We start from the raw sequence: 216,238 nt of genomic DNA, 5'->3' as shown, positions 1-216,238 counted from the left end.
GGACCGCCGGTGGACCGGCCCTGTCCGGCGCGCCGATCCGGCCGCCGGCTCGGCGTGAGCCACGCCCACCGGAAACCTCGTGCGGCTCAGTCCGGGGGTTGTGGCGCGCTGACCGTCTGCGCCGAGGTGCGCCGCTCCAGGAACGAGCCCGGCGCGGCGTTCGGGTCGGCGGTGCGCCGGTCCGACTCGTCGAGGATGGCCGCCGCCTGCTCCCGGCGGTCGTCGCTGCCGGCCGCCTCCTCCTCCGGGAGCAGGTGCTCGGCCCTCCGGCGTACCCGATCCTGTTCGTCGTGTGATCCGCTCATACCGGGCCCGTACCCGCCCGGGCCGTCGGCGACACCCGCTGGCGACATCCGCCTGAGGCCCCCGACGCCGTCGCGGGCGGTTCAGGGGGCGAGTTGCGGCCGCACGGCGTGCGGGTGCTCGGGCTGGAGAGGGAGGCGGTGCCGGCCGCGTACGTGCGCGCGCTCGGCCTGCACGTGCGCGGCATCGCCTCGGTGGTTCGGCGGCGCCGCCGTCACGTCACCGTCGACAGCAGCATGATGAACCCGAAACCGACCAGCGACACCGCGGTCTCCATCACCGACCAGGACGCGAAGGTCTGGCCGACGGTCAGCCCGAACGACTCCTTCACGAGCCAGAAGCCGGCGTCGTTGACGTGCGAGAGGAACAGCGATCCGGTCCCGATGGCGAGCGCCAGCAGGGCGGCGTGGGTGGGGCTCAGGGAGGTCGCCAGCGGCCCGACGATGCCGGCGGCGGTGATGGTGGCGACGGTCGCGGATCCGGTCGCCAACCGCAGCGCCACCGCGATGAGATAGCCCAGCACGAGCACGGACAGGTGCGCGCTGTTGGCGAACTTGGCCACCGTGTCGCCGACCCCGGCGCCGATGAGGGTCTGCTTGAAGCCCCCGCCGGCGCCGACGATGAGGATGACCGCCGCGACCGGCGCGACGCTGGCGCCGATCCGCGACGCGACCGCCGACCCGGTGAACCCGACCGCGTACCCGAAGGTCACCATCGCGAGGAGCACGGCGAGGGTCAGCGCGACCAGCGGTTCACCGATGAAGTCCAGCACGGTCCGGGCCATGGGCGCGTGCTTCGCGTCCGGCCACACGATGTCCGCCAGCGCCTTGAGCAGCATGAGGATGACGGGGAACAGGATGGTGAACAGGGTGGCCCCGAACGACGGGGGCCGGGTGACCTCATCGCCGCGCGTGCCTCCCGCCGTCGTGTCGACGCCGCCGGCCCGCTCCGGGGCACCGACCGGTACCCGCCGGGCGATCACGACCGACAGCAGCGGGCCGCAGACCACGACGGTCGGGAGCGCGACCAGCAGGCCGAGCGCCAGCGTGGTACCGAGCTGCGCGTGTACGGCGCTGATCGCGAGCAGCGGGCCGGGATGCGGCGGAATCAACCCGTGCAGCACGGACAGGCCGGCGAGCGCCGGGATCGCGACCCTCATCAGGCGCAGGCCGGAGCGTTGGGCGACCAGCACGATGACGGGCAGCAGCAGCACCAGGCCGATCTCGAAGAACATCGGTATGCCGACGATGATGGCGACCAGGGCGGTAGCCCACGGTACCGCCGCGGGCGGTGCCTTCGACAGCAGCGTGTCGATGACCCGGTCGGCGCCGCCGGAATCGGCCAGCAGCTTGCCGAGCATCGCGCCGAGGGCGATGAGCAGGCCGACCTCCTGCAGGGTGCTGCCGACCCCAGACTCGAAGTTGGTGACGATTTTTCCCAGCGGGACGCCGGAGGCCACGCCCACGAACGCCGAACCCACCAGCAGGGACAGGAACGGGTGCGTCTTCGCCAGGACGATGAGCGCGACGACGATGGCGATGCCGAGGACGGTGACCGCGATCAGCCGGGTGTCGTGCGTTCCCCAAGGCTGGGCGGCGGCCTCGATGTGCAGCGTGTACACGGCGATTTTCCCCTCCGATCCATCGAAGTTGACCGAAGTTGATCACGCACACATCTTAGGTCGGGATCGATGGTTCGGCGCGGCACACGAGCACCCAGGCGGGTACGCGCGGGGCCACCCGGCGGCGAACCGGGCGTGACGCCGCTCACAGAGTCGCACCGGCCCGAGGACGCCGCCCCGGTGGTGGTGGTCACCGAGACACAGCACCGCCGGTGCGGCGAGCGGGAGCAGCGATTACCGTGGCCGTAGGTCCCGCCCACGAAACACCGCACGGAGAACGATGAGCACGCTTTCCCTCGCCGTCGACCGGCTCCTGACGCTCGGTACCACCGGCCACCACCCGGCCAGCGCCATAGCCGGCGTGCGCACCGATTCCGGCACCGAGGTCGAGGCCGGCGGCTGGGCGAAGCTGCCGGTGGGCGACGCCCCGGGCGTCCCGATGGCGCGGGAAACCCTGCTGGACCTGGCCTCGGTCACCAAGGTCGCGTCAACCACCACCCTGGCCATGCGGTTGGTGGCCGCCGGCCAGTTGAGCCTGGAGGCGCCCGCGCGGCGGTACCTCCCGGACTTCGACGGCGAGGGGAAGGACGGCGTCACGGTCGAGCAGCTGCTCACCCACACCGCTGGCCTGCCGCCCTGGTGGCCGCTGTACTGCGAGACGCGGGACCGCGACACCGCGCTGGAGCGCGCGCAGGCGCTGCCGTTGGCGGCGAAGCCGGGCACCGAGTGGCGGTACTCCGACCTCGGGCTCATTCTGGCCGGTCACATCGTCGAGCGAATCACCACGCTCAACCTCGCCGACGCCTTCCGCCGCCTGGTCGCCGAGCCGCTCGGCCTCACCGCGGTCTACGGCCCCGTGCCCGCCGAGCGGGCCGCGGCCGGCGGGGACAGCGACGCGTACGAGTTCGGCATGATCGCCACCGGCGAGCCGCACCCCGTCCCCTTCACCACCGACAGCTTCACCGGCTGGCGACGGGGGGAGCTGCGCGGCGTGGCCAACGACGGCAACGCCGCACACGCACTCGGTGGCGTCGCGGGCCACGCCGGGCTCTTCGCCACCGTCGACGACCTGCTCACCCTCGGTGCCGCGGTGCGCGGCGGCGACCTCGTGCCCCACGCCGTCCTCGCGCGGTTCGCCACGCCCAACGCCGTCCACCCGGAGCAGGCGGTCGGCTTCCGCTGCCGGCGGCTGGAGGTCGGCGGGCAGGCGCTCACCGTCCTGCACCACGGCGGATTCACCGGGACCTTCCTCGCCCTGGCGATCGAGCGCGAGTTGGTGGTCGCCGGGGGCGCGATGCGCCTGTACGGCACCCTCGGGCCGATCCCCGCGTCCCTCACCGGTCCCACCGGCGGCACCGCACCCGACGTGACCGGTCTGGTCCCGGGCACGGACATCCAGGGCGTCCTGCTCGACGCGGCGCGCGAGGCGCTGGCGGACTGACCCGGGCACGCTGGCGCGGGCTCAGCGACCCGCGTCGGCGATCAGGTCGGTGGAGACCCGCCAGAGCCGGGCGGCGGCCTCGGGATCGAGCGCGTAGCCGGCCACCCCGCGCCGTACCCCGGGCTGGTGCGGGCCGGCCTCCTGGCAGTCCTCGAAGTAGCGTCCGGTCACGCCGTTGACCAGTGGGGAGCCGGCGAGCAGGACCGACGTCGCGGCTCCCTGCTCGACGTTCTTCCACGACACGTCGGCGCTGTTCGGGTCGAACGAGGCCGGTGCGCTGCCCACGGTGCCGCCGTACCGGGTCAGGTTGGTACCCAGGATCCGGCCCGGGTTCAGGGCGTTGACGGCGATGCCGTCGCCTTCCCAGCGCTTGGCCGCCTCGACCGCGAACAGGATGTTCGCCGTCTTCGACTGCCCGTACGCCTGCCACTTGTCGTATTCGCGGCGCCGGAAGTGCAGGTCGTCGAAGTCGAGGTTCGCGTTGACGTGACCGACCGAGCTGACGACGACGACACGGGCGTCGCCGGCCGCGGCCAGCCAGGGGTGCAGCCCCACCGCGAGGGCGAAGTGGCCGAGGTGGTTGGTGGCGAACTGCAGCTCCCAGCCCCGCGGCGTACGCAGTTCGGGGGTGGCCATGATCCCGGCGTTGTTGACGAGGATGTGCAGCGGCTCGGACCAGGCCGACCCGAACGCCGCCACCGACCGCTGGTCGGCCAGGTCCAGCGGGGCGACCAGGATCTGGGCGTTGCCGGTCGTCGCGATCAGGTCCTCGGCGACCCGTTGGCCCGCGGCGACATCGCGCACCGCGAGGGTGATCCGCGCACCGGCGGCGGCGAGTGCCCGCGCGGTCTCGACGCCGATGCCGGATGACGCGCCGGTCACGATGGCGCGGCGCCCGGGCAGGTCGACTCCGGCCATGACCTCGGCGGCCGTCGAGGTGGCCCCGAAGGGTGTGGTGATGAGGTCTGACATGGGCTTCTCCTCGTGATGGATGGCAGGGCGAGCCACGGGCTAGGCTATATACGGACCGCGGTCCGCATACGGTCCAGCCTAAGCGGAGCCGGGTCCGTTTACCAGCGGCATGGGTCACACCCGAATGAGGAACAGGGGGGATATCGTGCCCGATCGTCCGCTTCGTGCCGACGCGCGAAGCAACCATGACCGTCTGCTGGTGGTGGCCGCGGAGGCCTTCGCCCGCGAGGGCACGCAGACCTCGCTGAAGGCGATCGCCCGGGCCGCCGGGGTCGGCATCGGCACCCTCTACCGCCGCTTCCCCACCCGGGAATCCCTGGTCGAGGCGGTCTACCGCAACGAGGTCATCCGCCTGTGCGACGCCGCCGCGGAGCTGCTGCGGACGCTCACCCCGGCGGCGGCGCTGCCCGCCTGGATGGAGAGGTTCGTCGACTTCATGGCGGCGAAGCACGGCATGGCGGACGTCCTGCGCGCGGTGCTGCTGTCGGAAGAGGACCGGATGCACACCCGGGACCTGCTGCGGGCGGCGATCGCGACGCTGCTCGACGCGGGTACGGCCGCCGGCGGCGTGCGCCCCGGCGTCGACCCGAACGATGTCCTGATGGGTCTCGGCGGCATCACCATGATCGCCGGCGAGGAGGACCAGCGGGACCTGGCGAGCCGCCTGATCGGCCTGCTCCTGCACGGCATCGCCACCGCCGCCGAGGGCCCCGGCGGCACGGCCTGACGGCCCGGGGCACCGGCCTGACGGCCCGGGGCACCGGCCTGACGGCCCGGGGCACCGGCCAGCCGCCGGCGGGGTGCCGGAGCCGACCGGCCGTGGCAGCATGAAGACGTGCTGAAGGTCGAATTCAACGGTCACAGCGCAGGCATCGAGGACATGCATCGGGTGGCGACCTGGAACTACGGCCACTTCACCTCGATGCAGGTGCGCCAGGGGGCGGTCCGCGGTCTGGACCGGCACCTGGAGCGTCTGGCGAGGGCATCGCGCGAGCTTTTCCCCGACGCCGCCGACGGCGGTCCGGACCGCCTCCGCGGCCTGATCCGGCATGCGCTCGACGGCGAGGGCGACGCGACGGTTCGGGTGACCGTGATCCCCCGGGACGGCGAGATGGCGGCTACCGACGTCATGGTGTCAGTCTCCGAACCCCTCACCGACGCGCCGGAGCCGGCGTGGCTGGTGCGCGCGGTCACCTACGAGCGGGACCTGCCGCACCTCAAGCACGTCGCGACCATGGGCCTCACCCACCAGCTCCGGCAGGCCCGTGAGGCGGGATTCGACGACGTGCTCTTCGTGGGCCGGGACGGGTACGTGCGGGAGGGCTCGGAGTGGAACGTCGCGTTCTGGGACGGCGCGCGGGTCGTCTGGCCCGAGGCCGAGGCGCTGCCCGGCATCGCCATGCACCTGCTGCGGCAGGGGTTGCGACGGACCGGCGTGCCCTGGACGGCTCGGCGGGTGGCTGTCGGCGCGCTTGCCGGGTTCACGGCCGCGGCGGCGACCAACTCGAGCTGCCCCAGCCAGCCGCTGGCCCGGATCGGCGGTACGAGCTTCCCCGGGGACGACGGCACCCTGGACGCGGTCCTGCGGTCGGCGTGGGCCGAGGTCCCGTGGGATGTGCTCTAAGCGACGTCTCTTTCATCCCTCCGGGACGTGGGTTGTTTCCTCGACCGGACGCTCATGGCGGCCACCTTCGCGGCGGAGTGATCCGCACTCGACCGGGAAACCGCCCAGCCGTGCCCGGCGTCCAGCCGGCGACAAACGTCGTCGCCGGCCGGGCGCCGCTCGCGAATGAATCCGATTATTCCGGGCCGGTCAGGCCTTCACGAAGGCGTTGGTGAACGCCGGATACCCGAAGACGCTGCCGATGAACAGGCCGCCGGCCTTCGAGCCGTGTAGCTCGTAGCGGACGTCCACATACAGCGGCACGGCGGGGGCCAGTTCCTTCATGATGCGCTGGTCCAGCTTCGCCCACTCGGGTCCCTGCTTCGCCGGGTCCAGCGCCAGTACCCGGTCGAACTCGGAGTCGATCGCCGGATCATCCACATAGGAGGTGTCGCTGTTGCCAGAGTCTTGAATCTTGCGGCCGTCGAACAGCGGCGGCAGGATCGACGCGCCGCTGGGCCAGTCCGCTGCCCAGTTGTCGACGTACAGGTCCCACGGGTTGTTCTTCTCCTTGGTCTCGTCCAGCTTCGAGTCCTCGGGGATCGGCTTCACCGTGATCTTGAAGCCGGCCTTCTCCAGGTTGTTCTTCAGCTGGGTGGCGATCTCCAGGTCCACCGAGTCGTCCGCGGAGCCCAGTACCAACTCCGGTGTCTTCCCGGCCAGCAACTGCTTGGCCTTGGCGATGTCCCCGGTGTCGCCGGCCGGGTAGGCGTCGTACTGCTGGTACCCGATGGTGCCCGGCGGCATCAGGGTGGTCACCGGCGAGGCGACCGTCGGGCCGCCGAGCGTCTTGATCAGATCCGAGCGGTCGATGGCGTAGTTCAGCGCCTGCCGGACGCTCAGGTCGGTGACCCGCTGCACGTTGATGCTCAGCCGGGCCTCGCTCGGGGTCGGCGAGGTCAGCACCTGATCGTGCAGGTTGGTGTCCCCGACGACCCGTGCCATCAGCGAGGATGGCACGTCGTCCCAGGCCAGCGCGCTCTGGTCCGGTCCGCTGTCGCTGATCATCCGGTTGTTGGCCGCGTCCCGGTCGGGGCCGAAGGAGAAGACGAACTTGTCCGGGTACTGGTGGCGGACCGGGTCGGTGGCCGGGTCCCAGTACTGGTTGCGTTCCAGGTCCAGCTCCACCCCGGGCACGTTCTTCGTGACCCGGTAGGGGCCGGACGACAGCGGCTGGCTGTCCAGGTTGACGCCGGTGTCCTTGTCGGGCTCCAGCGGAGCGCTGGACGGCAGCGACGCGGCGAACGGCAGGTCGCAGTGCGGCATTTTGAACTCGAAGCGCAGCGTCTTGTCGTCCGGCGCGGTCAGCCCCGGCGGTAGGGCGGCCGCCTTCGGCGTGAAGTGCCAGGCGGTGTCGAACTGCGGCGTGTTCGCCAGCCACTCCTGGAGGTAGGTCGGGCCGCCGGTGAGGTCGGGGTCGAACGACCGGGCGATGCCGTAGGCGATGTCCTTGGCCGTGATGGCCGTGCCGTCCTCGAACTTGAGCCCGTCCTTGATGGTGAACTGCCACGTCTTGCAGTCCTTGTTGACGTCCGTGCCCGGCGTGGTGGCCAGGTCACCGACCAGCGTGAGGTGCCCCTTGCCGTCGTCCTTCCAGGTGGTCAGCGACCTGCTGTAGAGCGGCGCGGTCATCAGTCCGACGAACGAGTAGATCCGCTGCGGGTCGAGGTGCGAAATCTTGGCCTGCTTCAGGACGTAGAAGGTGCCGCCCTTGCGGGCATCCGGTACTTCCGCGGCGGGGCCGAGGGAGTCCTTCGGGTTGGTGTCGATCACGCCGGTGGACGTGCGGGTGTTGCCGGCCGTGTCGTGCTGCCCCGTGTTCTTGGTACACGCACTCAGCGTCAGGGCCAGCGCGAGAACGGCACCGCCGGCCGCGGCGGTTCGTAGTCGCATGTCGCCTCCTTCTCCTTATATCGGGTATCTGTCCCGGTGAAGCGTCCCGAGGTCGCGGTAGGGGAGTGGCGGTGTTCGTGGGTCGGGCCCCGGCGGCGGGCTACCGGAGGCGGACCCGGGGGTCGATGGCCGCGTACAGCACGTCGACCACGATGTTCGCCACCACGATGAAGACGGCCGCGATCAGTACGGTGGCCATGATGGTGGGCAGGTCCCCCTCGCGCACCGCGTCCCAGGCGGTGCGCCCCAGCCCCTGCAGGCCGAAGGTGGTCTCGGTGACCACCGTGCCACCGAGGGCGGCACCGACGTCCATGCCTGCGATGGTGATCAGCGGGGTGATGGCCGCCCGCAGCGCGTGCCGGCCGTACACGGTCGATCGGGGCAGGCCCTTGGCCCGGGCGGTACGCACGAAGTCCTCGGACAGGGTCTCCACCATCTGGGCCCGGGACAGCCGCGCGTAGATGGCACAGAACAGGAACGCCAGCGTCACCCAGGCCAGCACCAGCCCGTCGGCCCACCGCAACGGGTCGACCAGAATCGAGGTGTAGTGCGGCACGGGTACGACGTGCAGCGTGTAGCTGAACACCAGCAGCAGTACCGCGCCGACGAAGTACAACTGCAGCGACGCACCGGTCAGCGAGAAGCCGATGGCGAGCCGGTCCAGCAGCGTGCCCCGGCGCAAGGCGGATGTCATCCCGAGCCCGACGCCGAGCCCGAACCACAGCACCGCCGCCGGGATCACGATAGACAGCGTCACCGGCAGCACCCGGGTCAGGGTGTGGGTCACCGGTTCGCTGTTGACGTACGAGTAGCCGAGGCACGGTGCGTCGCAGTGGCCGCCCTGGGCGCTGTTGAGGTCGCGCCCGACGAAGATGCCCTTCATGTAACCCACGTACTGCTGGTAGAGCGGGTCGGACAGGCCGAGTTCCTGCCGTACCCGCTCCAGCCGCTGCGCGTCGCAGTTCTTCGGGCACATCGCGGTCACCGGGTCGCGCGGCAGCGCGAAGAACATCAGGAAGCTCAGCACGCTGACCGCGAGCAGCACGAGTATCGCCGAGAGCAGGCGCTTGACCAGAAATCGCAGCACGGCGGGCCTCTCAGCGGGAGGACTTCGGGTCGAGCGCGTCGCGCAGCGAGTCACCGAACAGGTTGAAGGCGAGCACGAGCAGGAAGATCGTCACGCCGGGGAAGAAGACATAGGTCGGATCGGTCTGCAGGTAGTCGATGCTCCTATAGATCATGGCGCCGAAGTCCGGTGTGGGGTCGACGATGCCGATGCCCAGGAACGACAGGACGGCCTCACCGGTCACGTACGAGGGCACGGCCAGCGAGAAGGAGACCAGGATCGGCGCCCAGGTGTTCGGCAGCAACTGGCGGAACAGCATGTGCCCCAGGCCGACCCCGCTGGCCCGCGCGGCCTCCACGAACTCTCGTTCGCGCAGCGAGACGATCTGCCCGCGGACCAGCCGCGCGGCCCCGGTCCAGCCGAAGACGGCGAACACCACGATCAGCAGGCCCGCCCGGAACACCGCCGGCTCGGCCTGCCGGGGCCCGTAGAAGCGCAGGGTCACCGTGGGCACCAGCGCCAGCGCGACCACCAGGAACGGCATCGCCAGGGCGAAGTCGGTGACCCAACCGATGACCGCACCCACCCAGCCGCCCAGGTAGCCGGCGAGCACCCCGGCGGCGACGCCGATCAGGGTGGTGATGACCGCCGCCGCCACCGCGATAACCAGCGAGGTGCGCAGCCCGTAGACCATCCGGATGAAGATGTCCCGACCCAGCCCCGGCTCCAGGCCGAACCAGTGCCCGCCGGTGATGCCCCCCGCGTAACCCAACGGCATGCCGAGGCCATCGAGAGCGTCCTGGAACTGCTGCTGCGGCCCCACCCCGTACAGGCGCTGGATGAGCGGCGCGGCGAGCGCTACCACGACGAAGAGGATGAGCACCGCGCCGCTGACGGTGGCGACGCGGTCCCGGCGCAGCCGGGCCCACGCCTGCTGCCCCGGCGAGCGGCCGACCAGGCCGGCCTTCGGTAGTGGCGGCTGCGGTCCGGTGGCCGAGATCTCGGACAGCGCGATGTCGTCGGCGTTGGACAGGCTCATCGCCACCACCTCCGGCTGAAGGAATTCCTCACCGCGGCGGCCCCGACTCCGGGAAATGGCATGCGGTCAGCTGCGCCCCGCCGTCCCGGTGGGCGAGGGCGGGCTCGCGCGTCGCGCAGAGGTCCTGCGCCTTCCAGCACCGGCCGCGGAACCGGCAGCCGGACTCAGCCTCGAGCGAGGAGGACACGTCGCCGGTCAGCCGGATGCGCGCGGGCGGGGCACCGATCCGGGCCACGTCCGGCACCGCGGACAGCAGGGCCCTCGTGTACGGGTGCTGCGGATTGCGGTAGATGTCATCGCGGGCACCGATCTCGACGATCCTGCCCAGGTACATCACGGCCACCCGGTGGCTGAAGTGCCGCACCACGGCCAGGTCGTGCGCGATGAACAGGAACGCCAGGCCCAGGTCCCGCTGCAGCTGGCGCAGCAGGTTGACCACCTGCGCCTGGATCGACACGTCCAGCGCGGAGACCGGTTCGTCGGCGACGATGAGCTTGGGCCGCAGCGCCAGCGCCCTGGCGATGCCGACGCGCTGGCGCTGCCCGCCGGAGAACTCGTGCGGGTAGCGGTTGTAGTGCTCCGGGTTGAGTCCGACGATCTCCAGCAGATCGCGTACCCGCCGTGTGATCCCGCCCGGCGGACGAACCCCGTTGACCCGCAGGGGAATCGCCACGATCTCGCCGACGGTGTGGCGTGGGTTCAGCGAGGAGTACGGGTCCTGGAAGATGATTTGCAGCTGTCGCCGCAGCGGGCGCAGGGCCCGGCCGCGCAGGTGCGTGATGTCCTGCCCGTCGAAGCTGATCCGCCCCGAGGTCGGTTCCAGCAGGCGCACCAGCATCCGCCCGGTGGTGGTCTTCCCGCAGCCGGACTCGCCGACCAGGCCGAGCGTTTCGCCCGGACGCACGTCGAAGTCGATGCCGTCCACGGCGCGCACGATCGAGTGGGTGCGCGGGCCGCGCCGCGCCACGAAGTGCCGCGTCAGCCCCTCGACCGCGAGCAGTGGAGCCGGCCGTGAATCGCCGGTGGTCTGTGAATCGCCCGTAGCCTTTGAGTCGCCGTCGGGCGTCGCGGCCCCTGAATCGTCGGGGTCCGGCTCGGGTCGGCGCTGGCGCGGCGTCATCCCGGCACCTCCGTGCGCGCGACGTCGCGGCGGTACAGGCGCTCGCGCTCGGCCTCGGACAGGTGGCAGGCCACCACGTGCCCGGGCGCGCCCGCCGGTAGCAACTCCGGTATCTCGGTCGTGCTGCGTCCACCGGTGGCGTCGGCGTAACCGCAGCGCGGATGGAAGGCGCATCCGGCGGGTAGGTCGATCATGCTGGGTGGGCTGCCGGCGACCGGCACCAGCTCGGCGTCCGGGTCGCCGTGCAGCGACGGTACGCTGGCCAACAACCCCCAGGTGTACGGGTGCCGCGGGTGGCGCAGGACCTGCTCCACGCTGCCCTGCTCGACGGTCCGCCCGCCGTACATGACCAGCACGTCGTGCGCGACCTGGCTGACCACTCCGAGATCGTGCGTGACGAGCACGATCGCGGTATTGAACTCCGCCTGAAGCTCGGCCAGCAGGTCGAGGATCTGCGCCTGCACGGTCACGTCCAGCGCGGTGGTCGGCTCATCGGCGATCAGCAGGTCGGGATTGTTCACCAGGGCCATCGCGATCATGACCCGCTGGCGCATGCCGCCGGAGAACTCGTGCGGGTACCGGTCGATCCGCTGCTCGGGTCGGGGAATACCGACCCGGCCGAGCATCGCTACGGCCTGTGCCCGCGCCTGCTTGCGGCCGGCCGACGGGTGGTGCACCCGGTACGCCTCCATGACCTGGCGGCCGACGGTGTAGTAGGGGTGCAGCGCGGAGAGCGGATCCTGGAATATCATCGCCATGCTCCGCCCGCGCAGCACGCGGATCTGCTCCTCGTCCAGCCCGGCGACATCGCGGCCGCCGACCAGGATCTGGCCGCCCAGGCGGGTGCGGCGCGGGTTGTGCAGGCCGAGCACGGCCAGTCCGGTGACGCTCTTGCCCGAGCCGGACTCGCCCACGATGCACAGGGTGCGGCCCCGATCGACGGAAAACGACACCCCGTTGACCGCGCGCACCACGCCGTCTTCCGTGTCGAAGCGCACGGTCAGGTCCCGCACCATCAGGTAGGGCTGCGACCGCGACCGCTCGGGCGCGGATACCGGCGGAACCAATGAACCTCCCGGACTCTACTGCCGGCGGCGTTCCCGTCCGAGCGACGGCCGGGAACGCCGGAGTTGCGGCCGATCGGCGCTTGACCGGTCGGCCGGGTGATCAAGGAGCGTCTATACCGTACCTTGCCCGCAACATCCTCGCGGGTCAACAGCGGCCACGAAGATTCACAGGTTCGAGATGCTCGGGGAGGCCGGAGTCACCGCGCTGCTCAGATATCGCCGCAGCACCTCGACACCGAACTCCAGGCTCTGCACGAGTACCCGTTCGTCGACGCCGTGTACGTAGTCGTCCTGATGGAACCCGGGTGGCGCGCTGGCCGGGGAGAAGCCGTAGCACTGGATGCCCAGCCTGCTGAACTTCTTCGCGTCGGTACCGCCGCCGGTGCACGACGGCAGGACGAGCGCCTGCGGGTCCTGCGCGCGCAGTGCCGCCGCCATGGCCGCGAACTCGGCCGTGTCGTGCCGCGCGGCGATCGGTGCGCCGTAACCCAGCATCTCGCGCGTCACCTGGTCGCCGAGCAGTTCGTCCACGGTGTCGAAGAAGGCTTCTTCGGCGCCGGGGAGGATGCGGCCGTCCACGCCGGCCGTGGCGGTGCTCGGCACGACATTGTGCTTGTACCCGGCCGACAGCATGGTCGGGTTGAGCGAGTTCGAGATGACCGGCCGGACCAGCGCCGCCGCGTCGCCCAGCCGGTCCAGCGTCGCCGGGTCCGCCGGGTCGATGTCCACGCCGAGGTGCGCCCGCAGCCCGTCCAGCAGCGAGGCCACGGTCGGGGTCAGGTGCACCGGCCACACGTGGCGCGCCAACCGGTCCACCGCGGCGGCCAGCGCCGCCACCGCGTTGCCCGGGTTGGGTCGGGAACCGTGCCCGGCCGGCCCCTTGGCGACGAGGTTCATCCAGGCGCTGCCCCGTTCGCCGGCCGCGATGGGGTACAGCCGGCCACCATCCGGCAGGTGCACGCAGTACCCGCCGGACTCGCCGATCGCCGTGCGTACCCCCTCGAACAGCTCGGCGTGCCGCCGCACCAGGAAGCTCGCGCCATACTGCCCGGAGTCCTCCTCGTCGGCGACGAAGGCCAGCACGATGTCTCGCGGCGGGACGAATCCGCGACGGCCGAAACAGCGGGCGACGGCGAGCATCATCGCGACCATGTCCTTCATGTCCAGGGCGCCGCGACCCCAGACCGCGCCGTCACGCACCTCTCCCGCGAACGGGTCGAAGCTCCAGTCCGCCGAGTCGGCCGGCACCACGTCCAGGTGCCCGTGCACGAGCAGCGCCGGCGCCCCGGGATCGGCACCCGGGATGCGGACCACGGTGTTCGCCCGGCGGGGCGCGGCCTCCAGTACGAGCGGCTGGTAGCCGACATCGGCGAGCTGCTGCGCTATCCACTCCGCGCAGGCGCGCTCGCCGCGGGCCTGGCCACCGCCGAAGTTCGACGTGTCGAACCGCACGAGCCGGGAGCACAGCTCGACGGTCTCGGCGACCAGTGCCGGATCGGCGGGGGCGGCCACGGTCCCGCCGATCGGCCGGCTCACCAGTTGGCCTGCGCCGGGGGAGCGGGCAGCCGCTTGTCGGGTGGATGGATGAGGTAGGCCGTGCCGCCACTGCTGTTGCGCCAGGCCGTCTCGAACTCGGGCCGGCCGAACACCTTGCGTACCGCCGCGTCGTCGGGCGCGGCCGGATCGTTCATCACCGGGTCGCCGTGCTCGGTGAACCCCGCGATCACCATGAGGTGGCCGTTGGTGGAGTAGTCGGCGCCCGGCACCTGACCCTTCGCGAAGGCCGCCGACACGATGACCGGCACCCCCTCGGCGATGAACCGCTCCACCTCCTGGAACGAGCGCAGCCGGGTGACGCACGCGGCCAGCCCGAACCGGGCCGCGTACGCGGTGTTGAAGGGCCAGTTGCCGCAGCCGCTGTAGTTGTTGTCGTAGGTGTTGCGGGCGGCGTAGTCGACCCACGGGTCCGCGTAGGACGGGTCGACCCAGCCGTAGTCGGCCGGCCTCGGGCCCTTGCCCCAGTAGGCGACGACCATCGAGGTCGAGGTCGGGCTGCACCACGCCTCGCCGCCGTTGTCCCACTGCGGGTACTGGTCGACGTGGACGTCCTGGGAGTATCTCGGTACCGGTAGGACGGTGCCGCGGGCGAACCGCGCGGTGCTGGTCGGATAGTCGGCGGGTTCGGGCAGCAGAGAGGCCATGGCGCCGATCGAGCGCAGCGCCGGGGTCCGGGTCGTGCCGGCCAGCCGGTACAACGTGCCGCGCAGCTGCCACCGCACCAGACCGGCGCCGTCGGCGGCCTCGAACGTGTCGATGTCCACGGTGCCGTTCGCGTCGCCCTGGCCGGGCACCGAGGTGCGGGAGAAGGCCGCGTCGTCGGCCGCCCAGCGACCCATCACATACCACTTGGTGGTCGCACCGGTGGCGGTGATGCCACGCAGTTCGGTCTGCAGCCACGTGCCGCTCGGCGTGTCCGCGTTCCAGGACGCCACGGCCTGGCTGGCCGCGAAGCCCGGACGGACCCAGGGAGACGTCCAGGTGGCGTACTCGTAGTCGCGGCTCACGCCGGTGAACGGGTCGCTGTAGGTGGTGCGGCCGATCGGGGTGTGGACGGTGAGAGTCTGACCCCGCCACGCCGTGCCGGCCGAGGTTCCGGCGGCGAATCCGGCCCGGCCGCTCCACGCACGGTAGCCGATGTCGCGCGCCGGTTCGGCCGGCCGCGCGGCCGCTGCGGCGGCCTGGGCCAGGTGTGGACCGGCCAGCATGCCCAACGATCCGCCGGCCACACCGCGCAACAGGGTACGTCGATAGATGGTCATGACGGCCCCTTCCGAGAGATTCCGTCGATTCTTACAGATTTCTATATTGATGAACATAGCGAGGAGCAAACGGGCTGGCCCGACGGAGGGGGCGCTGGCGGTACCGGCGGTACCACCGACACGCCCGGGGGCATCCGGCGCGCCGGAGTCGGCCGGGGCGCCGTCGCCGTCCCGTTACGTGATGAGGATTCACGCCGAAATCAGTTCAATGAATCGCGCGGTGCCGTCTCGGCGACACGTTTGTCCTGCCCGTGCGGTCGCGAATCATCGGCGTGTCGCGAAAACTCCTTATCTACCAGCAGATATTCACGTTTTTCGCTGGAAAGAACCCGACACAGGTGTTGCACCCGCCACCGCTGTCGAAGAAGGTCCAGCCATGTCCCAACAGCCGACAGCAGTGGCTCGAATCCACCCATGAGCGCCAGGCCCCTGACATCCCGGTCCGGTGCAAATCCGGGCAAGTTGCTCGGCGCGACGCCGACATTCCGCCGGCGTCGCCGGTCGGTGATCGTTGACTAGTCCTGGCGCCACGGCCAGCTGTGCGGATCGCTCGCCGGAACGCGAGCACCGCGACGCCGTGACGGCGGGGCCGCGGAGGTGTTCGGAGTGGTAGCTCGGTCAAGCTCGGTCCCGATACTTATGATGACCGGCTTCGGCATGGCCGCGGTCAACGGCGCGGCGATAGCGCTGCACGCCGCGTCCGGGTCCGCCGGCAACTGGCCCTGGCGGCTGGACGCGGTCCGGACGCGGCCCCTGGCGTGGTCCGCGGGCGTCACCTCGGCGGCCATCGTCGCCAGCGCCACCACCGCGGGGATGCTGCGGTGGTGGGCGGACCGCAAGTCCTCCCGCGCGGTGCCGGCCCTGCAGCGGCCCAAGGGATGGGTACTGTCCCGGTCCGACGAGGTCAACCAGGTGGTGACCGCGCTGACGGGCGGCGGCAGGCCGGTGGGTCCGACCATCGCGCTCGAGGGTGCGGAGGGATTCGGCAAGACCACCGTGGCGAAGCTGGTCCGGACCCACCGGCGGGTACTGCGGCACTTCGGGCAGCGGGTGTTCTGGGTGACGCTGGGCCGCGAGGTGATGTCGGCGGCGGCGATCGCCGAGAAGGTCAACGACGTCATCAAACTGCTCGACCCGGGCCGCACCGAAACGTTCACCGATCCGCGGCAGGCCGGCGAACACCTGGCGACGCTGCTGGACACCGGGCCGCCGTGCCTGTTGATCCTCGACGACGTGTGCTACCCGCAGCAGCTGGTCCCGTTCACGGCCGGCGGCCGGCAATGCTCCCGACTGTTGACCACCCGCGTCCCGGTGGCGCTGGACGAGCACGGCGTCACCGTCCCGGTGGGGCAACTGCCGGCGAACCGGGCACGGACCCTGCTGACCCGCAACCTTCCGGCGCTGCCCGGCGACCTCGTCAACGCCCTGGTCGCACAGACCGGACGGTGGCCGCTGCTGGTGAGGCTCGTGAACGCGGCGCTCGCCGGGCAGGGCAAGACCGGGGCCGACCTGGTCGAGGCGGCGACAGACCTGTGCGACCGGCTGCGCCGGGCCGGTGTGCCAGCCTCCGGCGAGCCCACCGAGCCCGGCGGCGGCCACGAACTGGACGTCGAGGATCCGGGCCAGCGGCAGCGCGCGATCCGCGCCGCCCTGGAGGCGAGCCTCGGGCTGCTCACCGACGACGAACGGGCCCGCTGCGCCGAACTGGCCATCTTCGCCGAGAACGAGGCGGTACCGGTCACCCTCGCGGCCCGGCTCTGGCGGGTCACCGGTGGGCTGCGCCTGCCGGCCACCGGGCAGCTGTGCGCCCGGCTGGACGCGTTGGCGCTGATCTCGCTGACCGGCAGCGGCGCCGACGCGGTGATCGGCGTGCACGGCGTCGTGCACGACCACCTGCGCGAAATCCTCGATCCCGACCGGCGGGCCGCGGTGCACCGGGCGCTGCTGGACAGCGTCGCCGAGGACCTGCCCGCCCCGACGCCGCTGGACGGAGCCATGGCCGCGTGCGGCACCGCCTGGTGGGAACTGGACCCCTCCGCACGGTACCTGTGGAAGCACCTGGTGGGGCATCTCGTCGCCGCCGGCCGGGCCGGACAGGCCGAGGCGCTCGCCAGCGACCTGCGGTGGGTCGCGGCGCGGCTGGTCCGGTTCGGTCCGGCGGCCCCGCACGCCGACCTGGCCCTGCTGGACAGCCCGCGGGCGACCCGCCTGGCCGCCGCCCTCGCACAGGCCGCGAACCTGCTCGGCCCCACCGATCCGGCGTACGCCCAGATCGACATCCTGTACAGCCGGGTCGCGCACGGTCCCGACTGGGGCCCGCAGGGCGCCGCGCTGGCCGGCGAGCGCCGGGTTCCCCGGCTGGTCAACCGGTGGCCGCTTCCGGACCTGCCGCAGCCCGCCCTGCGCCGCACCATCGCCGGCCACGCCGGACGGGTGCTGGCCGTGGCGATAGCCCCCGACAGCAGCTGGCTGGCCACCGCCGGCGACGACGAGACGGTGCGGATCTGGAACGTCGCGACCGGCTGTGCGCGTGCGGTACTGACCGGCCACCGGGGCCGGGTGCTGGCGGTGGCCGTCGCCGCGGACGGCAGCTGGCTCGCCTCGGCCGGTGACGACACGACCGTGCGGATCTGGGACGCCGACACCGGCCAGCAACGCGCCGTGCTCGCCGGCCACGACACCGCCGTGTGGGCGGTGGCCATCGCGCCCGACGGCACCTGGCTCGCCTCGGCCGGCGGGGACGGCACGGTGCGGATCTGGGACGCCGAGACCGGCGAGCAGCGCGCCGTGCTCACCGGTCACACCGAATGGGTGCTGGCGGTCGCCATCGCACCCGACGGGTCCTGGCTCGCCTCGGCCGGGGACGACAAGACGGTGCGCATCTGGGACGCGGAGACCGGCGACGAACACGCCACCCTCACCGGTCACACCGCCTCGGTGTGGGCGGTGGCCATCGCGCCCGACGGCATGTGGCTCGCCTCCGCCGGCCGGGACTACGCGGTGCGCATCTGGGACTCCGGCACCGGCGACGAACACGCCACCCTCACCGGCCACAACGGTTGGGTGTGGGCGGTGGCCATCGCGCCCGACGGCACCTGGCTCGCCTCCGCCGGCGACGACAAGACGCTACGGATCTGGGACGCGGTCACCGGCGAGGAGCGCACCCAACTCGCCGGCCACACCGCGCGGGTGTGCGCGATGGCGGCCGGCCCCGACGGCACCTGGGTCGCCTCCGCCGGCGACGACGAGACGGTGCGGATCTGGGGAGCCAGCACCGGCCGCCGGCGCGCCGAACGGGCGGACCACCGTGGCCGGGTCTCCGCCGTGGCCATCGCGCCCGACGGCACGTGGCTCGCCTCGGCCGGCGACGACGAGACGGTACGGATCTGGGACTGCTTCACCAGCCATCAACGCGACCAACTGGCCGGCCACTCCGGTCGGGTCTGGGCGGTGGCGATAGCGCCGGACGGTGCCTGGCTCGCCTCGGCCGGCGACGACCGGACGGTGCGGATCTGGGACGCGGCCACCGGGGACCAGCGCGCCTGGCTCATCGGCCACACCGATTGGGTGCGGGCGGTGGCGATCGCGCCGGACGGTACGTGGCTCGCGTCGGCGGGCGACGATTGGACGGTGCGGATCTGGGACGCGGCCACCGGCCGTCAACGGGCCGAACTCACCGGCCACACCGCCTGGGTGCGGGCGGTGGCGATCGCGCCGGACGGCACGTGGCTCGCGTCGGCGGGCGACGATTGGACGGTACGGATCTGGGACGTGGCCACCGGGGAGCAGCGCACCGTGCTCACCGGCCACACCGACTGGGTGGAGACGGTGGCGATCGCGCCGGACGGTACGTGGCTCGCGTCGGCGGGTGACGATTGGACGGTGCGGATCTGGGACGTGGCCACCGGGGAGCAGCGTGCCGTGCTCGCCGGCCACGCCGGTCGGGTGCGGGCGGTGGCGATCGCGCCGGACGGTGCCTGGCTCGCCTCGGCCGGCGACGACCAGACGGTACGGATCTGGGATGTCGGCAGCGGTGACGTCCATGCCCTCATGCGGGTGGACAACGAGGCCGCCAGTTGCGCCTGGACGCCGGATGGCCGGGCCGTAGCCGTCGGCGGCACGGCCGGCATCTACCTCTTTTCCTTCGAACGGGAGCACAAGCCGGCGGTGCGGGTGCCGGTCTCGGTCGACCTGCGAACCTCGGACGAGATCTGACCCCGCCCGGTCGACAGCAAGTTGGCCTGCCGGCACCGGGCATACCATCAGCGGATGAGCGCCACGGCCCAGACACCCGACCCCGACGACATCCTCGTGACCATCGGCCACCCCATGGGCGACATCGAGGTATCGCTGGCTGCCTGGATCGCCACGGGGCCAGGACCGCGACCGTTCGTGCGACCAATCCGCGCACGATCGCGCCTGACCGGCCAGCCGCTACCGCTATCGATCATTCCGTTGCGGTACCGCAACGACGAGCAGTCGCGCGAAGCGATCGACAACGGTCACCTCGTCAACCCATGGCCAGACCGCAGCCCCCAGTCTCCTGATCCGGCAGGCACGCCTTAGCGGCCGTCGAGCGAGTGGTCCCAGCCCGGTGGCGTCGGTTCGACTCGGAGGGTGGACCTCCGTCCCTCTCTCCTGGAAATGGTGGTACTAACTCCACCCCCGATTGGGGTTCTGGTGCCCGTGTCCGGCCGCCGTGCCGCCGGCAGTATCGGTGTCGACACAGCCGACACTGTCGAGAAGGGACACAGCGATGAAACATCGAATCGGTGCGGGGATCGCCATCGGTCTGGCCGCCGTGCTGGTCAGCGCGGGCGCCGCGGCGGCGGCCGGCGGAGCGGGGAAGTCCACTGTGGACAGCACCGTCGTGCGGACCGACGCCGGTGCCGTGCGCGGCACCGCCGAGGCGACCCACCGCACCTTCCAGGGCATCCCGTACGCGGCTGCGCCCGTCGCGGCGCTGCGCTGGACGGCACCGCAGCCGGCGGCGTCGTGGACCGGGGTCCGGGACGCCACCCGGCCAGGCAACGACTGCCCGCAGACCGCCGGCTTCCTCGGCGACGCGCCCAGCGACAACGAGGACTGCCTGTACCTCAACGTGACCACGCCGCGGCGGACCTCCGGCCGGAAGCTGCCCGTCGTCTTCTTCGTGCACGGCGGCGGGTTCTACTCCGGCTCGGCCCGGCTCTACGGCGCCGACCGGCTCACTGACCAGGGCGACGTGGTAGTGGTGACCGCCAACTACCGGCTCGGCGTCTTCGGTTTCCTGGCCAACCCGGCGCTCGGCGGCGACCAGTCCGGCAACTACGGGCTGCAGGACCAGCAGGCCGCGCTGCGCTGGGTGCGGCGCAACGTCGCGGCGTTCGGTGGCGACCCGCACAACGTCACGCTCGTCGGCGAGTCGGCCGGCAGCGTGAGCACCTGCTCGCACCTGGCGGCGCCGTCCTCCGCCGGCCTGTTCCAACGGGCCGTGATGGAGAGCGGGCCGTGCGCGGTGACGACCGAGTGGCCGTACCAGGACGGTGGCAACTGGTACCCACGGGCCCGGGCGGTCGCGGAGCAGGAGGGCTCGGCGCTGGCGCAGCGGGTCGGCTGTGCCGACCCCGCGACGGTGGCGGCGTGCCTGCGCGCGGTACCGGTGGCAACCCTGCTCGAGGCGTCCGCCGGGGGTCAGGGCTACGGGCCGGTGTACGGCGGCGGGCTGCTGCCGATCAGCCCGGCGCAGGCCGTGGCGACCGGCCGGTTCAACCGGGTACCGGTGATCCAGGGCACCACCCGGGACGAGCACCGGATGTTCGTGGCGGCGATCGAACAGTTCACCTCGCACGTGGTCACCGTCGACGACTACCAGAACGAGGTCGAGTCGGTGCTCGGCGCGGCCGACGCGCAGCGGGTGCTGGCCCGGTACCCGGTCAGCGACTACGCGTCGCCGAGTGAGGCGCTGGCGGCCGTATGGACCGACCGGGCCTGGTCCTGCCCGGCATTGACCACCGACCGCGCGCTGTCCAGGTACGTGCCCACCTACGCGTACGAGTTCGCGGACGAGAACTCGCCCTGGGCGTCGGACAGCCCGCCGCCGAGCTTCGCCACCGGTGCCTTCCACGCCAGCGAACTGCAGTACATCTTCGACGACGAGCAGTTCCCGGGCCCGGCCACGGCGGCGCAGCACCAGCTCTCCAACCAGATGATCGGCTACTGGAGCGCCTTCGCGCACAACGGCAACCCGAACCGGCCCGGCACCCCCGACTGGAGCCGGTTCCAGGGCTCGACCACGACGGTGCGGTCGCTGACGCCGAACGGGATCCGGACGGTCGACCTGGCCGCCGAGCACCAGTGCGGCTTCTGGTCCTCGATCGACGGCTGACGCCGCCGGATCGAAGCCGGGGTGCGGGTCCGCGAGGGCCCGCACCCCGAGGCCGTGCCTGTGGTAGGTTTTGCGGCGCCGTGCACTGCCGCGACCCGAGGAGGTGAGACCGATCAACGCTGTGACAGGTCGGGGCTCCCTCCCACGCATGGTCTAGGGAGCGCCCGCACAAGGCATCCCGAAAGGCCCGAAACGCTTTGCGCTTCATCTCCGCGACGTCGTCCGACGGCGTCATCGAACGGCTGTTCACCCTTCCCTTCACCTTTGGTGAGATTCCCGGTGTGCTGTGGACACCCGAGGACGCCGCCGGGGCGCGTCCGCTGATCCTGATGGGGCACGGAGGCGGGCAGCACAAGAAGGCCCCCGGCATCGTGGCCCGCGCCCGCCAGTTCGTCGCCGAGGGCGGTTTCGCGGTGGTCGCGATCGACGCGCCCAACCACGGCGACCGGCCGAAGACCGAACAGTTCGCCCGGATCGCGGCCGACCTACGGTCCGCCGTGGCCACGGGTGAGGACCTCGCCGCACGGCTGGCGACCATGCACACGTTCCTGACCGACCAGGCTGTCGCGGAGTGGCGGGCGGTCTTGACCGCGATCGGAGAGCTCGACGTCGTGGGCGCCGGCCCCGCCGGCTACTGGGGCATGTCGATGGGCTGCGGCCTCGGCGTCCCCTTGGTCGCCGCGGAGCCCAGGATCCGCGCGGCGGTGCTGGGCCTGCTCGGCGTGCACGGGCTGGCCGCCACCGCCGCTCAGATCACCGTACCGGTGCGGTTCCTGCTTCAGTGGGATGACGAGCGGGTGCCGCGGGACCAGGGACTGGCGCTGTTCGACGCGCTGGCGTCGGCCGACAAGACGCTGCATGCCAACCCCGGCAAGCATGGGGAGACCCCCGCGACCGAGACGGGCAGCGCGTCGCGGTTCTTCGCCCGGCACCTTGATTAGGTCCGCCGCCTCATAGCGCGTGAACGCGCCGACCCGGAGTCGCTCCCGGTCGGCGCCTTCGCGGCGGGCCGCCGGTCTGGTCGCCGAACAGGGGTTCCACCCGAATCTCGGGCGGTACGCCCTCGCACCCCCGCCACCATGGCGAACGCGGCGACGGGACCCTGATCGTCCGGCCGCGCACGGTCACCTGATGAACTCGGGCCTGACCTCCAGCCCGGGATCCTCAAACCGGTGGTAGAGGTCGCCGGGGTGGTTGCACCCCACGCACACACCGGCACCGGTACGCAGAAACCGGGTCTGGTTGGCCATGTCGACCGCCGCCAGCAGCGGGTTCTGCTGCGTCTCCTGCCGGACGCGGTCGTCCGCCGTGGTGCTGGCGCCCGCCTTGGTGTCCAGCCTCGTCTGGAAATACAGCAGGCTCGCCTGGAACTCGAGCAACTGCGCGTTGGGCTCGACTAACGCCGTCGCGTCGGTGGTCGAGCCGGCCGGCGGGTCGGTGCCGCCCGCGGCCAGCTGTGTCCACCTCTGGAAGGCCTCGCCGATCGGCGACTCGGCCAGGCCCTCCAGGTAGCCGCGGACCAGCCCGACAACCTCGAAACGGTCGATGCCGAACGGCAGGGGCACCGAGTCCAGCACGGTGGTGAGGGTGCTGGCGGCCAGGTCCGCCGCCTCGTCGGCCGCTTCCCGACGCTGATCGGTGCGCTCGTCCTGGTCCTGGACGGTGGTCAGCCGTCGACTGAGATCGGCCGCGTCCGAGGGCGTCCCGGCGAACCCCGCTGCCGCGTCCGGATGCGGTGGTGCGGTGTCCGGGGCGGCGTCGGACCCGGCCGCATGGGGGGCCTTCTGGCGGGCCTGGCCCTGCAGCTGGCCGAGTTGCCGGATCAGCGCCGCCTCGGTGCCGGTCGGCCCGTCCCCGGCGCGGTGCGGATGATCGATCGTGTGGATGTCGGCCAACATCGCGCGTAGCACGGGCACGTCCGGCGGATTCGGCACCGAGAACGCCCGGGTCACCGCCTGCGAGATCGCCTGCTCCCGCTCGGCAGCGGCCTGCGCGCTCAGCGAGGCCGTGTAGTGCGCGCGCATGCGGTGCGCGAGCACCGGGGTGACCGCGACGGGGGCGAGGGCCACCAGGAACGCGGCGAACATCAGCACCGTGCCGGTGATCGACCCGGTCCGGGCGCCGAGCCTGACCCCAGCGGTGACCCGCCGGACCCCGGAGCGCATCCTCGTCGCCCAGCGGGGCCCGAATGCCAGTGCGAGCTGCGCGCCGGTCAGCGCCGCGTAGACCAGCGCCCACAACCACCACGGCAGGTCGATCACGTCGCGCAGCCGTGCGGCGACCCCCTTGACGGCATCGACCTCCGTGCGGGGCAGGTCGAGCACGTTGGCCAGCCACGCCAGCGTCAGCACCGCGACCACCCCGAGCCCGAGCGCGCCGACGGCATCCGCGGCGGCCCTGACCGCCAATCGTCCGCCGCGCGCCATGGCCCGCCATGCCAGCACCACCAGCGTCGCCATGATCGGCAGCAGCGCCACCTCGTCGATGCCGCCGAGCAGCTGGTTGGCCAGCAGGAGGAACAGCGGATAGGCGGCCACGGCCGCGGCGGCCGGCACGCGCAGCCAGCGCCACCGCGGCGGGAGCCCGTGGGTCCAGCGCAGCACCAGCCACGCGCAGCTGGTGCCGACGGCGAGCGCGAACAGGCTCTGGGCGGCGACACTCAGCGCCGCCGTGAGTGGCGGGAGATGATGCTCGCGTCGGGCGACTGACCACGCCACCAGGGGGATCATCAGGCCAAGAATGGCTCCGAAGTTCAGCCACATCGTCCTCGAGTCCCACACCGACAGGATCAGGAAGGTGAGCACGCACGACCCGATCGTGGCCCACACGACGCAGCGCTCGGCGATCGCTCCGGCCCCGGCCAGCTCGCAGGTAGCCATGGCGGCCGTGAACGCGCCGAGTACGGCGGCGAGCACGATCGCGCGCCGCCGCCTGACGGCGGCGAACGCCACCACCATCGCGCACCGGTTGAACAGGCACGCCCCCGTGAAGCCGACGATGAGTGACACGGCCAGGGCGGCGAGGACCGCATCGTAGCGACTGTAGATATCGAGGAACGATCGCGTCCACGGCTCCAGCAGCACCGTTGGCACCCAGGCCGCCGCGACCGCGAGCCCGGCGGTGAAGGTCGCGATGCGGGTGCTGCGCCAGTCGCCGAGCCGCAGCAGGCGAAGCCGTGCCTGCGCCATCATGGCGGACAGTTTAGGTGGTCGATGCGACAGATCTGGGCTGCCAGCCGACCGCGGCACGCTCGGGCCCCGGCTCGGGTGGGGCGCCCGCCGGAGACGGACACCCCACCCGGGCGGTACCGCGACGCGTCCCCCCGCGACTCGCCGTGGCGTTATCGGCTGTAGTTCTTACCGGGGGGCATGCCGGGGATCGGCTTGCCGATGAGAGCGACGGGGATGAAGTAGCAGATCAGGCTGATCGCCAGGGTGAGGGTCCACAGTCCCTTGTCGTCGTAGTGCGCGCTCGCCCTGGCGTACAGCTCGTCGGAAACGCGTTCCCCGGACGGGTTCGGGGTGAGTACGGCCTCGACGAGTTCCAGCGCGACGCGTTCGGCGTCGGTGAAGTAGGGGGCGTCCCGCCAGGACGCCACCGCGGTGATGCGCTCCTCGGTCTCCCCGATCCTGCGGAGCTGGTCGGTCTGCCCGATGGTGTGGTACGTGCTGCCGGAGATCTGCCCGCCGCGCAGCTGTACCAGGCCGATGGTGGTCTGCGGAACCGAGCCGTTCTGGATCGCCTTGACCAGGGTTCCGGCCACTCCTACGAGCTCGGGGAAGAACTGGGTGGGGTCGGGCAGTCGCGACTCGAGGTCGTCCCGCGTGGTTGTGGTGATCGTGGACATGGTGAGGTCTTCCCTTCTCGATCTCACTGGTGGTTTGAGGATTGGTGCCTCACGGACATCCAGACGCCGGCGCCCCGATCCGCGTGACAGCGTGGCCGTGTGGCGTAGGCCACCGATCGCGGGTGTCACACGGTGATGGTGTCCGGCGTCTTGTGGGTGGCACAGTCGAGCGACAGGCAGGAGTCGGCAATGAGCGCGCGGACCGTGGACCCGGCCACCGAGGCGTTCCTCGCCCATCGCAACCTGCTGTTCACCGTCGCGTACGAGATGCTCGGCTCGGCCGTGGACGCGGAGGACGTCCTGCAGGAGACCTGGTTGCGGTGGGTGGGCGTCGACCTGGACACGGTGCTGGATCAGCGGGCCTATCTGGTGCGGATCACCACTCGTCAGGCGCTGAGCCGGTTGCGTACGCTGCGCCGGCGCAAGGAGTCCTACGTCGGACCCTGGCTGCCCGAGCCGCTGCTGACCGCGCCCGACGTGGCCGAGGACGTCGAGTTGGCCGACAGCGTGTCGATGGCGATGCTGCTCGTGCTGGAGACGCTCACCCCGACCGAGCGGGCGGTGTTCGTGCTGCGCGAGGTGTTCGACCTGGATTATGACGAGATCGCGGCCGCCGTCGGCAAGAACCCGGCAACGGTCCGCCAGATCGCCCACCGCGCCCGGGCGCACGTCGCCGCGCGCCGACCGCGCGAGGTCGTCTCCGTGACGGAGACCCGGGGCGCGATCGAGGCCTTTCGGCGTGCGGTGGAAACCGGCGACCTGCAGCACCTGCTCGACATCCTCGCGCCGGAGGTCGTGCTCCTCGCCGACGGCGGGGGAGTCGTGCCGGCCGGGCAGGGACCCATCGTCGGGGCCGAGCGGGTGGCCGAGGTACTCGGCCGGGTCGCCGCCGTGGCGTCGCTGCATCCGGCACCCGTCAACGGCTACCCGGCGCTGATAGTCAGGATCAACGGCGAGATCGACGCCGTGATGACGGTACGCGTCGACGGCGGCCTCATCGCCGGCCTCTACGCCGTACGCAATCCCGAGAAGCTGTCGTACCTGCGGCGGGAGGCCGTCCTGCAACGCCGCGCCCGGGGCCTCTCGGCACCCAACGACGCGACCGGCACCTCCACCGGCAGGTAGCCGCCGAGGTGCGGACCGTTGCCCAGCCGCCGCCGATCCACGCGCATCCAGGCGCCCGGCCGGATGGCGGCGGATCGGCCAAGGGCGCGCCGGCCCGCCGCGCCGCCGGAGCGGCGGGGCGGGCCGGTGGGCTGGGCGTTGTCGAGTGCCGCGATGGGACCAGCGTGCCGGGTCGCACCCTGGTCATGTCATCGCTCGACGCGCACGGCACTGAAGAAGCGCCGGAGTTCCGGGGCGACGACCTCCGGTTTCCCGCCCGCGTTGGCCTTGGTGACGTCGGAGGATCCACCGTGGTCGAGTCCGGCGAATTCGATCCGGGTCGCGTTCGGCAGCGTCTGCTCGAGCGCGTCAAGGCTGGGCTTCAGGAATTCGAGCCCCTTGCTGCCACCGAGGAGCAGTACCGGCGTCGTCAGGTCCTGGAACGTGTGCAGCGTGCCGGCCATCTCGCGGATCAGGCGGCCCTCGTAGCCGATGGTCGGTGCGAGTTTGCGCATCGTGACGTCGTCGGGGCCGGCCGACTTGTCCTCGCTCTTCATGGCCAGGTTGGTGAAGCCTTCGAGCAGCCAGCGCGGCAGGTAGTTGAGCATCGCCGGGCCGAGTTTGAGGCCGATCATGCTGGTGACCATGGCGGCCGAGACGTCGCCGTCGCCGATCTCGCGGTCGAACCGGTCGATCCAATCGACAAGCCCCTGGTCGTATCCGTCGACCAACAAGGCCGGCTCGTAGACCGCGACGCGCTCGATCTCCGGCAGTGAGACGGCGGCCTGGAGGGCGACGAGCCCGCTCGCGCTGACCCCGAAGACATCGCGGGCACCGGTCGCGGTCAATACCGCCCGCAGATCCTCGACTTCGCGGGCGATGCCATACCCGTCGCCGTAAGGACCGGTCATTCCGCGTCCGCGGCGGTCGGGCAGGTAGACGGTGAACCTGTCGGCCAGCGCGGACGCCAGCTGCATGTGATTCTGTGCCGATTCCATCGAGCCGTGCAGGAGCACGATGCCCGGCCCCTGGCCGAGCTGGCGGTAGCCGACGCGGGTGCCGTCGTGGGACGTGACGAAGTGGGTCTCGAAGTCGGTCATGGCAAGATAGTTTCACTGCAACTAGTTCGCTGTCAACTAGTTATTTTGGGTGTAGTGTGTCGAGGGTGAACGGTTCACCGATGGCTCTGACGATCCTGGCGTTGCTGCACTACAAACCCCTTCATCCGTACGGCGTCCAGCGCCTCATCCAGGAGTGGGGCAAGGACCACGTGGTGAACGTGAGCCAGCGCGCCAGCCTCTACCGCACCATGGAGCGGCTGCTCGCCGAGGGGTTCATCGCGGTGCGGGAGACCTCCCGCGATCAGGCCTACCCTGAGCGCACCGTCTACGAGGTCACCGAGGCGGGACAAGCGATCGCGCACCAGTGGATCACGGCGATGCTGGGCGTACCCAAGCAGGAGTTCCCCGAGTTCCCCGCCGCGCTGTCGAACCTGCTCCTGCTCACCCCGCAGGATTTTCTCGCCACACTCGACCAACGCCTGGCCACCCTGCGGCAAACGGTCGACGCGCTCGACGAGAGCCTCTCCCGTGAAGCCGGACTCGGTCTACCGAGGATCGCGATGCTCGAAAGCGAGTACCTCCGGGCCGTCACCGCGGCCGAGGCGGAGTGGGTCCGATCGGTCGCGGACGACCTACGCCACAACCGGCTGCCGTGGGACGCGCAGGCGCTGGCCGCGTTCGCCGAAGACCAGGAGCCCTGAGACCCGCTGACCTCACGCCGCCGACCGCCCTCGATCGGGTCGGCCGGGAGTGAGGCGGCAGATCGGCCGTGGCGAACTCTCGCTGATCGCACGGCTCGTGATCGAACCGTGAGCCGCGACCTCGACCATTATCGCGTTATCGCGCGGCGGTGAGTTGTTCTCGGAGAATGTCGCCGTGGCCGGCGTGACGGGCGAATTCCTCGATCAGGAGGAGGTAGACGAACCGGAGGCTGACGTCGCCCGCACTCGGGTGCGTACCGGTGTCGTCGAGTGTGAAGTCGGCGGCGATCGCCCGGGAACGCTCGCTGGCCCGTTCGAATTCGGCGATCACGTCGGGCAGCGTTTCGCTGTCGGCGACCACGAAACTGCCGTCTCCGGGGGTGGCGTAACCGTCGCATTCGGATTCGTCCAGGCCGAGCAGGACGCGTTGGAACCAACGACGTTCGGCGAAGGCGGCGTGTTTGAGCAGCCCTATCGGGGTGGTCAGCGAGGCGACCAGGCGCCGCCGCGCGTCGGCTTCGGACAGTCCGTGCGCGGTCTCGATGAGCGCTTGCCGGTTGCGGTCGAGCATGTGCTCCAACATGAGGCGTTCGGGTCCGTTGGTCACTCGGGGCAGTATCGACATCGATCGCTTGACCTTTCGGGTTGACGGGGCATCTCGACGGATCCGGACCGCGGGCGCGGGTCCGCGCGGCGGGGGGTCCGACCGGACGGGGCTGGCCTCGATCGCCGAGGAGTACACCCGTGACACCGGTGCGGCGGCCCTCGGCGAGGTGGGCTCGAGGCGCCGTGCCGTGGACGCCTTTCGGCCCGTGTCGCGGACGCTTTTCGGTCCTGTCGGACGGTCCTCGGGGGGTGCTGTGTCCAGAGCCGAGGAGGGCCGGATCGATGACGAGGATACGTCCGCGCCGCGCTCGTGTCACGCGGCTCATGCCCCGTTGGCGCCCGGCCGGTGCCGATACGCCACCGCGACAGGCTGTGACGGTCGATGCGGGCGCCGCCCGTCCGGCGACTGGCCTCGGTCGCGGCCCGTGACCCCGGGGCCACCAGGCGATCGGCGCCCGGTGTGGTGCTCGTCGAGGCGGCTCCGCGAACCCTGGAACGTTGTTACTGATAGTGAATAATTGAAACGTATCGGTAACAGTCGCCTCGTCGATTGAACTGAGGCGGCCGGGGGCGCGTGCCTCTCGGGCGGAGCGGGCCGAGCGAAGAGAACGAGGCGAGGTGGCGATTGTTTGACGATGGTTGCTGTCGGGCCAGCGGGGGTCTCGCCGGTGTGGGTCGGCCATTTTCTCTCCCGATGGAGGTTGTGCATGGCAATCGAGCTGGTCGTCAACGGTAAGAAGGAGAAAGTCACCTCGTCACCTGACACCCCGCTGCTCTACGTGCTGCGCGGTGAACTCGGTCTGACCGGGCCGAAGTTCGGCTGCGGCCTGGAGCAGTGTGGTGCCTGTTCGGTGCTGGCGAACGACGCGTCGAGGCGCTCCTGCGTGAAGCCCGTCTCGGACTTCGATGGGCAGAGCATCACGACGGTGGAGGGGTTGCCGGCGGCCTGGGCGAAGGCCAAGAAGCTTCGGCATGTGGACCTGCACCCGATCCAGCAGGCCTGGATCGAGGAGCAGGTCCCGCAGTGTGGCTACTGCCAGAACGGAATGATGATCACAGCTGCCAACCTGCTCGGCACCAATCCCGATCCGTCGGTCAGCGACATCATGACCGCGTTCAGCACCTCGGGCCCGTCGGCTCACCTGTGCCGGTGCGGCACCTATGACGCGATCATCAAAGCGGTCCAGCGGGCCGCCAAGCTGATGGCCGAAGGAGCCGGCGATGAGCATTAAGGAAGGACCAGGCACGCTGAGCAGGCGCGGCCTGCTCAAGGCCGGCGGGGCCCTAGTGGTGATGTCGGCGGCGGTGCCCGTCGCGCTGCGGGCGTCGGTCGCCCAGGCGGCGGCGACGGGTATGCCCTTCCCCACCCCCGTCCTGACCGACCTCTCCACGTGGTTGACGGTCCAAGCCAACGGCAGTGTCACCTGGCGTACCGGGCACGTCGAGCTGGGTCAGGGAAACCGGACCGCGCTCGCGCAGATGGTGGCCGAGGAACTCGACGTCGCGTTCGACGCGGTCACCCTGGTGATGGGCGACACCAGCATCACCCCGGATCAGGGCGTCACGGCCGCCAGCAGCACCATCGCCAGGGCGGGCGTGCAGGCCCGGCTGATCGCCGCCGAAGCCAGGGCCACGCTGCTCTCCCTGGCCTCCAAGCGGTTGCGCGTTCCGGCCTCCGAACTCACGGTCGAGGACGGTGTGGTCCGCGTCCGCCAAGATCCAAAGGACCACGGCTCGAAGGGGCACGGCTCGAAGGGGCACGGTTCGAAGGGCGACAGTTCGAAGAAGGTCAGCTACGGCCAGCTGGTGCACGGCAAGGCGCTCACCGCGGTGACGCCGATCGTGATCAACGGCCAGAGCACGACCGTCGGGGCCACGCCCAAGCCGTTCACCGAGTACAAGCTGGTCGGCAAGTCGATTCCGCGCGTCGACATCGTGGACAAGGTCAGCCAGAAGACCACGTTCGTCCAGGACGTCACGGTCCCGCACATGCTCCATGCCCGCGTCATCCATCCCAAGGGGATCGGCTCCACCGTCGTGTCGGTGGGTGAGCTGCCGGCCGGGAGCAACGCACAGGTGGTGCGGCTGGGCAACCTGGTGGCGGTGGTCGCGAAGCAGGAGTGGGACGCGATCAAGGGAGCGGCCAACCTGCCGGTCACCTGGTCGGACTGGAACGGCCTGCCCACCACCGAGAACTGGCCGGCCACCATGCGCGCCACGCCGGCGAATGTCATGACCCATGCCAGCCAGGGCGACTTCGACGGCGCCTTCGGCTCGGCCGCCAACGCCATGCAGACGACGTACCAGACTCCGTTCGAGAACCACGGCATGATCGGGCCGAGCTGCGCCGTCGCCGACGTGCGCTCCGACGGCCGGGTCACGGTCTGGTCCGCCACCCAGTACCCGCAGGGTCTGCGCAACGGCATCGCGCAGATGCTGAACGCCTCCGTCGAGCAGGTCGAGGTGCTCTGGTTCGACGGCGCCGGCTGCTACGGGCGCCTCTGCTCCAATTACGATGACGCGGCCTCGGAGGCGGTGTTCCTGTCCCGGGAGCTGGGCAAGCCGGTGCGCGTGCAGTGGAGCCGCCAGGACGAGCACATCTGGGAGCCGCACGGCCCCGGCACTCTTCACGACATGGCGGCCGGGTTCGACGAGTCCGGCAACATCGTCGCCTGGAAGCACGAGGCTTTCATGGCGCCCAACAACGACAGCACCCTGCTCGGGCCCATTCTGGTCGGCGTGCAGATGTCGAGCACCCGGATGCCGGTCGGGAGTTGGACGGGTCCCGACCTCTACCAGTTCCCGAACCTGCTGGAGCTCGTGCACCAGATGCCGGAGCTCGGTGCGGGCACCTCGCCGTACCCGTTCGGCATCCGCACCACCTTCCTGCGCTCACCCGGCCAGTACCAGATCACCTTCGCGCAGGAGTCCTTTGTGGACGAGATCGCGGCCAGGATCGGACAGGACCCGCTCGAGTTCCGCCTGCGGCACCTCGTCGACCCGCGGGCGATCGCCGTCCTGCAGGCGGCGGCGAAGGCGGGCAAGTGGGAGTCGCGGCCCTCGCCCAAGCCGGACGCGAGCACGAGCAACGGCACGGTCACCGGGCAGGGCATCTCGCTCGTGCTCCGCGACGGCACCTACGCGGCCGGGGTGGTCAAGCTGCAGGTGACCCCGGCAACGGGCCAGGTGCTGCTCACCGAGGTGACCGTGGCCCAGGACCAGGGGCAGATCATCAACCCACGCGCGATCGAGCACCAGATCTCCAGCTGCATCATCCAGACCGCGAGTCGGGTCCTGCACGAAGAAGTCAAGTTCGACACCGCCAACGTCACCAGCACCGACTGGAGCAGCTACCCGCTGCTGCGGATGGACGAGACGCCGACCATCAACACGGTCCTCGTGCCCAACCCGCAGATAGCCCCCTCCGGGGTTGGTGAGCCGGCCGTCAACGTGATGCCGTCGGCCATCTCCAGCGCCGTCTTCGACGCCACCGGCGTGCGGCTTCGTACGATTCCCTTCACGCCGGACGTGGTCAAGGCGGCGCTGGGGTAACTACCGCGAAATCGGCTCATCCCAGCCGCTCGGGTGGTTCCCAGTAGCGGCACAGCCGGGCCCGATGCGTCGCGCCGACCCCTGTCAACCGGGGGCGGGCACGACGCATCGGGCCCGTGCGGTTCAGGGGGAAAGGGCCGTCGCGCGCCGACCCGCGGCGCCCGAAGTCCGAGCACGGCTCTGTCGCGGCGATGCCCGAAACTTTTTGCTTAGTTTCGATGGTTTTCGCGGTAGTTCTCGTCGTGATCAAGGGCGGCGCTGCGGCATCGTCGTCCAACTTGGTCTCGTTCGCGGCGACAACCCCGATAACTGCGGGGATAAAAGCCGTCCCTGGTCACTAATTGGGCCGAGGCGTGGTATCGAAACTTTTCCGAAAGTCATTGACGGTCGGCTATGGCCAACTCACACTAACGCCATCGGTAATCATCAACGGCTGCCGATCGCGCTCCCATCGGCCCAGTCCCCGGTCGTCGCCAGGTGACGGCCCCGTCCAAGGAGGCCCCCATGAACGCCCTCCAACATGTTCCCAGAGCCCCCGGCGGCAGCCGGCTCCGGCTGCTGCTGAGCCTGGCCTTCGCCATGAGCCTGGCCGCGGCCATGGTGGCGCTGCCCAGCCCCGCGCAGGCGGCCACCCAGATCTGCTCGAACCAGACCGGCACCAACGCCGGCTACTACTACCAGATGTGGTCCGCCGGCACCGGGTCGGCCTGCATCACGCTGAACTCGGGCAACAGCTACTCCACGTCGTGGAGTGGCATCGGCGACTTCGTCGCGGGCGTGGGCTGGAGCACCGGCAGCAGCCAGACGGTGAGCTTCAACGGCAGCCTCAACGCGTCCGGCGGCACCTCGCTCGTGTCGCTCTACGGCTGGTCGACCAACCCGCTGGTCGAGTACTACGTGATGGAGAACTACAAGGGCTCGCCGCCCACCGCCGGCACCTACATGGGTCAGGTCACCAGCGACGGCGGCACGTACAACATCTACGAGCACCAGCAGGTCAACCAGCCCTCCATCCAGGGCACCGCGACCTTCGAGCAGTACCTGGCGATCCGTACCTCGCCGGTGAGCAGCGGGACCATCACCCTGTCCAACTTCATCAGCGCCTGGGCCAGCCACGGGATGAGGCTGGGCACGATGAACTACGAGATCCTCGCTACCGAGGCCTGGGGGGGCGGTAGCGGCAACTCCACCATCACGGTCAACGCCGGCAGCACCGGTGGCGGTGGCGGTGGCGGCGGTGGCGGCGGCGGTGGTGGCGGCGGCGGTGGTGGCGGCGGTGGTGGTGGCAGCGGAGGCTGCACCGCGACACTGTCGGCGGGATCGCAGGGCAGCAACTGGTACAACCTCAACGTCTCGGTCACCGGCTCCAACAACTGGACCGTGACGGCGAACCTGGTGAGCCCGGCGGTCGTCTACTCCACCTGGAACGTCAGCGCCAGCTGGCCCAGCCAGTACGTCATGGTCGCCAAACCCAACGGCGGCGGCAACAACTGGGGCATGACGATCTCGCCCAACGGGCAGTGGACCTGGCCCTCGCTGTCCTGTAGCACCGGGTAGCGTCCGGCGGCACCGGCTGCCGGAGCTGACTCGGCCAGCCCATGACCGTTTGTCAGGGTTCGGGCACGGTAGCCAAGCCGCTGGGGCGGCAACGGAGTTCCTGCTGGGACAACGGCGGCCGACGTCGCCGACCCGCGGGGACTCCGTTGGCCGTCCGGTCCAGCATCGCCCCCTCGCCGGTGCCCGTCGCGTGCCGGGCCCGGTCGGGGATGCCGGTCAGTCCGGCCGGGGCCCGGTCGGGTCGTCGCTCTCGGCGCCCTCGGCGGTCATCCGGCGGGTGGCGGGTTGGCCGGCTTTCGGGCGTGGATGCGTTCGACCGTGCCGGCCTTGAGCCGTTCGGCCTCCACGACCTCGAATCCGGCGGCCTGGACGAGGGGCCGTTGGCGGCGGGTGAAGTACTCGCCCGCCGCGCGGATCGTCAGGCGTTCCAGCAGCCATTGGGCGGCATAGACGGGTGGCCAGGTGCTGGCGATGTGGTCGAGAAGCAGCAACCGTCCGCCCGGGACCAGTACCCGCATCATCTCGTGGATCGCCGTGGCTGGATCGGGGATCGAACACAGCGCCAGGGCGCAGACCACCGTGTCGAACGACGCGTCGTCGAAGGGCAGCCGTTCGGCGTCGCCCTCGTGGAATTCGACGTGCCGGCCGAGGTCCGTGGCCCGCTGCCGGGCGATGGCGAGCATCGCGGGGCTCAACTCGACACCGGTGACCGCCGCGTCGGTGGGGTAATACGACAGGTTGCGGCCGGTGCCGATGGCGATTTCCAGGACGCGGCCGTGGGCACGCGCGCCGAGCCACTCCCGTCCGCCACCGAACTGGAATTTCTCGAAGACCGCGATCTGCCGGTCGTAGCTCGGCGCGCCCCTGTCCCACACCCGTCTCTGCCGCGCGGTGGGGCTCTCGCCGGTCCGCGCCTTGGCGCCGCCGCTCATCAGCATGGTCCTTCCGTGGAAGGCGGGGGAGCGGGCGGTCCGGGGCCCGGGCGACCGCCGCACCGATCGGGCTCCTCCCCTTCGACGGTACGGGCAAGATCCTCGGTTGTCGATCGGCGCCAGAGTGCGCGCCGGCCGTACGAGGACCCTTCGCCAGCGACTACTGGCCCGCCTTCGTGGGCGTGCGGCGGCCCTGGAGGGCTTGGAAGCGACCGGGTATCCCCGCACGCTGCGGCGCCGCGACGACCGCGGTCCCGTACGCGCAGATCTCCACCCAGTCCGGGGAGATCGTCCGCTCGGTGAACCGCATGCTCACCACCGCGGTGGCTCCCGCGTCGTGCGCGTGCGCGGCCATCCGTTCCACCGCCTCGCGGCGAGCGGCGATCAGGTGCCGCTCGTCGACCGCGGAGAGGTTGTCATTCGTGGGTACGCCTTCGGCGAATCTGTTCTGTCCACGGGCGGTGACTCCTACCACCTCACCGATTATCGCAAGGATTCGGTATCCGGGTAGGTCGCCCATTGTCACGACCAACATGGCCATTAATACCCGACCCGGCGGCCGGTCACACCTCGAGGACCGTTCGTATCGACGCTCAATGGGTGTGCCGGGGCCGGCCATCCTCAAACAGGGAAATCAATTCATGTATTTCGTGAATGACACTCGCCCCGTGAAACGACACCGTGAGAAACGCAAGGCGCGTTCACCGTCAATGGTCGTCACAGCACCTGGACGCCGGCGGGCAGCGCGTCGCCAAGGTGGTCCAACAACGTCACGCGGAGGGCCTCGGCGGCGTGCGGCAGCACCGCGCGACGGCGGTGAGCGAGCGCGACCGTACGCCGCATGCCCGGCGGAGCGAGCGGCGTGCCCCGCAGCAGTGGCCGGTTGGCCAGCACCATGCCGGGCACGACCGCGACGCCGAGCCCCGCCTCGACGAATGCCAGCACGGCATCCATCTCGCCGCCTTCGACGGCGAACCGGGGGGTGAAGCCGGCCCGGCGGCACGCCTCGAGCGTGACGTCCCGCAGGTCGTAGCCCGCCCGGAACATCACCAGCGGCAGGTGCTCGAGCTCGCCGAGGGCGAGCTGGGCGTGCTCGGAGGGCGGCGGCCCGGCCGCGACCGACGCGACCACGAGGTTCTCCCGCAGCAGCGGCGAGGCCGCGAGTTCCGGGTCGACGCCGTGCTCGGGCGCGACGATGAGGGCCAGGTCGAGGCTGTGCGCGAGCAGCCCGGCGATGAGATCCGGTGAGCTGCCCTCGGTCACGTTGAGGGCGATGTCCGGATGCGCCGCCCGGAAGCGCCGCAGCACCTCCGGGACCAGCGACGAGCAGAGGCTCGGGGTGGCGCCGAGCCGCACCGCACCCTGGCGCAGTCCGACGAGGTTGCGGATCTCGTCGCGGGCGACGTCCGCGTCGGCCACCATGCGCTGCGCGAAGGGCAGCAGCGCCGCTCCGGCCGCGGTGAGGGTGACCGCGCCCCTGATTCGCTCGAATAGTGGCGCACCTAACGCCGTTTCGAGGGTGTGAACCTGCTTACTCAAAGTGGGTTGACTCACGCTGAGAAGCTCCGCCGCCCGGGTGAAATGTCGTGTTTCCGCCACTGCTAAGAAGTATCGCAACTGCTGAAGCTGCATTTCCATAGCCTCCGTCTATCACTTACCTACCGATCATGCATTAGACGAATCAACGCCCGCTCCCTACCGTTCGAGAAGTGGCGGTAGACACCCGAATCCGACCCCAAAAGGCCCCAACGGGCGTGCGGGCGGGCAGCAGCGTGGGACTCAAGATCCTGATGGCGACAACCGGGATCCTGCTAATTCTGTTCCTGTACGCGCACATGGCCGGCAATCTGAAGATTTTCTTCGGCGCGACCCCGTTCGACCACTACGCGCACTGGCTGCGCACCATCGGCGAGCCGCTCCTGCCCGGGCAGTGGTACCTGTGGATCCAGCGGACCGTGCTGACCGTGGCGGTCATCGGGCACATCGTCTCGGCGGCGATCCTCGCGCGCCGGGCGCGGCGGGCGCGACCCGTGCGGTACGAGCACCGTCCCAAGGTCCAGGGCAGCTACGCCGCGCGCACCATGCGCTGGGGCGGCGTGATCGTCGTGCTGTTCGTCATCTTCCACATCCTCGACCTGAGCACCGGAACGCTGAACCCGGTCGGCGCACCCGGGCGCCCGTACGCGAACGTGGTCGCCGACTTCGCGCCGCACCGCTGGTACGTGACGCTGTTCTACGCGCTGTCCATCGTGGCCGTGGGCTTCCACCTGCGGCACGGGATCTTCAGCGCGGTCCGCACCCTCGGCCAGCGCACCGCGCGCGGCGAACGCATCGCCCGCGCCACCGCGCTGGTTCTCTCCGTCGTACTGGTGGTCGGTTTCCTGTCGGTGCCGTTCGCCGTCATCACGGGATTGGTGAATTGATCATGGAGCTCTACCGCGAAGGCGAGCCGATACAGGACAAGGCGGCGCCGGACGGCCCCGTCGAGACGCGTTGGGAACGCCGGAAGTTCTCTGCCAAGCTGGTCAACCCGGCCAACCGCCGCAAGCTGACCGTCATCGTCGTGGGCACCGGCCTGGCCGGCGGTTCGGCGGCGGCGACGCTGGCGGAGGCCGGCTATCGCGTGCGGTCGTACTGTTACCAGGACAGCCCGCGGCGCGCCCACTCGATCGCCGCGCAGGGTGGCATCAACGCGGCGAAGAACTACCGCAACGACGGCGACTCCGTCTACCGGCTGTTCTACGACACCGTCAAGGGCGGTGACTTCCGCGCCCGGGAGTCCAATGTGTACCGCCTGGCCGAGGTCAGCGCGAACATCATCGACCAGTGCGTGGCGCAGGGTGTGCCGTTCGCCCGCGAGTACGGCGGCCTGCTGGACAACCGCTCGTTCGGCGGCACCCAGGTGTCGCGCACGTTCTACGCCCGCGGGCAGACCGGGCAGCAGTTGCTGCTCGGTGCCTACCAGGCGATGGAGCGCCAGATCGCGGCCGGCAACATCGAGATGAACGCCCGCCACGAGATGCTGGAGCTGATCGTGGTGGACGGCCGGGCCCGCGGCATCGTGGTCCGCGACCTGGTCACCGGCGAGATCACCACCGACTTCGCGGACGCCGTCGTGCTGGCCTCCGGCGGTTACGGCAACGTCTTCTTCCTCTCCACGAACGCGAAGGGCTGCAACGTCACCGCTACCTGGCGGGCGCACCGCAAGGGCGCGCTGTTCGCCAACCCCTGCTACACGCAGATCCACCCGACGTGCATTCCCGAGTCCGGCAAGCACCAGTCGAAGCTCACGCTGATGAGCGAGTCGCTGCGCAACGACGGCCGGGTGTGGGTGCCCCAGCGGGCCGGCGACAACCGGGCGCCCGGTGACATCCCCGAGAGCGAGCGCGACTACTACCTCGAACGCATCTACCCGGCGTTCGGCAACCTGGTCCCGCGTGACATCGCCTCGCGTGCCGCGAAGAACGTGTGCGACGAGGGCCGCGGCGTCGGCCCCGGCGGCCTGGGTGTCTACCTGGACTTCGCGGACGCGATCCAGCGGCTCGGCCGGCACACCGTGGAGGAGAAATACGGCAACCTCTTCGAGATGTACCAGCGCATCACCGGTGAGGACCCGTACCAGGTGCCGATGCGCATCTACCCCGCCGTGCACTACACGATGGGCGGCCTCTGGGTGGACTACGACCTGCAGTCCACGATTCCCGGCCTGTTCGTCGTGGGCGAGGCGAACTTCTCCGACCACGGAGCGAACCGGCTCGGCGCGTCCGCGTTGATGCAGGGCCTCGCGGACGGGTACTTCGTGCTGCCCAACACGATCAGCAATTACCTGGCGGCCGGCCCGTTCGACAAGCTCACCGTGGATCACCCGGAGGTCGTCGAGGCGCGGCAGGCGGTCACCGAGCGCGTGAAGCGGCTGCTGGCCGTCAACGGCGACCGCACCGTCGACTCGTTCCACCGCGAACTGGGCCACCTCATGTGGGAGTACTGCGGCATGGAGCGCACCGAGGAGGGGCTCACCAAGGCCCTGGGCCTGGTTCGTGGCCTGCGCGACGAATTCTGGTCCCGGGTCAAGGTGCCCGGCACCGGCGAGGAGCTGAACCAGAACCTGGAGCGGGCCGGCCGGGTCGCCGACTTCTTCGAACTCGCCGAGCTGATGTGCATCGACGCGCTGCACCGGCGCGAGTCGTGCGGCGGGCACTTCCGAGCGGAGAGTCAGACCCCCGACGGCGAGGCGCTGCGCAACGACGACGAGTTCAGCTACGTCGCCGCGTGGGAGTACGCCACCGGGATGCCCGTCCTGCACAAGGAAGAGCTCGACTTCGAGTACGTCCATCCGAGCACCCGGAGCTACAAATGAACCTCAAGCTGCGCGTCTGGCGCCAGAAAGGTCCGGACGACGCGGGCCGCATGGTCACCTACACCGTCGAGGACATCTCCGCCGACGCGAGCTTCCTGGAGATGCTCGACGTCCTCAACGAGAAGCTCATCCTCAACGGCGAGGAGCCGATCGCGTTCGACCACGACTGCCGCGAGGGCATCTGTGGAATGTGCGGCATGATGATCAACGGTGTCGCGCACGGCCCCGAACGGGCGACCACCACGTGCCAGCTCCACATGAGGCACTTCTCCGACGGTGAGACGATCGACGTCGAACCGTGGCGGGCGGCCGCCTTCCCGGTCGTCAAGGACCTGGTCGTGAACCGCAGCGCGTTCGACCGCATCATCCAGGCCGGTGGCTACGTCACCGCCCCGACCGGTGCGGCTCCGGAGGCTCACGCGGCGCCGGTACCCAAGCCGGACGCCGACGCGGCGTTCGAGGCGGCCACCTGCATCGGCTGCGGAGCCTGCGTCGCCGCCTGCCCGAACGGCTCGGCGATGCTGTTCACCGCGGCCAAGGTGGGGCATCTCGGCCTCCTGCCGCAGGGCCAGCCGGAACGCGACAGCCGCGTGCTGAACATGATCGGGGCTCAGGACGACGCGGGCTTCGGCGGCTGCACCAACGCGGGGGAGTGCACCACGGTCTGCCCGAAGGGCATCCCGCTCACCCTGATCGGCCGGCTGAACAGCGACTACCGCAAGGCGCTGCGCAAGCGCTGAGGCCCAGCTCGTGGATCCGGCCGTGGGCGCCATCGCGCACGCGCCGTACGGCGCCGGTGGGTTACCCGGCCGGATCCGCGAACGGGCGGCATTCGTGGCGTTGGCCCGCCGGTGGCGCACCGTCGGCGGGCCAACGTCATGCGTACGCGCTGGCTGACCAGGCAACCCGCCGCCGCGCCGGTACCCCCGGCGGTATCATCCCATCCGCGGAGGAGGGGCGGTTTTGACCGGGGAAGACACCAGCGCGCGAGACCAGTTGCTGGCCGCGACCATCGATCACGTGGCCCAGCACGGCCTGGCGGACACCAGCCTCCGCTCGCTGGCCGCCGCCATCGGCACCAGCCACCGGATGCTCATCTACCACTTCGGCTCGAAAGAGGGGCTGCTGGTCGAGGTGGTCCGGGCGGTCGAGGCGCGGCAGCGGGAGACGCTCGACGCGTTGCGCGCGAACGAGGCGGACAGCCTCGCCGACGTCATGCGCCTGCTGTGGCGCGACGTCTCCGATCCGTCCCGCTGGCCGCACGAGCGGTTGTTCTTCGAGATGTACGGCCGGGCACTGCAGGGCCGTCCGGGCACCGAACCGCTGCTGGAGGGCGTCGTCGAGCCCTGGCTGGACAAGGCCGCGCAGGTCGGGGCCCGGCACGGGCTGGACCCGCAGACGACCCGGGCGCGCGCCCGGCTCGGCGTGGCGACCGTGCGGGGTCTGCTGCTCGACCTGCTCGCCACCGGCGACCGGGCCGGGGTGGACCGCGCGATGGAGGAGTTCATCTCGTTCTACGAGTAGCGTCGGTGCGCTCGACGAGCAGGGGGTGACGTTCCGGATGACAGACGCCTCGGTTACGCCGCGAGACGTGCGGCGCCTCCCGCTCGCGGCGTTGTCGGCGCTGGCGGCGGCGGCCTTCGTCGCGGTCACCACCGAGGTGCTTCCGGTCGGGCTGCTCAACGAGATCGGCGCCGGCCTGCACATCGACGCCTCCCGCACCGGACTACTCGTGTCGGTCTACGCGATCGTCGTCGCGGTCTGCTCGGTGCCGCTGGCCGCGCTGGTCCGGCGGTGGCCGGCGCGATCGGTGCTCTGCGCACTGCTGCTCGGCTACGCGGCCAGCAACGCCGTGCTGGCCTTCGCCGGCGCGTACTGGGTCGCGTTGTGCGCCCGGCTGCTCGGGGGTCTCGCGCACGCGGGCTTCTTCTCCGTCATTTTCGTCGTGGCGGTCCAACTCGCCCCGGCCAGGCACGGTCGGGCGGTCGCGGTCGTCGGTTCCGGCGTGGCGTTGGCCCTGGCCCTCGGCGTCCCGGCGGCCACCGCCGTCGGTGCCGCGGTCGGGTGGCGCTGGGCCTTCGCGGGCTGCGCGGTGGCCATGCTGGTACTCGCCGCGCTCATGGCGGTCGTCCTTCCGGCCGAGCCGCGAGGCGCCGAGCCGGTACGGCGGCCTCCGGTACTCGGCGCGCTGCGCACCCGGCGGGCGCTGCCGGTCAGCCTCGCCATCGTCGTGCTCACGCTCGGCCACTACACGCCGTTCACCTATCTCACGCCGCTGCTGCGGGAGTCCGGGGTCGGGCCGCGCCAGATCAGCATCGCGCTGCTCGGCTACGGCTGCGCGGGCGTGTTGGGCGTACTGGCCGCCGGTGCCGTCGCGGACCGGCGACCACTGCCGGCGCTGCTCGCCGCCGCGACGCTCACCGCGGTCAGCCTCCTCGTGTTGGGTGCCACGCGCGGCGTACCAGCGCTCACGGTGATGGTGGTCTGGGGCCTGACCTTCGGCACGCTGCCCACGCTGATCCAGACCGTCGCGCTGCGTGCCGTGCCTCCCGACGCGCTCGACGCGGCGCCGGCCGTGGTCAACGCGGCGTTCAACGTCGGTATCGCGGGCGGGGCCTTCCTCGGCTCCCGCGAACTGCTGGTCGCCGCGCCGCCGACGCTTGCCTTCACCGGCTCCGCACTCATCGCGGTATCGCTGCTTCTTCTGGCCCGGATTCGCCCGGCGACCGGGCCGGGCGTCAACGCGTGACCCAGCGGTTCGGGTGGTGAATGCCGGGTAACCGGTCGTGGCGGGCCCGACATGACATACCTCGCACCGGGCCGGTTGAACCGGTGCGCGCCGCGGTCACGTTTGTGCTGTGTACCGATGAACGTTCAGCGGAAAGGGACAAGGCGACCGTGCGTATCATTTTCGCCGCCACGGGTGCCTACGGGCATCTTTACCCCATCGTTCCACTCGCCGTGGCCGCCCGGGACAGCGGGCACGAGGTAGTGGTGGCGACGGATTCGCAGTTCCATCCGGTGCTGGCCGAGGCGGGTCTCGAGGCCGTCGCGGCGGGCCTCACCGTCGAGGCGGCCTTCGGCACGGTGCTGGCCGGGTTGACGGCTCCGCCGGCCGGCGAGGCCGACGTCGCGGTGGAGGCGTTCGCGCAGGTACTGCCCAAGCGGGTCATCGCCGACCTGCAGCCGGTACTGCGGGAACGGAAGTTCGACCTGATGATCCACGAGGTCGGGAACTCGGGTGCGGGGATCGTGGCCCGGATGGCCGGCATGCCGTCGGCGGTGATGGGGCTCGGTCGGGTGCCGGAAGGCCCGCTGTGGGATCTGATGTTCCCCGCGCTGACCGCCGTGGCGGCCGAGTTCGGCGTCGAAATCACCGACCCCCGGACGCTCGACGAACCGTACATCGACATCTGCCCGCCGTCCCTGCAACTGCCGGGGTTCGCCCAGGAGGTCCAGCACCTCCCGACCCGGCCGATCGCCTGGAACCCGCCGGGCTCCCTCCCGCCCGCCGTGCTGGCCCGCGACCGGAGCCGGCCGCTGGTCTACCTGACCCTGGGTACGGCCTTCGCGCAGGCGGGGTTGCTCCGGCACATGATCGACGCGCTCGCCGAACTGCCGGTTGACGCGCTCGTGGCGACCAGCCGAGCGGTGCGGATCGCGGACCTCGGCGAGCTTCCGGACAATGTCACGGTGCAACAGTGGGTACCGCAGGCCGACCTGCTCAAGCACGTCGATCTCGTCGTACACCACGGCGGCAGCGGTACGCTCCTCGGCGCGTTGGCGCAGGGGCTTGCGCAGCTCATGCTGCCACTGGGCGCGGACCAGTTCTCCAACGCGCAGCTGCTCGTCGGGGCGGGCGTCGCCCGGCAGGTCCTGCCCGACCAGCACAGTCCGGAGACGATCGCGGAGCAGATCCAGGGTCTGTTGGCGGACGCCCAGGCCAGGGCGACGGCCGGCAGGATCGCCGGCGAGATCTCGGCCATGCCGGCGCCGGCGGAGACGATCGAGCGACTGGCCGGGATCGTCGGTTAGCGACAGGTCGCCCGTCGCGCCACCCGGACCCCCTCGCGGCTAGGGGCGGGGATTGCGGCTAGGGGCGGGAATTGCGGCTGGGGCGGGGATGCCGAGTCGTTGGGCGAACGCGGACATCTCATCGCGCTGTTCGTCGGGCTCCGTGGACGCGGCCGCCACGACGATCCGGGTCACGCCCTGGGCGGCGAGCGCCTCGACGTGTTCCCGCGTCAGCTCCATCGACCCCCACCGCGTGTACTCCAGAGCCTGGGGATCGCGCCCGGCGTCGAGGGCGGTTGATCGGGCGAGATCGAGCTGGGCCGCCCGTTCGTCGGGTGTCAGCGCGCCGCCGGGAAAGTAGCCGTCACCGCGTTTCCCGGCGCGGCGCGCGGCCGCCCGGCTCGACCCACCAATGTGGATCGGTAGCGCGGCCGTGCCGTACGGCTTCGGGAAGCTGCACAGGTCATCGAAGGAGAAGAATTCGCCATGGAAGCTCACCCCGGCCTCGCCGCCGGCCCAGAGCAGCCGCAGCACGTCGATCGCTTCGTCGGCACGGCGACCGCGGGTGCTGAAATCGACGCCCACGGCGCGGGCCTGACCCGGGAGAGTGCCCAGCCCGACGGTCAGCAGGCGCATCCGTCCCCTGGACAGCACGTCGATGGTGGCCAGGCGCTTGGCCAGGATCACGGGATGGTGGTAGGGCAACAGCAGCACGCCCGTGCCCAGCAGGATCCGGTGCGTAGCGGCGGCCACGAAGCTCAGGGAGTCGAGGGGATCGGCGTACGGCAGCGTCGGCGGCAGTTCGCCGGCCCCGAACGTCGCGCCGGGATAGAGCACGATGTGCTCGGGAAGGTACAGCGCCTCGAAGCCGCAACTCTCGGCATGCTGTGCGTAGGCCACGAGCTTGTCGGGGTCGACTCCCTGATACGGGCTGCTGTAGCTGATCGCGAACTTCACTCCGCTCCCTTGGCTCGCCTCTGTCTGATCGGGGTGCGCCGGCCCGATCGCATCGGGTGAGCCCGCGCCTCGTCCGGCCCGCGCCATTCGTCGACGAGCGGCCGACCGCCCGCGCTTGCCTGGCGCGGGCCACGCTAAACCCTGCCGCCGGCGTCAGGGCAAACGCCGGCGGCACGGTTCGTGGCGATACGCCTGCTCAGGCATCAGGGTCGGTCTGACTCACGAGTCGAGGTCGGCCTGCTCTTCGGGAGTCAGCAGCCGGGAGCGGATGAGGAACCGGACGCCCTCGGGGGCCTCCAGGGAGAATCCGCTGCCGCGTCCGGGAACCACGTCGACGGTGAGGTGGGTGTGGCGCCAGCGTTCGAACTGGGCCGCACCCATCCAGAAGGTGACGGGCTCGTCCACCCCGTCGATGGCCAGCTCGGCGAGCAGCACGTCGGAGGAGCCGGTGCGGAATTCGCCCTGCGGGTAGCACATGGGTGAGCTGCCGTCGCAGCACCCGCCGGACTGGTGGAACATCAGCGGGCCGTGGGCACCCCGCAGCGACCGGATGACCTCGGCCGCCGCGGGAGTGATGGCTACACGGGATGTCATGACGGCGCCGGCCTAGAACAGTCCGACGGCCCGCGGGCTGTAGCTGACCAGAAGGTTCTTGGTCTGCTGGTAGTGATCGAGCATCATCCGGTGGTTCTCCCGACCGATGCCGGAGCCCTTGTACCCGCCGAAGGCGGCGTGCGCCGGGTACGCGTGGTAGCAGTTGGTCCACACCCGCCCGGCCTGAATGGCGCGACCGGCCCGGTAGGCGGTGTTGGTGTCGCGGGTCCACACGCCGGCGCCCAGCCCGTACAGAGTGTCGTTGGCGGTCTTGATGGCGTCGTCGAAGTCGCTGAACGCCGCCACGGACACCACCGGGCCGAAGATCTCTTCCTGGAAGACGCGCATCGAGTTGCTGCCCTCGAAGATTGTCGGCTGCACGTAATACCCGTCGGACAGCCCACCGTCGAGCTGGGCGCGTTCGCCGCCGGTGAGGACCTTGGCGCCTTCCTGCCGGCCGATGTCCAGGTAGGACAGGATCTTTTCCAACTGGTCGTTGGATGCCTGGGCGCCGACCATCGTGGCGCTGTCCAGCGGGTTGCCCTGCACGATTTTCTGGGTACGTTCGACGGCGGCGTCGAGGAAGTCGCGGTAGTGGCCCTGCTGGATCAGCGCCCGCGACGGGCAGGTGCACACCTCACCCTGGTTGAGCGCGAACATGGTGAAGCCCTCGAGTGCCTTGTCGAAGAACTCGTCGTGAGCGGTGGATACGTCGTCGAAGAAGATGTTCGGGCTCTTGCCGCCCAGCTCCAGGGTCACCGGTTTGATGTTCTCGCTGGCGTACTGCATGATCAGCCGGCCGGTGGTGGTCTCCCCGGTGAACGCCACCTTGGCCACCCGGGCGCTCGCCGCCAGGGGTTTGCCGGCCTCGATGCCGAATCCGTTGACGATGTTGACGACGCCCGGCGGTAGCAGGTCCGAAATGAGGTCCATCAGGTAGTGGATGGACGCCGGGGTCTGCTCGGCGGGCTTGAGGACCACGGCGTTACCGGCGGCCAGGGCGGGGGCGAGTTTCCAGGTGGCCATGAGGATGGGGAAGTTCCACGGGATGATCTGCGCTACCACGCCGAGCGGTTCGTGGAAGTGGTACGCGACGGTGTCCTCGTCGATCTCGCTGATCGAGCCCTCCTGGGCGCGGATCGCGCCGGCGAAGTACCGGAAGTGGTCCACCGCGAGCGGGATGTCGGCGGCCAGGGTCTCCCGGATCGGCTTGCCGTTCTCCCAGGTCTCGGCCACGGCGAGGTTTTCCAGGTTGGCTTCGATCCGGTCGGCGATCTTGTTGAGGATGTTCGCGCGTTCCGCCACCGAGGTGCGGCCCCAGGCCGGCGCGGCGCCGTGCGCGGCGTCCAGCGCCTTCTCCACGTCCTCGGCGGTGCCCCGGGCGATCTCGCAGAAGGTCTGACCGGTGACCGGTGTCGGGTTCTCGAAGTAGCGGCCCAGGGCGGGCGCGACGAATTCGCCGTTGATCCAGTGGTCGTACCGGGATTGGTAGCGTACCGGGGAGTCGGACTGTCCGGGCGCGGCATAGGTGGTCACGGCTGCACCTCCAGCGTGTCGGGTGCCCGACACGGTAGGACGGGGGACGTTACACGAACGTTGCAGCGCCCATCGATCCCGGATCGCCCTCGCCCCGGATCGCCTTTACCCCGGCTCGCCCAGGCCGTAGTCCGCCCGCAATTCGCGTACCCGAACCCGGGCGCTCTGCCGGTGTCCGGACCGAGGCGGCGTGATGGCCTCCAACCGCTCCCACACCGCGAGGTCATCGAAGCCGGCCCGGCTGGCCCAGGCGTGCAGGACCCGCCGGTCCGGACTGGCCAGGACCGCGCCACGCAACTGAGTGTCCAGCCAGTGACGCAGTTCCACCACGCCCGGAGCGTCGGAGGTGGGCAGCAGCGGCCCGGGGTAGGCCCCGACCGCCGAGGCCAGGTCACCGTGGGACAGCGCGTGCCGCACGGCGATGAAGTCGGCCTCGACCGCCCGGGCCAGCCGGTACGGGCGGGACTGGAGCAGGTTGCCGATCAGGCGACGCAGCCGCGTCAGCTCCACCCGCAGCGTGGTCTGCGCAGCCAGGTCGCCGTACAGGGCGGCGGCCAGTTGCTGCCCGGTCATGCCCTCCGGGTGGGCGGCCAGGATCAGCATCAGTTCGGCGTGGCGGCGGTGCAGGCGCAGTTCGCGGCCGTCGATGCGCAGCACGCCCTCCGGCCGGCCCAACACGCGCAGCCGCGGCGGCGCGGTGCGCGCGGGCAGCCAGGGGGCGTCCCGCCCGGTGCGCTGCCAGCCCAGGTAGGACTCGGCGACCTGGGCGGCGGCGCGGACCAGGCCGAGGCTGTGCGGGTTGGCCACCGCGTCGCCGCCGGTGACGTCCAGAACGCCGAGGATCTGGCCGGTGGCGGGGTCGTGGATAGGCGCCGCGGCGCAGGTCCACGCCTGTACCGTGTGCCGGAAGTGCTCGGCCGCGAAGATCTGCACCTCGTGATCGACGGCCAGGGCCGTGCCGGGCGCGTTGGTGCCGGCGTGCGGCTCGTCCCACTGGGCGCCCGCCACGAAGTTCATCCGCGCCGCCCGGGCCCGCGCACCCGGGTGGCCCTCGACCCACAGCAGCCGCCCGGTCGCGTCCATCACCGCCCAGAGGTGCCGCCCGTCGTCGGCGGTCGCGCCGACCAGGTCGCGCAGCACCGGGAGCACTCTCGCCAGGGGATGCGCGTCCCGATAGGTGGTCAGGTCGTCGTCGAGCAGCATCACCGGCGGGTCGGTGTCCGGGTTGACCCGTGCCCGCGACGAACGCAGCCACGACTGCGCGACCACGTCCCGCACCGGTACCGAGCCGGTGTCGAGCGCGCCCGTGGCCAGGAACGCGGCGTGCGCGTGAGCGATCTGCCTGGCCCGGCCCCGCGGATTCGTGCCCACCTCCGCCAGCCACGCGTTGGCCACCGGGACCTCACCTCCCGTCGCTGTGCCAGGTGGGCGGCCCGCGATGCGAACCCCGGCGACCGGGCGGCGACCCAGCGGTGCGGAGAACGCTGTGCGGTGCGCCAACCGTAGCGCGGCGGCCCCGGCGCTGCGCGCCGATCATGCTCCGCTGCCGAAACTGTTAGCCAGCTCGAGGCTACCGCCGGCCCTCACCGCCGAACAGGTCGATGGCCCGGTCGACGAATCGATTGGTCGCGATCGACTGCTCCTCCCGCCAGATCCGCAGCAGGTCCTGTTCGACGCGGGTACCCGGGGGCGGGGAATGGCTGACCGTCGCCTTGGCCTGAAGGTTCCTGGCTCGTTGCGCCACCAGCAGCGGTATCGGGTCCAGTCCGAGCCGGAGGGTGAGGTGTAGCTTGACGCGCAGCAGGACGCGCATGTCCCTGAGATGATCCAGCGGCGTGCCGAGCCATTCCAGCAGGCGCTCCCGGCCCTGTCTGGTCGGCTGCATCGGCACCCGCCGCGGGCCCAACGAACTCGACTCGGCCGGCTCGGGCGTGATCATCGCCTTGGCCTGCAACGCGTGCAGCGCCCGGTAGATGACCGGGTTCGGCAGCGACCAGACCTGACCGAGCAGGGTGTCCGGGGTGAGTTCCTTGACCAGCGAGAAGCCGTGGCGCGGCCGCTCGACGAGCAGGCCGAGCACTATCCAGTCGGCCAGCGACCACGAGCCCTGTGCCGGGTCGTCCTCGATCACGCCCGGTATTTTAGGCCCGTCGCGGTCGGCCGGTGGGACCGCGTGGCAGCGCGCGTGGGCGAGTGGGTGGGTGGGGCCAGCGACTCGCGTGAGTCCGGTCAGCCGGTGATCGTGTACTGCGCCGTGCCGGTGTACGTGCCGGGCACCGTACCGTCGGGACGCTCAGCACGGTTACCGGTGCAGCCGCAGGCGGATCAGATCGGAGACGTAGCGGCCGCCCTTGACGTCGCCGGGTACGACGAGCCGGGCCAGCCCGTCGGCGGTCGGCTGGCCGTCCTCGGTGACCGCGACGAGGACGCTCTTGTGTTCGAAGCCCGGATCGAACTCGCCCCAGGCCACCGTGGCCTGGTACCGGTCGCTGCCGGTCGCGGTGACCACATAGCGCAGTTGGTCGTTCTTCACGGTCGGGTCGAATTTCGGCTGAGCCCGGTTGAGCACGTCAAGCAGCAGCGGCCCGGTGTAGGTGTGGGTCTGGGTCCCGGTGCCGCTCTCGAACGTCACGGTGACGGTCTGCTCCGGCAGCGCCGCCAGGTCGGTCGCGGACAGCCGCACCCGGTGCCGGACCGCGCCGTCGACCAGCAGCACCGTGCGCTGCTTGGCCGCCGCACCACCGCCGGTCCGGCGGTCGATGTTCGGCGCACCGCTGGACGCACCGCTGGCCGTGCCGGCGGTGAGCGCCACGGCGGTGAACACCGCGGCGGCGAGGACGGCGAGGCGGCGGCTGCGGCTGGTTGTCGATCGCACGGGGTGCTCCCTCCGGTGTGTGGCGGCGTCGGCCACCACGGGATCCTGCGCGGCCGACCAAGTCGCGCATCGCATCTCGTCGATGCTACAGAGCGGGAACGCCAGGTGAGGCTGGTACGAGCGGATCTGCCGTCGGGCGGAATCACGGGATGAGCGATCACGTGGACCCGCTTGGTTGGCAGACACGTGTCTTACGACTAACCTCGATTTACGTCAGATGACTGTCTTACGAGGGTCGGAGGCGAGCGCGGAGTGGACCCGGTTAGTGGGGTGGACGCGGATACCCGTCCGGGTTCCCGCCGGGCGCAGGCCGAGGCAACCCGCGACCTGCTGCTGCGCACCGCGGAGCGGCTGTACGCCGAACGCGGGCTGGCTCAGGTGTCCAACCGCCAGATCGTCGAGGCCGCGGGTCAGGCGAACAACTCGGCGCTGGCCTATCACATCGGCACCCGCACGGATCTGATCCACGCCATCACGCGCTCGCACGTCGAGCGGATCGCCGCCCGCACGCAGCAACGGGTCCGCGCGGCCCGCCGGTCGCGCCGACCCCGCGACCATGTGGCCAGCCTCGTGCTGCCCTACACCGAATACCTGGCGAGCCTGGGCAACCCCAGTTGGTGCGCCCGGTTCCTGGCCCAGGTGGTGACCGATCCGGCGCTGGCCGACCGGGTCGACGTCGATCCGGTGCTGGCGATGAAGTTCCTGGACGGCGTGGCGGCGGTGTGGTCGCACCTGGCCGAGTTGCCGCCCGCCGAGTCGGCCCTGCGTAGTCAGACCGCGCGGGTCGCGGTCATCCACACCTGCGCCGAACAGGAACGCGTCGCGGCCACCAGGGGCGTGCCGGCGGACTGGTCGCTGGTTGGACAGGCCCTGACCGACGCCGTTACCGGTCTGCTGCTCGCGGCGCGACACCGCACAGCTGTCCCCACCGCACGGAAGGACTGCCCATGACCAACCAGACGACCCGTCCCACGATGCTGCGTCCGGTCCCGCAGGAGATGCTGGAGCGTGGCGAGTGCCCGTTCGATCCGCCGTCGGCGCTCGCCCGGTTGGACCAGCGGGCGCCGCTGTCTCGGATCGAGCTGCGCAACGGTGCCGAGGCCTGGCTGGTGACCGGGTACGATCAGGCCCGTGCGGTGCTGTCCGACCCGAGGTTCAGCTCCGACACCGTCCGGCACCGCAGCGCGATGAATCTGCGGCCCGAGGAGGTCGGCGTGGCCCGGGGCCCGGTGGAGGTGCCGGCGCGGCAGGACGGCATGTTCCTGTTCATGGACCCGCCCGAGCACACCCGACTGCGGCGGCTGCTCACCGGTCAGTTCACGGTGCGACGGATGCAGCTGCTGGAGTCGCGGATCCGGGAGATCGCGGTCGAGCACATCGAGGCCATGCGCGCGGCCGGTACCGAGGCCGACCTCGTGCCCGCCTTCGCGCTGCCGCTGCCGTCACTGGTCATCTGTGAGCTGCTCGGCGTGGCCTACCAGCGCCGCGCCGAGTTTCAGGAGCGCACAGCGATCTCGCTGAACCTGACGAAGAGCGAGCAGGAGCGGGCGGGTGCCTCGGCGGCGATCTACCAGTTCATGCGCGAACTGGTCGCCGAGAAGCGCCAGCATCCGGCGGACGATTTGCTGTCCGGCCTGATTCACGGCGACGCCGAGCCGCCGCTGACCGAGAACGAACTGGTCGACATCGCGACCGTGCTGCTGGGCGCCGGCCACGAGACGACGGCGAACATGCTGGCGTTGGGCACCTACGCGCTGCTGGAGCACCCGGACCAGTTGGCCGTCGTGCGCGACGATCCGGCGGTGCTGGACAACGGAGTGGACGAGCTGCTGCGCTACCTGTCGATCATCCACATAGGACCGACGAGGATCGCGACCGCGGACGTGGCGATCGCGGATACCACGGTCAGGGCCGGAGACACCGTGCTCATCTCGGTTCCGCAGGCCAATCGCGCGGCCGACCACTGGCCGGCACCGGAGCGCCTGGACCTCACCCGCCCGCGCACGCCCCACCTGGCCTTCGGCCACGGGGTCCACCAGTGCCTGGGCCAGCAGCTGGCCAGGGCGGAACTCCGGGTCGGCCTGGCGGAGCTGGTCCAGCGGCTACCGAAGCTGCGCCTCGCGATCCCGGCCCACGACGTCCCCCTGCGTACCGACATGCTGATTTTCGGCGTGCACTCGCTACCCGTGACGTGGTCCTGACCCGGACCCCCCGCGGCTCAGCGGTTGTCGCCGCTGCCACCCAGCACGCCACGGCGGTGGCGGCTGGCCAGCTTGGCCAGGTTGGCCGCCGCGATGTCGTTCAGCGACAGGTCGAGGTAGTCGGCGAGCACCGCCACGTACCAGAGCACGTCACCGAGTTCCTTGGCGATGTCGGCCCGGTCGATCCGCGACTCGTCGCTGTCGAGGTCGCGGACCCACTTCTTGAACTTCTCGGCGACCTCCCCCGATTCGCCGACCAGCCCGAGCACCAGATGAAGCAGTTCGTTGCGCTTGTCGCGCGAAGCGGCGGTACGCAGGGCGCCACGCTGATACGCGTCCAGGTCCATGGCGGACCAGTATGGTCGACCGCCTCCCACCCGACCAGCGGGGCCTTACGGCCGCCCTCGTCTCCGTCGTAATTTTTCTTCTCGCTGTCGAAACCTTGCGGCCATACATCGATTCTTGTACCGTCGATTCGGACAATAGCCATCGATCGCTGCCCATCCTCAGCGTCATCACCTCCGTCGTCGCGGTCCGGGTCACCGGATAGCCGCCGCCCCGGGTTCCCGGGCTCCTCGCCGCTCACGAGGACCGACGGTGCGGCCGCCGGTCGCATCCGACGGCCCCGCCGCGACGAGACCGTCCCCGAGGAGCCGACATGCGTCCGCGTACCGATCCGCTGCACCGAGCACGCGCCCACGACCATCGACCGCCGGCACGACGACGGCGCTACCCCGCCCGCGGCCTGTTGCCGGTGGTCGGCCTGGCCGCCGTGGTGGCCATCGGCGCCGCGACACCGGCGTCCGCACACCCCGAATCGGCGGCGGCCCGCCCCGCCGCCGCTACCTGCATCGCCTCCGGCACCGACGCGGCCATCAACGCCGCGCTGGTCGGTGCCGGCGCCGAGGCGGTGCTCTGCCCCGGCGCCGTGTTCCAGCTCGGCAACCCCATCACCTTCACCGCACCGAACCAGAAGATCTACACCCAGGGGCTGCCCACCGACGCGACCCGGGCGAACCTGGTGGTCACCGGCGCCGGGCTGTCCACCGCGATCCAGGGCAACGGCCAGCCGGGCGTGGTGGTGCAGAACCTCCAGATCAACGGCAACCGGCCGGCCCTCGGCGTGGTCTCGGGCGGCGGCGCGTTGCTGGAGATGGGCGGCGCCGGCACCGACCAGACCGTGCGGAGCATCTACGCGCACGACACCCGCAGCTGGTCGACGCTGCACTTCATCGAGGGCCGGGTCACCGACAACACGCCGCAGTGCCAGGGCGGGCAAATCCTCGACAACCAGATCGGCCCGGCCGGCACCGCGACCCCCGACGCCACCGGCGTCTGGGCCGACGGCATCTCGCTGGCCTGCGGCGGCAGCCTGGTCCAGGGCAACACCATCACGGACGCCACCGACGGGGCCATCGTCGTGTTCGGCGCGCCCGGCTCGACCGTGCAGAACAACACCATCGTCGCCAAGAACCAGCTGCTGCTGGGCGGCATCAACATGGTCGACTTCGCGCCGATGAACGGCAACTACACCGGCACCGTGGTCACCCACAACACCATCGACGCGCTCAGCGCGTTCATCAAGATGGGCATCGCGCAGGGCCAGCAGGCGTGGAACTGCCTGACCGGCACCAACTACGGAGCCACGGTCACCGACAACACCCTTGAGGGCCAGTACATGGGATACGGCTACGCGGTCGACGGGGTGAGCGACTGGACAGTGACCGGCAACGTGGACAACTCCCGGCACGTCGGTACCCAGACCGCCGGCGGGTGCTTCGGCAGCCCCCGCGCCTCCCAGCCGGCCGGGTACCAGGTGGAGTCGGCCAGCTCCAGCAACCTCCAGCCCGAGTTCACCAGCGCGGTGCTGACCAACGCCCTGGGTACCCTCAACTCCCCACCGATCACCGCGCCCAGCGGCCCCACGCTGACCGCCAGCCCCTCCGGGGTCTCCTTCGGCAACCAGGCGGTCGGCACGACCAGCGCCGCGCACGCGGTGACCATCAGCAACACCGGCGGCTCGACGGCCACCATCTCCGCCATCGCGGCGAGCGGGCCCTTCGCCCAGACCAACACCTGCGGCGCGACCCTGGCCGCCGGGGCGTCCTGCACCGTCAACGCCACCTTCCGCCCGGCCGCGGTCGGGGCGGCCAGCGGCAGCGTGACACTCTCCGGCAACGCCACCAACTCACCGACCACCGTCGCGCTGTCAGGCACCGGTACCGGCACCGGTACGCCGACCAACCTGGCGCTGGCCGCCACCATGACCGCCAGCAGCACGGCGCCGGGATATCCGGCGACCAACTCCAACGACGGGAACGCCGGCTCCTACTGGGAGAGCAGCAACGGCGCCGGGTTCCCGCAGACGCTCACCGCCGACCTGGGCTCCACCCAGAACCTGGGCTCGGTGACGCTGCGCCTGCCGCCGGCGACCGCCTGGGCGACCCGCACCGAGACGCTGTCCGTGCTCGGCTCGACCAACGGCACCACCTACACCACCGTGCTGGCCTCGGCCGGGTACAGGTTCGATCCGGCCACCGGCAACACGGTCGGCCTCACCCTCCCGGCCGGCACGGCGGCGCGGTACCTGCGGCTGTCCGTGACCGGCAACACCGGATGGCCGGCGGCGCAGCTCGCCGAGTTCGAGATCTACTCCGGTACCGGCACGGGCGGCACCCCCACCCCGACCAACCTCGCCCTCAACGCGCCGATCACCGCGTCCAGCTACACCCAGAGCTACGTGGCGGGCAACGCCGACGATGGCAACACCGGCACCTACTGGGAGGGGGCCAACGGGGCGTGGCCGACCACGCTCACCGCCGACCTGGGATCGGCGAGGGCGCTGGGCTCGGTCGTGCTGCGCCTGCCGCCGGCGACCGCCTGGTCGACCCGCACCCAGACGCTCGCGGTGCTGGGCAGCGCCAACAACGGCACCTGGAGCACGCTGGTCGGCTCCGCGACGTACACGTTCGATCCGGCCACCGGCAACGCGGTGACCATCGCCGTACCGGCCGGCACCACCGACCGGTACCTGCGGCTGTCCTTCACCGCCAACAGCGTGCAGAACGGCGCGCAGGTCTCGGAGTTCGAGGTCTACGGCCCCTGAGTCGACCGCACGATCCCGGCCGGGCCATCACCGTCCACTATGGATGGGGGCGGCCCGGCTCCACACCTCCCACCGTGGCCAGGTCGTAGCCGTCGGGGTAGGTCCTGGGCCGCAGGCCGCCGGCAAGCGAGCTGTCGCGCCGCGGCGGCAGCACGTGGCGCAGCATCAAGGCGCGGATCCGCAACGCGGTGTCCAGGCCGGCGCGCACCGGCCAGGACGGGGTCGCGAGGCCGGTGGCGGCTCGCAGCGACGGATCGACCAGCGCGTCGACCAGCCGGGACCCCAGCGGCACCAGCGGCCGGGGCAGGTCCGCCAGCAGGCCCTTGGTGGCGGCCATCAGCTCGCGGGCGGCGTCGGTGCGGGCGAAGCGGGCGGCCTCGAACCGGTCGAACCACGCCTCGTACCCGGTCCACGTCGGCGGGATGTCGGCGATGTTCATCCGGCGGCCGAGTTCGGCGTAGAAGTTGAAGATCGCCTGCCGTTCGTGGCAGCACAGCGGCCGCCAGCCGTGCGCCTCGATCCACCGGCTGCCGACGAACACGAAGGTGCCCAGCACGTAGCGGTAGTCGTCGTTGCCGATGGCGAAGCGGCGGTGGATCTGGTTGAGGCGGCGCGTCGCGGTGCGCCCGCGCGGGTGGTCCAGGCCGTGATCGATCAGCTCGTACATGAGGATGCCGGTGTCGTCCGCGCGCCGCGCGGTGCGGTTGGTGGTCTGTCCGGTGCCGGCCAGCAACTCGGCGATTGACGGGACGGCGAACGTGCGCCAGAACGCCAGCAGCAGCCCGATCCGGACGTCGACCGGGAACTCGTACAGCGCGGTGGTGCGGTAGATCTCGTGGTAGTCACGGTCGGGGTCCAGCCGTTGGATCTGGCGCAGCCGTTGAAAGCGCCGCCCGTGCCCAGCCATCAGCGCCTCCGATGTCCGTTGCCGCCAACCGCAGGTGTCCTCACCAGCTTGCCGGCCAGCATATTTCAGTCGGTGACACCGTCGGGGCCGGTTAGCCGGCGGCCAGCGACACCGCGAGGGTCACCATGATGGTGGCTATCGCACCGTCCACCACCCGCCAGGCCGCCGGGTGCGCGAGCAGCGGTGTCAGCCGTCGAGCGCCGAGGCCCAGTCCGGAGAACCACACCAGGCTCGCCGTCGCCGCCCCGGCTCCGAACGCCCACGGATCCGGGTAGTGGTGGGCGACGGCGCCGAGCAGCATCACCGTGTCGAGGTAGACGTGCGGGTTGAGGAACGTGAACGCCAGGCAGGCCAACAGCGTCGCGCGCAGCGTCGCCGGCGGGCGGTCGAGCGGGCTGAGGGCGGCGGGTCGCAGGACCCGGCGGACCGCCAGCGCCGCGTACCCGAGCAGGAACAGCGCGCCGCCCCAGCGCACGGCCGTCACGATCGCGGGCGCGTTGGCCAGTACGGCGCCGAGGCCGGCGATGCCGGCCGCGATCAGCACCGCGTCGGCGGCCGCGCAGGTCGCCACGACCGGTACGACGTGCTCGCGGCGCAGCCCCTGGCGCAGCACGAAGGCATTCTGCGCCCCGATGGCGACGATCAGCGCGAAGCAGAAGCCGAACCCGGCAAGCACAGAGCCCATGCCTGCCACGCTAGGGCGGCCGGCCCCTGCATCCCAGCTAAAGAATTTTAAGGTCCATTAGAATCGCTTACGTGCTCGACCCGATCCAGCTCGCCACCTTCGACGCGGTCATCAAGCACGGCAGCTTCGACGCCGCGGCACGCGCCCTGCACGTCACCCCGTCCGCGGTCAGCCAGCGCATCAAGGCGCTGGAGCAGGTCGTCGGGCAGGTGCTCGTGCGCCGGGTGCGGCCGTGCGTGCCGACCGCCGCCGGGCTGCCCCTGCTGCGCCTCGGCGGCCAGGTGGAGCTGCTGGAGCACGAGGCCCTCGACGCCGCGCGCGGTGCGCTGGGCCCGCACGCGCTGACCCGCCTGGCGGTCGTCGTCAACGCGGACTCCCTCGCCGGCTGGTTTCTGCCCGCCCTCGCCGCCCTGCCCGAGGTGGTCTTCGAGCTGCACACCGACGACGAGGGGCACACCGCCGAGCTGTTGCGCGCCGGCACGGTGATGGCGGCGGTGACCACCGAGCGGGTCGCCGTGCAGGGATGCCGGGTGCGAAGGCTCGGGGTGATGCGCTACCTCGCTGTCGCCACGCCAGCCGTCCACTTCGCGTGGTTCGACGGGCGCGACCTCACGGAGGCGTTCGCCACCGCACCCATGGTCCGGTTCAACCGCAAAGACACCCTGCAGCATCGCTTCGCCCGCGCGGTCACCCGCCGCGACATCGACCCCCCGACCCACTTCGTCCCCGCCTCGGCGAGCTTCACCGAGGCCGTCCGGCTCGGCCTCGGCTGGGGCCTCATCCCGGAGGACCTCGCGCGCACCGACCTCGCCGCCGGCCGCCTCGTCGAACTGGCGCCCGGCCACCACCTCGACGTCCCGCTGTACTGGCAGTGTTGGAGCCTGAAATCCGCGGCCCTCGCGGCGCTGACGGCGGCAGTGAAGGCCGCCGCGGCCACCGCGCTGCGTTAGCGTGGATTCCGCGCGGTTCCTCCGAGCACTGAGCCCGCGGAGCAGCTTTAGTCGCTGCCGCCGGCGCCCTGACTGAGCCCGCCTGAAGTTCCGCGCGGCACGAAATGCCGTGCGTGAATGTCGCCATATGCCTGGTTAGCCGCGGTGTGGCCGGCTCGGGGCACATGTCGCGCTTGCGCCGGAGGTGATGTCATCAGAGTGTGACCGTTTCAATCCAGACCGTGACCAAGGCGGCTCCGCGTCGTTGTCCACGCCGGCTCACATTCACATCGGCATCATCGGACAAACGAGGAGAAGCATGGGGAAGACCAGACGTCGATTTGCCCTGCGGATCGGCGTGGCAGGCTTCCTGGTCGGTACCAGCGCCCTGGTCACCGGCCACGTCGCCCAGGCGCGCGGTGCCGCGCCCGGGTCCGCGTCCGCCACGGTCGGCGTCGCCCGGCGCCCGGCCCCGCCGGTACTGTCGGCGGCGACGTTTCCGGTCACCAACTGCGCCAGCCTGACCGGCGCCGACCTCACCCGCAACCGCGAGGCACCCGCCACCGTCACCGCCGCCACCGTCGTGCCGAAGGCCGGCAAGGACCCGCAGTACTGCGACGTGCACGGCTACGTCACGCCCCAGGTGCAGTTCGAGGTGGGGCTGCCCACCAACTCGTGGAACGGCGACTACTACCAGACCGGCGGGGGCGGGCGTGACGGCACCATCCCGTTCGGCAGCTGCGTCGACGCGCTCGCCCAGGGCTTCGCCGTCGCCGCGCAGGACGGTGGCCACGTCGGCAGCGATGCCCTGTGGGGGTTGACCGACGAACAGCTGCGCGTCGACTGGGCGTACCGCTCCGACCACGTCACCGCCGTGGTCGCCAAGGAGCTGATCAGCATCTTCTACGGTCGGGCACCCCGGTACTCCATCATGCAGGGCTGCTCGACCGGCGGACGGGAAGTCGAGTCCGAGGTGCAGCGCTACCCGAGCGACTTCGACGGCGCCATCGCCGGAGACCCGGCCTATCCCGGGCGGCTGGCCGGCATCGAGAACGCGTGGTTGGCGCAGAAGGGGCTCGACGCGAACGGGCGGCCCATCCTCGGCGCCGACAAGCTGCGGCTGCTGCACGGCGCCGTGGTCGACGCCTGTGACGGGCTCGACGGACTGCGCGACGGCACCATCGACGACCCGCGCGACTGCCCCTTCGACCCCGCGACGCTGCGCTGCCCTCGAGGCGCCCGCGACGTCGGCGACTGCCTGACCCCGGCCGAACTCGCCTCCGCGCAGGCGTTCTACCACGGACCGGTCGACGAGCACGGCCAGGCCCTGTACCCGTACCTGGCGCCGTACGGCTCCGAACTCAGCTGGGCCGCCACCGCGACCAGTGCCGCACAGCTGGCCGACAGCGGGCTCAAGGACCTCAACCTGCCGATCGGCGCGCCGACCCCGGCCTCGTACCGCGACTGGCGGTTCACCGACGCGAACATCGCCCGGCTGGTGCCGATGGCCAAGGTCTACGACCCGGTGCCACCATACGGCCACCCCGACCTGGGCGCCTTTGCCCGGCACGGCGGCAAGCTGCTCATCTACCAGGGGTGGGCGGACGCCGCCGCCAACCCGGGCGCGGCCGTCGACTACTACACCGAGGCCGCGAACGCGCTCGGCGGGCCGCAGCGCACGATGGGTTGGCTGCGGCTGTTCATGGTGCCCGGGATGGGTCACTGCGGCGGGGGCGACGGGCCGAGCACCTTCGACCCGCTCACCCCGATGCTGGCGTGGCTGCGGGACGGCACCGCCCCGGACCGGCTGGTCGCGAGCAACTCCGCGACCAGCCCGCTCAACCCCGGCCGGTCCCGGCCGCTGTACCCGTACCCGCAGGTGGCCCGCTACGACGGCACGGGCAGCGTCGAGTCCGCCGCCAACTTCCACGCCGCGCCGCCGCCGGTGGCGCACGCCGGTGACCTGCACTGGATCTGGGACCCGGCGCCGCCCGGCAGGAACCCGCACCGGTAGGCACCGGCGCCGCCCGGCACGAGCCGCCGCCGCGACCCGCGCGGTCGCGGCGGCCGGCACGTGCGGAGGCCGGCACGTGCGGGGGCGCCGTGGGAGTTCCCGCTATATCGATACATGCGAAGGTGTAGTGAGCAGCCGTCGCCCGGCGGGTCGCGACGTTCCTAGCCTGGCGAGCATGAGGCCACTTTCACGCCTGTGCGCCGCCACCGTCACGGCGCTCACCGTCACCGCACTATCCATCCCGCTCGGTCTGGCCGAAACCGCCCAGGCCGCGCCCACCCCGGCAGCACCCACCCGGGCCGCCATCGCCCCGGCCACCGTCACACCCGTCGACGGATCGCTGAAGGCCTACCACATCTCCGGCGTGTACGTCGGCGGCGTCTCCTCCGGCGGGTATCTGGCCACCCAGCTCCAGGTGGCGTACTCCGGCCGGATCCGGGGCGCGGCAATCTTCGCCGCCGGCCCGTACTACTGCGCGCAGAACAACGCCAGTCAGGCGGTCTACGGCTGCGGCGAGAACATCTGGCCGGATGGGCTGCCCACGCTGGAGGCGGACGCCTCGCTGTGGTCCGCGTACCGCTGGATCGACCCGATCGGGAACCTGTCCGGCCAGCCGGTCTACGTGTACCACGGCACCGCCGACTCCACCGTGGCCGGCAGCCTCACCAGCGACCTGGCCGGCTTCTACCGGCACTTTGGCGCGAACGTCCAGTACGTGACCGGGCCGTCCGGCCACTCCTGGGTCACCCCGTACGGGCCACTGGGCTGCACCGCGACCGGGTCGCCGTACCTGGACAACTGCGGCACTGACGCGGAGAACCAGTTCCTGACCAAGCTGTTCGGGTCGGTGGCCGCACCGAACCCGGGGGCGCTGACCGGCACCCTGACCCGGTTCAACCAGAACGGCTACGCGGTCGGCGGCAACGCGGCCAGGCTGTCCATGGGAAGCAAGGCGTTCGCCTACGTGCCGTCCTCCTGCGCGGCCGGCGCGACCTGCCGCCTGATGGTGGCGCTGCACGGGTGCGCTCAGGGGTACGACGCGGTAGGCACCGCCTTCGTGGACGACGCCAACCTCGACCAGTACGCGGACACCAACGCGATGATCGTGCTGTACCCGCAGGCCACCGCGAGCGTGGTGAACCCGTACGGCTGCTGGGACTGGTGGGGTTACCTGGGCGCGACCAACTACCCGATCCACGGTGGCGCGCAGCTCGAGTCCGTCATGGCCGAGGTGCGCGCGCTCGGCGGCTGACGCGCGGCCGCACGGCTCGCACCAGCCAAGCCGTCGGGCCCGGCCGCGCCGTCGGACCCAGCCGGGCCGGCCCGGTCGCGCGGGCCGGCCCGACGGTTCGGATGGTCGGTTCAGCACTGGCCATCGGCCAGCACGTAGTAGTTGGGTCCGGTCTGGCGCAGCGTGTGCGTGACGAACACGTTCCACAGGCCCATCGCCTGGTTGGAGCCGTTGGCGTAGGTGTATCCGCCGGACTGGTGCGACCGGCCGGCCGTCGTCTGCTGGTAGTTGTTGCCGGTGAAGCAGGGCTGGTCCGCCGTAGGGCTCGGGCTTGGGCTCGGGCTCGGCTTCCCGCTGGCGCTGGCGCTTGCCGTCGGGCTGGGGCTGCCGGTCGGGCTCGCCGTCGGCGCGGCCGACCCCAGCCCCCAGAACTGGGCCGTGTAGTACGACGAGCAGATGGAGCGCAGGTAGTAGGTGCCGGTGGCGCCGCACTGGTCGGTGGCGCTGCCCGGGTTGACCGGGGTGCCGTGGCCGATGCCCTGGACGCCGTACAGCTCGACGGCCGGCTGGCCGGAGGAGTCGTCGTAGGACTGCAGGGTGGTGCCGCCCGGCAGGCTCGTGGTGGAGCTGGGCGTCTGGGAGATGCCCCAGGCATTCGTCCACTGGTCGCGAGACTCGGTCGCGTTGGCCGGGTTCACGACCGCGTCGGAGGTGCCGTACCAGATCGCCACCCGGGGCCACGGCCCGGAGTATCCCGGGTCGGCTCCGCGCACCAGGTTGCCCCACTGCGCCGGGGTCTTGCTGGTCGCGCCGTACTGGCAGGTCAGTCCGCTGGTCAGGTCGGAGGCGCAGGCGTACGGGATGCCGCCGATGATGGCGCCGCCGGCGAACACGTCCGGATAGTCGGCGAGCATGACGGCGGTCATCGCGCCGCCCGCGGACAACCCGGTCACGTACACCCGGTGCGGATCGGAGCCGTAGTGCGCGACGGCGTAGTCGACCATCTGCTTGATGGACAGCGCCTCACCCTGCCCCCGGGCATAGTCGCTTGTCTGGAACCAGTTGAAGCACTCGGTGGCGTTGTTGGCCGAGCTCTGCTGCGGGAAGACAAGCGCGAAGTGGTACAGGTCGGCGTATTTGGGCCAGCCGGCGTTGGTGTAGTAGTCGGACGCGCTCTGCGTGCAGCCGTGCAGCGCCACCACGAGCGGGGCGCCGGAGGCCAGGCCGGTCGGCACGTAGCTGTACATGCCCAGCGCGCCCGGGTTGGAGCCGAACCCGCTGACCTGGGTGAGCGTGGCCGCGGCCTGGGCCGGCGCGGCGAGCCGCGGTGTGGCGGCCGCGACCGCGAGCGCGCCGGCGCACGCCACGGCCGCGACGAGAAGTTGGTGATGTCTGCGCATGGCGCCTCCCTGGGACGGGGCGGGATGGGTGGTCCGGTGGGTTGTTCGTAGGGTAGTCGTTACATTGATGTTCGATAATGTCTTCGGTTCACACAGCCGGGCGCCCGGAAGTGTGGAGGGCACCGGGTGAGGTGGCCTCGGCCGCAGGCCCCGGCCCCGGCAGAATCCCGGCCGGGGCGCCCGCCCCGCCCGCGAGGCACGTAGCCGGCACCCATTCCTGGATCGTTACTTGTGGATCCCACACACATGGTGGCCGGTAGACCTCCGCCCTAACGTGTGCTGCGACTGGTCTGGGTGCGGGGCAGGACGCGCCGCGCCGGACCGGGACCGAATACAACGGCGTGTGAGGTGGGAGGCGTCCGGATGGGTGCGGTACGGACATCCCGGCGGGCGCTGCTCGCCGGCTCGGTGGCGACCGTGGCGGTCTTCGCCGCCGCGGCCTGTGGCAGCCCGCAGAAGGCGGCCAGCGGCGGCTCGACCGTCGGTTCGAGCGCACCGGTCAACATCGGGGTGGTCTACTCGCAGACCGGCGCGCTGGCCAGCTACGGGCAGGAGTACACGGACGGCTTCAAGGCCGGGCTGGCGTACGCGACCAACGGCACCAACAAGATCGGCGGGCGGCAGGTCAACGTGACCTACGCGGACGACGCGGGCGACCCCGCGAAGGCGGTGTCCGCGGCCAAGGACCTGATCGGCAAGGGGTACAAGATTCTCGCCGGCTCGACCGCGTCCGGCGTGGCGCTGCAGGTGGCCCCGCTGGCCGCGCAGAACAAGGTGCTGTTCATCTCCGGGCCGGCCGCCACCGACGCGGTCACCGGAATCAACAAATACACCTTCCGCTCCGGCCGCCAGTCCTATCAGGACGTGCTCACCGCCAAGTCGTTCCTGGGCGACGCGACCGGCAAGAAGGTCTTGGTGTTCGCGCAGGACGACGCGTTCGGCAAGTCCAATGTGGAGGCGGTCAAGGCGGTGATGGGTGGGGCCGGCGCGACCGTCACCAGCATCGCCGTGCCGGAGAGCGCCACCGACTTCACCCCGTTCGCCAGCCAGGCCAAGAACGCCAGGCCGGACCTGTTGTTCGTGGCCTGGGCGGGCACCACGGCCAGCACCATGTGGCAGGCGTTGGACCAGCAGGGCGTGCTGGCCAGCACGACCGTGGTGACCGGGCTGGACATCCGGGCGACCTGGCCGACGTTCGGCGCCGCCGGCACCAAGGTCAGTTTCCTGGCGCACTACTTCGACGGCGCCACCGACAACCCCGCCGAACAGGCCCTCAAGCAGGCGGTACCGGGCGGTGCGACCGACCTGTTCGACCCGGACGGTTTCGCCGCGGCGCAGCTGATCGTGCACGCGGTGCAGGCCGGCGGCGACGACGTGGACGCGATGGTGAAGGCGCTTGAGGGGTACAGCTTCGACTCGGTCAAGGGCAAGCTGACCGTGCGCGCGTCGGACCACGCGCTGCTGCAACCCATGTTCCAGGCGAAGCTCAGCGGCTCCGGCACCAACCTGACCGCCACCCTGGTCAAGGCGGTCGACCCGAGTGACACCACGCCGCCGGTCGTGGCGATGAAGGGCTGAATCGTGAGGCGTGACGCCGGGGCCGGAGGCGTTGCCGGGCCGCCGACCGGCCCGGCGACCGACCTGGCGATCGAGGCGCTGTCCTGGCGGGTGGGCGGAGTGTCCATAGTGGACGGGGTCAACCTGGCCCTGGCGAGCGGCGAATTCGTTGCCGTGATCGGGCCGAACGGCGCGGGCAAGACCTCGCTGTTCAACCTGGTGTCCGGGCTGCGCCGGCCCACCGCCGGGCGGGTGCGGCTGGCCGGCGCCGACATCACCGGGCTGCCCGTCCACCGGCGCGCCAGGCTCGGCCTCGGCCGCACGTTCCAGTCCTCGTCCGTGTTCGGGTCGCTGCGGGTCGACGAGAACGTCCGGCTGGCGGTGCAGGCACACCGGGGCGGTTCGATGCGGGCCTGGCGGCGCCCGGCGGCGGACCGCGGGGTGGCGGTGGCCGCCGACGAGATCCTCGCCCAGGTGCTCCTGGAGGCCAGGAGCCGGGACACGGCCGGGGCGCTGTCCCACGGCGACAAGCGCAAGCTGGAGATAGCCCTGCTGCTGGCCGGCTCGCCGCGCGTGCTGCTGCTGGACGAGCCGATGGCCGGGGTCTCCGCCGGCGACGTACCGGCCCTGGTGGAGGTGATCCGGTCGCTGACCCGGGTGCACCGGCGCAGCGTGCTCATGGTCGAGCACCACATGGATGTGGTGCTCGACCTGGCCGACCGGGTCGCCGTGATGCACCACGGTGCGCTGTTGAGCTGCGACACCCCGGCCGCCGTGATGGCGGACCGGACGGTGCAGGAGGCGTACCTGGGGGAGGAGCTGTGATGCTCGACGTGCGCGAGCTGTCCGCGTGGATCGGCGGCTCGCACATCCTGCAGGGCGTCACGTTCGAGGTGGCCGGCACCGGAGTCACCGCGCTGCTGGGCCGCAACGGGGTGGGGAAGACCAGCACGCTGCGGGCGATCCTCGGCGAGCTGCCGGCGACCGGTTCGGTCACCTTCGACGGCCGGCCGGTGCTCGGGGCGCCCACCCATCGGCTGGTGCGCGCCGGGCTCGGCTACGCGCCTGAGGACCGGTGCGTGTTCGCCGGGCTGACCGTCGCGGAGAATCTGCGGCTGGCCTGCCGGGTGCCGGACCCGGACTACGACACCGTGTATTCGCTCTTCCCCGAGCTGCGCGCGCGTTCCCGGCAGCGGGCCGGCACGCTGTCCGGCGGCCAGCAGCAGATGGTCGCGATCGGCCGCCTGCTGCTCAACCCGAACCGGCTGCTGCTCATCGACGAGCCGACCAAGGGCCTGGCCCCGAAGGTGGTCTCCGAGGTGGCGGCGGTGCTGGCCCGGGTCGCGCAGCGGGTACCGATCCTGCTGGTCGAGCAGAACCTCGCGGTGGTACGGCGGCTGGCCAGCGCCGCCGTGGTACTGGCCGCCGGGCGGGTGGCCTGGCGGGGGCAGGCGGCCGACCTGCTCGGCGACGCCGAGCGCGTCCGGACCCTGCTCGGCGTCGGATCGTCCCGGCCGGAAAGGGAGCCGCGCTGATGGGTACCGTGGTCCTGCTCACCGTCACCGGACTGGGTCTGGGCGCCCTCTATTTCCTCATCGCCTCGGGCCTGTCCCTGGTGTTCGGCCTCGCCGACGTGCTCAACTTCGCGCACGGGCTGTTCCTGTCGGTGGGCGCCTACGCCACCTGGTGGGCGGGCTCCCGGCTGTCCGGGCCCTGGGGCTTCACCCTCGCCGTCGCGTTCGGAGTCGCCTGCGGCGCCGCGGTCGGCGCGCTGGTGGAGTTCGTGCTCATCCGGCCGCTGTACCGGCGCCCGACCGAACAGGTGCTGGTGACGGTGGGGCTGTCGCTGGCCGGGGTGGCCCTGCTCCAGGCGGCGTGGGGAGCCGACTCGCGCCGGTACCCGAGTCCACGGTGGACGCGCGGTGCGACCCGGATACTCGGCGCGGACGTCCCCAACGACCGGCTGCTGCTCATCGGCGCCGCCGTCGTGGTGCTCGCCGGGCTGCTGGTGTTTCTGCGACGCACGCGCTACGGCCTGGTGATCCGGGCCGGGGTGGAGAACCGGGCCATGGTCGCCGCGCTGGGCATCGACGTGCGCCGCGCGTTCACGCTGGTGTTCGCCATCGGCGGGGCGCTGGCGGGCCTGGCCGGGGCGCTGGGCGGTGTCTACTTCGGCGCGGTGTCGCCGGGCCAGGGCGCGTCGTTGCTCATCTTCGCGTTCATCGTGGTGGTGATCGGCGGGATGGGCTCGGTGACCGGCTCGGCCTACGCGGCCGTGGCGGTCGGGCTGCTCCAGCAGTTCGTCAACTACTACGGCACCTCCGGCGCCGGGGACATCTGCGTGGTCGCTCTGCTCGCGGCCGTGCTACTGGTGCGCCCGGCCGGTATCGCGGGGAGGACGGCGTGAATCACAGGCGGGTCGCCCGCGCGCTCGTGCCGGTGGCCGTGTTGGTGGTGGCCGCGGTGCTGCCGTGGTCCACCGTGGACATTCCCGGGGTCTTCGACGGCCCGCTCAACTCGCCCGGCACCTTGCAGCTGCTGGCGCTGTGCCTGGTGTTCGGCGGGCTCGCGGCGGGGTACGACCTGCTGTTCGGCCGGGCCGGCCTGCTGTCGTTCGGCCACGCGCTCTACGTGGCCGCCGGCGCGTACGGCGTGGGCATCCTGGTCACCCACGCGCACTGGCCACTGTGGACGGCCGTGGTGGCGGCGGCCCTGGGCGGCACGGCGCTGGCCGCGCTGCTCGGCGCGGTGGCATTGCGCACCCGTGGCATCGCCTTCGCCATGGTGACTCTCGCCTTCGCGCAGGTCGGCTCGATCCTGGTCAACCGCGATCCCGGCGGGCTGACCGGGGGAGAGGAGGGGCTGACGCTGTCCGCCTCCGGGCTGCCCGGGTTCCTGGTCGGCGTGGCCAACACCGTGAACCTGTACTGGTTGGCGCTGGCGTTCCTGGCCGTGGTCGTGTTCGTGGTGCACCGGGTGGACCGGGGACCGTACGGCCGGGTGCTGGCCGGACTGCGCGACGATGAGCGGCGGGTCGCCGTGCTCGGGCTCTCCCCGTACCGGTTCAAGCTGGTCACCTTCGCCCTGTCGGGTGGGCTCGCCGCGCTCGGTGGGGTGGCCTATGCGCTCGTGGTGGGTGGCGCGTCGCCGCAGCTGACCGCGTCCGACCTGACCCTGTCGCTGCTGGTGATGGCGGTGCTGGGCGGTCCGGGTACCCGGTGGGGGGCGGTCATCGGCGGCATCGGGTACACGTACCTCGATCAGCGCCTGACCTCCCTGGGCGGCACCGCCGCCATCAGGCACCTGCCCGGCGTGCTGCGCGGCCCGCTGTCCCAGCCGCTGTTCGTGCTCGGCACCGTCTTCATCCTGGCCGTGTACTTCGCGCCCGGCGGCCTCGCCGGGTTGGGCCGGCGCGGCGCGGCCCTGGCCCGCGCGCTGCGCGGCCCGCGGATCGGCCGCTCGGCGGCCCGTGGCGAGCGAGCGCCCAGCGAGCCATGACCTCCCATCGCCCGACGTCCCGCGCCCACGGCCCGGCCCGGGATCGTGAGGCGCGACCCTCGCCCTCGGACGGAGCCGCCGCCGGATCACGGTAAGAGGCGCTACGGCGAATGGCGCGGTCAAAAACCGGGTGCGGTGGCACCGGCGCGCCGGTATTCTTCCCGCTGCTTGCCCAGGGTGCGGACGGCCCGATCAGGGTTTCCGCGAAGCCAAGAGCGAGCCAGACAATGGCTCATTCTTTCCCGGGGGTGCGATGGGCGCCGCGTGGGCGCTGGCGGGCGCCGGCTTCCGCCGCTATTCGACCTACCGCCAGGCCACTGTGGCCGGCGCGTTCACCAACACCGTGTTCGGTTTCCTGCGCTGCTACGTGATTCTGGGGGTGGCCGCCGCTGCCGGCGGTACGGCGGCCGGCTACCGCGGCTCGCAGCTGGTCACGTACGTCTGGGTCGGCCAGGGACTGCTTGCCGTGGTGCAGATGTGGGGCTGGACCGACCTGGCCGACCGGATCCGCACCGGCGACGTCCAGTCCGACCTGCTCCGGCCGGTCAATACCGTGGCCAGCTACCTGGCCACCGATCTGGGTCGGGCCGGCCACGCCGCGCTCACCCGCTTCGTGGTACCCACCGTGGTCGGCGCGCTGTGCTTCGGCATGTATTTCCCGCACGCGCCGCTGGGCTACCTGGCGTTCCTGGTCAGCGCGCTGGTCGCGGTGGTGGTCTCGTTCGGGGTGCGCTACCTGGTCAACCTGACCGCCTTCTGGCTGCTGGACATCCGAGGCGTGATCACCCTGTGGCAGCTCGGCTCCAACGCGCTCAGCGGCCTGTACTTCCCGCTGGCGTTCCTGCCCGGCTGGGCGCAGGGCGTGCTGTGGCTCGGCACGCCGTTCCCGGCGGCGTTCCAGGCGCCCATCGACATCCTGGTGGAGCGCGGCAGCGTGGCGCACCGCTCGCTGCTGCTGCTCGACCAGGGGTGCTGGGCCGCGCTGCTGATCGGGGCCTGCCTGCTCGTGCAGCGGCGGGCCGAACGGAAGCTGGTGGTGCAGGGTGGCTGAGCACGACCCTCCCGGCGCTCTCGCCGGCTACCGGCAGCTCCTTGCCGCGCAGGTGCGCAGCCAGCTTCAGTACCGCGTCTCGTTCGTCATGGACATCCTCGGCAACCTGGTGCTCACGCTCGTGGACGTGGCGACCGTGGTGGTGCTGTTTCGCGTCACGCCAGTGCTGGGCGGCTTCAGCCTGCCCGAGGCACTGCTGATCAGCGGCCTGGCCAACCTGTCCTTCGCGCTGTGTGACCTGAGCGTCGGCAACATCGACACGATGCGGCTGTACATCCGGACCGGGCGCTTCGACGCGGTGCTGGCCCGGCCGCTGTCCGTGCTGCTCCAGCTGATCTGCGGAGACCTGGCGCTGCGCCGGTTCGGCCGGGTCGCGCAGGGCGTGGTGGTACTGGTGATCGCGTTGAACCTGGTACCCGTGCGCTGGACGTTCGCGCGCGCGGCGCTGCTGGTGCTGGCGCCACTGTTCGGCGCCGTGCTGTTCGCGAGCATCTTCGTGGCCGGCTCCACGGTGGCGTTCTGGTTCATCGAATCGGGGGAGTTCGCCAACTCGTTCACCTACGGCGGGCGCGACTTCAGTGCCTACCCGGCCACCGTGTACGCGGGCTGGTTCCGCAAAGCCTTCGCGTACGGGCTGGGGTTCGCCTTCGTCGCGTATTACCCGGCGCTGGCCATTCTCGGCAAGCCCGATCCGCTGGGCGGGCCGCGGCTGCTGTCCTGGTCGTCCCCGGTGGTGGCGCTGGCCGCGGCCGGTGTGGCGGCGCTGATCTGGCGTACCGGTATCCGTCACTACCGAAGCACGGGGTCCTGAAGACATGAGCGTGAGCGAGCGCGAACCCGTCATCCACACCGCCGACCTGCGCAAGGATTTCACCGTGTCGACCCGGGCGGGGCTGTTGCGCCGCACCCGGCGCACGGTCGCCGCGGTGGACGGCGTCAGCCTGAGGGTGGAGCGCGGGGAGATGGTCGGTTACATCGGCCCGAACGGCGCGGGCAAGTCCACCACGTTGAAGATGCTCACCGGCGTGCTGATGCCCAGCGGCGGCGAGCTGAGCGTGTGCGGCCTGCGTCCGGTGGCGCAGCGCACCAGGCTGGCCCGGCACATCGGCGTCGTGTTCGGCCAGCGCTCGCAGCTGTGGTGGGACCTGCCGCTGGCCGAATCGTTCCGGCTGCTCCGCTACATCTACCGGGTGCCGGCCGCCGACCACGCCTCGAGGCTGGGCGAGTGCCGGCGGCTGCTCGACCTCGATGGGTTTCTGGACACCCCGGTCCGGCAGCTGTCGCTGGGCCAGCGGATGCGCGGCGAGATCACCGCCGCGCTGTTGCACGCCCCCGCGGTGCTGTTCCTGGACGAGCCGACGATCGGCCTCGACGTGATCAGCAAGCAGGCGGTCCGAGCGTTCCTGGCCGACCTGGGCTCGCGCGGTGACACCACGCTGATGCTGACCACCCACGACCTGGCCGACATCGAGAAGCTCTGCCGTCGGCTGATCGTCATCGACCACGGCCGCGTCGTGCATGACGGTACCCTGCCGGAGCTGCACGCCCGATACGACTCGCGGCGCCGCGTCGTCGTCGACCTCGACACCCCTTGGACCGGCCGGGTGGAGCTGCCCGGCGTCGCCCCGGAGGCCGTCGAGGCGGACGGCTACCGGGTGACGTTCGGCCTGTCCGGCGGCACCGCCGGCGAACTGGTCGCGGCGCTGGCCCGGGACGGCGCCCTGCGCGACGTTTCGGTGCTGGAGCCGGACATCGAGGACGTGGTGGCCCGCCTCTACGCCGAGCCGACGCGCTGACACCGATCCGGCCCGGCCGCGGTCGAGGTGAGGGTGTCTCATGCATGCCTTTCCCGGATCCGGTCGACAGCGCCCGCGGGTACCAACTTTTGTTGGCGCCACCAAAGCTGGGCGGTGACCGGTGTGCGCGCCCCTACCATCGGGCATCGTGACGTGGCGCTGGGTCCGGGCATCGCGGCGTGCGGCGGCTCTGCTGGTCGCGGGTGCCGCCGTGCTGGGATGGTCGGCCACGGGCGCGGCGGCGGCGGTCCCGTACTGGCGGTACGCGTGGGACTACGGCGACGCGCCCGCCCGGTACCGCACGACGCTCGCGCAGGACGGGCCGCGCCACCTCATCACCGCCACCGCGACCGTGCTGACCATCGGCGCCACGGTCACCGGTGACCCCGACGGCCGTACCGACAACGGCGACGCGGACGACGGCCTGCCGGCCCCGGTGCGGTTGCCCGCCGGCGCGCCGAGGGTCACCGTGGCGGTTCGCAACACCACCGGGTCGGTCGCGCTGCTGGTCGGCTGGCTGGACTTCTCCGGCCGGGGATTCACCGGGCAGCAGCGGACCGCCGCGCTGGTCCCGCGCGGGGCGACCCGCGTGGTGCTGCGCTGGCACTCTCCGGCGCCCGGGCCGGGCGCCGGAGAGTTGCGGCTGCGGCTCTACCAGGGAGTGCCGCCCGACCCGGTGCCGGTCGGCCCGGCGTACGGGGGAGAGGTCGAGGACTACCGGGTGGTGCCACCGGCGGTCGTGACGCCGTCGCCCGGGCCGACCACCGCGTCGCCGGCTCCGCCGGTCAGCCCGCGCCCGACGCCAGATCCGTCCGCGCCACCACCCACCCCGCCACCACCCACCCCGCCACCACCCAGCTCGGCACCGGCCCGACCCGCCGCGCCCATCCGGGCGCCGGCGCGTCTGGCCGCCACTCGACCGGCCGCCACTCGACCGGCCACCGTCCGGCCGACGCCACGGGCGACGTCCCCCCGCCCGACCTCGCCGGCGACCGCTGCCACCGGGCCGGCGTCACCGTCCGTGGCGGCCGTCCCGATCGGGCACACCCGGCCCTGGACGCCGCGCCGCGGCCTGCCGGTGACCTGGTCGGTCGCGGTGCTGTTGGTGGTGCCCGCGGCGGTCGGCGCGGCACACGTCACCGGGCGGCGCCTCGCCCACCGAACGCGCTAGCCATCACCCGGAGGAGAGCATGCTGACCCTGTTGGCCGGTGCCGGCGTGATGGCGGGCGCGGCCGCCCTCAGCACGGGCGGCTTCCTGCTGGTGTCCCGGTACGTGCCGCAGCGGTGGTTGATCGCCGACGCGGACGCCGCCGGTGCGATCTACGCGAGCATCGGGATGGTGTACGCCATCCTCATCGCCATCGCGGCGATCGCCGTGTGGGAGCCGCACGACGACGCGGGCCAGTCCACCCGCCAGGAGGCCGGCGACCTGTCCGAGGCGTACCTGTCGGCCGGGCAGCTCGATCCGGCGAGCGCCCACCGGATCCGGTCGCTGATCATCGGCTACGGCGAGTCGGTGGTGCGTCAGGAGTGGCCGGTGCTGCGCGCGCGGCACCGGGGTGATCCGGCCACCGAGGCGCAGTTCGACCAGCTCCGCGTTGCCGCGGTAGCGGTGCGGCCCGAGGGCGACCAGCAGGCGCAGGCGTACCAGGACCTGCTGGACCGGTTGCGGGACGCGGGCGACGCGCGGCGGGTCCGGCTGGCCGCCGCGGATTCGAGCATGCCGTCGCTGCTGTGGCCGGCGCTCGTGATGGGTAGCGCGGTGACCATCGCGTTCCTGTACCTGTTCGGGCTGGCGCGCACGTTCCCGAACGGCCTGATGATGGCGACGGCCGCCGCGATGATGGCGCTGTCGCTGTTCGTGATCTATCAGGTGGAGTTCCCGTTCAGCCGGGCGCTGTCGATCGGGCCCGGCCCGATCGAGGCGGCGGTCGCGGCGCTCACCGGCCCGTCGTGAGCGGCACTGTACGCTCGGTGGTCGAGACCGATACTCTGCGCAGTAATGCGTATTCCGGATTTATCGCTCGGCCGGCGGATCGCTCTGGCGCGGGAGCGCCGGGGGTTGTCCCGCCGGGCGCTGGGCGACCTGATCGGTCGCAGTGCCGAGTGGGTGCGCCAGGTCGAGCGCGGCGACCGGGCGGTGGATCGGCTGTCGGTCCTGCTGCGGCTGGCTTCCGTGCTGAACGTCGCCGACGTCGCCGGGTTCGTCGACTGCGCCGTGACGCGGCACGCGCCGGCACCCCGGCCGTCGCTGGACACCACGGCACTGCGCGACGCGGTGTTCGCCCTACCGCCCGTCCCGGCGCGATCGGCGGGTGCGATACCGGTCGCGTTCGGCGACCCGGTCGCGTTCGGAGACCCGGCCGCATCGCCGGACCGGCCCGGGGCGGGACCCGGTACCCGGCCTGGGCCGGGTGCGCCGGCCGGCGGGCTCGGCGAGGAGGTGACCCGGCTGTGGGCGCAGTGGCGGGAATCGGCCGAGCCGTACAGCCGCACCCTGGGCCGGCTGCCCGGTGTGCTGCACGCGCTCCGGCCGCCCGGCGGGGAGGTCGCCGCGCACGCGTACCGGCTCGCCTGCCTGCTGGCCGGCCGGCTCGGCGATCAGACGGTGGCGCTGGCGGCCGCGCAGCGCGCGATGGCGGCCGGGCGCGATGGCGGCTGCGCGTGCGCGTCGGCTGTCGCGATCGGCGCGTACGCCGACACGCTGGTGCGCCTCGGCGCCACGGACAGCGCCGAGGCGGCCTGCGGCAGCGCACTGTCCACAGCGGACGGCTGCGGGTGCGGGCTGCGCCCGGCTGTGACCGGTCGGCTGCACCTGACCGCCGCGCGTGCCGCCACCGCCCGGCACTGCGCGCCCGCGGCCCGCCAGTGGCTGGCCAGCGCCGCCGGGTACGCCCGGCGGCCGACGCCGGACGATCCCCGGTTCGCGTTCAGCGCCCAGGACGTCGCCCTCCACGCGGTCCGCGTGGCGCTGCGGCTGGGCCAGCTGCGCGACGCGGTGCGCCTGTCGCGCCGGGTCGACCCGGACAGCGTCGCCGGACGGGCCGAGCGCAGCCGCGGCTACCTGACCCTGGCCCGCCTGCACGCCCGCGCCCGCAACGCACCGGCGACCGTGCTCGCGCTGAGCAAGGCGGAGGCGGCGTGTGCGGAGGAGGTGCGGATCGACCCGTTCGTCCGGCAGGCCGTCGCCGACCTGCTGGGGCGCGACGACGATGCGCTGGTACGCGCCGACGTCCGGGCGCTCGCGGCCCGCATCGGCCTGGCCTGACCCTCGGGCAGGGCATAACGGAACACTGTATAGCAATAGCCGCATGTGTCATGTACCCGTCCTTACACGCTATTGGCTGACTTATCACTGACATGCGACATTGCCTGTGCCCCCCTCGATCCATCACAGTCCCTTCGACGAAGGAGCGGCTCGCGGTGTCGGTAACCCAATCGGAGAAGTTCTCGGACAACACGCTGAACGGAAACGCCCCCAGCAGCCTGAGCACGGCTGCGGCGCGCAACCTGGCAACCACCACCAAGTCCGCTCCCCAGATGCAGGAGATCACCTCTCGCTGGCTGCTGCGGGTGCTGCCGTGGGTCGAGGTCACCGGCGGCACCTACCGGGTGAACCGGCGCCTGTCCTACGCGGTCGGCGACGGGCGGCTCACCTTCACCAACACCGGCGCGCAGGTGCGCGTGGTCCCCGCCGAACTGGCCGAGCTGCCGCCGCTGCGGGGCTTCGAGGACGAGGACGTCCTCAGCTCGCTGGCCGATCGGTTCGAGCAGCGCGAGTACGCGCCGGGAGAGGCCATCGTGCAGGCCGACACGGCTATCGACCGGATCCTCGCCATCGCGCACGGCAAGGTGACCAGGCTCGGCGCCGGCGAGTACGGCGGCCACAGCGTGCTGGGCGTGCTCGCCGACGGCGATTACCTCGGCGACGCGGCGATCGTCAGCCGGGAGGCCCGATGGGACGCCACCGTGCAGGCCGCGACCGCCTGCATAGTCCTCGAGCTGCCGGTGGCCGCGCTGCGCAACCTCATCGACCGGGCGCCGGCGCTGCGCGCGCACCTCGACGCGTTCGTGGCGGCGGCCGGCAAGCCGCAGAACAAGCTCGGCGAGGCGGCCATCGAGACGGTGGCCGGGCACAGCGGCGAACCGCCGCTGCCCACCACCTTCGTCGACTATGAACTGTCGCCCCGCGAGTACGAGCTGTCCGTGGCGCAGACCGTGCTTCGGGTGCACACCCGGGTCGCCGACCTGTACAGCCAGCCGATGAACCAGCTCGAACAGCAGCTGCGGCTGACCGTCGAGGCGCTGCGCGAGCGGCAGGAGCACGAGCTGGTCAACAACCGCGAGTTCGGCCTGCTGCACAACGCGGACCTGCGGCAGCGCATCCACACCCGGTCCGGCCCGCCGACCCCGGACGATCTGGACGAGCTGCTCTCGCGGCGCCGCAGCACGCGCTTCATCCTGGCGCACCCGAGGGCGATCGCCGCGTTCGGGCGGGAGTGCAACCGGCGCGGCCTCTACCCGACCAGCACCGAGCTGACCGGGCACACGGTGCCGGCCTGGCGCGGGGTGCCGATCCTGCCCTGCAACAAGATCCCGATCAGCGGTACCCGCACCACCTCGATGATCGCCATGCGTACCGGCGCCGAGGATCAGGGCGTCATCGGGCTGCACCAGACCGGGCTGCCGGAGGAGTACGAGCCAAGCCTGTCCGTGCGGTTCATGAGCATCGACGAGAAGGCCGTGATGAACTATCTCGTGAGCGTGTACTTCTCGGTGGCGGTGCTGGTGCCGGACGCGCTCGGCGTGCTGGAGGGCGTGGAGGTCGGCCACTACGGCGACCTGCCGCAGGTGCCGACGCCCCGGGCCGGGAGCTGACCGGTGACCGGGACCGAAGCGCCATCCGGTGGGCGGGTGGCACCGCCCGCCCGGCCGGCGCCGGGGAGGCGGTGAGCCGGTGCCCGCGTTCACGCTGCCGGACTTCTACCTGCCGCACCCGGCCCGGCGTAACCCGCACGAACAGCACGCCCGCGAGCACACCACGGCGTGGGCGCGCCGGATGGGCCTGCTGGACTGCCCGGCGCCGTCCGGCGGGCTGGTCTGGGACGAGGCCGACCTCGCCGCGCACGACTACGCGTTGATGTGCGCGTTGACCCACCCCGACTGCGACGCCGAGACGCTGGCTCTGATCACCGACTGGTACGTGTGGGTGTTCTTCTTCGACGACCACTTCCTCGAACTGTTCAAGCAGAGCCGCGACATCGAGGGTGGCCGCCGGTACCTGGGACGGCTGGAGGAGTTCCTGGGGCCGGCGACCCGGCAGCCGGAGAACCCGGCCGAGACGGCGCTGGCCGACCTCTGGGCCCGTACCGTGCCCGCCCGGTCGGACGGTTGGCGGGAGCGGTTCGTCGCCGTCACCCACAACCTGATGGTCGAGTCGCTGTGGGAGCTGGACAACATCTCCCGGCACCGGGTGGCCAACCCGATCGAGTACATCGAGATGCGCCGCCGGGTCGGTGGTGCGCCCTGGTCGGCGACGCTCGTCGAGGTGGCCACCGGCGCCGAGGTGCCGGCGTCGCTTTCCGAGACCCGGCCGCTGCGGGTGCTGCGGGACACCTTTTCCGATGGCATCCACCTGCGCAACGACCTGTTCTCCTACGAACGGGAGGTGACCCGCGAGGGCGAAAACGCCAACGCCGTGCTGGTGTTCGAACGGTTCCTCGACGTGCCCGCGCAGCGCGCCGCGGACCTGGTGGGCGAGCTGCTCACCTCGCGGCTGCAACAGTTCGAGCACACCGCGCTCACGGAGATCCCGTTGCTGTTCGCCGAGCGCGGCACCCCGCCGCACGAGCAGGTCGCGGTGTGCCGGTACGTTCAGGCGCTGCAGGACTGGCAGGCCGGTGGCCACGAGTGGCACACCAGATCCAGCCGGTACACGAAAATCATCCGGCGGCCGCCGGTGCTTGTGCCGGGGCTGTCCGTCCCATATTCGCTCGCGTCCTCGGGGCTCGGACGGCGGATCGCCGCACACGACCACGTGCTGGCCGACCGGCGGGTCGGGCACCTGCCGCTGCCCGACCTGTACATGCCGTTCCGGTTCCGGGTCAGCCCGCACCTGGCCGGGGCCCGCCGGCACACGGCGCGGTGGGCCGCGGACATGGGCATGTTCGCACCGGTCGCCGGCCGTCCGATGTGGACAGCCGGGCTGTTCGCCGGCTTCGATCTCGCGTACTGCGCGGCGATGATCGCGGCCGACGCGACACCCGAGCAACTCGACCTCGCGGCTGACTGGCTCAGCTGGGGGACCTACGGCGACGACCTCTACCCGGTGCGGTGGGGCCGGGTCGGCGACTTCGTCGGGGCCAAGGTGGCGACCGCACGCTTGTCGCTGTTCATGCCGTTGGACGGCGGGGCGCCGGCCGGCACGCCCACCTCGCCGCTGGAGGCCGGCCTGGCCGACCTCTGGCGGCGCACCGCGGGCCCGATGGCTCCGCAGGAGCGCCACCCGTTCCGCGCCGCCGTGGAGGACATGACCTCGGCGTGGCTGTGGGAGATGGCCGGCGAGGCGCAGCGGCGCGTCCCGGACCCGGTGGACTACGTCGAGATGCGGCGGGCCACCTTCGGGTCGGAGCTGACGGCCGGCCTCGCCCGGCTGCGGCTGGCCACCTCGGTGCCGCCGGAGCTGTTCGACACGCGCGTCGTGAGGCAGCTCACCAACGCGGCGCAGGACTACGCGTGCCTGGTCAACGACCTGTTCAGCTACCAGAAGGAGATCGAGTACGAGCACGAGCTGCACAACCTGGTCTTCGTCCTGGAGCGCTTCCTCGGCTGCGCCGCGGCCACCGGCCGGGACCTCGTGGCGAAGCTGATGCGGGAACGGATGCGCCAGTTCGAGCACCTGGTGGCCGTTGAGCTCCCGGCGCTCTTCGAGCACGACCGCCTCGATGAGGCCACCCGCGCCGCGCTCATCGGCTACGCGGACCAGCTCAAGGACTGGTTGTCGGGGATCCTGGAGTGGCACCGCGCGAGCGCCCGGTACGCACCGGGTGCCCTCGCCGCGCGGTTCGGCCGGGCCGCCATGGTTCCCGCGCCGGCCGGTGGCCGAGATCGATCGACGGTCTTCGTGGCGGGGTGATTGACGCGGCTCGCCGGGGTCCGTACTGTCAAGGTCACGTGATGGTGTGAGGAAGCTGGTGAGAGTCCAGCACGGTCGCGCCACTGTGAGCGAGTCACCCGGGTCGGGTGGTTCGTGAGTCAGATACTTCGCCGTCGCGTTGCCCCGTTGGAAGAGGGACGCAAGATCCCTGAAGGAGGCCCGTCGTGAGTTCTGTTTCTGGTTCCCGGGAAACGTCGACGCCGCTGGTGTTGCCGGTGTCGAAGTCGGTGCTCTGGTTGGCCGGCACGGTCGTGCTGGCGCTTCTGGTGTATTACTTCATCGGGGTGGACCAGGGCGCCTTGTCGATCTTCGGTAGTGACATGCACGTGCACGAGTTCGTCCACGACGGCCGGCATTTCCTCGGCTTCCCCTGCCACTGACGGCGATCAGCGGACGGGTGGACAACCGAACATGGAGAAGAGACTGATCCTGCGCGGCGTGCTCGCCGGCGCGGTGGGTGGTCTGCTGGCGTTCGTCTTCGCACGGATTTTCGCGGAGCCGGTGATCCAGCGGGCGATCAATTACGAGAGCGGCCGGGACGCCGCGCAGGAGGCGCTGGACAAGGCGGCCGGGTTGCCGATGCCAGCCGACGGTCCGGATATCTTCAGCCGGACCATCCAGGCGGACGTGGGCATCGGCGTGGCGCTGATTTTCTTCGGGATGGCGATGGGTGCGCTGTTCGCCGTGGCGTACTGCGTGTGCCTGGGGCGTACCGGTCGGCTGCGACCCCGACCGTTGGCGATGCTGGTGGCGGCGGGCGGTTTCCTGGGCATGTACCTGGTGCCGTTCCTGAAGTATCCGGCCAACCCGCCGGCGATCGGGCACCCGGACACCATCCGGCAGCGGGGCTTCCTGTACCTGTTGATGGTGGGTTGCACGCTGGCGCTGCTGATTCTGAGCGTGTGGTTGGGCAAGCGGCTACGGCCACGGTTCGGCAACTGGAACGCGAGCCTGTTGGCGGGTGGGGTGTTCGTCGTCGCGGTCGGGATCGTGATCGTGATCCTGCCGTCGTTGGGGCACCTGGCGGCCAACCAGTCGTATGGCAACCACCTGACCGAGACGCCGCAGCCGTTGACCGATTCGGGCGGGCACATGGTGTACCCGGGTTTCCCGGCCGACGCGCTGTTCAGCTTCCGGCTGTACTCGGTGGCCGCGCAGTTGCTGATGTGGACCGCCATCGGTCTGGTGTTCGGCCCGCTGGCCGCCCGGCTGCTGGAGCCGAGCGCGGCCGCGGCGTCTCGGGGACGGCAACCCGAGCCGGTCGGCGCCTGACCCCGATCCGGAAACCCGTAGGGTCAAGGCCGTGCCACCCGATCAGCTGGGCCCCGAGGTCGACGCCGGACCTGTGCTGCGCGCCGCCGCGCGGATCGGCCCCTACTTCGCCTGGGAGCCGGGGGACGGCGGGCCCGACTGGCGACCGCTGCGGGAGCTGCTGGACGCCGAGGTGATCGCGGAGCGGGTTGCCGCCGGGCGGCGGGCACTGGCGCGGATGTCCGGGCTGGGCATCGAGGACCTCGGCGAGCGGGTGGTCGCCTCGATCGTCTTCCTCGGCCTGGCGTCCCGGCTGCTGTCGCCGCCGCTGGCCGCCGTGGCGGTCGGGGGCGCGCTGCCGCTGCCGGACGCCCGCCGGATGTGGTGGCGTCCGGTCGATGGCGGACCGATCCCGATCGCCTATCGAGGTCTCGTCGCCGTCGACCGCGCCGGTCACGACGCCGCTGCCGTCGCGGACGCGCTGACCCGTACGGCGATCCGGGGCCTGGTCGAGCCGGTGCTCGACGCCTTCCGCGACCGATTCGGCGTCTCGCCACACGTGCTGTGGGGCAACGTGTCCTCGGCGCTGGGCGGCGCGGCTGGGATGATCGCCGATGCGATGCCCGGCCACGCCGAGGCGGCGGCGGCCGTCGTCGAGCGGGCGCTTGCCCTGCCCCCGCTGCGCGGCACCGCCACCCTGGCCCGCCCCGACCCCGGCCGGGCACGCTGGTTCCTGGTGCGGCGCAACTGTTGCCTGTACTACCGCATCCCGGGCGGCGGTACGTGCGGCGACTGCGTGCTCACGCCGGAGCCGATCCGGCGGCGGCAGTGGCAGGCGGTGCTCAACCGCTGACCGCACCACCACCGCCGGATCACCACTACCGCCGCGCCACCTCCGTGCTACGACCGCCCGGCGGCCAGGAGCTCGGGCAGCTCGGCGATCGTGATGACGTCTGCCTGCCGCGGAAAGATCTTGCGGGTCAGCAGGTCGTGTACCTCGTGGTCCGGGTCGGCGCTGCCGTCCGAGAGGACGAGCACCCGGTAGTCGCGGTCGGCCGCGTCGCGGACGGTGGACAGCACGACGCCGCTGGTGCTGACGCCACCCAGGATCAGCGTCGTGACGCCCCGGTCGCGCAGCTGCCGGTCCAGATCCGTGGTGGAGAAGGCGCCCACCCGGGTCTTGCGGACCACTATGTCGCCGGACCGGGGCGCGACCTCGTCGTGCACGGCGGACTCGGGCGAGTCGTTGCGCAGGTAGCCGCCACCGTGGAGCCGGGCGAACGTCTTGTTCTCCGGCGGGATCGCCGAATAGTCCTGGTCCTCGAACGCCACCCGCACGTAGCCGACGTGCGCGCCGCTGTCGCGGGCCGTGGCGATGGCGCCGGACAGCCGGGACAGCAGCGCGTCGGCGTCCGCGAGCGAACCGAGGATCGCCGGCTGCAGGTCCATCACAAGCAGCGCGGTGCGCCGCGGGTCGAGGACGGGGGAGGGGTCGGTCACTGGTGCTCCTTGTTGTGCTCCGGCGCGCGGGTCGCGGCCGGGGGTCTCGGGCCGCGCGGAATTCCGTAGGCGGCGATCGGCGAGGGTCATCAGCAGCGCCACGGCGGCGACCACGACCAGGATGATGGCGATCAGGTGCAGGCCGCCGTCGGTGACCCTGGTGCGGAAGGTGATTTCGGTGAGCGTGGCGGAGGCGATGGAGCCGATGTAGCTGAACGTGCGGAGCAGGCCGGACGCGGTGCCGACCTGCTCGGGTGGCGCCTGTGCGTACAGGGCGGTCTGGTTGCCGACCGAGGTGGTGCCGATGGTGATCCCGAAGATCAGCGTGACGCCGATGAACAGGATCGCCGGGCTGTGCGAGGTGAACAGCAGCACCCCGAGGGAGCCGAGGAGCATCGAGGCGGCGGCGGCGATCAGCGGCCCGCGTACCAGGTTGCGCCGGGACACCGGTCGCGAGATGACGGCCGACAGGACGCCCATCGGGAGGATGATCAGGCCGGCCTCCTCGGCCGAGTATCCCCGCCCGGCCTCCAGCCACTGGCTGATGCCGTACAGCACCGTGTACACGCCGAGCAGGGTCAGCCCGCTGCGCAGGTACGTGCGGGTCAGGGCGGCGTTGGCGATGAGCTGGCGTACGTCGAAGAACGGCGTCGCCACGCGCAGCTCCCACCAGACCAGGGCCGCGCCGACCACGACCGTCACGGCCAGCGCGACGAAGTTCGGGTGCGGCAGCGACATGAGGAAGACCAGCAGGGCGGTCATCGCTCCGCCGAAGCCGGCGATGCCGGCCGCGTCGATGCGGGCCGCCACCGCGCGGGCCCGTTTCGGGCCGTCGACCGGCCGGTCCCGGGGAATCCAGAACGCCGCCATGGCCAGCGCGACCAGGGTGAGCGGAATATTGATCAGGAATGCCGACCGCCAGCCGAACGAGCCCACCAGCAGCCCGCCGATCGGCGGGCCCACCGCGATGGTGGCCAGCCCGGCGATGGCCAGCCCGCCCAGCACGCCGCCGGGCGGGGCGTCCAGGCCGGCCCACGCCGCTCGGCGACGGATCAGCAGCATCGCCGACGGGTACCCGGCCGAGGTGCCGATGCCGATCAGCACCCGCGCCACGACCAGCATCGCCAGGTCCCGGCTCAGGCCGCCGAGCACGCCCCCGGCGAGCACGATGACGATGCCGCTGAGGAACACCCGGCGCGGCCCGAAGACCTCGGCCAGCTTGCCGGCCGTGGGCTGCGCGATCGCGCTGGCCAGATACAGCGCCGAGACCAGCAGCGCGGTGCGGCCGACCGAGACGTGCAGGGCCACCGCGATCGGCACCAGCGCGGTGGCGATGACGGAGCTGTTGACCGGGTTGAGCGCGGAGCCCATGAACAGCGGGGTGACGAACTTCCACCCGAAGGCGTCGGCCGGGTCCGTCCGGCCGCCGCCCGTGGTCGTCGAGGTCATCGGATCTCGATCTCGGGGCGCAGGTCGGCGGCGGCGAGCCGCTCCAGCAGCTCGATGGCGGTGTCGAGGCTGGCCCGTTCCTCCGGGGCGATGATCTTGTCGATCGCCCGGACGAGCCAGGCCTCCCGGGAGGCCAGCAGCGAGTCGTGCTGTTCGCGGCCGGCGTCGGTCACACTGATCATGACCTTGCGGCGGTCGCTGGCATCGGGCGCGGTGCCCACCAGGCCGGCGGCCTTCAGGGCGGCCACGCTCTGCGCGATGGCCTGCTGGCTCACGTGCTCGGTGGCGGCCAGGGCGGTCGCCGTCGCCGGGCCCTCCTCGATCAGGCGGGACAGCAGCGCGAGCTGGGTGAGCGTGAAGCCCGTCCGGGTGATCCCCGCCTCCTCGCGCAGCCTGGAGCGCAGCCGCTTCAGCGCGACGGACAGCCGCACCGCCACCTCTGCCGTGGTCCGATCGATCCTTGCTTTGTCCACGCGGTCCACGGTAGCAAAAAGACAAGCTACTTGTTAAACCAGGGTGTTGGTCTGATCCGCGAACGGGTGGGCGGGACGGGCGGGTGTGGTGCCGGCATCGCCCGGTGGGCGGCGCGGTTGGCATATAGCCAATGGTTCATGTCGCCGGTGGTTTCCGAGGCGCCGGAATACGCGAGGCGCCGGAATACGCAGGTGACAAGATCGGTCTTCCGTGCCCCGCGCCGACTGGATACGGTTGCCCGGCAGCGGCATCGCCACATATCAATAGCAGCGATGCCGCTGCACGCCGTTCCGTCGACTAGGAAGGACCACGGGTGTCTCAGCAGACCCGGCGCATGAGACGTGCCAAACGCCTCGCCGCCCCCCTCGTGCTCGCATGCCTGTCCGCCACCCTGCTCAACGGCACCGCCTCGGCCGCTGGCGGCCACACCGACCAGGTGGCCGCGGGCTCACACTGGTCCATCACCCGCGTCGCCGGTGGCTTTCGGGTCACCCTCGACCTCGACCGGCCGCTGCCGGTCACCGCGAGCGCGCCGAGTCTCGCCGCCGACGGCCAGAGCCTCGGGCCCGCGACGGAGTCCGCCGACGGGCGGTCGCTGTCGCTGGTGACGACCGACGCCTCGGTGCTGACGGCCAGCTCGGTCACGACCGACGCGACGGTGGACGGCACGGCCGGCGCGAGCGCACCGGAGCCGACCGCACCGGACCCGACCGCGCCCGGCGCGGGCGCCGACCGCTCCGCACCGCAGGGCACCCCGAAAGTCCTGCCGGTCGACCCGTCGACGCCCGGACCCCACCGCGTCGCCGAGGCCGTCTACGACTTCGGCGACCAGGCGATCCCCCTGCTGAACATCGGCGGCATCCGCGGTGAGTTGGAGGGGAAGATCTACCTGCCGGACGGCGGCGGCCGCCATCCGGTGGTGATCTTCGAGCACGGCCGGCACTCGTCGTGCTACGGCAGTGGAAAGCCCAACCCGGCCGGCTGGCCCTGCCTCACCTCGCCGACCAGTACCGAGCAGCGGTTCCCGATCCCCAGCTTCCTCGGGTACGACGCGCCGGCCCGCGCGCTGGCCAGCGACGGGTACGTGGTGGTCTCCATCTCCGCCAACGCCATCAACGCCAGCGACAACCAGCTTGCCGCCGACTACGGCGCACAGGCCCGCGGTGAACTCATCCTCGACACGTTGCGGATGCTGAAGAAGGCCGACGCCGGAGCGCCGGCGGTGTACCACGACGCGTTCACCGACCGGGACGTGAATCTCGGCGAGGCCCTGAACGGTGACGTCACGCCGGCCGACCTGATCGGCAGGTTCAACTTCGGCGACGTCGGCATCATGGGCCACTCGCGGGGCGGCGAGGGTGTGGTCGCCGCGTCCACGCTCAACGACGCGCTACCGGTCGCACAGCAGTTCGGCATCCGCGCGGTGCTGCCGCTGGCGCCGGTCGACTACGACCGTATCTCGCTGCCGAACGTGGCGACCGCGACCGTCCTGCCGTACTGCGACGGCGACGTGGAGAACCTGATGGGTCAGCACATCGTCGACGACTCGCGGCACGCCTTCGCGGACAACGTGCTGCGCTCGGCGGTGCTGGTGATGGGCGCCAACCACAACTACTTCAACACCATCTGGACCCCCGGCGGCTGGCCGTCGGGTACCTCCGACGACTGGGCCGCCGCGGATGGCGCCGACGATCCGGTCTGCGACCCGTCGTCGACGACCACGACCCGGCTCAGCCCGACCCAACAGGTCGCGGTGGAGACCGCGTACGTCGCCGGGTTCTTCCGGCTCACCCTGGGCAACGAGCGGCAGTTCCAGCCGCTGTTCGACGGTTCGGCCGTGACCGCGCCGTCGACCGCGTTCGCGCACATCACCACGACCGCCACCCAGCCGGCGAAGTCGCGGGTGGACATCAACACCTTCGAGCGGTCCGGTTCCGGCGTCCGCGTGCTCGGCGACGCCACCGCGCACGTCTGCGCCAGCATGGGCGGGTCGGGCGGGGTGGAGTTGCCCCAGGCACAGCCGTTCTGCACCACGACGCTGAACGAGGCGGCGGTGCCGCACTGGTCGCCGGCCCAGTGGGCGTGGAACGATCCGTCGTCACCGATGCTGCACCTGACCTGGGCGTCGCGGACCGGCCAGGCCCGGGTGACGGTGCCGCCCGCGGCGCGCGACGTGCGGGGGTACGACCAGATCTCGGTGAAGGTGGCGGCGGACGAGTTCGTCTCCACCGGTACCGACCTGACCATCACGGTCGTCGACGGGTCCGGGCGCACCTGGTCGGCACCGGTCTCCGCGCTCAACCCGCAGGCGGTCACCCGGATGCCGGGGGTCAGCTCGCCGTGGCTGCGCAAGGTGATCCTCCAGCAGGTGACGATCCCGACCTCGGCGCTTGCCGGGATCAACCGGCGCGACGTGCGCGAGGTGCGGTTCACCGGCGCGCGGGGCGCCGACGGTACCGACTCCGGCGGCGTCTACCTCTCCGACCTCTCGTTGGAGGACCGTGCGGTCGGTGCCCGGGTACCGGCGCAGCAGGCGACCGTGAACGTGGCGGCGGCGCGCGTCGAGGAGGGCTCCGGCCCGGGTACGGCGAGGGTCGCGGCCGTGCTGTCCCGCCGTGTCGACCATCCGGTGACCGCCGACGTGAGCGTGTTCGGCTCGGCCACCGGTAAGGCCGGCGTGACGATGCGGCAGGTCACCTTCGCCCCGGGGCAGGTGTGCGTGCCGGTGACGGTGCCGACGTACGGCGACGCGCTGCCCAGCGCGACGGCGTCCACGTCGTTCAAGGTCTCCGCCACCGACGTCACCGGAGCGGTGATGGGTGATCACGGCTTCGGTACCCTGACCGTCCGCGAGGACGACGGGGTCACCGGGGGCACTCCGGCGCCCGAGGTCGGTGTCGCGGGCGACCCGTGCCGGGAGTACGCGGCGTCGCTGACGCCGGGCCGGTTCCAGGTGACCGGTACCGTCGCCGGCGCCACCACCACGCTGCGCGGCAGCGGGTACCGGGCCGGGGAGAGCGTCGAGTTCACACTCGGCGCCACCTCGCTCGGCCGGGCGGTCGCCGACGGTGCCGGCCGGGTCCGGCTGGTGACCACCATCCCGGCCGATACCCCGAGCGGCACCGCCACGTTCACCGCGACCGGTGCCGGCTCCGGCTACGTCACCAAGGCGATCCAGCACGTGCGATCGGCGCACTGAGGGCCGACCCGCGGGCCCGCCGTGGTCGGGGATATCCCGGCCGCGGCGGGCCCGATGCCCGCCGGTAGGGCGGCGTCCCGCCGTCGAATCGGCGCAAAGTCCCGGAAATGACGGCGCAGTCGGTCGCTTCCGGCATTCGACGTAGATCACGATCTTATCGTCCCCGGAGCGCGGACCTCGCGGCTCGCGAATTCCTGGATCGCTCTGTGATGCGCGTGCGCGATGGGCTCGAAGGCACGTAAGATGGCGTCCCAACCCACCGCTGGCGCGTCCGGCTCCCACCGGCGGCCGTTCCGGCGAAATGGGTCGCGGACCGCGACTCGATCGAGCGCCGATAGCGCGCCGATGCTCGGGCCACGCCGACGCACCCCGACCACGGGTGTGCTCTCCCCTAGGGGTTCGGTCCCGCACCACTACCCGCGCCGCGATGAACCTAACCGATCCGTCCGCCGACCCGCCTTCGACGGCCCACTCGCGCCCATAGGGGTTGTCGGTATCGTCGCCGATTTTTACGGTCGCGGTGAGGAATTTTCCCTGGCCGGTCGACGTCCGGTGGTTGATTCCCCGCGCCGAACGCCATCGCCACAACCCTGGCCTTGGAGACCGCACCTCGGGGGAGGATCCAGTGACCGTAGCCATAGCCGTGGGGCGCGACCTCGCGCCACCCGTCGCGTCCGATCGCCGGGATCCGTTCGTCCGGCTGGCCAACCTGTTCGACGCCGGATCGGTGGAGCCGCTGTACCCGGCCGACACCAGCGGTGCACGGGTCGTGCGGGGCACCATCGACGGCCGGCGGGCGTACGCGTACTGCGCGGACGGCGCCCGCATGGGCGGGGCGATCGGGGACGACGCCGCCACCCATATCGTCGCGGCCATCGACGCCGCCGTGCGCGACCGGGCGCCGGTCATCGGCGTGTGGCACTCGGGCGGCGCCAAGCTCGCCGGCGGCGTGCAGTCGTTCGAGGGCATGGGTCGCATGTTCGTGGCCATGACCCGGGCCTCGGGCCGGGTGGCGCAACTGTCCATTGTGGTGGGACCGGCGACGGGCGCGGCCGCGTACGGCCCGGCGCTGACCGACCTCATCGTCACGTGCCGCACCGACCGGGTGTTCGCGACCGGACCCGACGTGGTGCACGGCGTCCTCCGCGAAGAGCTCGATCTGGAGCCGCCGGGCGGCACCGTCGCGCACGGCCGCCCCGGGGTGGTACGTGTGACCACCGACGACGAGTCCGAGGCCTACCGGCTGGCTCGGGGCCTGGTGACCCTGTTCTCCCCGCCGGACGGCGACGCGTCGGGCGAGCCGAGGTGGTCGTGATGGGCTCGAAGCCGGTCGCGAGGGAGGTCCTGGACCCGACCGGGCCCCGTGGCCGCGTCACCGAGGCGCCGAGCCGAGCCGCCGCCGGGCCGGGGCGACCACGGCAACATTCCGCTGTGACGCGCCGAGCGCGCCAACCGAGGCGGTACCACCGTGCGTTGGCGATGACCTAGCGCGTTCCCGAACTGGAGTGTTGCGATGCTTGAGGAACTGCTGCCGCCCTCGGTCTCCTGCCGGGAGACCCGGGAGGACCGCGAGGTCCCGCTGTTCCCGGCGGAACAGGTGATCATCGCCAATGCGGTGGAGAAGCGCCGCCGGGAGTTCGTGACCGGCCGATGGTGCGCCCGCTTCGCCATGCAGCAACTGGGCCTGCCGCCCACGCCCATCGTGCCGCACGGGCCGCAGGGCGAGCCGAGCTGGCCGGCGTCCATCGTCGGCAGCATCACCCACTGCATCGGGTACCGTGCGGCCGCCGTGGCCCGCCGGTCGGATCTGATGACGTTGGGCATCGACGCCGAACCCAACGAGCCGCTGCCCGGCGGCGTGCTGGAGGCCGTGTCGCTTCCTTCGGAGCGCAGCGAACTGGCCCGCATCAACGGCCTGGACGGGGTGTGCTTCGACCGGCTGCTGTTCTCGATCAAGGAATCGATCTACAAGGCCTGGTATCCGCGTACGCACAAGTTCCTGGACTTCACCGACGCGGCGGTCAGCATCGTCCCGCACCAGGGGACGTTCACGGCGCGGATCCTGGCGCCGCCGGCGCGGATCGCCGGCACCCGGATCTCCGGCTTCACCGGCCGGTGGCTGGCCCGCGACGGGCTGCTCCTCACCGCGATCGGGCTGCCCCATTCGCTGGCCGAGACCGGGCGGAAACCGGCAACCGGTATGCGCCGCAGCGGCACTTCGGTTGGTTCGTAGGGGTACCCATACGGGTTCCTGTCTCGGTGTGACCTTCCTAACCTCGAATTATCGCGTTAGCCGCCCGGGAGGCAGGAAGGTCATTCGGGACGAGAGGAGAGTGTCGCCGATCGGGCGGCATCGCGATCACTGATCCGATGCGATGGAGGTTACGATCATGAATTACCGTCGGAACGACATCGTCGAGGTGAGTCTGCAGGGCGGCCCCGAGCGCCTTCCGCTGTCGCTGCGCACGCAGCGAGTGGCCGCCGACGACCTGCGCGTCAAGATCGAATTCTACGGCCGGTACGAGCATTTCGAGCGGCTCACCGTGGAGTCGCCCGGCGTGCCCCCCGTCTTTCAGTGGACCGGCACTACCCGGATCGCTGAGTAGGAATCGCGCCCGTCCGCTGCCCGAGGCGGCCGGTCCACGGCGTCGCCGAGAGACTGGCTCACCCGACTCTGTAGGCCGGTAGTGCCGGCCGGCCCCCGCCGGCGCTACCGGCCTTCGTCGTGCCCGTGACCTGCGCGGATGGGGCGACGATAGCGGCGGGCGCGATGGGATGGGGCGGCGATAGCGATTTGATAAGGAGGCCGGAGAAGCTGGGTAAAGCCGATCACCGGGCAATCGGAACCCGATACCCGTGGACGGTTCGTCCTCAAAGGTTGGGTGGTAGCGATGAACGTTTCGGCGCGCGCGCTCGATGGTATGTACGGCCGCTCCGCGGCCGGGGTCCCGGCCCGCATCGAACGCGTGACCGATGGCGGCTGGATGCCGGTCGCCTTCGGCGAGACCGACGCGGATGGCTTCATCGTCGACTGGAGCGAGAACAAGTTCGAGCGCACCGCCCACCGGATCATCTTTGACAGCGACCGCTACTTCGCTGGCCAAGGTGTGAAGGCTGCGTACCCAGAAGTCTCCGCCACGTTCCGCATCGCCGACGACTACGACACGTACCAGATCCAGGTAGTGCTGTGCCCGGCCTCGTACACGATGTACTTCGGAACGCACGGTTGATGGTGGCCGCGTTGCCTCGCGCCGGCGCCATTGTCACACCCCGCGAGGAGGACCATCGTGAACAACAACACCAGTCCGGCTCATCGGTACCGGCCCGCCGGTACCGTGGTGCTGCCGGACCGAGCCTGGCCGAACCGCCGCCTCACCCAGGCGCCTCGCTGGCTGTCGACGGATCTGCGGGATGGTAACCAGTCCCTGGTGAACCCGATGTCCCCGGAGCGGAAGCTGTCCATGTTCCGGCTCCTCGTGGAGCTCGGGTACAAGGAGATCGAGGTCGGGTTCCCGGTCGCCAGCCAGGATGACCACGACTTCCTGCGGTTGCTCATCGAGCACGACCTGATCCCGGACGACGTGCGCATCTCGGTGCTGACGCAGGCCCGCGACGAGCTCATCCGCCGCACGGTGGAGAGCCTGGTCGGGGTGCGCGCCGCGACCATCCACATCTACAACGCCACCTCGCCGGTGTTCCGGTCGGTCGTGTTCGACATGACCCGCGACGAGGTGCGCGATCTCGCCGTGACCGGCACCCGGCTGATGATGAAGTACGCCGACCGGACCCTGGCCGGCACCGATCTGGGTTACCAGTACTCCCCGGAGCTGTTCAACGACACCGAGCTGGACTTCTCGCTGGACGTCTGCGAATCGGTGATGGACGTGTGGGAGCCCGGCCCGGGCCGGCCGATCATCCTCAACTTCCCGACCACCGTCGAACGGACGATGCCGAACGTCTTCGCCGACCAGATCGAGTGGATGGACCGCAACCTGTCCCGCCGGGAGCACCTGTGCCTGTCGGTGCACCCGCACAACGACCGTGGTACCGGCGTGGCCAGCGCCGAACTGGCGATGCTCGCCGGCGCCGAGCGCGTGGAGGGCTGCCTGTTCGGCAACGGGGAGCGGGCCGGCAACGTCGACCTGGTGACCCTGGCGCTGAACCTGCTCACCCAGGGCGTCGACCCGACCGTGGACTTCAGCGACATCAACCGGGTCCGGCGGGTCGTCGAGGAGTGCAACGGGATAGCCGTGCACCCGCGTCACCCGTACGGCGGCGACCTCGTGTACACCGCGTTCTCCGGGTCGCACCAGGACGCCATCAACAAGGGCTTCGCCACCCGGACCCGGGCCGTCACCGCCGCCGGGGACCCCGACGCGGTGCCGTGGCAGGTGCCCTACCTGCCGCTGGACCCGGCCGACGTGGGCCGCACGTACGAGAGCGTGATCCGGATCAACAGCCAGTCCGGCAAGGGCGGCGTGGCGTACACGCTGAGTTCCCGGTACGGGCTGCACCTGCCGCGGGAACTCCAGATCGAGTTCGCCGGGCACGTCCAGCGGGCCGCCGACCGCGATGGCGGCGAGCTGTCCCCGGAACGGATCTACGACCTGTTCCTGCGGACCTATCGCGGGCCGCAGGGCCCGTTCGTGCCGGAGCTCGATGGTGCCGTGCCGGCCTGGCTGCATGTCGACGGCGGTGGGTTCGCGGTCGGCGCCGCCCGCGCCGATGAGGTGCAGGCCGTCATCTCCGATCTGGATCAGTGGGGCGTGCGGGTGCGCGGCCTGGAGCGGACCGTGGCGACCGAGATCGTCGGTGCGGCCGGCTACGCCGTGTATGCCGACTGCGACGTGCGCGGCCAGCACTGGTGGGGCGTGGGCCTGGACCCGGATCCGCGGCGGGCCGCGCGGGCGGCGGTCGGTGCTGCCCTGTCCCGGGCCCGAGAGGTCAACCTGACCTGTCTACCCCCGGCAGCGACCCCGGCCGCGCCCAACGCGCCCGTGGCGCAGAATCGGGCCGCCTCCGCGACGCCCAACCGGGCGCCCGCCGTGACGCCGAACCGGGCGCCCTCGATGGCCCGTGGTGGGCGTCCGCTGGCCGGCGCGACGTGGCGATAGTGCCGCGATAGTCCTTCGAGAACGCCGCCGGGCACCCTGTAAGTAGGCAACCGGAACTCGTGGCGTAGGGGAAATCGATGATGGAAATGGTCGAACGGAACGAGGCCCTTGCCGTGCTCGAGGAGCACCTTGCCGGCGCGGTCATCGGACAGGGTCGGGTGGCCATCGTCGCCGGCACGGTTGGCATCGGCAAAACCGAACTCCTCCGTGCGCTCGCCGAGCGGGTCGTTGACCTCGGCGCGCTGGCCGTCGTGGCCAGTGGCACGCGCGCCGAGCGCGACCTCCCGCTGGGCCTGCTCAGCCAGCTGCTGCGCGACGCGCCGCTGCCGGACGAGGAGCGCGAGCGCGCGTTGACCCTCTGCCATGAGGGGGCGCGCGGCGCACTCGCCGACCTGAGCGGCGACGACGTTGGCCAGATCGACGCGCAGATCATGGATGCGCTGTGCACCGTGCTGCTGGAGTTGTCCGAGCGGTACCCGCTGGCCATCGTCGTCGACGACGTGCACCTCGCCGACCGGGCGTCGCTGATCTTCCTGGCCTACCTGGCCCGGCGGGCCCGCTTCGCGCAGCTGCTGACGGTGTTCAGCTACTCGGAATTCGACCGGTCGGCCGAGACCTCACTGCACGCCGACCTGCTGCGCTCGCCGGACGGAATCCGCATCCGACTCACCCCGCTGAGCCAGGACGGGGTGCGGGCGATGGCCGCGGGGTACGTCGGGACCGAGGACGCCGAGCGGTTCGCGACCGAGTGGTACTCGCTGTCCGGCGGGAACCCGCTGCTGGTCAAGGGGCTGCTCGACGACCACGCGACGGCCACCGCCGTCGAGGGCGGGTCGCCGGCGGAGATGGCGGTCGGCGACGGGTACGGCAGCGCGGTCGTGGCGTGCCTCCAGCGCGGTGAGCCGCGGATGCTGGAGGTAGGGCGCGGCCTGGCGGTCCTGTCCGACCCCGATCACGTGGGCCGGCTGATGGACATCGACAACAGCACGGTGTCCCGGGTGATCCGGCAGCTGACCACCGCGGGGGTGCTCCGCTCCGGCCGGTACCGTCACTCGGCCGCCCGCGAGGCGGTGCTCGCCGGCCTCGACGAGCCGACCCTGGCCGAACTGCACCGCCGGGCCGCCAAGCTGGCCTACGAGCGGGGCGCGGCGGCCCGGGTGGTCGCCGAGCATGTCCTCGGCGCGGGTGGCATCGGCGAGCCGTGGGCGCTGGTCGTCCTGGAGGACGCGGCCCGGCAGGCGTTGCGCGAGGGCGCGGTCGAGCAGAGCATCGCCTACCTCGAACTGGCCCGGCAGGAGTGCCGCGACGAGACCCGACGCAACGCGATCATGACGACGCTGCTGCGCGCCGAGTGGCGGATCAACCCGGCCCTGTCCTGGAACCTGCTGTCCCAGCTGTCCACCGGAATGAGCCGCGGCGAGCTACGCGGCCACGACGCCGTGGTTCTCGCCAAGGCGCTGCTGTGGCACGGGAGCTTCGGCGACGTGGAAGAGGTGTTCGAGCGCCTGGCCGCCTCCGACGAGCTCGACGAGCCGGAGACGGTGGCGGAGCTGGCGATCAGCCGGCCCTGGGTGCGTAGCACGTACCCGAGCTTCCGGGAGCGGCTGCCGCGGCTGTCGGTTCGGCCGACCGCGGCGGTCAGCACCGTACCGGCCACCCGCCGCCTGAACGCGGTCACCGTCCTCGCCGAGGTGCTGGAGCACGGAACGGTGCCGGACGTCGTCGGCTCGGTCGAGCAGATCCTGCGCGGCACCCGCCTCGACGAGATGAGCCTCGACACGGTGGAGTGCAGCCTGCTCGCGCTGACCTACGCGGGGCACGCGGAACAGGCCGCGCCGTGGTGCGACATGTTCGTCGAGGAGGCACACCGGCGCCGCGCCCCGAGCCGGCAGGCCCGACTGGCCGCGGTGCGTTCGGAGATCGCGTTCCGGCTTGGCGACCTGCCCGGTGCGGCCGAGCACGCGCGGATGGCTCTGGAGATCATGCCCCCGAGCAGTTGGGGCGTTGCCGTGGGCGGGCCGCTGTCCAGCCTCATCCTGGCCGCGACCGCCATGGGCCGGGACGACGAGGTGCGCGAGCGGCTCGACCAGCCGGTACCGCGGGCCATGTTCCAGACCCGGTACGGCCTCGCGTACCTGTCCGCCCGGGGTCGGTACAGCCTCGTCACCGGGCACGCGCAGCTGGCGCTTCGGGACTTCACGCGGTGCGGTGAGCTGATGGGCGAGTGGGCACTGGACGCGCCCGGGCTCGTGCCGTGGCGCCTCGATGTGGCCGAGGCCCGCCTGGCGCTCGGCAAGACCGACCAGGCCGCCGCCCTCATCGAGGAGCAGCTCGGCCGCAGCGCCGAACACCCGCGCGTGCGGGGTGTCGCACTCCGGCTGCTCGCCGCGACCAGCCTGCCCCGGCACCGGCCGATGCTGCTGCGCCAGTCCGCCGACCTGTTGCAGAACAGTGGCGACCGGTACCAGTTGTCCCGCTCGCTGGCGGCGCTGACCAACGCGTTCGAGGCGTTGGGGGAGTCGCGTCGGGCCGGCATGATCAACGGTCGGGCCCGCAGCCTGGCCCGGGAGTGCCAGGCTCCGCTGGGCGGTCGTGCGAACGGACGGGCGCCGGCGGCGGGGCCGGTCGGTGTCGGTGCGGCCGGTGGCCCGGCATCGCTGCTCAGCGACGCCGAGCGGCGCGTCGCGGCGCTGGCCGCGGTCGGCCACTCCAACCGGGAGATCGCCGAGAAGCTGTTTGTCACGCTCAGCACCGTCGAACAGCACCTCACCCGTACCTACCGGAAGCTCCAGGTCACCAGCCGCGCGGACCTGCCCTCGATCCTTGAGGTGGGCCGCCCGGTCGAAGCCTGACCTCCGGGCCGGGCTCGACGACCGATACTCGTTGCTCCAAGCGCCGTCCAGCCTCCGGATGGCGAGCACCGGTTCCCCGTAAGCGACCGATCCACGGTCGCCTGCGGGGACCGTTGTTTTTTGGGGATAAGGGCGAAGGCGCCGAGTCCGGCGGCGCGGGCGCGACGGGGCCGTCCGGGACCTGGTTTGGCGGGCACGAGCGTTGAGTACCCGGGAAAATCGGAGGGATGCGGATCGCCGTCGATGCCACATTGTGTGGTGTCGACTCCACATTGCGTTACACGATAAAACCCCGATCAGCCGCGTGTCACCAAAGTCCCCATCCAATGCAATTAGTCTATCCAAATAGCTGCATATTGGACGACGCCTCAGTCACCCGACTATCCGTCGAACGGCCGACTAGATCCGGACAATCAGTTGTTGATCTACCTTTGTCGACTGGTACGGGGTACCCTGAACGGCGGTGGGTGGCGGGTGGACGGGGACACGGGGATGCGGAAATCGACAGCCATTCGTGTAGTCATGGGGAATCTTGGTTCCATTTCGGGGAGCCCCTCGTACGCCGACGGCGTGGCGCGTGGCGCCGTGGCCTGGCCCAGGGCTGGCTCGTCAGGTCCGCCGGGTGAGCCGTCAGGCGGCGCCGTTGAGGCTAGTGGGTGCCGATCAGGTCAACCCGCAGCGTTAGAGTCACCGACCAGCCAAACGAGGTAAGGCGGGCCGAACGCGGCTGTCGACGCGGTGTCCAGAGGAGACCTGGTTGGAGTTTCGAGTCCTCGGGCCGCTGGAAGTCTTGGCGGGCGATTTTCATATTGACATTGGCGGATCTAGACAGCGGATCGTTCTGGCGAGCCTTCTGCTTGAGGCCAATCGCACGGTGCCCATCTCCCGACTGACCGATGCGATCTACGGCGAGGACGTCCCATCGACTGCTCGTGCCCAGACGCAGATCTGCATCTCCGCACTCCGGCGCCTGTTCGCGATGCACGGCAGGCCCGACCTGATCATAACTCGCGCCAAGGGCTACGCGCTGCAGGTCGAGCAGGACGTGCTGGACGTGCACCAGTTCGACGACCGGGTCAACCGGGCGCGGCAGGACCACGACCTGCGCCACAGCGAGGAGGCGGTGCGGCACTACCGCTCGGCGCTGAGCCTGTGGCGCGCCCCGGCGCTGGTCGACATCGACAGCCTGGCGGTGCGGGCGGCGGTCGGCCGGCTCGACGAGCGGCGGATCTCCGTCACCGAGGACTGCATCGACCTCGAACTGAGCCTCGGCCACCACCGCGACCTGGTCGCGGAGCTTGTCGATCTGGTCGCCGAGCACCCGTTGCGCGAGCGGCTCCGGGGCCAGCTGATGCTCGCGCTGTACCGATCCGGGCGGCAGGCGGAGGCACTGGAGGTCTACCGGGCCGGCCGCCGGAGCCTGGTCGACGAGTTGGGTATCGAACCCAACGAGTGGCTGCAGCAGCTCGAACATGGCATCCTCACTGCGGACGAATCACTGCGGGCGCCGACCGTGCCCAGAGGATCGGCCGTCCCGGCGCCGGCCGCCAGCGACGTTGACCTGACCGGGCCGGAGAGTTCCGGGCCGGCGCCGGCCGCCATCCGCCCGGTATCCATCGCGCCGGGCATGCTGCCCACGGACATCAGCGACTTCACCGGCCGCAACGCGCACATCACCGCCGTGCAGGAGCAGCTCGCCCAGGCGCAGAACGACCCGGAGCGACTCGCGGTGCCGGTCGTCGCCATCGTGGGCAAACCCGGGGTCGGCAAGACCACGTTGGCCGTGCACGTCGCGCACAAGGTTGCGGTCGACTTCGCCGACGGCCAGCTCTTCGCCGACCTGCACGGCCGCGGCACCCAGCGAATCGGGCCGATGCAGATACTGGAGCGCTTCCTGCGCACGCTCGGCGTACCCGGGACCGCCATGCCCGACGGCCTGGAGGAGCGGGCGGAGCTGTACCGCGCGCTGCTCTCCGATCGCCGCATGCTGATCGTCCTGGACAATGTCGAGGGCGAGAGTCAGGTACTTCCGCTGCTTCCCGGCCACCGCAACTCCGCGGTGCTCATCACCAGCCAGAGCCGGCTGTCCGGCATTCCCGGCGTCGAGCACGTCGATCTCGATGTGTTCGACTCCCGGCAGTCGGTCGAGCTGCTGTCGCGGATCGTGGGCACGAATCGAGTCAGCGCCGAGCCGGCCGCGGCGACCGCCCTGGCGGAGCTGTGCGGACACCTCCCGTTGGCCCTGCGCATCGCCGGCGCCCGGATGGCCACCCGGCTGAACTGGGGCATGGATCAGCTCGTCGAGCGACTGCACAACGAGACCAGGAGGCTGGACGAGCTGAAGCACGGTGGCATGGCCATCCGTGCCAGCCTGTCGCTGGCCTACGACGCCATCGACGACGAGGCGAAGCGGCTGTTCCGGCTGCTGGCGGTCGTCGATTTCCCGGCCTTCTCCGGCTGGGTCGGCGCCGCGCTGCTCGACGTTTCCCTGCCCGACGCGCAGGACCTGCTCGACGAGCTGACCGATGCCCAACTCGTCGACGCGACCGGCACGGGCTTCGGAATGCAGAGCCAGTACCGGTTCCACGACCTGATCCGGATCTTCGCCCGCGAGCGGCTGGTCGAGGAGGAGCCGGTCGGCAACCGCAACGAGGCGCTCGGGCGGGTCCTGGGTGGGTTGCTGTTCCTGTCGTCCGAGGCGCACCAGCGCATCTACGGGGGCGGCTTCCTCCAGTTGAAGAGCCCGGCGGTTCGCTGGACGCAGCCCAACAACATCGTCGAGCGGATTATCGCCCCACCCTTGCCGTGGTTCGAGCGCGAACGAGCCACCATCCTGGCGGGCGTCCGCCAGGCGGCGCAGGCGGGCTTCGTCGACCTGTGCTGGGATCTGGCGATCACCGCGGTGACCCTGTTCGAGCTGAGGTTCTATCTCAACGACTGGCGGGAGACCCACGAGATCGCGCTCGCCGCGGTCCGGCGCTCCGGCAACCGGCTCGGCCAGGCCGCGGTGCTGTACTCGATCGGTGCCCTGTCGATGACCGAACAGCGGTTCGCCGACGCGCGCCGGGAGTTGGAGAGCGCCATCGTCCTGTTCCGGGTGGTCGACAACGTGCAGGGCGTGGCGCTGTCAGTGCGCAACCTCGCCTTTCTCGACCGGATGAGCGGCGACTTCGTCGAGGCGTCGCGCCGGTACGAGCAGGCGCTCAAGGTCTTCCGGGAACAGGGCGACATGGTCGCCGCGGCGTACGCGCTGCACAACCTGGCACAGGTGCGGATGGAGTGCGGGTCGCCGGAGGAGGCGAAGCGGCTGCTCGAGGAGGCGCTCGACCTCAGCCAGCGGTGTGGCAGCCGGCGGGTGGAGGCGCAGGTCCTGCACCGCATCGGCTCCCTGCACCTGCAGGGCGGCGAGGCCGGCGAGGCGGCGCACGTGTTCGACCAGGCACTGAGTGCCGCACGGGACATCGGGGATACCGTCGGCGAGGCGTACGCGCTGCACGGTCTTGGCATGGCTCAGCTGGGTGCCGGGGCATTCGAGGCGGCCAGTGCGGCGCTCGAAAAGGCGCTCGATGTCGCGACCATCGCCGGCGAACAACTCGTCGAGGCGCGCGTGTCGCTCGGCCTCGGTGAACTGGCGCTCGCCCAGAACGCGCCGGCGCGTGCCGTCGGCCATCTCCGTCGAGCCCTGGATCTGTTTCGTCGTATTCGACTGCCCGCGCTTGAGGCGAGGGCACAGGCACTGCTCGCCGACGCGTCCGCGGTGGCCGAGCAGGAAATCGCGGATAGCCAGCGGCAGGGCGCGAACGACGAGGGTGCGGCGGTGACCCGGTAGCGATTCGGCGGGTGCGGCACGGGCTCGACAATCGCGGCTCTACCACGTTCCATCACACGGTCAGCGCCCCGGCGATCCCCCTGACGGGGGAGCCGAGGCGCTGACGTTTCAGTCGAGTTCATCCGTGGGTGCCTCAGCCCCACACGGTGTTGTCGGGGCTCGCGGTGGGCGCGGGCGGCGGGGTGGTGGGCCCGTCGGCGTTGGCGTTGTGGATGTCAATGATGCCGGTCGCCAGAACGATGGCGGCGGCCATCGCGATAACGAGGGTACGGACTCGAACCAGGTGGCCGCTGCGGCGCATCGCAATCCCTGCCTTTGTCTAGGATTATGGCTTAGCACTTGTCGTGTTTTCCGGTGCTGATTTCAAACTAGGCAGGGAGCTAATCGCCGAATTATTGCCGCTCTCTCGAGCCAATATCGTGGTCAATTGATGGCGTGGCGATAGCGGATCGATAGATCGCTGAGGCCCGCTCGATTGGAGCCTTCTGCGATATTATTTGGGTCGGCGGAAGCCTGGTGTTCAGGGCCTACGCCCTGCTACGCGGGGGGTCGCGTCTGATCAACCAGACTGGGGATTGTCATGAGCGTTTCGGTGCGTGCGGTGGACGGTGTGTACGGTCGATCGGCCGTCGGGCTTCGGGCCCGCCTGGAACGCATTGACGATCGTCTAGCTCCAGTCGCTCATGGTGAAACCGATGGCGATGGAACGATTCCCGGCTGGTCGGCCAGCTGTCTCCAGCGCGGTACGCACCGGATCGTCTTCGACAGCGACAGGTATTTCGCCACGCTCGGGGTGACCGCCGCGTACCCCGAGGTCGTCGTCACCTTCCGCGTGCTGGAAGAGTCCGACAACTCCCTGATCCAGGTCGTGCTGTCCCCGTACGCGTACTCCACGTACTTCGGGACGGCGGCCTAGCCTCGGCCGCTCACGACCCGGCTAACTGGTCGCGGCGACGGATGAGGTACGCCGTCTCGGCGATGTTGCCCGCCAGCCCGATGGCCCGGTCGTACGCCGCCCGCGACTGTTCGCCGCGGCCCAGCCGGCGCAGCAGGTCGGCGCGCGTGGCGTGGTAGGCGCGATAGCCCTCCAGCGGCAGGCCGTCCACCTCCGCGAGCGCGACCTGTGGGCCGTCGAGTTCGGCGACCGCGATCGCCCGGTTGAGCCGCACGATCGGCGAGGGGTCGAGGCGGACCAGCTGGTCGTAGAGCGCGACGATCTGCGACCAGTCGGTGTCACGGATGTCGCGGGCGTCGGTGTGGACGGCGTTGATGGCGGCGAGGATCTGGTAGCGCCCCGGCGCCTGGCCGGACGCGAGCCGCGCGCGGACGAGCGCGTGGCCCTCGGCGATCAGCTCGCGATTCCAGGCGCCGCGGTCCTGCGCGTCCAGGGGGACCAGCTCACCGTTCGCGGACAGCCGTGCGGCCCGGCGGGCCTGGATCAGGAGCATCAGCGCCAGGAGTCCGGCGACCTCGCCGTCGGCCGGCATCAGGGCACGGACCAGCCGGGTCAGCCGGATCGCCTCGGCGGTCAGGTCGCCGCGGACCGCCTCCTTCTCGGGGTCCGAGGCCAGGTAGCCCTCGTTGAAGATCAGGTAGAGAACGGCGAGCACCCCGGTGACCCGGGCCGGGAGGTCCTCGCGCAACGGCACGCCATAGGGGATCTTCGCCGCCTTGATCTTCGCCTTGGCGCGGGTGATCCGCTGGCCCATCGCGGTCTCCTGAACCAGGAACGCGCGGGCGATCTCGGGCACGGTGAGTCCGCCGACCATCCGCAGGGTCAGCGCGATCCGCGCCTCCATGGCGAGAGCGGGGTGGCAGCAGATGAAGACGAGGCGCAGCCGGTCGTCGTCGATGACGCCGACCGGCTCGGGGGTGTCGAACAGCATCAGCGCCTCCCGATGCTTCTCCTCGCGCCTGGCCTCGCGCCGGAGCCGGTCGATGGCCCTGCGCTGGGCGGTGGTGGTGAGCCACGCGCCGGGATTCGGCGGGACGCCGTCGACCGGCCAGCGTTCGACGGCGGCCGCGAACGCCTCGGCGGCCATCTCCTCGGCGATGTCGAGGTCGCCGAGGCGCCTGGCCAGGGTCGCGACCACCCGGGCCCACTCCTCGCGGTGGACCCGGGTGATCACTTCGCCGATGTCGTTCATCGACCCCATCAAGTCAGGAACGGTCGGAGCTCGACCCTCCGATTACGACACCATTAGCGCACACCGTCACCCGGTCCGGGACCGGTCTCAGCCCCGCGGGTCGCCGTCGAAGCCGTACCGGACGCCGTAGCGGGCCACCACCCGGCGGACCCCGATCGGCGGGTGCAGCCGGGTGGGCTCGGTGGTGTGAATCGGGAACACCACGCGCGGCCGGATCCGCTCGACCATGGCGTGCAGGTCGTCCGGGGCGGCATGGCCGGAGCAGCCGATCGTCCGCAGCGGGACGCGCAGTTGGGTCAGCCAGTCGGTGAGCAGCGTCCAGCGCGGGTCGAAGGGGCCCAGCGGTTCGCCGTTGGCGTGCAGGAACACGGTCTCGTCGTCGGTCGGCAGGTCCAGCAGTGAGGCGAAGTCGTACGGCGCCGGGTGGACCACGTACCGTTTCGGATCGGCCCGGATGTCCGACAGCGTCACGGTGTCCCACGAGGACACGTCGGGCAGACCGTACCCGCGCAGGAACCGCGCCACCGGGACCGGCCAGACCAGTACCCGGCCGTGGTCGCGGGCCAGCGCCATGAACTCGGCCGCCCGCTCCACATCCCGTGGGTACATCGCCAGCAGCACCAGCCCGGCGGTACCGGTCAGCGCCTCGACGAACGAGGCGGCCACGTCGTTCTCGTCCCGGGGCCGGCCGTCGGGCGCCGGCCAGCTCAACGTGGTCCCCTCGGTGACCAGCACGTCGCAGCCGGCCGCGCGGGTGACGAAGTCGTGGCTGCGTTCCGGGTGGCGCCCGTGGAAGCGGATGTCGCCGGTGTAGGCCAGGGTTCCCCCGGAGGTGCGGATCAGGTACCCGCAGGCGCCCGGCACGTCGTGGTCGACCGGAACGCATTCGATTTCGATGTCGCCGTGGCGGACCACCTGGCCGTCGGCCAGCGCGACCCACGCCGGCTCGGCACCGGTCAGCCCGTCGCCCGAGTCCGCCAGCGCGCGCATCAACCGCACCGCCTCGGTGTGCGCGTGCACCGGGATGGTCGGGTCGACGAATCCGGCCAGCCCGACGTGGTCGATGTGCGGGTGGCTGATGAACATCGCGGCGTTTCCGTCGGTGGCGGCCAGCTCCGGGTCGCCGGTCACGGCCGGGTCGAACACCCCCGGGATCCGTGGCGCCGCGCCGACCCGCAGCCGGTCGGCCAGTTCCCGACCCGGGCGCTCGGTGACCGGGGCGCGGAACAGGTCGGTGCTGGCCGGGATGTCCAGGCCGAAGTCGAGCAGGACGCGGTGCCCGCCGTCCCGGATCAGGATCTTGCTCGATCCGATCACGCCCAGCCCACCCCAGAATTCCACAGTGGACACAAAAGAGCCTTTCGTCGTTGAATTGCGGGCGTCAGTCGGCGGACGCGCCCGAGTGCACCCGAGTGGTGCGGGCGAAGGCGGCCGGGTCGGCGGCCCATTCGCGGATCGCCGGCAGCAGCTCGGTGAGCGTGGCCGCGGTGACGTGTGCCGGTCCGTCGGCACGGCCGAACCGGTCGATGTAGCCGGTCATCGCGCCGCTGTCCAGGGCCGGCTCGATGTCGTTGCGCCAGTGGTCGCCGACGCTGAACGCGTGCCACGGGGCGTCCGTGTGGCCGATTTCGGCCAGCAGCCGCGGCAGCAGGGCGCGCAGCCCGGCCGGTTTGCCGGTCGAGCTGACCACCCGGTCGAACGCGCCGGCCATGCCGATCCGCCTCAGCAGGTCGCTCAGGCCGTCGGCCGGGCTGTTGGTGGCCAGCACCAGCCGGTACCGGGGGCGCAACTCGGCCAGCAGGGCCGCGAACCCGTCCGGTACCGCGACGACGCTGGTGCCGTCGGCGAGGGTGGTCCGGGAATGCAGGAAGGCCCGGTCCAGCACGGCGGCGGCGACGCCGTAGCGTTCGGCCAGCTGGGCCACCGCCCCCCAGCCGTCGATCGCGTCCAGTGTCGAACCGGCCCCGGACAGGTACCCGTCGAGTTCGGTCCGGAACCCGGAGGCGTCGGCGTCGGCCAGCCCGGCCATGGCGTGCGCGGCGTACGCCAGCACCGGCGCGTCGCCTCGGTAGAGCGTGCCGTCCAGGTCGACGACGAGCACGCCCGCGGAGTCGGTCATTGAGTTATCCATTCGATCAGCCACGCAGGCCTGCCGCGGTCGAGTACGCGCCGGTGACGAAGTGCTTCTGCAGCACCAGGAACAGCGCCAGCACCGGCACCGTGGTGAAGGCGACCGCGGCCGACAGGCCGGTCCAGTCGGTGCCGTCGGTGCCGTAGAAGGTGGCCAGGCCGACCTCGACCGGCTGCACGTGCGAGCCGGAGCTGGTCATGATGAACGGCCACAGGAACGAGTTCCACGATCCCATGAACACGTTGAGCCCGACGATCAGCAGCGCCGGCCGGACCAGTGGCACGCCGACCGACCACAGCATCCGCAGCCGTCCGGCGCCGTCGAGTTCGGCCGCGTCGAACAGCTCCTCCGGCAGCCCGGCGAAGAACTGCCGGACCAGGAAGATGCCGAACACGCTGGCGCCCCACGGGATGATCTGGATCCAGTAGGTGTCCAGCCAGTCGATCGTCTGCGCGATGATGTACACCGGAATCAGCAGCACCGTCTGCGGGATGAGCATCACCGACATCACCAACGCGAAAAGCACCTTGCGGCCCCGGAAGCGCAGCACGCCGAACGCGAAGCCGGCCAGCACCGAGGTGAACAGGGCCAGCAGCACCGTGGCGCTGGCGATCAGGACGGTGTTGCCGAACAGCCGCAGCCACGGGGCGGCATCCCAGGCCCGGGCGTAGTTGCCGAAGTGCCAATGCGGGATCAGCGACGGCGGAAACTTGTACACGTCGCCGTTGCGTGCCAGCGACGTGGTCAGCACCCAGTAGAGCGGCGCGATGAACAGGCAGCCGAGCAGCACCGCGAATACCCGGCGCACGACCGCGCCGGCCAGGCGCCGCGGGTGGCGGCGCCTGGCCGGAATCGGCCGGGCAGTGGTTGGCTTGGTCACTGCGACGAGGACTTGTCCGCCGTGGCCTGCTTCTGCGCGTCGGCCAGGGCGGCGGCGGCCGTCTGCTTGCCCGACAGGGCCGACTGCATGGCCACCGCCAGGTCACCCTGGCACTTGGTGATCCAGGAGTACGGCGGGGCGCCGACCGCGATGGACAGGTCGTCGGCGGCGAACTTCACGTACGGGTTCTTGGCCACGAAGTCGGTCATCTGGGCCATCGCGTCGGGGGTGACCGGCAGGTAGCCGGAGTTCTCGGCCCAGTACGCCTGCGAGGACGCCGAGGACAGGAACTTCATGTACGTCCACGCCGCCTTCTGCTCGGCCGAGCTGGCCTTCGCGAACATCACGATGTTGGTACCCGCCAGGGCGTTGGTGCGGCCGGCCGGTCCGGCCGGCGCCGCGGCGGTACCCATCGGGAACTTGCCGCCGATGGCCTGCTGGTCGTAGTAGTAACTGGCCACGCTGGACACGTCGAACAGACCCTTGCCGGCGCCGAGGTCGGTCTCGCCCGGGTAGTTGGTGCCGACCGCCAGCGCCCCGGCGTTCTTCAGGTTGACCAGGTACTGCATGGCCTGCACGGCGGCCGGGGAGTTGAACTGCGGACTACCGTCGGTGCCGAACACCGGAGTGCCGTAGGAGCCCGCGATCATCTCGAACAGGGACTCTCCGCCGCCCGCGCCGGACGAGGTGCCCGGGTCGATGGCGATGCCGACGGTACCGTTGCCGGCCACCGCCTTGGCGTCGGTGGCGAACTGGTCCCACGTGGTCGGCGCGGTCAGGTGCTTGGCCTGCAGCATGGCCTGGTTGTAGTACGTGATGACCACGCTCTTGTTGAACGGCCACATGTACAGCTGGTTGCCCGGCAGGTACAGGTCCTTCTTCACGCCGTCGTACAGGTGGGACAGGTCGTCGGCGGTGGCGAAGTTGCTGATCGGCACGATCGCCTTGCTGTTGGCGAAGGTGGCGGCCCAGTCCTCGTACGCCTGGCCGATCGTCGGCGGCTTGCCCGCCGCGATCGCCGCGGTCTCCTTGGTCTGCAGCGTGCCGTAGTCCGACACCGCGTCAAGGTTGACCTTGATGTTGGGGTTGGCCTGCTCGAACTGCTGGGTCAGGTGCTCGAGCGAGGTCTTCAGGGTGCCCGAACTCATCGCCTCCATGAAGGTGATGCTGACCTTGCCGTTGCGCTCCGACCCCGAGGCCGAGCTGGAGCCGCAGGCGGCCAGGGCGCCGGTACCCGCCAGGCAGACCGCCAGCGTGCCCAGGGCCATGAGACTCCGACGCGAACGTCGTGCCATATTCCGATCTCCTCCGCGTTACCTTCGATGTGTTGCGATTCCGCTCATCCGGTTTCAGGCCGCGCCCCGGGACGAGCGGCTGGTGCCCAGTTGCACCAAGGTGAACAGCGCGGTGACGGCGAACAGCACGACCGCGAGCGCGGCGGCGTACCCCGTGTGGAAGAAGACGAACGCCTCCTGGTAGAGCAGGAAGCTCAAGGTGGTGGTGGCGTAGACCGGTCCACCCCGAGTCATCAGATAGAACTGGGTGAACGCCTGCAGCGAGGTGATGGTGGTGATCACGATGACGAACAGGGTCACCGGGCGAAGTTGCGGCCAGGTGACCGACCGGAATTCCTGCCACTTGTTCGCGCCGTCGAGTTGGGCCGCCTCGCTCAGTTCCGGAGAGATCAGGGTGAGCCCGCCCAGGAACACCACCACGGTGAATCCGACCTCGTGCCACAGGCTGTAGATCAGTACCGACGGCATCGCCCAGGTCGACGAGTTCAGCCACTCCACGCTGTGGATGCCGAACAGGTGTAGCGCGGCGTTGGCCAGTCCGAACTGGGGATTGAAGATCCAAACCCAGACGATCGACGTCGCCACCAGCGGGGTGGCGTGCGGCACGAACACCGCCAGCCGTACGCCGGCCAGTACCTTGCCGCCGCGCTGGAGCAGCAGCGCGATGGCCAGCGAGATGGCGCTACCGCCGATCACCATGCCGGCCGTGAAGTAGAGCGAGGTGAGCCCGCTGGACAGCAGCGACGGCTTCGAGGCGCCGAACAGCTTCTGATAGTTGTCGAAGCCGATGAACGTCGACTGCGAGACGTTCAGCGGGTTCCAGTTGAACAGGCTGATGAAGAACGTGTACAGCGTCGGCAGCAGCGTGAACACCGAGAAGATGAGCAGCGCCGGCACGGTCAGCAGGGCGCCGGCGGGGCCGTTGCGGACCCGGGCGACGCGTCGTGACCCCGATCTCGCGACGCCGGTGGCCGGACGGCTGGCCGTCATCGTCGACGTCTCTGCCATGAACTGGACGCTTCCCTCTCACTGGTTGGACGGCGGATGTCGGCCGGCGACGGGCAGTGGCCTCGTTCTGGCGCTCGGCCTTCCCGTTGCATGGGAAGTTAATGCGAATAGGGTTTCTGATGAGTTAATCTGAAAGGTTGGCGTGATGAACTGTCACCGGCTGCGCGACAAGCCCCGCTGGCGGACGCCGAGCCACCCCGGGTCTCGGCGAGGCAGTCATCGACGGTAATCGTCGGCTGGTCGGCGACGACGAGACCTCCGACCGGTGCGGGGATGCGTGGCACCCGCTCGCTCACGTAGCGCCAGCGGTGCGGCGGTCCGGGCGGGGCCGGCGCGCACGGTCGGGCGCGCAGCGATGAGCCTGAATTTCCAGATGACGCACAGCGGTGCGGCGCGCATTGCCGTCGCCGGCATGGCGCGCCGGTTCGGCTCGGTACCAGGGTTCCCGGGTGACGGTGCGCACGTCACCCGGGTTGTGGCGACCGCGTACCGGCGAGCGGCGCCCGGCGGGGCCGGTCCGTCCGGCCCCGCGCCGGCGATAGACCTCCGATGAAAGATCTTGACTTGGCCCCCGGCCGGAGAAAGCATGTCGTCTGCAGTGCCCAGCACCCGCGCTCTCCGCTCCGCTCCGTCCCATGACGGGTGTCGTCGCGCAGGGTGACCGTCCTCGATTTGCTGGAGGCAGGCAACATGGCGCTATCCCTACGTGACTTCCGCCGGCGCAGAGCCTGGGCGCTCACCGCCCTGACCGGCTTGGCGTGCACCGTCGCGACGGTAGCCGTCGCACCGGCGGCGATCGCGGCGCAGCAGCCACCGACGCCGGTATACCTCGACACCCACTACAGCTTCGCGGAGCGCGCCGCCGATCTGGTGTCGCGGATGACGCTGAGCGAGAAGGTACAGCAGCTGCACACCAACAACGCCCCGGCGATTCCCCGCTTGGGGGTGCAGCAGTACACGTACTGGAGCGAGGGCCAGCACGGGCTCAACCGGTTGGGTGCCGACACCGGCGAGGGCGGCCAGGGCGCCGTGGACGACGTGCGGGCGACGAGCTTCCCGACGAACTTCGCGTCGTCGATGACGTGGGATCCGTCGCTGATGTACCAGGAGACCACCGCGATCTCGGACGAGGCGCGCGGGTTCCTGGACAAGTCGCTGTTCGGCACCGGCCAGAACAACCTGGGGCCGGATGTGAACGACTACGGCGACCTCACCTTCTGGGCGCCCACCGTCAACCTGGACCGCGACCCGCGTTGGGGCCGCACGGACGAGGCGTTCGGCGAGGACCCGTACCTGGTGTCGCAGATGGCGGGGGCGTTCGTCAACGGGTACCAGGGCAACACCATGGCCGGCGAGCCCATGACGCCGTACCTGAAGGTGGCGGCCACCGCCAAGCACTACGCGCTGAACAACGTGGAGGCCAACCGGCTGTCGGGCGACTCGGTGACCAGCGAGGCCGACCTGCACCAGTACTACCTCAAGCAGTTCCAGAGCCTGATCGAGGACGACCACGTGGCCGGCCTGATGACGTCCTACAACGCCATCAACGGCACCCCCGGGGCGGTGGACACCTACACCGTCAACCAGCTCGCCCAGCGCACCTTCGATTTCGGCGGGTACATCACCTCCGACTGCGACGCGATCGCGACGGCCTGGCAACCACCACCGGGCGGACACCTCTGGGCGGCACCGGGGTGGACGGCGTCGACCGCCGGCGCCCAGGTGATCTGGACCAACGACACCACCGGCGCGACGATTCCGGCCGCCGCGGGTGCGGAGGCGTACGGGTTGCGCGCCGGCACCGCCCTGAACTGCACGGGCGACCAGGCCACCCTGCCGAACATCCAGGCGGCGATGAACGCGGGCATCCTGTCCGAGGGCGTCATCGACACCGACCTGGTCAAGTTGTTCACCATGCGCATGGCGACCGGTGAGTTCGACCCGCCGGCGAACAACAGCTACACCGCCATCGACAAGTCCGTCATCGAGAGCACCCAGCACCAGCAGCTGGCCCAGACCGTGGCGGACAACTCGTTGGTGCTGCTGAAAAACGACGAGGTCACCGGCGGAACGGCCGCGCTGCTGCCGGTCGACGCCGCGCAGACCCAGCACATCGTCATCCTCGGCAACATGGCGAACCAGGTGACCCTGGGCGGCTACTCCGGCCGGCCCGACGTGCAGATCAACGCCGTGCAGGGCATCACCGCGGCGGTGCGGGCGGCCAACCCCGACGCGACGGTGACGTTCGACGCCGCTGGTACGTCGAGCACGGCCACCGGCCCGGCGGTGCTGTCCGACGCGACGAAGGCGGCGATCCAGGACGCGGATCTGGTGCTGGAGTTCGTGGGTACGAACACCTCGAACGCCAGTGAGGGCAAGGATCGCGCCACGCTGGCCATGCCGGGCAACTACGACTCGCTGGTCGACCAGGTCGCGGCGCTGGGTAACCCGCGCACCGCGCTGGTCATCCAGTCCGACGGTCCGGTGGTCCTCGGCGACATTCAGGCCAAGGTGCCGGCGATCCTGTTCAGCGGGTACAACGGGCAGGCGCAGGGTGCGGCGATTTCGGATGTGCTGTTCGGCAAGCAAAACCCGGACGGGCACCTGAACTTCACGTGGTACCAGGACGACTCGCAGCTGCCGTCGATGATGAACTACGGGCTGGACGCGGCGAGCACCGGCGGCCTGGGCCGCACCTACCAGTACTTCACCGGCACGCCGACCTACCCGTTCGGCTACGGCCTGAGCTACACCCAGTTCGGCATCTCCGCGGTGAGCGTGGACAAGAAGTCGGTGTCCGCCAACGGCACCGTGACGGCCACCATGACGGTGAAGAACACCGGCCAGACCGCGGGCGCCACCGTCGTCCAGCTGTACGCGACGACGCCCGGCGCCGGTACCGCCGACGTGCCGCAGGAGCGGCTCGCCGGCTTCCAGAAGACGAACAACCTGGCGCCCGGCGAGTCGCAGAAGCTCACGTTGAGCGTGGACATCTCCGACCTGGCCCTGTGGGACACCGCGAATTCCCGCGAGAGCGTACCGGACGGCACGTACCAGTTCCGGGTGGGCACCGACGCGTCGTCGTTCGTGGCGGAGCAGGACGTCACGGTCACCGGGGCGCCCGAGGCCAAGGTGCAGTATGTGACGGTCCAGCCGGAGTCGGTGGTCTACCAGGCCGGGCAGACCTTCGACCTGACCGGCCGCAACCAGTGGCTGGCCGACGACACCAAGGCGTCCGAGGAGCCCGACCGTGACCTGACCATCACGGCCGACAACATCGTCGAGGCGGTCGACAACGACCAGTCCTTTGTGGACCTGTCTACGGCGAAGGTGAAGTATTCCAGCAGCGACCCGACGGTCGCCAGCGTGGACAGGAACGGTCTGGTGCGGGCCATCAAGAACGGCGTGGCCACCATCACGGTCACGGTCAACGGCGTCTCCGGCAGCGCGCCGATCGTCGTGCAGAACACGCTGACCAGCAAGGTGCCGTCCATTATGGACGCCGGGTCGTCGGGGACGGTCACCGCCACCTTCACCAACGGCGACATCAAGGCCGTGCACGACCTCACCCTCGGCATCACCGTACCGGACGGCTGGACGGCCAGGGCGATCACGCCGACCAGCGCCAAGAAGGTGGACGCGAACTCCACGCTCACCGCGACGTGGACGCTGATCCCCGGCCCCCGCGCCACCCCGGGGGCCTACGAGATCGACTTCACGGCCACCTCCAGCGAGGGGGCGTTCGGCTCCAGCGGTCAGGTGCAGGTGCCCTACACCTCGGTGGCCGCGGCGTACAACAACACCGGAATCAGCAACGACAACACGCCGTTCACCGGAACCTTCGACGGCGGCGCGCTGAGCTGGTCCGCGCAGGCGCTGGCGGCGGCCGGCTTCGGGGCGGGCGCTCCGGTCACCGCGGTCGGGGTCGGCTTCACCTGGCCCTCGCCGAACGTCCCGGACAACATCGTGGCCAGCGGTCAGGTGGTGCCGGTGTCCGGCTCCGGGCACCTGCTGGGCTTCCTGGGCGCGAGCAGCGGGGCGTCCACGTCGGGCGCCGGCACCGTGGTGTACTCCGACGGCACCACCCAGCCCTACACGCTGACCTTCGCCGACTGGTGGTCGGCGAACGCGGCGGCGGGCACGTCCATCGCCGCCACCGCGCCGTACATCAACAGCGGTGGCAACGCCAGCCGCAACAACCAGACCGTCCATCTGTACGCGGCGTGGGTGTCGCTGGATCCGACCAAGACGGTGCGGTACGTGATCCTGCCGCACGTGACCGACGACGGCCAGGTCACCCAGGGCCCGGCGATGCACGTGTTCGCGCTGGGCGTCGCGCGGGCCGACGACCAGACCGCGATGGTGTGTGACACCCTGGGCAACCCGGACACGCCCAGCGGCGTCACGGTCAGGGACGAGGGCGACGGTCACACCACGGCGACCACGGTCGGCGGCGTTCCGGCGCGTACGACCACCGGCTCCGGATCGCTGTACATGTACTTCGACCTCGACAACTCCATAGTTCCCGGCGGCACCTACCAGGCGACCGCCTACGTCACGTACTACGACCACGGCACCGGCAGCTGGGACATCCAGTACGACTCGTTCGCCGCCGTGTCCAACAACGCCTTCCGGGACTCGGTACGGGTGACCGACACCGGTACCGACACCTGGAAGACGGTGGCCGTGCCGTTGCCGGACGCGGCGTTGAGCAACCGGGAGAACGGATCGACCGACCTGCGGCTCAACATCGGCGTCGGCGCCCAGTCCATCGGGCGGGTGGCGCTGTCGGTGACCGGCGACAACGTGGTGCCGGTCCAGCTGTGCCAGGCCGGGGCGTAGCCCCATCGCGAAGCGCGTCAGGCGCGGGTATCCGGCGACCCCGGGTACCCGCGCCCGCGTCGTCTCGGGCCACCCGCCGATGGGGCCGGGTCCGGGCACCCGCCACGCCGCCGGGGGAGGGCGGCGGTCCCGGCGGCGTAACGCCTGATGACACCGGGTGACGCGGAGTGCCGGTGGTGGCAGACTGGCTGCATGCGCGCGATACGTACCGGTGCGGTCGTCGCGGCCCTCGCCGTGTCGGCGGCGCTGACCCTGGCGGCTTGCAGTGGCGACCGGAGTCCGGCGGCGGGGCCGAGCGCCGGTGGGCCGAGCGCGGGTGGGTCGAGCCCGGCATCGACCGGCGCGAGCGGTTCGCCGGCGGGCGCGGCCGCGCAGTGGCCGATGTACCACGGCACGCCGGACCGGGCGGGAGTGTCGGCGGCGATGCCACCGGCGGCCGGTGCGCCGCGGCGGGTACGGAGCCTGAGGCTGGACGGGGCGGTGTACGCCTCGCCGATCGTGGTGGGTGGGCTCACCATCGTGGCGACCGAGAACGACACGGTCTACGCGTTCGACCAGTTCTACGCCCAGGTCTGGCGGCGCAGCCTCGGCAAGCCGTCGCCGTCGGAGGAGCGGCAGTGCGGTGACATCGACCCGCTCGGGATCACGGGGACGCCGGTGTACGACGCGTCCACGGACAAGGTGTATCTGGTCGCGGAGCACGGCGGGGCGGTGCGCCACGAGCTGTACGCGCTGGACCCGCGGACCGGCTCGGTGGCCTGGAGCAAGAGCGTGGACCTGCCCGGGGTGAGCGCGCGGGACATGCAGCAGCGCGGCGCGCTCGCGGTGGCGGGTGGCAAGGTCTGGGTGTCGTACGGGGCGCAGGCCGGGGACTGCGGCGACTACAAGGGGCGCGTGGTCGGGGTACCGCTGGACGGTGGGGACGGCGTGGTCTTCTACAGCCCGCCGACCGAGCGCGGGGGCGGGATCTGGAACCCGAACGGGCCGACCGTGACGGCCGACGGGCACCTGCTGGTGGTGTCGGCGAACGGGGCCGGGTTCCCGGGTGACGCGTACGACCACACGAACACGGTGCTGGAGCTGGACGCGTCGGCGCGGCTGGTCGACTCCTTCGCGCCGGAGGACTGGGCGCGCAACAACCAGGGCGACGTGGGACTCGGATCGCAGGGCGTCGCGTTGATCGGTGACACCTGGGCGGTGCTCGGCGGCAAGTCGGGGCCGGTGTACGTGCTGCGCCAGGGGCACCTGGGCGGCATCGACGGGCAGGTCGACGTGCGGAACGTCTGCCGCTCGTTCGGCGGTGCGGCGGTCAGTGGCAGCGTCGTGTACCTGCCGTGCACCGACGGGGTCCGCGCGGTCCGGGTCGACGACGCGGGCAAGCTGCACGTGCTCTGGCACGCCGATCAGGCGATCACCGGCTCGCCGGTGATCGGCGGTGGCCGGGTCTGGGTGCTGGACACCCGCGGCGGCGTGCTGCACGGGCTGGACCCGAACAGCGGAAAGAGCCTCGGCCAGGTGGACGTGGGCGAGGCGAACCGGTTCTCGACGCCGGCCATTGCCGGCGCGGACGTCATCGTCGGCACGCTGACGGGCATCGCCGTCGTGCGGACGAGTTGAGGCCCCGCCGCCGCGGCATCGCGGACGCCGGCCCGATCGGCGTCCGCGATGTGGGGTTCGCCCCGCTGGGGTTCGCCCCTGCGCTACCCGGGCCGGGCCTCAACCGGCGAGGTCGAACCGGTCGAGGTTCATCACCTTGACCCACGCGGCCACGAAGTCCCGCACGAACTTCTCCATCGAGTCCTGACTCGCGTAGACCTCGCAGATGGCCCGTAGCTGAGAGTTCGAGCCGAAGACCAGGTCGACGGCGGTGGCGGTCCACCTGACCGCACCCGAGGCGCGCTGCCGGCCCTCGAACACATTCTCGGCCGAGGCGGACGCCTTCCACTGGATGCCCATGTCGAGCAGGTTCACGAAGAAGTCGTTGGTCAACGTCTCCGGCCGGTCGGTGAGCACCCCGTGCCGGGTCTGCCCGTAGTTGGTGTTCAGCACCCGCATGCCGCCGATCAGGACCGCCATCTCGGGGGCGGTGAGCGTCAACATGAACGCCCGGTCGAGCAGCAGGGTCTCCGGTGACAGCTTCTCCCCGGTCCGCAGGTAGTTGCGGAAGCCATCCGCGGTCGGTTCGAGCACGGCGAACGACTCCGTGTCGGTCTGCGCCTGCGAGGCGTCGGTGCGCCCGGGCGCGAACGGGACGGTGATCGTCTGCCCGGCGTTGTTCGCCGCCTGCTCGACGGCCGCGCACCCGGCCAGGACGATCAGGTCCGCGAGCGAGACCTGCGTCCCGCCGGACTGCGAGGAATTGAAGTCCTGGCGGATCTGTTCGAGGGTCCGCAGCACGGCGGCCAGCCCACCGGGGTCGTTGACCTCCCAGTCCCGCTGCGGGGCGAGGCGAATCCGGGCCCCGTTGGCCCCTCCGCGCTTGTCGGTGCCGCGGAAGCTCGCGGCCGCCGCCCACGCGGTGGTGACCAGCCGGGCGATGGGCAGCCCCGCCTGCAGGACCTTGCCCTTGAGGGTGGCGATGTCCTCGTCGGTGATGAGGTCGTGATCGACGTCGGGGACGGGGTCCTGCCAGAGCTGCGGCTGCGGAACCCACGGCCCGAGGTAGCGCGAGACCGGCCCGAGGTCGCGGTGCAGCAGCTTGAACCACGCCCTGGCGAACGCGTCCTCGAGCTGGTCCGGATTCTCCAGGAAGCGCTGGGCGATCGCCCCGTAGACGGGATCCACCTTCAGCGCCAGGTCCGACGTCAGCATGATGGGTGCGTGCCGCTTCGACGGATCATGGGCGTCCGGCACCGTGTCCTGGGCCGCCTGGTCCTTGGGGGTCCACTGCTTCGCGCCGGCGGGGCTCGTCGTCAACTCCCAGTCGTACCTGAACAGGTTGTCCAGGTACCCGTTGTCCCACCTGGTCGGCTCGGTGGTCCACGCGCCCTCCAGCCCACTGGTGAGCGCGTCGCCGCCCGTACCGGTGCCGAAGGTGTTCCGCCAGCCGAGGCCCTGCTGCTCGATCGGGGCCCCCTCGGGCTCCGCGCCGAGGTACTGCTGATCGACCGCGCCGTGGCACTTGCCGACCGTGTGGCCGCCGACGATCAGTGCGACCGTCTCCTCGTCGTTCATCGCCATCCGGCCGAAGGTCTCCCGGATGTCCCTGGCCGAGGCCATCGGGTCCGGGGTGCCGTTGGGGCCCTCCGGATTTACGTAGATCAGGCCCATCTGGACGGCGCCGAGCGGGCCGGCGAGCCGCCTGTCCCCGCTGTAGCGCTCGTCTCCGAGCCAGGTGTCCTCGGGCCCCCAGAAGATCTCTTCGGGTTCCCAGACGTCCTCCCGCCCGAAGCCGAACCCGAACGTCTTGAACCCCATCGACTCGTAGGCGCAGTTGCCGGCGAACACCAGAAGATCGGCCCAAGAGATCTTGCGGCCGTACTTTTGCTTGATCGGCCAGAGCAACCGGCGCGCCTTGTCGAGGCTCGCGTTGTCGGGCCAGCTGTTGAGGGGGGCGAAGCGCTGGGCGCCGCTGCCGCCGCCGCCCCGGCCATCGGCGATCCGGTACGTGCCCGCGGCATGCCAGCTCATCCGGATGAACAGCGGCCCGTAGTGGCCGTAGTCGGCCGGCCACCAGTCCTGCGACGCCGTCATGACCTCGAAGATGTCCCGCTTGAGCGCGTCGGGGTCGAGGGCCTTGAACTCCGCCCGGTAGTTGAAGGCATCGTCCATCGGGTTGGACTGCGGCGCGTGCTGGTGGAGAACCTGCAGGTTCAGCTGATTCGGCCACCAGTCCTGGTTGCTCCGGGGCCGTCGGGGCGCCCTGGGGGTGGGGGAGGGGATCGCGGGGTTCTCGCTCTCGCTGGTGCTGTGAGTCTCGTCCTTCTTGTCAGACACGTCGGTACTGTTCCTTCCTCGCCGCACGCTACGAATGGCTCGTTTTCTGCACGTTGGTTGCTCTTGATCCAACGCCGTACCGCTCCGTAGGTGTCGAGCGTCGCGGATTCGCGGTCGGCCCGGCCACGGCTGATCTTGCGTGGTCCGCTCCCGGCTCCGCTCCGGCCCGGCCCGGTCTCTGCCCGGCTCGGCCCCTTGCCCGACCCCGCCCTTTGCCCTGCCCTGCTCGGCTCGGCTCGGCGGGCTCGCCGGGAGCCGTGGGGCGACGGCAGATGCCGGTGGTTGCCGGGTACCGGTAGGTTGCCAGCCATGGCCGTCGGAGAGTCGAGGGTGGTGGCCGGCCGGTACCGGCTGCTGCAGCCGTTGGGGCGCGGCGGGATGGGGACGGTCTGGCGTGCCCACGATGCGCTGCTGAGCCGCGATGTCGCGGTCAAGGAGATCAATCTGCCGGACGACGGGGCCGAAGCGGTGGACGCGACGGATCCGGCGGTCCGGCGGGCACTGCGCGAGGCCCAGGCCGCCGCGCGGCTGCACCACCCGAGCATCGTCACGGTGCACGACGTGATCATCGACGACGGCCGGCCGTGGATCGTCATGGAACTCGTCGGCGGCCAGTCGCTGGCCGACACGATCAGCACCATGTCCACGCTTCCGGAGCGGCGGGTCGCGCAGATCGGGCTGCAGGTGTTGGACGCGTTGCGCGCGGCCCACCGGCAGGGCATCACCCACCGCGACGTGAAGCCGGCCAACATCCTGCTGGACGGCGATCGGGTGGTGCTCACCGACTTCGGCATAGCCGCGATCGAGGACGCCACCGCGCTGACCCTCAGCGGGCAGATGCTGGGCTCTCCGGCGTACCTGCCGCCGGAGCGGATCGAGGGCCGGCCGGCCACCGCGGCCGGCGACCTGTGGTCGCTGGGCGTGACGCTGTACACGGCACTCACCGGGTACTCGCCGTTCCGTCGTCAGGACACCCACGCCACCCTGGCCGCGGTGCTCGCCAGCCAGCCCGACCCGCCCGCCCGTCCGGGCCGGCTCTGGCCGGTGATCGAGGGATTCCTGGTCAAGGACCCCGACCACCGGCTGACCGCAGACGCGGCGGCACCGCTGCTGGCCGCCATCGCCTACGCCACGCCGCACGTCGGGCCCCCGGCCGTGCCGTCGCCGGCCGCCGGCCCGACGCCGGCCCAGGCACCACCTGCGCCACCGGGACGCACTGTGCCGCAGGGCCCGACGATGCCGCGGGGCCCGACGATGCCGCAGGGCCCCACCGTGCCGCAGGGCCCCACCGTGCCCCGGCCGCGGACCCCGTCACCCGCACCGGCACCCGCGCCCACGATTTTCTGGGGGCCGACCGTCGCACAGAACTCCGCGGGTGCCGCCCCGGGCGCCGTGCCGGCGCCGCCCGCGCACCCGACGAGCGTGCCGCCGGCGCCGCCCGTGAGCGTGCCGCCGGCCGGTGCCGGCGGGCAGTACCCGCCCGCCATGCCCTGGGGGGCGCCGGGAGCACCGCCCCGCCCGGCGCGGAGCCGCCGCACCGTCTGGATCGCCGGGCTCGCCGTCGCCGTGGCGTTGCTGATCGCCGTGCCGGTCACCTGGACGCTGTGGCCGGGCCGCGACGACGATAACCAGGTCCTCGGCAACGGCGGGTCGACCGGCGGCGACGGTTCGCCGAGCGGGGGACCGGTCCCCTCGGCGTCGGCCGGCCTGTCGTCGCCGTCGGCCAACCCCAACCTCGACGCGTGCGTCGTGGGCACCTGGCGGATCACCTCGCTCCAGGTGACCAACACCATCCTCGGCATACCCGTCGGGTTCAGCAGCCCGGGTGGGGCGATCATCCGGATCCGGCCGGACGGCACGGAGGTCGACGACTACCACGACATGGTCCCGCCGTCCGCGAACGTCGGAGGGGACACGATCACGGAGGTCGTCGCCGGCAGCGTCACCGAGCACGTGGAGACGCGGGACGGGCGCGAGTACGTCAGCGACGTCACCGGCCGGCTGACCTACACGTTGAAGAGCGACGGCGTCGCGTACGACAGCGGTGACGTGTCCACCGACCCGGTGGAGGGCCAGGCCTACACCTGCGACGATTCCACGCTGCGCGTGTACGGAGAGGCGGGCGCCTCGACCCAGGTCATGACCCGGGTCAGCCGCGACCCGGACGCCCGGTAGTCAACAGCCAACGCCCGGTGGTCCACGGCGACGCCAACCGAAACCGCCTGCCCGAGGGGCGGCATGGCCTTCGTGCGTACCTGTCCGTCGGGTTCGCGACCCCTGACGGGCTCGCGTCGCAAATTCACTGGAACGCGGTTGTATTCAACTCTTTCTCGTTCTACTGTGCGAGCCATGGAGACCGCGAGAGTCGACGGGGTGAGCGCGCCGCGGCGCACCCTTCCCCGATCGTGCCGCACGGAGGTGGTCGTCGACGTGCCCGCCGAGGCGCTGTGGCGGGTCATCGCGGACGTCACCCGGGTCGGCGAGTGGAGCCACGAGTGCCGAACCGTCCAGTGGCTCGGCCAGGCGAACGCGGCGGTTCCGGGCGCCAGGTTCCGCGGCCGTAACCGCTCCGGTTCGCTGCGCTGGGCCCGGGTCTGCGAGATCATGGTCGCCGATCCTCCGCGCGAGCTGCGTTGGCGCACGGTGCCGAGCGGCCTGTTCCCGGATCTGACCGAGTGGCGCATCGCCCTGGAGCCGGTGGGCGACGGCACCCGGATCGTCCAGTCCTTCGAGGTGCTCCGGATCGCGCGCTGGCTCGCCTGGTTGATCGCGAGGGTCAACTCCGCGCACCGCGACCGCGCCGCCGCGCTCACCGGCGACCTGCACCGGCTCGCCGCCGTCGCGGCGGCTGATCCCCGCTGAGTCGACCGCTACTGAGCCGACCGCCACTGAGAAGACCCCCGCTGAGCCGGCCGCCGTACCCTCGGGGCGCGGACCGGGTGCGCCCCGACTGCGGATGGGTGGATCGTCAGTTCGCCGGGGGCGCCGGGTTCTGGTACCACTGCTGCAGCTCGGTCTTGCGGATCTTCCCGGTGATGGTCTTGGGCAGCGTGTCGACCACTTCGAGGCGCTCCGGCCAGAACAGCTTGGTCATTCCAGCCTCGTCGAGGTAGTCGCGCAGCTCCCGCAGCGACGGCGGCTCGCCGACCGCGGTGACGACCGCGCACAGAACCTCGTCGTCGGTGCCCCGGATGCCGATGACGGCGACCTCGCGGATGTTCGGGTGGGTACCCAGCACGGCCTCGACCTCGGTGACCGGCACCGGGAAGCCGCGCGGCATCACCAGGTCCTTCTCCCGGCCGGTGATCCGGATCCCGCCCCGCCCGTCGGGCCGCGCCAGGTCGCCGGTCATGAACCAGCCGTCCGCGTCGAGGTGGGTGGCGTACAGCTCCGCACGACGGTAGTAGCCCAGGCATTGGGAGGCGCCACGGCTCAGCAGCCGGCCGCCGTCGCCCTCCGGGGCACCGGGAAGCGGGGCGATCCGCACCTCCATGCTGTCGATCGGGCGCCCGTCGCTGTGCTTCGCCCAGTCGTCGGGATCGTCGAGCCGGGTCATGGTGGTCGCGAGATTCTCGGTCATCGCCCAGATCGCGGACAGCCGCACGCCGAACACCTCGCGCACCTCGTCGACCAGGTGGGGCGGGATCGGCGCGGATCCGGTGGCGATGTGCCGCAGCGAGGAGGTGTCGCGGGGCCGCGCGCGCTGGGCGTCGAGCAGATCCAGCAGGTAGGTGGGGGTGGCGAACAAGAACGTGACGTGGTGCCGTTCGATCAGCTCGAGCAGCTGTGGGCCCGCCCAGGTGTCCTGGAACGCCGCCGTACCGCCCCGCAGCAACGGGATCAGCATGCCCTGCATGATGGCGGATCCGCCGGTGTAGATGGAGGCGATGCTGATCACCGAGTCTCCGCCGAGTTCGAACACGTCCGCCTCGGCACGGACCGCCGAGTGCAGGGTGTTCATTGTGTGCAGCACGCCCTTGGGCTCCCCGGTGGTGCCGGAGGTGAACAGGATCAGGCACGGGTCGTCCGGGCCGAGCTCGTGCTCCGTCTGGTACCCGTGCTCCCATTCGGTACCGAAGACGGTCTCCTCGAAGTCCAGCGCACCGTGCGGAACCTTGCCGTCCGGCCCGGCGGTGACCAGCACGTGCCTCAGGTTCGGTAGGTCAGCGGCCAGCTCCAGGGCCATCTCGCCGAGTGGCGTGCCCTTCGCGTCCGACATGGTGATGAACACCCGCGCCTCGGTGAGGCGCAGCATGTACTCCAGCTCGCGCCTGCGGTAGTCGGTGACGAGTGGGCACAGGCGCGCGCCGACGCGCATGCAGCCAAGCATGAGCGGCACCAGCTCCCAGCGGTTTGGCAGCTGGACGGCCACGAAGTCGCCGGGTCGCACGCCGAGTTCGGTGAGGGCGCCGGCGCAGCGGTCGGTCATGGCAGCCAGTTCGGCGTAGGTCAGAGTCCGGGTGACATCATCGCCGCCGCTGGTGTCGCGCGCGATAACGGCGGGCCGGTCGGGTCGGGAACGGACCGTGTCGCGCAGATCGTCGAGGAAGGTCCGGTCGCGCCACCACCCGTTGCGGCGGTACTGGGCGTGGACGGCCTCGCGCGACGCGGGCAGCGATTCGGTGTTCGTCTCGATCATCGGTAATCGGCACCCCTCCGGGCGTCGGAGTCCGGCCCATGGCGAGCCGATCGACCGCCCACTCTCAAGATCCAGATCTCTGTGAAGGGTGCACCGGATGCTGGTCACGAGGGTGACGTCATGATCGACTCGGGGTGAACGCACCCGGGCGGGCAGGGGGCGTCGAGGGTCGCGGGAGTGCCGATGGTGTCCCGGCACGTGACTCGCCGGTCGGCTGCCGCGCGGGTGGGTCAGTGACGCGCGTAGATGCGTACCCGGGTGTTGGCCAGCCGCAGGCGATGGGTCGTCTCGAGCGCCGCCCGCAGGCCGGGCCGTGCGTCCAGCCAGGGAAACGACGGCCAGACGACCACGACGCGGTCGGATGCCGGCTGGCTTCGGGCAAGCTCCTCGAGCGCGTCGGCGTCCGTGGCGTGCTCCGGTACGTGCACGAACGGCCGGGCCGGGGTCGGCTCGACACCCAACCGGCCGCCGTCGATCAGCACGAACGGGGTCGGCGAGGGAAAGAGCTCGTCGATCTCGTCGAGCGCGCGTCGTGACCGGATCGGCCAGGACTGCTCTCGCCAGGACCGCTCATCGGGCCGCCGGCCGAGTTCCCGGCACCGCTCGGCCAGCTTGACGATGGTGAGCTCGTGCGCGGCCACGCTGTGCGGCAGGCGGTCGTGATACCGGCGGGCCATGAAGTTGCTTTCGTCGTGAAAGCGGATCGCGCCGCCGGGTCGGCCCAGCCGGGCTACCGGACCGTAGAGCGGCGCGAGGTCGTACAGGTAGCCGTCGGCGCACACCCGCAGCCGCTCGGGCACCGGCAGGACTCGTTCCAGGAACGGGCGGCCGTAGGCGTTGCCGGAACTCGGCGGCGTCGGATAGGCGCCCGGCCCGCGCCCGGCGACCAGCTCGGACAGGTCACCGGCCGGCAGCTCGACCGGGGGATTGAGGCTGCCCAGGAGCCGACCGGAGGGATCCATCTCGGCGAGCGGCCAGTGCAGCTTGGCGTACGGCTCGATGCCGTACATCGTCAGCGCCTCGGTCATCGTCTCGGGCATGAGCTGGTCGTCGGCGTCCAAGAAACACACCACGTCGCCGCCGGCCTGGGCGAAGCCGGCGTTGAACGCGGAGCCCTGGCCGCCGTTCGGCTTGGCGATGGCGGTCAGCCGGTCGCCGTACGAGCGGATGATCTGCGCCGAGCCGTCGGTCGAACCATCGTCCACGACGATGATCTCGACGTCGTCGCCCTGGGCGATGGCGCTGTCGATGGCCGAGGGCAGGAACCGCTCGTAGTTGAAGTTGACGATCACCACGGTCGCCGAGGTCACGCCTCCCACATTCCCGCTCACGCGCGAACTTATGTCAGCCGGGCCGCGGTTTCGCCGGTACGCGCGGCTTACCGGGCCGGCGTTAGCGGAAGCCCGCTTCCATTTGAACGGCGGCCCCTGACGCGCGGCGCAGTCACAGGCGGTCGGGGTGGGTAGTGCCCGCGCCGCGCAGCAGGGTGTCCACGACGAGCGTCGCGAGGGCATCGGTGTCCTTGCCGTCCTTGTTCTGCGCGGCCTCGTGAATGAGGGCGTAGTAGACGCGGCGGGCCCAGGGAATGTCGGCGTCGGCCCGCAGCACGCCCGCCTCCTGGGCCCGGCGGAACAGCCGTTCGCAGGTGTCTCGAACCTCGCTGTGCACGCGTGCCACCTCCGCGTTGGCCGAGGGGGCCTGGCTCATCGCGGATCCCCAACTGACCTTCACCCCGAGCACGTTCGCGGTCGTCTGATAGAGGGCGACCAGGGGCGGGGCCGTGTCCGGATGGGCGGCGTCCACCGCCGCGGCGAACCGCTGGGTGGCCCATACCGCCAGGGCGTCGATGAGCGCCTCGCGGGTGGCGAAGCGCCGGTGCACCCGCGGGGTACCGCCATCCGCGCCAAGCTGCTGGTCTGAGTCGCGACGAACCGCCCGCCGGGCGGCACCGGATCGCCGGTCGCGGGCACCCGTCCCGCACCGGCGGTCCCCGCGTCCGGACCGGTCCGCTCGCCGTGCGCCAGCACCGCCGCGCGTGCTTCGGGCCGGTGGGGAGGGGCGTCCGCCGCGGGCGTGCCACGCGGCGGGTGCCGGCGATGGCCGCCAGCGAGCAGCTGCGGCGGTGCCGGCGATGGCCGCCGGCGAGCACACTCGGCGGCGTCAGGCTTGACCCTGACGCGAGTCAGGCCCGCAGAATTTCGGCGTGAACGATCGCGAGGACGACCAGGTCGGGCCGTGGCAGATCGGGCAGTTCGCCGAGCTTGTCGGGCTGAGCATCCCTCAGCTGCGCCGCTATGACCGGCTGCGGCTGCTCGAACCCGACGGCCGCGAGGCACGGTCCGGCTACCGCTATTACACGAGCGGCCAGACCGGCGCCGCCCGGGCCATTGCCCTGCTCCGATCGATGGACATGCCCATCGCCGACATCCGCCGCATCCTGGCCGGCGCCAGCGACCCCGAACGGCGCCGGCTGTTCCGCGACCATCGCGCGCGGCTGGAGGCCCGCCTCGACGAGGTCCGCCGGCTGCTGGCGGCCGTGGACACCCTGACCCAGGAGGACACCATGCAGGTTCACGAGCGCCCTGACCCGACCACCTGGCTGCACCTCATGCCCCGGCTTCCCGTCACCGACCTGGACCGCTCGATCACCTACTACCGGGAAGCGCTCGGTTTTCGCCTGGCGTGGCGGACCGTCGATGACGGCCTGGCCGCGCTGGCCAGCGGTGAGATCGAGCTGTTGCTGCTGGTCAGATGGGCCGGCGAGGCGCGCCCACCCGAGCAGTCCGGGTACGTGTACGTCGAAGATCCCGACGCCCTGTGCGCCGAGTACCGGCAGGCCGGCGCCGACATCGTCGACCCGGTGGCCTCCCGCGCCTACGGCATGCGGGACTTCGTCGTGCGCGACCCGGACGGGCATCGCTTCACCCTCGGCCGCGGCGAGCAGCGGCTGCGCGAGACCGCCGACCACTACGGCCTCACCTCCGAGGCGATCTCCATCGACCCGCGGTGGCTGCGCTCTCGCGGCACGTCCGGCAGTGATCGCGAGGGTAGCTCACACTCTCTGTGAAAGCCGAGTCTACGGAATGTGACTATGGCCTCGATTCGGCGAGGGTACGCCCGACGGGTTGGCCGGTCTCGGCCGGCCCGGGGTCGACCGGGTACCGTGTTCGGAGCCTCCGTCCGTTCGGTACGGGCAGGGACCGTCGAGCAGACCTTGCCAGCAGGGAGCGATGCGAAGTGAGCGACGACCAAACGCCAGACCCGGAAGCGGCGTCGGCGCAGTCGGCTGAGACCGATGAGACCACTGAGTCAGCTGAGACCGCTGAGTCGAGCCTGTCGGTTGAGCCCGCTGACTCGGATGTGACGGTCGAGCCGGCGGGGGAGGCGGATTCGGAGGGTTCCGGCCACGGCGAGCGCCAGGTCCTGTCCGATCGAGCCCGGCGCGACGCGGTGAAGTTGGTCAGGTCCGCCAACAAGGAGGCCGACGCCCGGCGTCGCCGGATGCAGTCGCTCGCCGGTGGACTGGCCGGGGTCGTCGTCATGGCCCTGATCGTCATCGGGTACGTGGTGCTCGGCGGCTCGAACAACAGCAACGGCTCCGCCGACGCCAGCGCTCAGGCGGGTGCCGCGGCGACCGCCGGGGCCAACGACCAGGGCGCGGCCGACGGCTCCACCGACCCCGCGGGCGCCGCGGGTACGCCGTCCCTGCCGCCCGGCGCCAACCCCGCGCTGGCCAAGGAGCCGACCGTCAGCGCGGGCACCGGCGACGTCACCAAGCTCGTCGTCACCACGCTGATCCAGGGCACCGGCGATGCCGTCAAGTCGGGGCAGAACATCACGGTGAACTACGTCGGCGTCACCTACAAGGACGGGCAGGAGTTCGACGCGTCCTGGGACCACGGACAGACGGCCACCTTCCAGATCGGCGTCGGCGCCGTGATCCCCGGCTGGGACCAGGGCCTGGTCGGGGTCAAGGTGGGCAGCCGGGTGCAGCTCGACATCCCGGCGAGCCTGGCCTACGGCGACACCCCGCCCGCCGGCGCGCCGACCGGTGCGCTGCGCTTCGTCGTGGACGTGCTCGCCGCCCAGTGACCCGGCACCTCCCCGGCGGCGGGTTCCGCCGCCGGCGGCCGTGCGACCCCGCAGCCGGGGCTGCGGGGTCGCACGGCCGGCGCGATCGCACGGTAGGTCCCGCGGCGACGCCGTCAGGCGACCCGTCGCGGTACCACCGGTCGCAGGGCCGACTCGATCGCGGAGCCGGCGCCGATCAGGTACCCGTCGTGGCCGGGCGCGGCGTTGAACTCGACCCCGACCGGCAGACCTTCCGACGTGACGCCCGCCGGCAGGACCAGTCCGGGCAGCCCGGCGACGCTGGCCGGGGTGACGTTGCGGCCGTAGGCGACGTGCTCCGGCACCTCCCGACCCATGACGGTGACCCCGGGCGGCGGCCAGCCCGGGCCGGCGCCGATCGGTGGGGCGGGCATCGGCACCACCGGGTGGATTATCAGGTCCAGGGCGTACTCGCGCCGGTAGGACCGGAAGCCGGCGCGTACCCGGCGCTGCGCGTCGAGCGCGTCGCGGTGACGGTCGGCCGCCTCGGGCGGCGGGGGCGCGAACAAGGGCGCCACGTTCGGGCCGGCTGCCTCGGCCAGGTCCACCATGGACACTCGTGGTGCGTGCGCGGCGAGGTACTCCGGAAGCAGCCGCGCGAACTCGTACCGGATCAGCGCCGAGGCGACGCCGGTGACCAGGGTGTCGAGGCCGGTAAGGTCCGCCCGGACCAGGTCGGCGCCGTGCTCGGCGAGGCACAGCAGGGCCTGCTCGAAGATTGCCTCGACCTCACCGTCCAGGCCGTCGAGGTAGTACGCCCGGGGTACTCCGATGCGTACGCCCCGCAGGTCCGGTCGCGCCGCCGCGAGTGGGGTGCAAGCGAGCACCGAGTCGAGCAGGGCGAGGTCGGCGACGCATCGGGCGAACGGTCCGACGGTGTCGAGGCGGGCCGCGATCGGGATGACCCCGTCCGTCGGGTACCGCCCGGTGGTCGGCCGCAGTCCCACGATGCCGCAGAGCGCCGCCGGAATCCGGACCGAGCCCTCGGTGTCCGTACCGATGGCGGCCGGCGCCATGCGCGCGGCGACCGCACAGGCGCTGCCGCCGCTGCTTCCTCCCGCTATCCGGTCCTCCCGATGCGGGTTGCGCACCGGGCCGAAGGTGGCGTTGACGCTCGTCCACCCGCGCCCGAGCTCATGCAGGTTGGTCTTGCCCAGTAGCAGCGCACCGGCCCCGGTGAGGCGATCCACGACCACCGCGTTGGTGGTGGGGCGGTTGCCCGACAGCGCGGCGGTGCCGCCCGTGGTCGGCAGTGCGGTGGTATTGATGTTGTCCTTCACGGCGACGGGTATCCCGTGCAGCGGGCCCAGCCGGGCACCGGTGGACCGGTCGCGGTCCGCCTGGTGCGCCGCGCGCCGGACGGCCTCCGGGTCGAAGCCGATGAACGCGTTCAGCCGGGCGCGCCGCTCGCACTGCCGGATCAGCGCCTCCGCGTACTCCGACGCGGCCAGCTCACCCGCCCGCATCAGCGACGACGCCTCGGACACGCTCAGCTCGAGCAGGTCACCGAACTGGCCGCTACCCTCGCGCTCCGGCACCCGCCGACTCTATCGGCCGCACGGCCACCGGGCACGGTCAGCTTTCGGGCCCGGCCGCCGCGCTCAGGCGATCCAACCGGTCGGGGGTCGGCCACCGCACGTCGGTGGCCCAGCCGAGCCGCTCGAAAATCCAGATCAGCCGCGCCGAGATGTCGATCTGACCGGGCCGTACGCCGTGCCGGGCGCAGGTCGGGTCGGCGTGGTGCAGGTTGTGCCAGGACTCGCCCATACTCAGGATGGCCAGCGGCCAGACGTTGCCCGACTTGTCGCGGGACGCGAACGGCCGGTCGCCGATCAGGTGGCACACCGAGTTGACCGACCAGGCGATGTGGTGCAGCAACACCACCCGCAGCAGCCCGGCCCACACGAACGCGGTCAGGGCGCCCCACCAGGACCAGGTGACGAGGCCGCCGATCAGCGCCGGCCCGGCCAGGGTGATGACCGTCCACAGCCAGAACAGTCTGTCCACCCGCCGCAGGTCGCGGTCGGCCAGCAGATCGGGGGCGAACCGGTGCTGGTTGGTGACGTTGCGGTCGAGGATCCAGCCGAGGTGCGCGTGCCAGAACCCCCGGGCCAGCGCGGCCGGCGAGGTGCCGTACGCCCATGGCGAGTGCGGGTCGCCGTCCCGGTCGGAGAACGCGTGGTGGCGCCGGTGGTCGGCCACCCAGTGCAGGATCGGCCCCTGCACGGCCATGCTCCCGGCCACCGCCAGCGCGACGCGCAGGGGACGGGTCGCCTTGAACGAGCGGTGGGTGAAGTACCGGTGGAACCCGACGGTGACGCCGAGACAGGTCACCGTGTACCAGGCGACGGCGAGGATCACGTCCAGCCAGGTCAGGCTGTGGCCCCAGGTCAGCGGCACGGCAACGATGAGAGCCAGCAACGGTACGGTGACGAACAGATAGACGGCGATGTGTGCCGTCAGGGGGCGCGTGCCCGCCAGCAGGGCTCGGTGTTGCGGCTGCTCTGCGGATGGTGCGGACTTCCCGAGCGCACTGACCATGACAGGTGTCCGATCGGTTCGAGGATGGAGTGTTCGCCGGTCGCGTTGGGTACCCGTGTGGCGCGCCTCTGCGGAATCTAACCCGGCGCCGGGGCGGGCGACCGGCGAATCGACGAACCGTGGCCCACCGGACAGTGAACCCTCCGTGCGTCGCCGCCGCCCCCGCGTGGCGCCGATCCTCGCGACAACCGGCTCACGGCACTGGTCAGGGATCACGGTGAGGGTCCGGCCGCACGGCCGGGCCCTCACCGTTCGGGTGACGGTCGCTACCCGCCGGCGACCGCCCGCTCGCCGCGCCGGTGCGGGCGTCCACGGAGGCCACCTTCGGATCGCCGCCCGGTTCAGCGGCGCGCCACGGTGAACCGGGTACGGCGGTGGTGGGGTCGTTCGGTCTCGTCGAGCAGCGCCACCGCCAGATCCTCGCAGGAGATCGCCGAGTGGCCGTCGGGGTCGGTCAGCAGTTCGTCGGTGCCCGACCGGTAGCGGCCGGTGCGCCGTCCCGGTTCGAGGATCGCGGGCGGGCTGAGGTACGCCCAGTCCACCTCGGTGTTTCCGCGGTACGTCGCGAGCTGATCGTTACAGGCGAGGGCTATCGCCCGCCATTCCGGCGGTACGTACCGCGGATCGTCGACCACGAGGGTGCCGCCCGAGCCCGGCACGGTGAGGCTGCCCGCGCCACCGACCACCAGCAGCCGCACCCGGGTGCCGGCGAGCCCGGCGAGCAGCGACTTGGCGACGGTGACAAGCTCGCCCTCGTGGCCGGCGGGCGGACGGGTGGCGGTGACCACGACGTCGGCGTTCGCGCTCACCGCCATCACCTCCTCGACGCCGGCGGCGTCGCCGACGCGGCCGGACGCACCCGGGGGTAGCTCCGCCAACCGGGCCGGGCTCCGCACGACCGCCGTGACATCGTGGCCGCGGCTCAGGGCCTCGGCGACGATCCGGCTTCCGGTGTTTCCGGCGGCTCCGAAGACCGCTATGCGCATGATGGTCAGCTCTTCCTCTCGGTTCGGTTGGTTCGGAGGTGCGGGTTCAGTTGGGCGGTGCCGATGGCGATCAGGGCGAGGCCGAATCCGACCAGTTGGCCGGGGGTGAGTGACTGCCCGAGCAGGGCCCAACCCAGGACCGCCGCGACGGCGGGCGACAGCAGCGGGAGAAATGACATGGCGGTGACCGGCAGGCGCCCCAGCCCGGTGAACCACAGGGTGTACGCCAGGCCCGTGCCGACCAGCGACAGCCAGGCGTACCCGGCGAGCGCGGGTGCGTCCAGCGCGGGCGGTACGCCCTCGACGGCCAGGGCGAACGGGACGATCAGCAACCCACCCGCGGTGAGTTGCCAGCCGGCGAAGGCCAGCGCGCCCACGCCGGGCGGGCGCCCCCACCGCTTGGCGAGCACGGTCCCGGCCGCCATCACCGTCGTCGCGGCCAGGCCGGCGAGCAGCCCGGCGAGGTCGAAGCCCAACCGCCCGCGCAGCACCATCATCGCCACCCCGACCACACCCACCACGCCCCAGCCGAGGCGCCACGGGCTCGGGCTCTCCCTGAGCAACGGCAGCGCGAGGCCCGCGACGACGAGCGGCTGTACGGCGGAGAGCGTGGCGGCGACGCCGCCGGGGAGCCGGTAGGCCGCGATGAACAGGAGCACGAAGAACGCACCGATGTTGAGCGTGCCCAGCACGACCGCGCGCCACCACCAGACGCCGTGCGGGAGCCGCCGGCCGATCGCCAGCGCGATCAGGCCCGCCGGGAGCGCGCGGAGCACGCCGGACAGCAGCGGCCGGTCGGGTGGCAGCCACTGCGTCGTGACCAGGTAGGTGGTTCCCCAGGTCACCGGCGCGATCGCGGCGAGGCCGGTGGTCGCCCAGGTGCCGGCCGGCCCGCGGGCGCGGGGTGGGGCGGCCGGCGGGGAGGGGACGTCGAGCACACTTCACCTCTCAATGTTGAACTGTTTGACGTTGAATAGAGCACCACGACTGGTACCTTTATGTCAAACATTTCAACGTTGAGGAGTGACATGGCCGACAGCATGGACCGGGTGCTGGAGCAGTGGCGGGCGGAGCGGCCGGACCTCGATGCGAGCCCGATGGGTGTGGTCGGCCGCGTCCAGCGGGCATCCCGGTTGCTGGAGCGCGGGCTCGCCGAGCACTTCGCGGCGCGTGGGCTGCAGTTGTGGGAGTTCGACATCCTCGCCACGCTGCTGCGCTCCGGCGCGCCGTACCGGCTGACCGCGGGCGAGCTGGCGGCGACCTCGATGATCACGTCGGGGGCCATCACCAACCGGATCGATCGCCTGGTGGCTCGCCGTCTGGTCACCCGCGAGACCGACCCCGGCAACCGGCGCAGCGTGCTGATCGGCCTGACCGACCGGGGCCACGATCTGGTCGACGAGGCCATGGGCGATCACGTCGCCAACGAGGCCCGGCTGATCGACTCGCTCAGCCCGAGCGAACGGGAGCGGGTCGCGAACCTGCTGCGCAAGCTGCTGACCGCACTGGGTGACGTACCGCCGGACCCCGCCGGCTGACGCGACCGCGATCCCGCCGCCGCGTGGGCGGGACCGCGGTACGGGTGCCGCGTCGAGCGGTCAGGCGATCGCGTCGGCGACCGAGGCGCGCAGCTCCGGCAGGCGGTCGTGGAGCAGGCCGGGGCACTGCGTGGCATTGAAGTCGTTGTGCCCGTAGATCTCGGTCGCCGGGATCGCGTACTGCTGGCAGATGAACGCGCACGCGGTGATCAGGCTGTCCCACAGCGCCTGTGGTGGCTGCTGGGTCAGGTAGGTGCCCTCGTTCTCGATGCCGATGGCCTGGTCGTTCTGGCCGACGCAGTGCGCGCCCTCGACCATGGTCTGCCCGTGCAGCAGCGCGTACAGGCTCCCGTTGCGCCCCTCGGTGACCCAGCCACCCCGGCTGTTGGTGAAGTGTTGCCCGGTGTCGATCCAGCCGTTGGTGTCCATGTGCAGGTTCTGGATGTCGCGCGAATTCTGGAACGCGTGCGCCTGGGAGTAGTCCGTGGAGTTGGCCATCGCGGTGTGATGGACGATGATCTTGTTGGGCCGGTGCTGCACGATGGTGAGCGGCCCGGACGGTGGCCGCGCTCCCCATTCACCGCCCCCGGCGATGAGCGGCTGGTCGACGTGCGCCGATGCGCCGCTGGTGCGGGCCAGCGCCGGTACGGTCAGCGCGCCACCGAGGGCGGCGCCGAGCAGGAGGGTACGGCGGGTGAGAGGGGACATCGGGTAGCTCCTCGTCATCCATGTGAATCAATTAGCTTGATCGTAAGTGGCTCCCGCCCGGCTGTCGAGGGCCGTCAGGTGGCCGGGGGGTTTACGACGCGTTGACGCGATGGTCGCTCCGATCTGCCCGCCGCGACGACCGCCGGCCCATCCCGGGGAAAGTCCCTCGCTCAAGGAGGCAACCTTTCCCGGTGGCCGCGGCGTAAGTATGGGTCGCCTGACCGCCGTTGGATGGAGCCGGAGTGGATCGCGCGTTGGAAGACGAGTTCGAGGCGTTCGTACGCGGCAGCTACACCCGCCTGCTACGGCTGGCGTACCTGCTGTGCGGGGACGCCGGCCATGCCGAGGACGCGGTCCAGGTGACTCTGGCCAAGACGGCCCTGGCCTGGCCGCGGCTGACGCGCTCGGACGGCGTCGACCGCTACGTCCGGCGAGCACTGATCAATACGGTGATCGCGAAGCGCCGGCGGCGTTGGTGGTCGGAGACGCCCACGCACGACGTCGACCACGCGGACTCCTGGGACGAGTTCGGCCGGCTGGACGAGCGTGACGCGCTGCGCCGGGCACTGGCCGGCCTGCCCGCCCGGCAGCGGGCCGCGGTGGTGCTGCGCTACTACGAGGACCTTTCCGAGGCCCAGGCCGCCGAGGTGCTGGGCTGTTCGGTCGGCAACGTCAAGAGCCTCACCGCGCGCGGGCTGCAACGCCTGCGCGAGATTCATCGGCCACCGGGCATCCGGGAACTATCGAACGCTGCGACCACGAACGCCGGGGAGGCGTGATGACTGTCGATGACATGTCCGAGCTGCGGGGCCGGCTCGCGACGCTGGCGGAGGAGGCGGTACCGACCGCGGGCTACGCCGAGGTGCGGCAGCGGGCGGGTCGCCTGCGCCGCCGCAGGGTGGCCGCGCTGGCTTCCTCGGCGCTCGTCGTGGCCCTCGGCATAGGCGTCGCCGGGCACGGCGCCCTGCCCGGCCTGGGCGGCGGGAACGACACGGCGCTGGGAGCGCTGCCGGCCGGGGACCCGGGCCGGCTGGCCTCCTGCCCCGCGAGGAAGCTGCCGCTGCCCACGGGGGTGCGTTCGGTGCTGGTGAACGCGGCGGATCCGACCGGCCGGTACGTCGTCGGCGACACCACCGAGCCGGATGCGAGCGGCGGGAGACTGCCGGCTCATCCGATCTTGTGGGACCGTGGCGTGCCACGCCTGATCGCCGGGGCGAGCGGCAGCGCGGTCGCGGTGAACTCCCACGGTGTCGTGGTCGGAGAAAACACCGGCACCAACACCAGCCTGCCCATACCGCTGAGCGGCTCCGCCTGGATCTTCCAGAACGGGAAGGTCTCCGCCCTGGCCCCGCCCGCCGGGTACACGTCGGCCTTCGTCTCCGGGCTCAACGACGGTGGCGACGTGGTCGGCTACGTCTCGGGGAAGAACAGCCCATTGACCGTGCCGGTGGTGTGGAAGGCCGGAGGGCCGGCGCGGGTGCTGGCCGTTCCGGGGTCGCTGGACTCTGTGTTGCTGCGGGGCATCGCGGACGACGGCACCATCGTAGGAGATGTGTCCAGGGTGGGCGGCAACGTCGTGTACACGTGGGACGAGCGGGGGAACGCGCGCATGCTGCCGGCCCCGGCCGGGTACCCCGGCGGTGATGCATCGACCGCCATCAACGGTAGCTGGGTGGCCGGCTACGCCCGGAAGGAACCGGCCGGCGATCAGACAGCGGTGCGGTGGAACCTGCTGACCGGGGCGGTCACGGCGTACCCCGGGATGGCGGTGTTCGCTCAGATCAATGCCAAGGGTGTGGCCGTGGCACAGGTGGTCGGCCCCGACGGCAAGGGGCATGAGGCGGACCTCGCCGACGGCGGCCGGGTCATCTCGCTACCGGCGGCGACCAAGGGTACGGCCGTCGCGATGTCGGTCAACGACGACAATTCCGCGGTGGCGGGTTACTTCTACGTCCACGGAACGGAGGTCGGCACTCCGGTGGTGTGGAGTTGCCGCGACTGACCGAGCGCGAGCGACCACGGACCTCGACGTTCAACCGCGAGACCCGGTCAGGTGCTCTCCACGATCCGGTTGTCCCAGGCCCAGGCGGCGATCTCGACGCGGTTGCGCACCCCGAGCCTGGCCCGGGTGTGGCGGATCCAGAGCCGCCCAAGTTAGTGCCGATGGCGGTTGCTCTCACGCATCGGTGCGGGTAGATGTGAATGATGCCGTTGCCATCCGAGGTGTCGTTGCCATCCGAGGCCATCCCCACCGACACGGTCGTGCTGCGCCCACCGCGGCCCGGCGACACCGACGACCTGCTCGCCGCCGCGAACGACGCGCTGGTCAGCCGGTACGTCACGGCCCTTCCCGCCCCGTTCACCAGCGAGGACGCGCAGCGGTGGGTCACCGCCGGGGCCCGGTCGGTCATCGCCGACCCGCACACCGACCGGCTGCTCGGCGCCGCCGGCCTCCACCCCGTCTCGGAGGCGGACGGCGCCGCACGGATCGGTTGTTGGGTGGCACCGTGGGGGAGGGGCCAAGGGGTGGGCGCCGCCGCCCTCGGCGCGTTGACCGGCTGGGCCAACACCCATGGATTCGATCGGGTCGAGCTGCTCACCGAGCCGGGCAACGCGACCGGCCAGCGGATGGCCGTCCGGGCCGGCCTGACCTACGAGGGCGTACGCCGCGGCGCGGGGCGGGGCCGCAACGGAAAGCGCCACGACCTCGTGGCCTGGGCCCGGCTGGCGGGCGACCCGCCCGGCCCGTCGCCGCGGCGCCTGCCCGACCTGCCCGGCGGCGAGCTGACCGACGGCGTCGTGCTGATCCGCCCCCTGGTGGCCGGCGACACCGGCGACATGTTCGCGCTGATGAGCCTGCCCGAATCGGTGCGCACGACCGTCCCGCCGGTGGTGCCCGATCCGGTCGGGGTGCGGCGCCGCTGCGAGCAGTCGCAGGGCGAGTGGATCGCCGGCGAGCGCGCCCGGATGACCATCCGCGACGCCGCGACGGGCACGTTCGCCGGCAACATTGGACTGCACTGGACCGGACCGGGGATGGATGAGCTGCTGGTGGGTTACGCGCTGGCGCGGCCGTACCGGGGTCGGGGATACGCGACCCGGGCGACGAAGCTGGTCGCCCGCTGGGCGTTGACGGAGGTCGGGGCGCCCCGGCTGCTCTCGGGAACCGCACCGGAGAACGTGGCGTCGCAACGGGTCCTGGAGCGTGCCGGCTTCCAACGCGAGGGCTACGAGCGCTCGCGCCTGCCCGGTGCGGATGGTGGTCGGATCGACAACGTGTCGTTCGGCCTGCTCCCGCGCGACCTGCTCGACTGACGGCCGGGACGACGCGGATCGGAGTCAGCGAGGCTGCTGCGGCGACCCGTCGTCGAACTTCGGCACCGCGGGCGGCTCCAGCTTGACGGTCAGCGGCCGGGGCCGGTCGCAGGGTTCATGGTGGCAGGGCGGTGGGACCGGCTCGTCGGGGCAGCACCGCTCCATCCGGGCGCGCAGCTCCTCGTCGCGTCCCCGTTCCAGGGCCGCGGCCGGGTTGGCGCGCTCGGTCAGGTCCCGTACGGCCGAGATGTCCGAGGCCATCCGCTCCTGCAGCGCGGTCTGCCGGCTGGCCTGGTTGACCAGCTCGCAGGTCTGCTTGGAGATCTGCTCCAGCACGCACAGCACGGCGTCGGTCTGCTGGCTGAGGTGCAGGAGGATCTGGTCTCCCAGGTACACCTCGTTGGCGACCACCTGCATGCCGGCCGCGACGTTGGCGAATCCGTGCACGAGCGTGGTGTTGACCGCCTGCACGCCGGCGTTCACGTTGTTCGTCGCCAGGGTCTCCTGCACCAGGTTCGCGTTGACCTGGTCGAGCTTGCCGTTGGTGGAGACCAGCTGGTTGTAGACATCGGTGATCGAAGGCATCGGACTACTCCTGTTCCTGCGCGTCGGGCGCGGTGGGTTCGGCGGGTGGGTTGAGGTCGTTGGGCCGGGTCTCGTGCAGGGTGGTGCCCCACTCCCGCAGCTGCCGGGCCTTGACATGTGAGGGGAGGTCGCCGGTCGGCTGGTATGGAACGTCGGCGTAGGTCAGGTAGCACTCAACGCGCTCCACCGGCCCGATCGGTCGTTCGTCGACGCGCAGACCGAGCTGACCCGGTACCGAGGACAGCGTGCGCACCGCGGTCGGTACGGCGACGGTGATGGTGGCGGTCTGACCGGCCGGTACGGCGACCTGTGCCGGGGTACGGGGATGGTAGGAGATCGGCACTATGCCCTCGGACTGCGGCATCTGCCGTAGGACGTCGGCGAGGTACACCGTCAGGGTGCGGGTCGCCGGGTCGTAGTCGTAGCTGCGCCGGCTGGCCCACACGTGGTAGGTCTCGGTCGAGTCGTTGCGTACGTCGATGGTCACGGTCAACTGGGGACGTGCCGCGGCGGCGGCCTCCGGCGCTGCCGGCGTCTCTGGCGCTGCCGCGGTCTCTGGCGGTGCCGGTGTCTCTGGCGGTGCCGGTGTCTTTGGCAGTGCCGGCGTCTCCGGTGGTGCCGTGACGGTGGTCCGGACGATCTGCAACCCGTTCACGGCGTGCCCTCCTCGATGCCCGGTAACGTGGCGGGACCGTGGGCGAGCCAGGCCCGCAGTTCGGCGGCGACGGCCGTTTCGATCTCGGAATCGCTGCGCGGTTCGAGGGCGGTGGCCACGCAGCGCCAGTACGCGGCGACCGGCGCCACGATCGCCCACCGGGTCAGTGGCAGCGGCACGCCGACCGCGTCGAGCCACCGGCCGAGCCGCCGCACGAGCGGAGGCCCCAGCGGGGGCGAGCCCCCGTCCGCGACCGCGCCCAGGGCACCGCCCAGCCCGGAGGCGTCCAGGCCGCGGGCGGAGGCGGTGTGCGCCGCGGCCCGTACCCGGCCCACGGCCAGCTGTGCGAAGGACTCGCCGGTGCTGGCGAGCGCCCGGGCACCGGTCACCCGGCAGTAGGCGAGCTCGACCATCTCCAGCAGCGGCGCGACGACCAGGTCGCGGACCTCGGCGCGCAACCGCCCGTCCGCCCGCATGGCGGCGGCCAGCTGGGGGCTGAACCGGTAGTACTCGCGGTGCAGCGCGTCGAAGAACTCGCGGCCCCCGGCGTCGGCCCGCAGCACGCCGTCGCGTACCCGCCGCAACCGGTCGACCGCGCCGCTGTACGACGAGCCGTAAGCGGCGGTGACGACCAGGCAACCGCCGTCGTCTCCGCCGGTGATCCCGCAGCCGCCGTCGTGGCTGTTGATGTCCCGGTGGGTGATGCCGAGGCGGTCGCGCATCACGTTCTCATCGGTCTCGGCGGCGGGTTCGTCGTTTGCCTGCAATGTGCCGGTTGCCGCGTGCAGGCTGTGTGACAGCTCGTGGTAGAGAATGACCGGGTTCGGGTCGACGATGTGGTTGCCGTCGTCGTCGACCACCCAGATCCCCGCACCGTTGCACTGCGACAGGTCATACACGGCGCGGATCACGGCCGGGCTCGAAGTAGTGTCCACATAGGACATACCGTTGCCGGTGAGATCCGTGCCGCTGTGCGGATCCAGCACGCCGGCGGGCAGGCCGGTGACGACGATCCGCACGTCGTCGGTGGCCGGGATGCCGAAGTCGGGCTGCGCGGGCATGTCGAAGTCGGTGTTGACCAACTGGTCGAGGCGGTCGGCGGTCGGCCCCTGGCCGGCGGTCTCCGCGTAGGTGAGCTGGATCACGCTGGAATCGGTGGGCACCGTCTCGTCGCCGAGGCCGAAGTCCGCCCCGCAGATGGTGAAGACGTCACTGAGCACCAGGTCCGGATCGCCGGTCTGATCGATGAACAGGGTCATGGGCATCCCCTTAAGACGCGATGGTCTCGTCGAGTAAGGGTCAGCCGTAAAACCCCAGCTAGGAGGGCAAGTGTCGGATCTGGGCAGTGTCCGGGACGTGACGGCGCGGCGGCGGTCAGCGGTTTCTGGTCTCGGCTCGGGTGCCCTCCGCCGTCCGGTACTTGTACCGTGGTCGCGTCCGGCGGCGGCACGGGCGGGACGGGAGGACGGCTGTGCGGGCGGTGGACGAGGCGGAGTTGCGCGACGCGCTCCGCGACGGCGACGTACTCGACTGTGCGCAGGACGGCGGGCGCCGGCCGGTACCGGCCGAGCTGTTGCGTCGGGTGTGCCGCGAGGGAGGCGCCGGCGTCGACCCGCACGGCATCGGGCTGCGCAACGCGGCGATCGTCGGGACCCTCGACCTGGCCGGCATCGAGCTGCCGGTTCCCCTGCGCTTCGAGGCGTGCGAGTTCGACTCGGCGCTGAGCTGCGAGGGCGCCGCCCTGCACGCGCTGGCGCTGACCAACTGCCCGGCGGTGCCCGGCATCCTCGGCAACGGGCTGCGAGTGCGGCGTGACCTGGACCTGTCCGGATCGGTGATCAGCGGAGCGCACCGCACCGTGGCCAGCACCTCGCGACGCTCGGCGATCTGGCTGTGCGAGGCGGACATCGGCGGCCGGCTGCTCTGCGTCGGCACGAAAGTCACCGCCGAGGGCGAACGGGCGATCCAGGCCGACCGGCTGCACGTCGGCGGGAACGTGCGGCTGCTGCACGCGTTCACCGCCGTCGGCGAGGTCCGGCTGATAGGCGTGACCATCGACGGCTCGCTCGACCTGAGCGGGGCGTCCATCCTGAACCCGCACGGGGTCGCGCTGGACGCCGCGGACGCGGTCATCGGCGGCAGCGTGTTCCTCATCGATGACGCCGACGGTCCGCCCACGATCCTGGGTCGCATCGACCTGAACAGCGCCCGGGTCTCCGGCCAGGTGCTGATCCGCAACGCGGTGCTGCGCGAACCGCCGGGTAACGCCCCGGTGGGCGGCCCGTACGCGAAGCAGCGCGGCGACGGGACGGCGGTCAGCGCGCCTAGGCTCACCGTCGGGGCGGACCTCAGCGTGGAGGGCAGCTGCGACATCGACGGCGGCATCGACCTGTCGATGAGCCAGATGAGCAGCCTGTCCATCACCGGCGCGACGCGCCTTCGCGCCCCGCGCGGCATCGCCCTGAATCTCGGCAACGCGCAGGTCGACTCGACGCTGCTGATCGGCGAGGGCGTCCACGTGCGGGGCAAGCTCGACCTCACCGCCACCCGGATCAAGGGGGACCTGATACTGAACGGAGCGGTGCTCACCGGCTCCGACGGCCACCATCTGCTGGTCTCTGCATACGGTGTGAATGTGGACGGTGCCGTGCAGCTGGAGGGGTTGCGGGCAACGGGCGGCACAGTGAACTTCTTCGGCGCCGTCATCGGCAGCGTCGTCAACGCCTCGGGCGCTCAGCTCGACAACCCTGGCTACCGCACGTTCAGCCTGCACCAGGCGTCGGTACGCGGCTCGGTGCGGTTCGTCGACGGATTCCGCTCGACGGGACGGATCAACCTCACCCGGGCGATAGTCGACGGGCGGCTCGACTGCCGCGACGGGGAGTTCATCGGGCCGGCCGACGGTGACGGCTGCGCGATCGAGGCGAGCTCCGCCGTGTTCCGAGGCGGCATGTATCTCGGCTGGAAGGGCGCCGAACCCGCCGTCGACTTCACCAACGCCAGCACCACCGTGCTGGCCGACGATCCGCGATCCTGGCCCCGGCGTTACTCGATCGCGGGCCTGACCTACGACCGGTTCGGTGCCGCCGGGGACGAGCCGGGCGCGCAGGTCTGGGACAGCCGGCAGCGCAGGCGATGGCTGCACGGGCAGGCGGACTACGATGCCGGACCGTACGAGCAGGCCGCCCGGGTGTTCCGGCAACACGGGTACACCCGGGAGGCCGAGCAGATCCTCATCGATGCGCGGACCGAGGCCCGGCGCGCGGGGCCGGGCCGATCGTTGCGGCGCACCGTCCTGGACACGGCGTACGGTCTCAGCGTCGGCTACGGGTTCCGGCCCGGACGGGTACTCTGGGCGCTCGCCGTGCTGCTCGTCGCCGTCATCGTCTCGCTCCAGATCGGCCCGGTGAAAGGCAGCCTGCGGACGACCGACCCGCGCGGAAACGTGTACGCCGTCGACGGACGCCTCGTCACCGTCGACGCCGCCTCGCCGGGATCGGCGGGATCGGCGGGATCGGCGGGATCGGCGGAATCGGCGGGATCGGCCGATGGTCTCGCCGTCGCCTCGGCGGCGCGGCCCAGCGCGGACGGCTGCGGTGCCGGCCAGATCCGGTGCTTCAACCCGTACTTCTACTCCTTCGACACCGTCATTCCCTTGGTGTCGCTGGATCAGCGCTCGACCTGGTACCCGGATCCGCACGCACCGGCCGGCCGGTTCGCCGAGTGGTGGCTCGACCTCGCGACGCTGGTGGGGTGGCTGCTGTCCTCCGTGGCGGTGTTGTCCTTCGCCCGCCTCGCCCGCAGCCTGTGACCCGGGTGCCTCGGTTGGGGTTGCCCGGCCGTCACTGGCCCAGGCGTCCGTCGATTCGCTCGCGCAACAGGTCGACGTGGCCCATGTGGCGCGAGTACTCCTCGATCATCCCTACCAGCACCTCGCGCAGCGACATCGACCCTCCGCCGCTGCCGTGCTGGTTCAGGGGGTCGTCGGCGGTGATATCGAGGCTGGGCGCCTCCGTGACGAACCGCGTGGCGAATGCCACCTCCGCACGCCACGCCTCCCAGGCCTGCGCGACCAGCTGAGGATCGGCGAGCGCCCCATCGAAGTCACCATCACGGTCGGTCGCCGAGCAGTACAGTCGGGGCGCGTCCTGTCCCGCCATCATCACCCGGAAGGTCGCACGCTCCATCTCGGCCAGGTGCCGCACCAAACCCAGCAGCGACATCGTCGACGGCTCGACGCAGCGCCGCGCCATGGCTTCCGCGTCGAGACCCGCGCATTTCAATTCCAACGTGAGGCGGCCACGACGCAGGGCCTCGACCAGCGTGGTGCGCTCGTCGCCCAACCGCGGTCCGTGCTCGCGCGGGTCGTCGTCGGAAGGCTTGCCGTCGGAGGTGAACATGTCCGCTCGTCGGGAGGTCGCCATGATCGCATCATCGCGGCCCGATGGGACGCCGGCAACGGATTTACGCCGCCCGCCCCCCGCCGCGAGGAGTCAGTAGTGGATGGCGCCCCGCGCGCCACCGCCCACGGCGATGGCGTCTCCGGTGATGGCGACGCTGCGGGGCGACGCGAGGAAGGTCACCACGTCCGCGACCTCGGCGGCGGTGACCAGGCGCCCGATCGTCACGTTGGCGGCCAGGGCCGCCTCCGCGTCGGCCGGGGTGATGCCGCGCGCGGACGCGTACTCCGCGATCGTCGCCGGGGTTCGTTCCGTCACCGTGGTGCCGGGATGCACCACGGTGACGTTGATGCCCGCCGGCCCGAGTTCGTCGGCGAGGTTCTTGGTCATGGCCGCCACGGCGACGTTCCGGATCGCGCCGAACGTGTTGCCGGTCTGACGGGCGGCGAGTCCGCTGATGTTGATGATCCGTCCCCAGCGCCGCGCCGCCATGTCCGGCGCCACCGCCCTAGCGAACCTCAGGTAGCCCAGCACCTTGGTCTCGACCTCGGTGCGCAGGTCGTCGTCCACCGACTGCGCCAGCGGCCGCAGCGAGCCCGGGCGCGCCGGCTCCGCGGCGGAGTTGACCAGGATGTCGACGCCGCCGAGTTCGGCGACGGCACGGGCCACGGCGGCCCGTACGGCGGCGTCGTCGGTCGTGTCCGCGGGCAGCGCCAGGGCGCGGGTGCCGGCCGGAAGTCGGGAGGCGGCCGCCCGCAGCGCCGCCGGGTCACGGGCCACCAGGACGAGTTCGGCGCCCTCGGCGGCCAGCGCTCGCGCGACGGCCCACCCAATTCCCCGGCTCGCGCCGGTGACGATCGCGCGCTTGCCCGTCAGTTGCAGGTCCATGCCGGTCCGATCCGTGATCTAGGTGCGAGGGCTCCAGTCTGCCACCTCTCCTGTGGCCGGGGTCGGGGAGACGAGCCCGTGCTCGGTAAGCCGGCGCTCCGCAACCGGATGTACTACGGTCGGTACCGGTTGCCAACCACAACCAGTTCTCCTCGTCCGCTTGGAGGCGACATGACGGGATTCGAACCGGCGGCGCGGCTGGCCGCGGGATTCAGCGACCCGAAGGCGCAGGCCCTGCCGTGGTCCGATGTCCTCACGGTGCTGGAGTCATCCGAGATGTTCTGGCTCTCGACGGTGCGCCGAGACGGCCGCCCGCACGTCACGCCGCTGCCCGCGATGTGGCTCGACGATCGGCTCCACTTCTGCACCGGCGCCGGCGAGCAGAAGGCGAGGAACCTCGAGACCAACCCCAACTGCGTCCTCACCACGGGCACCAACGCGTACCGCTCGGGCATCGACGTCACGGTCGAGGGCGCGGCCGAGCGGACCACGGATGCCGAAACCCTCGGCCGGCTCAGCCGACTCTGGCGGGACAAGCTCGACTGGGTGTTCGAGGTCGGCGACGGCATCTTCCTCGACGACACGGCAACGCATCCGGCGCTGGTCTTCGCCGTCGCGCCGGCGAAGGTGCTGGCGTTCACGAAAAACCCTTACAGCCAGACCCGCTACGTCTTCTGACGCCGCCGCGACCACCCCTCGGCCCCGCACGCGCTTTCGCGCGGGGCCGCTGACGCGTCTGGTGAACGGTTCGGATGGCCACGGGCGCACCTTCGCCGCCGCGGCCGGTTAGGGTCGGACCAGCAGCCAACGTGGAGGACCCGAGATGAGCGATCTGCCAGGCCTGTTGGGCGCGGCCATCCCCGTGCCCGCCTTCCCCGCCGACGAACTGGCCGCGCTGATCCGGCTGCAGGCGACGCTGGACGGCGAGATAGCGCCGGCGGCCGCGGCGGCGGACGCCGCCGGTCGCTACCCCACCGCCGCGGTGGCGGCCCTGAAGCGGTCCGGGATCCTCCACACTGGAGTCCCGAGGGAGTGTGGGGGGCTCAGCGCGTCGCACCGGCTCTCGCTGGAGGCGCAGGTGCGCATCGGCGTGGCCGATTCCTCGGTGGCCCAGATCTTCAAGGTGCACGACGAGCTGACCCGCGAAATCTTCGTCTACTGCCCCGACGCGCTGCGCCCGCTGCTCACCGACCGGATCCTGCGTGACGACGCGATCCTCGGCCTGGCCGTCGCGGAGGCGGGCCGGAAGGTCGACGACCCCTGGAGCACCATCGCCGCGCCCCGTCCGGACGGCTCGTTCACCATCAGCGGCACGAAGATCTACACCACCGGCGCGGCCGAGGCCGACCTGATCGCGGTCTGGGCGTTCAACCCGCAGGCACCGGGGGCCACCGACAACCCGCTGCTGGGGCTCCAGCTCAATCTCGTGCCGCCCACCGCGGACGGGGTGCGCGTCCACCGCGACTGGGACATGCTGGGCCAGCGCGCCACCGACTCCGGCACCATCACCTTCGAGGCGGTCGACACCGATGCGGCGCTGTGCGCCAGCGTGCCCGGCCGCGCCCCGCTGCCGCAGAACGCGGTGCGGTACCAGGCGGGGTTCGCCGCGGTCCTGGTCGGCATCGGCATCGGCGCGCTGCGGGCGGCGGTGCCGTTCGTCGCCCAGCGGGCCCGCCCCTGGCCCTCGGCCGGCGTGGACAGCGCGGCCGACGACCCGATGGTGCGGCGGCTGACCGGGGAGCTGGTCAGCGGCCTGGCCGCCGCGTACAGCCTCACGCTGGCCACCGGCGACCTGCTCGACGCGTACGAGCGCGGCGAGCTGACCCGCACCGAGCTGGCCGTGCCGATCTACGCCGCCAAGGCGGCCGCCACCCGCGCCGCGCTCGCCACGACCAGCGAGCTGTACGCGCTGATGGGCGCGAGCGCGGCCCGCGCGGGGACCGGCTTCGATCGGCACTGGCGCAATGCGCGCACGCTGTCCCTGCACGACCCGGTCGACTGGAAGCACGCCGAGATCGGCGCGCACGTGCTCACCGGCTGGGAGCCACCCCCCGGGATCTACACGTGAGCGCTGCGGATTAGCGTCCACGCCGTCGGACGTGTTGTCGACGAATTCGTGAACGAACCGGTGGCGTTCGGCTTCCGACAGGCGCGCAACGCGACGCGTGAGCTTCATCTCCTGGGCACCCAATCTTCGTTTCGCCACCCGCGACCCGCCAATCTCCAGCCGGTAAGGGTGCGAATTTCGCGCTCCGACCCGCGTCCGCGGCCCGCTGGCGGCGCCGATTCGGCCGGAAGCGCGACTGTCAATTGTGGATGGTCATAGTTTGTCGTGACCCCGGCGGATACCGGTGAGGATGGCGGATACCCAGCCGTAGCGCGGGTCTCGACTGTTTGCCATTGGATGGCACAATGCTCGGCCGGAGGTCTGAGGAGCTCATGGATATGTCTGGCAAGGTTTTCCTCGTTGTCGTCGTCGGCCTGGTGTGCCTGGTCGCGGTGCTGCTCATCGTGTGGGGCGCGACGTCCTACAACAAGCTGGTGCGTCAGCGCAATCAGGTCGACGCGGCCTGGGCGCAGATTGACGTGCAACTCAGGCGGCGGTATGACCTGATACCAAATCTGGTCGAGACGGTTAAGGGGTACGCGGCGCACGAGCGGGGCACTCTGGACGCCGTGGTACAAGCCCGTAATTCGGCGATCGCCGCCACCACGGCGGAACCGGCGGCCCGGGCTCAGGTCGAGAACGCGCTCACCCAGGCCGTGGGGCGGCTCTTCGCTCTCGCCGAGTCGTACCCGACGCTGAAGGCGAGCGCGAACTTCCTCGGTCTGCAGACCGAGTTGGGCGGTACCGAGGACAAGATCGCGTACGCTCGGCAGTTCTACAACAGCGCCGTGCAGACGTACAACACCTCGATCCAGTCGATCCCCACCAATGTCATCGCCGGCATCGGAGGCTTCCGTGGCCGGGAGCTCTTCCAGGCCGCGGAAGGGGAGCGCGGCCCGGTCGCGGTGCGGTTCTAGGGATGAGCGCGTCGCTGTTCCTCGCCGCCGGTCTGGCAATCGTCTCGGTGGGTGTGTGGGGCGTGGCGTACCTGTTGGCTCTGCTGGCCACCCGGCCGGCGCACCCCGAGCCGGCACCGTCCACGCAGGACCTCGGCCCCGAGCCACCCGCCGTGGCCAGCCTGCTGGCCTGTGGCTGGGTGCTGACCGAGGACGCGGCCGAGGCCACGTTGATCGACTTGGCGGCCAGGCATTACCTGGAGTTCCGTCAGCCCGGCAACGATCCCCGGCAGACCACCGTGCACGTGCGTGATCCGAGGCCGGCCGGGCTCAACCGGTACGAACAGATGATTTTCGACCGGGTGACCTCGCTCGCCACCGGTGGGGTGGTGCCGCTGACCGCCCTGACGTTCCGCGACCCGGCCCAGGCGAAGGGGTTCCGCAAGCGGGTGGAGGCGGCCGTCATCGCCGACTGCCGGAAGCGCGGGCTGTCCCGGCGTCGGTTCGGACCGGCGGCGCTGGCCGTCCTCAACGTGCTGGCGGTGGTGTGCGGGTTCGGCCTTGCCGCGGCGGTGATGCTGATGCCCGACTCGAAGAACGCGCACCCGTCCGTGTCGGTGGCGGCGGGGGCGTGGCTGTTCGGCGCGGCGGTGCTCGTCGGCATCGGCAACCGGCCGATCGGCGAGCGGGACACCCCGGCCGGGCTGGCGGCCTGCGCGCGCTGGCTGGGCGTGAAGACCTGGCTGCGCAACACGGAGGAGTTCGCCAACCTGCCGCCGGCCGCGGTCACGGTGTGGGACCGGTACCTGGCCTACGGCGCGGCGCTGGGCGCGACCCGGCTCGCCAGCGGGGTGATCGACCTCGGCATGGGCAACCGGCGCCGGGTCTGGTCCTCCTTCGGTGGCACCTGGCACCAGTTACGGGTGCGTTACCCCAACTTCTGGCCCCGGTACGGCAGGACGGCCCGTTACTTCATCATCGAGGGCCTCCTGGTCATGCTGGGCGGCGTGCTGTTCGTCCGCATCCCCGGCGGGGGCGTCATCCTCCTGGCGGGGGTGCTCCTGCTCTGCTTCGGCCTGTACGTCCTGGCGCGGGCAATCGTCGACGTGGCCAGTCCCGTCACGCTGACCGGGCAGGTGCTCTGGCGCGAGAAGTGGCGGACGAAGTCGGGCAGCGACGACGAGGCCGTTCCGTGGCTGCACTACCTGGCCGTCGACGATGGCGCCGGGGACACCACCACCGCGTGGGGTGTGCCGAGCGAATGGGTCGACCGGTGCCGCGACGGCGACACGGTACGGATCTCGGTACGCCGCTGGAGCCGGCGGGTGCTCAGCCTTGAGGTGGTGGCAGCCAGCCAGGTGCCGCCTCAGGAGGCGGCGAGCCCGGTCTCGGGGGGCACCGAGGCGCTGATCGCCGCCGAACTCGGCATCTCCACCATCCGCGGCGCCGGTGGGGCGCCGCTGCCCTCGCCCGAGCAGCTACTGACCGCCGACGAGGTGAGCCGGGCGGTGGGGGCACCGGTGACCATGCGGGGCATCAGCAACCCTGGTTCGAGGGCGATGTCGGCGGGCGCGGTGGTGTTCGAGGGTGCGGACCGGCGCGCGCTGGTGAGCCTGATCATGGCCGACGGGACGGCCGGCAAGGCAGCCATGATGTTGAACCGGCGTAACCCGCCACTGCCGGGGATAGGCGACGAGGCCTACGGCGGTGATCGCTCGGCGGTGGCGCGTAAGGACGGTGTCGTGGTCAGTCTGTCGACCCGCACCAGCCCCCACCCGGTCGATCCGCGCAACCTGCACTGGCTGCTGTCCGTCGCGATGACCAGGCTGTCGCCGACCCGCACCCCGCCGGGCGACGGGAACGCCGCCGGGCAGCGCGCCGTTCCCTGATCCCGACGCTTCGTCCCGGGCCTCGCGGCCCGGGACGCGGTCGTTCAGATCGCGCTCGCGATCGAGGGATGGCGGTGGCTCACCCGGTGCTGACCGGCAGCGTGGCATAGCCGCGCAGCACCAGGCGGTCACGCAGCTCGCCCGGGCCGGTCAGGCTCAGCCGGGGCAGCATGCTCAGCAGCAGCGGGAACGCGACCTGCGCCTCCAGCCGGGCCAGCGGGGCGCCGAGGCAGTAGTGGGCGCCGCCGCCGAACGATACCGGCGCGATGTTCGGACGATCCGGGTCGAACCGGTGCGGGTCGGGGTAACGCGCCGGGTCCCGGTTGGCCGAGCCGAGCAGCATCGTCATCGGCGCCCCGGCGGGCAGCCGGATTCCGTCACCGAGATCCAGCGGGCCGGTGGTGATCCGGCCGGAGATCTGTGCCGGCGAGTCGTACCGCAGAATCTCCTCGACGAACGCCGGCGCGAGCTCCGGGCTGGCGCGCAGCCGGTCCGCCTGCTCGGGATGCTCCAGCAGGATGCGGATGCCGGTGCCGAGCAGGTTGGTGGTGGTCTCGAAGCCGGCGATCAGCAACAGCACCAGGTTGGAGAGCAGTTCCTCGCCGGTCAGCCCGGCGCCGGCGGTGTCGTCGTGCACGGCGACGAGCGCGCTGGTCAGATCCTCCCGAGGGGCACGCCGGCGCTCTTCGATCAAGCCGGTGAAGTAGTCCTCGAGTTCGCGGCCGGCCACGTCGGCGAGCCGCATCTCCTCCTCCGTGCTGACCGGCTCCAGCACCACCGTCAGGTCGGCGGCCCGCTGCCGGAACCACAGCCGGTCCGACTCGGGGACGCCGAGCAGTGCGCAGATCACGCCGATCGGCAGCGGGTACGCGAACGCGCTGACGAAGTCGGTGCTGGTCGGCATCGCCTTGATCAGATCCTCGGCCTGGCCGGCGATGACGTCGCGCATCGCGGCCACCCGGCGGGCGGTGAAGGTGGCCGCCGCGGCGCGGCGTACCCGGGTGTGGTCCGGCGGGTTGCTGTGCAGCAGGGACCCCACGATCGAGGCGACGCCGCGGTTCTCCCGCCAGTCCGGCCAGAACTCGTCGTAGGCGGCGGCGTCGGCCAGGCGCAGGTTCGGGTCGCGCAGCAGCCGGGTGGTCAGCGCGTGGGTGGTGACGAACCAGCCGCGGTCGGCCGCCGGGAAGATCGGCGCGTGCGCCCGGATCACGTCGTAGGCCGGGTATGGATCGAGGCGTCCCTCCGCCTGGAACAGCGACGCGAGCGCGGTCTGGTAGTCCATCCTGATGCCTCCCCGTTTCGGACGGTTGCGATGTGTCCATCATGCCCGGCGCCGGCCAGCGGCCGGATCGGCGGTCGCGGACGGCGGGGGGACCTCGCGAGCGGCCCGGACATGCCGGGATGGACGAGCGCACGGGTCGGCGGGCCTCGGCGGCCCGACGACCACGGCCGCCGAGCGGGTTACCAGGGCACCACCCCGGCATCCTCGAAGAATCCGCCGGTCGGGCCGTCGTCGGGCAGGGTCGCGAGCCGGATCGCGATCGCCGCGCCCTGCTCGGGGGTGCGCACGCCGCGGAACCCGTTGAGGTCGGTCGCGGTGTAGCCCGGGCAGCCGGCGTTGATCAGGATGTTCGTGCCGCGCAGCTCCTTCGCGTACTGGATGGTGACGGCGTTGAGGAACGTCTTCGACGGCGCGTACGCGGCCGACAGCGGGCCGGTCGCCAGCTCGGCGGCGGGGCCGGTCTGCCGGGTCAGCGAACCGACGGCGCTCGACATGTTCACGATTCGCGGCGACGGCGAGCGGCGCAGCAGCGGCAGCATCGCGTTGGTGACCCGGATGACGCCGATCACGTTGGTCTCCACCGCTGTCCGTACGGTCTCGGGATCGACCGTGGTGGGCTCCTGCGGCCTGCCACCGATCACCCCGGCGTTGTTGACGAGCACGTCGAGTCGGCCGGCGCGCTGCTCGAACAGCGCGGCGGCCGTGGCCACGCTCGCGTCGTCGGTCACGTCGAGCGGCACGCCGAACGCGTCGACGCCGGCCGCGCGCAGCTTCTCCACGGCGGTCTGGCGCCGCCCCTCATCCCGGGCGCCGACGCCCACGCTCCAGCCGAGGGCGCCCAGGCCGGCCGCGATCTCGTACCCGATTCCCTTGTTCGCGCCGGTGACCAGCGCGATAGTCCGTTCGCTCATGCGGTCGATCCTGTCGGCGCGCGGGCGTGCGCTCCAACACCGTTTGGGTAGGCAGCGATACCTGGCCGGTATCGATGCGGGCCGGCCGCCTCGCGGCGACCGCCTCCCGTGCGCCGGGCTTGGTCACGCGCCACCGCGCCGCTGCCCCGGTACCGTGATGGCATGGAGACTCGGGAGCTGCGGTACTTCATCGCTGTCGCCGAGGAACTGCACTTCGGGCGGGCCGCCCAGCGGCTCGGCATCGCGCAGCCGCCGCTGTCCCGCGCGATCCGGCAGCTCGAACGGCGGCTCGGGGTGACGCTGCTGGAGCGCACCAGCCGGACGTGCGCGCTGACCGAGGCCGGCTCGGTGCTGCTGGTCGAGGGCCGGGCGGCCCTCGACGCGGTCGACGCCGCCGACCGCCGCACCCGCCGTGCCGCCCTCGCCGAGACCGGCCACCCGGGACTGGCCCTGGCCACCAAGGCCGGGGCGACCAGCGAACTGCTGTCGAAGCTGCTCGACGCGTACGCCGCCGAACCCGGCGCGGTCACCGTCGACGTGCTGCTGTGCGGCATCGGCGAGCAGGAGCGGCTGCTGCGCGACGGTCGGGCCGACGTGGCGCTGCTGCACCGGCCGTTCGACTCGACCGCCGGTTTCGACACCGAGGAACTGCTCACGGAGGAGCAGGTCGCGGTCCTGCCGGCCGGGCACGCGCTCACCGGCCGGGCGCACCTCCGGATGGCCGATCTCACGGCGCTGCCCGGCCTGCCGATGCCACGCTGGCCCGCGCCCGACGGCACGTACCCGGACGGCCCCGGCCCGCAGGCTCGAGACACCGCTCAGCTGTACCAGCTGATCGCGCTGGGCCGGGCCTGCGCGGTGCTGCCCGAGTCGTGCCGGGCTCACCTACGCCGCGACCTGGCCGCCGTACCGGTGCTGGACGCGCCGGCGGTGACGACGGTCATCGCCTGGCCGCCGCACAGTCGATCCCGGGCCCTCGCCGGGCTGGTCCGGGCCGCCACCCGCCTATAGCCGGAAGATCGCCAGGACGAATCGCTTGGCCCATCCGCCAATGTCATCGCAGATGTGTCCGATGACCTTCGGTCCCTTGGCCTGCGTCAAGCCGCCGGGACGCTCAAGGCAGGAAGTCCAGCAGCTGACGGACGGTCTGTTCGGGGGCCTCCTCCGGAATGAAGTGACCGACGGGCACCGGGCCCCCGCGGACGTCGTCGGCCCATTCCCGCCAGATCGCGAGCGGGTCCTCGTACAGCTTCGCGACCGAACCCCGCTGCGCCCACAGGAACAGCACCGGACAGTCGATCTTCCGGTTGGCGTTGCGGTCGTCCTCGTCGTTCTGGACGTCCAGCGTCGCGGACGCCCGGAACTCTTCGCAGATCGCGTGCGCCGTGGCGGGGTCGCTGAACTGCTTGACGTACGCGGCGCGTATTTCGGGCGGGAACGCGTCCTTGACCTCGGGCCAACTGTCGAGCATGTAATCGACCAGCACGGTGGGGTTCGCGCCGATGAACCGTTCCGGGACCGGCTCCGGTGCGGCCAGGAACGACCAGACCCAGTAGGCGAGGTTGAATTCGCGGCCGGCCCTCCGGTACGCCTCCGCCACGGGGATGACGTCCATGACGGCGAGCCTGGTCACCGCGTCCGGGTGGTCGAGTGCCAGCCGGTAGCCGCAGCGCGCGCCGCGGTCGTGGGAGACGACGCTGAACCGCTCGTAGCCCAGCTGCCGCATGACCTCGACCTGGTCGCGGGCGATCGCCCGCATGCTGTAGGGCTCGTGGTCGGGGGTGCTGGGCGGCTTGCCGCTGTCTCCCCAGCCGCGCAGGTCGGTGGCGATCACGGTGTAGTGCTCGGCGAGCCTGGGCGCCACGCGGTGCCACATGAGGTGCGTCTCGGGGATGCCGTGCAGCAGCAGCACCGGTGGCCCGGAGCCGCCACGGCGCGCGTGGATGGTCGTTGCCGACGTGGAGACGTCCAGCTCATCGAATCCGTCGAACACGGGCCACCAACCTCTCCCCATCGTTCGGGGGTAACGGCGCCAGGGTAACCGTGTGTCATCGCCGGTAACGGAGTGTCGCCGAAGTGGCGAACGGGGTCCGGTTGGCGGTGGGTCGCTCGACCGCGCCGCGCCGCGCCTGCCGACGCCGCGCCTGCTATCGGCGGGCGGCCGTGCCTACCGGCGGGTGGCCACCGCCTGCCGCCCGTTCGCGGAGGCGCTTCCGTCGCCGTCCGCGCCGGTCGGGTCGCGCCTCGCCGAGAGCCCCGCGCTGGCCAGGCACAGCGCCGCCACCCCGGACAGCAGCCACCGGTACGAGGCGAGGTGCGACAGCTCCGAGAGCAGGACGGGCAGCGCGAATCCCAGGTAGGTCAGCGAGTAGTAGATGCCGGTCAGCGTCGCGAGACTGCGCGGCTCGGCGATGGCCTGCACCTCGACGAGGCCGGAGACGATGCAGATCCCGTACCCGAGGCCGAACAGCACGGCGGCCAGCACCGTCACCGCCGGGGACAGCACGGTGGCGTCGACGGCCAGCAGCACGGTCGCCGCCGCGATGAGGATGAGCCCGACGAGGGCAGGGCGGCCACCCGTGCGCCGCGCGAGGAGCGGGGCGAACGGTTGCACGCCGGCCCCGCAGCACAGCGCGACGACGGCCAGCAGCGCGGCGAACGCGACGTGATCGGCGCCGACCCGGGTCGACACCAGTGCCGGGGCGACCACGAACGCCAGGGCCGGCGCGGAGAAGACCCAGGGCGCCATCGGTACGACACGGGTGAGGAACCGCTGGCGGCCGGCCCTCGGTACGCGCAGGTCCGCCAGCAGCGGCCGGGAGTCGCCGGTGCCGGTGCGGGTCTCGACGGCCCGCAGCAGCGCCGGCAGCGCCGCCAGGGACAGCGCGATGTGCAGCAGGTACGGCGTCAAGGTGGGTGCCGGGCCCCACTGCGCGAGGGCGCCGGACACGCCGGCGCCCAGGCCGAAGCCGGCGGTCAGGGTGAGCGAGGCGCGGCGGGCCCGGCTGGCCGGGCCGGCGTCGTGCTGGGACAGCTCCTTGATCCAACTGGTGCCGACTACCATCGCGACGGCGACGCTCACCCCGCTGACCAGGCGGCCCAGGCACATCGACACCACGTGAGTGCTGCCGGTGCCGAGGATGACGCTGCCGAGGATGCCCAGGGCGAGCGCGGCGACCACCAGCCTCTTGCGGCCGTGCCGGTCCGACAGCGGTCCGGCGAGCAGGAATCCGGGTATCAGCCCCAGGACGTAACACGCGAAGAACAGGTTCACCTGCACCGAGCTGTACCCGTCGAGCTGGCGGTACATCAGCAGCAGCGGGGAGAAGTGGTTGCCGCCCCAGGCCGCCAGCAGGATGGCCGGGGCCGGCAGGCGCCAGGCGCCGCGGGCCAGCCGTGCGTTGCGCCGCGTCGCTCCGGCCGCGCCGGTGCTTCCCGGCCCGGTGCCGAGCTCACCCGGCGTGGTAAAGCCTGTCACCCGCGGATTATGCCCAGGCCGGCCGGTCGGTCGCCGTGACCGCCGCCACCGGGAGCCGACCCGTTGCCCCTTCGGCCCGTTGCTCCGCCGGCCCGCGGCTCCCGCCCGGCAACGCCGCGTCGATCGTGGATCATGGATGATGTTCACCTGATCGTCGCGAACTCGACCACGCCCACTGTCCCGCGCTGCTGGGATACTCGGCGGACGGAGCCGCGCAGCGACGAGACGGGTCACATGGGTGAGATCGGCGACGAGTCACCGGCGACGAGTGTGGGCGCCATCGCGCGGCCGGTGGTCTGCGTGGGCGCCGACCTGCCCTGCGAGGAGCTGGATCGACGCTTCCGGGCGGACCCGCGGCTGCCCTGTGTGGTGGTCCGCGCCGATGCCGGCGACATCGGGCTGGTGGCCCGGGAGTCGTTCGCACAGCTGATGTCCGGCCCGTTCGGGTACGGGCGGGCGCTGTGGGCGGGTACGCCGGTGGGTAGCGTCACCGACTGGCGCCCGCTCATCGTGGGGCCGGACGTCTCGGTGGTCGAGGTCTGCGAGCTGGTCCGGCGGCGCGACCGGAACCGGCGGTACGACGATGTCATCGTCGTGGACGCCGAACGGACCGTACGCCGGGTCTCGGCGGCCCGGCTGTTCGAGACGTTGGCGCACCTCATGGCCCGGCTCGCGATCACCGACCCGCTCAGCGGGCTGGTCAACCGGGCCCGGTTCCTTGAACTGTTGGACTCGGCCTGCCAGACGGCCGCCGGCGACCGGGTACTGGTCGCCTACCTCGACCTGGACCGGATGAAACAGGTCAACGACGCGTTGGGGCACAACGCCGGTGATCGCCTGATCGCGTCGGCGGCCCGCCGGCTGGCCGCCGTGGCCCTGCCCGGCGAGGTGGTGGCCCGGATCGGCGGCGACGAGTTCGCCGTGCTCGGCCGCCTGCCCGCCCGACTCGCGGTGGATGGCGTCGCGCGGGCGGTCGGCGAACGGTTCCGTGCCGCGCTCGCGAGGACCGACGCGACCCTGCCGGTCGCGGCGCACAGCCGGGCCAGCGTCGGCGTGGCGGTCAGCGGCGCCCGCGCGCACGGCCACACCCTGCTTACCGAGGCCGACATGGCCATGTACCAGGCCAAGCAGCACGGCGGGGACGGCGTCGCGGTGGTCGTCGGCGTGGGGGAGCAGCTGGACGCCCACCACCCGGGCGCCGGCCACGGGCTGACCCACGCGATCAGCGGTGGCGAACTCGTCCTGTATTACCAGCCGATCGTCGACCTGCGGGCCGGGCGGGTCAGCGGCGTGGAGGCGCTGGTGCGCTGGCGGCATCCGCGCCACGGTCTGCTCGGGCCGGACGCGTTTCTCGCCGACGCCGAGCGCGCCGACCAGATGCCCGCGCTCGACCGGTGGATCCTGGCCCAGGCATGCTCGGACGCCGCGTCCTGGCCGGCCACCCTGGGGGAGCTCGCCCCGACGTTCGTCAACGTCAACGTGTCCGTCGACACCCTGCGCGACGGCAACTTCGATGACCGCGTCGTGGCCGCGCTGGCCGCCACGGGGCTGCACCCTCGGCGGCTGTGCCTGGAACTGCCGGAGTCGGCCAACCTCGCGGTGCTCACCGAGGCGGTGCCCGTCCTGCGCCGGCTGCGCGACCTCGGCGTGGGTATCACGCTCGACGACATGGGGGCCGGCTCGTCAACCCTGCGCCATCTCTCGGTCCTGCCCATCACCGGCATCAAGATCGACAAGCTGTTCATCGGCGGCATGTTGCACAACCGCAGCGACCACGCGGTGGTCAAGCTGCTGACCGACCTGGGGCACAACCTCAATCTGGCGGTCACCGCCGAGGGCGTCGAGCAATCGGCTCAGCTCCAGTCGCTGCGCGCGATGAACGTGCCGCACGCCCAGGGCTTCCTGCTCAGCCCGCCCCGCCCCACCGACGACCTGGTCCGCCTGCTCGCCGGGCGCAGCGGGGTGCTCAGCGCCCGGTGAACCCGGGGCGCAGCGGGGTGCTCAGCGCCCGGTGAACCCGGCCCCGACCGGCAACCCTGCCCGGGTGGCCGGTCCGCTCGCCGTGACGAGCGGACCGGCCATCCGGTCAAGTGGCTCAGACCGCGGACGGCAGCTCGTCGAACTCGACGACCTGGCGCACCTCGACCTCGACCTCGTCGAACAGGTCGGCGTACCGCCGGGCGTACGCGACGGCCTCGGCCCGGTCCTTCGCGTTGACCAGAGCGAAACCGCCGATGACCTCCTTGGCCTCGGTGAACGGCCCGTCGGTCGTGGAGGTCCCCGCGCCCCGGGCCTTACGGACGAGCGCGCCCTTCTCGGACGGGTGGACGCCCTCGGCTGTGATCAAGGTCCCGTTGTCGATCGACTCCTGGATGAACGCACCCATCTTCTCGATGAACTCCGGGCTGGGGTTCCACGCCTCCGGGGCGCGCTCGTCGAGCCGGTGCATCATCAGAAACCGCATTGCTGCTCCCTAGCGTTCTCGGGCTGAGGTCCGGTCGTCTCCGGACCTGATGGCCAGCCGTCACCGGGGCGTCGAACGGCGACGCCCCGGTTCGACAATGCCCGCCGAACAATTTTCCGCGATCGTCGCCGGCGCGAGCGAGCTTTGGCGAATGGTGGGTAGATGTCCGAGTCTGTCCGTCAGGCCTGCCAGTTGACGCCGACGCCCTTCGACTCCTCGAAGACCAGCCAGGTGCGGGTGGACCGGACGCCCGGAATGCTGTTCAGGCGCTCCAGCACCACGCTGCGCAGCGCGACGTTGTCGGGCGCCTGCACCGACACCAGGACGTCATAGTCGCCGCCCACGAGCGCGATGTGGTCGACGTAGGGCACTTCGCGTAACTTCTCCGCTACGGAACGCCACGCGCTCTGGTCGATCGTCAGGTTGATGAAGGCGGCCGTGGACAGTCCGACGCGCGACGGGTCCAGCACCGCGGTGAACCCGGTGATGGCACCCTCCTCGACCAGGCGCCCCACCCGCGAGTACGCGTTGGCACGCGAGATGTGCACCTTGTCGGCAAGCGCCCGGATCGACATCCGGCCGTCCCGGACCAGCTCACCGATGATGGCCCGGTCGACGTCGTCCAGGCGGACGGCCAAACGTCCCGACTCCGGACTCGTCACAGGGTCGCCGCCATGCACGTGTTCCTCCCGACCGCCATCCGCCAGCAATTCGTCTCGTCATTGAGCCTGCCATTGAACGCATGATCCGGCTAGCCCACGATCTCCGTATCACCTGTCCAAGGAGGGCGATCTCAACGATGCCTGGGCAGCCGCCTCGCGAGGCCATCCAGAACCTGCTTCCGGCCCCCGAACCCGTGCGCTTCGTCAACGAGGACGGCTCGGCCGCCCCGCCGCCGGAGGGGTACCGGCGCCCCGCGGACGACCTGCTCCGCGAGGCGTACCGGCGGATGGTGCTGGGCCGGCGGTTCGACGCCCAGGCCACGACGCTGACCAGGCAGGGGCAGCTGGCGGTCTACCCGTCCAGCCGCGGCCAGGACGCCTGCCAGATCGGCGCGGTCCTGGCGCTGCGCGACGACGACTGGCTGTTCCCGACCTACCGGGACTCGATGGCCCTGGTATCCCGGGGAATCGACCCGGTCGAGGTGCTCACCCTGCTGCGCGGCGACTGGCACTGTGGCTACGACCCGCACGCCGTGCACACCGCCCCGCAGTGCACCCCGCTGGCGACCCAGACGCTGCATGCCGCCGGGATGGCCGAGGCGCTGCGGCGCCGGGGCGAGGACGGCGTGGCGCTGGCCATGGTGGGCGACGGCGGCACCAGCGAGGGCGACTTCCACGAGGCGCTCAACTTCTCCGCCGTCTTCCGCTCTCCGGTGGTGTACTTCGTCCAGAACAACCAGTACGCCATCAGCGTCCCGCTGGCCCAGCAGACCGCGGCCCCGGCGCTGGCCTTCAAGGGCATCGGCTACGGGATCCGCTCGCAACAGGTGGACGGCAACGACCTGGTGGCCGTGCTGTCGGTGCTCGCCGACGCGGTCGAGTACGCCCGCGGCGGCCACGGCCCGGTCCTGGTCGAGGCGCACACGTACCGGATGGACGCGCACACCAACGCCGACGACGCCACCCGCTACCGGGACGACGAGGAGGTCGAGCGCTGGCGCGCGGCCGACCCCGTGGCGCGCCTGGAGACCCTGCTGCTCACCGAGGGGCTGCTGGACGCGGGGCAGATCTCCACCATCCGGGACGAGGCGGAGCAGTTCGCGGCGGCGCTGCGCACGCGGATGAACGCCGAGGCCCCGGTGGTGGCGCTGGAGCTGTTCGATCACGTGTTCGCCGAACCCACACCGCAGCTGCGCGAACAACGGGCCCGGCTCGCGGCCGAACTCGCCGCCGCGCCGGCCACCCAGGAAGGGCACTGAGATGGCGACGATGACGATGGCGCAGGCCCTGAACCGGGCGCTGCGCGACGCCCTGACCGCCGACGAGCAGGTGCTGATCTTCGGTGAGGACGTGGGGGCGCTCGGCGGGGTCTTCCGCATCACCGACGGACTGACCCGCGACTTCGGCCGCGAGCGCTGCTTCGACACCCCGCTGGCCGAGGCCGGGATCGTCGGTCTGGCCGTGGGCCTGGCCATGGGCGGATTCCGGCCGGTGGTCGAGATGCAGTTCGACGCGTTCGCGTACCCCGCGTTCGAGCAGATCACCTCGCACGTGGCCAAGCTGCGCAACCGTACCCGCGGACGGGTGTCGCTGCCGATGGTGATCCGGGTACCGTTCGCCGGCGGGATCGGCGGCGTCGAGCACCACTGCGACTCCAGCGAGGCGTACTACGCGCACACGCCGGGCCTCAAGGTGCTGACCCCGGCCACCGTCGAGGACGCCTACTGGCTGCTCCGCGACGCGATCGACGACCCGGACCCGGTGGTGTTCATGGAGCCGAAGCGGCGCTACTGGTCGAAGGCGGAGGTGGACCTGACCCGGCGCCGGCCCGCCCCGCTCGGCCGGGCCGAGGTGGTGCGCACCGGCCGCGACGTCACCCTGGTCGCGTACGGGCCGTCGGTTCCCGTGGCGCTGGAGGCCGCCGAGGCGGCGGAGGAGGACGGCATCAGCATCGAGGTGGTCGACCTGCGGTCGATCGTCCCGTTCGACGACGCCACCGTCACCGAGTCCGTCCGGCGCACCGGGCGCTGCGTGGTCGTCCAGGAGGCACAGGGCTTCGCGGGGGTGGGCGCCGAGATCGCCGCCCGGATCCAGGAGCGGGCCTTCCACTCGCTGGCCGCGCCGGTGCTGCGCGTCGCCGGCTTCGACATCCCGTACCCGCCGCCGAAACTGGAGCACGCGCACCTGCCCAGCGTCGAGCGCATCCTCGACGCCGTCGACCGGCTGCAGTTCGATGACGAGCCCGACGAGCTCTATCTCACCGGCGGTCGGGCGTGACCGGCGGGGCCGCCCGCCAGGTCTTCCGCCTGCCGGACCTGGGAGAGGGCCTGACCGAGGCGGAGGTCATCGAGTGGCGGGTCGCGATCGGCGACCGCGTACAGGTCGACCAGATAGTGGTCGAGGTGGAGACGGCGAAGGCAGCGGTGGAGGTACCGGTGCCGGTCGCCGGGACCGTGCTGGAACTGCACGCCGTCGCCGGGGGCGTGGTCGATGTCGGCGCGCCACTGATCTCGGTCGGAGCCGACGGGCCCGACGGGTCCGGGCCCGACGGCTCTGGGCCCGACGCCTCCGGGCACCCGGCGGCCGAGCGGTACCGCCAGGAGGAGCAGGCGGGTTCGGGCAACGTCCTCGTCGGGTACGGGACCGCGAAGCTGCCGGCGCCCCGGCGGCGGGTACGTGGCGGTACCCCGGGCCGGGCCGCGCAGCCCGCGCCGGCGGTCACGCCGACCGTCGCGCCGGAGGCCCGCGACGAGACGCACGCGATCCGCGTCATCTCGCCCCTGGTACGCCGCCTCGCCCGCGACCACGGCCTCGAGTTGGCGAGCATTCCCACCACCGAGCCCGACGGCGTCATCCGGCGGCGCGACGTGGAGGCGGCCCTCGCCCGCCAGCCGGGCCTCACCGCCCAGCCGAGCCTCACCGCCCAGCCGGGCCTCACCGCCCAGCCGAGCCTCACCGCCCAGCCGGGCCTCACCGCCCAGCCGGGCCCTGTCGCCCAGCCGAGCCGGTCGCAGCCGGGCACGGGGACCGCTGACCAGCTCGATGCCGAGCGCATCCCGCTGCGTGGAGTGCGCCGCGCCATGACCGAGAAGCTCGTGCGCAGCCGGGCCGAGATTCCCGACGCGACGACCTGGGTCGACGTGGACGCCACCGGGCTGCTGGCGGCCCGGGACGCGCTGGCCGCGGCGCCCCGGCGGATCGGGGTGCTCGCGCTGCTGGCCCGGATCGTGGTCGCCGGGCTGCGCCGCTTCCCGGAACTCAACTCGAGCGTCGACACGGCGCGCAACGAGATCGTGCGGTACCGCCACATCAACCTCGGGTTCGCCGCGCAGACCGACCGTGGCCTGATGGTGCCCGTCGTGCGTGGGGCGCACGCGATGACCACCACGGAGATCTCGGACGAGATCGCCCGGCTGACCGAGCTGGCCCGTGCCGGGCACCTCGCGCCCGAGGCGCTGGGTGGCGGCACGTTCACCCTCAACAATTACGGCGTCTTCGGCGTCGACGGCTCCACGCCGATCATCAACCATCCGGAGGCGGCGATCCTGGGCATCGGACGGATCGCGGACAAGCCGTGGGTGGTCGACGGCGAACTGCGGGTCCGCAAGGTCACCCAGCTGTCGCTGAGCTTCGACCACCGGGTCTGCGACGGTGGCGCCGCGGGCGGGTTCCTGCGCTACGTCGCCGACTGCGTCGAGAACCCGTACGCCCTGCTCGCACACGTGTGAGCAGGGCGGGTGCCCACGCGCGGAGTTCAGTCCTGTTGGTCGGGCTGGGTGAGCACGACGGGGCCGTCTTCGGTGATGGCCACCGTGTGCTCGTGGTGCGCCGTGCGCGCGTGATTGCTGCTGCGCAGGGTCCAACCGTCGGGGTCGACGACGAAGCTGCTGGTCCCGTTCATGACCCACGGCTCGAGGGCGAGCACGAGCCCCGGCTGCAACCGGTATCCCCGGCCCGGTCGGCCGGCGTTGGGCACGTGCGGATCCTGATGCATCGTGCGGCCCACGCCATGGCCGCCGAAGTCGGTGTTGACGGTGTAGCCGGCGGCGGTGAGCGCGCCGCCGATGGCGGCCGACAGGTCCCCGATGCGATGGTCCGGGGTGCACAGCTGGATGGCGGCGTGCAGGGCGGCCTGGGTGGTGTCGATGAGCCGCTGGTCGGCCGGGTCGGTGGTGTCGCCGACGATGAAGGAGATGGCGCTGTCGGCGACCCAGCCGTCGACCGACGCCGCGAAGTCGAGGCTGAGCAGGTCCCCGTCGCGCAGGACGTAGTCGTGGGGCAGCCCGTGCAGCACCGCGTCGTTGACGGACGTGCAGATCACCTTTCCGAAGGGGCCCCGACCGAAGGAGGGGGCGTAGTCCACGTAGCAGGAGACGGCGTTGCGGCGCCGGATGAGTTCGCTGACCCAGGCGTCGATCTCGAGCAGATTCACGCCCGGCTCGACGCGGCCCCGCAGCTGCTGGAGCACCTCGGCGACGAAGCGACCGGCGGGTCGCATCTGGTCGATCTGGCGAGGTGAGAGCAGTTCAATCACTCCGGTCCCCTTCCACGGCACCCAGCCGTTTCGGATAAGAATAACGGTATTACTATACGGGGATGGTAAGGGAACCCCTGACGGAGCAGGAGATCGCCCAGGGCCATCGCATCGGTGCCCTGCTGCGTGCCGCGCGCGGTGCCCGCACGCTCGGTGCCGTCGCCCGGGAGGCCGGGCTCTCCGTGGAGACTCTGCGCAAAATCGAGACGGGTCGGATCCCCACGCCGTCATTCGTCACGGTCGCCGCGCTGGCCGACGAGCTGCGATTGTCGCTGGACGAGATCTGGCGCATCGCCCGGGAGGAGTCGGCCCCCGGGCGGGATGCCGCGGCCTCCTGAGCCCGGCCCTTCTGAGCACCGCCCTTCTGAGCACCGCCCTTCTGGGGCCGGCCGACCGCCATCCTGGCCGGTCGGCCTCGTCGCCGTGCGCTCTTGCACGATGTTCAAGTCGTGGCGTAGCCTCACTTGCACAGCGTTCAAGTCTTGAATGGGGAGGCCATGATGTTGCAGGAGTTTGTCCGGGAGCGGGCCAGCGAGCTAGGAATTCCCGGCGTCGCGGTCGGGGTGTGGGCGAACGGCACGGAGAGCTTCGCCTGCCACGGGGTGACCAGCCTGGACAATCCCCTGCCCGTCGACCCGGACACGCTCTACGAGATCGGCTCGGTCACGAAGACCTTCACGGCGACCGCGCTGATGTGCCTGGTCGCCCAGGGGCAGGTCGAGCTCGACGCGCCCGTACGCCGCTACCTTCCGGGACTGCGGCTCGCCGACGAGCGGGTCGCGGCCGAGATCACCGTTCTCCACCTGCTCAACCACACCGCGGGCCTGGACTGGGCACTGCTGGAAGACACCGGTGCCGGCGACGATGCCCTGGCCGCCCATGTGGCCAGGCTGGCCGAGCTGAAACTGATCGGGTCGCCCGGCGCCCGCGCCTCCTACAGCCAGGCCGGGTACAACCTGGCCGGGCGGATCATCGAGACGGTCACCGACCTGACCTACGAAGACGCCGTCGCCTCGCTGTTGTTGCGGCCGGTCGGGCTGGAGCACAGCTTCTTCCTCGACGCCGAGGTGATGACCCGGCGATTCGCCGTGGGCCACAACCCCGGGCCGGACGGTGAGCTGGCCGTGGCGCGGCAGTGGCGGCGCTGGCGCGGCAACAACCCCGGCGGGGGACTGGTGTCCTCGGTGCGCGACCAGCTGCGGTGGGCGCGGTTCCATCTCGGTGACGGGCGCTCCGCGAGCGGACAGCCCGTCCTGCCCGCCGACGTACTGCGCCTCATGAGGGAGCCCACGGTGGCGCTGCGTGGCACCACGCTCGGCGACGCCCTCGGCATCTGCTGGTTCCTGCGCGACGTGGACGGGGTTCGCTCCGCCGGTCACGGCGGATCGGCCCACGGCCAGTTCGCCGAGCTACTCACGGTGCCGGAACGCGACTTCGCCGTGGTGTCCCTGTCCAACGCCGGCCCCGACGGCATCCCCTTCAACCAGGCCGCCGTCCGCTGGGCGCTGGAGCACTACCTGGGCGTGGTGGATCGGGACCCGGAGCCGCTGCCGCACGACCCGGGTCGTGCCCGGGAGTTCGCCGGTACCTACGAGAACGACGCCATGCGGTTTGTCATCGCCACGGGCGAGACGGGAATGACGCTCGAAGTCGGGATCAAGCCCGAGATCCGGGCCGGCCTGACCAACGAGGCGCCCCCGGACTACCCGCCGGTCGCCCTCGGCCTGCTGCCCGGCGGCGGCGACGAGTACATCCTGATCGAGGGTGGCATGAAGGGGCAGCGCGGCTTCTTCACCCGCGACGCGAGCGGTGCGGTCGTGGGGGTCGATCTCGCCGGCCGGATCGCGACCCGGGTCCTCACGCGGTGACGTCGATCGGCGCGTGGCCGCCCCGGCATCGACGGTAGGCACGCGCCAGATCACCGCCCGATTACGGTCATATCCTCATCAATCACACCTGATATCTGTCACCTCTTTCGTCGTTTCCCAGCGAAGACCGGCACGGGCCGCCCAGAATCGTCCGCGAACTGGCCTCACAACGAGATCGCAACGAGATCGCGAGGTGCCCGTGCCACGCTGGTCCGTCCCCCCGAGCCTCGGCCCGCTCCTGGGTGTCGTGCTGCTCGGCGTTCTGACGCTCGATCCGACTCCCGCGGCGGCGAGGGTCGCCGACGCCACCGATGCCGCGGCGGTGGCCGGCGCGCCAAGCGCGAAGGGCGCGCACTCGCCCCGGTCGCACCGGCGCGTGACGCCCGCGCCGCACAGGCATGCGATGCCCGCGTCGCATGGGCACGCGACGCCCGCGCCGCGTGGGCATGCGACGCCCGCGCCGCGTGGGCACGTGACGCCCGCGCCCCATGGGCACGTGACGCCCCCGCCGCGTGGGCGCGCGACGCCCGGGCCCACCCGTGCGCCGGCACCGACGGCCCCACCGATCCCGCGCGGACCGGTCCTGTCCGCGCCCGTCATCGGTCACCGGCCGCATCGCCCGCAGCGGACGCTGATGGTGACGGTGTCCGCGAGCAATGCCCTGCTGAACTCCGCGTACTGGCGCGGTGCGGGTACCACCTCGTTCGCGTTCACGGTCCGCAACACGGGCAGCGTGGCCGCGGCGGTACGGGTCGACTACACCGTTCCGGACGGGGTGAGCGACGCGGCGACCGGTGCCTGCGCGCACGGCCACTGCTCGGTGCCGTCCGTCGCACCGGACGCGTCGCTCACCCTGCCGGTCGCCATCGTGGTGTCCCCGGACGCCTGGCGGCACCCGCCGCTGGTCGGGCGGTTCACCGTCACCGCGAGAGCGGCCGGCGCGAAGGTCGGGGACGCCAGGGGGACCTGGGGCACCTGGGGTGTGCTGTTCCCGTCCGGTCCGCCCGCCGCCGGCATCGACCTGCGCGTCGACGACGTCACCCTCGGCGCCCAGCCCGACGTTCCGGGCCGGCTGCGCATCAGCCTGACCAACACCGGCGCCCTGCCGGCCGCGGCGGCGCTGGATGTGGTGCTGCCGCGCGGGGTCGGTACCGGTCCGTTGCCCGTGGACTGTGCGCGCCAGCGATCGCCGGATCCGGCGGCCGCGCGGTGCCTGCCCGGTACCCTGGCGCCCGCCGAACAGAAGTCGATCGTCGTACCGCTGACCGTGGACGCCGCCGCCCGCGCCGACACGCCACTGACCGGCCTGGTTCGCGCCACCCTCACGGCGACCGGCCAGCCGGCCCGGACCGCCCAGGAGCCGTACCAGGTACTCGTTCCGGTGAGCCTGTCCGGCGTCACCGCGCAGGCCGTCGCGCCGGTCGTGTCCGTCCTGCCGCCACTCGGTGGCGGGGCCACCACCCTCGATGCGGGCGATGCCATGGCGTGGCCGCTTGTCGCGGGCGGCACCGCCGTACTGATCGGCCTGATCTGGGGCCTGATGCTCAGGCGTCGCGGCCGGCCCGATAGCGGGGCGCTGGCCGCGACGCCCACCGCGACGCACCCCGCGGCGCCCATCGCGATGCCGGCCGGTTGGGCCGGGCCGGCCCGGGTGGTCGCCCGCCCCGGCCGCCGGGGAGGCGGTGGCGCGCGGCCGTCGGAGGCCGAGACGGTGCTGATGCCCGCGCTGCGCGGGGAGGTCCGGCCGGATCGTCCCGGGCTGCCGGCGCCCGTGGGGCCCGTCGCCGGAGGTCCGCCGGAGGGCGCGGTGGATCCGGCGGAGATGATCGCGGAGCTCGCCGCGGTGGCGGCGGAACTGGCCGAGGTGGCCGCGCTCCTCGGTGGGGAGGGGAGCGGGCGCGGCGATCGCACGCAGGTCGTGGACGATCGTTCGAGTGCACTCGAACCATGACAGCCCTGCCGCAGCCCACCCGGGAGCAGTTGGACCTTCCGAGTGTCCTCGAGGCGCTGTCGAACCCGATTCGACTGCGGGTGGTGGCCCGCCTGGCGGTCGGGGGTGCCTACCAGTACAGCTGCGGTGAGCTGCTGTCGGACGTGCCCAAGTCCACCGCTACCCACCACTGGCGCAGCCTGCGCGAGAGCGGTGTGGTGGGGGTGCGGCGCAACGGCCGGTACCTGCGGGCCTGCCGACCGAGAGCGGCTACACCTACGGGTTCGCGGCACTCGGCGGCGTCTGCCTCGTCGCCGCGCTGGCCGCACTGCTGGTGCCGCGCCACCATCAGCACGCCGAGCACGCCGGCACGCCGAGCACGCCGGCACGCCGGGCACGCCGGGCACGCCGGGCACGCCGGGCACGCTGTGGCGACGCCCGACGAATGGCCGCCCGCGCAGGCGGCCGGCGCCGCGGTCCGCGGCTAACAGAGGAGACTGACCCTGGCGGGCCGGTTCACTCGGCGGGACCGGCCAGCGCCTCGGGTGGTTCGACGCCGATCAGCCTGAGGAGGTTGGCCACCTTGCGATCGAGGCCGACGCCAACCTCGGTGATCTGCGCGATGCCGAACCCGCCGAACGCGACGCTCGGCTGGTCCAGGGTGAAGATGGCGCAGTCGTTGTCGTCGCTGTGCACCAGGATGCGCAGCGGCGCGTAGAGCATGGACGCCGGGTGGTAGCGGAACATGCTCTCGGCGGTCACCGGATTGCCCAACAGGTACTCGGTGGATTTTGTCTGGTGCCCGGCGATCGCCATGACCGCTGTCGCTTCGACCTTTCCAAAGATCATCAGCTCGTTCGGGGCATTGGCCGCCACCGCCGCCTGGAAATCGTGCCAACCGTCCGTGGACTGACCACCGCCTCTCGACTGACCACCGCCTCCCGACTGACCACCGCCTTTGGATTGACCTTCTTTGGACTGACCGGCCCGTAGCGCGGCCCCCGAGTCGAACACGGGGGCCGCCCGTTCGAAGGCGGTGATGAACGCGTCGAAGGGCATCCCGGTGGGGATGTCCAGGCGCACCATCGGGTGCTCCGTGCGGAGCCCTTGCGCACCCGGCATGTCTCCCGCTCCTTTCCGCGGTGTCGCATCCCGATTGACGGGGCATGCGCCGGTCGAGGCCACGACGATGCAGCCTCTTCCCGAGCCGACGCGCGGTAAACGCGTATCGGGCGGGCGGTGGTCACCCAACCGGCCGACGGTACGCCGATTCGGACGGCGGGAGCCGGGGCCGCCGATACCCTGGTGGCGGACGCGTCGCCGTTCGTTCCGCTCGGCTGCTCCTCGTCGCCGCGGCCACCCGGGTGGGCCGAGAGCGCGGGCCGCCCGGCCGCGTACGGAGAGAACCGGTCATGCCAGACCTGCTTGACTTCGTCGTCGAGGCGCACGGCGGCCTGGCGCCATGGCGGAACGCCGCCAGCCTATCCGCGAAGGTGCGCGTCTACGGCGAGTTCTGGGCCCGCAAGGGGCACCGGGAGCTGCTCGGCCGGCAGAGCATCACCGTCGACCTGTCCCGCCAACACACCGCGATAACGGCCACGAAGCCGCCCACATCCTGATCGATGTCGACGACGTATGGCGCAATCCGTGACGTCGACACGTCGAGATTCGGCGAACTGTTGACGTTGTCGATCATGCGCGTACGCTATCGATGTGTTCGCGGAGATGAGAGAGTACGCGTCGGCCCGGCGCCGGCGACTGTCCGTCATGCTGGCCGCCGGCGCGGCCGGGTTCGCGCTGATCGGCACCGCGGTGCCGGCCGCCGCCGGCCAGCCCGGCCCGGGTGCTCAGCCCACCGCGAGCGGGCAGCCCGCTGCCAGCGCACAGCCGATTCCCGCCGCGCGCACCTTCAACGGGGTGCCCGGCGTCGGCGCGCTGTTCCTTGCCGGGACATCCTCGCCGCACTCCTGCACCGGCGACGTCATCAGCAGCCCCGGGCAGGACCTGGTGCTGACCGCGGCGCACTGCCTGTCCGGCGACGGCCGGGGCGCCCTGTTCGCACCGGGGTACCACGACGGCAAGACCCCGTACGGGGTGTGGCAGGTCACCGGCGCCTACGTGGACCCGCACTGGCTGTCCACACAGGACCCTCAGCACGACTACGCGTTCCTGCGAATCGCCCCGCAACGGCGCGGCGGGCGCACGGTGCGCCTCGGTGACGTGGTGCGCGGATATTCGCTGGCACCGGCCCCGCGTCCCGGCGAGCGCGTGCGCATCGTCTCGTACCCGCACGGCATCGACGACAAGCCCATCACCTGCACCGTGCCGACCTACGCGTTCGACGGCTACCCGGCGTTCGACTGCGGCGGATATGTCGGCGGTACCAGCGGTTCGGGTTGGCTTGCCGGGAACGGCCGATCCCAGGCGGTGGTGGGTCTGATCGGCGGCCTGCACCAGGGCGGCTGCGTCGACTACACGTCCTACAGCCCCCGCTTCGGCGCCGACACCTTCGCGCTTTATGAGCGGGCGGCGCGCGGCGCGAGGCCCGATGTCCTGCCGGAGCCCGGCAGCGACGGCTGCTGAGCCGCAGCGACGGCCGCGCGGCGGCAGCGGCAGCATCGCGGCGACGGGACGCTCGGCGGCGACGGCGGCACGGCGATGACGAGGCCCTGTGAGGCCCTGCGGCGATGGCGCCTCGCGGGAGGCGTAGAACCGGGCAGCCGGACGGGGCCGCGTCCTCGCCGTTGAGCGGCGCCGACGACCATGGGCCGACCCGGTGGCGAACCGGGCGTGCCCCGCTCCTTCATGCCTCCGTGGGCCCCTGCGCCAGACTCCGGCCATGACCCCGGAAGCCCTCCGAAACTTCCGGTAGCACCGAAGTCGATTCGGCATCGGTGACCGGCGCATCCGGCGCCCATCCGCCCGAAGGCAAGCCGTTGAACAGCATGGATGTTCTCCTGGGGATTCCCTGGGGCGGACACCGGTTCCGCAATCTTTCCGGGAACTGTTGACATCGCGACGAAGGCGGCCCAATACTGTCGCCTATCGACAGACTTCGACAACTGTCGATACGTCTCACCCGCTCCGGACCCGCCGGCCCGCGGTGACCCGTACCCGGCCAGCGACGGCCCAGCCGGGTCGCGTCGCCCCGCCTGGCCCGGCCGCCAGTCCTCATGAGGAGGAACTACGCACATGAACGACGTCCCCGCCCGTCCGGCAAGCCGCAGACGCGGCCGGACGAGGCTGCTCCTCGGCGGCGTCTGCGCCGCGGCGCTGGTCGCCGCCGTGGCGATCCTGCCCGGCATCGCCAACGCCGACACGATCGTCACCTCGAATCAAACGGGCACGAACAACGGCTACTTCTATTCGTTCTGGACCGCCGGCAGCGGGTCGGTCTCGATGAGCCTGGGTACCGGCGGTGCCTACAGCACCTCGTGGAGCAACGTCGGGAACTTCGTCGCCGGTAAGGGTTGGGCCACCGGTGGGCGGATGAGCGTGAACTACTCGGGCAGCTTCAACCCGTCCGGCAACGCGTACCTGTCGCTGTACGGGTGGACGACCAACCCGCTCGTGGAGTACTACATCGTCGACAACTACGGCACCTACCGGCCCACGGGTACCTACAAGGGCACGGTCACCAGCGACGGTGGCACGTACGACATCTACGAGACGACGCGGTACAACGAGCCGTCCATCCAGGGCACCGCGACGTTCAACCAGTACTGGAGCGTCCGGCAGAGCAAGCGCACCGGCGGCACCATCACGACCGGCAACCACTTCGACGCCTGGGCCCGCTACGGCATGAACCTCGGCAACTTCAACTACATGATCATTGCCACCGAGGGGTACCAGAGCAGCGGCAACTCCAACATCACGCTCGGCGGCTCCGCCCCGCCGCCGACGACGGCCCCACCCACCACCAGGCCGCCGACGAACCCGCCACCGACGACGACTCCGCCGACCAACCCGGGTGGCGGCGGCTGCCGCGCCACCTACTCGGTGGTCAGCAGCTGGACGGGCGGCTTCCAGGCCAACGTGGTCGTGGCCAACAGCGGATCGTCCACACTCAACGGTTGGACCGTCCACCTTCCACTGGCCGGCGGGCAGAGCATCACCAGCCTGTGGAACGGCGTGAACAGCGGTACGAGCGGGGCGGTCACCGTCAAGAACGCCTCCTACAACGGCACCATCGGGGCGGGCGCCTCGACCTCGTTCGGGTACACCGGCAACGGGGACGGTTCGCAGACGCTCAGCGGCATCAGCTGCACGAGTCCCTGACCGTACGAGCGCGAACAGCCACCACCGGTCGGGCCGTCCCGGGACACCTCGGGCCGGCCCGACCGCCGTGGTCGAGGCGCGGCTACCGCGATCGGGACGGGTCGGGCAGGCTCACCCGCGGCGCAGCGCGTCCTGGACTCCGGTCTCGTGGCGGCCGAGCAGGGCCGGGTCGCGACCGGACACCACGTCGAGCACCGCCTTGACGCAGGCCCCGTACTCGCGGATGGAGCTGTCGCGCCACGGTGTGCGGTACCGCTTGACGGTGTCGTCGCCGACGCCGTTCACGTCCAGGCCGAGCCTGCGGCACAGGGTGACCGCCCGCGGCACGTGGTAGGTCTGGGTCACCACGGTCGCCCGCGTGACCCCGAAGATGCGCTTGGCTCGCGCGCACGAGTCGTACGTGTCGAAGCCGGCGTAGTCCCGCACGATCTTCCCGTCCGGCACACCGTGCGCGAGGAGCCAGTCGCGCATCGCGTCCGGCTCGTCGTAGTCCCAGTGCATGTGGTCGCCCGAGACCAGGATTACCTTGACCTTGCCGGCGACGAACAGCTCCCGGGCGAGTTCCAGGCGGGCGGCCAGGAACGGGGACGGCTTCCCGTCCGCGTCGACCTGGGCGCCGAGCACCAGTGCGACCGGTGCGGCGGGGACGTCCGCCTTGTCGAAGATGTGTCCCCGGGCGCCGGCCCGTACCCAGGCCACGCTGGCCACCGTGGCGACCATGCCGAGCACCACGACGGCCGCCGCGCCCACCACGCCACGCCGCAGCCAGCGTCGCGTTTTCGCGCTCGGCCGCCACCGCGACATCTCGTTCACGAATCGGGGCATCGGCATTCGCCAAGGATCGCAGAGGGCGGCAACCGGTGGCGCAGCCGGGCGCCTCGCACCGCGGATCGACTTCTTCCGGGCGCCCCGCACCCCGGCAACTGCGCGGCGGTCGTGGCGCACCCGGCGCGCCGTGGCGTCACGGGATGGGTTCCAGGCGCCGCAGCCGGCGGGTCCACCAGCCGGGGCGGGTGTGCGCCTGCCGGCGCAGCCGACGGTGCTCCCAGTGCTGGAACGCGATGAGCACCGGCACCAGCCCGAGCATGGCCGCCGGCAGGCGCGGGCCGGTGGTGCGCTTCTCCCGGATCAGGGCGAGCAGTGCCGTGACGCCGGACAGGTAAAGGGTCGTGTTGTAGAGGGGCATCAGCTCGGACCCGAGCCCCTCGCACTCCGTCAACCAGGGCAGCCCGATCCGCGTACGGCGGGTCGGCCAGCCACCCAGATGGGCCGTTACGGCGGCGATCCCGAAGCCGTTGACCATCGCCGACAGCGCGTCGGCGATGGCGTGCTCGGCGCCCGCGATCCGCCACACGCATCCCGTGGTCAGCGCCCAGAGGCTCGGCGTGGCGACCGGTCCGAGCACCGAGGCGAGCGGCATACCGACGCCGGCTCCCAGTTCGAACACGACATGTGCCGTCAGGCCGGCCACGGTCAGCCTGGTCAGCGGCCGCCCGCCGGCCGGTCCGGTCCGGGGCCCGGTGGGACGGTCGCGTCGCGCGGACGCGAGGGCGCTACCGTCGGGACCATTCCCTGTTCCGCCGTCCACGCGTACCGGCCAGGCGCGGTCGGAAATGCGGCCCGTTCTCGGCCCGGTCGGCCACGACTCCGCCACGATCCGCTCCCTTCGGCCTGCTGCGGCGGCTCTACCCCGTTGGCGGCCGGGCATTCACCCGATCGACCTACCGGAGCCGGTCGCCGGTTGGCCGGGCCGGCACCGGCCCGGGGCGCGTCGACGCGTCGCTCCGCGTCTTCGGCGTTCGGTGTCCCGCCGCCCGGCGCACTGCCTAGGCTTGGCAGCAGGCGTGCCCACGCTGGACACGCCCGCCGAGCATCCGTCGACTCCGACGGGCCACAACGCGATCAGCCGCTCGCGATCGGCCGGTAGGGTCGTCGGCACGTCGCGAGCGGTTCACGAGGACCTGTCGGAGACAGCCATGCGCCAGCCATCACTCGTTCTGCACGACAGCGGCGTCGAGGCGACGGTCACCATCGGGCGTCCCGTCGCGGACGTCTTCGACTTCTACCGCGACTTCCGGAACCTGCCCCGCTTCCTGGGCGACGTCATGGCCATCCAGCAACTCGGCGCGACGACGTTCCGGTGGACCATCGAGGGTCCGCTCGGCGTCCGGCTGAAGTCCACGATCAGGCTCACCGAGGAGCGTGCGAACGAGCTGATCCGGTACGAGACGACGTCGCCACCCGGTGTGCGGACGTACTGGACCGTCCACTTCAGCCCGGCCCCCGACTCGGACGGCACCCGGGTGCGCGAGGTGCTCAACACGCCGTTCGGCGGGCTGGGCCGCGGCGCGCTGGCCCTGGTGGGCAAGCCGCCCGCGGCGGAGGTGGCCGCGAACCTGCGCAGGCTGAAGCAGGTCATCGAGACGGGGCGGGTGACCGACACCGACCACGCGGTCGCGGGCAAGTTCGATGGGAAGGCCCGGGACCGGTGAGCGGGCCGCGCGATGGAGCCGTCCGTCCGGGTCAGTCCGGGGTTCGGGTGGTGGAGCGCCGCCGGGGTGTCGCGCAGATGGCGGGCCACAACAGGGCCACCACGCGCTCGGGAATGTCCTCCTTCGCCTCGCCGCGGTAGAACGCGGCGAAGTAGCTGCCGATGCACATCATCGAGATCATGCCGGTGTCGAGGTCGGCCTTGACCGCGCCGCGCTCCCGCAGGTGCGTGAGCACCTCCGCCAGCAGTGCGACCCGGGGCTCGATGGCGTGCTCGCGCAGCATCGCGAGCAGTTCCGGGGTGCGGATCGCCTCGCCGCCGAAGTTGGCCGCCAGCACCATGGCGTCGGGATTGAAGTAGGCGGGGTCGAGCCGGCGGACGGCCTCGACGAGAGCCTCGCGCGGCTGGAGTTCGGACGGGTCGAAGGCGTACAGGTCCCGGTGCATGCGGAATCCGTAGTCGATCGCGTCGACCACCAGGTCGAACTTGTTGCCCCAACGGCGATACAGCGTGGGTCGGGTCACATTGGCGTCGGCGACGATGTCGCCGATCGTCATCCTCGAGTAGCCGTCGCGGACGAGTCGATCACGCGTGGCGTCGATGATGGCCTGGTCGATGGCCGCGTCCCGGGGCCGGCCGCCGGCGTGCGTACGCTGCTCGGTCTGCCCCGCCCCGTCATCGCTGTCCGTTCCGCGCTGCGGTTGTCGTGCTCGGGCCACGGATCACCTCGCGGATGACGGCGGTCACAGACCATACCTGATGAATTACAGCCAGTCACTGTAACATGCGCGCCTCCTGCGCGACGCGCCCGGCACGAGGATCTCCCGAGTTACACTCTCTCTCTGTAACGAAAGTACATCTGAAAGGCCTTCCGGATGAACCCCAGCGGCGATCCCGCTTCCGAGTTGCCGGTAACCCATCCACTGTCGCGACGCGAGCCGCCCATCGAGTGGGCCGATCTCGACACCCGCGCCGTGGACACCACGCGGGTGCTTCTCGCGGACACCATCGAGCACTCCGGCGCCGGTGGCCCGGGTGCGGCGATGAGCCTGGCACCGGCGATGAGCCTGGCACCGTTGGCCTACGGGCTGTATCAGCGGGTGATGCGGCACGACCCGAGCGACCCGGCATGGCCGGGACGGGATCGTCTCATCCTCTCCGCCGAGCACAGCGGCGCGACACTCTACGTTCAACTGTTCCTCGCCGGGTACGGGCTGGAGCTGGAGGATCTCCGGGAGCTGGGTCGCCTGGGTTCGCGGACCCCGGGGCATCCCGAGTACGGTCGGACCCCCGGGGTGGAGGCGACCGTCGGGGTACCCGGCCATGGCCTGGCCACCGCGGTCGGCATGGCGATGGCCGCCCGCCGCGAGCGCGGCCTGTTCGACCCCGAGCCCGCGCCCGGTGACAGCGTCTTCGACCACCACATCTACGTGATCGCCTCGGACGGCGACATCGAGGAGGGCGTGGGCGCCGAGACATCCTCGGTCGCCGGCCGTCAGCAACTCGGCAACCTGATCGTCTTCTACGACAACGTGTTCTCGAACGACGACGGCACACCCACCGAACGGTTCGAGAACCTCGCGAAGCGCTACGACGCCTACGGTTGGCACGTTCAGGTCGTCGGGAGGGGTGAGGGCGTCGTCGCGCTCCAGCACGCCATCGCCGCCGCCAAGGCCGACCCGCGCCCGTCGATCGTCCTGTCGCACCCGTCCGACCAGTCCGGCGTGCGTCTGGCGTCGCGCGACGACCCAGACCGGTCGGGCCCCCACCCGGACGAGGTACCCGACCTCAAGCGGTCCCTCGGCCTCGACCCGGCGGCGCGGTTCGCCGTGGACGACGAGGTGCTCGCCTACACCCGCGAGGCCGTCGTGCGCGGCAAGTGGTGGCACGAGCAGTGGCGGGAGCGGTTCGACGCGTGGGCATCGGCCAACCCCGACCGCCGCGCGCTGTTCGACCGCCTCGCCACCCGCTCGCTGCCCGACGGTTGGGCCGACGAGCTGCCCACGTGGCGCGACGAGGGCCAGCAACTCGCCACCCGCCGAGGCTCCGGCGCCGCGTTGTCCGCGCTCGCGGACGTGCTGCCGGAACTCTGGGGCGGCTCCGCCGACCTGGCCGAGAGCAACGACACCACGATGGAGGGTGCCGACTCCTTCGGTCCGGTCGAGGCGTCCACGTCGATGTGGCCAACGAACCCGTACGGGCGCACGCTGCACTTCGGCATCCGCGAGCACGCGATGGGTGCCATCCTCAACGGCATCGCGCTGCACGGCGGCACCCGTCCCTACGGCGGCACGTACCTGAGCTTCAGCGACTACATGCGCCCCGCGGTACGGCTCGCGGCCATCATGGGGCTGCCGGTCGTCTACGTATGGACGCACGACTCGATCGGCGTCGGTGAGGACGGACCGACCCACCAGCCGGTCGAGCACCTCTTCTCACTGCGTGCGGTGCCCGGCCTCAACGTGGTCCGCCCCGCGGACGTCAACGAGGCATCCGGTGCGTGGAAGGCGGTGCTGGAGGACACGCACCACCCCAGCGCGCTGGTGCTGACCCGGCAGCCGGTGCCGGTGCTGGATGGCACCCAGATCGACGGCGTCGCCCGGGGCGGGTACGTCGTCGCCGAGGAATCCAACGCCGCAGCCGGCGACCCGGACATCGTCCTGATCGGTACCGGCTCGGAGCTGCAGCTCGCGATCGAGGCGCGTACCAGGCTGGAGGCCGAGGGCGTGCGTACCCGGGTGGTGTCCATGCCGTGTTTCGAGTGGTTCGACGCGCAGGACGCCGACTACCGCGAGTCCGTCCTTCCGTTCTCGGTCCGGGCCCGGGTGGCGGTGGAGGCGGGGATCGCGAAGTCGTGGCCCCGGTTCGTCGGCGACCTCGGCGAGATCGTCTCGATCGAACACTTCGGCGCCTCCGCCGACTACAAGACGCTGTTCCGCGAGTTCGGGTTCACCGCCGAGGCGGTGGTGGACGCCGCGCGCGAATCGCTGGCCAAGGCCGCCAACTTCTCGAGGTCGCAAGGGATTCCGCTATGACCGCTCCGGTGCTGCACTGGTTCGACTTCATCTGCCCGTTCTGCTACGTGGGACAGCAGCGCAACGACATTCTCGAGCGGCGCGGGCTCGAGGTGGTGCACCTGCCGTTCCAGATCCACCCCGAGGTTCCGCCCGAGGGGATCGAGATGGGTCCGCGGGTCGGACCGATGTACACCTCGCTGGAGCGCGAGGCGGAGCTTGCCGGCCTGCCGCTGAACTGGCCGGCACGGCTGCCCAACTCGCGTCGGGCGCTGGCCGTGGCGGAATGGGTTCGCCGCAACCGGCCCGACGTCTCGGCCGACCTCAACCGGAAGCTGTTCGCCGCGCACTTCGCGCTCGGTGAGGACCTCGGCGACCCGGCGGTGATCGAGCGACACGCCGGCGAGGTGGGTGTCGACCTCGACGCGCTGCGCGCCGCGCTGGCCGACGGCGGCCCGGACGCCGACCTCATCGAGGTCGAGTCGATCGGCGCCCGTCACGGCGTACGGGCGACGCCGACGTGGTTCATCGCGGGGGAGTCGGTCTCGGGGTTGCTCCCGGCATCGGAGTTCGAACGCCTCGCGGAGCGGGCACATGCGGCGGGATAGCGGTTCGGCCGGGGCCACCCCGCCGGATTCGGGGGCCGGCGCGCCGGCGCTGCGGGTGGTGCCGCCCGGCGGTGGTGACTCGGTGGCCATCCCGGGCTTCGGTGCGGTCTTCAAGCTGTACGGCCGCGACAACGGCGGCGAGGTGGCCATCGTGGAGCACCCGTTCGCGGTGGGCGCCATCACCGCGCCGCACCGCCACACCCGCGAGGACGAGCACTCCATCGTGGTCGCGGGCCAGATCGGCTTCCGGTCCGACGACGACGAGGTGGTCCTGGGGCCTGGCGGCTACATCACCAAGCCGCGCGGGCAGATGCACTGCATGTGGAACGCGGGTACGGGGCCCGGGCGCATCATCGAGGTCATCACGCCGGGCGGCTTCGAGCACTACTTCCGCGAGCTGAGCGAGCTGGTCGCCGCCGTCGAGCCGAAGGCCGGGGTGAGCCTGCGGGAGACCCTCGAATTCACCGAACTCGCGGCGCGGTACGGCCTGACCTACGGCAGTCCCGAGTGGGTCGACGACCTGGTGGCCCGCTACGGGCTGACCTCATCGACCCACTGAGCCACTCCGGCGAGACCGGTCCCGGTGCGCCGACGCCCGCGGCGTCGACGCCCGGTGCGCCGCCGCCCGCGGCGTCGACGCCCGGGGCTCCGGTCAGGAGACCGGGCCGCCCGGGCGGGTGGCCGCGAACACCAGCCAGGCCAACCCGCAGCACCCGGCCGACAGCAGCAGGGACCATCCGGTACCCGCCGCGGCGGCGCAACCACCCATCACCGCGACGCCGAGCGTGGCGCCGACCTGGCGTACCGCGTTGAGCAGGCCACCGACCGCGCCGGCCGTACCCGCCGGTGCCGCGCTGACGATGGCCGCCACCAGGGCCGGCAGGACGTAGGACACGCCGAAGCCGGTGAGCAGCAGGCCCAGCGCGAGCCACGGGTATCCGCCACCGGCGAAGACCACCACGGCCAGAACCGCACCGCCGGCGGCCAGCAGCGCCAGGCCGGCCAGGATCGGCCGGCGGGGACCGATCCTGGCCACCATCCTGCCGGTCAGCGGCGGATTGGCGGCGAACGGGACGGTCAGCGGCAGGAAGGCCAGCCCCGCCTCCAGCGGGCCGAAGTGCCGCTCCCGCTGCAGCAGCAGGGGCAGCACGAACAGCCCACCGGTCAGCGCGAAATTCACCACCGCCGCGGCCAGCAGGCCGGCCCGTACCCGTCCCGATCGCAGCAGCGCCCGGTTCAGCACCGGCGCCACGCTGCGGCGCTCCAGGGCCCAGAAGCCCAGCGCCGACACCGTGAACCCGACCGACGCCCACGCGACGTGCACCCACGCCCGGGCGCCGGCGGCGATCAGCGCGTCCGTGAACAGCGCCAGCACCGTGGCGGCGGTCAACTGGGCCGGCCAGTGGATGCGGCCGCCGCCACGCGGGCAGGCCACCGCCCGACCCAGCGTGAGCCCCAGCGCCACCAGGCCGATCGGCACGTTGACCAGGAACACCGCCCGCCAGCCGGCGGCGTCCACCAGGGCGCCGCCCGCGATCGGGCCGGCCGCGACGGCCGCACCGCTGATCGCGGCCCACGCCGAAACCGCCTGGGCCCGCGCCGCGGGTACCGGATAGAGGGCGGCGATCATGGCCATCGAGGCCGGTACGCACGCCGCCGCGGCGACGCCCGAGACCGCCCGCAGGGCGATCAGCAGCCACAGGTCGCCCGCGGCGGCGCTGAGCAGGGACGCGAGCGCGAAGACCGCGACCCCGGCGCGGAACAGCCGCTCGGCGCCGAACCGGTCGGCCGCGGCACCCGCCGACAGCAGCAGCGCGGCGAACGCCACGGTGTACCCGGTGACCGCCCACTGCAGGCCGGCCATCGAGGTACGCAGCGACGAAGCCAGGTTGGGCTCGGCGACCGACAGCACGGTCATGTCCAGCAGCACCATGAAGTAGCCCAGGGAGATGCCGATCAGCGCGCGGGTGCGCCCCCGTCCGGAGCGGAGGTCCGCCGGCGTGGGCGATGGTGAGTTCACGAGGGTCATGTCGAAGACGGCTCCTGTGCGGCGTACGGGGGAACGCGACCCACTGTGCGGGCGGCCGGGCCGGGGCTCCACCGCCGCGACCGCACGCCCCGTTCGGAATTTCCGAATGCCGCGCGGTGTTCGTCCACCCCGTGGAGCTACGTCAACTCAGGACCTTCGAGGCCGTCGTCCGGCGCCGGACCGTGACGGACGCGGGTGTCGCGCTCGGCCTGGCCCCCTCATCGGTCTCGCAGCAGATCCGGACCCTCGAAGACGCGCTCGGCGTGGCCCTCTTCACGCGCGGCCCGAAGGGGATGGAGCTGACTCCCGCCGGGCATCGGCTGACCGGGTGGGCACGGTCGCTGCTCGACCAGGCGGAGCGGGCCGCCCTCGACGTCCGGGGCGAGCGGCAGCGGTTGCGGCTGGGTGCGCTGGAGACCCTCGCCGGCTCCCACGTGCCCCACGTGCTCACCCGGCTGGCCGAACGGCGGCCCGACCTCGACGTCGAGGTGCACTCCGACCGGGCCCGCGCCGGACTGTTCGCCGACCTGGTCGAGGGGCGGCTCGACGCCGCGCTGCTGCTGGACTCCGGCGACGAGGTCGGCGGGCTCGGCTTCCCCACGCCCGCGCGACCGTTGAGCTTCATCGACCTCGAACCGGTCCCGCTCGCGCTGGTCGCCGCGCCCACCCACGCCCTGGCCGCCCGGGCCGCGCTGACCCCGGCGGACCTCGGCCACGAGCGGTTGTTGGTCAACGTCCCGGAGTGCTCGTTCTGGATGGCGGCGGACCGGATCCTCGGGGACGGGCCCGAACGGGTCAGGGCCGGCGGGGTGCCGGTGATGCGCGCCTGGGCCGAGCACGGGCTCGGGATCTCGCTGCTGCCGTGGTTCGCCGTCGCCGACGGCCTGCGCGCCGGTACGCTCGTCCGGCTCGACCTGCCGCTGCCGGACCTGAGCCTGCGGCTGGTCTGGCGCGGGGACCGGGAATCGCTGCCCGGAGTGCGCGACATCCTGTACGCCGCGGCCCGCCCGTGAACCGGACGCCCGGCGGGGCACGTGCCTGCTCGTGTCGATGGTCTCCAATGGCCCGACCGGGGTCGGTCTGATCCCGGCGACCTCCAGCGAGGGCGGGTCTGCGTAGAGATCCAGCCGCCGCGTCGGTGGCTAGACGCGATCCCCTCGGTTGCCGGAGGCAATCCGGTTGCGGGCCGGCGGGCCGGGCGACCACGATGGGTCGGTGATCGACCGGATCGAACGGTTGTCGACCGACGACCTGCCCGCCTGCCTCGCGCTCGCCGAAAACCGTGAGTGGCTGCCGGAAGCGCACAAGTGGCGGCTGCTGTTCGCCGTCGGGACCGTGTACGGGCTGCGCGACGAGGCCGGCGACGTGGTCGCCACGGCCATCCTCACCCGGTACGGCACCCGGCTCGCCGCGATCAGCATGGTGCTGGTCGCCAGTCGGTACGGCCGGCGCGGCCTCGGTGGGCGGTTGATGACACACCTGCTCGACGAAGCCGGCGACGCGACGGTGTTCCTCAACGCCACCCCGTACGGGCGTCCGCTCTACGAGCGGCTCGGCTTCGTGCCGATCGGCACCACCCACACCCACGTGGGTCGCCTGGAACCCACCGGCCCGGCCGCCACGCGCCCGGCGGTCCCCGGCGACCTGGCCATGCTGCTGGCGCTCGACGCGCGGGTCAACGGCGCCGACCGGTCGCACGTGCTGCGGACGTTGCCGGACTTCGCCGAGTGCGTTCGCGTGGTCGAGCGGCGGGGGATCGTCAGTGGGTACGCCGCCGCGTGGCGCAACGTCGACAATGTCGTCATCGGGCCGGTCATCGCGGCGGACGCGGCGGACGCCAGGGCGCTCATCGGCGACATCGCCGCGACGATCGATGGGCCGGTGCGGCTCGACCTCGACGGCCGTCATCCCGAGCTGAGGCGGTGGGCGGCCGGTCGGGGAGTGCCGGAATGGGGGTCGACCACCGTCATGGTGTACGGCGCCCCGGAACTCCCCGGCGACCGGGACCGCTGGTTCGTCCCGCTGATGCAGGCGCTCGGCTGACTTTCCCGGCGTCGCACCCGTCCGGCGTCAGCCGATGCTCGACCCGCGCGGGCGTTCGACGCGAACGGGATTGCCGCGCACCAACTCGTCGTGGATGTGCCAGCGGGCGGCGTCCACGGCGCGTCCCACCGCCTCGTCGCCGGCCGCGAGGCGCTCGCGCAGCAGCCGCATGGCGATGCGCCGGTTGAGGCTCGACTGCCGCTCGGTGTCGACCACGACCACCAGCCCCGAGGGGCGGTGGGTGGCCCGCACCGCCGTGCTCGCCTTGTTGCGGTGCTGGCCTCCTGGCCCGCCGGTGCGGCAGGGCACCACGTCGACGTCTGCCTCGTCGAAGCTCGTGTGCGGGGCGTCGAGCTGGTACGGCCGAGCGATGACGTACCAGTTCTTCCGGCCGGAGCCGGGCCGGTAGGGGCTGGGCGCCTGCCAGCACAGGGTTCCGGTCCACGAGGCGGCGAACGCCTCGGCGCTGGTGCCGGCGATGTGGACCAGGGCCGATCGGTAGGTGCCCGGCCGGTCACCGGGGACCGTCTGGAGGCGGTGGGTCTGCAGACCGTGCCGGGCGGCGTCGGCCTCCAAGCGGGGCAGCAGCCGGGACAGCGCCCAGGCGCACTCGAGCGGACCGCGCCCGGCCGACAGCAGCAGCGGCACGCTCACGGCCGGCCCCGCCCGCGGCGGTGGTCGCGGCGGTCCCGGGTGGGCGTCGAGCCGACGTCGGCCGTCTTGTAGGTGACCACGGGGACCGTGCTGGCCACGGGCGTGGCCAGGCCGTGCTCGACGAGGTCGCCGATGACCTGCTCGATGCGCTTGTACGCGGTCGGCGCCTCCTCGAACAGCAGTTGGCGGTCGCCGCACACCACCAGCGAACCCACCGGCGTGCGGCGCAGCTCTTCGACCGTGTGCTTGGCCCGGCCCCGGCGCAGGGCGTCGGCGCGCGACATCTTGCGACCGGCGCCGTGCGCCACGGAGTGGTTGGCCTCCGGTCCGGCGTGCGCGGCCACCACGTAGGACCGGGTGCCGCGGGTACCGGCGATGAGCACGTCCCGGCCGTCGCCCGGCGCGGCCCCCTTGCGGTGCAGGTAGATCCCGTCGTCGCGGACCTCGACCAGGTTGTGGCACTGGTCGATCACCGGCTCTGTCGGCACGGCGCCCAGCGCGTGAGCCACCCGGGCGGCCAGCAGCCGCCGGTTGAGTGATCCCCAGCGGACGGCGTCGTCATGGGCCGCCAGATACCCGGCGGGATCGGGTGCGGGACCCGCGCCGTGGACCGACGTGTGTTCCCGCAGGATCCGTTCGCCGAGCCCGCGGGATCCACTGTGGACGATGAGCACCAGGTCGCTGGCGGTGAGTCCGAGGCGCCGCGCGTGATCCGGCGCGGCCACGGTCTCGACCCGGGCCAGTTCCACGAAGTGGTTGCCCCGGCCGACCGTACCGAGGCTCTCGACGTGGCCGGCCGGGATGTCGCCGGTCAGCACGGACCAGGCCGGGTCGTCGGCGTCCCGATCGGGATCGAGCGCGCGGTCGAGGTCGGGGAACCGGGCCGCGAGCCTTTCGGGTACCGGGCGCTTGAGGCTGATGGGGAACACCGCGATGCCGCACCCGATGTCGGAGCCCACCAGGAACGGGTACAGCACCCTCGACGCCATGGCGGCGCCGATGGGTGCGCCCTTGCCGGGGTGCAGATCCGGCATGGCGGCGACGTGCAGCATGCCGTCGAGGGCGGCCACCTGGTGGCACTGTGCGACGGCGTCGGACTCGACCCAACTGGTGGGGGAGGTGAACATGGCGACGGTGGCCGTACCCGGAACAGGGGTGGGCCGCGGCAGGGGCTGCTGCCGGGATGGTTGGGCAGACAAGGACGCTCTCTTCGCCGGAACGGGTCTGGATGGGCGGCGGCGGATCGGCGCGATGGGGCGCCGAGGAACCGAGAAGCGGCGGGGTGCTGTCCATCAGAACGTCATGAACACCAGGGTCCCCGAACCCGCCCCGGCGAGGCAAACGGTTTTCGGCGGTGCGGTGGCGATCGGTAGCGGCGGGGTCGCGGTCCGTCAACCGGACCGGGGAATCCTGTCCGCCCCGGGCTCGGGATCGCTGGTGCCCGGGCGTGGCTCCTGCTGCCTGTAGTGTGCACGGAAGTCGCTGGGGCTCGTGCCGTTGATGCTGTGGAACTGCCGGGAGAAGTAGAACGGATCGGAGTAGCCGACGGAGCGGCCCACCTCGGCGATGGGCAGGTCGGTCGCGACGAGCAGTTCCCGGGCGCGCGAATTGCGAAGGCGCTTGATGTATTCGAGGACCCCCATCCCGGCCGAGCGGCGGAACACGGAGGCGAAGTGGGAGGTGCTCAGTCCGGCCAGGCGCGCGAGTTCGCTGACGCTCGGCGCGTCGGCGAGGTTCTTGCGCAGGTAGTCCTGGGCGATGTGTACCCGTTCGGTGGTGCCTGCCGGGCCGAGCCGGCGCTCCGAGGCGATCTGCGCGAACAGGTTCCACGCCGCCCCGGCAGCGGCGAGCAGGCTGGCCTCGGTCTCGTCCCGTTCCAGTGCGGCGATGACCCGATCGACCAGATTCCACGCGGTGTACGCGTCGCGCAGGGGCGCCACGGGTACCCGCCCCGGCCCGAGCGCCGCCTGGGTCAGCTCCGGTACGTCCAGCCCGTCGGCGTGGAACCACCCGATCGTCCAGGGGTGCTCGTCGTCGGAGCTGTACCGGTGCGGTTCGTTCTTCGGGATGACGACGGCGTCGCCGGCGTTCACCCGGTACGTGCGCCCGCCGAACCAGACCTGCCCCGCGCCGTCCTGACAGACGATGACGATCGACGTTGACGTACCGCCTGGCCTCGTCATTAGGTGACCGCGAGCGCGCGGAAAGTAGCCGACGTCGGTCACGAGCAGTCGCGAGGTGAGTCCCGTGCGCAGCGCGTGGGCGGTCAGAGGCGCTGGAAGCACGCGGAAGCGTTGGCCGGGGAAGCCGTCGAGTGGAGCCACGCCGCCATGTTATCGAGCGGTGATGAAGCCGTTGATTCGTCCAGGTCTGACGACGAAACCTCTATGTACCCTGGTGTCAACGCGCCAGTAACGTGCCCTCGTGGCACGGCGCACTCGGATGAAGCGGCATCCCATCCCTTCAGCTACGCCGCGCGGTGAAGACCGCCGCGGTCGGGGGTAGCGCCGATTCACCTGCATGTGTGTGAGAGACAGGTGTGTTGAAGAGAAGAGAGAAAGCACGGATGAATAACCGCAAGATTGGTCCGCGTGGCCGCCGCCTATCCCTGGCCGGAGTATCGGCCGTGGCCGCCGCGGCGGTCCTGGCACTGTCGGCTTGCTCCGGCGGTGGCTCGGGCGATTCCGGCAGCGTATCCGGGCAGACGCTCACCTACTGGGCGACGCTGCAGGGAACAGGCGCCGACCAGACAACTCAGACGCTCACGGCCGAGTTCAAGAAATTCACCGCCCAGACAGGGGTCAAGGTGAAGCTCGAGGTGATTCCCTGGGCGACCCTGCAGACCCGCATCCTCAACGCGGTCACCAGCGGTAACGGCGCCGACGTCATGGAGATAGGAAACACCTGGGCGCCGTCGCTGGCCGCCAGCGGTGGCTTCCTGGAGTTCACCCCGGAGGTTCTCGACGAGATCGGTGGGCAGAGCAAGTTCGTGCAGACGAGCTTCGCCGAGAACGGCCTGCCGGGCAAGACCCCGATGTCGGTTCCGGTGTACGCGACATCGTACTCACTGGCGTACAACAAGGCCGATTTCGCCGCCGCGGGCATCACCGCGCCCCCCACCAGCTGGGACCAGCTCATCGCCGACGGTAAGAAGCTCACGACCAACGGCCGGTACGGCATCGCGCTGGACGGCAGCAACGCGACGGACGCCTCGCACTGGGCGTTCTTCCTCGGCGAGCAGGCGGGGGTTCCCCTGTACAACTCGGCGGGCAAGCCCGACTTCGCCAATGAGAAGCTCGCCAACGCGTTGACGACCTACGTCGGGCTGTTCGGCAAGGATGGCATCGCCAACCCGGCCAACGCCCAGAACGGCGCCGCGCCACTGACCGACTTCGCCAAGAACAAGGCGGCGATGACGATCGGGCAGGGCGTGGCCACCAGCCTCACCCAGCTCGGCATGGACGCCTCGCAGTTCGGCATCGCCCAGGTGCCGGTGTTCTCGCCGCTGCCTGCCGGCGGCAAGCCGATCGAGAGCCACGTCGCGGGCATCAACCTGGTCGTGCGCGACTCCACCGAGCACCAGAAGGCGGCGCTGGACCTGGTGAAGTTCATGACCAGCGAGCAGGAGCAGGTGACGATCAACCACATTTACGGCACCCTGCCGGTGGTCACCAGCGCCTACGACAACCCGGAGTTCGAGGACGCCACGACCAAGGTGTACCAGGACATCCTGGAGAACCACAGCGCGCCGATGCCGCTGGACCCCTCGGAGAGCCAGCTGGAGACGCTGCTGGGGGGTGCGGTCACCAGCCTCATCGCGAAGACCGCCTCGACCGGCACCACGCCGTCGACCAGCGCGATCGTCTCCGCGCTGAACGACGCGCAGCGCCAGCTGATCGCCACCACCGGCGGGCAGTGACCCCCAGTCACGAGACGGGTGCGGCGGCTTGGATCGCGCCGCACCCGTCCCGCGCGCCTGTCATTCCATCGGGCAACGGCTGAACCCGGAAAGGCACCACAACCCATGGTCAACCTGGTCACCGACGACGATCGCCGCACGCGGCGGCCGTCGCGTCCGCGGCGCACGAAACCGGGGTGGTGGCAGAACCCGAAGGTGATGCCCTTCCTGCTCGTCGCGCCCGCGATCTTCTTCGAACTGCTCATCCACATCATCCCGATGATCGCCGGGGTGGTGATGGCCTTCTACCACCTGACCATCTACACCATCCGCAACTGGTCGAGCGCCCCGTTCGCCGGCCTGGGCAACTTCCGGATCAGCGTCGACACCTCCGGCCCGATCGGACGCGGGCTGCTGGACTCGTTCTTGGTCACGGTGCCGTACACGCTGCTGGTGCTGCTGTTCTCGTGGGTCATCGCGATCGCGGCGGCGGTGTTCCTGTCGGTGGAGTTCAAGGGGCGCTCGTTGCTGCGCTCGCTGTTCCTGCTGCCGTACGCCCTGCCGGCGTTCGTGGGCATCATGACCTGGACGTTCATGTTCCAGAAGGACAGCGGGGTGGTCAACCACCTGCTCGTCAACGACCTGCACGTGCTGCACTCGGGGCCGTTCTGGCTCATCGGCGGCAACGCGTTCTGGGCCATGGTGGTCACCGCCGTGTGGAAGACGTGGCCGTTCGCGTTCATCATGCTGCTGGCCGCGGTGCAGGCGGTGCCGGACGACCTCTACGAGGCCGCCGTGATGGACGGCGCGGGGATGATCCGGCAGTTCCGGTCCATCACCCTGCCGCAGATCCGCCAGACCAACCTCATCATCCTGCTCATCCTCGGCATCGGCACCTTCAACGACTTCAACACCCCGTTCGTCATGTTCGGCAGCGCGGCACCCAAGAGCGCGGAAACGATCAGCATGTACATCTACAACAACGCGTTCGGGTCGTGGAGTTTCGGTCTCGGCTCCGCGATGTCCGTGCTGCTGTTGCTGTTCCTCGCCATCGTCTCGTTCGTCTACCTGCGCGTGACGCGTACCGGAACGGAGGCCGTCGATGCGTGAGACGAACGCAGGGCGCTGGGTCAGGCGCGTCGCGCTGACCCTCATCGGCATCTTCACCCTGCTTCCGGTGCTCATCATCCTGGACACCTCGGTCAAGCCGCTGGCGGAGGTGCAGGACGCGTTCAGCTGGTGGCCGCACCACTTCACCCTGCACGCGTACGTGCAGATGTGGCACACCGTGCCGCTGGCGCACTACTTCCTCAACAGCATCATCGTGTCGGTGGTCGCGGCGGCCATCTCCGTGGTGCTGGCGACCCTGGCCGCGTACGCGGTTTCCCGGTTCGCCTTCGTGGGCCGGCGCCTGTTCTCGTTCGCGGTGCTGTCGACCCAGATGTTCCCGGGCATCCTGTTCCTGCTGCCGCTGTACCTGATCTTCATCAACCTCCAGCGGTACACCGGAATCGCGCTGTCCGGGTCGCTGCTCGGGCTCATCATCACGTACCTGACGTTCGCCCTGCCCTTCTCGATCTGGATGCTGATCGGCTTTTTCGACACCATCCCGCGCGAACTCGAGGAGGCCGCGTTCGTCGACGGCACCGGCCGTTGGGGTGCGCTGTGGCGCATCGTGCTGCCGGTGGCCCGCCCCGGAATCATCGCCGTGGCCATCTTCGCCTACATGACCGCGTGGGGTGAGGTGCTGTTCGCCTCGGTGCTGACCACCGAGTCGACCCGTACGCTGGCCATCGGCCTGCAGGAGTACGCCACCCGGAACGTCACCGACTGGAACCAGATCATGGCTGCCTCGGTCGTGGTCAGCATTCCCGTGGTCGGCGGGTTCCTCGCCGTGCAGCGGTTCCTGATCCGTGGCCTGACGGCCGGCGCCGTCAAGTAATCCCGACCAATTCTCCGAACAGTACGAAGGAAAGACATGGTTTCGCGCCCCACCCGCAGCCTGACCGCCGCCAGCCCGCCCTGGATCGGGGTGAACTTCTGGAGCGCCGCCGGCGGTCCGTTCATGTGGCGTCAGTTCGACGAACAGACCGTCTCGACGGAGCTTGCCGCCCTGGCCGAACTCGGGTTGAACGTCACCCGCAGCTTCTGTTTCTGGCCCGACTTCCACCCCGAGCCGTACCGCATCGACGAGACGATGATCGGGCACTTCCGCAGGTTCCTGGATCTGCACGAACAGCACGGTCTTCGGACCATCCCCACCTTCATCATCGGCGGCATGTCCGGGCGCAACTTCGACCCCTCGTGGCGCCGGGGCGGCAACCTCTACGCCGACGGGTACCTGCTGGGGCGCCAGGCGGCGTACATCCGCACGGTCGTCGCCGGCATCGCCGACCACCCGGCCATCGCGGGCTGGCTGATCAGCAACGAGATGCACTTCTACGGCGGCAGCGACGAGCACGAGAACATCCGCGCGTGGGCCGAGCTGATGACGCAGGCGGTGCGGGCCGGCGGCGGCCGGGGGCCGGTCTCCCTCGGCGACGGCGTGCTGGGCGTGGACCTCTACGGCGAGGACAACGGGTTCCGGCTGCGCGAGCTTCGCGAGACCATCGACTGGATCGGTCCGCACCTGTACGGCATGGGCGACGACCTCATCCGCCAGCACCTGCTGATCGCGTTCAAGCTCGAGCTGGCCAACACCTTCGGCCTACCCGTGGTGCTCGAAGAGTTCGGACTGACCAGCAACTTCTCCTCTGAAGAACACGCCGGCGACTACTACCGCCAGGTGCTGCACTCCGCCCTGGCCGCGGGCGCCACCGGCTTCATCGCCTGGAACAACACCGATTTCAACCTGGTCGACCAGCCACCGTACAGCCACCACCCGTTCGAGCTGCACTTCGGCATCATGACCCCCGACCAGCAACCGAAGCAGGCCGCCCGGGAGATGTCCGCCTTCGCCCGCACCCTGGGAGAGATAGACCTTCCGCGCTGCACCCGCGCCGACACCGACACCATCATGGTCGTGCCGCAGTGGCTCGACGGGGAAACGTCCGGGGTCGAGGACGGCGCGGCGGACGTCGAGTTCGAGATCCTGCACCAGGCCTACGTGTCGGCCCGGCTGGCCGGCCTGACGCCGCTGCTGGTGCGCGAGGCGGACGGGATCCCCGAGGCGAAGTTGGTGCTGGTGCCCTGTGGCCGGCGCCTTTCCGGGCCGACCTGGCGACGCCTGGAGCACCTGGCCCACGAGGGCGCGCTGGTCTACGTCTCGTACTTCTCCGGCGACATCCCCGCCCAGCGCGGGCCCTGGCACCCCGACTTCGACGGCATGTTCGGCATCCGGCACGGCCTGCGCTACGGGCTCGTCACGCCGGTGCACGCGGACGAGGTCGAGCTGCGCCTCGACCGCCCGTTCGGTGGACTGAACCCGGGCGACTCGCTGGGCTTCCGCGCCGCCGGCAGCTACTCCGGTCGCAGCCGGCTGCCCTTCGAGCCGGTCGATGCGCAGGCCGTGGCGACCGCCGACGGGCAGCCCGCGCTGGTCACCCGGCGCACCGGCCGCGGCCAGATCGTGCTGCTCGGCTACCCGGTGGAGTACTTCGCCGCGCGCACGCCCGACGTCAACCCGGACGGCGCCGTGCGCCTGTACCGCGCCCTGGGCGTCGAGGCGGACGCGCTGCCCAGCGTCGACAACGGCGGCGACCCGAGGCTGATCGTCGACGCGCTGGTACGCGACGACGGCGCCCGGTTCGCCATCGTGATCAGCGAACACGCGGAGCCTGTCACCGCCACGGTGGGCGGAGCCGAGGTGTCGCTGCCCGCGTTCGGGGCGACGGTCGTCCGGCTGTAGCCGGTTCGAGTGCGCCATTGAATCGTCCAGGTCAAACGACGAATTCCGGCATTCCTCAAGCAGATTGCCCTTCATAGGATCGTCGTATGGTCAATGCCGCCGGGCGGGTACCGCTCCGGTGCCCACCCGGCGGCCGTGCACCTGACCGCATCGCAACCGACAGCAGGAGCAAGAGCCCACCGTGGCGGATACCGCAATGCCCAACCACGTCCACTTCCACCAGGCCGGCGTCAGCGTCGTGTTCGCCACCGGCTCCGGCCGGCTGCCCCGCCTGCTCTACTGGGGCGCGGGCCTCGGCGAGCTGACCGACGCGGAACTCGACGCCCTGGCGACCGCACAGATGCCGCCGTTCGAACACAACCCGAACGACCAGGTCTGGGACGTGTCGGTCCTGCCCGAGTTCGAGGCCGGGTGGCTCGGCCGCCCCGGCGTGGAGGGCTCACGCGACGGCAGGGACTGGTCACCGGCGTTTCGCGTGAGCGCCGCGGCGGTGCGGCGGGGCGCGCCGACCGACGACGCGCGCACCGCCGACCGGCTGCACGTCGTGGCGCGCGACGACCACGCCGAGCTGACCCTCGAACTGGACCTCGAACTGCTCAGCACCGGCCTGCTGCGGGCCCGCGCGAGCCTGACCAACACCGGCGAGGCGTACCGGGTCGACGCGATCAGGATCGTGCTGCCGGTACCGAGCCACGCCGACGAACTGCTCGACTTCACCGGCCGGCACCTCATGGAACGGGTGCCGCAGCGCACCTCGTTCCCGATCGGGCTGCACGCGCGGGAGCAGCGGGGCGGGCGCACCGGCCTGGACGCCGCGCACCTGCTCATCGCGGGCCGCGGCGGTTTCGGGTTCCGCGGCGGCGAGGTGTGGGGCACCCACGTGGCGTTCAGCGGCAACCAGTCCCTGTACGCCGAGCGCCTGTACAACGGCGCTCGCGCGCTCGGCGGCGGCGAACTGCTGCAGAGCGGCGAGATCATCCTCGCCCGCGGCGAGAGCTACTCCTCGCCCTGGTTCTACGGCGCCTACGCCGACGGCCTCGACGAGCTGGCCGGCCGGTTCCACGCGCACGTGCGCTCCGGACGCGCGTACCCGTCGGGTCCCCGGCCGGTGGTGGTGAACTCCTGGGAGGCCGTGTACTTCAACCACGACCTCACGGCCCTGACGCAGCTCGTGGACCGTGCCGCCCAGATCGGGGCCGAGCGCTTCGTGCTCGACGACGGCTGGTTCGGCTCCCGGCGCGACGACCACAGCGGCCTCGGCGACTGGACCGTCTCACCGGAGGTCTGGCCGGACGGGCTGCACCCGCTCATCAAGCACGTCAGGTCGCGGGGCATGGACTTCGGCCTGTGGGTCGAGCCCGAGATGGTCAACCTGGACTCGGAGCTGGCCCGGGCCCACCCCGAGTGGCTGTTCTCCGCCGGCGGCCGGGTCGGCTACTCGTCCCGGTACCAGCATGTGCTGGATCTGACCCACCCGGAGGCGTACGCGCACATCCGGGACGCCCTGCTGGCGCTGCTCGACGAGTACGACATCGCCTACCTCAAGTGGGACCACAACCGCACGCTCGTGGAGGCGGGCCACGCGCCCGAGGGTCGGCCCGCCATCCACGGGCAGACGCTGGCCGTCTACCGGCTCATGGACGAGCTGCGCGCCGCCCACCCCGGGCTCGAGATCGAGTCCTGCGCGTCGGGCAGCGGCCGGGTCGACCTGGGGATCCTGGAGCACGTGCAGCGGGTGTGGGGCAGCGACACCAACGATCCGGTGGAGCGGCAGCAGATCAACCGGTACCTCAAGCTGCTGGTACCGCCGGAGCTGATCGGCGCCCACGTCAGCCCCTCGCCGTCGCACACCACGGGACGCGCGCAGACCCTGCAGTTCCGCGCGGAGACCGCGGTGTGGTGCCACTTCGGCATCGAGATCGACCTGCGCACCTCGTCGCCCGAGGAGCTCGCGGAACTCAAGTCCTGGATCGGCTTCTACCGCGAACACCGGCACCTGCTGCACGGCGGCACGGTCGTCAACGGCGACCACCCCGACGAGGCGATCTGGGTCTGCGGGGTGGTGGCCGCCGACCAGCGCGAGGCGTGCTACGGGGTGTCGACCCTGCGCCGGTCGGTCACCTGGCCGCCCGGCCCGGCGCTGCTGCCTGGCCTGGCCGATCACCTGCACTACCGCACGAGCCTCGCCCCCGAGGTCCAGCCCGCGCCGACGGGCACGCCGCTGCCGGAGTGGACGAGGGTACCGGGCGCCATGACCGGCGCCGTGCTGCGCCGGGCCGGCGTGCAGCTGCCCCGGCTGCTACCCGAGACGGGACAGGTCATCCGGCTGCGCGCGGACTAGGGCGCTGCCGCGACGGGCGGGCCCGCCCTCACGGCGACCGCTTGTCGCGGTGCGCCCAGGCCACCGATCCGGCCACCGAGATCCACCGCAGCCACACTCTCAGGTGAGGCCTGGCGCCGGGCGCTCGCAGGGCGGTGAGAAGCGCGATCAGGTACAGGGCGAGCGGGAAGATCCGCGCCCACGGATGGGTGACGAACGCCGAGAGCAGATAGCTGCCCACCAGCAGCAGGACCAGGTCGAACCGGTCGCCCACGGGGCCGCTGCGGTCGAGGCGCCGTGGGACACCGCGCCATACCCCCGAAGACGGCCGCCGAAACGGCGGTCAGGGGCCGAGTGCGGGCGGTTTGAACCCGCCTCGCCGGCCGGCTCCGGCCCCGGCGCGTGACCGCGTCGGGGCCGGAGCGGCACCTCACGCCAGGCGACGCATACCCTGCTCGATGGCCTCGATGATGCTGGGGCGCAGCTGGGCGGTCGAGATGATCGCGTCCACCGAGCCGACCCGGACCGCGCGCTGGATGCTGTGTACGCGGTCGAACTCCGCCGCCACCTCACCCAGCTTCTCCGCCCGCACCGACGCGGTCACCTCGGCCAGCGCGGAGTTGCGCGCCGCGCGCTCGGCACCGCTCGCCGCGGCGACCTGCGCCTGCAGGTCGGCGACGCGCGGATCGGTGGCCGTGCGGTTGTTCACCTCGGCGGAGAACACAACGGCCGCGGCCGGCGCACCGCCGAGCACGGACGCGAACGAGCCCTCCAGCGCCAGCACCGTCATGCTCGGGTTCAACGCCTTGGAGAACACCACGAACGCGCCACCGTGGTAGCGCGAGATCACGCAGAACACGATCGGACCCCGGAAGTTCACGATCGCGCGGCCGATCTCGGCGCCGTACTCCAGCTGCAGCTTGCGCATCGACTCCGGCGAGCCGTCGAACCCGGACAGGTTGGCCAGCACCACCAGCGGCCGGTTGCCCGACGCCGCGTTGATGGCCCGCGCGGTCTTCTTCGACGAGCGCGGGAACAGGGTGCCGGCGGTGTAGGCGTCCGGGCCGTCGGTGGGTGGGAAGCCGCGCCGCGGCACCGAACGCGACTCGATGCCGACGAGGCAGACCGGCCAGCCCCCGATGTGCACGTCCTGCACCGCCGAGGTCTCCGCGTCCGCCATGCCCGCCCAGCGCTCCAGCACCGGGTGGTCCTGGTCGGACAGGGCGCGCATCACCGAGCGGATGTCGAACGGCTTCTTGCGGTCGGGGTTGTGCTGGACGGAGAAGATCTCGCCGATCGTCGCGAACTCGCTGCCGGGCATGGCGTGCGGGAACGGGGAGACGTCGCGGTCGGCCGGGTCAGCGGTGTCCGCCCGGCGCGGTCCGGCTTCGCCCGGCAGGACGTAGGCGTGGGCGTAATGCGCCATCAGCACGTCGCGGGCGGCGGGCAGGTTCGGCGCCCAGTACTGGGCCTGACCGTTCGGGCCCATCACCCGGTCGTAGCCGCCGATGCCGAAGTTGTCCTCGGCCGAGACGCCACCGGAGAAGTCGAGGGACTGCTTGCCGGTGAGCACCATGGCCGAGTCGGGCGTCATGACCAGGATGCCCTTGGTGTGCATGAGCATCGTGGCCTCGGCGTTCCAGTACGGCTGGGCGCCCACGTTGATCCCCGCCACGACAACGTTGATCTCGCCGCCGGCCTGGGTGAACTCCACGATCCGCTTCAGCGCGGCGGCGACCCAGTCCATGTTCTCGGTGCCGGATTCCATCGAGATCCGGGCGCCCGCGGACAGCGCGAACCACTCCAGCGGCACCCGCATCCGCTCGGCCAGATCCAGCGCGGCGATCACCCGTGAGCACTCCGGCTCGGACAGCGCACCGAGCGCCTTCGTCGGGTCGCCCAGCAGCACCACCCGCGTGACACCCTCCGGGTACCGCGGGGTCGGCGTGCGCACCACGCCGGCGATGATCGCGGCGGTGTTGCGGCCCTTCGGCCGGTCCACCGGCACCAGCTCGCCGTCCGCCAGGTCGTGCTCGACGAACGAGCCGTCCGGGCCGGCGAGCATGTCCGTCAGCTCGTACGGGTAGACGTTGCCGCGCCGCGCCGCGCGCAGCACCTTCTGCCGGTAGTCGTCCAGCGGCAGTACCGGGTCGGTCGACGGCTGCCCGACGCTGAGCCGGGGGCCGTTGCCGGCGCTGGTCGCGATGCGCACCGCGATCTCGGTCAGCTCACCGCCGTCGCCGCGCTCGCGGGCGAGGAACTCGACCTCTTCCAGTCCGGCGCCGGCGGTGGTGGGCAGGATGCGGTGCGCGAGCATGCCCAGTTCGTCCGTGCTCAGGTCGCTCGGCGGCCAGACGTAGATGAAGATGCGGTTGGTGTCCAGCCGCCGGTTCTGCGGCCGCTGCGACTGCACGTTGCGGATCGCGTCGAGGCAGCCGGCGAGGGCGTTCTCCATGGTGGGCAGCGCGACGAGCCGACCGTCGGCCTCGCGCAGCGCCGTCAGGTCGCGGACCTGGGTCATCGCCACGAGGCGCTCGTCGGCCCGGTTCTCCCGCGCGACCGCCCGGAACAGGTAGATCTCCTCGTCGGAGGACGGCAGCCGGGTGAGGTCGAACTCGCGCCACCGTTCCAGCTGCATGGCCGCGGCGATGAGCGGGTGCAGCCCGCGGATCAGGCGATCCTCGGTGACCGCGTCGCCCTGCGGATGGAACGTGAAGTGGTGGTGCATCACGGCACCGGCGCTGCCGGCGACCGTGGTGGTGATCCGCTCGATCCCCGGCGGCAGCACCGCCGCGGCGAGGACCTCGCCGAGCCGCTCGGCCGTGGCGTCGACGTCGGCCGGCTGGTCCCGCCAGGTGAGGTAGAGGTCGGCGACCAGTTTGGCGTCCGCCGGCAGGTCCCGGGCCAACTCGGCGACCGCGCCGACCGCGTCCGGCAAGGCGGCGAAGTCGACGGCGGTGGTGACGACGTGGGTGTTGCCGGCGTGCTGGGCGGTGACGAACCGGCAGCCGGCGAGGTCGAGCGACCGGACGTCGGACAGCGAGCGGTTGCCGTAGTAGCGGCGGGTCAGCACCTCCAGCAGCGGTGCCTGGTCGTACCCCGGCCGGCCGATGCGCTGCCCGACCAGGCGGACCAGCGGCTCGGCGACGGCGACCATGGCCGCGATCCGGTCGGCGCGGTCCGGGGCGTCCGGGTTCCGGTCCAGGTAGCGCAGCTCGTGGCGGACCGCGACGTAGGCCTCCGCGCGGTTGCGCCGCAGCAGCGGCATGGCGAACCAGCGGAACACGACGCCGTGGGCCAGGTCGGAGACCGCCGGGAAGCGCACCTGGGTGGCCTCGACGAGGTGCTCCAGGGTCAGGCCGGCGCGCTCGCGCAGCGGATCCCTCGGCTGCGCCTCCTGCAGCCACTGCCGCAGCAGCGCCGAGATGACCCCGACGTCCGAGGAGGCCCGCTGCTGGGCCAGGAAGATCCGGAACACCGCGGACTCGAGCTCGGGCGTGCGGGTCAGCTCGGTCACGCCGTAGTGCGCGAGCACCCGGGTCAGCTTGGCCTGGAAGCCCTCGGTGAGGCCGGCCCGCTCGGCGTCGAGGCTCTGCAGGTAGCTGTGGAAGTATTCGCGGGGGCTGTGCACGTGACTCGACGGCTCTTCGAGCTGGCTCGCCGGCCTGTTGCGGCTCAGCTCGGACAGGTCCGCGAACGCGCGCAACAGGTCCAGCTCGCCGGCCAGGGGGCGGTTCGCCTCACCGAGTTCCTTGCGCGCGGCAAGGTACCCGGCGAGCACCCGGGTGCGGTCCTGCTGGTCGACGTCGTACCCGAGCACCAGGCTGAGCAGGTCCTGCAGGCCGCGCTCGGCGCGCTGGTTGGCGGTCGCCGAACCGTCCTCGGCCGGCAGGTCGATCTCGACCGCCTCCGTGTCCGCGCTCTGCGCGTCCGCCTCATCGCCGTCGCCCAGGGGCTCGAGCCACATCAACGGCGTCCCGGTCTCGATCTGGCTGCCCACGGAGACCGGCAGCTCCCGGACCCGGGCGCGGAACGGCGCGCGCAGCACCGTCTCCATCTTCATGCTCTCCACCACGAGCAGCGGCGCGCCGGCCTCGACCTCGTCGCCCACGGCCAGCGGGGTCGCGACCACCAGCGCGGGCCAGGGGGAGCGGATCACGCCGCCCTCGTCGAGGCTGACCCGGTGCGTGACGCCGTCGACCTCGACCAGGTGCGTCGGCCCGTGCACGCCGGTGACCAGGCGGAACCGGGCGCCGTTGACCGTGATCTGCCCGCTGTGCTCGTCGAAGCGCTCGACCTCGACGTCGGCCGGGTGCACGTCGCCGCCGCTGGAGATGCCCACCCGGAACCGCTTCTGGCCGATCCGGGCCACGTGCACGCGGTACCCGACGCCGCGCAGCTTGAGGTCCAGGGGCCGGCCGCTCTCGTGCTGCACCTGGGGCCGCCCGCCGTGCGCGGTGGACAGCAGGCGCTGCCTGGTGACCTCCTCCTCGTCCAGGTACGCCTCGATGGCCGCGGCGGCCAGCGCGATGGCCGAGTGCCGGTGCGAGACCAGCCGGCCCTCGCCCCGGACGCGGTCGATCCAGCCGGTGTCGGCGCTGGCGTCGATCACCTCGGGCTGGTCGAGCAGGTCGAGCACGAAGCTCTTGTTGGTCGCGCCGCCCTCGATGATCACCGTCGTCTCGGCCATGGCGCGGCGCAGGCGGCCCAGCGCCTCGTCGCGGTCCCGGCCATAGGCGATGATCTTCGCGATCATCGAGTCGAAGTCGGCGGGGATGCTGTCGCCCTCGGCCACGCCGGTGTCCACCCGGATGCCCGGACCGGCGGGCAGGGCAAGCCGCGCGATGCGGCCGGGGGAGGGCGCGAAGTCGCGGTCGGGGTCCTCGGCGTTGAGCCGGGCCTCGATCGCGTGCCCCAGTTCGGCCGGCTGCGCGCCCTCGAGCCGGCCGCCGGAGGCCACGTGCAGCTGCAGCTTGACCAGGTCGGTGCCGGTGGTGATCTCGGTGATCGGGTGCTCGACCTGCAACCGGGTGTTGACCTCGAGGAAGGCGAACAGCTTTTCGCCCGGGTGGTAGAGGAATTCGACGGTGCAGGCACCGCGGTAGCCGACGGCGTTGGCGAGCCGCTCGGCGGACTCCTTCAGCTGCGCGGTCTGCTCCGGGGCCAGCACCGGGGACGCGGACTCCTCGATGATCTTCTGGTTGCGCCGCTGCACCGAGCAGTCGCGCACGCCCAGCGCCCACGCCGTGCCCTGACCGTCCGCGATCACCTGGACCTCGACGTGCCGGGCGCCGGTGACCAGGCGCTCGAGGAACACCACGCCGGAGCCGAACGCGCGCAGGGCCTCCTGGCTGGTGCGCTCGTAGGCGTCGGTGAGGTCCGCCGGTGACGCGACGACGCGGATGCCGCGCCCGCCGCCGCCCGCGGTCGCCTTGAGCATCAGCGGGTACCCGACCTGCTCGGCCGCCTTCAGCGCGTCATCGAGCGTGGCGACCTCGCCGCGGCTCCACGGCGCCACCGGGACGCCGACCTCTTCGGCGATCAGCTTCGCGCCGATCTTGTCGCCGAGCTTGCGCATCGCCTCGGCACTCGGCCCGATGAACGTGACGCCGATCCGGTCGCACAGCTGCGCGAACGCCGGGTCCTCGGCGACGAAGCCCCAGCCGACCCAGGCCGCGTCGGCTCCGGTCTCGACGAGCGCGCGCTCCAGCTTGGCGAGGTCGAGGTAGGGCCGGGCCGCCGCGGGGCCCAGCGGGTAGGCGATGTCGGCCTCGCGCACGAACATCGCGGTCCGCTCCGCGTCGGTGTACAGGGCGACGGTCTCGATCCGAGTTCCGGTTTGTGCGGAAAGATCCCGCACTGCGTGGATGAGCCGCATCGCGGACTCTCCTCGGTTGACGATGGCGACACGTCTGAACACCGGCTGATTCCTCCCCGAGTTGTCAGTGAAGGCGACGTCGAAGCCGCGGGACGTCGCCTGTACCGGCATACACCCTGCCCCTATACCGCCGGGTACACCACATCGTCGCGGACACTCCCGCGAACGATCAGTTGTAGAAACTCTACAAAAATCGGTGTCGGCCAAACAGTACGGGAGGCGATTCACTTGGCGATTAGGGGTCGCCACGGGGGGAGGCGCGTCACCCGTCCCGCTGGTGCGTATCCGCTGGCGGCGGGTAGTCCCGGCCGTTCAGGGCCCGGTAGACGAACCGGGTGATGGCCTCGACGGCCTCGTCCTCGGGAACGTCGGACCACACCCGGGTGAGGCCGTCCATCAGCACGCCCATCATCGTCAGGCTGGCCTCGGGGGTGGCCGGCAGGTTGTGCACGTGCTCCAGATGGCTGGTCAGGTCGTCGATCTGCGCCCGGCGGAAACGCTCGACGACACCCGCGAAGTCCCCGCTGACCAGCGCCGCCTGGCTCAGCGCGAGCATGGTCGGGGCGTGCGCGTGGTACACGCGCCAGAAGGCGGCCACGTGGTAACGGATCGCGTCGGGGTCGGAGAAGTCCGCCTCGTGCTCCTCGGTCCCGGCCAGGGCGTCGCCCGTCGCGGCCACGTCGGCCAGGAGCGCCTCGAGCAGCTCTTCCTTGCTGGCGAAGTGGTTGTAGAACGAGCCGGCCGCCCGCCCTGCCTCCGCCGTGATGTCGGTGATCTTGGTGTTGAGGTAGCCGCGGGTCGCGAACAGGCGCTTGGCGGCGTCGATCAGCGCCACCCTCGTGTCTGCCGCCTGCTCCGCGCGCTTCACCTGTCCACCTCCTTGACATCGCACGCTATCAGCGCCCAAGCTGAATTCACTTTCACTGAATGGAGATTCACCCATGAAGGTACTCATCGCGGGTGCCGGCCCCACCGGGCTGACCCTGGGGATCGACCTGGCCCGGCGCGGCGTCGAGGTGCGCGTCGTGGACAAGGCCACCGAGTTCTTCGCCGGCTCCCGGGGCGACGGGATCCAGCCGCGCACGCTGGAGGTCTTCGACGATCTCGGGGTGCTGGACGCCGTGCTGGCCGCCGGGGCGCCGATGGCGCCGATCCGGGTGCACCTGGACGGCCGGGTCGTGGACGAGCGGCGGATGGTCGAGCCGCGCGAGCCCAGCCCGGGCGTGCCCTACCCGAACCCGTGGGTGCTCGGCCAGTCACAGCTCGAGGGGATCCTCCGCGCGCGACTGCTCGACTTCGGCGTGCGCGTCGAACTCGACACCGAGTTGGTCGGCCTGGAGCAGGACGGGGACGGGGTGACCGCGCGGCTGTCGACCGGGCGGGTGGGCCGGTTCGACTACCTGGTCGGGGCCGACGGCGGCGCCAGCTTCGTGCGCAAGGCGATCGGAGTGGCGTTCCCGGGTACCACCGACGAGTCCTTCCGGATGCTGCTCGGGGACGTGTGCGCGCCGGAGCTCGACGCGGGCGTCGGCCACTGGTTCGCCGCGGCGGACGACCCCATGTCGGGCGTGGTGCTGACCCCGCTGCCGGGCATCGGGATGTTCCAGTTCGGCATGCCGCTGGGGGAGGGTGACGACGCCTCGCTGGAGACGATGCAGGCCGTCCTGGACCAGTTCTCGGCCGGCGTGCGCCTGACCAGGCACGGCTGGTCGACGGTGTGGCGGCCGAACGTGCGGCTGGCGCAGCGGTACCGGGTGGGGCGGGTGTTCCTGGCCGGCGACGCCGCGCACGTGCACCCGCCGACCGGTGGGCAGGGCATGAACACGGGTGTGCAGGACGCCTACAACCTTGGCTGGAAGCTGGCCGGGCAGACCGCGCTGGACAGCTACGAGGCCGAGCGGCGGATGGTCGCGGCGCGCGTGCTCGGCGTGAGCACCGAGCTGATGAACCGGTACACCGAGGGCCGCGAGGACGCGTACAAGCGCGGCGAGGAGGGCTTCGGCCTGAACATCACGTACCGTGCCCCGGACGCCGCCGGGCCGCTGGTCTCGGGCGACCGCGCCCCGGACGCCCCGGTCCTGGACGCGAGCGGAAAGCGGATCCGCCTGTTCGACCTCTTCCGCGGGCCGCACGTCACCCGCCTGTCCTTCGGCGTGCCCGCCCCCGAGCAGGAGCACGCCTACGCCGTGCTGCGCCCCGACGCGCGGCCGGACGACGGTTCGTACGGCGACGCCTCGTACGGCGACGCGCGGTACGTCGTGGACGTCGAGGGCCATGCCTTCTCGGGCTACGCAGCCTCGCCGGGCGACAGCTTCCTGATCCGCCCGGACGGTTACCTGGGCTGAGGAGAAACCCGGGCGCAGGGCCGCGGCCGGCGGCGAACACGTCTTGACGGGCCGTCGGCGACGGAGTTTGATCGCCATTAGTCAACGTCGATTGCCCGATCGCGTTCCGGATACCAGCCGGCGCGCTCCGACCATCCGCGACGAAGCGGCGGCCGGTGCGCGCGCGCCGGAGGTATACCCGCTCACGGACCGCAGTGGTGTGACGCACCGTACCGCAGGTCCAGGAGGACTCGATGAGACAAACACCCCACGATGCCGCGCGCCGCCTGCTCGGCGCGTTCGCCGCGGCCGTACTGACCACGACCGCGCTGGCGGCGGCCCCGGCCGATCCCGCGCTCGCCGACCCCGCCGCGGGGGCCACCCCGCCGTTCGCCAGCTATGAGGCCGAGGCCGGCGCCCTCGGCGGCGGCGCCACGGTGGTGTCGCTGACCGCGGCGCCCACGACGCAGTACTCCAGCGCGGCGCTGGAGGCGTCCGGGCACGCGTACGTGCGGCTGACCGGCACCGGCCAGAGCGTGCAGTGGACCAACGCCACCTCGGCGCCGATCAGCGCCATCAACCTCCGGGCCAGCATCCCGGACTCCCCGGACGGCAGCGGCACCACCGCCACGCTCGACCTGTACGTCAACAACACCTTCCGGCAGGCGCTGAACCTCAACTCCCGGCAGAGCTGGTTCTACGAGGGCAACAACAACTACAACGGCAGCGACCAGAACCCGTCCGACGGCGACCCGCGCGACTTCTTCGACGAGTTCCGCACGTTCATCACCGGCGCGCCGATCGCACCCGGCGCGACGCTGACCCTCAAGCGGGACGCGGCCAATACGGCGGCCTTCTACGACCTCGACGTGGTCGACGTGGAGAACCCACCCGCGCCGCTGAGCCAGCCGGCCAACTCCATCTCCATCACGAGCTGCGGCGCCGTCGCGGACAACAACCCCACCAACGGATCCGGCGACGGCGGGGCGGTGGACAGCACCGGGGCCATCCAGAACTGTGTCAACCAGGCGCAGTCGCAGCACAGGACGCTGTGGATCCCGGCCGGCACCTTCTACCTCAAGGGCACGACCGGGTTGCAGGCCACCGGCATCACCATTGCCGGCGCGGGGGTCTGGTACAGCACCATCTACCGGGACGTCCCGCTGCCCAACAACACCCCGCTGGCCGCCCTGTTCAACCTGACGTCGTGCACGGTGCGGGATTTCCACCTCGACTCCGACGCGCGCAGCCGCGCCATGGTTGACGGCGGCGGTGGGGCGATGGACACCACCGGCACGAACTGGGTCGCCGATGACATCTGGAGCCAGCACGTCGAGTCCGGCTTCTGGGCCTCGGGCACCGGCGGAACCGTCGAGAACAGCCGACTCACCGCGATCTGGGCCGACGGCATCAACCTCAACAACGTCTCGCTGAACAACTCCGTCGGCAACAACCTCACCGCGACGAACAACTTCGTGCGCGGCACCGGTGACGACGGCATGGCCATCAACTCCGTCAACTACAACACCGACTCCGGCGGCAACCGGACCTACTACACGCCCATGTCGCACATCACGATGACCCACAACACCATCGTCGCGCCCTGGGGCGGCAAGGGCATCGGCATCTACGGCGGTAGCGGCCAGGACGTCGAATACAACTACATCTCCGACACCGCCCGCTACATCGGCCTGGGCGCCGGCCGCTTCGGCGTCAACGGCAGCGATCTGCTCGGCGCCACGGTCAACGGCAACGTGGTGGTCCGCTCCGGCGGCAACGCCTACAGCCAGGGCCAGCCCGCCCTGCACATCGGCAACGGCGGCGACGGCCAGAACGTCGGCGTGGTCGACCACGTCACCGTCACGAACAATACGGTCACCGCCGCCCTCTACGACGGCATTGGCTTCTCCACCTCCACGAACACGGTGCTGCAGAACAACACCGTCGACTCGCCGTGGCGCAACGGCATAGTCGTCGCCCCGCCGTTCTACCCGGCACCCAGCGGGTCGGCCAGCATCACCGGCAACACCGTGACCGGGCTGCGCTCGGGACAGTCCGCGTTCACCAACAACTCCGGCGGCTTCGCCGCGTCCGCGAGCGGCAACAGCTGGCAGGGCGGCGCGAGTCCGGAGGGCCCGTACGGCGGCACCGCCGCGGCCATCCCCGGCGTCGTGCAGGCCGAGAACTACGACACCGGCGGCAGCGGGGTGGCCTACAGCGTCACCGCGGCGGGCGGCACGGCCAACGGTTACCGGGCCGACGGCGTCGACCTGGAGTCCACTTCGGACACCAGCGGCGGCTACAACCTCGGCTGGACCGGCGGCGGCCAGTGGTTCCGGTACACCGTCAACGTCGCGTCGGCCGGCACGTACACGCTCAGCGCCCGGGTCGCCGCGCCGGTTGCCGTGAACGACGCGCTGCACCTCGCCGACGCGTCCGGGGCCAACCTCACCGGCGGCGTCAACCTCCCGGCCACCGGCGACTGGCAGAACTGGACCACGGTCACCGCCCGGCTGACCCTGCCCGCCGGTCGGCAGGTGCTCACGCTGGCCGAGGACAACGCCGGCTGGAACGTCAACAGCCTGCGTTTCGACGCCACCGGCGGCGGACCCACCCCGACGAACCTGGCGGCCGGCCGGCCCACGAGCGAGTCCTCACACACCGACGTGTACCCGTCCTCCAACGTGACGGACGGGAACCAGAACTCGTACTGGGAGAGCACGAACAACGCGTTCCCGCAGTGGGTTCAGGTGGACCTCGGGTCGGCCCAGTCCGCCGACCGGGTGGTGCTGCGGCTGCCGGCGTCGTGGGGAGCGCGCGACGAGACGCTGTCGCTGTCCGGCTCGACCGACGGGTCGACCTTCACGACCGTCAAGGCGTCGGCGACATACACCTTGTCGCCGGCCGGGAACGATACGGTCACCATCACGTTCCCGGCGGTCCCCGAGCGGTACTGGCGGGCCACCATCACCGCCAACACCGGCTGGCCCGCCGGCCAGGTCTCCGAGTTCGAGGTCTGGAACCAGTAGGGCGGCGGACCCGAACCGGGCGCCGTCGAGCCGCGGTTCGACGGCGCCCGGCCGCGCCGAACGGGCGGCCGGCTCAGGCGATTTTCAGGAACCGCGTGGTCACGCCCGCGGCGGCCTGCACGGCCGATCGGATGGCAGCGGCGGAGTCGAGGATCCCCACGGCGGCCAGGTCCGCCGGCTCCGCGGCGACGACGTGCACCCCGCCCTCGGCCGGGACCTCGGGGATGCCCGCGTTGACCAACAGTTGCCGCATCGGAGCCTCCAGCGCCTCCTTCACAATTTTCATGCCGGTGACGCGGTCGGTCGCCGCTTCCGGGATGCTCAGCGCCAGGGCGGCCTGCCGGAACGCAACCCCGCCCCCCGGCCGACATCGCCAGCGCTGGATGGTCAGTCGCGCGGCGACATCGGCCGGCGGACCGCCGACTGCCACGAACCGCTACGAGGAGAGCCGCACCCGCTCGGCCTGGGGGCCCTTCTGGCCCTGCCCGATCTCGAACTCGACCCGCTGGCCGTCCTCCAGGGACTTGTAGCCATCCATCTCGATCGCGCTGAAGTGCACGAACACGTCCTGGCCGCCGTCGACAGCGATGAAGCCGTAGCCCTTCTCGTTGTTGAACCATTTGACAGTTCCAGAGGCCATTGCCACTCCTTGGGCTCGACGGCAGTGCGGCTCATGATAGGCGGTACGCGCAGGGGCGTCGATACCGTAATTCGTGCCCCACGCGCGCCCGCAGGAACGTCTATGCTGGCCCCTACCCGTGGGAGTGGGTGGGGGTGCGTGCCTTCGCCACGACCCGGCTCCGGCCGTGCCCGCCCCCCAATCGCGAAGGGAAACAGCCATGAGCCGCGACGTCCGCGCCATCTTCGCCGACATCGACACCGCCGATCCGGATCGGTTCGTCGCACACCTCACCGACGACGTCGTGTTCCGGTTCGCCAACGCCGATCCGGTCGTCGGGCGGGCCGAGGTCAGGGACGCCGTGGCCGGCTTCTTCGCCACCATCGGCGGGCTCACCCACCACGTCATCAACGTCTGGGACGTCGGAGACACCTCGATAGCGCAGATCGACGTGGAGTATGTGCGCAAGGACGGGCGGCACGTCACCGTGCCGAACTCGGACATCCTCACGTTCCGCGGCGACCTCGCCAGCCACTGGCTGATCTACATTGATCTCGCGCCGGTCTTCGCCTGAGGGCACCGCACCATGGATCACCCGGTGCCGATCGACCCCACCCGGCCGAGCCCGGCCCGCATCTACGACTACCACCTCGGCGGCGCTCACAACTACGCCGTCGATCGGCGGGCGGCCGAGCGGGTCACCGCGATCATGCCGGAGCTGCCGCTGATCATCCGGGCGAACCGGGCCTTTCTGCACCGCGCGGTGCGCTCACTCGTCGACGCCGGCATCCGGCAGTTCCTCGACCTCGGCTCCGGCATCCCGACGGTGGGCAACGTGCACCAGGTCGCCGCGCCCGGGTCGCGAGTGGTCTACGTCGACGTCGATTCGGTGGCGGTGGCGCACGCCCAGTCGCTGCTGGCCGGCCACGACGACGCCGGTGTGGTCCGGGCCGACCTGCGCGACGTGCCGTCGGTGCTGGGCGCGCCCGAGGTCCGCCGTCTGATCGACTTCGCGCGGCCGGTGGGCGTGTTGATGGTGGCCGTGCTGCACTTCGTGCCCGACCGCGACGACCCCGCCGGCATCGTGGCCGCCTACCGCGACGCCGTCGCCCCCGGCAGCTACCTGGTCGTCTCCCACGGGGCGGCCTCCGAGGACGAGCGGGCGCCGGTGACCGCCGACGCGGCGGCCGACGCCTACTCCCGCAGCGTCTCGGAGTTCACCCTGCGCACCCGCTCGCAGGTCGCCGGCCTGTTCGCCGGGTTCGAGCTGATCGACCCCGGCGTGGTGTACGTGAACGAGTGGCGCCCGGATGACCCCGGCGGCGAGCCCGCCCGGCGGCTGGCGCAGCTGGTCGGCGCCGGCCGGAAACCGTAGCGCGCCGCTCGGGCGGTGGCGGTTGGTGAATATTCACCGTCTTCGTCACCAGTCGAAAGCGCGCCGCGAACCGCTCCGACACTAGCTCGATGCGCCCGCCCACCGGGCGGCGGTACGGTTCGCGGCATGTCGCGTATCGGCCGTACCACCTGGGGAATTGTCCTTGCCGTGACTGGATTACTCGTCGGCGTCGCGGGTCCGGCGGTGCCGGCCGTCGCCTCGCCGGCCCAGCTGGGTAGCGGCACCGTGCTACGCGGCATCGACCTGCAGAAGGCGACCATTCCGGAACTCGAGCAGGCCATGGCCACCCACCGGCTGAGCGCGACCGAGCTGACCGCCTTCTATTTGAACCGGATCCGGCAGCTCAACCCGACGCTGCACGCCGTGGTGAGCACCGCCCCGCTGGCGCTGGCCGACGCCGTGGCCAGCGACCTGATCCGCAGGACCCGTGGCCCGCGCGGGCCGCTGGAGGGCATCCCGATCCTGCTCAAGGCGAACATCGACACCGCCGACCTCCAGCCGACCACGGCCGGCTCGTACGCGCTGGCGGGGTCGAAGCCGGCGCGGGACGCGGCCCTGGTGTCCAAGCTGCGCGCGGCGGGCGCCATAATCCTCGGCAAGACCAACCTGACCGAATGGGCGGCCTTCCGCGACGGGGGAGTGTCCAGCGGGTGGAGCGCGGTCGGTGGAGCGACCGCCAACCCCTACGTCCTGGACCGTAGCCCGTGCGGGTCGAGCAGCGGCTCCGCGGTGGCCGTCGCGGCGGCACTCGCGACCGTGGCGATCGGCACCGACACCAACGGCTCGATCCTGTGCCCGTCCGGCATCAACGGACTGGTCGGCGTGCGCCCCTCGCTGGGCCTGGTCAGCCGGACCGGGGTGGTACCCATCTCCGCCGAGCAGGACACTCCCGGTCCGATGGCGCGCAACGTGACCGACGCGGCGACCGTGCTGTCGGTCATCCAGTCGGTGGACCCGACTGACCCGGCGACGGTGGCGGCCGGAGCCAACACCACCCGGCAGTACCAGCAGGACCTGAACCCGGACGCGCTGCGGGGCAAGCGGATAGGCATCTGGCGGAGCGGCCGGAACCCCGACGTGACCCGGGTGACCGATGAGGCCGTCGCCGCCCTGCAGTCGATGGGCGCCACGGTCGTGGACAACGTGCGCATCAACCTCGGCCAGGCCGACGCCGACCAGAACCAGGCGCTGCTGGTGGAGTTCAAGCACGACATCAACGCCTACCTGGCCAAGACGCCCGGTTCGCACCCCCGCGACCTGGCCGGGTTGATCGCGTTCAACGAGCAGCACGCCGACGTGGAGCTGCCCTACGCCGGGCAGCAGGACTTCATCAACGCGCAGGCCACCAGCGGCGACCTGACCGACCCCGCGTACCTGCAACTGCGCGCCCAGACGACCGCACAGGCTCGCGCCGGCGTCGACAGCGTCCTGGCGGCCAATGACCTCGACGCCATCTACATGCCGGCCAACGGCCCCGCCCAACTCAATGCCCCGTCCGGTGTCGCCGGTACCGGCGGCGTGGTCACCTCCAGCCCGGCGGCGCTCACCGGGTACCCGGCGGTGACCGTGCCGGCCGGCTTCACCGCCGACGGCATCCTCCCGCTCGGCGGCCAGTTCCTCGGGCCACAGTTCAGCGAGCCGGACGTGCTGTCCTACGCGTACGCCTTCGAGCAGGCGACCCAGGTGCGCCGGCCGCCGACGTTCCTGCCCACCCTGCCCACGGCCGCCGGAACGCCGGCCGCCGCACACTGACCCGACTCACCGCCGGCCCGGCCCGGCCTGGCTGACTGCGGCCCCCGGCTCATCGCGGCCCCCGGCTCATCGCGGCCCCCGGCTCATCGTTGATTCGATGAGCCGGGGGCCGCGTACAGCGGGGAGCGCCGGTTGAGGGCACCCGATGCGCGGTAGTAGAGGTTGGTGACCGAGATGAGGATGCCGGTCGTGACGGCGTAGAGCGTGGTGGTCAGCGCCGGCACGGCGTCCACCGGCAGGGTGTACGCCATGGCCAGGCGTGCCGCCGCGTCGGCCAGCAGTGCGACGCCCCACATCACCGTCGAGACGCGCCACATGCGGCGGAAGCGCGGGGCCGCGCTCCACAGCCGCTCCCACGACCCGGGCCACCCCCAGCGCCCCTCCAGCATCGGGCGGGTGAACTGGTAGGACAGCGGCCGGCGGGTCCACAGGCTGCCGATGAACCACAGCCCGGCGAGTCCGGTCACCCACGCCTCCCGGGCCAGCAACAGCCGCGCGCTGCCGCTGATCAGCGCCACGCCGACGCCGAGCAGCATTACGGTCAGCGTGAACACGGCCAGGCCGTCGGCCCGCCGGTCGCGCAGTACCCGCCCGAGGACGATGGCGCCGGACACGATCGCGCCGGCCAGCAGCGCCGCGAAGGCCCCGAGCCCAGCCCAGCGCAGCCCGTAGTACGCCGCGACGGGCACCACCACGTCGGCCAGTACGCGCGCCAACACCCGGCGCCCGCTCGGCTGGGGGCGGTCGTTGCCGTTACCCGTCAGAGATCCGGTCATGCCGAAACGCTAGGCGCCGCGGGCCTCGCGCGGATCGGTCCAGGGATCGGACCGCGGCTCCGCCCGCTGGCCGAGGCGCGGGACCCCGCGGGTACGCCGTGCGGCGCCCGCGCCTCGTTCTCGGGGATGAGCGCGACGCTGGCCGTCGCACGCCCGGCTCGCGGGCTCGGTAGCGCCAGCGGGCTCAGTCGCCCTGGCGGCTCGGTCGCGCCGACGGTTTAGCAGCGCCAGCGGGTCAGTAGCGCCAGCGGGTCCGCTCGACGATGTCCTCGTCGGTGGCCCCCTCGAAGAGGGCCAGTTCGCCGCGGCGCACCACCGCCACCGTGTCGATGAGCTGCGGGCCGAGCGCCTCGGCGAGCACCGGATCGGACTCGAACGCCTCGACCGCCCGCGACAACGTGCCGGGCAGCGGCGCGATGCCCCGCGCGGCGCGGTCCGCCTCGTCGAGCCCGGCGGGGTCGACCTCGACCGGGTCGGGTAGGCGCAGCTCCTCGGCGATGCCGGCCCGGCCGGCGGCCAGCAGGGCGGCCATCAACAGGTACGGGTTGGCGGCCAGGTCGAAGCACTTGACCTCGACGTTGGCGGCGGTGGCCCGCTCGCCCACCGAACCGGTGACCAGGCGCACGGCCGCCTCCCGGTTTTCCCGACCCCAGCAGGCGAACGCGCCCGCCCAGTGCGACGGCACCAGTCGCAGGTAGCTGCCCGCAGACGGGGCGCCGATGGCCAGCAGCGCCGGCAGCCGGGTCAGGATGCCCCCGATGAAGCTCTCCCCGATGCCGGTCAGCCCGTACGCCCGGTCGCCGCCGGACATCAGGTTGGTGCCGTCCCGCCACAGGCTGAGATGCACGTGCCCGCCGTTGCCGACCCCGCCGGCGAGCACCTTGGGCGCGAAGGTGGCCCGCAGCCCGTGACGGGCGGACAGCGCGCGGATGACCTCGCGTACCAGCACGGAGGAGTCGGCGGCGCCGACCGGATCCTCGGCGGCGACCGACACCTCGTACTGGCCCGCCGCGTACTCCGGATGGATCTGCTCGACGACCAGGCCGGCGGTGGCCAGCGCGGCCAGCACGTCGCGCAGGTAGTCTGGCAGCGCGCTCAGCCGGGCCATCCCGTACGCCGGGCCCGCCCCGGCCGGTATGAACTCGTCGCCGGTACCGCTGGACACGCACCACTCCACCTCGATGGCGGCCCGGACCGACAGGGCCTGTGCGGCCAGCCGCTCGACCTCGCGCCGGGCCAGCCCGCGCGCGTCCAGCGGGTGCACCGCCCCGTCCTGGTCGTACCGGTCCGCCGGCGCCCAGGCCCAGCCGTGCGCGACCGCGAACCGGGTCAGCCGGTCCAGATCCGGATACAGCCGCAGATCGCCGACGGGGCCGCCGGCGAAGCGCCCGCGCACCAGCGAGTCGTCGTGCAGGAAGATGTCGAAGACCGGTGAGGCGCCGATGCCCCAGGCGGCGGCGTGCGGCAGCCGGGCCACCGGTACCGCCTTGACCCTGGCGATGCCGCTGGTGTCCACCCAAGTCACGGCGATCCCGACCACGCCCTGTTCGGTGAGGACGGCGGCGACGTCGCGGGCCTGGTCGGCCCTTCGGGAACGATCGAACTCTGTCATCGCGGTTGGTTCCCGGGGCGCATTCACGAACCTATATTAAGGTCACCATCTGGCGAATGGAGTAGCCGTGGCCGTGCCCTCGAATCCCGGTGTCCCCGCTGCGGACGCCGTGTCCGATCCCACCACCCGACCGGTTGGCCTGCGCCGCTCCCTGAGCGTCTGGCAGGCGGTCGGGCTGTCCGTGGCCCTGATGGCGCCGAGCATGGCGGCGAACATCAACCCCCAGGCGACCGCGTCCAGCGTGGGACGGGCGGTACCGCTGGCCTTCCTGCTCTCGGCGGTCGGCGTGCTGCTGGTCGCGTACGTCTTCGTCCGGCTCTGCCAGCACTTCCAGCATGCCGGCTCGGTCTACGCGTTCGTCGGTGCCACGCTGGGCGCCCGCGCCGGCGTGGTGGCCGGCTGGGGCCTGCTCGGCACGTACACCTTCTACGGCGTGGTCACCTCGTCGGCGGCCGGCATCTTCGGCACCGCCTTCCTGCAGAAGATCGACGTGTGGCCGCACCCGCCGACCTGGGGGCCGTTCGTGCTCGCCTTCGTCGCGCTGGCGCTGGCCTGGCTGCTGACCGTCATGCCCGCCAAGCGGGGCACCAGCGTGCTGCTGACCGTCGAGGGGCTGACGGTCGCGCTGATCCTGGTGGTCACCGTGGTGGTGCTGGTCCGGCTGCTGTCCGGTACCGCGCCCGGGGACCGGCACGCCACGCTGAGCGTGTTCACCGTGCCCCCGGGTACCGGCGGCTCCGCGGTGTTCCTCGGCGCGGTCTTCGGGTTCCTGTCCTTCGCCGGCTTCGAGGCCGCCGCGACGCTGGGCGAGGAGGCCGCCCATCCGCGCCGGGACATCCCGCGCGCGATCCTGGGCACCGCCATCTTCGGCGGCGTGTACTTCGTGGTGGTGACCGCGGTCGAGGTGATGGGGTTCGGCGCCGACCAGTCCGGCGTGGCCCGGTTCACCAGTTCCCCGTCGCTGCTGGGCGATCTGGGCAGCACCTATGTCGGGGCCTGGGTCGGCGATGTCATCACGGTCGGCGCGGCGGTCAGCGCGTTCGGCTGCTGCCTGGCGTGCGTGGTCGGCGGGTCCCGGCTGCTGTACGCGCTGGCTCGGGACACGGCGGGCCGGCGGGGCATCGGGGAGGTGTCCGGCAACGGCACGCCCGCGACCTCCGCCGCCATCATCGTGGTCGCGATGGCGGCGATCATCGGAGTGTGTGTCGCGTTCTTCTCCGCCAAGCCGACGGACACCTTCGCTTGGTCGGGGACGATCGGCACGCTGATGGTGTTGGTGGTGTACGTGCTGACCACCCTCGGCGCGATCTGGCTGCTGTTCGTGCGGCGGCTGATGCGGGTGCCCGGCTGGCAGGTGATCATCCCGCTGGCCGCGCTCGCGGTCCTCGGCTACACCCTGTACCGCAACGTCATTCCGTACCCCGCCAGCGGTCCGGCCCGGTGGTTCCCGGTCGTCGGCGGGATCTGGCTGCTCGTCGCGGTGCTCGCGGTGCTGGCCCTGCCGGGGATGGCCCGCCGGCTCGGCGCTCGGTTGACCGCGGACGGCCTCGCCCCGCCCGAGGGGCGGCCGGGCGACCCACCACGCCTGTTCACCCAACGAGACACCGACGACGCCGACGACGCCGGGCAGCCCGCGGCGGGCGGTGGTGTGGCCGGCGGTGGTGTGGCCGCGAGCGACTGATGCCGCGCACGGAATTGCTGCCCGCCGTGGCGGGACTGTCGCTGTTCGACCACCACTGCCACGGTGTGGTGCCCGCCGACCTGACGCGCGAGGAGTTCGAGGGGCTGCTCACCGAGGGCGATCGGCCGCATCCCGGCGGGTCCCTGCTCGATTCGCAGCTCGGTCTGGCCCTGCGGCGCTGGTGCGCCCCGCTGCTCGACCTGCCGAGGCACGCCGAGGCCGAGGAGTACCTGAGCCGGCGGGCGGAGCTGGGCCACGCCGAGGTCACCGGGCGCATGCTGCGCGCCTCCCGCCTGGGCGCGCTGGCCGTGGACACCGGCTTCACCCCGCTGCCGCTGCTGTCCCCGGCCGAACTCGGCGTGGCGGCCGGTGCCCCGGCCTACGAGATCGTCCGGCTGGAGCCCGTCGCCGAGGGGATCGCCGCGGCGGGCGGCACGGCCGCGGGATTCCCCGACGCGGTGCGTGCCGCCCTGGCCGAGCGGTCCCGGCACGCGGTGGGGGCCAAGTCGATCGCCGCGTACCGCGTCGGCCTGGAACTGGCCGGGCGGCGCCCCACCGATCCGGAGGTCGTCGCGGCAGCCGGCCGTTGGCTACGTGGATTGCGGCCGGGCGCACCGGTGCGGCTGGCGGACGAGGTGCTGCACCGCTTTCTCATCTACACCGCGCTGGACCTGGGTCTGCCGGTGCAGATCCACAGCGGCCTCGGCGACCGCGACGTACACCTGCACCGGTGCGATCCGCTGCTGCTCACGGATCTGCTGCGGGACACCGAGGCGGCCGGGGTGCCGGTGCTGCTCCTGCACAACTACCCGTACCACCGCCACGCGGGTTACCTGGCCCAGGTCTTCTCGCACGTCTACCTGGACGTGAGCCTGGCCCTGCACAACGTCGGCCGGCGGGCGGGTGCGTTGCTGGAGGAGGCCCTGGAGCTGGCCCCGTTCGGCAAGCTGCTGTACGCGTCGGACGCCTTCGCGCTGCCCGAGCTGTACTACCTCGGCGCCGTGCTGTTCCGGCGCGCGCTGTCCGATCTGCTGTCCGAGGGACTGGTCGACGACGCCTGGAGCGAACACGACGCCGGCCGGATCGCCACGATGATCGGCGGCGACAACGCGCGTCGCGTCTACCGGCTGCCGCACCCCGACTCCTGACGCGCGGCGTCCCGGCCGGTGGGTTCCCGGCCGGGACGCCTCACTCGAGCGCCTCAGGGTTGGCTGGTGTAGAGGGGCATCATCACGCCGAGGCCGCGCTTGGACTTCGTCGCCACGTCCGCCGACGACAGGTTGCGTACCACGCCCGCCTGCACCTCCTCGACCTGGGTCTTGAAGTTACCGTCCGGTGTGGACGGATTCGTCGACAGCGTCAGGTAGTTGGTCACCGCGTAGATGAAGGACGCCCTGGAGTTGTTGACGACGAACGCGGCCTGGTTGACGGGCATCTTGTCCACCGGATACACGAGCCCACCGAGCACCTCGGTCTGGCCGCCCAACTCGGTGTCGATTCCGGCCGCGACGTGCGCGGCGTCTCCCGCCTTCTCCAGCTTGTACCCGAGGACCCACAGGTTGCCGCCCTGGTTCAGTACCTTTCTGGTGATGCCCTCGGTGTCCAGTTGCCGGGCGTAGACGTTCTGCTTGTGCAGGATCTCCCAGTTGGCCCCGTCGACGTCGTTGATGAACAGGTCACCGGTGCCGTTGATCCCGTTCTTGTACACCGACCCGGTGTCGGTCTTCAGTCGGTTGAAGACCGAGTCCTCGATGGTGACCGGGCTCGCCGACTCGTCCTCCAGGTACCGCAGGCCGGTGAAGTAGATGCTGGTGTTGTTGGGATTGCCGAAGCGGAAGTGGTCCAGGCTCACGCTGGCCGTGTTCTCGAACAGCAGCATGGGGTTGACCGTGGTGCCCTGGAACGAGGGACCGGGCAGCAGATTCGAGGAGAAACCCTCGATCTCGCGCACGTTCTTGTTGACGACGATGGTGGAGTCGATGAGGTACGTGCCGGTGGGGAAGTAGATGGTGGTGGCGCCGGAGGCGATGGCACAGTTCACCGCGGCGGAGCTGTCTGTCTTACCGGTCTTGTCCGCGCCGAACGTGACGACGTTCGCCCACTTGGTCTTGTCCGACTCCTGGAACTCCGGTGAGTCCGCGACGGGCAGGCCGAGCGACGCGGTGCCCCCGCCGAACTGGGTGAACGGTGGCCCGGAGTCGTACTCCGCGACCGACAGGCCGGCGACGGGACTGCCACTCGCGTCCTGAATCACGGACCGGTACGCGCTGGTGGTGGCGTCAACGCCGCGGGCGTACAGCGTCTGGGAGTTCTGGATGGCGGAGACGCCGGCCTTTCCGCCGGTGAGGTGCGCGTCGACGAGGGTCACCAGGCCGAAGAGGTTCGACGCGAAGCTGCCGGAGTTCTGGATGACCGGGACCGTGTCGCTGGAGGTGAGGTTCTCGATGTTCAGCACGTTGTCGGTGTTGCTGATGCCGACCGTCGTCTGGTTCTCCAACTCCAGGTTCTGGAACGTCGTCGAGTACTGGGCGTTCGCCGCCTTGATGCCGTAGGCGAAGCCGTCGATGATGACGTTCTTCATCAGGCATGGCCCGTTGGAGTCGCGGGTCAGGTCCAGGCCGACCGCGCCGACGTGGCTGGGATCGCTGGACCGCAGCGTGACGTTGCGCAGGCCGCAGTAGTTGTTGCCGAGGTAGTCGAGAGCGGTCGCGCCGGGGTGCTTGGCGCCCACGTCGATGGTCAGGTCGAAGATGAAGTTGTCGAAGGCCTCATTGCCGCTGCCGTCGGCGACCGGATGGGCGGGGTCGGCCGGAAGCGAGCCCGTTTCGATCATCGCTTTCGGCGTGGCCGCGCTGCCGTAGCCGGCAGCGTCCGGGGTCAACTTGATGGAGGTCGTTCCCTGGTTTTCGCCCTGGAGGGTCAGCTGGGAGGCCCAGTTGCCCTTGGCGTCCTTCCAGAGCAGGGGCTTGGAGATGAGGTAGGTGCCGCTGGGGAAATAGAGGATGCGCGGACCGCCGCTCACCTGGTGAACGGTGGCGGTGATCGCGTTCTGGATGGCGGTGGTGTCGTCGGTCGACCCGTCGCCCACCGCGTGGAAGTCCTTGACGTTGACCATGCCGCCGAGGTCGTCGGGGAAGGTGCGCTCGGCGGCAATCGTGGACCACCCGGAGGGCGGCGTCCACCCCGAGGTGGCCGCCGGTTGGGCGGTGGCCGCTGACGCGTGCCGCTCGGGCATGCCCGCCGAGGCGAGGGGTACCGCGAGGAGCAGTGCGGCGGTTACGGCCAGGAGGTGCTTCTTCGTCATCGACCTGCCTCATGTCTCGAGCGGGCGTGGAGCGCTGATCCGATGAATGCTGGGTCCGGGCACGCTAACGAAGGGCTCGACAGGTTTCAATCGCCTGATCTGTACACTTGATCACGGTGGCGGCAAGGCGCAGGTCGGTGGTTCACCGGGTCAGACGCCCGGCCTTGGCGATTCTTGATCAGTTGAACGTCGGCCGCCTCGCGTACCCCGTGCCCGGCCCGGGCGAGTTGACCACACTTTGATCGTGATTTATGTTTGTCGATACGACAAACATAAATGGGCGTTTGTCGCCGGTCCGCGACCATCGGTGATGCCCTGGGATCGACTCGTGGAGGATCGGACGGTCATGAGAAGGCGTACTCTTGCCCTGTCGATGGGCATGGCGGCCCTGCTGGCCGCGCTCGGGGGATTGGTTCTGGCGACTCCCGCGTCGGCGGCGAGCGGCTGCAGCGTCACCTACGCGGTCAGCGGCCAGTGGCCCGGCGGCTTCGGGGCCAACCTCACCATCAAGAATCTGGGCGACCCCATCACCTCATGGACCCTGGTCTGGTCGTATCCGGCGGGCCAGCAGGTGACCCAGGCGTGGAACGCCACCGTCACCCAGAGCGGCTCGCAGGTGACGGCCAAGAACGTCGGCTACAACGGGTCCGTGGCGACCAACGCGACCGCCTCGTTCGGCTTCAACGGCACGTGGACCGGCAGCAACCCGGTGCCGACCAGCTTCACGCTCAACGGCACCGCGTGCACGGGCAGCGTCACCGGCAGCACCGGGCCGTCGCCCACGCCGTCGCGGACCACCGCCGGCCCGACCACGGGCCCGACCCAGCCGCCGGGCGGCGGCGTCCCGTCCGACGCGGCCTGGGTGGCCACCGGGGCGTTCGACTCCTGGACGAACAACGGCTACACGCTGAACAACGACGTGTGGGGCGGCGGCGCGGGCTCGCAGACGATCTGGGCGCGTACCGGCACCAACTGGGGCGTCGTGTCCAACCAGCCGCGTACCAGCGGGGTGAAGTCCTACCCGCACACCGGCAAGACGCTCAACCGCACGCTGTCCTCGCTGCACTCGGTGAGCAGTTCGTTCAACGTCAGCGTGCCCAGCGACGGCGACTACGAGACCGCGTACGACATCTGGGCCAACAACAACGCCTACGAGGTCATGATCTGGGCCAACCAGAAGGGCGCGGTGGGCCCGATCGCGGAGTCCTACGACAGCAACGGCGCGGTACCCAGCGCCAGCAACGTCAACGTGGGCGGCAGCACCTGGAACGTGTACCGGGGTTCGAACGGCAGCAACGCGGTCTACTCGTTCCTGCGGACCAGCGCCACCAACTCCGCCACGATCGACGTCCTGGCGGTCCTGAACTGGCTGCGCACCCAGGCCTGGTGGGGCGACGTGACGGTGGGCGACGTCCAGTTCGGCTTTGAGCTGAGCGGTACCGCAGGCCAGTCCAACTTCGTCTGCAACAGCTTTTCGATCACCTCGAGCTGATCACCTCGAGCTGATCACCTCGAGCCGAACGGGAGCGAAGCAACGGCGACGGGCGCCCGCACCGGACCAACCGGGCGGGCGCCCGCCCTTCCCGCTCGCCGCCCTTCCCGCTCGCCGCCCTTCCCGCTCGCCGCCCGCGTCACGCGTCCAGGTAGGTCAGCACCGCCAGCACGCGGCGGTTGTCGTCCTCATCGGGCTGCAGGTCCAGCTTCGCGAAGATGTTGTTGATGTGCTTGGCGACCGCCTTCTCGGTGACCACGAGCCGGCTGGCGATGCCGGCGTTCGTGCGCCCCTCGGCCATCAGCCCCAGTACCTCCCGCTCCCGCTGGGTCAGCCGCCCCAGCGGCTCGTTGTGCACCCTGCGCGACAGCAGCTGGGCCACCACCTCCGGGTCCATCGCGGTGCCGCCACCCGCGACGCTCCGCACCGCCTCGACGAACCGGGTGACGTCGGATATCCGGTCCTTGAGCAGGTAGCCGATGCCGCCGCCGCCCCCGGACAGCAGCTCGCGGGCGTAGAGCTGCTCGACGTGCTGGGACAGGATGAGCAGCGGCAGTCCGGGGATGCGTTCGCGGGCCTCGATCGCGGCCCGCAGCCCCTCGTCGGTGAAGGTCGGTGGCAGCCGCACGTCCACCACCGCCACGTCGGGGTGCTCGTCGATCAGCGCGGCGCGCAGCGCCGGGCCGTTGTCCACGGCCGCCACGACCTCCATGCCGTACGCGGTGAGCAGCCGGATCAGTCCGTCCCGGAGGAGGGCGAGATCCTCACCGATGACAACGCGCACGGCAGCTCCATGGTCAGCTCGGTCGGCCCGGAGGGCGGACTGGACACGGTGAGCGTGCCGTCGAACGCCGCCAGGCGCCGCCGGATGCCGTCCAGCCCACCGCCGGCCGTCACGCCGGCACCACCCACGCCGTTGTCCCGCACGATCGCCGTCAACGTACCGTGCTCATGGGCCAGCCGCATCCACGCCTGGGTGGCGAGGCTGTGCTTGACCACGTTGGTCAACGCCTCGGCCACCGCGAAGTAGGCGGCCGACTCCACCGGGGCGGGTGCCCGCCCGGGCAGGCGGATGTCCAGGTCCACCGGGAGCGACAGGGTCAGCGCCAGCGCGCGTACCGCGCCGTCGAGCCCGCGCTCGGCCAGCACCGGCGGGTGGATGCCGCGTACCAGGTCGCGCAGCTCGGACAGCGCCTGGCCGCTGGACTCGCGGGCCTCGGCCAGCAGCGTCAGCGCGGTCCGCGGGTCGCTGGCGAACAGCTGCTCGGCCAGCCCGATGTTCATGCCGAGCGCGACCAGGCGCGCCTGCGCCCCGTCGTGCAGGTCCCGCTCGATGCGGCGCAGCTCGGCGGCGGACGAGTCCACCACCTGCGTGCGGGACTCGGACAACTCGGTCACCCTGACCGCCATGGCTCGCCGGCCGGGCCCGAGCAGCGACGCGCTGAACAGGGCGTGGCCGCGCAGGAGGTGCGGTCCGGCGATCAGCCCGATCGGCAGGAACACCACGCCCGCCGGTATCGACAGCGCCCAGAAGATCGAGTGGCCCGGCAGCAGCAGCCAGAGGAACGGCGCGACCAGGATGCCACCCACCCCGTGCAGGATCAGACTGGCCGGCAGCGTACCGAGGGCGGCGCCGACGGGCAGGCCGGCGAACCCCCACAGCAGGTCCCGCCAGGTGGCCGGGTCCGTGAGCAGCCACCGGCACCGGCGCAGCCGGCCACCGAGCGTGCCGGCCAACTCCGGGCGCTCCGGCGGGGGCTCACGGTACGGGCTAAGGATCGTCACGCCCGACCAGTCCCGGGCCCAGCGACGCTGCAGCCCGGTCACCCGGCGCAGGCCGGCAGCGGCGACGGGCAGGGTCAGGACCCCGATGCCGAACGGCAGGAAGACGATCGACAGGAAGGTCACGATGACCAGCGCGAGCGCCACGTGCGCCGCCACCGCGATGGCCAGCCCGCGCAGGCAGCTTCGCGCGATGACGCGCAGCCGCTCCCGGATGCCCCTGTCCATCGAAGCCTCCCCGTGGCCCACACGCCGTCGGTGTCCGTCAGTCACTCCATTCTGGTCGATCCTGGCCGTCGAGCCAGTGGTGCTATGACCACCATCGCCTCGGGTATTTCTACCCGTGTGTCCGCACCCAGCCGGCGCGCATGCTCGCAGTCGATCCCGACCGACTTGCGAGGAGAGGCGAGATGAGCCGAGCTGACACCATCCACGAGCCCGGGGCCGAGGCACTGAGACTGGTCTCGGTCACCAAGAGGTACGGTACCGGCGGCTCGGCGGTCGCCGCGCTGAACGGCGTGAGCCTGACGCTGGCCCCGGCGACCTTCACCGCGATCATGGGGCCGTCCGGGTCCGGTAAGAGCACGCTGCTGCACTGCGCGTCCGGGCTCGACCAGCCGGGGGAGGGGCAGGTCTTCATCGGCGGTGTCCCGCTGCGCTACGGCAGCGAGACCGAGGTGACGAGGTTCCGCCGCGGGCGGATCGGGTTCATCTTCCAGCAGTTCAACCTGATGCCCGCGCTGACCGTACGGCAGAACGTCGCGCTACCCTCGCGGCTGGCCGGGGTGCGGGTGGACAAGCGGCGCTGCGCGGACGTGCTGACCCGGGTGGGGCTCGACCACCGCCGCGACCACCGGCCCGGTGAGCTGTCCGGCGGCGAGCAGCAGCGGGTGGCCGTGGCGCGGGCACTCGTGTCGAATCCGACCCTGATCTTCGCGGATGAGCCGACCGGTGCGCTGGACACACGGGCCGCCCGCGACATCCTCGCGCTGCTGGAGGAGTCGGTACGGGTGTTCGGCCAGACGGTGGTGATGGTGACCCACGATCCGGTGGCCGCCTCGTACGCCGACTCGGTGCTGTTCCTCGCCGACGGGCGCATCGTCGGGCGGTTGGCCGACCCGACCGCGGCCGTGGTCGCCGAGCGGATGACCCAGCTCGGGGACGAGGTCGCCGGTCGGCGCGCGGGAAGGGACTCCTGAGCCATGTTCTCCCTCGCGCTGCGTTCGCTGCGGTACCGCGTCGGCGGATTCGCGGCCAGCTTCATCAACGTGTTCCTCGGCGCCGTCGTCCTGATGGCGTTCGCCTCGCTGTTCGACACTGCGGGCGAAGCCGGAGTGCCGGCCGCCGACCACGAAACGCTGACCACGATGGGGTACGTCATCGGCGGATGGGGTGCGCTCATCGTCGCCTTCGGCGTGGCCGCCACCCTGAACCTCTCGGTACGCCAGCGCGGCACCGAGATCGGCCTGCTGAAGTCGGCCGGTGCCACGCCCGCCCAGATCGGCCGGATGATCGTGGGGGAGGCGGCCGTCGTCTCGGTGGTCGCCGCCGTCATCGCCATCCCGGTCGCCTTCTTCGCCGGGCGGGCCCTGGTGGCCGCGCTGGTGTCCAGCCACCAGATCGGCCACGCCACCGGGTACCACTTCGGCGTCCTGGCGCTGGGCCTGGGGCTGGGCGACACGTTCGCCGCCGCGGGCATCGCCGCGTTCGTCACGGCCCGCCGCGCCGCCGCGCTGCGCACCAGGCAGGCCGTCACGTCGGCCACGGTCGAGCGGCGCGGACTGGGCAGGAAGCGAGCCATCGCCGGCGCCATCTTCGCGTTCGCCGGCGTGGACTGCGCGGTGCTGACCGCCACGGTCCTGCACGACCAGGGCTTCGTCACCGAGGCGGTGGCCGGCGAAGCGTGCATTCACAGCGCCATCGCGCTCGCGCTGTTCTCTCCCGTGCTGCTGCGCCTGGTGACCGCGGTGATCGGGCCGGTTGTCCGGGCGTTCGGCGGCGTGAGCGGCCACCTCGCCGACCTCAACGTGCGGCAGCGGACCAGCCAGGCGGCCGGCGTGCTGATGCCGGTCATCCTGTTCATCGGGCTGGCCGCCGGGTCGCTGTACCTGCAGCGGGTCCAGAACCGCGCGCTCGCCGCCGGCCACGCCGCGCAGTCCGCCGACGAGAAGGCCGTGGAGACTCTCAACCTCATCATCGTCGGCATGATCGCGGTGTTCGCCGCGGTGGTCCTGATCAACCTCGCCATCGCGACCACCGTCCATCGCCGCCGGGAGTTCGGCCAGCAGCGGCTGATCGGGTCCACGCCCGGGCAGGTGCTGCGCATGCTGAGCCTGGAGACCGTGGTCACGGTGGTCACCGGCCTGGTCTTCGGCACCGTGGCGGCGCTGGCGGGGGTGGTTCCGTACAGCATCGCCCTGGCGCACCGGGTCGTTCCCGATGCCGGGTGGGCCACGTACCTTGCCGTCGCGGCCACCGCGGTGGTGCTGACCTTTGTCGCCACCCTCGGCGCCGGCGGTCGGGCGATCGAGAGGCCGGCGCTGGACGCGGTCGCCGTGGACGCCTGATCCGACGGCCCGCCCGACCCGCCCGACCCCTCGACCCCGCCTGGCCCCTGCCCGTCTCGCTTCTCGGCCCGTCTCGCTCCCCGGCCCGCCCTGCCCCGGTCCGCCCTGCCCCGGTCCGCCCTGCCCCGGTCCGCCCTGCCCCGGTCCGCCCTGCCCCGGTCCGCCTCGCGGCGGGCGGGGGCGGGGCGGCCGTCATCAGGCCCGCAACGGCTGCTCCGGCCGGCTCGACGGCGTCTGCAGCCAATCGAGGTTCTCGCTGACGCTGGCGAGCCAGTTGGCCACCTCCATGAGGCGCTCGCCGTCCGCGCCGTTGCTCGCCGTGGCGATGGCCGCCAACCGGTCACCGATCCCCGCGCCGTCCATAGGTATGACCTCGCTCTGGTCGACCCGGCCCGCCGGCAGCCTCCGCGCGAGGTCGAGGTATGCGCGCCGCAGGTGCCGCGCGACATCGTTCAGCGCGTCCGTGGCCTCCGGCCACTCGGACAGCGCCGCCACGGAGTTGCGACGCAGCAGGAATTCGGACCCGTGCAGGACATGGTTGCCCACCACGAGGTACGCCTCCCAGTACACCATCTCGAACCGTGGGTCCGGCCGCTCCCCGTAGTACTGGCAGGTCGACGCCTCGCAGAGGATGAACTCGCGATGTGGCGGCGCGAGTATCGCGTCCGGCCGGTCCCGAGACGATCCCCGACCGGTCAGCACCGCGACGGTTTTCTCGATCAGATCGGCATTGGCCCTCAGGTACGCCGAGGTCCGCTGGCGCAGCTCACCACCGGCGCCCTTGGGCCACATCAGCAGGCCGGCGGCGATACCGACGGCCCCGCCGGCCACGACGTCCAGGATCCGGGCACCGGCCAGGTGCCAGTCGGCCGGCGCGAGTTGGGCGAAGACCACCGTCACCATGGCCGTCAGGGCGGCCTGGGGCCCGATCCTGCCCGGCAGCGACGCGACCCCGAACGCCAGCAGCGAGGTGACCAGCAGGAACAGGGCGTATGGCACCGGGCCGGGAGCGAACTGGAGCAACAGGCCGGTCGCGACCGCACCGATCACCGCGCCGGCGACGGAGTGGAACAGGGTGGTCCGGGTGTTGAGGGCGGAGGTCCGCATCACCGTGAGGGTGGCCAGCAGCACCCAGAACCCGTGCGACAGGTCCAGCACCCCGGTGAGGGCCCTCGCCGCGGCCAGAGCCACGGCCAGCCGCAGGGCGCTCTGGAAGTAGGCGGACCGTGGGTTCAGGTTTTCCCGCAACTGCCGGAGGAACAGGTAGAAGTCGCCGCACTCCGCGTACCAGAGCGATCCCGACTCGGCCGGCGCCCCCTTGTCCGCCCGCAGGGTCGGGCCCCGCAGCGCGACGCGCGCGGCGACGGTCAGGAAGTCGACGTGCTGGACGATGGCCTGCAGGCCCAGCAGCAGCCGGAGCCGGTCGACCTCGTCCGGCCGCGCTCTGTCCGCGGCTGGCGGATCGAACGCCGGATCCGCCTCGTTGGGCGGGTTACCGACGTTCAATTCGCCGGATCGCAGGGCGTTGCCGGCCGCGCGCAGCGCCGTTGCGGATCGGCGCAGCAGCCCGGCCGCCTCGGCGTCGTGGCGCGACTGGACCGCGGGCCGGGCCAGGAACCGGCGCAGCAGCCCGGCGACCTCCCAGATGGTCCACGCGCAGTCGCGCAGCGCGCGGTCCCGCCGGCCGGCGGAGAGGGGTCGTTCGCTCCACGGCGTTCCGGGCACCCGGGTGGCCCGGATGGCCTCGGTGGCCCGGCGCTGCGACTCGGCGACCCCGTCGCCGTCTCCGTCTCCGGTCCGGCCGCCGGCCACCACCGCCGAGGACCGCTCGACCAGGTCGGCGAGGGCCTCCGCGGCCGCCGCGACGCGTTGCCCGTACGACACGGGTGCCGGATCCGGCCACAGCAGCACCTCCGCGGCGGCGGTGAGCGCCATCCCGATGGCCGCCCCGATCAGCCGGGACGGCAGCCCGGTGAGGTGGTGCGGGGGAAAGTTGGCGACGATGAAGAACAGTTGCAGGCCGTTCGCGAGTCCCAGCAGGCGTGGTCCGGTGGCGCTGAAGAAGGCCACCGCGAACCCGATGACGAGCACGCCGGGCACCGCGGCCCAGAGGTTCACGTTGAGCAGCGTTCCCAGGGCGACGAGGGCGCAGGTCACGGGTGTCGCCGCGAGCAGGATCCGCGACCGTTGGGGGGCCGGGCCCGGCAGCTGGATGAAGATGCCGGCGGCGATCACTCCGAAGATGACGTAGGTGGCGAGCACCTGGTTGTGGATGGCGTACAGGCAGATGTAATAGGGGGGCAGGGCGGTGATGGTCAGGCGGAGGGCCCGCAGCGAGATCCGGTATCCCGGGTCCCGGCGGCGCAGCCGTTCCAGGAGGCCCGCGCCGATCACGTGTGGCTCCCCCGATCCGCCCACGCTTGGTCAAGGGACGCCGACGCCGTCAGCGGCGTGCGGCGCGGCCGCGCGGCCAGGATGGGCGGCCCATGTCGCCAATCTAGCCGCAGGCGCGGTGTGGCGTCTTACGGATGAGCAGCCGGACAGGTGCCTCCGGATGCCCGCTGGAGACAGCCCGACCTCACGGCGCGCCCGCCGGTGGCTTCTGTCTACTGTGGACGATCATCGCCGCGCGTTCCCGTCGCGGTACCCGGTGCCGGCTAGACTGGCGTCATGTCCGTTTCGTCCCTCCACTGGGCGACGGCCGCCTCCGTGCGGCTGCGCGCGACCAACGCGTACCTGGTGGATGCCGCGCTGGCGGTCGCCGTCGCCGTACCGCTGTCGGTACCCTTCCTGACCGATCCGCCGTCACTGGTGACCGTCGCGGGCGGCTTTCTGAACGCCGGCACGGTGGTGCCGCTGGTCTGGCGGCGGCGGTGGCCGTTCGGCGTCGCCGTTGTCGTGTTCGTCTTCGCCTCGCTGGTCTCGCTCTACGGCCGACCGGGCCAGATGCTCCAGTATGGCGGGCTGGTCGCCGTCTACACCGTCGCCGACCTGGGCCGGCCGTGGCGGCGACGGTTCATCCTGGGGACGATCCTGGTCACTTTCCCGCCGGCCATGCTGCTGGTCAAGCACAACTCGGCGCCGGAGTTCATGTTCACCCTGCTGCTGCCGCTGACCGGCTACCTGCTCGGTTCCCTCGCCCGCACCGAGCGGGCCCGGCGGGAGGCGCTCGCGGACCGGGCCGTCGAGCTGGAGCGCGGGCGGGAGGCGGACGCCGCGCGGGCGGCGGCGGAGGAGCGCAACCGCATCGCCCGCGACATGCACGACGTGCTCGCGCACGCGGTCAGCGTGATGGTCGTGCAGGCCGAGGCCGGGCCGGTGGTGGTCGCCACAGACCCGGAGCGGGCCGCGCGCACGTTCGACATCATCGCCGAGGCCGGGCGGGCGGCGATGGCCCAGCTGTCGGACACGCTCGGAGTGCTGAAGGTCGAACGGGGGCCACGGGAACGCCCGCCCCGGGTCCCGTCGCCGACCGTGGCGGCGATCCCGTCGCTCGTCGACCAGGCCCGCCGCGCCGGCCTGCGCGTCGAGCTGCGGGTCGAGGGGCGCACCCGGCCGCTCGCGGTGAATGCCGAGGTGGCCGCGTACCGCATCGTGCAGGAGGCGCTGACCAACGCGCTGCGCCACGCCCGGGCCGGCTCGGTCGAGGTGCGCCTCGGCTGGGGGGAGCACCTCGACATCACGGTGACCGACGACGGGCCGGGTGCGGGCGACGACGGCCCGGGAACGGCCGGGCCCGGTGCTGGCGGGCCCGGTGCTGGCGGGCCCGGTGCTGGTGGGCCGGGTGCCGGTGGGCACGGGCTGGACGGGATCCGGTGGCGCGCCGAGGAGTGCGGCGGGTGGGCCGAGGCCGGCCCCACCCCGGCCGGCTTCCGGGTCGCGGCAAGGTTGCCGGCCACCGCGCCGGGCGCCGCGGAACGGGTGCGGCTGCCCGCCGCCGCGCGGCCGGCGCTTC

At 71.5% G+C, this 216,238-nt stretch carries 174 protein-coding genes and 1 riboswitch; of the genes, 98 read left to right on the top strand and 76 right to left on the bottom strand.

What is annotated here, in order from left to right; translation table 11 throughout:
- Window positions 1-86: 86 nt before the first annotated feature.
- On the bottom strand, window positions 87-305 hold the full coding sequence (locus tag ABEA87_RS24475) for a hypothetical protein (protein ID WP_345633212.1): 219 nt from the start codon (window positions 303-305) through the stop codon (window positions 87-89).
- Between the two features lie 212 nt (window positions 306-517).
- A complete protein-coding gene (locus tag ABEA87_RS24470) occupies window positions 518-1,924 on the bottom strand; it encodes a GntT/GntP/DsdX family permease (RefSeq protein ID WP_345633211.1) in 1,407 nt (468 codons plus the stop codon).
- A 280-nt stretch (window positions 1,925-2,204) separates the two neighbouring features.
- Here ABEA87_RS24470 and ABEA87_RS24465 point away from each other — a divergent pair, with 280 nt between their 5' ends.
- Window positions 2,205-3,365 carry a serine hydrolase domain-containing protein gene (locus ABEA87_RS24465; RefSeq protein WP_345633209.1) on the top strand — a complete coding sequence of 387 codons (1,161 nt, stop codon included), beginning with the start codon at window positions 2,205-2,207 and terminating at the stop codon, window positions 3,363-3,365.
- A gap of 21 nt (window positions 3,366-3,386) precedes the next feature.
- Here ABEA87_RS24465 and ABEA87_RS24460 read toward each other — a convergent pair whose 3' ends face one another.
- The gene (locus tag ABEA87_RS24460) at window positions 3,387-4,337 is read right to left on the bottom strand and encodes an SDR family NAD(P)-dependent oxidoreductase (protein ID WP_345633207.1); all 951 of its coding nucleotides are present in this window, start codon (window positions 4,335-4,337) and stop codon (window positions 3,387-3,389) included.
- A gap of 199 nt (window positions 4,338-4,536) precedes the next feature.
- Between ABEA87_RS24460 and ABEA87_RS24455 the strand changes: the two genes are divergently transcribed.
- A complete protein-coding gene (locus ABEA87_RS24455) occupies window positions 4,537-5,064 on the top strand; it encodes a TetR/AcrR family transcriptional regulator (protein WP_345633206.1) in 528 nt (175 codons plus the stop codon).
- Between the two features lie 108 nt (window positions 5,065-5,172).
- Window positions 5,173-5,961 carry an aminotransferase class IV gene (locus tag ABEA87_RS24450; RefSeq protein WP_345633202.1) on the top strand — a complete coding sequence of 263 codons (789 nt, stop codon included), beginning with the start codon at window positions 5,173-5,175 and terminating at the stop codon, window positions 5,959-5,961.
- Window positions 5,962-6,150: 189 nt separating this feature from the next.
- Here ABEA87_RS24450 and ABEA87_RS24445 read toward each other — a convergent pair whose 3' ends face one another.
- The 7 genes from ABEA87_RS24445 to ABEA87_RS24415 form a co-directional block, all read right to left on the bottom strand.
- Complete coding sequence (locus ABEA87_RS24445; RefSeq protein WP_345633200.1) at window positions 6,151-7,893, bottom strand: ABC transporter substrate-binding protein; 1,743 nt, start codon at window positions 7,891-7,893, stop codon at window positions 6,151-6,153.
- 100 nt (window positions 7,894-7,993) lie between these two features.
- The gene (locus ABEA87_RS24440; protein WP_345633198.1) at window positions 7,994-8,980 is read right to left on the bottom strand and encodes an ABC transporter permease; all 987 of its coding nucleotides are present in this window, start codon (window positions 8,978-8,980) and stop codon (window positions 7,994-7,996) included.
- A 10-nt stretch (window positions 8,981-8,990) separates the two neighbouring features.
- Window positions 8,991-9,998: an ABC transporter permease gene (locus tag ABEA87_RS24435; protein ID WP_345633196.1), complete on the bottom strand. Its 1,008-nt coding sequence runs from the start codon at window positions 9,996-9,998 to the stop codon at window positions 8,991-8,993.
- Window positions 9,999-10,026: 28 nt separating this feature from the next.
- Window positions 10,027-11,118: an ABC transporter ATP-binding protein gene (locus tag ABEA87_RS24430; protein ID WP_345633194.1), complete on the bottom strand. Its 1,092-nt coding sequence runs from the start codon at window positions 11,116-11,118 to the stop codon at window positions 10,027-10,029.
- Window positions 11,115-12,134 carry an ABC transporter ATP-binding protein gene (locus tag ABEA87_RS24425; RefSeq protein ID WP_345633221.1) on the bottom strand — a complete coding sequence of 340 codons (1,020 nt, stop codon included), beginning with the start codon at window positions 12,132-12,134 and terminating at the stop codon, window positions 11,115-11,117. Before ABEA87_RS24425 ends, ABEA87_RS24430 begins: the two co-directional genes overlap by 4 nt.
- 216 nt (window positions 12,135-12,350) lie before the next feature.
- Window positions 12,351-13,721 carry a M20/M25/M40 family metallo-hydrolase gene (locus ABEA87_RS24420; RefSeq protein WP_345633193.1) on the bottom strand — a complete coding sequence of 457 codons (1,371 nt, stop codon included), beginning with the start codon at window positions 13,719-13,721 and terminating at the stop codon, window positions 12,351-12,353.
- Window positions 13,718-15,004, bottom strand: a complete 1,287-nt coding sequence (locus tag ABEA87_RS24415) for a C39 family peptidase (RefSeq protein WP_345633192.1) — start codon at window positions 15,002-15,004, stop codon at window positions 13,718-13,720. The genes ABEA87_RS24420 and ABEA87_RS24415 overlap by 4 nt, the downstream gene beginning before the upstream one ends.
- A gap of 642 nt (window positions 15,005-15,646) precedes the next feature.
- Here ABEA87_RS24415 and ABEA87_RS24410 point away from each other — a divergent pair.
- The 4 genes from ABEA87_RS24410 to ABEA87_RS24395 all read left to right on the top strand — a co-directional run bounded on the left by ABEA87_RS24410 (window position 15,647) and on the right by ABEA87_RS24395 (window position 22,312).
- Complete coding sequence (locus ABEA87_RS24410; RefSeq protein ID WP_345633191.1) at window positions 15,647-19,219, top strand: NB-ARC domain-containing protein; 3,573 nt, start codon at window positions 15,647-15,649, stop codon at window positions 19,217-19,219.
- Between the two features lie 54 nt (window positions 19,220-19,273).
- Window positions 19,274-19,570: a hypothetical protein gene (locus tag ABEA87_RS24405; protein ID WP_345633189.1), complete on the top strand. Its 297-nt coding sequence runs from the start codon at window positions 19,274-19,276 to the stop codon at window positions 19,568-19,570.
- A gap of 190 nt (window positions 19,571-19,760) precedes the next feature.
- Window positions 19,761-21,371, top strand: coding sequence for a carboxylesterase/lipase family protein (locus tag ABEA87_RS24400; RefSeq protein ID WP_345633187.1), 1,611 nt, complete (start codon window positions 19,761-19,763; stop codon window positions 21,369-21,371).
- A 197-nt stretch (window positions 21,372-21,568) separates the two neighbouring features.
- Window positions 21,569-22,312 (top strand): dienelactone hydrolase family protein, encoded by a 744-nt coding sequence (locus tag ABEA87_RS24395; RefSeq protein WP_345633185.1) that lies wholly within the window; start codon window positions 21,569-21,571, stop codon window positions 22,310-22,312.
- Between the two features lie 183 nt (window positions 22,313-22,495).
- On the opposite strand, the gene ABEA87_RS24390 is transcribed toward ABEA87_RS24395, so the two are convergent.
- The gene (locus ABEA87_RS24390; RefSeq protein ID WP_345633183.1) at window positions 22,496-24,562 is read right to left on the bottom strand and encodes a hypothetical protein; all 2,067 of its coding nucleotides are present in this window, start codon (window positions 24,560-24,562) and stop codon (window positions 22,496-22,498) included.
- Window positions 24,563-24,711: 149 nt separating this feature from the next.
- On the bottom strand, window positions 24,712-25,218 hold the full coding sequence (locus tag ABEA87_RS24385; RefSeq protein WP_345633182.1) for a carboxymuconolactone decarboxylase family protein: 507 nt from the start codon (window positions 25,216-25,218) through the stop codon (window positions 24,712-24,714).
- Window positions 25,219-25,407: 189 nt separating this feature from the next.
- Between ABEA87_RS24385 and ABEA87_RS24380 the strand changes: the two genes are divergently transcribed.
- Window positions 25,408-26,343, top strand: a complete 936-nt coding sequence (locus ABEA87_RS24380) for an RNA polymerase sigma-70 factor (RefSeq protein WP_345633181.1) — start codon at window positions 25,408-25,410, stop codon at window positions 26,341-26,343.
- Between the two features lie 188 nt (window positions 26,344-26,531).
- Here the strand turns inward: ABEA87_RS24380 and ABEA87_RS24375 are convergent, their stop codons facing one another.
- Entirely contained in the window at window positions 26,532-27,422 is an 891-nt protein-coding gene (locus tag ABEA87_RS24375; protein WP_345633180.1) for an alpha/beta fold hydrolase, read from the bottom strand.
- A gap of 80 nt (window positions 27,423-27,502) precedes the next feature.
- Here ABEA87_RS24375 and ABEA87_RS24370 point away from each other — a divergent pair, with 80 nt between their 5' ends.
- Window positions 27,503-28,084 (top strand): PadR family transcriptional regulator, encoded by a 582-nt coding sequence (locus ABEA87_RS24370; RefSeq protein WP_345633178.1) that lies wholly within the window; start codon window positions 27,503-27,505, stop codon window positions 28,082-28,084.
- A 136-nt stretch (window positions 28,085-28,220) separates the two neighbouring features.
- On the opposite strand, the gene ABEA87_RS24365 is transcribed toward ABEA87_RS24370, so the two are convergent.
- Window positions 28,221-28,691, bottom strand: a complete 471-nt coding sequence (locus ABEA87_RS24365) for a DinB family protein (protein WP_345633176.1) — start codon at window positions 28,689-28,691, stop codon at window positions 28,221-28,223.
- A 706-nt stretch (window positions 28,692-29,397) separates the two neighbouring features.
- Between ABEA87_RS24365 and ABEA87_RS24360 the strand changes: the two genes are divergently transcribed.
- The 3 genes from ABEA87_RS24360 to ABEA87_RS24350 all read left to right on the top strand — a co-directional run bounded on the left by ABEA87_RS24360 (window position 29,398) and on the right by ABEA87_RS24350 (window position 33,799).
- Window positions 29,398-29,922, top strand: a complete 525-nt coding sequence (locus ABEA87_RS24360; RefSeq protein WP_345633174.1) for a (2Fe-2S)-binding protein — start codon at window positions 29,398-29,400, stop codon at window positions 29,920-29,922.
- Entirely contained in the window at window positions 29,912-32,242 is a 2,331-nt protein-coding gene (locus ABEA87_RS24355) for a xanthine dehydrogenase family protein molybdopterin-binding subunit (RefSeq protein ID WP_345633172.1), read from the top strand. Before ABEA87_RS24360 ends, ABEA87_RS24355 begins: the two co-directional genes overlap by 11 nt.
- Window positions 32,243-32,746: 504 nt before the next feature.
- On the top strand, window positions 32,747-33,799 hold the full coding sequence (locus tag ABEA87_RS24350) for a glycoside hydrolase family 11 protein (RefSeq protein ID WP_345633170.1): 1,053 nt from the start codon (window positions 32,747-32,749) through the stop codon (window positions 33,797-33,799).
- A gap of 266 nt (window positions 33,800-34,065) precedes the next feature.
- On the opposite strand, the gene ABEA87_RS24345 is transcribed toward ABEA87_RS24350, so the two are convergent.
- From ABEA87_RS24345 to ABEA87_RS24335, 3 genes are all read right to left on the bottom strand, one after another.
- Window positions 34,066-34,731 (bottom strand): class I SAM-dependent methyltransferase, encoded by a 666-nt coding sequence (locus ABEA87_RS24345; protein ID WP_345633169.1) that lies wholly within the window; start codon window positions 34,729-34,731, stop codon window positions 34,066-34,068.
- Between the two features lie 160 nt (window positions 34,732-34,891).
- A complete protein-coding gene (locus ABEA87_RS24340) occupies window positions 34,892-35,266 on the bottom strand; it encodes a YbjQ family protein (protein ID WP_345633168.1) in 375 nt (124 codons plus the stop codon).
- A gap of 182 nt (window positions 35,267-35,448) precedes the next feature.
- Complete coding sequence (locus ABEA87_RS24335) at window positions 35,449-36,369, bottom strand: LysR family transcriptional regulator (protein WP_345633167.1); 921 nt, start codon at window positions 36,367-36,369, stop codon at window positions 35,449-35,451.
- A gap of 116 nt (window positions 36,370-36,485) precedes the next feature.
- Between ABEA87_RS24335 and ABEA87_RS24330 the strand changes: the two genes are divergently transcribed.
- From ABEA87_RS24330 to ABEA87_RS24305, 6 genes are all read left to right on the top strand, one after another.
- Window positions 36,486-37,154 (top strand): succinate dehydrogenase cytochrome b subunit, encoded by a 669-nt coding sequence (locus tag ABEA87_RS24330; RefSeq protein ID WP_425570943.1) that lies wholly within the window; start codon window positions 36,486-36,488, stop codon window positions 37,152-37,154.
- Between the two features lie 2 nt (window positions 37,155-37,156).
- Window positions 37,157-39,088 carry a fumarate reductase/succinate dehydrogenase flavoprotein subunit gene (locus ABEA87_RS24325; protein WP_345633162.1) on the top strand — a complete coding sequence of 644 codons (1,932 nt, stop codon included), beginning with the start codon at window positions 37,157-37,159 and terminating at the stop codon, window positions 39,086-39,088.
- Complete coding sequence (locus ABEA87_RS24320; protein ID WP_345633160.1) at window positions 39,085-39,828, top strand: succinate dehydrogenase/fumarate reductase iron-sulfur subunit; 744 nt, start codon at window positions 39,085-39,087, stop codon at window positions 39,826-39,828. The genes ABEA87_RS24325 and ABEA87_RS24320 overlap by 4 nt, the downstream gene beginning before the upstream one ends.
- A gap of 223 nt (window positions 39,829-40,051) precedes the next feature.
- Entirely contained in the window at window positions 40,052-40,612 is a 561-nt protein-coding gene (locus ABEA87_RS24315; protein WP_345633159.1) for a TetR/AcrR family transcriptional regulator, read from the top strand.
- A 67-nt stretch (window positions 40,613-40,679) separates the two neighbouring features.
- Complete coding sequence (locus tag ABEA87_RS24310) at window positions 40,680-41,837, top strand: MFS transporter (protein WP_345633157.1); 1,158 nt, start codon at window positions 40,680-40,682, stop codon at window positions 41,835-41,837.
- Window positions 41,838-41,986: 149 nt separating this feature from the next.
- Complete coding sequence (locus ABEA87_RS24305; RefSeq protein WP_345633155.1) at window positions 41,987-43,123, top strand: glycosyltransferase; 1,137 nt, start codon at window positions 41,987-41,989, stop codon at window positions 43,121-43,123.
- Window positions 43,124-43,162: 39 nt separating this feature from the next.
- Here ABEA87_RS24305 and ABEA87_RS24300 read toward each other — a convergent pair whose 3' ends face one another.
- The 6 genes from ABEA87_RS24300 to ABEA87_RS24275 form a co-directional block, all read right to left on the bottom strand.
- A complete protein-coding gene (locus tag ABEA87_RS24300) occupies window positions 43,163-44,059 on the bottom strand; it encodes a TIGR03619 family F420-dependent LLM class oxidoreductase (RefSeq protein ID WP_345633154.1) in 897 nt (298 codons plus the stop codon).
- A gap of 219 nt (window positions 44,060-44,278) precedes the next feature.
- Window positions 44,279-44,653, bottom strand: coding sequence for a DUF779 domain-containing protein (locus ABEA87_RS24295; protein WP_345633153.1), 375 nt, complete (start codon window positions 44,651-44,653; stop codon window positions 44,279-44,281).
- A gap of 12 nt (window positions 44,654-44,665) precedes the next feature.
- Entirely contained in the window at window positions 44,666-46,189 is a 1,524-nt protein-coding gene (exaC, locus tag ABEA87_RS24290; RefSeq protein WP_345633151.1) for an acetaldehyde dehydrogenase ExaC, read from the bottom strand.
- A 105-nt stretch (window positions 46,190-46,294) separates the two neighbouring features.
- Window positions 46,295-47,584: a GAF domain-containing protein gene (locus tag ABEA87_RS24285; RefSeq protein ID WP_345633149.1), complete on the bottom strand. Its 1,290-nt coding sequence runs from the start codon at window positions 47,582-47,584 to the stop codon at window positions 46,295-46,297.
- A 175-nt stretch (window positions 47,585-47,759) separates the two neighbouring features.
- Complete coding sequence (locus ABEA87_RS24280) at window positions 47,760-48,320, bottom strand: PadR family transcriptional regulator (RefSeq protein ID WP_345633147.1); 561 nt, start codon at window positions 48,318-48,320, stop codon at window positions 47,760-47,762.
- Between the two features lie 171 nt (window positions 48,321-48,491).
- Window positions 48,492-49,064: a molybdopterin-dependent oxidoreductase gene (locus ABEA87_RS24275; RefSeq protein WP_345633146.1), complete on the bottom strand. Its 573-nt coding sequence runs from the start codon at window positions 49,062-49,064 to the stop codon at window positions 48,492-48,494.
- A 252-nt stretch (window positions 49,065-49,316) separates the two neighbouring features.
- Here ABEA87_RS24275 and ABEA87_RS24270 point away from each other — a divergent pair, with 252 nt between their 5' ends.
- Together ABEA87_RS24270 and ABEA87_RS24265 are read left to right on the top strand one after the other, a co-directional pair.
- Window positions 49,317-50,015: a TetR/AcrR family transcriptional regulator gene (locus ABEA87_RS24270; RefSeq protein WP_345633144.1), complete on the top strand. Its 699-nt coding sequence runs from the start codon at window positions 49,317-49,319 to the stop codon at window positions 50,013-50,015.
- Window positions 50,012-51,265: a cytochrome P450 gene (locus tag ABEA87_RS24265; protein ID WP_345633142.1), complete on the top strand. Its 1,254-nt coding sequence runs from the start codon at window positions 50,012-50,014 to the stop codon at window positions 51,263-51,265. Before ABEA87_RS24270 ends, ABEA87_RS24265 begins: the two co-directional genes overlap by 4 nt.
- 17 nt (window positions 51,266-51,282) lie before the next feature.
- Here ABEA87_RS24265 and ABEA87_RS24260 read toward each other — a convergent pair whose 3' ends face one another.
- Window positions 51,283-51,612, bottom strand: a complete 330-nt coding sequence (locus ABEA87_RS24260; RefSeq protein WP_345633140.1) for a nucleoside triphosphate pyrophosphohydrolase family protein — start codon at window positions 51,610-51,612, stop codon at window positions 51,283-51,285.
- A 311-nt stretch (window positions 51,613-51,923) separates the two neighbouring features.
- Between ABEA87_RS24260 and ABEA87_RS24255 the strand changes: the two genes are divergently transcribed.
- Window positions 51,924-54,371 carry a discoidin domain-containing protein gene (locus ABEA87_RS24255; protein WP_345633138.1) on the top strand — a complete coding sequence of 816 codons (2,448 nt, stop codon included), beginning with the start codon at window positions 51,924-51,926 and terminating at the stop codon, window positions 54,369-54,371.
- Between the two features lie 37 nt (window positions 54,372-54,408).
- Here ABEA87_RS24255 and ABEA87_RS24250 read toward each other — a convergent pair whose 3' ends face one another.
- Together ABEA87_RS24250 and ABEA87_RS24245 are read right to left on the bottom strand one after the other, a co-directional pair.
- The gene (locus ABEA87_RS24250) at window positions 54,409-55,278 is read right to left on the bottom strand and encodes an oxygenase MpaB family protein (protein ID WP_345633136.1); all 870 of its coding nucleotides are present in this window, start codon (window positions 55,276-55,278) and stop codon (window positions 54,409-54,411) included.
- A gap of 91 nt (window positions 55,279-55,369) precedes the next feature.
- Window positions 55,370-55,963: a LysE/ArgO family amino acid transporter gene (locus ABEA87_RS24245; RefSeq protein ID WP_345633134.1), complete on the bottom strand. Its 594-nt coding sequence runs from the start codon at window positions 55,961-55,963 to the stop codon at window positions 55,370-55,372.
- A 71-nt stretch (window positions 55,964-56,034) separates the two neighbouring features.
- On the opposite strand from ABEA87_RS24245, the gene ABEA87_RS24240 reads away from it, so the two are divergent.
- From ABEA87_RS24240 to ABEA87_RS24230, 3 genes are all read left to right on the top strand, one after another.
- Complete coding sequence (locus ABEA87_RS24240) at window positions 56,035-56,913, top strand: LysR family transcriptional regulator ArgP (protein WP_345633133.1); 879 nt, start codon at window positions 56,035-56,037, stop codon at window positions 56,911-56,913.
- Between the two features lie 298 nt (window positions 56,914-57,211).
- Entirely contained in the window at window positions 57,212-58,906 is a 1,695-nt protein-coding gene (locus tag ABEA87_RS24235; protein WP_345633132.1) for a tannase/feruloyl esterase family alpha/beta hydrolase, read from the top strand.
- Between the two features lie 175 nt (window positions 58,907-59,081).
- A complete protein-coding gene (locus tag ABEA87_RS24230; protein WP_345633131.1) occupies window positions 59,082-60,158 on the top strand; it encodes an extracellular catalytic domain type 2 short-chain-length polyhydroxyalkanoate depolymerase in 1,077 nt (358 codons plus the stop codon).
- A 110-nt stretch (window positions 60,159-60,268) separates the two neighbouring features.
- On the opposite strand, the gene ABEA87_RS24225 is transcribed toward ABEA87_RS24230, so the two are convergent.
- A complete protein-coding gene (locus tag ABEA87_RS24225) occupies window positions 60,269-61,537 on the bottom strand; it encodes an extracellular catalytic domain type 1 short-chain-length polyhydroxyalkanoate depolymerase (RefSeq protein ID WP_345633129.1) in 1,269 nt (422 codons plus the stop codon).
- A gap of 363 nt (window positions 61,538-61,900) precedes the next feature.
- On the opposite strand from ABEA87_RS24225, the gene ABEA87_RS24220 reads away from it, so the two are divergent.
- The 16 genes from ABEA87_RS24220 (at window position 61,901) to ABEA87_RS24145 (ending at window position 78,700) form a co-directional block, all read left to right on the top strand.
- Window positions 61,901-63,115, top strand: coding sequence for a substrate-binding domain-containing protein (locus ABEA87_RS24220; protein ID WP_345633128.1), 1,215 nt, complete (start codon window positions 61,901-61,903; stop codon window positions 63,113-63,115).
- Between the two features lie 3 nt (window positions 63,116-63,118).
- Complete coding sequence (locus tag ABEA87_RS24215) at window positions 63,119-63,919, top strand: ABC transporter ATP-binding protein (RefSeq protein WP_425570941.1); 801 nt, start codon at window positions 63,119-63,121, stop codon at window positions 63,917-63,919.
- Window positions 63,919-64,629 (top strand): ABC transporter ATP-binding protein, encoded by a 711-nt coding sequence (locus ABEA87_RS24210; protein WP_345633126.1) that lies wholly within the window; start codon window positions 63,919-63,921, stop codon window positions 64,627-64,629. The genes ABEA87_RS24215 and ABEA87_RS24210 overlap by 1 nt, the downstream gene beginning before the upstream one ends.
- Window positions 64,629-65,501 (top strand): branched-chain amino acid ABC transporter permease, encoded by an 873-nt coding sequence (locus ABEA87_RS24205; RefSeq protein WP_345633124.1) that lies wholly within the window; start codon window positions 64,629-64,631, stop codon window positions 65,499-65,501. The genes ABEA87_RS24210 and ABEA87_RS24205 overlap by 1 nt, the downstream gene beginning before the upstream one ends.
- Window positions 65,498-66,592, top strand: a complete 1,095-nt coding sequence (locus ABEA87_RS24200; protein ID WP_345633123.1) for a branched-chain amino acid ABC transporter permease — start codon at window positions 65,498-65,500, stop codon at window positions 66,590-66,592. Before ABEA87_RS24205 ends, ABEA87_RS24200 begins: the two co-directional genes overlap by 4 nt.
- Before the next feature lie 253 nt (window positions 66,593-66,845).
- Window positions 66,846-67,643 (top strand): ABC transporter permease, encoded by a 798-nt coding sequence (locus ABEA87_RS24195; RefSeq protein ID WP_345633121.1) that lies wholly within the window; start codon window positions 66,846-66,848, stop codon window positions 67,641-67,643.
- Window positions 67,636-68,454 carry an ABC transporter permease gene (locus ABEA87_RS24190; RefSeq protein ID WP_345633120.1) on the top strand — a complete coding sequence of 273 codons (819 nt, stop codon included), beginning with the start codon at window positions 67,636-67,638 and terminating at the stop codon, window positions 68,452-68,454. The genes ABEA87_RS24195 and ABEA87_RS24190 overlap by 8 nt, the downstream gene beginning before the upstream one ends.
- A 4-nt stretch (window positions 68,455-68,458) precedes the next feature.
- Window positions 68,459-69,439 carry an ABC transporter ATP-binding protein gene (locus tag ABEA87_RS24185; RefSeq protein WP_345633118.1) on the top strand — a complete coding sequence of 327 codons (981 nt, stop codon included), beginning with the start codon at window positions 68,459-68,461 and terminating at the stop codon, window positions 69,437-69,439.
- A gap of 148 nt (window positions 69,440-69,587) precedes the next feature.
- Window positions 69,588-70,610, top strand: a complete 1,023-nt coding sequence (locus ABEA87_RS24180; RefSeq protein WP_345633116.1) for a hypothetical protein — start codon at window positions 69,588-69,590, stop codon at window positions 70,608-70,610.
- 19 nt (window positions 70,611-70,629) lie between these two features.
- Window positions 70,630-71,397, top strand: coding sequence for a bestrophin-like domain (locus ABEA87_RS24175; RefSeq protein WP_345633114.1), 768 nt, complete (start codon window positions 70,630-70,632; stop codon window positions 71,395-71,397).
- Between the two features lie 45 nt (window positions 71,398-71,442).
- Window positions 71,443-72,708 (top strand): helix-turn-helix domain-containing protein, encoded by a 1,266-nt coding sequence (locus ABEA87_RS24170; RefSeq protein WP_345633112.1) that lies wholly within the window; start codon window positions 71,443-71,445, stop codon window positions 72,706-72,708.
- A gap of 155 nt (window positions 72,709-72,863) precedes the next feature.
- On the top strand, window positions 72,864-74,318 hold the full coding sequence (locus ABEA87_RS24165) for a family 2B encapsulin nanocompartment shell protein (RefSeq protein ID WP_345633110.1): 1,455 nt from the start codon (window positions 72,864-72,866) through the stop codon (window positions 74,316-74,318).
- Between the two features lie 79 nt (window positions 74,319-74,397).
- Window positions 74,398-76,575 (top strand): terpene synthase family protein, encoded by a 2,178-nt coding sequence (locus ABEA87_RS24160; RefSeq protein ID WP_345633108.1) that lies wholly within the window; start codon window positions 74,398-74,400, stop codon window positions 76,573-76,575.
- A gap of 25 nt (window positions 76,576-76,600) precedes the next feature.
- A riboswitch (cobalamin riboswitch) is annotated at window positions 76,601-76,725 on the top strand.
- 35 nt (window positions 76,726-76,760) lie between these two features.
- The gene (locus ABEA87_RS24155; protein ID WP_345633107.1) at window positions 76,761-76,976 is read left to right on the top strand and encodes a CbtB domain-containing protein; all 216 of its coding nucleotides are present in this window, start codon (window positions 76,761-76,763) and stop codon (window positions 76,974-76,976) included.
- A gap of 31 nt (window positions 76,977-77,007) precedes the next feature.
- Window positions 77,008-77,868 (top strand): CbtA family protein, encoded by an 861-nt coding sequence (locus ABEA87_RS24150; protein ID WP_345633106.1) that lies wholly within the window; start codon window positions 77,008-77,010, stop codon window positions 77,866-77,868.
- A 31-nt stretch (window positions 77,869-77,899) separates the two neighbouring features.
- Window positions 77,900-78,700, top strand: a complete 801-nt coding sequence (locus tag ABEA87_RS24145) for a (2Fe-2S)-binding protein (RefSeq protein WP_345633105.1) — start codon at window positions 77,900-77,902, stop codon at window positions 78,698-78,700.
- A 47-nt stretch (window positions 78,701-78,747) separates the two neighbouring features.
- Here ABEA87_RS24145 and ABEA87_RS24140 read toward each other — a convergent pair whose 3' ends face one another.
- Together ABEA87_RS24140 and ABEA87_RS24135 are read right to left on the bottom strand one after the other, a co-directional pair.
- Window positions 78,748-80,796 (bottom strand): MFS transporter, encoded by a 2,049-nt coding sequence (locus ABEA87_RS24140; RefSeq protein ID WP_345633104.1) that lies wholly within the window; start codon window positions 80,794-80,796, stop codon window positions 78,748-78,750.
- A complete protein-coding gene (locus ABEA87_RS24135) occupies window positions 80,793-81,269 on the bottom strand; it encodes a MarR family winged helix-turn-helix transcriptional regulator (protein WP_345633103.1) in 477 nt (158 codons plus the stop codon). Before ABEA87_RS24135 ends, ABEA87_RS24140 begins: the two co-directional genes overlap by 4 nt.
- A gap of 335 nt (window positions 81,270-81,604) precedes the next feature.
- Here ABEA87_RS24135 and ABEA87_RS24130 point away from each other — a divergent pair, with 335 nt between their 5' ends.
- The 8 genes from ABEA87_RS24130 to ABEA87_RS24095 all read left to right on the top strand — a co-directional run bounded on the left by ABEA87_RS24130 (window position 81,605) and on the right by ABEA87_RS24095 (window position 96,264).
- On the top strand, window positions 81,605-84,469 hold the full coding sequence (locus ABEA87_RS24130; RefSeq protein WP_345633101.1) for an alpha/beta hydrolase: 2,865 nt from the start codon (window positions 81,605-81,607) through the stop codon (window positions 84,467-84,469).
- A 625-nt stretch (window positions 84,470-85,094) separates the two neighbouring features.
- The gene (locus tag ABEA87_RS24125) at window positions 85,095-85,784 is read left to right on the top strand and encodes a carboxyl transferase domain-containing protein (RefSeq protein WP_345633100.1); all 690 of its coding nucleotides are present in this window, start codon (window positions 85,095-85,097) and stop codon (window positions 85,782-85,784) included.
- 198 nt (window positions 85,785-85,982) lie between these two features.
- Entirely contained in the window at window positions 85,983-86,702 is a 720-nt protein-coding gene (locus tag ABEA87_RS24120; RefSeq protein WP_345633098.1) for a 4'-phosphopantetheinyl transferase family protein, read from the top strand.
- Between the two features lie 157 nt (window positions 86,703-86,859).
- On the top strand, window positions 86,860-87,075 hold the full coding sequence (locus tag ABEA87_RS24115; protein ID WP_345633096.1) for a DUF5988 family protein: 216 nt from the start codon (window positions 86,860-86,862) through the stop codon (window positions 87,073-87,075).
- 285 nt (window positions 87,076-87,360) lie between these two features.
- A complete protein-coding gene (locus ABEA87_RS24110; RefSeq protein WP_345633218.1) occupies window positions 87,361-87,699 on the top strand; it encodes a hydroxyisourate hydrolase in 339 nt (112 codons plus the stop codon).
- Between the two features lie 57 nt (window positions 87,700-87,756).
- Window positions 87,757-89,583, top strand: coding sequence for a 2-isopropylmalate synthase (locus tag ABEA87_RS24105; RefSeq protein ID WP_345633094.1), 1,827 nt, complete (start codon window positions 87,757-87,759; stop codon window positions 89,581-89,583).
- Between the two features lie 86 nt (window positions 89,584-89,669).
- Window positions 89,670-92,435: an AAA family ATPase gene (locus ABEA87_RS24100; protein ID WP_345633092.1), complete on the top strand. Its 2,766-nt coding sequence runs from the start codon at window positions 89,670-89,672 to the stop codon at window positions 92,433-92,435.
- Window positions 92,436-93,309: 874 nt separating this feature from the next.
- A complete protein-coding gene (locus ABEA87_RS24095) occupies window positions 93,310-96,264 on the top strand; it encodes an AfsR/SARP family transcriptional regulator (protein WP_345633090.1) in 2,955 nt (984 codons plus the stop codon).
- Between the two features lie 133 nt (window positions 96,265-96,397).
- Here the strand turns inward: ABEA87_RS24095 and ABEA87_RS24090 are convergent, their stop codons facing one another.
- Window positions 96,398-96,565: a hypothetical protein gene (locus ABEA87_RS24090; RefSeq protein WP_345633088.1), complete on the bottom strand. Its 168-nt coding sequence runs from the start codon at window positions 96,563-96,565 to the stop codon at window positions 96,398-96,400.
- A gap of 279 nt (window positions 96,566-96,844) precedes the next feature.
- Here ABEA87_RS24090 and ABEA87_RS24085 point away from each other — a divergent pair, with 279 nt between their 5' ends.
- Window positions 96,845-97,180 (top strand): hydroxyisourate hydrolase, encoded by a 336-nt coding sequence (locus tag ABEA87_RS24085; protein ID WP_345633086.1) that lies wholly within the window; start codon window positions 96,845-96,847, stop codon window positions 97,178-97,180.
- Window positions 97,181-97,190: 10 nt separating this feature from the next.
- On the opposite strand, the gene ABEA87_RS24080 is transcribed toward ABEA87_RS24085, so the two are convergent.
- From ABEA87_RS24080 to ABEA87_RS24055, 6 genes are all read right to left on the bottom strand, one after another.
- Window positions 97,191-98,411 carry an RNA polymerase sigma factor gene (locus ABEA87_RS24080; protein ID WP_345633084.1) on the bottom strand — a complete coding sequence of 407 codons (1,221 nt, stop codon included), beginning with the start codon at window positions 98,409-98,411 and terminating at the stop codon, window positions 97,191-97,193.
- A gap of 87 nt (window positions 98,412-98,498) precedes the next feature.
- Window positions 98,499-99,761 carry an MBL fold metallo-hydrolase gene (locus ABEA87_RS24075; RefSeq protein ID WP_345633083.1) on the bottom strand — a complete coding sequence of 421 codons (1,263 nt, stop codon included), beginning with the start codon at window positions 99,759-99,761 and terminating at the stop codon, window positions 98,499-98,501.
- A 31-nt stretch (window positions 99,762-99,792) separates the two neighbouring features.
- Window positions 99,793-100,530, bottom strand: a complete 738-nt coding sequence (locus ABEA87_RS24070) for an HAD family hydrolase (RefSeq protein WP_345633081.1) — start codon at window positions 100,528-100,530, stop codon at window positions 99,793-99,795.
- Window positions 100,531-100,546: 16 nt separating this feature from the next.
- Window positions 100,547-101,422: a carbohydrate ABC transporter permease gene (locus ABEA87_RS24065; protein WP_345633080.1), complete on the bottom strand. Its 876-nt coding sequence runs from the start codon at window positions 101,420-101,422 to the stop codon at window positions 100,547-100,549.
- Complete coding sequence (locus ABEA87_RS24060) at window positions 101,419-102,717, bottom strand: extracellular solute-binding protein (protein WP_345633079.1); 1,299 nt, start codon at window positions 102,715-102,717, stop codon at window positions 101,419-101,421. Before ABEA87_RS24060 ends, ABEA87_RS24065 begins: the two co-directional genes overlap by 4 nt.
- A 54-nt stretch (window positions 102,718-102,771) precedes the next feature.
- Entirely contained in the window at window positions 102,772-103,725 is a 954-nt protein-coding gene (locus ABEA87_RS24055) for a carbohydrate ABC transporter permease (RefSeq protein WP_345633077.1), read from the bottom strand.
- 657 nt (window positions 103,726-104,382) lie between these two features.
- Here ABEA87_RS24055 and ABEA87_RS24050 point away from each other — a divergent pair.
- Both ABEA87_RS24050 and ABEA87_RS24045 read left to right on the top strand, forming a co-directional pair.
- Window positions 104,383-108,567: a glycoside hydrolase family 3 C-terminal domain-containing protein gene (locus ABEA87_RS24050; protein ID WP_345633075.1), complete on the top strand. Its 4,185-nt coding sequence runs from the start codon at window positions 104,383-104,385 to the stop codon at window positions 108,565-108,567.
- A gap of 192 nt (window positions 108,568-108,759) precedes the next feature.
- Entirely contained in the window at window positions 108,760-110,184 is a 1,425-nt protein-coding gene (locus ABEA87_RS24045; protein ID WP_345633073.1) for an outer membrane protein assembly factor BamB family protein, read from the top strand.
- Between the two features lie 99 nt (window positions 110,185-110,283).
- Here the strand turns inward: ABEA87_RS24045 and katG are convergent, their stop codons facing one another.
- Window positions 110,284-112,503: a catalase/peroxidase HPI gene (gene katG, locus ABEA87_RS24040; RefSeq protein WP_345633071.1), complete on the bottom strand. Its 2,220-nt coding sequence runs from the start codon at window positions 112,501-112,503 to the stop codon at window positions 110,284-110,286.
- 309 nt (window positions 112,504-112,812) lie between these two features.
- Between katG and ABEA87_RS24035 the strand changes: the two genes are divergently transcribed.
- Both ABEA87_RS24035 and ABEA87_RS24030 read left to right on the top strand, forming a co-directional pair.
- Window positions 112,813-114,678, top strand: a complete 1,866-nt coding sequence (locus ABEA87_RS24035) for a serine/threonine-protein kinase (protein WP_345633069.1) — start codon at window positions 112,813-112,815, stop codon at window positions 114,676-114,678.
- 174 nt (window positions 114,679-114,852) lie between these two features.
- The gene (locus ABEA87_RS24030) at window positions 114,853-115,365 is read left to right on the top strand and encodes an SRPBCC family protein (RefSeq protein WP_345633067.1); all 513 of its coding nucleotides are present in this window, start codon (window positions 114,853-114,855) and stop codon (window positions 115,363-115,365) included.
- Between the two features lie 106 nt (window positions 115,366-115,471).
- Here ABEA87_RS24030 and ABEA87_RS24025 read toward each other — a convergent pair whose 3' ends face one another.
- The 3 genes from ABEA87_RS24025 to ABEA87_RS24015 all read right to left on the bottom strand — a co-directional run bounded on the left by ABEA87_RS24025 (window position 115,472) and on the right by ABEA87_RS24015 (window position 119,023).
- On the bottom strand, window positions 115,472-117,142 hold the full coding sequence (locus tag ABEA87_RS24025; RefSeq protein ID WP_345633065.1) for an AMP-binding protein: 1,671 nt from the start codon (window positions 117,140-117,142) through the stop codon (window positions 115,472-115,474).
- A 230-nt stretch (window positions 117,143-117,372) separates the two neighbouring features.
- Window positions 117,373-118,452, bottom strand: a complete 1,080-nt coding sequence (locus tag ABEA87_RS24020; RefSeq protein ID WP_345633063.1) for a glycosyltransferase family 2 protein — start codon at window positions 118,450-118,452, stop codon at window positions 117,373-117,375.
- Window positions 118,453-118,585: 133 nt separating this feature from the next.
- Window positions 118,586-119,023: a TetR/AcrR family transcriptional regulator gene (locus ABEA87_RS24015; RefSeq protein ID WP_345633061.1), complete on the bottom strand. Its 438-nt coding sequence runs from the start codon at window positions 119,021-119,023 to the stop codon at window positions 118,586-118,588.
- A gap of 322 nt (window positions 119,024-119,345) precedes the next feature.
- Here ABEA87_RS24015 and ABEA87_RS24010 point away from each other — a divergent pair, with 322 nt between their 5' ends.
- A complete protein-coding gene (locus tag ABEA87_RS24010) occupies window positions 119,346-120,209 on the top strand; it encodes a VOC family protein (protein WP_345633060.1) in 864 nt (287 codons plus the stop codon).
- Window positions 120,210-120,565: 356 nt separating this feature from the next.
- Window positions 120,566-121,234 (top strand): FKBP-type peptidyl-prolyl cis-trans isomerase, encoded by a 669-nt coding sequence (locus tag ABEA87_RS24005; protein ID WP_345633216.1) that lies wholly within the window; start codon window positions 120,566-120,568, stop codon window positions 121,232-121,234.
- A gap of 113 nt (window positions 121,235-121,347) precedes the next feature.
- Here the strand turns inward: ABEA87_RS24005 and ABEA87_RS24000 are convergent, their stop codons facing one another.
- The 4 genes from ABEA87_RS24000 to ABEA87_RS23985 form a co-directional block, all read right to left on the bottom strand.
- Entirely contained in the window at window positions 121,348-122,790 is a 1,443-nt protein-coding gene (locus ABEA87_RS24000) for an amidase family protein (RefSeq protein WP_345633058.1), read from the bottom strand.
- Window positions 122,791-122,827: 37 nt separating this feature from the next.
- Entirely contained in the window at window positions 122,828-123,793 is a 966-nt protein-coding gene (locus tag ABEA87_RS23995; RefSeq protein WP_345633057.1) for an acyl-CoA desaturase, read from the bottom strand.
- Window positions 123,794-124,134: 341 nt separating this feature from the next.
- Window positions 124,135-124,779 carry an NAD(P)-dependent oxidoreductase gene (locus tag ABEA87_RS23990; RefSeq protein ID WP_345633056.1) on the bottom strand — a complete coding sequence of 215 codons (645 nt, stop codon included), beginning with the start codon at window positions 124,777-124,779 and terminating at the stop codon, window positions 124,135-124,137.
- Window positions 124,780-124,784: 5 nt separating this feature from the next.
- A complete protein-coding gene (locus ABEA87_RS23985) occupies window positions 124,785-125,717 on the bottom strand; it encodes an EamA family transporter (RefSeq protein WP_345633054.1) in 933 nt (310 codons plus the stop codon).
- Between the two features lie 90 nt (window positions 125,718-125,807).
- On the opposite strand from ABEA87_RS23985, the gene ABEA87_RS23980 reads away from it, so the two are divergent.
- Entirely contained in the window at window positions 125,808-126,317 is a 510-nt protein-coding gene (locus ABEA87_RS23980; RefSeq protein WP_345633053.1) for a MarR family winged helix-turn-helix transcriptional regulator, read from the top strand.
- 60 nt (window positions 126,318-126,377) lie between these two features.
- Here ABEA87_RS23980 and ABEA87_RS23975 read toward each other — a convergent pair whose 3' ends face one another.
- Entirely contained in the window at window positions 126,378-127,025 is a 648-nt protein-coding gene (locus ABEA87_RS23975) for a peptidoglycan recognition protein family protein (RefSeq protein ID WP_345633052.1), read from the bottom strand.
- 242 nt (window positions 127,026-127,267) lie between these two features.
- On the opposite strand from ABEA87_RS23975, the gene ABEA87_RS23970 reads away from it, so the two are divergent.
- The 3 genes from ABEA87_RS23970 (at window position 127,268) to ABEA87_RS23960 (ending at window position 130,340) form a co-directional block, all read left to right on the top strand.
- Window positions 127,268-127,804: a SigE family RNA polymerase sigma factor gene (locus ABEA87_RS23970; RefSeq protein ID WP_345633051.1), complete on the top strand. Its 537-nt coding sequence runs from the start codon at window positions 127,268-127,270 to the stop codon at window positions 127,802-127,804.
- Entirely contained in the window at window positions 127,804-129,027 is a 1,224-nt protein-coding gene (locus tag ABEA87_RS23965; RefSeq protein ID WP_345633049.1) for a hypothetical protein, read from the top strand. The genes ABEA87_RS23970 and ABEA87_RS23965 overlap by 1 nt, the downstream gene beginning before the upstream one ends.
- A 203-nt stretch (window positions 129,028-129,230) precedes the next feature.
- Complete coding sequence (locus ABEA87_RS23960) at window positions 129,231-130,340, top strand: GNAT family N-acetyltransferase (protein ID WP_345633047.1); 1,110 nt, start codon at window positions 129,231-129,233, stop codon at window positions 130,338-130,340.
- 24 nt (window positions 130,341-130,364) lie between these two features.
- On the opposite strand, the gene ABEA87_RS23955 is transcribed toward ABEA87_RS23960, so the two are convergent.
- From ABEA87_RS23955 to ABEA87_RS23945, 3 genes are all read right to left on the bottom strand, one after another.
- On the bottom strand, window positions 130,365-130,925 hold the full coding sequence (locus ABEA87_RS23955; protein ID WP_345633045.1) for a hypothetical protein: 561 nt from the start codon (window positions 130,923-130,925) through the stop codon (window positions 130,365-130,367).
- Between the two features lie 4 nt (window positions 130,926-130,929).
- Window positions 130,930-131,412 carry a hypothetical protein gene (locus tag ABEA87_RS23950; protein WP_345633043.1) on the bottom strand — a complete coding sequence of 161 codons (483 nt, stop codon included), beginning with the start codon at window positions 131,410-131,412 and terminating at the stop codon, window positions 130,930-130,932.
- Between the two features lie 164 nt (window positions 131,413-131,576).
- A complete protein-coding gene (locus ABEA87_RS23945) occupies window positions 131,577-132,839 on the bottom strand; it encodes a CFI-box-CTERM domain-containing protein (protein WP_345633041.1) in 1,263 nt (420 codons plus the stop codon).
- A 212-nt stretch (window positions 132,840-133,051) separates the two neighbouring features.
- Here ABEA87_RS23945 and ABEA87_RS23940 point away from each other — a divergent pair, with 212 nt between their 5' ends.
- Entirely contained in the window at window positions 133,052-135,391 is a 2,340-nt protein-coding gene (locus ABEA87_RS23940; protein WP_345633039.1) for a hypothetical protein, read from the top strand.
- 31 nt (window positions 135,392-135,422) lie between these two features.
- Here ABEA87_RS23940 and ABEA87_RS23935 read toward each other — a convergent pair whose 3' ends face one another.
- Window positions 135,423-135,980 carry a DinB family protein gene (locus tag ABEA87_RS23935; RefSeq protein ID WP_345633037.1) on the bottom strand — a complete coding sequence of 186 codons (558 nt, stop codon included), beginning with the start codon at window positions 135,978-135,980 and terminating at the stop codon, window positions 135,423-135,425.
- Between the two features lie 93 nt (window positions 135,981-136,073).
- On the bottom strand, window positions 136,074-136,868 hold the full coding sequence (locus tag ABEA87_RS23930; RefSeq protein ID WP_345633036.1) for an SDR family oxidoreductase: 795 nt from the start codon (window positions 136,866-136,868) through the stop codon (window positions 136,074-136,076).
- Window positions 136,869-137,039: 171 nt separating this feature from the next.
- Here ABEA87_RS23930 and ABEA87_RS23925 point away from each other — a divergent pair, with 171 nt between their 5' ends.
- The 4 genes from ABEA87_RS23925 (at window position 137,040) to ABEA87_RS23910 (ending at window position 141,760) form a co-directional block, all read left to right on the top strand.
- Window positions 137,040-137,546 (top strand): pyridoxamine 5'-phosphate oxidase family protein, encoded by a 507-nt coding sequence (locus ABEA87_RS23925; RefSeq protein ID WP_345633034.1) that lies wholly within the window; start codon window positions 137,040-137,042, stop codon window positions 137,544-137,546.
- A 145-nt stretch (window positions 137,547-137,691) separates the two neighbouring features.
- Window positions 137,692-138,936 (top strand): acyl-CoA dehydrogenase family protein, encoded by a 1,245-nt coding sequence (locus ABEA87_RS23920; RefSeq protein WP_345633032.1) that lies wholly within the window; start codon window positions 137,692-137,694, stop codon window positions 138,934-138,936.
- 377 nt (window positions 138,937-139,313) lie between these two features.
- A complete protein-coding gene (locus tag ABEA87_RS23915) occupies window positions 139,314-139,892 on the top strand; it encodes a LemA family protein (RefSeq protein ID WP_345633031.1) in 579 nt (192 codons plus the stop codon).
- Window positions 139,893-139,894: 2 nt separating this feature from the next.
- Window positions 139,895-141,760: a DUF2207 family protein gene (locus ABEA87_RS23910; protein ID WP_345633029.1), complete on the top strand. Its 1,866-nt coding sequence runs from the start codon at window positions 139,895-139,897 to the stop codon at window positions 141,758-141,760.
- Between the two features lie 79 nt (window positions 141,761-141,839).
- Here ABEA87_RS23910 and ABEA87_RS23905 read toward each other — a convergent pair whose 3' ends face one another.
- Window positions 141,840-143,042 (bottom strand): cytochrome P450, encoded by a 1,203-nt coding sequence (locus ABEA87_RS23905; RefSeq protein ID WP_345633027.1) that lies wholly within the window; start codon window positions 143,040-143,042, stop codon window positions 141,840-141,842.
- Window positions 143,043-143,221: 179 nt separating this feature from the next.
- Window positions 143,222-143,953 (bottom strand): SDR family oxidoreductase, encoded by a 732-nt coding sequence (locus tag ABEA87_RS23900; protein WP_345633025.1) that lies wholly within the window; start codon window positions 143,951-143,953, stop codon window positions 143,222-143,224.
- 162 nt (window positions 143,954-144,115) lie between these two features.
- On the opposite strand from ABEA87_RS23900, the gene ABEA87_RS23895 reads away from it, so the two are divergent.
- Window positions 144,116-144,964 (top strand): LysR family transcriptional regulator, encoded by an 849-nt coding sequence (locus tag ABEA87_RS23895; RefSeq protein WP_345633023.1) that lies wholly within the window; start codon window positions 144,116-144,118, stop codon window positions 144,962-144,964.
- 103 nt (window positions 144,965-145,067) lie between these two features.
- Here ABEA87_RS23895 and ABEA87_RS23890 read toward each other — a convergent pair whose 3' ends face one another.
- The gene (locus ABEA87_RS23890) at window positions 145,068-145,946 is read right to left on the bottom strand and encodes an alpha/beta fold hydrolase (protein WP_345633021.1); all 879 of its coding nucleotides are present in this window, start codon (window positions 145,944-145,946) and stop codon (window positions 145,068-145,070) included.
- A gap of 174 nt (window positions 145,947-146,120) precedes the next feature.
- Entirely contained in the window at window positions 146,121-147,431 is a 1,311-nt protein-coding gene (locus tag ABEA87_RS23885; RefSeq protein ID WP_345633019.1) for an MFS transporter, read from the bottom strand.
- Between the two features lie 132 nt (window positions 147,432-147,563).
- Here ABEA87_RS23885 and ABEA87_RS23880 point away from each other — a divergent pair, with 132 nt between their 5' ends.
- The gene (locus tag ABEA87_RS23880; protein WP_345633017.1) at window positions 147,564-149,411 is read left to right on the top strand and encodes a putative bifunctional diguanylate cyclase/phosphodiesterase; all 1,848 of its coding nucleotides are present in this window, start codon (window positions 147,564-147,566) and stop codon (window positions 149,409-149,411) included.
- Between the two features lie 115 nt (window positions 149,412-149,526).
- Here ABEA87_RS23880 and ABEA87_RS23875 read toward each other — a convergent pair whose 3' ends face one another.
- The gene (locus ABEA87_RS23875) at window positions 149,527-149,895 is read right to left on the bottom strand and encodes a YciI family protein (RefSeq protein ID WP_345633015.1); all 369 of its coding nucleotides are present in this window, start codon (window positions 149,893-149,895) and stop codon (window positions 149,527-149,529) included.
- A gap of 179 nt (window positions 149,896-150,074) precedes the next feature.
- Entirely contained in the window at window positions 150,075-150,557 is a 483-nt protein-coding gene (locus ABEA87_RS23870; protein WP_345633013.1) for an Lrp/AsnC family transcriptional regulator, read from the bottom strand.
- Between the two features lie 80 nt (window positions 150,558-150,637).
- On the opposite strand from ABEA87_RS23870, the gene pdhA reads away from it, so the two are divergent.
- The 3 genes from pdhA to ABEA87_RS23855 are packed head-to-tail and all read left to right on the top strand — an operon-like array spanning window position 150,638 to window position 154,285.
- A complete protein-coding gene (gene pdhA, locus ABEA87_RS23865; protein ID WP_425570940.1) occupies window positions 150,638-151,816 on the top strand; it encodes a pyruvate dehydrogenase (acetyl-transferring) E1 component subunit alpha in 1,179 nt (392 codons plus the stop codon).
- Window position 151,817: 1 nt separating this feature from the next.
- A complete protein-coding gene (locus ABEA87_RS23860; protein ID WP_345633009.1) occupies window positions 151,818-152,834 on the top strand; it encodes an alpha-ketoacid dehydrogenase subunit beta in 1,017 nt (338 codons plus the stop codon).
- Window positions 152,831-154,285 carry a dihydrolipoamide acetyltransferase family protein gene (locus ABEA87_RS23855; protein ID WP_345633008.1) on the top strand — a complete coding sequence of 485 codons (1,455 nt, stop codon included), beginning with the start codon at window positions 152,831-152,833 and terminating at the stop codon, window positions 154,283-154,285. The genes ABEA87_RS23860 and ABEA87_RS23855 overlap by 4 nt, the downstream gene beginning before the upstream one ends.
- Window positions 154,286-154,311: 26 nt before the next feature.
- Here ABEA87_RS23855 and map read toward each other — a convergent pair whose 3' ends face one another.
- Window positions 154,312-155,091 carry a type I methionyl aminopeptidase gene (gene map / locus ABEA87_RS23850; RefSeq protein WP_345633007.1) on the bottom strand — a complete coding sequence of 260 codons (780 nt, stop codon included), beginning with the start codon at window positions 155,089-155,091 and terminating at the stop codon, window positions 154,312-154,314.
- Between the two features lie 62 nt (window positions 155,092-155,153).
- Between map and ABEA87_RS23845 the strand changes: the two genes are divergently transcribed.
- The 4 genes from ABEA87_RS23845 to ABEA87_RS23830 all read left to right on the top strand — a co-directional run bounded on the left by ABEA87_RS23845 (window position 155,154) and on the right by ABEA87_RS23830 (window position 159,377).
- Window positions 155,154-155,429 (top strand): helix-turn-helix domain-containing protein, encoded by a 276-nt coding sequence (locus tag ABEA87_RS23845; protein ID WP_345633006.1) that lies wholly within the window; start codon window positions 155,154-155,156, stop codon window positions 155,427-155,429.
- Window positions 155,430-155,591: 162 nt separating this feature from the next.
- Window positions 155,592-156,959 (top strand): serine hydrolase domain-containing protein, encoded by a 1,368-nt coding sequence (locus ABEA87_RS23840; RefSeq protein ID WP_345633005.1) that lies wholly within the window; start codon window positions 155,592-155,594, stop codon window positions 156,957-156,959.
- Window positions 156,960-157,602: 643 nt separating this feature from the next.
- The gene (locus ABEA87_RS23835; protein WP_345633004.1) at window positions 157,603-158,910 is read left to right on the top strand and encodes a COG1361 family protein; all 1,308 of its coding nucleotides are present in this window, start codon (window positions 157,603-157,605) and stop codon (window positions 158,908-158,910) included.
- Window positions 158,907-159,377 (top strand): ArsR/SmtB family transcription factor, encoded by a 471-nt coding sequence (locus ABEA87_RS23830; protein ID WP_345633002.1) that lies wholly within the window; start codon window positions 158,907-158,909, stop codon window positions 159,375-159,377. The genes ABEA87_RS23835 and ABEA87_RS23830 overlap by 4 nt, the downstream gene beginning before the upstream one ends.
- 28 nt (window positions 159,378-159,405) lie before the next feature.
- Here the strand turns inward: ABEA87_RS23830 and ABEA87_RS23825 are convergent, their stop codons facing one another.
- Window positions 159,406-159,975 carry a hypothetical protein gene (locus ABEA87_RS23825; protein WP_345633000.1) on the bottom strand — a complete coding sequence of 190 codons (570 nt, stop codon included), beginning with the start codon at window positions 159,973-159,975 and terminating at the stop codon, window positions 159,406-159,408.
- Window positions 159,976-160,301: 326 nt separating this feature from the next.
- On the opposite strand from ABEA87_RS23825, the gene ABEA87_RS23820 reads away from it, so the two are divergent.
- From ABEA87_RS23820 to ABEA87_RS23810, 3 genes are all read left to right on the top strand, one after another.
- Window positions 160,302-160,508 (top strand): hypothetical protein, encoded by a 207-nt coding sequence (locus tag ABEA87_RS23820; RefSeq protein ID WP_345632998.1) that lies wholly within the window; start codon window positions 160,302-160,304, stop codon window positions 160,506-160,508.
- A gap of 94 nt (window positions 160,509-160,602) precedes the next feature.
- A complete protein-coding gene (locus ABEA87_RS23815; protein ID WP_345632996.1) occupies window positions 160,603-161,472 on the top strand; it encodes a trypsin-like serine peptidase in 870 nt (289 codons plus the stop codon).
- Between the two features lie 609 nt (window positions 161,473-162,081).
- Window positions 162,082-163,167 (top strand): glycoside hydrolase family 11 protein, encoded by a 1,086-nt coding sequence (locus ABEA87_RS23810; RefSeq protein ID WP_345632994.1) that lies wholly within the window; start codon window positions 162,082-162,084, stop codon window positions 163,165-163,167.
- 111 nt (window positions 163,168-163,278) lie between these two features.
- On the opposite strand, the gene ABEA87_RS23805 is transcribed toward ABEA87_RS23810, so the two are convergent.
- A complete protein-coding gene (locus ABEA87_RS23805) occupies window positions 163,279-163,992 on the bottom strand; it encodes a SanA/YdcF family protein (RefSeq protein ID WP_425570942.1) in 714 nt (237 codons plus the stop codon).
- 136 nt (window positions 163,993-164,128) lie between these two features.
- The gene (locus tag ABEA87_RS23800) at window positions 164,129-164,614 is read right to left on the bottom strand and encodes a hypothetical protein (RefSeq protein ID WP_345632993.1); all 486 of its coding nucleotides are present in this window, start codon (window positions 164,612-164,614) and stop codon (window positions 164,129-164,131) included.
- Between the two features lie 529 nt (window positions 164,615-165,143).
- Here ABEA87_RS23800 and ABEA87_RS23795 point away from each other — a divergent pair.
- A complete protein-coding gene (locus ABEA87_RS23795) occupies window positions 165,144-165,659 on the top strand; it encodes an SRPBCC family protein (protein WP_345632992.1) in 516 nt (171 codons plus the stop codon).
- 31 nt (window positions 165,660-165,690) lie between these two features.
- Here the strand turns inward: ABEA87_RS23795 and ABEA87_RS23790 are convergent, their stop codons facing one another.
- Complete coding sequence (locus tag ABEA87_RS23790) at window positions 165,691-166,377, bottom strand: TetR/AcrR family transcriptional regulator (protein WP_345632990.1); 687 nt, start codon at window positions 166,375-166,377, stop codon at window positions 165,691-165,693.
- 156 nt (window positions 166,378-166,533) lie between these two features.
- Between ABEA87_RS23790 and ABEA87_RS23785 the strand changes: the two genes are divergently transcribed.
- Genes ABEA87_RS23785 through ABEA87_RS23775 form a run of 3 tightly spaced genes read left to right on the top strand, consistent with a single transcriptional unit; the run spans window position 166,534 to window position 169,839 of the window.
- Window positions 166,534-168,693 (top strand): transketolase family protein, encoded by a 2,160-nt coding sequence (locus tag ABEA87_RS23785; protein WP_345632988.1) that lies wholly within the window; start codon window positions 166,534-166,536, stop codon window positions 168,691-168,693.
- Complete coding sequence (locus ABEA87_RS23780; RefSeq protein WP_345632986.1) at window positions 168,690-169,280, top strand: DsbA family oxidoreductase; 591 nt, start codon at window positions 168,690-168,692, stop codon at window positions 169,278-169,280. The genes ABEA87_RS23785 and ABEA87_RS23780 overlap by 4 nt, the downstream gene beginning before the upstream one ends.
- Window positions 169,267-169,839, top strand: coding sequence for a cupin domain-containing protein (locus ABEA87_RS23775; RefSeq protein WP_345632984.1), 573 nt, complete (start codon window positions 169,267-169,269; stop codon window positions 169,837-169,839). The genes ABEA87_RS23780 and ABEA87_RS23775 overlap by 14 nt, the downstream gene beginning before the upstream one ends.
- A 93-nt stretch (window positions 169,840-169,932) precedes the next feature.
- Here the strand turns inward: ABEA87_RS23775 and ABEA87_RS23770 are convergent, their stop codons facing one another.
- The gene (locus tag ABEA87_RS23770; RefSeq protein WP_345632983.1) at window positions 169,933-171,309 is read right to left on the bottom strand and encodes an MFS transporter; all 1,377 of its coding nucleotides are present in this window, start codon (window positions 171,307-171,309) and stop codon (window positions 169,933-169,935) included.
- 131 nt (window positions 171,310-171,440) lie between these two features.
- Here ABEA87_RS23770 and ABEA87_RS23765 point away from each other — a divergent pair, with 131 nt between their 5' ends.
- Both ABEA87_RS23765 and ABEA87_RS23760 read left to right on the top strand, forming a co-directional pair.
- Entirely contained in the window at window positions 171,441-172,322 is an 882-nt protein-coding gene (locus tag ABEA87_RS23765) for a LysR family transcriptional regulator (RefSeq protein WP_345632981.1), read from the top strand.
- Window positions 172,323-172,524: 202 nt separating this feature from the next.
- Window positions 172,525-173,352, top strand: a complete 828-nt coding sequence (locus ABEA87_RS23760; RefSeq protein WP_345632979.1) for a GNAT family N-acetyltransferase — start codon at window positions 172,525-172,527, stop codon at window positions 173,350-173,352.
- Window positions 173,353-173,379: 27 nt separating this feature from the next.
- Here the strand turns inward: ABEA87_RS23760 and prfH are convergent, their stop codons facing one another.
- From prfH to ABEA87_RS23745, 3 genes are all read right to left on the bottom strand, one after another.
- Entirely contained in the window at window positions 173,380-174,006 is a 627-nt protein-coding gene (prfH, locus tag ABEA87_RS23755) for a peptide chain release factor H (protein WP_345632978.1), read from the bottom strand.
- Entirely contained in the window at window positions 174,003-175,205 is a 1,203-nt protein-coding gene (locus ABEA87_RS23750) for an RNA ligase RtcB family protein (RefSeq protein ID WP_345632977.1), read from the bottom strand. Before ABEA87_RS23750 ends, prfH begins: the two co-directional genes overlap by 4 nt.
- 192 nt (window positions 175,206-175,397) lie before the next feature.
- Window positions 175,398-176,231: an AraC family transcriptional regulator gene (locus tag ABEA87_RS23745; protein WP_345633213.1), complete on the bottom strand. Its 834-nt coding sequence runs from the start codon at window positions 176,229-176,231 to the stop codon at window positions 175,398-175,400.
- A 341-nt stretch (window positions 176,232-176,572) separates the two neighbouring features.
- Between ABEA87_RS23745 and ABEA87_RS23740 the strand changes: the two genes are divergently transcribed.
- The 5 genes from ABEA87_RS23740 (at window position 176,573) to ABEA87_RS23720 (ending at window position 184,092) form a co-directional block, all read left to right on the top strand.
- On the top strand, window positions 176,573-177,925 hold the full coding sequence (locus ABEA87_RS23740) for an ABC transporter substrate-binding protein (RefSeq protein ID WP_345632975.1): 1,353 nt from the start codon (window positions 176,573-176,575) through the stop codon (window positions 177,923-177,925).
- A gap of 105 nt (window positions 177,926-178,030) precedes the next feature.
- A complete protein-coding gene (locus ABEA87_RS23735; RefSeq protein ID WP_345632974.1) occupies window positions 178,031-179,014 on the top strand; it encodes a carbohydrate ABC transporter permease in 984 nt (327 codons plus the stop codon).
- Complete coding sequence (locus tag ABEA87_RS23730; RefSeq protein ID WP_345632973.1) at window positions 179,007-179,846, top strand: carbohydrate ABC transporter permease; 840 nt, start codon at window positions 179,007-179,009, stop codon at window positions 179,844-179,846. The genes ABEA87_RS23735 and ABEA87_RS23730 overlap by 8 nt, the downstream gene beginning before the upstream one ends.
- A gap of 36 nt (window positions 179,847-179,882) precedes the next feature.
- On the top strand, window positions 179,883-181,751 hold the full coding sequence (locus tag ABEA87_RS23725; RefSeq protein ID WP_345632971.1) for a beta-mannosidase: 1,869 nt from the start codon (window positions 179,883-179,885) through the stop codon (window positions 181,749-181,751).
- A 196-nt stretch (window positions 181,752-181,947) separates the two neighbouring features.
- Window positions 181,948-184,092, top strand: coding sequence for an alpha-galactosidase (locus tag ABEA87_RS23720; protein ID WP_345632970.1), 2,145 nt, complete (start codon window positions 181,948-181,950; stop codon window positions 184,090-184,092).
- Between the two features lie 28 nt (window positions 184,093-184,120).
- Here the strand turns inward: ABEA87_RS23720 and ABEA87_RS23715 are convergent, their stop codons facing one another.
- The 3 genes from ABEA87_RS23715 to ABEA87_RS23705 all read right to left on the bottom strand — a co-directional run bounded on the left by ABEA87_RS23715 (window position 184,121) and on the right by ABEA87_RS23705 (window position 190,817).
- Entirely contained in the window at window positions 184,121-184,345 is a 225-nt protein-coding gene (locus ABEA87_RS23715; RefSeq protein WP_345632968.1) for a hypothetical protein, read from the bottom strand.
- 156 nt (window positions 184,346-184,501) lie between these two features.
- Window positions 184,502-189,991 carry an ATP-binding protein gene (locus ABEA87_RS23710; RefSeq protein WP_345632966.1) on the bottom strand — a complete coding sequence of 1,830 codons (5,490 nt, stop codon included), beginning with the start codon at window positions 189,989-189,991 and terminating at the stop codon, window positions 184,502-184,504.
- Window positions 189,992-190,211: 220 nt separating this feature from the next.
- Complete coding sequence (locus tag ABEA87_RS23705) at window positions 190,212-190,817, bottom strand: TetR/AcrR family transcriptional regulator (protein WP_345632965.1); 606 nt, start codon at window positions 190,815-190,817, stop codon at window positions 190,212-190,214.
- A gap of 73 nt (window positions 190,818-190,890) precedes the next feature.
- Here ABEA87_RS23705 and ABEA87_RS23700 point away from each other — a divergent pair, with 73 nt between their 5' ends.
- Both ABEA87_RS23700 and ABEA87_RS23695 read left to right on the top strand, forming a co-directional pair.
- Window positions 190,891-192,294 carry an FAD-dependent monooxygenase gene (locus tag ABEA87_RS23700; protein ID WP_345632963.1) on the top strand — a complete coding sequence of 468 codons (1,404 nt, stop codon included), beginning with the start codon at window positions 190,891-190,893 and terminating at the stop codon, window positions 192,292-192,294.
- A gap of 233 nt (window positions 192,295-192,527) precedes the next feature.
- A complete protein-coding gene (locus ABEA87_RS23695; protein ID WP_345632961.1) occupies window positions 192,528-195,302 on the top strand; it encodes a galactose-binding domain-containing protein in 2,775 nt (924 codons plus the stop codon).
- 73 nt (window positions 195,303-195,375) lie between these two features.
- Here ABEA87_RS23695 and ABEA87_RS23690 read toward each other — a convergent pair whose 3' ends face one another.
- Window positions 195,376-195,732: a hypothetical protein gene (locus ABEA87_RS23690; RefSeq protein ID WP_345632959.1), complete on the bottom strand. Its 357-nt coding sequence runs from the start codon at window positions 195,730-195,732 to the stop codon at window positions 195,376-195,378.
- 6 nt (window positions 195,733-195,738) lie between these two features.
- Window positions 195,739-195,942, bottom strand: a complete 204-nt coding sequence (locus tag ABEA87_RS23685) for a cold-shock protein (protein ID WP_345632957.1) — start codon at window positions 195,940-195,942, stop codon at window positions 195,739-195,741.
- A gap of 199 nt (window positions 195,943-196,141) precedes the next feature.
- On the opposite strand from ABEA87_RS23685, the gene ABEA87_RS23680 reads away from it, so the two are divergent.
- From ABEA87_RS23680 to ABEA87_RS23670, 3 genes are all read left to right on the top strand, one after another.
- A complete protein-coding gene (locus ABEA87_RS23680) occupies window positions 196,142-196,495 on the top strand; it encodes a nuclear transport factor 2 family protein (RefSeq protein ID WP_345632955.1) in 354 nt (117 codons plus the stop codon).
- A 12-nt stretch (window positions 196,496-196,507) separates the two neighbouring features.
- Window positions 196,508-197,296: an SAM-dependent methyltransferase gene (locus tag ABEA87_RS23675; RefSeq protein WP_425570939.1), complete on the top strand. Its 789-nt coding sequence runs from the start codon at window positions 196,508-196,510 to the stop codon at window positions 197,294-197,296.
- A gap of 126 nt (window positions 197,297-197,422) precedes the next feature.
- Window positions 197,423-199,069, top strand: a complete 1,647-nt coding sequence (locus ABEA87_RS23670) for an amidase (protein WP_345632952.1) — start codon at window positions 197,423-197,425, stop codon at window positions 199,067-199,069.
- A gap of 83 nt (window positions 199,070-199,152) precedes the next feature.
- On the opposite strand, the gene ABEA87_RS23665 is transcribed toward ABEA87_RS23670, so the two are convergent.
- Together ABEA87_RS23665 and ABEA87_RS23660 are read right to left on the bottom strand one after the other, a co-directional pair.
- Window positions 199,153-199,845: a VC0807 family protein gene (locus ABEA87_RS23665; protein ID WP_345632950.1), complete on the bottom strand. Its 693-nt coding sequence runs from the start codon at window positions 199,843-199,845 to the stop codon at window positions 199,153-199,155.
- Between the two features lie 235 nt (window positions 199,846-200,080).
- Window positions 200,081-201,457, bottom strand: a complete 1,377-nt coding sequence (locus tag ABEA87_RS23660; protein WP_345632949.1) for a glutamine synthetase family protein — start codon at window positions 201,455-201,457, stop codon at window positions 200,081-200,083.
- A gap of 67 nt (window positions 201,458-201,524) precedes the next feature.
- Here ABEA87_RS23660 and ABEA87_RS23655 point away from each other — a divergent pair, with 67 nt between their 5' ends.
- Window positions 201,525-203,138: an APC family permease gene (locus ABEA87_RS23655; protein ID WP_345632947.1), complete on the top strand. Its 1,614-nt coding sequence runs from the start codon at window positions 201,525-201,527 to the stop codon at window positions 203,136-203,138.
- Window positions 203,138-204,286, top strand: coding sequence for an amidohydrolase family protein (locus ABEA87_RS23650; protein ID WP_345632945.1), 1,149 nt, complete (start codon window positions 203,138-203,140; stop codon window positions 204,284-204,286). The genes ABEA87_RS23655 and ABEA87_RS23650 overlap by 1 nt, the downstream gene beginning before the upstream one ends.
- 53 nt (window positions 204,287-204,339) lie before the next feature.
- Here the strand turns inward: ABEA87_RS23650 and ABEA87_RS23645 are convergent, their stop codons facing one another.
- Entirely contained in the window at window positions 204,340-206,442 is a 2,103-nt protein-coding gene (locus ABEA87_RS23645) for a glycosyl hydrolase family 28-related protein (protein ID WP_345632944.1), read from the bottom strand.
- A gap of 346 nt (window positions 206,443-206,788) precedes the next feature.
- Between ABEA87_RS23645 and ABEA87_RS23640 the strand changes: the two genes are divergently transcribed.
- Window positions 206,789-207,934, top strand: a complete 1,146-nt coding sequence (locus ABEA87_RS23640; protein WP_345632942.1) for a cellulose binding domain-containing protein — start codon at window positions 206,789-206,791, stop codon at window positions 207,932-207,934.
- Window positions 207,935-208,073: 139 nt separating this feature from the next.
- Here ABEA87_RS23640 and ABEA87_RS23635 read toward each other — a convergent pair whose 3' ends face one another.
- Together ABEA87_RS23635 and ABEA87_RS23630 are read right to left on the bottom strand one after the other, a co-directional pair.
- Window positions 208,074-208,718, bottom strand: coding sequence for a response regulator transcription factor (locus tag ABEA87_RS23635; RefSeq protein ID WP_345632940.1), 645 nt, complete (start codon window positions 208,716-208,718; stop codon window positions 208,074-208,076).
- Window positions 208,670-209,944: a sensor histidine kinase gene (locus ABEA87_RS23630; protein ID WP_345632938.1), complete on the bottom strand. Its 1,275-nt coding sequence runs from the start codon at window positions 209,942-209,944 to the stop codon at window positions 208,670-208,672. The genes ABEA87_RS23635 and ABEA87_RS23630 overlap by 49 nt, the downstream gene beginning before the upstream one ends.
- A 182-nt stretch (window positions 209,945-210,126) precedes the next feature.
- Here ABEA87_RS23630 and ABEA87_RS23625 point away from each other — a divergent pair, with 182 nt between their 5' ends.
- Together ABEA87_RS23625 and ABEA87_RS23620 are read left to right on the top strand one after the other, a co-directional pair.
- Window positions 210,127-210,915: an ABC transporter ATP-binding protein gene (locus tag ABEA87_RS23625; RefSeq protein WP_345632936.1), complete on the top strand. Its 789-nt coding sequence runs from the start codon at window positions 210,127-210,129 to the stop codon at window positions 210,913-210,915.
- A gap of 3 nt (window positions 210,916-210,918) precedes the next feature.
- Window positions 210,919-212,283, top strand: coding sequence for an FtsX-like permease family protein (locus tag ABEA87_RS23620; RefSeq protein WP_345632934.1), 1,365 nt, complete (start codon window positions 210,919-210,921; stop codon window positions 212,281-212,283).
- A gap of 195 nt (window positions 212,284-212,478) precedes the next feature.
- Here ABEA87_RS23620 and ABEA87_RS23615 read toward each other — a convergent pair whose 3' ends face one another.
- Window positions 212,479-214,677, bottom strand: a complete 2,199-nt coding sequence (locus ABEA87_RS23615) for an FUSC family protein (RefSeq protein WP_345632933.1) — start codon at window positions 214,675-214,677, stop codon at window positions 212,479-212,481.
- 276 nt (window positions 214,678-214,953) lie between these two features.
- Here ABEA87_RS23615 and ABEA87_RS23610 point away from each other — a divergent pair.
- Window positions 214,954-216,238: sensor histidine kinase (locus ABEA87_RS23610; protein ID WP_345632930.1), on the top strand; the 1,285-nt coding region annotated here is incomplete at its 3' end.

It is taken from the genome of Rugosimonospora acidiphila (assembly GCF_039543385.1).
GTDB lineage: Bacteria > Actinomycetota > Actinomycetes > Mycobacteriales > Micromonosporaceae > Rugosimonospora > Rugosimonospora acidiphila.
Note: the sequence above shows the minus strand (reverse complement) of the source record. Positions and strands in the feature narration are given on the sequence as shown.

Coding starts and splice junctions, on each gene's coding strand:
- ABEA87_RS24475 (WP_345633212.1), bottom strand. CDS start 305: ATGAGCGGATCACACGACGAACAGGATCGGGTACGCCGGAGGGCCGAG.
- ABEA87_RS24465 (WP_345633209.1), top strand. CDS start 2,205: ATGAGCACGCTTTCCCTCGCCGTCGACCGGCTCCTGACGCTCGGTACC.
- ABEA87_RS24460 (WP_345633207.1), bottom strand. CDS start 4,337: ATGTCAGACCTCATCACCACACCCTTCGGGGCCACCTCGACGGCCGCC.
- ABEA87_RS24445 (WP_345633200.1), bottom strand. CDS start 7,893: ATGCGACTACGAACCGCCGCGGCCGGCGGTGCCGTTCTCGCGCTGGCC.
- ABEA87_RS24435 (WP_345633196.1), bottom strand. CDS start 9,998: ATGAGCCTGTCCAACGCCGACGACATCGCGCTGTCCGAGATCTCGGCC.
- ABEA87_RS24430 (WP_345633194.1), bottom strand. CDS start 11,118: ATGACGCCGCGCCAGCGCCGACCCGAGCCGGACCCCGACGATTCAGGG.
- ABEA87_RS24425 (WP_345633221.1), bottom strand. CDS start 12,134: ATGGTGCGGGACCTGACCGTGCGCTTCGACACGGAAGACGGCGTGGTG.
- ABEA87_RS24415 (WP_345633192.1), bottom strand. CDS start 15,004: ATGACCATCTATCGACGTACCCTGTTGCGCGGTGTGGCCGGCGGATCG.
- ABEA87_RS24410 (WP_345633191.1), top strand. CDS start 15,647: ATGACCGGCTTCGGCATGGCCGCGGTCAACGGCGCGGCGATAGCGCTG.
- ABEA87_RS24405 (WP_345633189.1), top strand. CDS start 19,274: ATGAGCGCCACGGCCCAGACACCCGACCCCGACGACATCCTCGTGACC.
- ABEA87_RS24400 (WP_345633187.1), top strand. CDS start 19,761: ATGAAACATCGAATCGGTGCGGGGATCGCCATCGGTCTGGCCGCCGTG.
- ABEA87_RS24390 (WP_345633183.1), bottom strand. CDS start 24,562: ATGATGGCGCAGGCACGGCTTCGCCTGCTGCGGCTCGGCGACTGGCGC.
- ABEA87_RS24385 (WP_345633182.1), bottom strand. CDS start 25,218: ATGTCCACGATCACCACAACCACGCGGGACGACCTCGAGTCGCGACTG.
- ABEA87_RS24380 (WP_345633181.1), top strand. CDS start 25,408: ATGAGCGCGCGGACCGTGGACCCGGCCACCGAGGCGTTCCTCGCCCAT.
- ABEA87_RS24375 (WP_345633180.1), bottom strand. CDS start 27,422: ATGACCGACTTCGAGACCCACTTCGTCACGTCCCACGACGGCACCCGC.
- ABEA87_RS24370 (WP_345633178.1), top strand. CDS start 27,503: ATGGCTCTGACGATCCTGGCGTTGCTGCACTACAAACCCCTTCATCCG.
- ABEA87_RS24360 (WP_345633174.1), top strand. CDS start 29,398: ATGGCAATCGAGCTGGTCGTCAACGGTAAGAAGGAGAAAGTCACCTCG.
- ABEA87_RS24355 (WP_345633172.1), top strand. CDS start 29,912: ATGAGCATTAAGGAAGGACCAGGCACGCTGAGCAGGCGCGGCCTGCTC.
- ABEA87_RS24350 (WP_345633170.1), top strand. CDS start 32,747: ATGAACGCCCTCCAACATGTTCCCAGAGCCCCCGGCGGCAGCCGGCTC.
- ABEA87_RS24345 (WP_345633169.1), bottom strand. CDS start 34,731: ATGAGCGGCGGCGCCAAGGCGCGGACCGGCGAGAGCCCCACCGCGCGG.
- ABEA87_RS24340 (WP_345633168.1), bottom strand. CDS start 35,266: ATGTTGGTCGTGACAATGGGCGACCTACCCGGATACCGAATCCTTGCG.
- ABEA87_RS24335 (WP_345633167.1), bottom strand. CDS start 36,369: ATGGAAATGCAGCTTCAGCAGTTGCGATACTTCTTAGCAGTGGCGGAA.
- ABEA87_RS24325 (WP_345633162.1), top strand. CDS start 37,157: ATGGAGCTCTACCGCGAAGGCGAGCCGATACAGGACAAGGCGGCGCCG.
- ABEA87_RS24320 (WP_345633160.1), top strand. CDS start 39,085: ATGAACCTCAAGCTGCGCGTCTGGCGCCAGAAAGGTCCGGACGACGCG.
- ABEA87_RS24295 (WP_345633153.1), bottom strand. CDS start 44,653: ATGACATCCCGTGTAGCCATCACTCCCGCGGCGGCCGAGGTCATCCGG.
- ABEA87_RS24265 (WP_345633142.1), top strand. CDS start 50,012: ATGACCAACCAGACGACCCGTCCCACGATGCTGCGTCCGGTCCCGCAG.
- ABEA87_RS24260 (WP_345633140.1), bottom strand. CDS start 51,612: ATGGACCTGGACGCGTATCAGCGTGGCGCCCTGCGTACCGCCGCTTCG.
- ABEA87_RS24255 (WP_345633138.1), top strand. CDS start 51,924: ATGCGTCCGCGTACCGATCCGCTGCACCGAGCACGCGCCCACGACCAT.
- ABEA87_RS24250 (WP_345633136.1), bottom strand. CDS start 55,278: ATGGCTGGGCACGGGCGGCGCTTTCAACGGCTGCGCCAGATCCAACGG.
- ABEA87_RS24245 (WP_345633134.1), bottom strand. CDS start 55,963: ATGGGCTCTGTGCTTGCCGGGTTCGGCTTCTGCTTCGCGCTGATCGTC.
- ABEA87_RS24235 (WP_345633132.1), top strand. CDS start 57,212: ATGGGGAAGACCAGACGTCGATTTGCCCTGCGGATCGGCGTGGCAGGC.
- ABEA87_RS24230 (WP_345633131.1), top strand. CDS start 59,082: ATGAGGCCACTTTCACGCCTGTGCGCCGCCACCGTCACGGCGCTCACC.
- ABEA87_RS24225 (WP_345633129.1), bottom strand. CDS start 61,537: ATGCGCAGACATCACCAACTTCTCGTCGCGGCCGTGGCGTGCGCCGGC.
- ABEA87_RS24220 (WP_345633128.1), top strand. CDS start 61,901: ATGGGTGCGGTACGGACATCCCGGCGGGCGCTGCTCGCCGGCTCGGTG.
- ABEA87_RS24210 (WP_345633126.1), top strand. CDS start 63,919: ATGCTCGACGTGCGCGAGCTGTCCGCGTGGATCGGCGGCTCGCACATC.
- ABEA87_RS24205 (WP_345633124.1), top strand. CDS start 64,629: ATGGGTACCGTGGTCCTGCTCACCGTCACCGGACTGGGTCTGGGCGCC.
- ABEA87_RS24195 (WP_345633121.1), top strand. CDS start 66,846: ATGGGCGCCGCGTGGGCGCTGGCGGGCGCCGGCTTCCGCCGCTATTCG.
- ABEA87_RS24185 (WP_345633118.1), top strand. CDS start 68,459: ATGAGCGTGAGCGAGCGCGAACCCGTCATCCACACCGCCGACCTGCGC.
- ABEA87_RS24175 (WP_345633114.1), top strand. CDS start 70,630: ATGCTGACCCTGTTGGCCGGTGCCGGCGTGATGGCGGGCGCGGCCGCC.
- ABEA87_RS24170 (WP_345633112.1), top strand. CDS start 71,443: ATGCGTATTCCGGATTTATCGCTCGGCCGGCGGATCGCTCTGGCGCGG.
- ABEA87_RS24150 (WP_345633106.1), top strand. CDS start 77,008: ATGGAGAAGAGACTGATCCTGCGCGGCGTGCTCGCCGGCGCGGTGGGT.
- ABEA87_RS24140 (WP_345633104.1), bottom strand. CDS start 80,796: ATGACCTCGACGACCACGGGCGGCGGCCGGACGGACCCGGCCGACGCC.
- ABEA87_RS24130 (WP_345633101.1), top strand. CDS start 81,605: ATGAGACGTGCCAAACGCCTCGCCGCCCCCCTCGTGCTCGCATGCCTG.
- ABEA87_RS24120 (WP_345633098.1), top strand. CDS start 85,983: ATGCTTGAGGAACTGCTGCCGCCCTCGGTCTCCTGCCGGGAGACCCGG.
- ABEA87_RS24115 (WP_345633096.1), top strand. CDS start 86,860: ATGAATTACCGTCGGAACGACATCGTCGAGGTGAGTCTGCAGGGCGGC.
- ABEA87_RS24110 (WP_345633218.1), top strand. CDS start 87,361: ATGAACGTTTCGGCGCGCGCGCTCGATGGTATGTACGGCCGCTCCGCG.
- ABEA87_RS24100 (WP_345633092.1), top strand. CDS start 89,670: ATGGTCGAACGGAACGAGGCCCTTGCCGTGCTCGAGGAGCACCTTGCC.
- ABEA87_RS24090 (WP_345633088.1), bottom strand. CDS start 96,565: ATGCGCCGCAGCGGCCACCTGGTTCGAGTCCGTACCCTCGTTATCGCG.
- ABEA87_RS24085 (WP_345633086.1), top strand. CDS start 96,845: ATGAGCGTTTCGGTGCGTGCGGTGGACGGTGTGTACGGTCGATCGGCC.
- ABEA87_RS24080 (WP_345633084.1), bottom strand. CDS start 98,411: ATGAACGACATCGGCGAAGTGATCACCCGGGTCCACCGCGAGGAGTGG.
- ABEA87_RS24070 (WP_345633081.1), bottom strand. CDS start 100,530: ATGACCGACTCCGCGGGCGTGCTCGTCGTCGACCTGGACGGCACGCTC.
- ABEA87_RS24060 (WP_345633079.1), bottom strand. CDS start 102,717: ATGGCACGACGTTCGCGTCGGAGTCTCATGGCCCTGGGCACGCTGGCG.
- ABEA87_RS24055 (WP_345633077.1), bottom strand. CDS start 103,725: ATGGCAGAGACGTCGACGATGACGGCCAGCCGTCCGGCCACCGGCGTC.
- ABEA87_RS24045 (WP_345633073.1), top strand. CDS start 108,760: ATGCGCGCGATACGTACCGGTGCGGTCGTCGCGGCCCTCGCCGTGTCG.
- ABEA87_RS24035 (WP_345633069.1), top strand. CDS start 112,813: ATGGCCGTCGGAGAGTCGAGGGTGGTGGCCGGCCGGTACCGGCTGCTG.
- ABEA87_RS24030 (WP_345633067.1), top strand. CDS start 114,853: ATGGAGACCGCGAGAGTCGACGGGGTGAGCGCGCCGCGGCGCACCCTT.
- ABEA87_RS24025 (WP_345633065.1), bottom strand. CDS start 117,142: ATGATCGAGACGAACACCGAATCGCTGCCCGCGTCGCGCGAGGCCGTC.
- ABEA87_RS23995 (WP_345633057.1), bottom strand. CDS start 123,793: ATGGTCAGTGCGCTCGGGAAGTCCGCACCATCCGCAGAGCAGCCGCAA.
- ABEA87_RS23990 (WP_345633056.1), bottom strand. CDS start 124,779: ATGCGCATAGCGGTCTTCGGAGCCGCCGGAAACACCGGAAGCCGGATC.
- ABEA87_RS23980 (WP_345633053.1), top strand. CDS start 125,808: ATGGCCGACAGCATGGACCGGGTGCTGGAGCAGTGGCGGGCGGAGCGG.
- ABEA87_RS23975 (WP_345633052.1), bottom strand. CDS start 127,025: ATGTCCCCTCTCACCCGCCGTACCCTCCTGCTCGGCGCCGCCCTCGGT.
- ABEA87_RS23965 (WP_345633049.1), top strand. CDS start 127,804: ATGACTGTCGATGACATGTCCGAGCTGCGGGGCCGGCTCGCGACGCTG.
- ABEA87_RS23960 (WP_345633047.1), top strand. CDS start 129,231: ATGCCGTTGCCATCCGAGGTGTCGTTGCCATCCGAGGCCATCCCCACC.
- ABEA87_RS23955 (WP_345633045.1), bottom strand. CDS start 130,925: ATGCCTTCGATCACCGATGTCTACAACCAGCTGGTCTCCACCAACGGC.
- ABEA87_RS23945 (WP_345633041.1), bottom strand. CDS start 132,839: ATGACCCTGTTCATCGATCAGACCGGCGATCCGGACCTGGTGCTCAGT.
- ABEA87_RS23935 (WP_345633037.1), bottom strand. CDS start 135,980: ATGTTCACCTCCGACGGCAAGCCTTCCGACGACGACCCGCGCGAGCAC.
- ABEA87_RS23930 (WP_345633036.1), bottom strand. CDS start 136,868: ATGGACCTGCAACTGACGGGCAAGCGCGCGATCGTCACCGGCGCGAGC.
- ABEA87_RS23925 (WP_345633034.1), top strand. CDS start 137,040: ATGACGGGATTCGAACCGGCGGCGCGGCTGGCCGCGGGATTCAGCGAC.
- ABEA87_RS23920 (WP_345633032.1), top strand. CDS start 137,692: ATGAGCGATCTGCCAGGCCTGTTGGGCGCGGCCATCCCCGTGCCCGCC.
- ABEA87_RS23915 (WP_345633031.1), top strand. CDS start 139,314: ATGTCTGGCAAGGTTTTCCTCGTTGTCGTCGTCGGCCTGGTGTGCCTG.
- ABEA87_RS23910 (WP_345633029.1), top strand. CDS start 139,895: ATGAGCGCGTCGCTGTTCCTCGCCGCCGGTCTGGCAATCGTCTCGGTG.
- ABEA87_RS23905 (WP_345633027.1), bottom strand. CDS start 143,042: ATGGACTACCAGACCGCGCTCGCGTCGCTGTTCCAGGCGGAGGGACGC.
- ABEA87_RS23900 (WP_345633025.1), bottom strand. CDS start 143,953: ATGAGCGAACGGACTATCGCGCTGGTCACCGGCGCGAACAAGGGAATC.
- ABEA87_RS23895 (WP_345633023.1), top strand. CDS start 144,116: ATGGAGACTCGGGAGCTGCGGTACTTCATCGCTGTCGCCGAGGAACTG.
- ABEA87_RS23880 (WP_345633017.1), top strand. CDS start 147,564: ATGGATGATGTTCACCTGATCGTCGCGAACTCGACCACGCCCACTGTC.
- ABEA87_RS23875 (WP_345633015.1), bottom strand. CDS start 149,895: ATGCGGTTTCTGATGATGCACCGGCTCGACGAGCGCGCCCCGGAGGCG.
- pdhA (WP_425570940.1), top strand. CDS start 150,638: ATGATCCGGCTAGCCCACGATCTCCGTATCACCTGTCCAAGGAGGGCG.
- ABEA87_RS23860 (WP_345633009.1), top strand. CDS start 151,818: ATGGCGACGATGACGATGGCGCAGGCCCTGAACCGGGCGCTGCGCGAC.
- ABEA87_RS23845 (WP_345633006.1), top strand. CDS start 155,154: ATGGTAAGGGAACCCCTGACGGAGCAGGAGATCGCCCAGGGCCATCGC.
- ABEA87_RS23840 (WP_345633005.1), top strand. CDS start 155,592: ATGTTGCAGGAGTTTGTCCGGGAGCGGGCCAGCGAGCTAGGAATTCCC.
- ABEA87_RS23830 (WP_345633002.1), top strand. CDS start 158,907: ATGACAGCCCTGCCGCAGCCCACCCGGGAGCAGTTGGACCTTCCGAGT.
- ABEA87_RS23825 (WP_345633000.1), bottom strand. CDS start 159,975: ATGGTGCGCCTGGACATCCCCACCGGGATGCCCTTCGACGCGTTCATC.
- ABEA87_RS23820 (WP_345632998.1), top strand. CDS start 160,302: ATGCCAGACCTGCTTGACTTCGTCGTCGAGGCGCACGGCGGCCTGGCG.
- ABEA87_RS23810 (WP_345632994.1), top strand. CDS start 162,082: ATGAACGACGTCCCCGCCCGTCCGGCAAGCCGCAGACGCGGCCGGACG.
- ABEA87_RS23805 (WP_425570942.1), bottom strand. CDS start 163,992: ATGCCCCGATTCGTGAACGAGATGTCGCGGTGGCGGCCGAGCGCGAAA.
- ABEA87_RS23795 (WP_345632992.1), top strand. CDS start 165,144: ATGCGCCAGCCATCACTCGTTCTGCACGACAGCGGCGTCGAGGCGACG.
- ABEA87_RS23785 (WP_345632988.1), top strand. CDS start 166,534: ATGAACCCCAGCGGCGATCCCGCTTCCGAGTTGCCGGTAACCCATCCA.
- ABEA87_RS23780 (WP_345632986.1), top strand. CDS start 168,690: ATGACCGCTCCGGTGCTGCACTGGTTCGACTTCATCTGCCCGTTCTGC.
- ABEA87_RS23775 (WP_345632984.1), top strand. CDS start 169,267: ATGCGGCGGGATAGCGGTTCGGCCGGGGCCACCCCGCCGGATTCGGGG.
- ABEA87_RS23770 (WP_345632983.1), bottom strand. CDS start 171,309: ATGACCCTCGTGAACTCACCATCGCCCACGCCGGCGGACCTCCGCTCC.
- ABEA87_RS23740 (WP_345632975.1), top strand. CDS start 176,573: ATGAATAACCGCAAGATTGGTCCGCGTGGCCGCCGCCTATCCCTGGCC.
- ABEA87_RS23735 (WP_345632974.1), top strand. CDS start 178,031: ATGGTCAACCTGGTCACCGACGACGATCGCCGCACGCGGCGGCCGTCG.
- ABEA87_RS23730 (WP_345632973.1), top strand. CDS start 179,007: ATGCGTGAGACGAACGCAGGGCGCTGGGTCAGGCGCGTCGCGCTGACC.
- ABEA87_RS23725 (WP_345632971.1), top strand. CDS start 179,883: ATGGTTTCGCGCCCCACCCGCAGCCTGACCGCCGCCAGCCCGCCCTGG.
- ABEA87_RS23720 (WP_345632970.1), top strand. CDS start 181,948: ATGCCCAACCACGTCCACTTCCACCAGGCCGGCGTCAGCGTCGTGTTC.
- ABEA87_RS23700 (WP_345632963.1), top strand. CDS start 190,891: ATGAAGGTACTCATCGCGGGTGCCGGCCCCACCGGGCTGACCCTGGGG.
- ABEA87_RS23695 (WP_345632961.1), top strand. CDS start 192,528: ATGAGACAAACACCCCACGATGCCGCGCGCCGCCTGCTCGGCGCGTTC.
- ABEA87_RS23685 (WP_345632957.1), bottom strand. CDS start 195,942: ATGGCCTCTGGAACTGTCAAATGGTTCAACAACGAGAAGGGCTACGGC.
- ABEA87_RS23680 (WP_345632955.1), top strand. CDS start 196,142: ATGAGCCGCGACGTCCGCGCCATCTTCGCCGACATCGACACCGCCGAT.
- ABEA87_RS23675 (WP_425570939.1), top strand. CDS start 196,508: ATGGATCACCCGGTGCCGATCGACCCCACCCGGCCGAGCCCGGCCCGC.
- ABEA87_RS23670 (WP_345632952.1), top strand. CDS start 197,423: ATGTCGCGTATCGGCCGTACCACCTGGGGAATTGTCCTTGCCGTGACT.
- ABEA87_RS23665 (WP_345632950.1), bottom strand. CDS start 199,845: ATGACCGGATCTCTGACGGGTAACGGCAACGACCGCCCCCAGCCGAGC.
- ABEA87_RS23660 (WP_345632949.1), bottom strand. CDS start 201,457: ATGACAGAGTTCGATCGTTCCCGAAGGGCCGACCAGGCCCGCGACGTC.
- ABEA87_RS23650 (WP_345632945.1), top strand. CDS start 203,138: ATGCCGCGCACGGAATTGCTGCCCGCCGTGGCGGGACTGTCGCTGTTC.
- ABEA87_RS23645 (WP_345632944.1), bottom strand. CDS start 206,442: ATGACGAAGAAGCACCTCCTGGCCGTAACCGCCGCACTGCTCCTCGCG.
- ABEA87_RS23640 (WP_345632942.1), top strand. CDS start 206,789: ATGAGAAGGCGTACTCTTGCCCTGTCGATGGGCATGGCGGCCCTGCTG.
- ABEA87_RS23630 (WP_345632938.1), bottom strand. CDS start 209,944: ATGGACAGGGGCATCCGGGAGCGGCTGCGCGTCATCGCGCGAAGCTGC.
- ABEA87_RS23625 (WP_345632936.1), top strand. CDS start 210,127: ATGAGCCGAGCTGACACCATCCACGAGCCCGGGGCCGAGGCACTGAGA.
- ABEA87_RS23620 (WP_345632934.1), top strand. CDS start 210,919: ATGTTCTCCCTCGCGCTGCGTTCGCTGCGGTACCGCGTCGGCGGATTC.